At 72.2% G+C, this 230,686-nt stretch carries 173 protein-coding genes and 8 pseudogenes (1 of these 181 only partly in view); 85 read left to right on the top strand and 96 right to left on the bottom strand.

The features are described 5' to 3' along the window. The 3 genes from BS75_RS33080 to BS75_RS33090 form a co-directional block, all read right to left on the bottom strand. On the bottom strand, positions 1-326 hold the start of the coding sequence (locus BS75_RS33080) for an alpha/beta hydrolase (RefSeq protein ID WP_231608211.1). The gene continues 601 nt to the left of window position 1, outside the view; the window shows 326 of its 927 coding nt (coding positions 1-326); it begins with the start codon at positions 324-326; the stop codon falls past the left edge of the window. Positions 327-442: 116 nt separating this feature from the next. Beyond that, positions 443-1,456 carry a ketoacyl-ACP synthase III family protein gene (locus tag BS75_RS33085; RefSeq protein ID WP_052070001.1) on the bottom strand — a complete coding sequence of 338 codons (1,014 nt, stop codon included), beginning with the start codon at positions 1,454-1,456 and terminating at the stop codon, positions 443-445. 474 nt (positions 1,457-1,930) lie between these two features. Further along, entirely contained in the window at positions 1,931-2,668 is a 738-nt protein-coding gene (locus BS75_RS33090; RefSeq protein ID WP_052070003.1) for a TetR/AcrR family transcriptional regulator, read from the bottom strand. A 133-nt stretch (positions 2,669-2,801) separates the two neighbouring features. On the opposite strand from BS75_RS33090, the gene BS75_RS33095 reads away from it, so the two are divergent. Further along, the gene (locus tag BS75_RS33095) at positions 2,802-4,250 is read left to right on the top strand and encodes an MFS transporter (protein WP_052070005.1); all 1,449 of its coding nucleotides are present in this window, start codon (positions 2,802-2,804) and stop codon (positions 4,248-4,250) included. A 297-nt stretch (positions 4,251-4,547) separates the two neighbouring features. After that, entirely contained in the window at positions 4,548-4,808 is a 261-nt protein-coding gene (locus tag BS75_RS33100) for a hypothetical protein (protein ID WP_152646084.1), read from the top strand. 222 nt (positions 4,809-5,030) lie between these two features. On the opposite strand, the gene BS75_RS33105 is transcribed toward BS75_RS33100, so the two are convergent. After that, entirely contained in the window at positions 5,031-6,140 is a 1,110-nt protein-coding gene (locus BS75_RS33105; protein WP_034090859.1) for a pentapeptide repeat-containing protein, read from the bottom strand. A 235-nt stretch (positions 6,141-6,375) separates the two neighbouring features. Here BS75_RS33105 and BS75_RS49620 point away from each other — a divergent pair, with 235 nt between their 5' ends. The 3 genes from BS75_RS49620 (at position 6,376) to BS75_RS33120 (ending at position 9,854) form a co-directional block, all read left to right on the top strand. After that, positions 6,376-7,389, top strand: a complete 1,014-nt coding sequence (locus BS75_RS49620) for a hypothetical protein (RefSeq protein ID WP_063776580.1) — start codon at positions 6,376-6,378, stop codon at positions 7,387-7,389. 34 nt (positions 7,390-7,423) lie between these two features. Next, a complete protein-coding gene (locus BS75_RS33115) occupies positions 7,424-8,647 on the top strand; it encodes an IS701 family transposase (protein ID WP_081982015.1) in 1,224 nt (407 codons plus the stop codon). A gap of 424 nt (positions 8,648-9,071) precedes the next feature. Next, positions 9,072-9,854, top strand: a complete 783-nt coding sequence (locus tag BS75_RS33120) for a hypothetical protein (RefSeq protein WP_152645918.1) — start codon at positions 9,072-9,074, stop codon at positions 9,852-9,854. 165 nt (positions 9,855-10,019) lie between these two features. Here BS75_RS33120 and BS75_RS33125 read toward each other — a convergent pair. Continuing rightward, a pseudogene (locus BS75_RS33125) lies at positions 10,020-11,315 on the bottom strand (transposase); the annotation flags it as partial. A 52-nt stretch (positions 11,316-11,367) separates the two neighbouring features. On the opposite strand from BS75_RS33125, the gene BS75_RS50895 reads away from it, so the two are divergent. After that, positions 11,368-11,607, top strand: a complete 240-nt coding sequence (locus BS75_RS50895; protein WP_034090861.1) for a helix-turn-helix domain-containing protein — start codon at positions 11,368-11,370, stop codon at positions 11,605-11,607. A 304-nt stretch (positions 11,608-11,911) separates the two neighbouring features. Continuing rightward, positions 11,912-12,712 carry a hypothetical protein gene (locus BS75_RS33135; RefSeq protein WP_042438357.1) on the top strand — a complete coding sequence of 267 codons (801 nt, stop codon included), beginning with the start codon at positions 11,912-11,914 and terminating at the stop codon, positions 12,710-12,712. Between the two features lie 103 nt (positions 12,713-12,815). Here BS75_RS33135 and BS75_RS33140 read toward each other — a convergent pair whose 3' ends face one another. Both BS75_RS33140 and BS75_RS33145 read right to left on the bottom strand, forming a co-directional pair. Further along, positions 12,816-13,490, bottom strand: a complete 675-nt coding sequence (locus BS75_RS33140) for a nitroreductase family protein (RefSeq protein ID WP_034094269.1) — start codon at positions 13,488-13,490, stop codon at positions 12,816-12,818. Between the two features lie 86 nt (positions 13,491-13,576). Next, entirely contained in the window at positions 13,577-14,740 is a 1,164-nt protein-coding gene (locus BS75_RS33145; protein ID WP_052070007.1) for an MFS transporter, read from the bottom strand. Between the two features lie 808 nt (positions 14,741-15,548). Here BS75_RS33145 and BS75_RS33150 point away from each other — a divergent pair. Then, on the top strand, positions 15,549-16,631 hold the full coding sequence (locus BS75_RS33150) for an NlpC/P60 family protein (RefSeq protein WP_034090862.1): 1,083 nt from the start codon (positions 15,549-15,551) through the stop codon (positions 16,629-16,631). Between the two features lie 87 nt (positions 16,632-16,718). Beyond that, positions 16,719-17,378, top strand: a complete 660-nt coding sequence (locus BS75_RS33155) for a hypothetical protein (RefSeq protein WP_052070010.1) — start codon at positions 16,719-16,721, stop codon at positions 17,376-17,378. A gap of 21 nt (positions 17,379-17,399) precedes the next feature. On the opposite strand, the gene BS75_RS33160 is transcribed toward BS75_RS33155, so the two are convergent. The 14 genes from BS75_RS33160 to BS75_RS33225 form a co-directional block, all read right to left on the bottom strand. Then, on the bottom strand, positions 17,400-18,086 hold the full coding sequence (locus BS75_RS33160; RefSeq protein WP_034090863.1) for a hypothetical protein: 687 nt from the start codon (positions 18,084-18,086) through the stop codon (positions 17,400-17,402). A 195-nt stretch (positions 18,087-18,281) separates the two neighbouring features. Further along, positions 18,282-19,511: a cytochrome P450 gene (locus tag BS75_RS33165; protein WP_042438316.1), complete on the bottom strand. Its 1,230-nt coding sequence runs from the start codon at positions 19,509-19,511 to the stop codon at positions 18,282-18,284. Positions 19,512-19,572: 61 nt separating this feature from the next. Beyond that, positions 19,573-22,122 (bottom strand): amino acid adenylation domain-containing protein, encoded by a 2,550-nt coding sequence (locus BS75_RS33170; protein ID WP_052070012.1) that lies wholly within the window; start codon positions 22,120-22,122, stop codon positions 19,573-19,575. Next, the gene (locus tag BS75_RS33175) at positions 22,122-23,447 is read right to left on the bottom strand and encodes an aminotransferase-like domain-containing protein (protein WP_034090866.1); all 1,326 of its coding nucleotides are present in this window, start codon (positions 23,445-23,447) and stop codon (positions 22,122-22,124) included. The genes BS75_RS33170 and BS75_RS33175 overlap by 1 nt, the downstream gene beginning before the upstream one ends. Further along, a complete protein-coding gene (locus BS75_RS33180; protein WP_063771501.1) occupies positions 23,437-24,618 on the bottom strand; it encodes an alpha-hydroxy acid oxidase in 1,182 nt (393 codons plus the stop codon). Before BS75_RS33180 ends, BS75_RS33175 begins: the two co-directional genes overlap by 11 nt. Next, complete coding sequence (hppD, locus tag BS75_RS33185) at positions 24,615-25,670, bottom strand: 4-hydroxyphenylpyruvate dioxygenase (protein WP_231607962.1); 1,056 nt, start codon at positions 25,668-25,670, stop codon at positions 24,615-24,617. The genes BS75_RS33180 and hppD overlap by 4 nt, the downstream gene beginning before the upstream one ends. Positions 25,671-25,735: 65 nt before the next feature. Next, positions 25,736-25,951: an MbtH family protein gene (locus BS75_RS33190; protein WP_034090868.1), complete on the bottom strand. Its 216-nt coding sequence runs from the start codon at positions 25,949-25,951 to the stop codon at positions 25,736-25,738. 52 nt (positions 25,952-26,003) lie between these two features. Further along, positions 26,004-27,305: an MFS transporter gene (locus tag BS75_RS33195; protein ID WP_081982860.1), complete on the bottom strand. Its 1,302-nt coding sequence runs from the start codon at positions 27,303-27,305 to the stop codon at positions 26,004-26,006. Then, complete coding sequence (locus BS75_RS33200) at positions 27,302-36,238, bottom strand: non-ribosomal peptide synthetase (protein WP_052070014.1); 8,937 nt, start codon at positions 36,236-36,238, stop codon at positions 27,302-27,304. Before BS75_RS33200 ends, BS75_RS33195 begins: the two co-directional genes overlap by 4 nt. A gap of 92 nt (positions 36,239-36,330) precedes the next feature. After that, on the bottom strand, positions 36,331-37,692 hold the full coding sequence (locus tag BS75_RS33205) for a hypothetical protein (RefSeq protein ID WP_034090869.1): 1,362 nt from the start codon (positions 37,690-37,692) through the stop codon (positions 36,331-36,333). Then, a complete protein-coding gene (locus BS75_RS33210; RefSeq protein ID WP_231607963.1) occupies positions 37,689-38,690 on the bottom strand; it encodes an ATP-grasp domain-containing protein in 1,002 nt (333 codons plus the stop codon). The genes BS75_RS33205 and BS75_RS33210 overlap by 4 nt, the downstream gene beginning before the upstream one ends. Before the next feature lie 47 nt (positions 38,691-38,737). Continuing rightward, positions 38,738-39,958 (bottom strand): ATP-grasp domain-containing protein, encoded by a 1,221-nt coding sequence (locus tag BS75_RS33215; protein ID WP_081982863.1) that lies wholly within the window; start codon positions 39,956-39,958, stop codon positions 38,738-38,740. Between the two features lie 26 nt (positions 39,959-39,984). After that, positions 39,985-41,052 (bottom strand): PLP-dependent cysteine synthase family protein, encoded by a 1,068-nt coding sequence (locus BS75_RS33220; protein WP_081982865.1) that lies wholly within the window; start codon positions 41,050-41,052, stop codon positions 39,985-39,987. An 11-nt stretch (positions 41,053-41,063) separates the two neighbouring features. Then, positions 41,064-41,873 (bottom strand): phytanoyl-CoA dioxygenase family protein, encoded by an 810-nt coding sequence (locus BS75_RS33225; protein WP_034090872.1) that lies wholly within the window; start codon positions 41,871-41,873, stop codon positions 41,064-41,066. A 740-nt stretch (positions 41,874-42,613) separates the two neighbouring features. Here BS75_RS33225 and BS75_RS33230 point away from each other — a divergent pair. After that, positions 42,614-43,900 (top strand): MDR family MFS transporter, encoded by a 1,287-nt coding sequence (locus tag BS75_RS33230; RefSeq protein ID WP_034094276.1) that lies wholly within the window; start codon positions 42,614-42,616, stop codon positions 43,898-43,900. Between the two features lie 466 nt (positions 43,901-44,366). Then, entirely contained in the window at positions 44,367-46,409 is a 2,043-nt protein-coding gene (locus BS75_RS33235) for a S53 family peptidase (protein ID WP_042438324.1), read from the top strand. Positions 46,410-46,510: 101 nt separating this feature from the next. Here the strand turns inward: BS75_RS33235 and BS75_RS33240 are convergent, their stop codons facing one another. The 7 genes from BS75_RS33240 to BS75_RS33270 all read right to left on the bottom strand — a co-directional run bounded on the left by BS75_RS33240 (position 46,511) and on the right by BS75_RS33270 (position 52,487). Further along, a complete protein-coding gene (locus tag BS75_RS33240) occupies positions 46,511-47,056 on the bottom strand; it encodes a hypothetical protein (RefSeq protein WP_034090873.1) in 546 nt (181 codons plus the stop codon). Positions 47,057-47,110: 54 nt separating this feature from the next. Next, positions 47,111-47,938: a COG4705 family protein gene (locus tag BS75_RS33245; protein WP_042438326.1), complete on the bottom strand. Its 828-nt coding sequence runs from the start codon at positions 47,936-47,938 to the stop codon at positions 47,111-47,113. A gap of 55 nt (positions 47,939-47,993) precedes the next feature. Further along, positions 47,994-48,674 carry a response regulator gene (locus BS75_RS33250; RefSeq protein ID WP_034090874.1) on the bottom strand — a complete coding sequence of 227 codons (681 nt, stop codon included), beginning with the start codon at positions 48,672-48,674 and terminating at the stop codon, positions 47,994-47,996. After that, a complete protein-coding gene (locus BS75_RS33255) occupies positions 48,671-50,062 on the bottom strand; it encodes a sensor histidine kinase (RefSeq protein ID WP_034090875.1) in 1,392 nt (463 codons plus the stop codon). The genes BS75_RS33250 and BS75_RS33255 overlap by 4 nt, the downstream gene beginning before the upstream one ends. Positions 50,063-50,121: 59 nt before the next feature. Then, positions 50,122-50,958, bottom strand: coding sequence for an ABC transporter permease (locus BS75_RS33260; RefSeq protein ID WP_034090876.1), 837 nt, complete (start codon positions 50,956-50,958; stop codon positions 50,122-50,124). Next, positions 50,955-51,917: an ABC transporter ATP-binding protein gene (locus BS75_RS33265; RefSeq protein ID WP_034090877.1), complete on the bottom strand. Its 963-nt coding sequence runs from the start codon at positions 51,915-51,917 to the stop codon at positions 50,955-50,957. The genes BS75_RS33260 and BS75_RS33265 overlap by 4 nt, the downstream gene beginning before the upstream one ends. A gap of 174 nt (positions 51,918-52,091) precedes the next feature. Beyond that, the gene (locus BS75_RS33270; protein ID WP_152645920.1) at positions 52,092-52,487 is read right to left on the bottom strand and encodes a hypothetical protein; all 396 of its coding nucleotides are present in this window, start codon (positions 52,485-52,487) and stop codon (positions 52,092-52,094) included. A gap of 257 nt (positions 52,488-52,744) precedes the next feature. On the opposite strand from BS75_RS33270, the gene BS75_RS33275 reads away from it, so the two are divergent. The 5 genes from BS75_RS33275 (at position 52,745) to BS75_RS33295 (ending at position 58,628) form a co-directional block, all read left to right on the top strand. Further along, positions 52,745-53,653 carry a DUF4436 family protein gene (locus tag BS75_RS33275; protein WP_052070016.1) on the top strand — a complete coding sequence of 303 codons (909 nt, stop codon included), beginning with the start codon at positions 52,745-52,747 and terminating at the stop codon, positions 53,651-53,653. A 266-nt stretch (positions 53,654-53,919) separates the two neighbouring features. After that, entirely contained in the window at positions 53,920-54,732 is an 813-nt protein-coding gene (locus BS75_RS33280; RefSeq protein ID WP_034090879.1) for a G1 family glutamic endopeptidase, read from the top strand. 229 nt (positions 54,733-54,961) lie between these two features. Then, complete coding sequence (locus BS75_RS33285) at positions 54,962-55,369, top strand: hypothetical protein (protein WP_034090880.1); 408 nt, start codon at positions 54,962-54,964, stop codon at positions 55,367-55,369. 376 nt (positions 55,370-55,745) lie between these two features. Next, complete coding sequence (locus tag BS75_RS33290) at positions 55,746-57,911, top strand: phosphocholine-specific phospholipase C (RefSeq protein ID WP_081982869.1); 2,166 nt, start codon at positions 55,746-55,748, stop codon at positions 57,909-57,911. A 213-nt stretch (positions 57,912-58,124) separates the two neighbouring features. Further along, positions 58,125-58,628, top strand: a complete 504-nt coding sequence (locus BS75_RS33295; protein ID WP_034090881.1) for a mycothiol transferase — start codon at positions 58,125-58,127, stop codon at positions 58,626-58,628. Positions 58,629-58,674: 46 nt separating this feature from the next. Here BS75_RS33295 and BS75_RS33300 read toward each other — a convergent pair whose 3' ends face one another. After that, positions 58,675-59,448, bottom strand: a complete 774-nt coding sequence (locus tag BS75_RS33300) for a maleylpyruvate isomerase family mycothiol-dependent enzyme (protein WP_034090882.1) — start codon at positions 59,446-59,448, stop codon at positions 58,675-58,677. Between the two features lie 227 nt (positions 59,449-59,675). Next, on the bottom strand, positions 59,676-60,215 hold the full coding sequence (locus BS75_RS33305; RefSeq protein WP_034090883.1) for a gluconokinase: 540 nt from the start codon (positions 60,213-60,215) through the stop codon (positions 59,676-59,678). Positions 60,216-60,351: 136 nt separating this feature from the next. Between BS75_RS33305 and BS75_RS33310 the strand changes: the two genes are divergently transcribed. Next, positions 60,352-61,044, top strand: a complete 693-nt coding sequence (locus BS75_RS33310; protein ID WP_034090884.1) for a FadR/GntR family transcriptional regulator — start codon at positions 60,352-60,354, stop codon at positions 61,042-61,044. A gap of 82 nt (positions 61,045-61,126) precedes the next feature. Here the strand turns inward: BS75_RS33310 and BS75_RS33315 are convergent, their stop codons facing one another. From BS75_RS33315 to BS75_RS33325, 3 genes are all read right to left on the bottom strand, one after another. After that, a complete protein-coding gene (locus BS75_RS33315; RefSeq protein ID WP_042438329.1) occupies positions 61,127-62,611 on the bottom strand; it encodes a carboxylesterase/lipase family protein in 1,485 nt (494 codons plus the stop codon). Between the two features lie 121 nt (positions 62,612-62,732). Further along, complete coding sequence (locus tag BS75_RS33320; RefSeq protein WP_152645921.1) at positions 62,733-65,279, bottom strand: beta-glucosidase; 2,547 nt, start codon at positions 65,277-65,279, stop codon at positions 62,733-62,735. 66 nt (positions 65,280-65,345) lie between these two features. Then, positions 65,346-66,686 (bottom strand): MFS transporter, encoded by a 1,341-nt coding sequence (locus tag BS75_RS33325; protein WP_231607965.1) that lies wholly within the window; start codon positions 66,684-66,686, stop codon positions 65,346-65,348. Between the two features lie 226 nt (positions 66,687-66,912). On the opposite strand from BS75_RS33325, the gene BS75_RS33330 reads away from it, so the two are divergent. Beyond that, positions 66,913-67,941: a LacI family DNA-binding transcriptional regulator gene (locus tag BS75_RS33330; RefSeq protein ID WP_034090885.1), complete on the top strand. Its 1,029-nt coding sequence runs from the start codon at positions 66,913-66,915 to the stop codon at positions 67,939-67,941. 209 nt (positions 67,942-68,150) lie between these two features. Here BS75_RS33330 and BS75_RS33335 read toward each other — a convergent pair whose 3' ends face one another. The 6 genes from BS75_RS33335 to BS75_RS33365 all read right to left on the bottom strand — a co-directional run bounded on the left by BS75_RS33335 (position 68,151) and on the right by BS75_RS33365 (position 76,665). Further along, entirely contained in the window at positions 68,151-69,212 is a 1,062-nt protein-coding gene (locus tag BS75_RS33335; protein WP_081982875.1) for a thiopeptide-type bacteriocin biosynthesis protein, read from the bottom strand. Continuing rightward, positions 69,194-70,381 carry a lanthionine synthetase C family protein gene (locus BS75_RS33340; protein WP_042438332.1) on the bottom strand — a complete coding sequence of 396 codons (1,188 nt, stop codon included), beginning with the start codon at positions 70,379-70,381 and terminating at the stop codon, positions 69,194-69,196. The genes BS75_RS33335 and BS75_RS33340 overlap by 19 nt, the downstream gene beginning before the upstream one ends. Beyond that, on the bottom strand, positions 70,378-73,392 hold the full coding sequence (locus tag BS75_RS33345; protein WP_034090886.1) for a lantibiotic dehydratase: 3,015 nt from the start codon (positions 73,390-73,392) through the stop codon (positions 70,378-70,380). The genes BS75_RS33340 and BS75_RS33345 overlap by 4 nt, the downstream gene beginning before the upstream one ends. 93 nt (positions 73,393-73,485) lie before the next feature. Further along, positions 73,486-73,668 carry an FxLD family lanthipeptide gene (locus BS75_RS33350; RefSeq protein ID WP_042438365.1) on the bottom strand — a complete coding sequence of 61 codons (183 nt, stop codon included), beginning with the start codon at positions 73,666-73,668 and terminating at the stop codon, positions 73,486-73,488. 47 nt (positions 73,669-73,715) lie between these two features. Next, complete coding sequence (gene fxlM / locus BS75_RS33355; RefSeq protein ID WP_034090887.1) at positions 73,716-74,945, bottom strand: methyltransferase, FxLD system; 1,230 nt, start codon at positions 74,943-74,945, stop codon at positions 73,716-73,718. A gap of 550 nt (positions 74,946-75,495) precedes the next feature. Further along, positions 75,496-76,665 (bottom strand): helix-turn-helix domain-containing protein, encoded by a 1,170-nt coding sequence (locus tag BS75_RS33365; RefSeq protein WP_231607966.1) that lies wholly within the window; start codon positions 76,663-76,665, stop codon positions 75,496-75,498. Positions 76,666-77,411: 746 nt separating this feature from the next. Between BS75_RS33365 and BS75_RS33370 the strand changes: the two genes are divergently transcribed. Further along, a complete protein-coding gene (locus BS75_RS33370) occupies positions 77,412-78,335 on the top strand; it encodes an IS5 family transposase (protein ID WP_081982877.1) in 924 nt (307 codons plus the stop codon). Here the strand turns inward: BS75_RS33370 and BS75_RS33375 are convergent. The 4 genes from BS75_RS33375 to BS75_RS33390 form a co-directional block, all read right to left on the bottom strand. Further along, positions 78,316-78,828, bottom strand: coding sequence for a hypothetical protein (locus BS75_RS33375; RefSeq protein WP_034090891.1), 513 nt, complete (start codon positions 78,826-78,828; stop codon positions 78,316-78,318). The two genes, BS75_RS33370 and BS75_RS33375, sit on opposite strands and share 20 nt — an antisense overlap. Positions 78,829-79,379: 551 nt before the next feature. Then, positions 79,380-79,925 (bottom strand): DUF6879 family protein, encoded by a 546-nt coding sequence (locus BS75_RS33380; protein ID WP_331281455.1) that lies wholly within the window; start codon positions 79,923-79,925, stop codon positions 79,380-79,382. Between the two features lie 133 nt (positions 79,926-80,058). Then, the gene (locus tag BS75_RS33385) at positions 80,059-80,445 is read right to left on the bottom strand and encodes a nuclear transport factor 2 family protein (RefSeq protein ID WP_034090892.1); all 387 of its coding nucleotides are present in this window, start codon (positions 80,443-80,445) and stop codon (positions 80,059-80,061) included. A gap of 80 nt (positions 80,446-80,525) precedes the next feature. Next, complete coding sequence (locus BS75_RS33390) at positions 80,526-81,281, bottom strand: alpha/beta fold hydrolase (protein WP_034090893.1); 756 nt, start codon at positions 81,279-81,281, stop codon at positions 80,526-80,528. Between the two features lie 328 nt (positions 81,282-81,609). Here BS75_RS33390 and BS75_RS33395 point away from each other — a divergent pair, with 328 nt between their 5' ends. Continuing rightward, positions 81,610-84,072, top strand: coding sequence for a family 20 glycosylhydrolase (locus BS75_RS33395; protein WP_152645923.1), 2,463 nt, complete (start codon positions 81,610-81,612; stop codon positions 84,070-84,072). 186 nt (positions 84,073-84,258) lie between these two features. Here the strand turns inward: BS75_RS33395 and BS75_RS33400 are convergent, their stop codons facing one another. Continuing rightward, positions 84,259-84,870, bottom strand: a complete 612-nt coding sequence (locus BS75_RS33400) for a neprosin family prolyl endopeptidase (protein ID WP_052070021.1) — start codon at positions 84,868-84,870, stop codon at positions 84,259-84,261. A gap of 310 nt (positions 84,871-85,180) precedes the next feature. Continuing rightward, positions 85,181-85,921 carry a neprosin family prolyl endopeptidase gene (locus BS75_RS33405; protein ID WP_231607967.1) on the bottom strand — a complete coding sequence of 247 codons (741 nt, stop codon included), beginning with the start codon at positions 85,919-85,921 and terminating at the stop codon, positions 85,181-85,183. Positions 85,922-86,136: 215 nt separating this feature from the next. Between BS75_RS33405 and BS75_RS33410 the strand changes: the two genes are divergently transcribed. After that, the gene (locus tag BS75_RS33410) at positions 86,137-87,546 is read left to right on the top strand and encodes a helix-turn-helix domain-containing protein (RefSeq protein ID WP_063771503.1); all 1,410 of its coding nucleotides are present in this window, start codon (positions 86,137-86,139) and stop codon (positions 87,544-87,546) included. 449 nt (positions 87,547-87,995) lie between these two features. Then, a complete protein-coding gene (locus BS75_RS45125; RefSeq protein ID WP_081982878.1) occupies positions 87,996-92,033 on the top strand; it encodes a glycoside hydrolase family 3 C-terminal domain-containing protein in 4,038 nt (1,345 codons plus the stop codon). Positions 92,034-92,127: 94 nt separating this feature from the next. On the opposite strand, the gene BS75_RS33420 is transcribed toward BS75_RS45125, so the two are convergent. Then, positions 92,128-93,549, bottom strand: a complete 1,422-nt coding sequence (locus tag BS75_RS33420; protein WP_034094292.1) for an aminopeptidase P family protein — start codon at positions 93,547-93,549, stop codon at positions 92,128-92,130. A 179-nt stretch (positions 93,550-93,728) separates the two neighbouring features. Here BS75_RS33420 and BS75_RS33425 point away from each other — a divergent pair, with 179 nt between their 5' ends. From BS75_RS33425 to BS75_RS33450, 6 genes are all read left to right on the top strand, one after another. Next, positions 93,729-94,991: an NAD(P)/FAD-dependent oxidoreductase gene (locus tag BS75_RS33425; protein ID WP_081982879.1), complete on the top strand. Its 1,263-nt coding sequence runs from the start codon at positions 93,729-93,731 to the stop codon at positions 94,989-94,991. Continuing rightward, entirely contained in the window at positions 94,988-95,302 is a 315-nt protein-coding gene (locus BS75_RS33430) for a (2Fe-2S)-binding protein (protein WP_034090895.1), read from the top strand. Before BS75_RS33425 ends, BS75_RS33430 begins: the two co-directional genes overlap by 4 nt. Next, on the top strand, positions 95,283-96,824 hold the full coding sequence (locus BS75_RS33435) for an NAD(P)/FAD-dependent oxidoreductase (protein ID WP_081982881.1): 1,542 nt from the start codon (positions 95,283-95,285) through the stop codon (positions 96,822-96,824). The genes BS75_RS33430 and BS75_RS33435 overlap by 20 nt, the downstream gene beginning before the upstream one ends. Positions 96,825-96,934: 110 nt before the next feature. Then, a complete protein-coding gene (locus BS75_RS33440; RefSeq protein ID WP_034090896.1) occupies positions 96,935-97,846 on the top strand; it encodes a dihydrodipicolinate synthase family protein in 912 nt (303 codons plus the stop codon). A gap of 114 nt (positions 97,847-97,960) precedes the next feature. After that, a complete protein-coding gene (locus BS75_RS33445) occupies positions 97,961-98,962 on the top strand; it encodes a proline racemase family protein (protein ID WP_034090897.1) in 1,002 nt (333 codons plus the stop codon). A 61-nt stretch (positions 98,963-99,023) separates the two neighbouring features. Next, entirely contained in the window at positions 99,024-99,704 is a 681-nt protein-coding gene (locus tag BS75_RS33450) for a GntR family transcriptional regulator (protein ID WP_042438336.1), read from the top strand. Between the two features lie 292 nt (positions 99,705-99,996). Here the strand turns inward: BS75_RS33450 and BS75_RS33455 are convergent, their stop codons facing one another. Next, positions 99,997-102,507, bottom strand: a complete 2,511-nt coding sequence (locus tag BS75_RS33455) for a peptidoglycan recognition protein family protein (RefSeq protein ID WP_042438339.1) — start codon at positions 102,505-102,507, stop codon at positions 99,997-99,999. A gap of 205 nt (positions 102,508-102,712) precedes the next feature. On the opposite strand from BS75_RS33455, the gene BS75_RS33460 reads away from it, so the two are divergent. Then, positions 102,713-103,669 carry an NADP-dependent oxidoreductase gene (locus BS75_RS33460; protein ID WP_034090898.1) on the top strand — a complete coding sequence of 319 codons (957 nt, stop codon included), beginning with the start codon at positions 102,713-102,715 and terminating at the stop codon, positions 103,667-103,669. A 223-nt stretch (positions 103,670-103,892) separates the two neighbouring features. Beyond that, positions 103,893-104,306: an AbrB/MazE/SpoVT family DNA-binding domain-containing protein gene (locus tag BS75_RS33465; RefSeq protein ID WP_052070025.1), complete on the top strand. Its 414-nt coding sequence runs from the start codon at positions 103,893-103,895 to the stop codon at positions 104,304-104,306. Between the two features lie 126 nt (positions 104,307-104,432). Here BS75_RS33465 and BS75_RS33470 read toward each other — a convergent pair whose 3' ends face one another. The 4 genes and pseudogenes from BS75_RS33470 to BS75_RS33480 form a co-directional block, all read right to left on the bottom strand. Further along, positions 104,433-105,896: a glyceraldehyde-3-phosphate dehydrogenase gene (locus BS75_RS33470; RefSeq protein ID WP_034090899.1), complete on the bottom strand. Its 1,464-nt coding sequence runs from the start codon at positions 105,894-105,896 to the stop codon at positions 104,433-104,435. A gap of 173 nt (positions 105,897-106,069) precedes the next feature. Next, on the bottom strand, positions 106,070-106,903 hold the full coding sequence (locus BS75_RS33475; protein ID WP_034090900.1) for a fumarylacetoacetate hydrolase family protein: 834 nt from the start codon (positions 106,901-106,903) through the stop codon (positions 106,070-106,072). Then, a pseudogene (locus BS75_RS50915) lies at positions 106,900-107,034 on the bottom strand (cupin domain-containing protein); the annotation flags it as partial. The gene BS75_RS33475 and the pseudogene BS75_RS50915, both read right to left, overlap by 4 nt. A gap of 211 nt (positions 107,035-107,245) precedes the next feature. Beyond that, positions 107,246-107,608 (bottom strand): annotated as a pseudogene (locus BS75_RS33480) (DeoR family transcriptional regulator); the annotation flags it as partial. Between the two features lie 284 nt (positions 107,609-107,892). Here BS75_RS33480 and BS75_RS33485 point away from each other — a divergent pair. From BS75_RS33485 to BS75_RS33505, 5 genes are all read left to right on the top strand, one after another. Further along, positions 107,893-109,200 carry a helix-turn-helix domain-containing protein gene (locus BS75_RS33485; RefSeq protein ID WP_231607968.1) on the top strand — a complete coding sequence of 436 codons (1,308 nt, stop codon included), beginning with the start codon at positions 107,893-107,895 and terminating at the stop codon, positions 109,198-109,200. After that, positions 109,193-110,008, top strand: coding sequence for a toll/interleukin-1 receptor domain-containing protein (locus BS75_RS33490; RefSeq protein WP_034090903.1), 816 nt, complete (start codon positions 109,193-109,195; stop codon positions 110,006-110,008). Before BS75_RS33485 ends, BS75_RS33490 begins: the two co-directional genes overlap by 8 nt. Further along, complete coding sequence (locus BS75_RS33495; protein ID WP_034090904.1) at positions 110,005-111,984, top strand: nSTAND3 domain-containing NTPase; 1,980 nt, start codon at positions 110,005-110,007, stop codon at positions 111,982-111,984. Before BS75_RS33490 ends, BS75_RS33495 begins: the two co-directional genes overlap by 4 nt. A gap of 50 nt (positions 111,985-112,034) precedes the next feature. After that, positions 112,035-113,129, top strand: coding sequence for a hypothetical protein (locus BS75_RS33500; RefSeq protein WP_042438347.1), 1,095 nt, complete (start codon positions 112,035-112,037; stop codon positions 113,127-113,129). Between the two features lie 94 nt (positions 113,130-113,223). Then, positions 113,224-114,123, top strand: a complete 900-nt coding sequence (locus BS75_RS33505) for an aminoglycoside phosphotransferase family protein (protein ID WP_408022569.1) — start codon at positions 113,224-113,226, stop codon at positions 114,121-114,123. A 255-nt stretch (positions 114,124-114,378) separates the two neighbouring features. Here BS75_RS33505 and BS75_RS33510 read toward each other — a convergent pair whose 3' ends face one another. Continuing rightward, positions 114,379-114,798, bottom strand: a complete 420-nt coding sequence (locus BS75_RS33510) for a hypothetical protein (protein ID WP_034090906.1) — start codon at positions 114,796-114,798, stop codon at positions 114,379-114,381. Between the two features lie 479 nt (positions 114,799-115,277). Here BS75_RS33510 and BS75_RS50920 point away from each other — a divergent pair. Together BS75_RS50920 and BS75_RS50925 are read left to right on the top strand one after the other, a co-directional pair. Beyond that, a pseudogene (locus BS75_RS50920) lies at positions 115,278-115,922 on the top strand (AfsR/SARP family transcriptional regulator); the annotation flags it as partial. Positions 115,923-116,272: 350 nt separating this feature from the next. Continuing rightward, a complete protein-coding gene (locus BS75_RS50925) occupies positions 116,273-118,423 on the top strand; it encodes an ATP-binding protein (protein WP_269330726.1) in 2,151 nt (716 codons plus the stop codon). A 126-nt stretch (positions 118,424-118,549) separates the two neighbouring features. Here the strand turns inward: BS75_RS50925 and BS75_RS33525 are convergent, their stop codons facing one another. The 13 genes from BS75_RS33525 to BS75_RS33585 all read right to left on the bottom strand — a co-directional run bounded on the left by BS75_RS33525 (position 118,550) and on the right by BS75_RS33585 (position 141,279). Continuing rightward, positions 118,550-118,801: a hypothetical protein gene (locus BS75_RS33525; RefSeq protein WP_034090908.1), complete on the bottom strand. Its 252-nt coding sequence runs from the start codon at positions 118,799-118,801 to the stop codon at positions 118,550-118,552. A gap of 66 nt (positions 118,802-118,867) precedes the next feature. Further along, positions 118,868-120,346 (bottom strand): MFS transporter, encoded by a 1,479-nt coding sequence (locus tag BS75_RS33530; RefSeq protein WP_034090909.1) that lies wholly within the window; start codon positions 120,344-120,346, stop codon positions 118,868-118,870. A gap of 67 nt (positions 120,347-120,413) precedes the next feature. After that, entirely contained in the window at positions 120,414-121,229 is an 816-nt protein-coding gene (locus BS75_RS33535) for a leucyl/phenylalanyl-tRNA--protein transferase (protein WP_042438351.1), read from the bottom strand. Next, on the bottom strand, positions 121,219-124,644 hold the full coding sequence (locus BS75_RS33540; protein ID WP_052070030.1) for an amino acid adenylation domain-containing protein: 3,426 nt from the start codon (positions 124,642-124,644) through the stop codon (positions 121,219-121,221). Before BS75_RS33540 ends, BS75_RS33535 begins: the two co-directional genes overlap by 11 nt. Next, entirely contained in the window at positions 124,641-127,754 is a 3,114-nt protein-coding gene (locus tag BS75_RS33545; RefSeq protein ID WP_052070032.1) for an EAL domain-containing protein, read from the bottom strand. Before BS75_RS33545 ends, BS75_RS33540 begins: the two co-directional genes overlap by 4 nt. Positions 127,755-128,136: 382 nt before the next feature. After that, entirely contained in the window at positions 128,137-129,018 is an 882-nt protein-coding gene (locus BS75_RS33550) for a hypothetical protein (RefSeq protein ID WP_034090910.1), read from the bottom strand. Further along, on the bottom strand, positions 129,015-130,193 hold the full coding sequence (locus BS75_RS33555) for a ferritin-like domain-containing protein (RefSeq protein ID WP_042438353.1): 1,179 nt from the start codon (positions 130,191-130,193) through the stop codon (positions 129,015-129,017). Before BS75_RS33555 ends, BS75_RS33550 begins: the two co-directional genes overlap by 4 nt. Beyond that, positions 130,190-132,133 carry a GMC oxidoreductase gene (locus tag BS75_RS33560; RefSeq protein WP_034090911.1) on the bottom strand — a complete coding sequence of 648 codons (1,944 nt, stop codon included), beginning with the start codon at positions 132,131-132,133 and terminating at the stop codon, positions 130,190-130,192. The genes BS75_RS33555 and BS75_RS33560 overlap by 4 nt, the downstream gene beginning before the upstream one ends. Then, a complete protein-coding gene (locus BS75_RS33565) occupies positions 132,130-132,801 on the bottom strand; it encodes a hypothetical protein (RefSeq protein WP_034090912.1) in 672 nt (223 codons plus the stop codon). Before BS75_RS33565 ends, BS75_RS33560 begins: the two co-directional genes overlap by 4 nt. After that, positions 132,798-134,525: a GMC oxidoreductase gene (locus BS75_RS33570; RefSeq protein ID WP_197091984.1), complete on the bottom strand. Its 1,728-nt coding sequence runs from the start codon at positions 134,523-134,525 to the stop codon at positions 132,798-132,800. The genes BS75_RS33565 and BS75_RS33570 overlap by 4 nt, the downstream gene beginning before the upstream one ends. A gap of 233 nt (positions 134,526-134,758) precedes the next feature. Beyond that, complete coding sequence (locus BS75_RS33575) at positions 134,759-137,719, bottom strand: helix-turn-helix transcriptional regulator (protein ID WP_034090913.1); 2,961 nt, start codon at positions 137,717-137,719, stop codon at positions 134,759-134,761. 117 nt (positions 137,720-137,836) lie between these two features. Continuing rightward, on the bottom strand, positions 137,837-138,040 hold the full coding sequence (locus BS75_RS33580; protein ID WP_034090914.1) for a hypothetical protein: 204 nt from the start codon (positions 138,038-138,040) through the stop codon (positions 137,837-137,839). Between the two features lie 101 nt (positions 138,041-138,141). After that, positions 138,142-141,279, bottom strand: coding sequence for a type 2 lanthipeptide synthetase LanM family protein (locus BS75_RS33585; RefSeq protein WP_160312270.1), 3,138 nt, complete (start codon positions 141,277-141,279; stop codon positions 138,142-138,144). Between the two features lie 208 nt (positions 141,280-141,487). Here BS75_RS33585 and BS75_RS33590 point away from each other — a divergent pair, with 208 nt between their 5' ends. Further along, positions 141,488-143,329 (top strand): AfsR/SARP family transcriptional regulator, encoded by a 1,842-nt coding sequence (locus tag BS75_RS33590; protein ID WP_034090915.1) that lies wholly within the window; start codon positions 141,488-141,490, stop codon positions 143,327-143,329. Here the strand turns inward: BS75_RS33590 and BS75_RS33595 are convergent. The 7 genes from BS75_RS33595 to BS75_RS48730 form a co-directional block, all read right to left on the bottom strand. Beyond that, positions 143,307-144,392: an MsnO8 family LLM class oxidoreductase gene (locus tag BS75_RS33595; RefSeq protein WP_042438378.1), complete on the bottom strand. Its 1,086-nt coding sequence runs from the start codon at positions 144,390-144,392 to the stop codon at positions 143,307-143,309. The genes BS75_RS33590 and BS75_RS33595 overlap by 23 nt on opposite strands. A gap of 34 nt (positions 144,393-144,426) precedes the next feature. Next, a complete protein-coding gene (locus BS75_RS33600; RefSeq protein ID WP_042438355.1) occupies positions 144,427-144,975 on the bottom strand; it encodes a flavin reductase family protein in 549 nt (182 codons plus the stop codon). After that, a complete protein-coding gene (locus BS75_RS33605) occupies positions 144,972-145,202 on the bottom strand; it encodes a hypothetical protein (RefSeq protein ID WP_156164319.1) in 231 nt (76 codons plus the stop codon). Before BS75_RS33605 ends, BS75_RS33600 begins: the two co-directional genes overlap by 4 nt. Further along, positions 145,169-146,017 carry an MsnO8 family LLM class oxidoreductase gene (locus BS75_RS33610; protein WP_052070037.1) on the bottom strand — a complete coding sequence of 283 codons (849 nt, stop codon included), beginning with the start codon at positions 146,015-146,017 and terminating at the stop codon, positions 145,169-145,171. The genes BS75_RS33605 and BS75_RS33610 overlap by 34 nt, the downstream gene beginning before the upstream one ends. Before the next feature lie 22 nt (positions 146,018-146,039). Then, the gene (locus BS75_RS33615) at positions 146,040-147,323 is read right to left on the bottom strand and encodes an MFS transporter (protein ID WP_034090917.1); all 1,284 of its coding nucleotides are present in this window, start codon (positions 147,321-147,323) and stop codon (positions 146,040-146,042) included. Next, positions 147,320-150,079 (bottom strand): class III lanthionine synthetase LanKC, encoded by a 2,760-nt coding sequence (lanKC, locus tag BS75_RS33620; protein ID WP_034090918.1) that lies wholly within the window; start codon positions 150,077-150,079, stop codon positions 147,320-147,322. Before lanKC ends, BS75_RS33615 begins: the two co-directional genes overlap by 4 nt. A 163-nt stretch (positions 150,080-150,242) precedes the next feature. Next, positions 150,243-150,419 carry a hypothetical protein gene (locus BS75_RS48730; RefSeq protein ID WP_156164320.1) on the bottom strand — a complete coding sequence of 59 codons (177 nt, stop codon included), beginning with the start codon at positions 150,417-150,419 and terminating at the stop codon, positions 150,243-150,245. Positions 150,420-150,682: 263 nt separating this feature from the next. On the opposite strand from BS75_RS48730, the gene BS75_RS33625 reads away from it, so the two are divergent. The 10 genes and pseudogenes from BS75_RS33625 (at position 150,683) to BS75_RS33670 (ending at position 161,521) form a co-directional block, all read left to right on the top strand. Next, positions 150,683-151,834, top strand: a complete 1,152-nt coding sequence (locus BS75_RS33625; RefSeq protein WP_034090919.1) for a radical SAM protein — start codon at positions 150,683-150,685, stop codon at positions 151,832-151,834. Next, a pseudogene (locus tag BS75_RS43620) lies at positions 151,831-152,609 on the top strand (iron-containing redox enzyme family protein). The gene BS75_RS33625 and the pseudogene BS75_RS43620 overlap by 4 nt, the downstream one beginning before the upstream one ends. Next, positions 152,606-152,809 carry an aroma-sacti cluster domain-containing protein gene (locus tag BS75_RS33635; protein WP_034090920.1) on the top strand — a complete coding sequence of 68 codons (204 nt, stop codon included), beginning with the start codon at positions 152,606-152,608 and terminating at the stop codon, positions 152,807-152,809. Before BS75_RS43620 ends, BS75_RS33635 begins: the two are co-directional and overlap by 4 nt. Further along, positions 152,793-156,008 carry an adenylate/guanylate cyclase domain-containing protein gene (locus tag BS75_RS33640; protein WP_081982889.1) on the top strand — a complete coding sequence of 1,072 codons (3,216 nt, stop codon included), beginning with the start codon at positions 152,793-152,795 and terminating at the stop codon, positions 156,006-156,008. Before BS75_RS33635 ends, BS75_RS33640 begins: the two co-directional genes overlap by 17 nt. Further along, positions 156,005-156,892, top strand: coding sequence for a S8 family peptidase (locus BS75_RS33645; RefSeq protein WP_042440896.1), 888 nt, complete (start codon positions 156,005-156,007; stop codon positions 156,890-156,892). Before BS75_RS33640 ends, BS75_RS33645 begins: the two co-directional genes overlap by 4 nt. Beyond that, the gene (locus BS75_RS33650) at positions 156,889-157,494 is read left to right on the top strand and encodes a GAF domain-containing protein (RefSeq protein ID WP_034090921.1); all 606 of its coding nucleotides are present in this window, start codon (positions 156,889-156,891) and stop codon (positions 157,492-157,494) included. The genes BS75_RS33645 and BS75_RS33650 overlap by 4 nt, the downstream gene beginning before the upstream one ends. Before the next feature lie 128 nt (positions 157,495-157,622). Then, positions 157,623-158,117, top strand: coding sequence for a diadenosine tetraphosphate hydrolase (locus tag BS75_RS33655; RefSeq protein WP_042440898.1), 495 nt, complete (start codon positions 157,623-157,625; stop codon positions 158,115-158,117). Between the two features lie 221 nt (positions 158,118-158,338). Beyond that, positions 158,339-159,757 carry a potassium channel family protein gene (locus BS75_RS33660; RefSeq protein ID WP_231607969.1) on the top strand — a complete coding sequence of 473 codons (1,419 nt, stop codon included), beginning with the start codon at positions 158,339-158,341 and terminating at the stop codon, positions 159,755-159,757. A gap of 73 nt (positions 159,758-159,830) precedes the next feature. Further along, positions 159,831-161,270 carry a serine hydrolase domain-containing protein gene (locus BS75_RS33665; protein WP_034090923.1) on the top strand — a complete coding sequence of 480 codons (1,440 nt, stop codon included), beginning with the start codon at positions 159,831-159,833 and terminating at the stop codon, positions 161,268-161,270. 68 nt (positions 161,271-161,338) lie between these two features. After that, positions 161,339-161,521 (top strand): hypothetical protein, encoded by a 183-nt coding sequence (locus BS75_RS33670; protein WP_034090924.1) that lies wholly within the window; start codon positions 161,339-161,341, stop codon positions 161,519-161,521. Positions 161,522-161,818: 297 nt separating this feature from the next. Here the strand turns inward: BS75_RS33670 and BS75_RS33675 are convergent, their stop codons facing one another. After that, positions 161,819-162,808: a hydroxyacid dehydrogenase gene (locus tag BS75_RS33675; RefSeq protein WP_034094312.1), complete on the bottom strand. Its 990-nt coding sequence runs from the start codon at positions 162,806-162,808 to the stop codon at positions 161,819-161,821. Between the two features lie 276 nt (positions 162,809-163,084). Between BS75_RS33675 and BS75_RS50935 the strand changes: the two are divergent. From BS75_RS50935 to BS75_RS33695, 5 genes and pseudogenes are all read left to right on the top strand, one after another. Further along, positions 163,085-164,155 (top strand): annotated as a pseudogene (locus BS75_RS50935) (substrate-binding domain-containing protein); the annotation flags it as partial. A 178-nt stretch (positions 164,156-164,333) separates the two neighbouring features. Next, positions 164,334-164,621, top strand: a pseudogene (locus BS75_RS50940) (DUF2264 domain-containing protein); the annotation flags it as partial. A 400-nt stretch (positions 164,622-165,021) separates the two neighbouring features. Then, complete coding sequence (locus BS75_RS33685) at positions 165,022-168,525, top strand: S8 family serine peptidase (protein WP_034090925.1); 3,504 nt, start codon at positions 165,022-165,024, stop codon at positions 168,523-168,525. Positions 168,526-168,733: 208 nt separating this feature from the next. Further along, positions 168,734-169,987 carry a copper resistance D family protein gene (locus BS75_RS33690; RefSeq protein ID WP_197091985.1) on the top strand — a complete coding sequence of 418 codons (1,254 nt, stop codon included), beginning with the start codon at positions 168,734-168,736 and terminating at the stop codon, positions 169,985-169,987. Between the two features lie 151 nt (positions 169,988-170,138). Next, positions 170,139-171,347 (top strand): metallophosphoesterase, encoded by a 1,209-nt coding sequence (locus BS75_RS33695; RefSeq protein ID WP_042440904.1) that lies wholly within the window; start codon positions 170,139-170,141, stop codon positions 171,345-171,347. A 101-nt stretch (positions 171,348-171,448) separates the two neighbouring features. On the opposite strand, the gene BS75_RS45135 is transcribed toward BS75_RS33695, so the two are convergent. From BS75_RS45135 to BS75_RS33710, 3 genes are all read right to left on the bottom strand, one after another. Then, positions 171,449-172,759, bottom strand: a complete 1,311-nt coding sequence (locus tag BS75_RS45135) for an RICIN domain-containing protein (RefSeq protein ID WP_052070042.1) — start codon at positions 172,757-172,759, stop codon at positions 171,449-171,451. A 284-nt stretch (positions 172,760-173,043) separates the two neighbouring features. Next, the gene (locus BS75_RS33705; protein ID WP_034094317.1) at positions 173,044-173,727 is read right to left on the bottom strand and encodes a hypothetical protein; all 684 of its coding nucleotides are present in this window, start codon (positions 173,725-173,727) and stop codon (positions 173,044-173,046) included. A gap of 118 nt (positions 173,728-173,845) precedes the next feature. Continuing rightward, complete coding sequence (locus BS75_RS33710) at positions 173,846-175,492, bottom strand: purple acid phosphatase family protein (RefSeq protein ID WP_034090926.1); 1,647 nt, start codon at positions 175,490-175,492, stop codon at positions 173,846-173,848. Positions 175,493-175,566: 74 nt separating this feature from the next. Here BS75_RS33710 and BS75_RS33715 point away from each other — a divergent pair, with 74 nt between their 5' ends. Then, the gene (locus BS75_RS33715; protein ID WP_034090927.1) at positions 175,567-176,241 is read left to right on the top strand and encodes a PhzF family phenazine biosynthesis protein; all 675 of its coding nucleotides are present in this window, start codon (positions 175,567-175,569) and stop codon (positions 176,239-176,241) included. A gap of 729 nt (positions 176,242-176,970) precedes the next feature. Here BS75_RS33715 and BS75_RS33720 read toward each other — a convergent pair. The 4 genes from BS75_RS33720 to BS75_RS33740 form a co-directional block, all read right to left on the bottom strand. Then, positions 176,971-178,320 carry an IS701 family transposase gene (locus BS75_RS33720; protein WP_034086917.1) on the bottom strand — a complete coding sequence of 450 codons (1,350 nt, stop codon included), beginning with the start codon at positions 178,318-178,320 and terminating at the stop codon, positions 176,971-176,973. A gap of 357 nt (positions 178,321-178,677) precedes the next feature. Next, positions 178,678-180,558, bottom strand: a complete 1,881-nt coding sequence (locus BS75_RS33725) for a DUF4419 domain-containing protein (protein WP_231607972.1) — start codon at positions 180,556-180,558, stop codon at positions 178,678-178,680. A gap of 146 nt (positions 180,559-180,704) precedes the next feature. Further along, positions 180,705-181,589 carry a YwqG family protein gene (locus tag BS75_RS33735; protein WP_034090928.1) on the bottom strand — a complete coding sequence of 295 codons (885 nt, stop codon included), beginning with the start codon at positions 181,587-181,589 and terminating at the stop codon, positions 180,705-180,707. 265 nt (positions 181,590-181,854) lie between these two features. Further along, positions 181,855-182,145 carry a hypothetical protein gene (locus BS75_RS33740; protein ID WP_152646247.1) on the bottom strand — a complete coding sequence of 97 codons (291 nt, stop codon included), beginning with the start codon at positions 182,143-182,145 and terminating at the stop codon, positions 181,855-181,857. 156 nt (positions 182,146-182,301) lie between these two features. Between BS75_RS33740 and BS75_RS33745 the strand changes: the two genes are divergently transcribed. The 4 genes from BS75_RS33745 (at position 182,302) to BS75_RS45140 (ending at position 185,740) form a co-directional block, all read left to right on the top strand. Further along, positions 182,302-183,375 (top strand): Scr1 family TA system antitoxin-like transcriptional regulator, encoded by a 1,074-nt coding sequence (locus BS75_RS33745; protein WP_152646248.1) that lies wholly within the window; start codon positions 182,302-182,304, stop codon positions 183,373-183,375. A 17-nt stretch (positions 183,376-183,392) separates the two neighbouring features. Further along, positions 183,393-183,668, top strand: a complete 276-nt coding sequence (locus BS75_RS33750) for a DUF397 domain-containing protein (RefSeq protein WP_034090931.1) — start codon at positions 183,393-183,395, stop codon at positions 183,666-183,668. Between the two features lie 76 nt (positions 183,669-183,744). Then, the gene (locus tag BS75_RS33755; protein ID WP_034090932.1) at positions 183,745-184,485 is read left to right on the top strand and encodes a methyltransferase domain-containing protein; all 741 of its coding nucleotides are present in this window, start codon (positions 183,745-183,747) and stop codon (positions 184,483-184,485) included. 112 nt (positions 184,486-184,597) lie between these two features. After that, the gene (locus BS75_RS45140) at positions 184,598-185,740 is read left to right on the top strand and encodes a hypothetical protein (RefSeq protein WP_052070046.1); all 1,143 of its coding nucleotides are present in this window, start codon (positions 184,598-184,600) and stop codon (positions 185,738-185,740) included. Positions 185,741-185,915: 175 nt separating this feature from the next. On the opposite strand, the gene BS75_RS33765 is transcribed toward BS75_RS45140, so the two are convergent. From BS75_RS33765 to BS75_RS33780, 3 genes are all read right to left on the bottom strand, one after another. After that, a complete protein-coding gene (locus BS75_RS33765) occupies positions 185,916-186,251 on the bottom strand; it encodes a hypothetical protein (protein WP_034090933.1) in 336 nt (111 codons plus the stop codon). Between the two features lie 363 nt (positions 186,252-186,614). Then, entirely contained in the window at positions 186,615-187,208 is a 594-nt protein-coding gene (locus tag BS75_RS33775; protein ID WP_042440515.1) for an HD domain-containing protein, read from the bottom strand. Between the two features lie 135 nt (positions 187,209-187,343). Continuing rightward, positions 187,344-188,351, bottom strand: a complete 1,008-nt coding sequence (locus BS75_RS33780) for a LacI family DNA-binding transcriptional regulator (RefSeq protein ID WP_034090935.1) — start codon at positions 188,349-188,351, stop codon at positions 187,344-187,346. Between the two features lie 327 nt (positions 188,352-188,678). Between BS75_RS33780 and BS75_RS33785 the strand changes: the two genes are divergently transcribed. The 4 genes from BS75_RS33785 (at position 188,679) to galE (ending at position 196,860) form a co-directional block, all read left to right on the top strand. Further along, entirely contained in the window at positions 188,679-190,592 is a 1,914-nt protein-coding gene (locus tag BS75_RS33785) for a DUF5107 domain-containing protein (protein ID WP_034090936.1), read from the top strand. Positions 190,593-190,739: 147 nt separating this feature from the next. Beyond that, positions 190,740-193,331 (top strand): RICIN domain-containing protein, encoded by a 2,592-nt coding sequence (locus BS75_RS33790; RefSeq protein ID WP_034090937.1) that lies wholly within the window; start codon positions 190,740-190,742, stop codon positions 193,329-193,331. Between the two features lie 149 nt (positions 193,332-193,480). Further along, entirely contained in the window at positions 193,481-195,724 is a 2,244-nt protein-coding gene (locus tag BS75_RS33795; protein ID WP_042440520.1) for an RICIN domain-containing protein, read from the top strand. A 116-nt stretch (positions 195,725-195,840) separates the two neighbouring features. Further along, positions 195,841-196,860: a UDP-glucose 4-epimerase GalE gene (gene galE / locus BS75_RS33800; protein ID WP_034090938.1), complete on the top strand. Its 1,020-nt coding sequence runs from the start codon at positions 195,841-195,843 to the stop codon at positions 196,858-196,860. A gap of 5 nt (positions 196,861-196,865) precedes the next feature. Here galE and BS75_RS33805 read toward each other — a convergent pair whose 3' ends face one another. After that, a complete protein-coding gene (locus BS75_RS33805; RefSeq protein WP_231608215.1) occupies positions 196,866-198,626 on the bottom strand; it encodes an ABC transporter ATP-binding protein in 1,761 nt (586 codons plus the stop codon). Positions 198,627-199,037: 411 nt separating this feature from the next. Between BS75_RS33805 and BS75_RS33810 the strand changes: the two genes are divergently transcribed. Then, a complete protein-coding gene (locus BS75_RS33810; protein ID WP_034090940.1) occupies positions 199,038-199,733 on the top strand; it encodes a type 1 glutamine amidotransferase domain-containing protein in 696 nt (231 codons plus the stop codon). Between the two features lie 107 nt (positions 199,734-199,840). After that, positions 199,841-199,903: pseudogene (locus tag BS75_RS51995) on the top strand (hypothetical protein); the annotation flags it as partial. A gap of 113 nt (positions 199,904-200,016) precedes the next feature. On the opposite strand, the gene BS75_RS33815 reads toward BS75_RS51995, so the two are convergent. After that, a complete protein-coding gene (locus BS75_RS33815; RefSeq protein ID WP_034094323.1) occupies positions 200,017-200,538 on the bottom strand; it encodes a GNAT family N-acetyltransferase in 522 nt (173 codons plus the stop codon). Positions 200,539-200,934: 396 nt separating this feature from the next. Here BS75_RS33815 and BS75_RS33820 point away from each other — a divergent pair, with 396 nt between their 5' ends. The 5 genes from BS75_RS33820 (at position 200,935) to BS75_RS33840 (ending at position 204,882) form a co-directional block, all read left to right on the top strand. After that, complete coding sequence (locus tag BS75_RS33820; protein WP_034090941.1) at positions 200,935-202,668, top strand: sensor histidine kinase; 1,734 nt, start codon at positions 200,935-200,937, stop codon at positions 202,666-202,668. A gap of 35 nt (positions 202,669-202,703) precedes the next feature. Continuing rightward, positions 202,704-203,132, top strand: coding sequence for a roadblock/LC7 domain-containing protein (locus BS75_RS33825; RefSeq protein WP_034090942.1), 429 nt, complete (start codon positions 202,704-202,706; stop codon positions 203,130-203,132). Next, the gene (locus BS75_RS33830; RefSeq protein WP_042440524.1) at positions 203,129-203,551 is read left to right on the top strand and encodes a DUF742 domain-containing protein; all 423 of its coding nucleotides are present in this window, start codon (positions 203,129-203,131) and stop codon (positions 203,549-203,551) included. The genes BS75_RS33825 and BS75_RS33830 overlap by 4 nt, the downstream gene beginning before the upstream one ends. A 79-nt stretch (positions 203,552-203,630) precedes the next feature. Further along, entirely contained in the window at positions 203,631-204,239 is a 609-nt protein-coding gene (locus tag BS75_RS33835; protein ID WP_034090943.1) for a GTP-binding protein, read from the top strand. A 70-nt stretch (positions 204,240-204,309) separates the two neighbouring features. Beyond that, entirely contained in the window at positions 204,310-204,882 is a 573-nt protein-coding gene (locus BS75_RS33840) for a GAF domain-containing protein (RefSeq protein ID WP_034090944.1), read from the top strand. A 35-nt stretch (positions 204,883-204,917) separates the two neighbouring features. Here the strand turns inward: BS75_RS33840 and BS75_RS33845 are convergent, their stop codons facing one another. Together BS75_RS33845 and map are read right to left on the bottom strand one after the other, a co-directional pair. Then, the gene (locus tag BS75_RS33845; RefSeq protein ID WP_034090945.1) at positions 204,918-206,114 is read right to left on the bottom strand and encodes an acyl-CoA dehydrogenase family protein; all 1,197 of its coding nucleotides are present in this window, start codon (positions 206,112-206,114) and stop codon (positions 204,918-204,920) included. Positions 206,115-206,418: 304 nt separating this feature from the next. Then, a complete protein-coding gene (gene map / locus BS75_RS33850) occupies positions 206,419-207,186 on the bottom strand; it encodes a type I methionyl aminopeptidase (protein ID WP_034090946.1) in 768 nt (255 codons plus the stop codon). Positions 207,187-207,250: 64 nt separating this feature from the next. Here map and BS75_RS33855 point away from each other — a divergent pair, with 64 nt between their 5' ends. The 6 genes from BS75_RS33855 (at position 207,251) to BS75_RS50950 (ending at position 211,269) form a co-directional block, all read left to right on the top strand. Beyond that, positions 207,251-207,541, top strand: coding sequence for a helix-turn-helix domain-containing protein (locus BS75_RS33855; protein ID WP_034090947.1), 291 nt, complete (start codon positions 207,251-207,253; stop codon positions 207,539-207,541). Positions 207,542-207,605: 64 nt separating this feature from the next. Next, positions 207,606-208,019, top strand: a complete 414-nt coding sequence (locus BS75_RS33860; RefSeq protein WP_081982895.1) for a PadR family transcriptional regulator — start codon at positions 207,606-207,608, stop codon at positions 208,017-208,019. After that, positions 208,016-209,008, top strand: coding sequence for a hypothetical protein (locus BS75_RS33865; RefSeq protein ID WP_034090948.1), 993 nt, complete (start codon positions 208,016-208,018; stop codon positions 209,006-209,008). The genes BS75_RS33860 and BS75_RS33865 overlap by 4 nt, the downstream gene beginning before the upstream one ends. A 175-nt stretch (positions 209,009-209,183) precedes the next feature. Beyond that, a complete protein-coding gene (locus BS75_RS33870; protein WP_052070048.1) occupies positions 209,184-209,807 on the top strand; it encodes a rhomboid-like protein in 624 nt (207 codons plus the stop codon). Positions 209,808-209,887: 80 nt separating this feature from the next. Continuing rightward, positions 209,888-210,505 carry a hypothetical protein gene (locus BS75_RS50945; RefSeq protein WP_034090949.1) on the top strand — a complete coding sequence of 206 codons (618 nt, stop codon included), beginning with the start codon at positions 209,888-209,890 and terminating at the stop codon, positions 210,503-210,505. Next, positions 210,502-211,269, top strand: coding sequence for an isocitrate lyase/PEP mutase family protein (locus BS75_RS50950; protein ID WP_034090950.1), 768 nt, complete (start codon positions 210,502-210,504; stop codon positions 211,267-211,269). Before BS75_RS50945 ends, BS75_RS50950 begins: the two co-directional genes overlap by 4 nt. A gap of 64 nt (positions 211,270-211,333) precedes the next feature. On the opposite strand, the gene BS75_RS33885 is transcribed toward BS75_RS50950, so the two are convergent. From BS75_RS33885 to BS75_RS33895, 3 genes are all read right to left on the bottom strand, one after another. After that, entirely contained in the window at positions 211,334-212,692 is a 1,359-nt protein-coding gene (locus BS75_RS33885) for an ABC transporter substrate-binding protein (protein WP_034094327.1), read from the bottom strand. 172 nt (positions 212,693-212,864) lie between these two features. Next, complete coding sequence (locus BS75_RS33890) at positions 212,865-213,797, bottom strand: carbohydrate ABC transporter permease (protein ID WP_034090951.1); 933 nt, start codon at positions 213,795-213,797, stop codon at positions 212,865-212,867. 3 nt (positions 213,798-213,800) lie between these two features. Continuing rightward, entirely contained in the window at positions 213,801-214,727 is a 927-nt protein-coding gene (locus tag BS75_RS33895) for a carbohydrate ABC transporter permease (RefSeq protein ID WP_034090952.1), read from the bottom strand. Positions 214,728-215,039: 312 nt separating this feature from the next. On the opposite strand from BS75_RS33895, the gene BS75_RS33900 reads away from it, so the two are divergent. The 8 genes from BS75_RS33900 to BS75_RS33940 all read left to right on the top strand — a co-directional run bounded on the left by BS75_RS33900 (position 215,040) and on the right by BS75_RS33940 (position 224,376). Further along, positions 215,040-216,026 carry a LacI family DNA-binding transcriptional regulator gene (locus BS75_RS33900; protein ID WP_034090953.1) on the top strand — a complete coding sequence of 329 codons (987 nt, stop codon included), beginning with the start codon at positions 215,040-215,042 and terminating at the stop codon, positions 216,024-216,026. 524 nt (positions 216,027-216,550) lie between these two features. Continuing rightward, positions 216,551-219,982 (top strand): RICIN domain-containing protein, encoded by a 3,432-nt coding sequence (locus tag BS75_RS48750; RefSeq protein WP_152646251.1) that lies wholly within the window; start codon positions 216,551-216,553, stop codon positions 219,980-219,982. A 68-nt stretch (positions 219,983-220,050) separates the two neighbouring features. Beyond that, positions 220,051-220,557 (top strand): GbsR/MarR family transcriptional regulator, encoded by a 507-nt coding sequence (locus BS75_RS33915; RefSeq protein WP_197091986.1) that lies wholly within the window; start codon positions 220,051-220,053, stop codon positions 220,555-220,557. Positions 220,558-220,596: 39 nt separating this feature from the next. Further along, positions 220,597-221,517 carry an ABC transporter ATP-binding protein gene (locus BS75_RS33920; RefSeq protein WP_034090955.1) on the top strand — a complete coding sequence of 307 codons (921 nt, stop codon included), beginning with the start codon at positions 220,597-220,599 and terminating at the stop codon, positions 221,515-221,517. Next, positions 221,514-222,311 (top strand): ABC transporter permease subunit, encoded by a 798-nt coding sequence (locus BS75_RS33925; protein WP_034090956.1) that lies wholly within the window; start codon positions 221,514-221,516, stop codon positions 222,309-222,311. Before BS75_RS33920 ends, BS75_RS33925 begins: the two co-directional genes overlap by 4 nt. 66 nt (positions 222,312-222,377) lie before the next feature. Then, the gene (locus BS75_RS33930; RefSeq protein ID WP_034090957.1) at positions 222,378-223,007 is read left to right on the top strand and encodes an alpha-ketoglutarate-dependent dioxygenase AlkB; all 630 of its coding nucleotides are present in this window, start codon (positions 222,378-222,380) and stop codon (positions 223,005-223,007) included. Between the two features lie 164 nt (positions 223,008-223,171). Beyond that, on the top strand, positions 223,172-223,705 hold the full coding sequence (gene cpt / locus BS75_RS33935; RefSeq protein WP_081982897.1) for a chloramphenicol phosphotransferase CPT: 534 nt from the start codon (positions 223,172-223,174) through the stop codon (positions 223,703-223,705). Positions 223,706-223,797: 92 nt separating this feature from the next. Continuing rightward, entirely contained in the window at positions 223,798-224,376 is a 579-nt protein-coding gene (locus BS75_RS33940) for a TetR/AcrR family transcriptional regulator (RefSeq protein WP_231607973.1), read from the top strand. 5 nt (positions 224,377-224,381) lie between these two features. On the opposite strand, the gene BS75_RS33945 is transcribed toward BS75_RS33940, so the two are convergent. Further along, complete coding sequence (locus tag BS75_RS33945) at positions 224,382-224,564, bottom strand: hypothetical protein (RefSeq protein ID WP_152646252.1); 183 nt, start codon at positions 224,562-224,564, stop codon at positions 224,382-224,384. Positions 224,565-224,625: 61 nt separating this feature from the next. Between BS75_RS33945 and BS75_RS33950 the strand changes: the two genes are divergently transcribed. Beyond that, entirely contained in the window at positions 224,626-224,856 is a 231-nt protein-coding gene (locus BS75_RS33950; RefSeq protein WP_034090960.1) for a hypothetical protein, read from the top strand. Positions 224,857-225,013: 157 nt separating this feature from the next. Here BS75_RS33950 and BS75_RS33955 read toward each other — a convergent pair whose 3' ends face one another. From BS75_RS33955 to BS75_RS33975, 5 genes are all read right to left on the bottom strand, one after another. Further along, positions 225,014-225,400 (bottom strand): PIN domain-containing protein, encoded by a 387-nt coding sequence (locus BS75_RS33955; protein ID WP_034090961.1) that lies wholly within the window; start codon positions 225,398-225,400, stop codon positions 225,014-225,016. Further along, on the bottom strand, positions 225,397-225,651 hold the full coding sequence (locus tag BS75_RS33960) for an Arc family DNA-binding protein (RefSeq protein WP_034090962.1): 255 nt from the start codon (positions 225,649-225,651) through the stop codon (positions 225,397-225,399). Before BS75_RS33960 ends, BS75_RS33955 begins: the two co-directional genes overlap by 4 nt. A gap of 388 nt (positions 225,652-226,039) precedes the next feature. Beyond that, positions 226,040-227,713, bottom strand: a complete 1,674-nt coding sequence (locus tag BS75_RS33965; RefSeq protein ID WP_231608216.1) for an urease subunit alpha — start codon at positions 227,711-227,713, stop codon at positions 226,040-226,042. An 86-nt stretch (positions 227,714-227,799) separates the two neighbouring features. After that, positions 227,800-228,504: an urease subunit gamma gene (gene ureA / locus BS75_RS33970; protein WP_034090963.1), complete on the bottom strand. Its 705-nt coding sequence runs from the start codon at positions 228,502-228,504 to the stop codon at positions 227,800-227,802. Positions 228,505-228,722: 218 nt separating this feature from the next. Next, the gene (locus BS75_RS33975) at positions 228,723-229,295 is read right to left on the bottom strand and encodes a TetR/AcrR family transcriptional regulator (RefSeq protein WP_034090964.1); all 573 of its coding nucleotides are present in this window, start codon (positions 229,293-229,295) and stop codon (positions 228,723-228,725) included. Positions 229,296-229,659: 364 nt separating this feature from the next. Here BS75_RS33975 and BS75_RS33980 point away from each other — a divergent pair, with 364 nt between their 5' ends. Beyond that, a complete protein-coding gene (locus tag BS75_RS33980) occupies positions 229,660-230,670 on the top strand; it encodes an agmatine deiminase family protein (protein WP_034090965.1) in 1,011 nt (336 codons plus the stop codon). Positions 230,671-230,686 lie beyond the last annotated feature (16 nt).

Below are 230,686 nucleotides of genomic sequence, written 5' to 3' on the forward strand. Positions count from 1 at the left end.
ACGACGACCGCGCCCAGTCCGTCGGCGATGCGACGGCAGACCGGGTCGTGGGTGTCGACGTCACCGACCGTCCAGCCGCCCCCGTGCAGGTACGTCACCAGACGCCCCCGGTCGGTGGGCGGCAGGTAGGTCCGGACGCCGAACTCGCCGTCGCCGCCGTCGATCAGCTGGTCCTTGGTCTCGATGCCCGCGTCCCGGACGCCCGCACTGAGCTGGGTCGCCTGTGCGCTGTAGCGCTCGCGCAGCTGCGCGACGGGGAGGTTGCGCGCCGGTTCGGGTCGGCTGCCCGCCTGCCACTGGATCAGGGCGCGGACGAAACGGTCCATGGCCACGAGGGTTCTCCTTGAGTCGCACCGGCGGCGGATCCAACGGTGCGGATCCGCACAGCCGGCTGTACACGGGGTCGGCTTGAGCCGCTCCTCGTCGATGGGCGGCACCCTGGTCAGGCGCGAACCAGGTCCCTGACGTCGGCGGGCAGGTCGAAGTCGGTGGTGGTCTCGGGCCACTCCGGCACCGACTCGATCTCCAGCACCGCCACGGTCACCGAGTAGCCGCCGCCGGTACCGATCATGAGCACGAGGTCGCCCGGACCGACCTCCTTCTTCTCCACCAGGCGGGCCACCCCCGCGCTCAGGTCGCCCGCGCCCATGTGCCCGGCGTGGCGGCCCCAGTTCCACAGGGTGCGCTCGGCCGGGATGTTCAGCGGCTTGAAGAACTGGGCCTCCATCATCCCGTGGCCCATGTTGGGCACCAGGACCCGGGCGAAGTCGTCGACCCTGTGCCCGGTCCGGTCGAGCACCTTGGAGACGGCGCTCAGCAGCGTCTCCTCGGCGCGCTGCAGCACCGACTCCGACCCGACCTCCTCCAGGTACGACTTCTTGGGAGTGCGCAGGTTCTCGTTGGCGACCACCCCGTACGCGGTGGTGAACGGGGCAGTGCCCCGGTGCAGCGGCTCCAGGGAGGCATCGGTGGTCGACGCGACGGCGTGGATCCGGGCGAAACCGCCGGTCGTGGAGAGGACCAGCGCGGTGGCGCCGTCGCCGAAGGGGATGCCGTACGAACCTCGCCACCGGTCGAATCCGGGCGGGCAGAACCGGTCCGCGGTGGTGATCAGCGCGCTGGTGCCCCGGCCGGCTTCGAGCTGGGCCATCGCCAGATCGATCGCCGCCATGCCGCCGTTCGACATCCCCTCCAGGTTCAGCGCGAAGGCGTCGGTGATGCCAAGTTCGCGCTGGATGTAAGGAGCCGAATTCCAGTGGTGGTCGCGGCCCTGGTGGTATATCGATGCGTGCAGGATCAGATCGACCTGGTCTCCGACCACGGCCGCGGCCCGATCGAGGGCCTTTCGCCCCGCGATCACTCCCATGTCCGGAACCGGGACCTCGTCCGTGGCCACCGGCAGGCAGGGTATTTTATTGGTGTCGTTGTCGTTGGCGGGGTAGTTGCCGGCAGCCACTGCCGCCGCCGCCGATTCCGCCGGCGGAATCCAGGCTGCAGCGGACGCGATATAGACAGGAATATTCATCGTCCAATTCTTCTTCCGAGTGCGGTGAGCGCGATCATGCCGTGTGACCTGGGGCTCGGATCGCGGAGATTCATCGGGATGCGGCCATGCTACAATGCCGCCCCCGACCTCTCGTAGATGCATTTCTCATGACTTCAGGTGGCATCTGACTTCCGGTGGCACCGCCGACGCGGGGCACGGGTATCGGCGGGCGAATCGGATGCCGCGGCCGGAATTTTCGGGCCCGCCGCCACCGTCACCGAGGTTAGGGGCGGGCGCGCGAAAACGAAACACCCCGGCGGGCGCGTGAGAGATCCACGGAAAGCCGTGCGCGATGCACGTGGACGCGCCAGGGGCGTGTCTGAGAAACTGATCCGCGAAGGCCGGACTCGAATGTGCGACTGTCCACGGTGGGCAGTTGAACGGTCAGCCCGACCCCGTGCCCGGTGTCGTCGATTCCGTTTCCGGTGTTGTCGGCGCCTCCGCCAGGCACTGCGCGAGCAGGCCGTCGACGAAGGCGCGCAGCCCCTGCGCGAAGGTGTCCTGCCCGGCCAGTCCTGCCCACTGGTCGGCGATGGCGGCCAGGTGCGGGTGCCGGAGCGGGCCGTCGGCGTTGCCGAAGTAGGGGTTGAGGAAGGCGGGGTCCTGCTCGTCCATCCTGCGGTGGCGGGTGTGCGCGCGCACGAGGATCTCGCCGACCGTGTAGTACCAGATGCTGCGGAAGATCCGGACGGTCTGCTCCGGGCGGCACCCGGCGTCGACCACTCCGGCCAGGATCGTCTCGACCAGCCACAGGAACGAGTCGCCGAGCCGGGCGATGAACCCGTCGGTGGTGAGGATCTCCGCCGCCCAGGGCCATGCCGCCAGGCCGTCGTGGATCGCGACGGCGGCCGTGATGATCCGCTCCCGCGGCTCGCTCGGCAGTTCGGGGTGCGGGATCTGCTCCGCGTACTCGTAGATCAGCAGGAACAGCAGGTCCTCCTTGTCCCGCATGTGCGAGTACAGGGTCGTCGTCCCGACGCCGATCTCGGACGCGAGTCGGCGGACCGTGAGCTTCTCCCAGCCGCACTCGTCGATGAGGGTGCGGGCCGTGGCCAGGATCTGCTCGCGGGAGGTCAGCGGGGGACGGCCGACGGGCCGGCGCGGTGCGTTCGAACGGGGCATCGCCCCATCATGCCCCGCCGCGACACCCGATGTGCATGACCTGCGCGGTCGACATCCCTCCGCCCCCGCTGCTAATTTCGGAACACGGTCGGAAATTCACCGGCACGACCAGGACGCAGAGGGGCTGGGTGCTGTGGCAAGTACGCAAGTAGCGAGTGAGAAGGCAGGCGTCGCGCATGTCGCGCGGACTGGGACCACCCTCGCCGCGGTCTCCGTGGTGCAGTTCATGGTGTCGCTGGACCTGACGGTGGTGAACGTCGGACTTCCCCAGATCGGCAGCAGTCTCGGCTTCAGCGAGGTGGGCCTGACCTGGGTCATCCACGCGTACGCCCTCACCTTCGGCGGCCTGCTGCTGCTGGGCGGCAAGATCGCCGACCGGTACGGGTACAAGCGCGTGATGCTGTTCGGGCTCGTCCTGTTCGGCGTCTCCTCGCTCGTCGGCGGTCTGGCGCAGGTCCCCGGCCAGCTGGTGGCCGCGCGCGCGGTGCAGGGCATCGGGGCCGCCGCGGTCGCGCCGGCGGCGCTGGCGCTGCTCTCCTCGACCTTTCCCGGCGGCAAGGAGCGGGTGAAGGCCTTCGGCATCTGGAGCGCGGTGAACGCCTCCGGCGGCGCCGTCGGCGTCCTGGTCGGCGGACTGCTCACCCAGTACGCGGGCTGGCAGTGGGTGATGTTCATCAACCTGCCGATGGCCGCCCTCGCGCTGCTCCTGGCCTGGCGCGGCATCGCCCGGGACACCCCTTCCGCACGCCGCGGCCGCCCGGACGTGCTGGGCGCGGTGCTGGCCACGGCGGGTGCGGCCCTGCTCGTGTACGGCGTGGTCAGGACCGACGAGTACGCGTGGACCTCGCCGAACACCCTGATCACCCTTGCGGTCGCGGTCGTCCTGCTGGCCGCCTTCGTCCAGGTCGAGCGGACGACCAAGCGCGACCCGCTGATCCGCCTCGGTCTGTTCGCCAACCGCTCGGTCTCCGGCGCCAACATCTTCATGCTGCTGTTCGGCGGCGCCATGGCCTCGGCCCTGTACTTCGTCTCCCTCTACCTCCAGCGGGTGCTCGGCGGCAGCCCGGCCCGCGCCGGCACCGAGTTCCTGCCGTTCATGGTGGGCGTGGTCGTCGGCTCCACCCTCGCCGTCAAGTTCGGCTACAAGTTCGCCCCCCGGAACATGCTGATCGTCGGTGGCACCATGGCCGCGCTCGGCTACGCCTGGTTCAGCCTGATGCGCCCCGACGGCACCCTCCTGGTCGACGTCCTCGGCCCGTCCGTCCTCGCCAGCCTCGGCATCGGCCTGTGCCTCGCGCCGGCCGTCTCCATCGCCACCGGGGGCGTCCTGCCGCACGAGGCGGGCGCCGCCTCCGGCGTGCTCAACAGCACCCGCCAGATCGGCGCCTCGCTCGGCCTCGCCGCGCTCGGCACCGTCGCCGCCGACCGCACCGGCAAGGTGGTCACGGCCGGCAGCCTCAACGCCGGGTACGCGCTGGGCATGCTGGTCGGCGCCGGAATGCTCGCGGTCGCCGTCCTCGTCGCGGTCTTCGTCCTGCCCCGGCCCGCCCGCGCCACCGCCGACGGAGCCCAGCAGTCGTGACCTGACGGTCCGGGACCCGGCACCCGGTTCGAACCCCGTGGACACGGCCCCCGGCGATCGGGACTTCCCCACCCCGATCGCGAACGGGGGCCGTGTCCATGCGTCATCGCCCGGGGGCACGAACAGGCCCGCGTGTGTTCACGTGTCCGAACCAGCGGTTGAACACCCGAACACACCGTCAACTCCCGCCGGGCCGCGCCCCGCAGACTTGCGCAGCCGGATTGCGTAGTTCTACCGGTGCGATCGACTTCCGTGGCTGGGCAGAGTCAGCCCCGCAATAGGAGTAGATGCCGAGAGGTGGCTACACAGCCATGGCTACGCCGTATCGACGCGGTCTACAGCGTCGCCACCGCCGCGTCGGCGATGGCGGAGCTGCTCGGCGACCTGCTGCACGGCTTCGCGCCGCTCGCCGACTCCGGCGTGCACCTGATCGGCGACGGACAGGGGGTTGCGTTCGTGATGCAGAACCGGGGCTTCCCCTTCGTCGGGACCTCGCTCGGCCAGGCGGTGCTGATCCGGGACCAACTGACCGCCGTGGCCCGGCGCGTGGGCGGCTGACACCGACCCCGGGCAGTCCGGATCCACCGCGCGTCGGCCCGGCGGCAACCACCGCCGGGCCGACCCGGAACCACCTCGCGCCCTCGCTCAGCACCGGTTCAGCCGGCCGGCCGCCTCCACGGCCCAGTAGGTGAGCACGAGGTCGGCACCCAGCCGCCGGAGGGCAGGGGTTTGGACGTCCTTCCGGGCCGAATGCCCTGACCTCAGGGGCAGAGGCGGGGCTCAAGGGGTGGCAGTCGAACCAGCCGGAGGCGTGGCTGGAGGGCTGGGCATGGGCCTCGCAGTGGGAGCAGGCGGAGGGAGGGAGTCCCAGTTCCACGCCGTGGCCCAGGTGGCACAGTCGGCAAGCCGGGCGTGGACCCATGGATCGTCCCGAAGGGTCGGCGGCAGTTGCGTGCTCGCATCGATCCCAGTTTTCGAGAGCTGCTCGGCGGTCAGCTCCTTCGCCAGAGAAAGATCAACCGAGAGCAGATTCGCTCCAGTCAGGTCGGCTCGCAGGAATAGCGTCCCGGCGCAGGTGCTCCCATGGAGGAGGGCATTCGTCAGATCGGCTTCGACGAGTTGGGCATCAGAGAGATCAGACGCCAGGATGCCGATCCGACTGAGGTTCGCTCGGTAGAAGTTGACGCGGGCAAGGGAGACTCTCACCAAGTTGGCACGATGTAGATTCGAGTAGGCCATATTTGCGCCTTCCAGGCCACTCCCTTGAAGGATCTCGATCCTCGACAAATTCGTGTATCGCAGATCGACCCCGTAGTTCCGCTCGCCGACCTCGCTTCGAGCGAGGACGATCAATGCTGCTCCTAGATCCACGCCAAGATTCTCGTCCGATGGTGGCGTGGCTGGCGGCGTTGAGCCGGTCTGGCCTGTCGGTGAATGTTGGCGCAGGTAGGCGGCGAGCACCTCCGCGACCGTCCAGCGGTCCGCGTCGGAATCCTTCATTATCCTGCCGAGCGCATAGATGCCGCCCATGCGGACAGCGATGCCAGGAGAGCCGAGCTGCTCGACCGCTTTGATGTACCGGTCTGTTATCTGGCCTTGCTCCTCAAGCGCATGGGCTCTGCGGTCCAGGCTGTGCTTGCGTGCAGTGTAGATCAATGCAACAAGCGCTCCCAGCCCGGCAACAATCTTGAGGACTTGGGAGCGGTCCTCGTCGAGCGCGGAGTGCTGTGCGGCAATGCTCGTCCGGCCCAGTGTGTGAAGTCGCGCAGCATCCATCCACCATGGCGCCTCGGCGAAGAGGCCGATGAAGGAGGCGATCACCAGGGCGCTGACGGCGCAGGTCGACTGTATCGGGTGCTGCTTGGACCAGGTTCGCAGCCGTATCCACATGACCCTGAAATCTGGCACCGTACGAGCGGAGTTGGGAAGCCCTGCGCCGACCCCTCTGATCCTGGATCGGGGGCGGGATGTCGGCCGCAGGCAATGACGGTGGGCTGGGAGGCCGATTGGAGCGCCCGCCGGTAGGTGCTGAACCAGCGGCGGCACCGCAGGCATGGTCCGCCCGACCGTGCCCGAGCACTGGCGACTAGTGCTTGCCAACCGCGGTGCGAAAGACTGGTGACGAATGCCTCCCACAACCTCCCTCGCCTCCTCGGAGGAGATCCGCGCTCACCTCGTCGCCCAACTCAACAGTGCCCTCCGTCGGCCAGGGATGTGGGGCGAAGAGCTCAGCATCCGGCTGATCCTGGAACATCTTCTGTTTGTTGAACGTCGACAGGAGACATGGGATGACGAGCGCCGCGCGCTGGAGCAGCGCAAGGCGTGGACCGCGACAGGCGTGAAAGCGGCGTTCGAGAACTTCCTGCCTGCTGACCAAGGCTGCAGCATCGCCTCCGTCTACGCAGAATTCGCACACCGGCAGGGATGGCTCACCGCCGACAGGGTGCTGGTCCCCGCCGAGTACGCCTCGATGCACGAGACGATCAACTCATGGGCCGACCAAGGCCGGGTCTGGGCCGACGTGACCTCCGCCTTCGGCCCGCCGTCGGTACTGCTCGGTGGTTCCAATCCCTACTACGGGAAGACGCTCGGCTACCTCAGCGAGGACGTATCCGCCCCCATGGTGTTCTTCCACCTCCGGAACGGCACGGACCGGGATGCCGATCCGTCCTGGCCGCCGACCCGTGAGCAACCACTGCTACTGGCCATCCGCCGTGGCGACGTTCCGTTCCCCATCAGCTTCACGTTCACTCCGGAGGGGTATCGCCGTCGACCCGAACAAGAAGACTGTCTCGACAACAGTGGTGAAGGTAGATGCTGGTGCATTGCCATGGTCGGAGGCGAAGGCGATGATGGCCCCATGAGTAACAGGGGGTTACCCAGTTCCGCCACTGCCTGTCTGACGATCAGTGAGACGGTGCCAGAGTTCGGTCCAGCTATTGCTCAGCAGGCGCGTATCCATGCGAGAGCAGCTGGTGAGCTCTTGGAGCGCAGGCGGCTACGGACGTCATTGCCAGAGGCGAGGAACCTCATCAACGAGGTCATCGGCTCTGGTGGTAGCAACAGCTCGCACGTCAACACCTGGCTCGGAAGAATGACACACATACTAGTACTACAGCCGGTTGTTCACGTGACGTGATGGCGGCTGGCTCGTTACTCCATTCGTGGGAGTGATGCTGCCGCCAGGTGCGGTGCCGACGGGCGAGTTGAGCGAGGCTGATGTCCGTTCCATGGAGGGTGAGTTGGAGGCGCTGTGTGCCTCGGTGGACGATGTGTTCGCCCGCCCGGCCTCGCGGGAGAACCTGCGGGCGATGATGCGCGGGCTGCTGGCTGAGGTGCCGCGCAAGAACCTGTGGCAGCTGGCCGAGTTCGCCGGTCACCCCAACCCCGACCGGCTGCAGGGCTTCCTGGCCAAGGCGGCGTGGGACGCGGACGAACTGCGCGACCGGGTCCGGGACTATGCCGTCGCCGCCCTGACCGCCCCGGATGCGGTACTCATCGCGGACGAGACTGGTGACATCAAGAAGGGCACCAAGAGCGCCGGGGTGCAGCGGCAGTACACCGGAACCGCAGGCCGGATCGAGAACGCCCAGGTCAGCGTCCACCTGTCCTACGGATCCAGCCGGGGTCGGACACTGATCGACCGCGAGCTCTACCTCGGGAGGACATGGGCTGGAACCACCGCCGAACATGAACGGCGCAGTGCCGAGCAGGGCATCCCGCCCGAGCGCGCCACGCAAGTGGCCACCAAGCCGGAACTGGCCCGGCGGATGGTGGAACGCGCCGTGCGGGCAGGGGTCCCGTTCTCCTACTTCCTGGCCGACGAGGTCTACGGCCAGGCCCGCGCCCTGCGTGCCTGGCTGGAGGAACAGCGCATCCGCTACGTGCTGGCCATCCCCAAGGACGAGGCGCTGCCACTGCCCGACGGGCGCACCCGCCAGGCCCGCGAACTGTACGCGGCCGTGCCCGAGGACGTCTTCGAGCGCCGTTCGTGCGCCGACGGCGCCAAGGGCCCGCGCGACTACGACTGGGCCATCGTCCAACTCGCCCACACTGATCTGGAGTTGGAGCGCCACCTGTTGATCCGGCGTTCCACCGTTCCGAACAAGGTGAACAAGAAGACCGGCGAACTGGTCCGCGAGGTCGCCTACTTCCTGTGCCACGCCGACACCGGCACCACCCTGTCCGCACTGGTGACCGCCGCCGGGCAGCGCTGGATGGTCGAGGAGTCCTTCCAGGTGGCCAAGGGCCAGGTCGGACTCGATGAGCACGAGGTACGCAAATGGTGCTCGTGGTACCGGCACACCACCGTATGCATGCTCGCCATGGCCTTCCTGGCCGACGTCCGGAGCCGGCTAATACCGCACCGTCCACCGACAGTCGACCCCCGACCGTGAACGAGATCCGCCGCCTGTACGACCGCATCGTCCAGGCACCAGTGCGCACCGCCCGCACCTGGCTGACCATGCACTGGCACCGCTGGCGCACCCGCCACCAAACCCGCGCCCGCCACAGCCACTACCGCACCCGAACCGCCCGCGCTCACTCACCGTAAAACCACCGGCTGTAGTACTAGGGGGGTTCAACTGGGCCGCTGGCGATCCCCCCAACTGGGATCCGGGAGGTATCCGAGGCACCCTCTATCCCGCCCTGCAGGAGATGGACAGGGGGGATTCTTGGCTTCTGCGGGCCTCGGAAGGCGAGGTGCGCTTGGTGCTCAGCGAGCTTCATCGATGCCTCGTGGCATTGGCGGGCAGTCTTCCCAGTTCGGTCCCTCGCTCTCCCCTGCTTCCCGTACGGCGTCCGCCGAAGTTCGCCCGGTTGCACGAGAATACGGTCGCAGAGTCAGTGGCCGAAGAGCTAGCAACGCTCATCGATGAAGGCACCCGGCAGTACGAAGCAGCTCTGCGGGGAGGTTGGACCGGCTCCTCACGAAAGTCTGCGCTGAGCTGGCGCTTCGAGGATGTGCTGGCCGCGTTCCTCACCGATGAAGTCCGCCGGCGCTACCAAGAAGCGACCGACGGGTTTGAGCATGTGGAGGTGATGGCTGGCGGACGTCCGGCGAACCTGACCGACCACCTGACCTACGCGGCGTATAGAGAGACCGCGGCCGGGATCCATCCAAGAATCCACTCGTCGTATGTTGCCATCGCGACCAACTACCTCATGGAGGTGCTGGAACTCATGCCTGACTATGCAGAAGCCTCTGGACAGGGAAAGCGCCGTGATCCCGTCACCGTGTACGGCAATGTAGGTGCGATCAACAGTCAGGTGCATGGCAGCCACGTGTCAGTGGGCGATACGGTCGCCAGCATCGGCGCGACCATCAGCGCTGTGGCTGACCGCGGGGAGATAGACGTCGCAGCCGGTCTCCGCGCGCTGGCTGAGGCCATCCAACTCGCACCGGAACTCGCTGAGGAAGAGCGTGTCGAACTGCTCGACCATGTTGCCGATGTCGCTGATGCGGCAGCGGCGCCGGACGAGCCTCGCCGGGTCAACCGGGCCCGAGCTGCCATGGCCATGATCACTACTGCGGCTGGGGCCTCGGCTCAGATCGCGGAAGCTGTCGACTCTTGGCGCCACATCGGCGGCCAGCTCTTCTGAGTGGATCGGGGACGGGGCCGTTGATTCAGGGTCCCCTTACATCTCTGCTGCCTGGAGCATACGGCGGTGGTCCCGGACACTCTCCGGTCCGGGACCACACGGATTCTCGGCTGCGGTGGCATCACCAGCGTTTTGACACCAACTGCCGCCGCGTTCTCAACGGGGTCACTCGTCGTCCTCGTCGGTGTCCTGTGGCGCGGCGGGGTCGCGCAGGGGTCGAAGGCCCTGCTGGGGGGAGGTGGCCGCGAAGTTGAACTGGTAGCGGCCCATGAAGTTGATGTGCCGGTCCTTCAGCGGCGACAGCCGGGCCACGTCCTCGTCATTGACCTCGATCTGCCCGGCCTCGCGCAGCGCGGCCACCGCAGCGTCCAGGTAGCGGGTGTTCCACGGCACCACGGCGTTGAGCACCAGGCCGAGCGCCGCCAGCTGGTCCTCTTGGCCCTCGCGGTACGCCTGACGGATCTGCCCGCGCCCGCCGTGGCAGATCGCCCGTGCCAGGCGGTGCCGGGACTCCTGCACGGTCAGCTGGCGGGTCATCAGCCGCCGGTAGGTGTCGTCGACCGGGTCGACCAGGGCCAGCAGGTGCATGGTCTTGTCGATCCTGCCGTACTCGGCGAACGCGGCCCCCAACGGACTCGGGTGGCCCTCGCTGACGAACATCCGCAGCAGTTCGTAGGCCCGGACCTGGTTGGTGATCAGCGAGCCCGCCACTCGCAGCATGTCCGGCCAGTGATCCACAACCCGGGCCAGATTGACCTTGTTGACCGCGAGCTTCTCCAGCGGCCCGTAGTCCCCGGCGGGCTCCGCCCCCTCCGCCCCCGGCGGGGCGTCCGCGCGCCAGAACCGCTGGTCGGCCAGGTCCCGGAAGCGCGGAGCGAATCGGAAGCCCAGCATCTTGTACAGGCCGAACGCGATGTCGGAGTACGAGGCGTTGTCGGTGGCGATCATCTCCGGGCGGACCCCGCCGTCCAGGTTCAGCAGCGTGTCCAGGGTGAACAGGCTGTCGCGCGGAGTACCGCGCACGACCATTGCGCCGACCCCCGCAACTTGGTCGTTGACGGCGTTGAGCCAGGTCACGCCGCGCTTGTAGCCGTAGTACTTCGGTGAGGGACCGGTGTTGATGCTCTTGACCGGCACCACGAACCGCAGCCCGTCCACCGACGCCAGCAGACCCCCGCCCCACATCTGCGCCAGCTCGATCCGCCCCTGAGCCGTGATCAGCAGCCCGTTGGCCGCCGCCAGGGTGTCGGCACGCAGATAGTTCTGGTCCACGTGGGAGAGCCGCGAGCGGGTCAGCGCCTTCTCGTTCACGTCGATGACCGGGGTCAGCCCGATGTTGCAGCTCTCCGCCACCAGCAGCGCCACCAGGCTCTTGCCCAGGTCCTCCATCCGGGCCGAGCGGCCCGAGACGTGCCGGAAGGCGTCCAGGAACCCGGTCCAGCCGTGGACCTCGAACAGCAGCGCCGCCCCCGCTGCCCCCGCTGCCCCCGCCCCCGCTGCGCCCCCCGCTTCCGTGGCGCCCGACGCCCAGGGCGGTGCGGACCCGGCCGGGCCGGCCCTGCTCACCGGACGGGAGCGGGAGATCGCCCGCCTCGCCAGCACCGGCCTGACCATTGGCGAGATAGCCGGCACGCTGTTCCTCAGCGTGCGCACGGTCGACAGCCACCTCGGCCGGATCTACCGCAAGCTCGGCGTCTCCAATCGGGCGAGCCTCACCCGCGCCCTGCTGATCGAGGCCCCCGGCGCGGTGTGAGGGAACCCCCGTTCGGCGGCCCACCGTGCGGCTGCCGGCGGCCCCGCGATTCCCGGGGCACGCGCCGGTACACCCCGGGCCGTCACCGGATCCGTCGCTGAAGTTCAGTTCGGGGAAAGCCAACTGACGGCCCCCCGCCATGCCGGGGGCCTGGCGGATCAGGGCCGGTATTGCCAGACTTGTCCCGTCCGTGTCAAACATCGAGCCACTGGAGTCCCAAGTGACCCCGTCGTCCTGGATCCGGGCCGGTGCCCGCACCGCGACCCTGACCGCCTCCGCCGCCCTCCTCGTCACGACGGCGCTCATGGGCGAAGCCCATGCCGCCGCGCCCGTCTGGACCGAGACCGGGAGCAGCCTCCAGGGCACCCTCGGCGCGGGCGAGGGCGTCACCACCGTCCACGCGGCGGGCGGCGGCGACACCGTGCTCTACCGGGGCGCGGGCTCGATCCCGCTCTCCGTGCTGGTCCAGGGCTGGACCCACATCGGTGACCCGGACTCCGCCGACGGGTACGTCTTCGACGCCTACCAGAGCGGCGCGAGCAGCCCCACCAGCAAGATGTTCCGGGTGACCACCCCGTCGGGGGCGTCCTACGAGTACGTTCACACCCTGGTCGCCGGCGAGCTGTACAACAACTCCTTCGACGCGGTCTCGCCCGACAGCCAGTGGATGGTCTCCGGGGAGTGGGGCACCATGGACCACCTGCAGATCTACCCGACCCCGCTGCTCAACCCGGCGACCTCACCGACGGGCGGCAGCCTGGACCTGTCCGGGCTGATCCAGCTCGACCACCCCGTCAACGACATCCAGGGCTGCGACTTCACCAGCGCCACCCAGCTGATCTGTGCCTCGGACGACTCCTCCACCACGCTGTTCCCCGACGCCAAGCCGCTGCTGGAGATCGACCTGTCCGGCCCGCTCACGGGGGGCGACACGACCGGCCATGTCACCGACATCGGCGCGATCCCCCAGAGCAGCATCTGCTCGGGCACCTTCGAGGCCGAGGGGGTCGACTACGACACCACCACCGGGACGCTGCGCCTGGAGATGATCCAGCCGAGCATCTGCGGGGCCGTCACCACCGTCTACACCTACCGCCGCTCCTGACGGTCGAACGTCGCGCCGAGGTCGGCGGCGCGGGTCCGCCCCTGCAGGGGCGGACCCGGCGCGGGCGAGCGCATGAAGGCGTTCGTCCGGGCAGAACGCCCGCTCACAGCCGGACGAGGATCTCGTCCAGGTCCTTGCGGTGCAGGTCGGGTACCCGGGCGCCGTCAGCCGGGTAGCCGACCGGAATGACGTACGAGGCCCGCTCCTCGGCCGGGCGTTCGCACACCTCGTTGAGGAAGCGCATCGGGCTCGGCGTGTGGGTGAGGGTGGCCAGTCCCGCCTGGTGCAGGCTGGCCAGCAGCAGGCCGACGGCGATCCCCACCGACTCCTTGGTGTAGTAGGGGCGCGGTGACTGCGGGCCCTTGTGCACCTCGAAGACCACGATCACCGCCGGTGCGTCCTCCAGGAACGGCTTCTGCCAGTCGGTGCCGATCGGAGCCAGCGCCGCCAGCCACTCCTCGGAGGCGCGATGGGCGTAGAACTCGCGCTCCTCCGCCTCGGCGGCCTCGCGCAGCGCCCGCTTGCGCCCGGGGTCAGTGATCACCACGAAGCGCCACGGCTGGACGTGCGCCCCGCTCGGCGCGGTGGCGGCGGTGCGCACGGCCCAGTCGATCACCCCGTCCGGGATCGGGCGGGTCGAGTAGTCACGGACGGTCCGGCGCTGGGCCATGACCTGGTGGAAGAACCTGCTCCGGGCCTCGGCCTCGTGGGCGGGCACCGTCATCGGCCGGAACGGGACGGTCGGGTGGGCCGTCGCGGCAGCTGTGCTGTCAACCATGGTCGACAGCACAGCACACAGCCGCGCGGCAGGGAAGAGGGCGGTTCGGGGCAGCGGCGAGGACAGGGCGAACCGCGCCCGCCGGGTCAGCTCCGCTCGCGGCGCAGCGTGGCGGCGGCGATGGCCAGGCAGGCCAGACCCGCAGCGGCGGCGAAGCAGCTGACGGCCGGGAGGATGCCGTACTTCTGGGCCAGGATGCCGACGGAGATGGTCGGCACCGAGCTGCCCAGGTAGACCACCACCCACAGAGCGCTGAGCTGGCTGCCGCGCCGGTCCGGATCCATGGCGGCGGTGGCCTGGGTGAACAGGGCCCGGAAGGCCAGGCCCTGGGACACCCCGGCCAGGAGGCTGCCGGTGAAGAGCAGGGCGGGCTGGTGGGCGTAGCCGGCCAGCACCACCATGGCCAGCCCCAGGGCCAGCCCGGTCAGGCCCATGGCCGGGACGCTGCGGCGCCGGGTCGGCCGGGCCAGCAGCTGCGTGGTCGCGGACGAGCCGAGCAGCAGCGCGGCGACGGCCGCGCCCGCCAGCGGGTCGCGGGTGTGCAGCAGGGTGGCGGCGTAGCTGGGGGCCAGACTGAGGTAGACGCCGAAGACGGCGTAGCTGGTGAAGCCGGTGGCGGCGGTCAGCAGGAACGGTCGGCGGCCGCCCGTCGGCAGGCTGAAGGCGCGCGGGCGGAGCGGGAGCGGCGGTCGCGGGTGGACGGCGGGCTCCTGGCCCGGCGCGCGAGGGTGCAGGATCAGCAGCGGCACGCACAGCACCAGCAGGGCGATGGCGTGCGTGGTGAACGGGGTGACCAGCGGGTTCGACCCGACCGCCAGGGTCGCGCCGAGCAGCGGTCCGAGCGCCACGCCGCCCGCGGAGGCGGCGAGGGTGAGCTTGGCGGCGGCGGAGGGCCGGTCGGGCAGCAGGTCGGCGAGCGCGGCGCCGGCCGCGGCGGTGGTCAGGCCGACCGCGACCCCCTGGATCGCGCGGCCGACGGCCAGCTGGGCCAGGCTGTGCGCGGAGGCGAAGATCAGGTCTCCGCCGGCGGCGAGGACCACGGCGGGCAGCACCATGGCGCGGCGGCCGAGGTGGTCCGACCAGTGCCCGACGGCGAGGAGCACCGGGATCAGCGCGAAGACATAGACGGTGAACAGGACCGTGGTGTCCACGGCGGTCAGGTGCAGGCTGCGCTGGAGCGCCGGATAGAGCGGCGTGGCCAGATTGGCGCCGATCATGAGCAGTAGCAGCACGGACACGGTCAGGCCCACGCGGACACCGCGCAGGGCGTTCCATCGGCTCACGGCCGGGGCGCGCAGCAGCTCGCGAGGAGCGAGTTCGCGTGGAAGCAGGGCTTCGGAAAGTCTCGACCCGACAGGGGTGAGTTCCGCCATAGCAGGGATCTCCTGGCATACGGGCTCCGGATCGGCCCGACGGGGGTGTGTCGAGGCTGGCCCGGGTGGAGCGGGTGCGGATGTGCGGGAGGGAGCGCGATTGCGCCCGGGGCTTCGGCGGAGTGGTGTGCGCGTCGGCCCAGCGGAGGATACGGGGCGCCGGGCGCCATGGAAAAACGGCGGCGGGGGCCGGAGCCGACGGCCGGGCACCGGCAGGACCACCGGCTCCGGGGCGCTCGGTGTCCCGCTGTCCGCCGAACGGCGGTCGCGGCAAGGACAGTTCGGTGCTTCCGGGAGCCCGGTCCGGGCAGCCGGTCGGCGCGGACCGCCCGGCGACCGCAGGGCAGAGGCGGCAGCAGAAGTAACCGAAGTAACAGTGCGGGCGCCGATCGGGCAGCCGGGCGCCTGCCCCGGACCAGGTCACCCGCCACCCGATCGGGCGTTCGGCCGGGCGGGGGAGGAGAGGGGTCCGCTGCGGAGTCCCAGCATGGACATGTGACTCATAAGCAGACTAATTTCACTGTGGGGATGACAGATTGATAACGCCCTCACTAGTCTCAGCTCTCGAACCTCCGCCCTGACTGACGCTCGACCGGGCGAAGCGGGGGTTCCCGTCCTGGTTCCGGGCAACGCCTTCGGGCCGCGCCTCAAGGATCTCGGCGGTTGCAGGAAGGGAAACCCGCCCGTGGCCTCACATCGTCGTCCCAAGCCGGCCGGCCGTGCGCGTGCGTCGGTCTTCACCATGGCGGCGGTGGCGGTGGTCGCGGTGTCCGCGCAGAGCAGCGCCCAGGCCGCGCCCAAGCTGACCCTGAGCCAGGCCAAGGCCGAGCTGGCCGCGGACCGACAGGCCGCGGACGCGGCGGCCAACCAGTACGACACCGCCCAGGGCAGCGCCCAGGCGCTGCAGCAGAAGGTCAGCATCCTCCAGGACGAGGTGGCCGAGCAGCAGGCAGTGATCAACAAGGAGCTGGTTCAGCTCGGCGCGGTGGCGGCGGCGCAGTACCGGACCGGTTCGGTCGACCCGGCGGTCCAGCTGATGCTGTCCTCGGATCCCGCCAACTTCCTGGACGACGCCTCCGCGCAGGGCGAGGTGGACGCGACCCAGCAGGCGGAACTCGGCCAGTTCAAGGAGCAACAGGCCATCCTCGCCCGGGAGAAGGCCGAGGCCACGGCCGAACTGGCCCAGCAGCAGGCACTGCTGCAGACCATGCAGAATGCGAAGTCCGCCGGTCTGGCGAAGATCAAGGCGGCGCAGTCGCTGGTGCAGTCGCTGACCCCGGCCCAGCAGGAGCAGGTGAACGGCGGCGGCCTCGGGGGCCCCGGCCCCGGCACCACCGGCGGCTGCGGCAACGACTGCGGTGGGGACCTGGGCTACGACGGCTCGCTGAACAAGAGCCAGATCGACCTGAGCGGCATATCGTCGCAGGCCGCGACCGCCATGGAGGCGGCCATGGGCGTCATGGGCGACTTCTACCACTGGGCCTACGCCGGTCCGACCCAGTTCGACTGCTCGGGCCTGGTGATGTGGGCCTACGCCCACGCAGGGATCACCCTGCCGCACTCGGCGGCCGGGGACGCCTCCGAGGGCACCGCCGTCGACAGCCTCGCGGACGCCAAGGTCGGCGACATCATCGTGCTCGACGGCTACCAGCACGTCGGCCTCTACGCGGGCAACGGAATGCTGCTGAACGCGCCGACGACCGGCTGGGTGGTCGAACTCATGCCGCTCAGCGACTTCGGCCCCATCGACGCCATCCGCCGCATGTGACGGCCGTGTTCGGCCGAGGACGGGTGCCCTGGTAACGTCGCTCCCTTCGGCGGGCGCGGCTCGCCGGAGTAGACGTCGGGAGTCGTCGTGGCCACCTCGGATGCTCGTTCGCTGCAGCTCGCGCTCGCCCGTGTCGCGGAGGTCTTCGCCGGCATGACGGCCCATCCGGACGAGGTCGGCTGCGGTCGCTGCTACGGCGCGGACGAGGTCGCATTGCTGCGGACCGCGGATGCGGCTCTGTCGGCGGAGCTGGTCGACCTGGTCGCGGTCGAGGCTCCCGACCACTGGGACGACCAGCCCGCCGTGATCCGGCGGGTGCTGCCGCAGCTCGCCGTGCTGCTGGCGGAGGGCTCGACGTCGCCGGATCTGGCCGCCCGGGGTCTGGCGGCCGCCCGCTGGTCCCAGTGGCCCGAGCAGCAGGTCCAGGCCGTGCTCGGCTTCCTGGAGGCGTGGTGGCGCTGGACCCTGCGGCAGGACTCCCCGCCGACCCCGGCCCGGGAGGTCTTCGAGAGCTGTGCCACCGCGAGTTCGTCCGTGGGCCCCTGGCTGAGCCTGTGGGAGACCGAAGAGGCCCCGGCGGCCGACCGGCACCTGGCCGAGTGCGCCGAGGGGTGGTGGGACGACCTCCGGGTCGACGCCTCGCCCTTCGCCTGGTGGTGGGGCCCGGCGGAGGAGGAGCGGTCGGCCTGCCTGGAGCTGGGGGCCTGGCTGGCCGCGCGGGCTCCGGCCGACGACAGGGCGCGATGACGGGTTCGGCGTCCCCGATGGTCAGCGCGTTCTGCCGACCTTGCGTTCCAGTCGCAGCCAGAGCCGGAGCAGGAGGCCCGCGATCAGCAGGGTCACCACGTTGAGTACGAAGAGGCCCTGGAACTGCGTGCTGTTGCCGCCCAGGGAGCCGGGGTGCGCCGGGTCGACACGCAGGGTCTCGGTCGGGCCGTTTCCGAAGGCTCCGCTGTCGACGTACGCCCGTCCTCGCACGGTGTACCGGTAGTAGCAGAACCAGTCCGCTTCCTCATGCTCGTAGGCCGAGTCGTCATCCTGCTCCCACTGACAGTGCTCTGTCGTCGCCTGGACGCTCAGGGTGGCGCTGTGGTCGAGGTCCAGGCCGCGGAACCAGGCGCTGAGGCTGAGGGCGAAGCAGGCCAGCGCGACGCAGAGGAACAGCGCGGCAGTCCGCGACGCCTGGATGGCGCTGCCCCGCTCCAGGTCGCCGGCGCGGTGGACCGCCTTCACCTGCCGAACAGTCATCGCGCCCGCGACGACCAGGCCGGCGCCCGCGACCTGCCAGCCGGTCACCCACTGCTCGGAGAACCAGGTGGCCGACGCGGTGACCACCAGCCCTGCCAGGGTGACGAAGACCGCGGCGGTCACGACCCCTTGCCCGAGCCGCACCGGGTCGGTCTGCGGTGCGGGTGCGGGTGCGGGCTCGGTGGCGGACGGCCCGGCGCGCGGCATCAGCCGCCGCCGGGCGCGCTGTCGATGAGCACGACGGCACGGAGAACGCCGATCACGGGTTGGCCACCTCGGCTTGGACGGATACGTGCTGAGTGCCAGCCTTCCCCCAAGTCGCCGTGAGCGTCAATGTCCGGACGACAGTCCATGACGCCGCATCAAGATCCATAGCCCGCAACGGAGTCGAGCGGTCCGTGGCTACGCTCCGGCGCTCGGCCGGAGGCGTACCTTCAGGCTGCTGTAGCCGCGGAGGAAGGTCGAGTACACCGGCTCGGGTTCGCCCAGGGCCTCGATGGTGTCCACGCTACGCAGCAGGGCGTCGACCACGGCGGCGATCTCGGCCCGGCCCAGGTAGGCGCCGATGCAGAAGTGCGGGCCGTAACCGAACGTCAGATGCCTGTTCGGGGTGCGGGCCGGATCGAAGGAGTAGGGGTCGGTGAAGACCGCCTCGTCCCGGTTGGCGGACACGTTCCAGGCGGTGACGGTGTCCCCGGCGGCTATGGTGCGGCCCCCGATCTCGACCTCGGTGGCCGCGGTGCGGCCGAGGTGCATCGCCGGGGTCGTCCAGCGCAGGATCTCCTCCACGGCGACCGGGAGCGGCACCCGGCCGCTCCGCAGCGCCTCCCAGTCGTCCGGGTGCTGGCTGAAGTGCCAGACCGCGCCGGTCGCCGCCAGCCGGCTGGTCTCGTCCCCGGCCAGGATCAGCCCGTAGCAGTTGAGGACGAGCTCCTCCTCGGTCAGCGGGGCGCCGTCGACCTGGGCCGTGGCCAGCGTGCTGATCAGGTCGTCCTTCGGCACCGACCGGCGGAACTCGGCGAGTTCGGCGAAGTAGAGCAGGATCTCGCTGCGGGCCAGCCAGACGTCGTCCTCGGACTGGTCGGCGTCGTCGGAGCTCAGGGCCTGCTTGCTCAGCCGCAGCAGCTCGGCCCGGTCGGACGTCGGCACGCCCAGCAGGTCGCAGATGGTTCCCATCGGTACGTGCTCGGCGACCTCGGTCGCGAAGTCGCAGGTCCCGGCGGCGAGCGCGGCGGCGACGCGCTCGTCGGCCCGCGCCCGCACCTTGTCCGCGACGGGCTGGAGGGCGCGGGGGGAGAAGGACTTCAGCAGGGTGGTGCGCAGCGCGGTGTGGCGCGGCGCGTCCATCACGGCCAGCAGCTTCCCGCCCGCCGGGTCGCCGCCGCTCATCAGCGAGGTGAGCATGTTGCCGCGCTGCGAGACGAATCGCTCGGGGTCCTTGTAGACCGAGAGGACGTCCTCGTAGCGGGTCAGCACCCAGAACTCCGGCGTGGTCTCGGTCGCCGGGTGGAGGTGGACGGGATGCTCCTCGCGCAGGAGCCTCCAGACGTCCTCCATCGCGGGCTGGACGAAGGTGGCCGGATCGGTGAGGTTCACATGGCCGAGGTCCTCGGCGACCGTACGTGGCGACATGGTGACTGTTCTCTCAGGTGGCTTGGATCGAACGGCGGTTGGCCGGCATCGGAGGGTCGGGTCAGGCGGTCTGTTCGAGTCGGCGGGCGAGGATCGGACCGACGACGTCCAGCGCGGCGGGAGTCATCAGCCGAAGGTGCTCGACACCGACGACGTGGCGGTCGATGGACCCGCCGATGTGCGGCCGCCACACCTCGGCCAGTCCGCTCGGCTCCCCGTCCCGGCCGGTCGCCTCGAAGAAGAGCAGGTCCCCGTCGAAGTGGGCGGGGCGCGCCGCCTCGCTGACCCGGAGGTTGTTCGCGGTGACGGCGGTGATCGCCTCGATCACCCGGGGCCCCACGCCGGCCAGCGGGCTGCCCTGCTCCTGGAGGATCTCCTGGATCCGCGCCGCGCTCAGCGGTCCGTCGCCGGGCTCCGCGTGGAAGGCGTCGAGACCGTCGAAGGCCAGGTGCAGCACCTCGCGCGGGGACGGCGGCCGGGGAGCGGCCCCGACTCCGCCGTGGTGCGAGTCCAGGACGGCGAGCAGCGCGACCTCCTGGCCCTCCGCCCGCAGCCGGGCCGCGACGGACTGGGCCACGTTGCCCCCGAACGACCAGCCGACCAGCCGGTAGGGGCCGGTCGGCTGGAGCCGGCGGATCTGGTCCAGGTAGTCGCCGACCATCTCCTCCATGGTCTGCGCCACGGGCTCGGTGCCCGCCAGGCCACGTGCCTGGAGCCCGTAGACCGGGATGTCCCTGGGCAGGTGGCGCAGCAGCCCCGAGTAGCACCAGGCCATGCCGCCGCCGGGGTGGACGCAGAAGACGGGCGTCCGCGCGCCCGTCGCCCGGAGCGCGAGCACCGGGGTCAGGACGTCGTTTCCGCCGTCCGCGCCACCGGACCTGTGCACGGCGCCGGCCAGACCGGCCGGGGTGCGCAGCTTGAGCAGGTCGCGCATGGTGAGCCGGACGCCGAGCTCGGTCCTGATCCGGCCGACCAGCCTGGTCGCGCCCAGCGAGGTGCCGCCGGCCTCGAAGAAGTCGGTGTGGACGCCGACCGTCGGCACCGCGAGGGCCTGGGCGAACAGTCGGCAGAGGACCTCCTCGCGCGGATCGCGCGGTCCGGTGTCGGCGTCGGCGTCGGGCCGGTCCGGCTCCGGCTCCGGCAGCGCCCGGTAGTCGACCTTGCCGTTGGGCGTCAGTGGAAGGGCGGCCAGCACGACGAAGGCGGACGGCAGCATGTAGTCGGGCAGCAGTTCCGCGAGCCCGCGCCGGACCGCCTCCACCTCGGGCGGAGCGGCGCCCTCCTCCGGCACCAGGTAGGCGAGCAGGCGCTTGTCGTCGGCCTCGCCCCCGCGCGCCACGACCACCGCCTGAACCTCCGGCGCCACGACGGACAGGGCCGTCTCCACCTCGCCGAGCTCGACCCGGAAGCCCCGGATCTTCACCTGGTTCCCGACCCGGCCGAGGAACTCCAGCTCCCCCTGCTCGTTGTACCGGCCCAGATCGCCGGTGCGGTACATCCGGGTCCCGGGGTCGCCGAACGGGTCGGCGACGAAGTGCTCGGCGGTCAGCCGGGTGCGGCCGAGGTAGCCGCGGGCGACGCCGGTGCCCGAGATGTAGAGCTCCCCGGCCTCGCCCGTCGGGGCCGGCTGCAGCTTGTCGTCGAGGACGTACACCCGCATGCCGTCGAGCGCGCGGCCGAGCGGCACGTCACCGCCGGGCCGGCCGGTCATCGGGTGGTGGGTGGCGAACAGCGTCGTCTCGGTCGGCCCGTACATGGCCCGGACGACCGTGTCGGGGCAGGCGTCCAGGACCCGCCCCACCGCCGTCGGGGAGACCACGTCCCCGCCCGTCATCACCTCGCGGACGCCCGCGAAGATCTCCGGCGCCTCGTCCGCGACCACCCGGAACAGACCGGCGGTCAACTGGAGACCGGTGATGCCCTCCTGGCCGACGAGGGTCCGCAGGGTGTCGACGTCGATGTCGGGCGGGGCCATCACCAGCTGTCCGCCGCGCAGCAGCGGCACCCACAGCTCGTAGGTCGACACGTCGAAGGCGTACGGGGCCAGCATCAGCACCCGCTGGTGGGCGCCGCCGTCCCACAGGCCGTCGTCGACCAGGGCCAGCACGTCCCGGTGGGTCACCGCGACGCCCTTGGGGGTCCCGGTCGAGCCCGAGGTGTAGATCACGTAGGCCAGTTGGTCCGCCCGCGACTCCACGCCGGGGTCGGTGGCGTCGGGCCCCGCTGTGGCGGGGTCGAGCACCGTGAGACCGTCCGGCGACGGCAGCCCGCGCCCGCGCATGGCCTCGTCGGTCAGCAGGACCCGGACCCCGGCCTGACTCATCGTCAGCCGGAGTCGCTCGGACGGGTTCCCGCTGTGCAGCGGCAGGTAGGCGGCGCCTGCCTTGAGCACGCCCAGGACCGCCACCGCCAGGTCGACCGAGCGCTCCATCAGGACCGCCACCGGCTCCTCGGGGTGCACGCCCAGTTCCAGCAGCCGGTGCGCCAGTCCGTTCGCCCGTCGGTCCAGCTCCGCGAAGGTCAGCCGGTTCCGGCCGGCGGCGACCGCGACCGTGTCCGGCGCGAGCCTCGCCTGTGCGGCGAAGCGCCGCTGGATGGACTCCTGAGGCATCACTTGCTCCACTCCGTTATCAGGGCCGCGAGGCGGTCCAGCCCGAGGTCGATCTGTTCCGGCGTCACGGCACTGATGGAGAGCCGCAGTTGGTGCTCGCCGCCGGGCCCGTCGTAGAAGTGGCGCATCGGCGTCCACAGCACGCCGTACTCCCTGGCCGAGTGCTCCAGCAGCGCGTCGTCGACGGGGAACGGCAGGGTCAGCACGACGAAGAACCCGCCGGCCGGGGCGTTCCACTCCACCCGCTCCGAGGCGGGGGCGCCCGCGGGGAACCTGGCGGCCAGTCCGTCGAGGACCTGCCGGAGGTTGCGGGTGTACGCCTCGTGTTCGCGGACGTTGGCGGCGACCAGGCTGCACCCGTGGGCGACGAGCTTGCCGCCCACCACCGCCTGGGCGATGGGCGAGGTGTTCACCGTCAGCATGCTCTTGATCTTCGAGAGCTGGTCGGAGAGCAGGCCGATCCGGCCGGCGCCGTCGGCCACCCGCTGGTCGGCCACCACGTAGCCCACCCGGGCGCCGGGCAGCGCCGTCTTGGCGAACGAGCCCAGGTAGACCACGCTGCGGTGCTCGTCGAGCGCCTTGAGGCTCGGGGTCCGCTCCCCGCCGCCGTGGAACAGGCCGTACGGGTTGTCCTCCAGCAGCAGCACGCCCTCCGCCCGGGCGATGTCCAGCAGCCGTCGCCGCATGGCGTACGTCAGGCTGAGGCCGGAGGGGTTGGCGAAGTCGGGCATGACGTAGCAGGCCCTCGGCCGCAGCCCGTCGCGCCGGGCGCGACGGATCACCGCGACCAGGTCGTCCAGGTCCACGCCGTCGACCCCGCCCGAGACGGGCAGGACCGGCATGTCGACCAGCCGCGCCGCGCCGGTGAGGCCGACGTAGGTCGGCGCCACGGCGAGCAGCACGTCCTCGGGACCGGCCCGCAGCGCCCGCAGGACCAGGTACATGGCCTCCTGGCAGCCCACCGTGACCACGACCGCCTCGGGGTCGGTCTCGATCCCCTCGTCGACCGCCAGGTTCCGGGCCACCAGCTCGTGGACGACGCCCTTGGTCCGGCCGTACTGGTAGAGCGTGCGGGTGACCTCCGCGGGCGACATGCCGCGGTCGCGGGCGAGGTGGTCGGTGAAGGCCCGCAGGTAGGTGTGGACGTCCTCGACGTCGAAGAACTCCTCGCTGGGCCGGCCGGCCGCGAACTGGACGGCCAGGGGATAGTGGTTGGCTATCTCGTTCAGCAGGTTCATCGAGGACAGCGCGGGGTCCTCCAGCGCCCCGTGCAGGTCCGCGGTGCTGAGGTCGACCGTCAGCCGGTCGGAGATCTCAGTGGTCATGTGCGCCTTCTCCGCATCCACTCGGTCCTTGTCGCAGCACGGCCTTCGGGCCCAGCAGTGTGCGCAGTCCACCGGCCTCGCCGGGATCGGCGCAGCCGGCCAGGGTCAGGCAGTCGGCGAGCTCCGCCCGCAGCAGCGACAGGACCTGCCCGGCGCCCGCCGCACCGTCGAGCGCCAGGCCCCACAGCAGCGGCCGGCCCACCATGACGCCCGACGCTCCCAGGGCGAGCGCCCGCAGGATGTCGGTCCCGCTGCGCACCCCGCTGTCCAGCAGCACCTGGCAGCCGTCGCCCACGGCCGCGCGCACCTGGGGCAGCACCGTCACGCTGGCCGGTGTGCCGTCCAGCTGCCGGCCCCCGTGGTTGGAGACCACCACGGCGTCGGCGCCGCAGGCGACGGCCCGGGCGGCATCCGCACCGGAGAGGACCCCCTTGACGATCAGTGGGAGCGCGCTCTGCGCGCGCAGCCACTCCAGGTCCTGCCAGGTCACCGCGGGGTCGAACACGGTCCTGGTGTGCTCGGCGACCGCCGACCCGCCGGCGACCCGCCCGTGCGCCTCGGAGGGGCCGGCGTCCAGGTTGACGGCGCTCACCCAGGAGGGGAGCACGAACTCGTTGCGCAGGTCCCGCAGCCGCCGCCCCATGACGGGCACGTCGACGGTGATCACCAGGGCCTGGCAGCGGGCCCGCTCGGCGCGTCCGATCAGGTCGAGCATCCGTCCCCGGTCGCTCAGCCAGTACAGCTGGAACCAGAGCGGAGCCCCCACCTGCGCGATGCTCTCCAGCGAGCAGCTGCTGAGCAGGCCGACGGTGAACGGCACGTCCGCGGCCAGTGCCGCGGCGGCCATCGCCAACTCGCCCTCGGGGTGCAGCAGCCGGTGGTAGGCCATGGGCGCTATCGCCAGGGGCATCGCGCAGCCGGTGCCGACCAGTCGGGCCCGGGTGTCGCCGGCCCCCGCTCCGCGCAGCACCCGGGGCACCAGGGCCACGTCGTCCAGCGCGGCCCGGTTGGCCCCGAGGGTGTGCTCGCTGCCGCTGCCGCCCTGGACGAAGTCCCAGACGTCGGCCGGGACCCGGGAGGCGGCCAGCCGTTCCACGTCGTCCAGGCAGACCGGGAGCGGCTCCGCGAGCGCGGTCCCGGCCCCGGTCCGACCGGTGTCGGTGGGGCTCACCGGAACGCCCCGTCGTTGGCACGCTGCAACTCGACCGCCTCGTAGAGCGCCTTGATGTTCCCCGAGCCGAAGGTGCGGGCGCCGGCGCGCTCGATCACCTCCATGAAGAGGGTCCGATTCGGGTGGACCGACCTGGTGAAGATCTGGAACAGCTGCCCGTCATGGTCCTCGTCGATCAGGATGTTGTGGTTCCGCAGGTCGTCGACGGAGTGCCAACGCACCGTCAGCCGCTCCGAGAGCAGGGTGTAGTAGGTCCCGGGGGCGCTGAGGAAGTCGACTCCGCTCGACTTCATGCTCCGGACCGAGCGCACGATGTCGTCGGTGTTCCAGGCGATGTGCTGGACGCCGGGACCGTCGTGCCGCTTGAGGAACTCGTCGATCTGGCCGGGCTCGCGGGACAGGTCGGGCTCGATCAGGGTGAGCGTGACCGCGCCGGACCTGCTCTGCACCACCTTGGAGATCATCGCCTGGGAGCCGACGACGATGTCCTCGGCGAAGATCACGTCGAAGCCGAGGACCTGCCGGTAGTGGTCGACGGTCCCTTCGAGGGTGCCGGCCTCCAGGCAGACCGCGAAGTGGTCCACCTCGGTCAGCCCCATGTCCTTCGCCGGCTCGCGCCGGGGGACCGGACGCAGGCCGGGAAGCGTCCGGTCCGGAATGCCGGCCCGGCGCTCCACGAAGGTGTGCGCCACATCGCCGAACGCCGTGATCGACGCGGTCACCACGCCGTCGCGGGCCACGGGCCGCGCCAGCGGGCGCGCCCCGCGGCGGACGGCCTCGTCGAAGGCGGCGGTGGCGTCGGACACCCGCAGGGCGATGTTCCCCACGCCGTCGCCGTGCCGTGCCACGTACACGGCCGCCGGGTGATCCTCGTCCAGGGCCTCGGTGAGCAGCACGCTGATGCGGCTGCTGCCGAGGGCCACCGAGCGGGCGCCGGCCGGAACCGCCTCGTGCTCGTTGTCGGCCTCGACGGTGAGGCCGTACTGGTCGACCAGCCAGGCCGTCTTCGCCCGGATGTCGCTGACGTACAACTCGATGTGATCGACGGTCATGTCATCGAACGGAACTGCGGGCGCCGTGTTCATCCGGGCATTCCCCCCTAGCTCTTCAGCGGCCGTCAGGCGGTCGCGTCCAGTTGCGCCGCGAGGGTTCGCGGCCGCATGTCGGTCCAGTGCTCGTTCACGTGGTCGAGGCAGTCCGGCCGGGCGGCCGGGCCGTAGGCCGTGTTCCAGCCGTCGGGAACGGGGGCGAACACCGGCCACAGCGAGTGCTGGCCCTCGTCGTTGACCAGCACCAGGTACTGGGCGTCCGGGTCCTCGAAAGGGTTGCTCATGCTGACTCCTCGTGTTCACGGGTGGTTCGGTCGGGTGCGGAACGGCGGTGCATCAGGCTTCACCGAGAACGTGGTAGATCGGACGGGTCCGCTCGGCCCAGCGCACGACCAGGGGCATCGCCAGTCCGGCGAGGAGGAACACCGCCCCCATCACCAGCCAGCCGGGCGCACCCCAGGTGATGCAGAGCAGACCCAGGACGGACGGCGCGCCGGCGCTCGCGAACCCCGGGCCGAGCCCGAACAGCCCCGAGTACTGCCCCTGCGCATGGGCGGGCGCGAGCGAGAAGTTCAGCTCGAACGAGGCCGCGGAGACCCAGAGTTCGCCGAAGGTGTGCACCACCACCCCGGTCACGATCAGCACCGCGGCCAGCCAGCCGGGCATCCCCGCGGTCACGGCGATCAGGACCATGCCGACCAGGAACACCACCCCGGCGCGGCGCATCGCGCGTCCGGCGGCGGACGTGGTGTCGATCCCACGGCTCGCCCTGACCTGGAGCAGCACCACCAGGCCGGTGTTCAGCACGGCGCTCGCGCCGACCAGCCACCTGGGCGCGTGGCTGTGGTCGACGATCCACAACGGCAGGGCGAAGACCAGGACGTAGCCCTGGATCGACATGATGCCGTCGAGCACGGTCACCAGCACGAACGGGGCGTCCTTCAGTGCGATCCACCGGTCGCTGTCGGGCGGCGCCTGCACCGGCGGCAGGGTCGGCAGCCGGAGGACCACGGCCGCGCTCACCGCGAACGACAGGGCGTTGCCCAGCACCAGGGCCAGATAGGCGGCGCGGGTGTCCATCTGCACCGCGACTCCGGCCGCGATGGCGCTGGTGCCGCCGGCCAGGTTGCCGATCGCGCGCAGATAGGACCGGTACCGGACCGGGTCGGGACCGGCGAAGCCGCGGATCAGCGGCCCGCGGGCCGCCTCGCTGGACGAGGCGGCGACCTGGGTCAGCGCGATGACCAGCACGAAGATCCAGAAGGAGTGGACCAGCACCAGCGCCGCCATCGCCAGGGCCTCGACGGACAGGGTGACCAGGTAGGTCCGGCGCGGCCCGCGCCGGTCGGCGACATGCCCGATCGGGATCCCGGCCAGCAGCCCGGCCAGGGCGGCGACGCCCATCCCGACCCCGACCTGGGTCACCGAGAGGCCGACCGAGCGGGTGAAGAAGATCGCGGCGCTGATCATGAACAGACCGTTGCCGATCTGCCGGACGAAGCTCGCCAGCGCGAGGGTGCGCCGGGGGCCGCGCTCGGGGACCAGCCCGCGGGCGACCCAGAAGCTCTGCCGCGGCGGCTCGCCGCCGGTCCCGCCGTCGTCGGACCGCGTCCCGGCGTCCGTGAGGTGCGCTGTCATCGGTTTCCGGTTTCGTCGAGGAGCCGTTCGGTGAGCACGTGTCCGATCGCGGCCGCCGCCCGCGGGGTGGTCATCTCCACGTGCTCGCAGTCCAGGCGGTGGACCTCGACGGCGCCCGTCACCTGCCGCCGCCACTCGTCCGGCAGGGACTCCGAGGACGGGGTGCGCTCGGCGACGAACAGCAGCACGTCGCCGTCGAGGCCGGGCGCCCGGTACCGGGCGCCGAGCCGCTGGCTGTTGAGCAGGACGTCCACCAGGGCGTCGGAGGTCCCGGCGTCCATGTCGGACAGCTCGGGGTAGGTCTTGTGGAGGGTCTCCAGGAACTGCGCCCGGGACAGGCCCTGGTCCGGTTCACCGTCCGGCAGGATGCCGAGCCCTTCGAGCACCTCGGCCATCAACCCGCCCTCGTCCGCGCCGTCCTCGGTCGCGGGGACCGGAGCACCGGTCCAGTCGGGGTGGGCGTCCAGTACGGCGAGCAGTTCCACCCGCTCGCCCCGGGCCTGCAGGAGGGCGGTGATCGCCTGCGCGACCATGCCGCCGAACGACCAGCCGAGCAGCCGGTAGGGGCCGGTCGGCTGCACCGACCTGATCTGGTCGAGGTAGTCCGCGGCCATCTCCTCGACCCGGTCCGGCAGTCGGTCCGTGCCGTTCAGCCCACGGGCCTGCAGCCCGTACACCGGCACCTCCGCCGGGAGGTGCGGGAGCAGGTTGGCGTAGCCCCAACTCACCGCGAGGCCGGGGTGGATGCAGAACAGCGGCGGGCGTCCACCGGTCGGCCGCAGCGGCAGCAGCGGTCGCAGGCCGCCGGCGGCGGCCTCGCCGTCCGCGCCGGACAGCCGCTCGGCCAGTGCGGCGACGGTCGAGGCGTCGAACACGGCCCTGACCGGAAGGTCGCCCCCCAGCTCCGTGCGGATCCGGCTGACCAGCCGGGTCACCAGGAGCGAATGCCCGCCCAGGGCGAAGAAGTTGTCGTCGATGCTGACCCGGTCGAGTCCCAGCACCTCCGCGAACATCGCGCAGAGCTGTCGCTCCTGCTCGGTGCGCGGACCCCGGCCGGCCGACAGCGCGGCGAAGTCGGGGGCCGGCAGCGCCCGCCGGTCGAGCTTGCCGCTCGGGTTCAGCGGCAGCGCGTCCAGCAGGACGAACGCCGACGGGATCATGTACTCGGGCAGCTCGGCGGCGGCCAGCTCCCGCAGCTCGGAGGTCCGGAGTTCGGCGGTCCCGCTGGGCACCGCGTAGCCGACGATCCGCTGGTCGCCCGGCTGGTCCTCGCGGACGACGACGGCCACCTGGGCCAGCCCCTCGTGCCGGGCCAGCACCGCCTCGATCTCGCCCAGCTCGATCCGGAAGCCGCGGACCTTGACCTGGCTGTCGGTGCGCCCGAGGTAGTCGATCTCGCCCGCGGCCGTCCAGCGCACGACGTCGCCGGTCCGGTACATCCGGCTGCCGGCCGGACCGAAGGGATCCGCCGTGAAGCGCTCCGCGGTGAGACCGGGGCGGTTCAGGTACCCCCGCGCCAGGCCGGGTCCCGCGAGGTACAGCTCGCCGGCCACCCCGGGCGGCACCGGTTGCAGCGCCGCGTCCAGGACGTACGCCCGGGTGTTCCGGATCGGCCGGCCGATCGGCGGTGCGCCCTGGGCCTCCTCGTCCGTGTACCAGGCGGTCGCGTAGACGGTGACCTCGGTGGGTCCGTAGATGTTGGCGATCCGGCTGCCCGGCACCGCCGCCCGGATGGTGTTCAGCGCGTGCGCGGACAGGCCCTCGCCCGCCAGCACCACCATGTCCGCGGTGACGACGCCCCGGCCCTGGCCGATCATCTGGGACATCGCCGAGGGCACCGCGCTGACGAGGCTTCCGCTCCACCCGTCCGGGTTCTCCAGCAGCGCCAGCACATCGCGGACGACCTCGATGCAGCCACCGCTGAGCAGCGGGCCGAACATCTCGAAGACGGAGACGTCGAAGTTGAGCGAGGTGGCCGCCAGTACCTGCGAGAGCCGCTGCGGGCCGATGTCGCGGCCCGCCCAGGCGGCCAGGTCGGCGACGTTCCGATGCGGCACCACCACGCCCTTGGGGCGGCCGGTGGAGCCCGAGGTGTAGATCACGTACGCCGCGTTCGCCGGGAGCAGCGGGGCGAGCCGGTCCCGGTCCGTCGGCGCGGTGTCCGGCAGGCCGCGCAGCCGTTCCTGCACCTCGGGGGCGTCCAGCAGGATCCGGTTGCCCGGCGTCGCCCCGGCCGGAAGCACCGAGGCGACCACACTGCTCGTCAGGGTCAGCGCGGGCCTGGCGTCCTCCAGCATGAAGGCGATCCGGTCGGCCGGGTAGCCCGGGTCCACCGGCAGGTACGCGGCCCCCGACTTCAGCACGGCGAGCAGCGCGACCATCATCTCCGCCGAACGCGGCAGCGACAGGGCGACGAAGGACTCGGGCCCCGCGCCGCTGGCGATCAGCAGCCGGGCGAGCCGGTTGGCCCGCGCGTCCAGCTCCGCGTAGCTGAGGACGGTGCCCGCGAAGCGGACGGCCGGCGCCTGCGGTGTCCGCCGGACCTGCGCCTCGAACAGCTCCGGCAGGGTGGTCTCCCGCACCTCGGCGTCGGTCGCGTTCCACTCGACCAGCAGCCGCCGGCGCTCCTGGGCCGAGAGCACCTCCCAGCTGCCGACGGGGGCGTCCGGGTCGGCGGTCACGGCCGCCAGCAGCCGTTGCAACCGGGCCACCAGCACCTCGACCGAGTCGCGGTCGAACAGGTCCACCGCGAACTCCACGCTGCAGTCGAAGGCCTGACCGTGGTCGGTGAACGAGAAGGACAGGTCGAACTTCGCGGTGTCCGCGCCGCTCTCCAAGGGCACCACGGTCGCGCCCGGCAGCTCGACCTCGCCCGCCGCAGCCGCGTCGTCGACCGAGAGCATCACCTGGAAGAGCGGGTGCCTGGACATCGACCGCACCGGGTTGAGGACCTCCACCAGCCGCTCGAACGGCACGTCCTGGTGCGCGAACGCCGCCAGGTCCGTCTCGCGCACCCGGCCGATCAGCTCGCGGAACGAGGGGTCGCCGGAGACGTCGGTCCGGAGCACCAGGGTGTTCACGAAGAACCCGATGAGATCGTCCAGCCCCGCGTCCGGACGTCCGGCCACCGGTGTGCCCAGCACGATGTCGGTCCCGGCCCCCAGCCGGGACAGCAGCGCCACCAGCGCCGCCTGGACCACCATGAACACCGTCGCCCCCGACTCCCCGGCCAGGCCGACCAGGGCATCGCGCAGCTCCCGGCCGAGCTGGAACTCCAGCAGGTCGCCGCGGTTGCTCGCCTCGGCCGGACGGGGCCGGTCGGTCGGCAGCTCGATCAGTTCGGGCAGGTCGGCGAGGGCGGTCCGCCAGTGGTCCAGCTGCGCCGAGATCAGGCTGCCCCGGTCCTCCTCACTGCCCAGCAGCTCCCGCTGCCAGAGGGTGTAGTCCGCGTACTGCACCGGCAGCGGGGCCCACTCCGGCGCCCGGCCGTCCAGCCGGGCCCGGTAGGCGGTACTGAGGTCGGCGCCCAGCGGCCGCCTGGACACGCCGTCTCCGGCGATGTGGTGGAAGAGCACCAGCAGCACGTGCTCGTCCGCGCCCAGGGAGACCAGGGTGCCCCGGACCGGCAGCTCCGCCGAGAGGTCGAACGGGTGGCCGCCGAGGGCCTTCAGCACCTCGGGCAGCTGCTGCTCGGTGCAGTCGGCCCGGTGCAGGGCGACCGGAGCCGGCTCCAGGACGACCTGGACCACCCGGCCCCCGTGGTCACGGAAGACCGTGCGGAGGCTCTCGTGACGCTCGACCACATCGCCCAGCGCACGCTCCAGAGTGTCCGCGTCGATCCGGCCGGAGACGCGGTAGGCCACCGGCAGGTTGTAGGTGGCCCCGGGCCCCTCCAACTGGCCCAGGAACCACAGCCGCTGCTGGGCGTAGGACACCGGCACCTCGGCCGGGCGCTCCATCGCCGCCAGCGCCGGCCGTGCCGTGCCCGCGGCGTCCAGCCGCCGCGCCAGCTCGCCCGGGGTCGGCGCCTCGAACACGGCGCGCACCGGCAGTTCCAGGCCCAGGGTCGAGCGCACCCGGTTCACCAGCCGGGTGACCAGCAGCGAGTGACCGCCCAGGGCGAAGAAGCCGTCGTCGATGCCCACGGCCGCCGCGCCCAGGATCTCCGCGAACAGTCCGCACAGCACCTGCTCGGTGGGCGTGCGCGGCCCCCTGACCGACACTCCCGTGTAGCTGGGCGCGGGCAGCGCCCTCCGGTCGAGCTTGCCGTTGGGCGTCAGCGGGAAGGACGGCAGGGCGACGAACGCGGCCGGGACCAGGGCCTCGGGCACGGCGGCCGCGACATGGCGGCGCAGCTCGTCGGCGGGCGGGAGCTGCTCCCCGGCCTGGGCCACCACGTAGGCGACGAGGCGCTTGTCGCCCGGCCGGTCCTCGCGCAGCACCGTCGCCGCCCGGGCCACCCCGGGATGGCCCGCGATCACCGAGTTGAGCTCCCCGAGCTCGACCCGGATGCCCCGGATCTTCACCTGGTCGTCGGCGCGTCCGTGGAACTCCAGGGTTCCGTCGGACCGCCACCGGACCAGGTCGCCGCTGCGGTACATCCGGTCGCCGGGGGCGCCGAACGGGTCGGCGACGAACCGCTGCGCGGTCAACCCGGGCCGGTTGAGGTACCCGTGGCCCAGGCAGTCGCCGGCCAGGTACAGCTCGCCGACCACCCCGACCGGGACCGGGTGCATCCGGTCGTCCAGGACATAGGTCCTGGTGTTCCAGATCGGTGTGCCCAGCGGCGCGGTGACCGGCCACGCGTCCACCGCGGTCGGCAGCGTCGCGCCGGTGACCACATGGGTCTCGGAGGGGCCGTAGTGGTTGTGCAGCAGCAGCTCCGGCCGGGCCGAGTGGAAGTCGACCGCGGCGGGCGTCAGTTGGAGCGACTCGCCGGCCTGGAGCACGTTCCGCAGGGCGTCCAGCTTCAGCCCCTGCTCCAGGACGGCCTCGTAGACGGCCGCGATCACCAGGTCGGGGGCGTGGAACTCGGTGATCCGCTCGCGGTCCAGCCACTCGGCGAGCTTGGCCGGGTCGAGCCGGGTCTCCTCGTCGGGCACGCACAGGGTCCCGCCGGTCAGCAGCGCGGAGAGGATCTCGTGCTCGGACACGTCGAAGCTGACCGCGCTGAACTGGGACACCCGGGAGCCCGGCTGGACCGGGACCACGGAGGTGCTCCAGGCGAGCAGGTTGACCAGGACCCGCGCCGGGAGCACGACCCCCTTGGGGCGCCCGGTGGAGCCCGAGGTGTAGACGACGTAGCTCGGGGTCTCCCGGGTCAGCGGAGCCGGCCGGTCGGCGTCGCGCGGGTCGTGCTCCGGGGACGCCGCCAGCTCCGCGCCCACCGAGGGGGCGTCCAGCGCCAGGACCTCCCCGGTCAGGGCCCCGGCGGCGGCCTCGGTGGTCAGCACCAGCGCGGGCCGGGCGTCGTCCAGGATGAAGCGGACGCGGTCCTGCGGATATCCGGGGTCGATGGGCAGATAGGCGGCCCCCGCCTTGAGGACGGCGAGGAACGCCGTGATCAGACCGGTGCCGCGGGGCAGCACCACGCCGACGTGGTCGCCCGGTCCGACACCGCGGGACAGCAGCAGGTGCGCCAGCCGGTTCGCCCGCTCGTTCAGCTCCGCGTACGAGAGCTCGCCCTCCTGGGCCGAGACCGCCGTGGCGCCGGGGGTGCGGCCGACCTGCCGCTGGACCAGCTCCGGCAGCGAGGCGTCGGGGAGCTCCACCCGGGTGGCGTTCCAGCCGGTCAGCACCCGGCTCCGCTCGCCGTCGAGGAACAGCTCCACCTCGGACAGCCGCCGGTCGGGCTCGGCCACCGCATCGGCCAGCAGGATCCGGAGGCGCTGCGCCAGCAGCTCGGCGGTGGTCGCCAGGAAGAGGTCGGTGGTGAACTCCAGCCGGCCGGTGATCCCGGCCGCCGAGCCGTCCGGGCCGTACTGCTCGGTGAAGCTGAACAGCAGGTCGAACTTGGCGGTGTCGGTGCCCAGCTCCTCGGACTCGGCCTCCAGCCCCGGGAGCGAGAAGCGGTAGCCGCCGGGATTCTCCAGCACCAGCATGATCTGGAAGAGCGGGTGGAGCGCCGGCGAGCGGCTCGGGTTCACCGCCTCCACGACCTGCTCGAAGGGCACGTCCTGGTGCTCGTACGCGGCCAGGTCGGTCTGCCGGACCCGGCCCAGCAACTGGCGGAAGGTGGGGTCGCCCGAGGTGTCGGTGCGCAGCACCAGGGTGTTGACGAAGAAGCCGATCAGCTGCTCCAGGGCGGAGTCGTTGCGCCCGGCGATCGTGCTGCCGATCGGGATGTCCGTGCCGGCGCCCGTCCTGGTCAGCAGGGCGGCCACGGCGGCCTGCAGCACCATGAACACCGTCGTGCCCGTCGCCCGGCTGAGCCGGCCGATCAGGTCGTGCAGCTCGGGACCGATCACCAGCGGCACGGCGCCGCCCCGGTGGCTGGTCACCGGGGGGCGGGCGTGGTCGAAGGGGAGTTCCAGCTCCTCGGGGGAGCCGTCCAGGGCGGTCCGCCAGAAGTCCAACTGGCGCGAGGCCAGGCTCTCCCGGTCCTGCTCGGAGCCCAGCAGGGCGCGCTGCCACAGGGTGTAGTCCGCGTACTGGACCGGCAGCGGCGCCCGGTCCGGCGCCCGCCCGGCCAGGCGTGCCGCATAGGCCTCGTTCAGGTCGCGGGTCAGCGGCTCCATCGACCAGCCGTCGCTGCCGATGTGGTTCATCGTCAGCAGCAGCACGTGCTCGTCGGGCCCGGCCGCGAACAGCCTGGCCCGCACCGGCACGTCGGTGGTCGGGTCGAAGGGCGCCAGCGCGGCCGCCCGCAGCGCGGCGGGAAGGTCCTCGACCCGTTCCAGCGGCAGCGCCGGACGGACCTGCTCCACCGGCAGCACGAGCTGGTGGGGCGTGCCCTCGTACTCGGGGAAGACGGTGCGGAGGCTCTCGTGCCGGGCCAGGAGATCGCCCAGGGCGGCCTCCAGGGCGGTCCGGTCCAGCTCTCCCCGCAGCCTGACCGCGATCGGCAGGTTGTAGGCCGCGGAGCCGCCCTGCAGCCGGCTGAAGAACCAGAGGCGGTACTGGGCCGCCGACAGCGGGACCCGCCCGCCCCGGTCCGCCGGCCGCAGTGCCGGTCGCGCGGTCGGGGCGTCCTCCACCAGCTCGGCCAGCGCCGCCACCGTGGGGTTCCCGAAGACCGCCGCCACGCCCAGGTCGACGCCGAACGCCGAGCGGATCCGGCTGACCAGCCTGGTCGCGTGCAGCGAGTGGCCGCCGAGCTGGAAGAAGTCGTCGTCGATGCCGAGCCCGGCGACCCCGAGAACGTCACCGAGGAGGCTGCAGAGCTCCTCCTCGCGCCGGTTGCGCGGCGACCGGCCGCCGGCCGGGGCGGCCTCCTGGCGCGGGGCGGGCAGGGCACGGTAGTCGACCTTGTGGTTGGCGGTCAGCGGCAGCCGGTCGATGGCGACGATGGCGGAGGGGACCATGTAGGCGGGCAGCTGCTGCGCCAGGTGGTCGCGGACCGCATCGACGTCGGCGGGGGAGTCCTCCTGCGCGACGATGTACGCGACCAGCTGCTTGTCGCCCGGCCGGTCCTCGCGAACGGCCACCGCGACCTGACGGAGGCCGGGGAAGGCGGCGAGCGCGGACTCGACCTCGCCGGGCTCCACCCGGAAGCCGCGGATCTTGACCTGGTTGTCCACCCGGCCGACGAAGTCGATCAGCCCGTCGGCACTCCAGCGGGCCAGGTCCCCGGTGCGGTACATCCTGGTGCCGGCCGGACCGAAGGGGTCCGCGACGAAGCGCTCGGCCGAGAGCCCGGGACGGTTGAGGTAGCCACGGGCCAGTCCGGCTCCGGCCAGGTAGAGCTCACCCGTCACCCCGGTGCCGGCCGGGGTCAGGGCGTCGTCCAGGACGTATGCCCGCATCCCGTCCAGCGGACGGCCGATCGGCACCTGGTCGGGCACCGACGCGGCCACCGTCCACGGCGACTGCGAGGCGAAGAGGGTGGTCTCGGTGGGGCCGTAGGCGCCGCGGACGATGGTGTCCGGGCATGCTTCCAGCACCCGGCGCACGGCGGCGGCGGAGATGACGTCACCGCCGGTGATGACCTCGCGGACTCCGGCGAAGCACTCCGGGTGCTCCTCGGCGATCAACCGGAACAGTCCGGCCGTGATGTCCGCGCCGGTGATCCGCTCCTCGCCGAAGAGCCGGGCGAGGCGGTCCACCGTGAGTTCGGACTCCGCGGCGATCACCACCGTGCCGCCGTGCAGCAGCGGGTACCAGATCGCGTAGGTCGAGGGGTCGAAGGCGTAGGAGGCCAGGAGCAGCACCCGGTCGTGGGCGCCGGGAGCCGCGAACATGCCGTCGTCGACCAGGTCGACGACGTCCTGCTGGGTGATCGCCACGCCCTTGGGCGTGCCGGTGGAGCCCGAGGTGAACATCACGTAGGCGAGCTGGTCGGGGTGGGCGGGGAGGTCCGGGTCGGTGGCCGGGGCGTCCGCGACCGCCTCCGGATCGTCCACCAGGACGGTCACCGGGACCTCCGGCAGCCAGCGGTCCCGCATCGTGGTGTCGGCCAGCAGCACGGAGGCCCGGCACTCCTCGGCGATCCACTGCATCCGGTCCTGGGGGTAGGCGGTGTGCAGCGGCAGGTAGTACGAGCCCGACTTGAGGATGGCCAGCAGTCCGACGACCAGGTCGACCGAGCGGTCCGTCAGTACCAGCACCGGACGCTCGGGACCCGCCCCCTCGGCGATCAGCCGATGGGCCAGCCGATTCGCCCGGTCGTCCAGCTCCCGGTAGGTGAGGCTGCGGCCCGCGCACCGCACCGCCACGGCGTCGGGCGTGCGCTGTGCCTGCTCCCGGAAGGACCCCTGAACCGAACTCACGATCATCTTTCAGTCTCTCCAAGAGATTTGCTGGTGGTTCGACGTGCACCTGGTCCGGGCGTCCGCCCACGGACGCCCGGACGGGCTCAGGAGCTTCCTCAGACGGCTGCCGCGTGACCGGCCAGCAGTCCGCCGGCCTCCGCCCCCTGCTTGACGTTGATCACGAGGTTGCCGCTCGCCGTGTCGGCCTGGCGGACGAAGGTGCCGGCGTACTCGCCGCCGAACACCAGTGGGCCGAGACAGACGTAGTAGTCGCGGTACTCGGCGCCGTTGAAGGCCCGGCTGGTCCACAGCTGGTCCAGCCGCTGCTGGCAGATGAAGCCCGACTCGGCCGCCGCGGCGCCGATGGCCGCGGTCCACTCCTCGTCCGACACCTGGTCCCCGAAGACGATGCCCCGGCCGCCGTAGTCGGAGCCCGGCTTGAGCACCATCCGGCTCCGGTGGGCGATGGCCTCGGCAGCCGTGGCCTCGGTCACCCGGAACGTCCTGGGGATGTACCGCCGGACGAACTCCCGCTCGGCCTCGGTGAAGCTCTCCGCGAAGGAGTCCGAGGTCAGCAGCTCCAGATTGGCCTTGTTGTCGAACAGCGCGCTGGTCGGCGGTGCGATGAAGTCCACCAGCCCCGCTGCGTCCGCCTCCATCAGTCCGACGGTGACCTCGGCGGGGACGAACTTCCGGGTCTCCAGCCAGGTGTACATGGTGAACACGACGTCGACGCGCCGGCCCTCGTAGTACACGCCGTCGGCCCGGACGTCGAGATCCTGCACCAGGCCGTTGGCGTAGCCGAACCCGAAGGAGCCGACCAGCCGTTCGAAGGCCTGGCGGCCCGAGTTGATGTCGGCGCTGTCCGCGATGGCCTCGAACACCACGGGCCGGCCGGCGGACTCCCGCGGCCGCACCAGGGACTGGAAGGCCTGGCCCCAGATGCTCCGCATCTCGGGGGCCGAGACGTCGTAGCCCGCCTCCTGGAGGTACTGGAAGTAGCCGGAGCCACGGAACTGCTGCACATACGGGTCGACGGTGTTCATCCCGCCCAGCGGCGCCGAGACATTGACCTCGACCACCTTGGGACCGCTGGTGGTGAGCACGAAGTCGGGGCGGGCGAACTGGCTGGCCATGTGGAGGTTGCGCTTGTTCAGCGACCGGGTCAGCAGGTCCGACTCCTCGCGGGCGAGCCCCTGGAACTCCATCCAGGCCGCGATGTCGCCGCCGAACACCCGCTCCGGGATGGCCTGCAGCAGGCCGACCACGGTCCGGGCGGCGTAGGAGAGCTCGTCGACGAACCCGGTGGAGAAGAGCGGCGGCGGGAAGATGTGCGGCCAGCCCTTGCGGTAGATGCCCGCCGCGAAGGCGTCCGCGTCCTTCCGCGCCGTCTCTAGGCCCACCGTCTCCTGGTACTTGCCCCAGCTGTCCGTCAGTTCGGGGGCGAGCAGGGTGGCCTGCTCCTCGGCGCGCGTCATGCCGACAGCGCCTTCAGGCGGCCGTCGCGCACCAGGGCTGCCAGCAGGTGGTCCAGGACCTCCGGGGTCTTGTCGACCCCGGTCGCCAGCATCGTCCACTTGGTCGCACCCGGGTTCTCCAGGTTCAGCTCGAGGACGTAGGGGAAGGCCAGGTCGATGCCGGCGAAGTAGATGCCCTGGCGCATCAGGGACTCGCCGAGCTCGCGGCAGAACGCGTCCTCCTCCGGCGTGAGCTCCATGTCGGCGAAGCCGTTGCCCAGGGTGGCGTTGGCCCGGTGGTCGTCGCCGTTGTGGAACCGGCGGAAGCCGCAGACCGGCACGCCACCGGCGATCAGGACGCGCTGCTCGTTCTCCACGACGTTGGGGACGTACTCCTGCATCGTGATGTAGTTGCGGGACAGGCCGATGTTCTGCCGGCCGTAGTTCTCGTACCGCGACACCTCGTTGCCGGTGGCCGACTGCAGCAGGGCGCGGAAGTTCTTCTCCCGGGCGTTGACGTAGTAGATGTCGGCGCCGCAGCCCTCGTTGCCCGGCTTGATGATCCACGCGGTCTCGGGATCGTCGGTCACCACCTTGTTCAGCTCCTTGAAGCTGTTCGAGACGTAGGTGGTGGGCAGGTGGTCGCGCGGCACGCCGCCGGGCAGGCAGGTCTTGCTGTTCAGGAACAGCACCCCGGCCGCGTCGTTGACGAAGGTGACCCGCTGGTTGAGCACCCAGAGCAGCTGGTAGGTCTCCAGGAAGAGGTTCGGGTGCGGGCTGGTGAGCAGCCAGACCAGATCGAAGTCCTCGCAGCTGGCCTGTTCCAGCCGCTCCTCCGGGAACGGCATGCCGTCGAAGTACTCCCGGTCGGCCTGGAACATGTCGCACACCACGGTGCCCTCTTTGATGCCCAGCGTCTCGATGTCGGCCAGGTGCACCTCGTGACCGGCCCGGAACAGCCCGTTCGGCATGATGGACTGGTTGTCGAGACGCCACTGCTGCATGTGCGATATCAGCACGAGAACTTTGTAGCCCACGGTTCAACTCCCCTTCGAGTCGTACGGGTTCAGCTGCGCAGGTCTTGCGCTAGCACATCGAGGTCGGTGCTGATCGCGGCCGGGTCGGGCCCCGCCAGCAGCACGTATCCGATTCGGTCGTAGTTGGTCTGCGCCGTGCGGTCGGACGACAGCGCGCCGGGCTGCACCCGGCCGCGCCGGAAGGTGGGCAGCCGGGTGAAGGACTCGTGGACGTCCTCGTGCGTCTTGCCGTCCGCGACCTCGTCCGGCAGGACGAACCTGCTGGAGGCCGCGGCGAACTCCGGCGCCGAGCGCTGCTGCGGCTCCGTCTTGTGCAGGTGGAAGTCGAGGTAGTGCGCGACCAGGTCGATCCCCGTGCACCAGGCGACCAGCTGGGTGATGTGACCGCCGGGCAGCCGGGGATTGATCTCGATCAGGTGCGGGCCGCTGTCGTTGATCCGCAGCTCCACATGGGCCGCTCCGCAGCGCAGCCCGGTGGCCTCGACCCAGCCGACCACCTGCTCGCCGACCTCCTTCGCCTGCTGCTCGGGGAGCGGCGCGGGAAAGATGTGGCCGCGCTCGACGAAGTTCGGCGGGTCTCCCAGGAACTTCCTGGTGAGGCCGGCCACGCGCCACCCGTGCCCGGCCTGCCAGTACAGCTCGCAGCTGTACTCGTCGCCGTCGATGAACTCCTCGAACAGCACGGCCCGGACCGGCTTGTACTCCCGGACGTTCACCACATGGCTGCGGTAGCGCTCGGTGCACGAGACGACGTCGGCGGGCGTCCGGCACAGCTGCACCGAGACGCTGCCGCTCTCGTCCACGGGCTTGACGATGACCGGGTAGGGGAGTGAGTCGAGGTCGACCTCGTCGAGCTCCTCCTCGGGGACCGTCAGGGTCCAGATCCCGCCGGGCAGGTCCCTGGTCAACTCCCGGGCGACGTCCTTGTACCGGGCAGCTACCAGCCCGGACACATCGGCGTGCGGCAGGCCGAGTGCCATGGCACAGAGCGCGGCCGTCACCAGGTGGTAGTCGTCGAAGGAGATGACCGCTTCCACGTCCTCGTTGCGGAGGGCGCGCAGGATCTCGGCCACGTTGTAGGTGTCACAGGTGACCACCGTGTCGCAGAGGTCCAGCGGGTTGTCCGGGAGCGTCTCGTAGAACCCGCGCTGCATGGTGACGAAGACGGTGCGGTAGCCGCGCCGGGTCGCCAGCCTGATCGCGTCGGACGTGGTCCCTGTTGAGTTTGCCTCAAGAAAAACGATTGCCATGTGCTGTCCGAAAACCCTTTGATCGTTCAGTCGTTGGCGAGCGTGGCGGTCCGGAGCCCGTACTCGGTGGGCACCTGCTCGTTGGTCGGGCGGGAGGCGGCGGCGACGAGCCCCTCCGGGGTGGTGATCCCGGCGGCCTCGATCTTGTCGGCGAGACCGTCGGCCCGCAGCCAGTCGGGATGGAAGGACTCGCCGAGGTAGTTGACGCCGCCGTCGGCCGCCATGACGACGATCCGGCTGCCGGGGTACCGGTAGGCGTGGTGCACGGCGGCGAACACCGCGGCGCCGGCGGACTCGCCGACCAGCAGGCCCTCGTTCCTGGCCAGGACGCGCATGGTGGCGATGCCCTCGTAGTCCGCGACCAGGTGGACCCGGTCCACCACGGAGTGGTCGAGGTTGCCGGGCTTCCAGGCCAGACCGAGACCGCGCATCGAGTACTTGGCGAACGGGTACCCGAACGCGGCCGACCCTGCGGCGTCCACACCGACGGTGATCGCGTCGGGCAGCGCCTGCTTCACGGCCGCCGACAGTCCGCTGATGTGGCCACCGGTGCTGACCGCGGTCACCAAAGCGTCGAACTCCGGTACGTCGTTCAGGAGTTCGCGACTGGTGAGCTCGAAGTGGGCCCTGACGTTGTCCGGGTTGTTGTACTGATCCGGCCAGAACGCGTCGGGAGTCACCGACAGCAACTGCTGGACCCGCTCGATGCGCGGCCGCTGGTAGCCACCCGACTCGTCGGGCGTGTCCACCATCTCGATCTCGGCACCGAGCGCGGTGGCGAAGTCGACCATGCTTCTGGGCGCCTTGGGATCGATGACCAGGATGACCCGGTAGCCGCGCGTCGCGCCGATCAGCGCCAGCGACTTGCCCAGGTTTCCGGACGTCGACTCGATGATCGTGCCGTGCGGCTTCAGCCGCCCGTCACGCTCCGCTCCGGTGACCATCGAGACCGCCGCGCGGTCCTTGATGCTTCCCCCGGGATTGAAGGATTCGAGCTTTATAAGAATTTCGGAGGCGAATGCGCTAAGGGTGCGCAGCCTGACCACGGGGGTGTGGCCCGTGGTCTCCAGAATCGAGTTGTAAATCACTGTCATCCCCCGATGACTTAGAGAACGTCGTTCTCGACCGGAACGACCGGGGTGGTGTCCCGACTGACCAGGAACTCCGGCCGCCGAGAAATATCGGGTGCATTGCTGACCGCGTTGTAGGTGATGAGCAGAAGCGCACGACGATCGGGTGACAGATTGTCGGACGAGGAGTGAACGATGCTTGGATGGAAAGCGAAGACGGACCCGGCCGGGCCCACCCCGAGTTCCCTCCCGTACTTCTCCGCCAGCTCTTCGGCCTTTTCCGTCGGCACGGTGTGCTCAAGGGTCGCGGACACGTGCCGGCGCCAGTCCCCGCTCGGCTCGGCAGCCGTGGCGCCGTCGGCTTCGACGAGCCCCAGAACGTGTGTACCCGGGAGTAGTTGGAGCGGGCCGTTGGCCTCGTGCGTGTCGTCGAGCAGGACGGCAACGGTCACGGCATGGGGTTTCTCCATGCCGTCCTCCTTCGCCCAGAAGGCGAAGTCCTGGTGCCACGGCCACGCCGCACCGTCGTGCGGCTGCTTGAGGTTGACCTTGAACTGGTAGACGTACACCGGCTCCTCAAGGAGCTCCTCCGCCAGTCCGGCCAGGAGCGGGAGCGCGACCAGTCGGGCACATACCTGATCAAAGAGGTGACACCCGTGAATTGCGCGGACCGTTTTTCCGTCGGCTTCGAGGACGACCTCCGGGCGAATTTCCCGGCTCATTCGGTCGATGCTTTCCCGGAGCTTTTCGAGACTGGGTCCGCCGAGTGAAGTGGGCGACCTGTGCCAGCCATTCTCGGAATAGTCGAGACTAGCGGTTTGAAGTAATTCGTTCGGTGCAGTCATATCGCAAAACCCCCGAATGACGGACGTTTACCAGGACATTTACTGGCCGCTCGCCGAGACGCTATCACCCGGGTCGGTTCTATGGCCAGCATCAATGGCGGCGACGAAGGCTTGAATGGCTTGATCTGGACATGACCAAAAGCGACCAAATGGACAATCCGCTCAATTTTCCGGTTTGTTGGCGGATTTGTGTCCACCCGGTGTGCGAACCGTGAGGCCGGGCGCCGGTGAAAAAAGACTTCCGTTCATGGCAGGGGTGTTGCAGCGCCTCCGAGTGTTCCGGGAATGTCCGGTTTGATCACCGGCTGCCGGGCCGGACGGGCCCGACGGCGGGGCCGGCGGCCCGGTGCGGAGCGGGTACGACCTTGCGCGGCGGGGTGAGCGGCCGGACGGCGCGGGTTGGCTGATTGTTTGTCATGAGGAGTGCTCGGTACCGCTTTGCTCCTCCGCCGGTGGCCAACCCGTCGGCGCGGGCGTCATGGTGGGGCCTCATGGTGCGGGCGTCATGGTGCGGGACCGGTTCACCGCAGCCTGATGGGCCCTCATCAGCCTTCGGCCTCAAGGTGGCTGTCCCGGTCCTGGCCCCGACTCCGCCCCGTCTGACGGTCCGTCTGCCATGGTCGCTGCCTCATCGAACGCGAAGAGTAATATACAACGGCCTTGTTCACTGCTTACACTTCTCGGCGACCGTGCAGTACTACTGAGGGGGTCCTGTGTTCGCCCTGCCCAGCCCGACATCCGTGTCGCGAGCCGTGAAGGGTGCGATGTCCGGCCTGCCGAGCGAGTTCTGGTGGCTGTGGACGAGCACACTGATCAACCGACTCGGTGGATTCGTCACCACTTTCATGGCGCTCTACCTGACGGCGGACCGCGGTCTCTCCGCGGCCTTCGCGGGCCTGGTCGCCGCCCTGTACGGGGCCGGTGGGGCGGTCGCCTCGGTGCTGGCCGGCGTGCTGGCGGACCGGGTCGGCCGCCGCCCCACCCTGCTGATCTCCCAACTCGCAACCGCGGCGGCGATGGCGGTGCTCGGCTTCGTGCGGGAGCCCGCCCTCATCGCGGTGCTGGTCTGCGTGCTCGGGGTCGCCGCCAACGCGGCGAGGCCCTGCATCCAGGCCATCATCGCTGACCTGGTGCCGCAGGAGGACCGGGTCCGCGCGTTCTCCCTCAACTACTGGGCCGTCAACATCGGCTTCGGCGTGGCGTCGGCCGCCGCCGGGCTGATCGCCGAGCACGGCTATCTGCTGCTGTTCCTCGGCAACGCGGTGTCCGTACTGGTGTGCGCAGTTGTGATCTTCTTCAAGGTCCCCGAGACCCGGCCGGAGCGCGTGCCCGCCGCGGCCGGCGACCCGGCCGACGCCGCGAAGGCCGACTCGGCCGGCGCTCCCTCCGTCGGACTCGGCACCGTGCTCCGCGACACCAAGTTCATGGCGGTCGTGGGCCTGGCCTTCCTGGTCGCCATGGTCCTCATGCAGTACACCACCTCCCTGCCCGTCACCATGGGAAAGGAGGGCTTCTCCAGTGCCGACTACGGCGTGGTCATCAGCATGAACGGACTGGTGGTCGTCCTCGCCCAGATCCCGGTGAACAGGGGGCTGCGGAAGGCCAAGCCCATCACCATCCTGGTCGTGGCCTCCCTGCTCACCGGCTTCGGCTTCGGACTCACCGCCCTCGCCCACTCGGTCCCGGTCTACATCCTGACCGTGTGCGTCTGGACCCTCGGCGAGATCATGCACAATCCCACCAGCATGGCGCTCGCCGCCGCACTCTCCCCGATCCACGCCCGCGGGCGCTACCAGGGCGTCTACTCCCTGGCGTGGGCCGGTGCGACCTTCGCGGGACCGCTGCTCGGCGGCATCCTGATCGACAGCTTCGGCGCCGACACCCTCTGGGCCGGGTGCGCGGTGGCCGGTACGGCAGCCGCTGCCGGCTACTGGCTGCTGCGGAACCAACTGGGCGACGTGATCCCGACGGACGCCCCGGCCGAGGCCGAGCCGGAACTGGAGCAGGAGGTCGGCCTGGAGGCGTAGCCCCCGGCTCTTCCGCCCCGGCCCCCTCCCGCCCGGCCCCCTCCCGCCCCGCTGCGGGAGGGGGCCGCACACTGTCAGGGTGCTGAGCGCGGGCGGCGCCGCGGCGGTGGTCCCCGCGTCCTGAGCGCTTTCGGGCCAACAGAAGTGACGGTTCCTCAGGGGACGGCCCGGCACTGCGGGGTACTGGACGGCATTGTGAATAGTGAAATATTATATGTGACATGTGCGATGGCTGATGCGCCGGGGGCTCGGGCAGCGGCGCAGGTCATCGCAGATCAGGACGCCCCGGAGACCGTGGCGTTGCCTACTCGGGTTCAGCGCGGCACCGCAACGCAGCACCTCGACGCAGGTCCCGCGCGTCCACCACGCGCGGACGGTCGGGGCTGCGGCCATCCGCCGCGACTCCACAGCGGCACGACGACAATGCCCTGCGGAAGACCCGGGCCCGCGGGAGACATGGAGAACCATGCCTGCAAGAAGCCGACCACGAGCGCTGAGCACCTGGACGGCGGCGACGGCCACGCTGGCTGCGGCGGTCTCGCTGAGCCTCATCGGCGTCGCCCCGGCGACTGCCACCGCGGCGGGCGCCGCGCCCGCGGGCAGCAGCCCGCTCGGCGGATCCGTGCCGAACTGGGCGACCCCGCAAGCGGTTCGCGGCGCCACCCCGGCCGGAACCGGGGTGTCGGTCGAGGTCTATCTGACCTCGCGGGACCCGGGCGGCCTGGCCGCCTACGCGAGCGAGGTCTCCGACCCGACCAGTTCCCTGTACCGCCACTACCTCACCCCCGCCGCGCAGGACGCGCGCTTCGGCCCCACCGCCGGCCAGCAGTCGGCCGTCAAGGCCTGGTTGGCCGGTGCGGGGATGCGGGTCACCGCCGACACCGAGCAGTACATCTCCGCCACCGGCAGTCCCGCGACGGTGCGGGCGGCCTTCGGAACCCCGCTCGACGACTACGCGGTGTCGGGGCACACCTACTACGCGCCCCAGCACTCGGCCGTGGTGCCGAACGCGGTCGCCCCGGACGTGCTCGGCGTGGCCGGCCTCGACGACGCGCCGCGGGTGGAGAGCTCCACGGCCGTACCGGTGGTCGCCCCGGGCACCGGCAAGCTGACCACCGGGCCCAACGGGGTTCCGTACATCGGCGTCGAGCCGTGCACCACCTACTACGACCAGAGCGCCCCGACCGACCTGCCGTCGGCCTACGGCCACCAGGCGCCGAGCCCCATGTGCGGCTACCTGCCGAAGCAGCTCCAGGACGCCTACCGGACCGGCGCCAGCGGGCTGACCGGCAAGGGCGTGACGGTCGCGGTCGTCGACGCGTACGGTTCGCCCACCATCGCCTCGGACGTGGTGGAGTTCGACGCCGCCAATCACTTCCCGACCTTCAAGCCGGGCCAGTTCAGCCAGGTGGTCACCCCGTCCGCCTGGCAGAACCAGTCCGCCTGCGGCGACTGGACGCCGGAGGAGTCGCTCGACGTGGAGGAGGTGCACACCATGGCCCCCGGGGCCAAGGTCGTCTACGTCGGCGCGAACTCGTGCTTCGACAGCGACCTGATCGCCGCCGAGGCCGACATCGTCGACAACCACCTGGCCGACGTGGTCTCCGACTCCTTCGCCGAGGACATCTACGACACCAACGGCAACACCCCGGCCTCGACCGAGCAGGAGTACACCCAGGAGTTCGAGCAGGGCGCGACCGAGGGCATCGGCTTCAACTTCTCCTCGGGCGACTGCAGCACCCAGGCGCCGGCGATCGTGGCCGGCGGCGTCAACTGCGACGCGTACTCCTCCGAGCCGCAGACCATGTTCCCGGCCGAGGACCCGTGGGTGACCGCGGTCGGCGCCAGCGCCATCGGCATCGGCAAGCACGGCAACTACGAGTTCGAGACCGGCATGGGCGACTCGCAGGCCGACCTGCTGAACGGCACCACCTGGTCCGGCCTGCCGGGCACGTTCACCTTCGGCAGCGGCGGCGGCACCAGCCCCGACTTCGCCCAGCCCTACTACCAGAAGGGCGTGGTACCCCCGGCGCTGGCCGACACCCTGCTGAACGGTGAGCCGGCGGCGGCGCCGATGCGCGAGGTGCCGGACGTGGGCATGGAGGGCGACCTGCTGCTGACCACCATGGTCGGCTTCACCCAGAAGCTCCCCGACGGCACCACCGGCTTCGCCGAGCAGGGCTACGGCGGCACCAGCGTCGCCTGTCCGCTGTTCTCCGGCGTCCAGGCCGACGCACAGCAGGCCGCGGGCCGGCCGCTGGGCTTCGCCAACCCGGAGATCTACGCACGCTACCGTGCGCTCGGCACCCGGGGCTTCCACACCGTCACCGACGACCCCGGGGGCCGGACCAGGGCCGTCGCCTACGACAACGGCCTCACCAACGGCGTCCAGCAGGGGTGGCTGTTCACCCTGGGCACCGACTACACGCTGAAGGCGACGCCCGGCTACAACGACGTGACCGGTCTCGGCTCGCCCGAGCTCGGCTACCTGCTGTCCTTCCGTCACTGAACCAGGCCCGGCGTCACCCGGGGCCGGACCGCGCCGACAGCCGCGGTCCGGCCCACCGGGCTGGGTGCTCAGGCCCGGGCCCGGGAGCGCCGCAGCCGGGCTCAGCCCGTCCGGGCGGTGCCGGCGACGGCCTGGAGGCCCGCCGAGGCGCGCTCCACGAAGCGGATCTGACGCCGGGCCAGCCACAGCGGGACCGCGCCGAGGACGCCGAAGGACATGTCGACGGGCAGCCACCAGAGCGGCAGCCCCCGCAGCGGCCCGCAGACCAGCGCGAGCGGGATGACGCCGGCGCAGGCGATCAGCCCGAAGTCCAGCACCCAGAGGTTGCGGACCGGATCGCGCAGCGGCCCGACGAACGCGACGGCGATGGTCAGATGCGCGAAGGCGAGCCAGTCGGTCCCGTAGGCCAGGAAGGGGTAGTCGGCCGAGGTGACCTGGAGGCCCTGGTGGACCCGGCGTATCCAGGCGACCGCCGACGGCAGGTGACCGGCCAGGCCGGAGAGCGGTGACCGGTGGTCGGTCGCCCACCACACCAGCCAGCCCGACTCGGTCACCAGCGGAAAGGCCGTGATGCCGGCGAGCACCAGGCCGATCATGAACAGCACGATCCAGATTCTCGCGCGGCGGAGCCGCTCCCCATCGGTCATGGGGACATCATGGACCCACTTTTGAACATGTTCAACTTTGTGTCGGCCGGGCCGCTACCGGCGGGCCGCTGCCGGATCGTGCTCCATGACCGGCGCCGGGGCGGCGGCGAGCGGGCGCTGGACGTCGTTGCGGGTGACGACCGCGTATCCGACCAGGGCGACGATGGCCACGGAGGCGACCGCGGCCACGGTGCCGTCACCGAAGCCGAGGCCGCCGATGGACCCGGGCTTGCCCAGGTAGTCGGCGAAGGAGGCGCCGAGCGGGCGGGTGACCACATAGGCGAACCAGAACGCCGGGATCGCGTTCAGCCGGAACTTCCACCAGGCGACCAGCGGCACCGCGATCAGCACGGTGAAGGCGATGGCCGAGTCCAGGAAGCCCAGGTCCACGGTGGAGGCGGTGAAGTCGCCCAGCGCGGTGCCGAGCGCGAAGGTCGCCAGGACCGTGCACCAGTAGAAGACCTCCCGGCGGCGGGTGGTGATGCTGTGGATCGACAGCGTCCCCTCGCTGCGGTACCAGGCGAGGAGCACCGCCGCGAGCGCCACGGCGTAGAGGGTCACCGTGCCGGTGTAGGGGACGCCGAGGGCCACGTGGACGCCGTCGGCGACCATGGTCCCGAAGACCGCGACCGACACCGCGGCGAGCCAGTACACCGCCGCGTAGTAGCGGCGGACCCGGAACTGGAGCCACAGCGCGAAGCAGAAGCCGCCGAAGCCCACGATCCCGGCCACGGCGGGATTGCCGTTCGCCAGGAAGTCCGACGTCGCCTCGCCCATGCCGGTGGTCAGGATCTTCACGACCCAGAACAGCACGGTGATCTCCGGAACCTTGGCGGCCAGCGGCTCCCGTCCGGGAGCCGACGCCTTGGCCGAACCTCGCATGAACTTTCCTCTCGTGGTCAGTGGTGCACGGTCTGTGGTGACGTGCGGTGAACGATCAGCCGTCGGTGGCCGGGTGCGGGCGGACCAGCCCCAGGTCGTAGGCGAGGATCACGGCCTGGATCCGGTCGCGGGCCCCGATCTTGGCCAGCACCCGGCCCACATGGGTCTTGACGGTGCTCTCCGAGAGCACCAGCCGGGCCGCGATCTCGCCGTTGCTCCAGCCCTGGCCGATGGCGACCAGGATCTGGTACTCCCGCTCCGTCAGCGTCCGCAGCCGGGGGTGGTCCTGGGCGGACTCCGGCGCCGCGCCGGGGAGGCGGTGCGCGTAGGCGTCCAGGAGCCTGCGGGTCAGGCCGGGGGCGATCACGGCGTCGCCGCCGGCCACCGCCCGGATCCCGGCCAGCAGCTCCTCGGGCAGGGCGTCCTTGAGCAGGAATCCGCTGGCCCCGGCCCGCAGCGCAGCGTGGGCGTAGTCGTCCAGGTCGAAGGTGGTCAGCACCAGGACGCGGGAGCGGCCGCCGGAGGCGACGATCCGGCGGGTGGCCTCGATGCCGTCCATGCCGGGCATCCGCACGTCCATCAGCACCACGTCGGGGCGCAGCGCGGCGGCCTGGCGGACCGCCTCGGCGCCGTTCGCGGCCTCGCCCACCACCTGCGTGCCCGGGGCGCTCTCCAGCAGCATCCGGAAGCCGAACCGCTGCAACGGCTGGTCGTCGACGATGAGGACGGTGGTCACGAGGCCGCTCCCGACGGCGCCGCCGAGGCGGTGCGGGCCGGGTTGAGCACGGCCTCGACCGTCCAGCCGCCGCCCGGACGCCGGGCGGCGGTGACCCAGCCGCCGTAGAGGGCCGTCCGTTCGCGCATCCCGGCCAGGCCCTGCCCGGCGCCGTCCCCGTCGCCGCTCCCGTGCCCGTGCCCGTGCCCGCTCCGGGACAGGTCCGGCGACTCCTCCGGCCGGCCCTGCGGACGGCCGCTGTCCTCGACCCGGACCCGGACCTGCGGGGCCTCGCCGCCGCCCTCGACGGCCACGGTCAGCTGCGCCCTGGTGGCGGTTCCCGCGTGCTTGAGGGTGTTGGTGAGCGCCTCCTGGGCGATCCGGTACACCACCAGCTGCCGCCCCCGGTCGAGCGAGTCGAGGTCGCCGGCGCTGCGGTAGGTGACCTCGGGGCCGGCCGCGCGGACCCGGGCGCAGAGGGCGTCCAGGTCGGCGATCCCCGGCTGCGGGCTGAGCTCCGGACCCCCGTGCTGCCCCGGGGCGCCGCCGCTCCCGGGCGGCGCGCCGGCGGAGGGCTCCTCGCGCAGGACGCCGAGCATCCGGCGCAGCTCGTCGAGGGCCTGGCGGCCGGTTCCGGCGATCAGCCGCAGCGCCTCCTGGCTGCGCTGCGGCGAGGTGACGGCGGCGTAGCTGCCGCCGTCGGCGAGGCCGATGATGACGGCCAGATTGTGGCCGATGATGTCGTGCATCTCGCGGGCGACCCGGGTGCGCTCGGCGGCGGCGGCCAGTCGGCTGCGCTGGTCGCGCTCCACCTCCAGGCGGGCGGCGCGCTCCCGCAGCGCCTCCAGGTAGGCCGTGCCGATCCGGAACGCCAGTCCCAGGGCGGCGCCGGCGGTGGCCGCGCTGCACAGGAAGAACAGCGCGACCAGCGGCGAGACCACCACCGACACCCGGGCGACCACCAGCAGCAGGGCCGCCGCCGTCGCCACGCCGACCCACGGCAGCCGCCGCAGCGAGCCGTGCCGCACCACGCTGTACAGCGCCACGAACAGCGTGACGTCGGTGTGCAGCCAGACATTGCCGAGCCACTGGGCGGTGAAGACCAGGGCCACGACGGCGAAGACGGGCACCGGGTACCGCCGCCGCCAGAGCAGCGGCAGCGCCAGACCCAGCTGCAGCGCCACGGCCGGGCCGAGCGGCAGGCCGTCGACGTGGTCGCTGCTGGGCTGCCGGGCGCCGTGCTGGAGCAGGTCCGGCAGCCCGAACAGCAGCAGCACGGCCAGCACCAGCAGCGCGTCCGCAGGCCAGGGGCGCCGCTGGTCCCCCCGACGGAGGCGGCGGCACAGTCGCAGCAGGCGGGAGACCAGCGGGTGGCCCCAGATCGCCTCGTCGGCGGTCACGCCGGTCATCACAGTCACCCGCCCATCGTCGCAGCCGTCATTCCGGTCGGACGCCCCGTGTCCGGCCGCTACGCGTCGCTGCGCTTCAGCCGGTAGGCGGCGCCGGCCAGGGCCAGGGCGGCCCAGCCCATGAGCACCAGCAGCCCGTTGGTGGCGGAGAGCGTGTGCAGGTCCTGGTGCAGCGCGTACATGGAGTCGCCCGCGTGGTCGGGCAGGAACTGGCTGACGTTGTTCTGCCAGCTGGTGGGCAGCAGTTCCATCAGCCCGGGGACCAGCAGCAGCGTGCCCAGCAGCACCGCGATGCCGCCGGCCACCGAGCGCAGCAGCGAGCCGAGGGCGACGCCGCAGATCCCGATCAGCGCCAGGTAGGCGCCGGCCATGATCAGCGAACGGATCACCCCGGCGTCGCCGAAGCCCAGCGCGGCCTTGGAACCGGAGAGGATGCCGGAGCCGATGCCGAAGGCGGCGAACGCGGCCACGACGCCGAGCAGCAGCGCGACCGCGCCGAAGATCAGCGCCTTGGCCCAGAGCACCGGCAGCCGGCGCGGCACGGCGGCCAGCGTCGAGCGGATCATCCCGGTCGAGTACTCGCCGGCGGTGACCAGCACGCCGAGGACGCCCACGGCCAGCTGGCCGAAGTTCAGCCCGAACAGCGACAGGCCGACCCCGTTGGCGTCCAGCACCTCCGGATCGTGCACATGGCCGGCGTTCATCATCACCGTGTAACGCCAGTCCCGGATCAGGCCGAAGGCCAGCACGAACACCAGGGCCACCGCCAGCGTGATCCAACTGGAGCGCAGCGACCAGAACTTGGCCCACTCCGCCTGCACCGTGCGGCCCATGGTGACCTTGTACACCGGGCGTTCGGCACGGGCCGGCCCGGCCACGGTCGTGGTGGTGCTCATGCTGCGCTCCCTACGGGCTCGGCGGCCTCGGCGTGGTGGACGGACGGGACGGTGGTGCTGCCGTGGTACTCCACGTCGTCGCGGGTCAGCTCCATGAACGCCTCCTCCAGCGAGACGCCCTTGGTGCTCAGCTCGAACAGGGCGATGCCGTGCTCCGCCGCCTTCAGCCCGATCGCCCGCGCGGCCAGCCCGGTCACCTCCAGCTCCTCCGAGCCCGAACGGCCGGTGATCTCCACGCCGGGTCCGGCCAGCACCTCGCGCAGCCGCGCCGGGTCGGAGCTGGCGACCTTCACCGTGTCGCCGCCCGACTGCCGGATCAGGTCCTTGACGGTGGTGTCGGCGAGCAGCCGGCCACGGCCGACGACGATCAGGTGGTCGGCGGTCAGCGCCATCTCACTCATCAGGTGCGAGGAGACGAAGACCGTCCGGCCCTCGGCCGCCAGCCCGGTGAGCAGGTTGCGGATCCACAGCACGCCCTCCGGGTCGAGCCCGTTGACCGGCTCGTCCAGCATGATCGTCGCCGGGTCGCCGAGCAGTGCCGCGGCGATGCCCAGCCGCTGGCCCATGCCCAGCGAGAACGCCCCGGCCCGGCGGCGCGCCACCGACTGGAGGCCGGTCAGCTCGATGACCTCCTCCACCCGCCGGCGCGGGATGCCGTGGGTCAGCGCCAGCGAGTTGAGGTGGTTGAAGGCCGAGCGGCCCGGGTGGATCGACTTCGCCTCCAGCAGCGCGCCGACCTCCTGCAGCGGGGCGGTGTGCTCGGCGTAGCGGCGGCCGTTGACCGTGACCGAACCGCTGCTGGGCGCGTCCAGGCCGACGATCATGCGCATCGTGGTGGACTTGCCGGCGCCGTTGGGACCGAGGAAGCCGGTCACCGTGCCCGGCCTGACGGTGAAGTCCAGCCGGTCCACCGCCGTCTTCTCCCCGTACCGCTTGGTCAGCTGCTGCGCCTCGATCATCGGGTGCTTCCCCTCGGTCCTGGCCGCCGGAGCGTTCCGGCGGCCCTGCCCGCAAGGCTAGGAGCCGATGATCGGGAGGCCCGTAGTACTCGGGTTCCATCCTGGGGAGGGCGGTGGTACCGCGGTACTACGCGGATGCGCGGGGGAGCCCCCGGCCTCCGGTGCCACGACAGGTCAGCGCGCCCCGGCCGGGCCGACCCTGACGGACCCGAGGCTGGAGACGCCGGGCCAGCCCTGGTACGCGGGGACCACGAAGTCGAACTGGTAGCTGCCGGCCGCGGCCTTCGCGATGGTGTAGGCGAAGTCGTCCCGGCTGTCGGTCCGACCCCGGTACAGCACGCGCCAACCGGCGCCGACGCGCTGCTCGACCAGGATCGGGCGGTGCGCGGGCCCGGTGGCCCCACCGGTGAACGCCATCGGCCGGCCGCCCGCGAGGGAGTAGCTGACCGCCCAGTGCAGCCGGGTGAGGTGGCCGGTGGCGGCCTGCGCCGGGGTCGCCGCCAGGGTGGCGGGCGCCAACGCGGCGGCCAGGGACAACAGCCCTGCCGCGATCCGGTGGTTTCGTCGCACGAGTGGCCTTTCAGTGGAGGGATGTTCCAAATGACAGGCTTCCTATCGGATCTCCCCACCATCCGCAAACCCCCTGCCGACCCGCGCCCCGGCCGGGCATACCCGGTTGATCCGGGTGAAACTGACATAATTTCCTGGAATTGGCCAAGACCTGCCGCCACTGATCGGGACACCATGCACCAGTCCGGCCCGAGCCGACGCAGCCCGCTCCGCAGTGGAGCGGGCACCGCCTCCGTCCCGACCGGGGCGTTCACCGGATGAGGCCGCGACTCGGCAGTGCCCGGCTGCGGCGCCTGCGCCGTCCGCTGTCGCTGCTGCTCGTCGTCGCGGTGCTGTGCGGCGCCGGGGTCGGGCTCTACCTCAACGAGCGCAGCAGTCGGCAGCAGATCACCGTCGTCGGCAGCCCCGCCACCGCCGACTGGATCGAACTCGACGTCACCGCCCAGGGCGTGGACACCTCCGCGCTCGAACTCGCGCTGTCGGTCACGGCGATCCCGCACGGCAGGTTCTCCGAGGACCCGGACTCGCCGGACTCGCCGGGCTCGTTGGTCTTCGCCAAGAACGTCGAGATCACCACGGTCTCGCTGAACACCACCACCTTCCACACCACGCCCGGCGCACCCGCCCCGCTGCAGGTGGTCAGCGCCGGGCTGTACGACGGCACCCCGACCGACTACCCGTTCGACCGCTACGACATCTCGGTCGGCTGGATCGCCACCCTGGACGGTCATGAGGTGCCGCTGGCCGTCACCTTCAGCGACTCCGACCCCTTCTTCGTGGTCCGCCCCGGCCGGACTGCGACGGCCGGTCAGTTCGCCAGGCTGGACGCCCGTGCCAGCCGCTCGCGCGGCACGTTCATCCTCGCCTGGTTCATGATGATCGCGATGTGGGCGCTGGCGCTGGCGGTGCTCGGGGGAGCCGAGGTCCTGGCCCGGCGCCGGCAGGGGATGGTGTGGCCGGCCCTGGGCTGGATGGCGGCCACCCTCTTCGCCCTCGTCGGCCTGCGCAACGCCGCGCCCGGCGGGCCGCCGATCGGCTCGCTCATGGACTACGTCGCCTTCTTCTGGGCCGAGGGGATCATCGCCGCCGGCCTTGCCTGCACCGCCGCCCTGGGCGTCCGCAACGAGCGCCGGTCCATCGCCGCGGACAAGCCCGCGCCGAGCTGAGCGCCCGCCCGCCCGGCGGGGGCGGTGAGCGGGGCGGGGAGCGGTGCGGGGATCGGTGAGTGGGCGTCATATGCCCGAAATCGGTCCTGTCAGCTGGTTCAGTGAACTCCCAGGAATCTCCCCGGAATGCACACTTCCGAACTCTTGTCATGCCCACTGCGACTCATGCAGGCTGTGTGCGCCACCCGGGATCACGGGCCGCTTCGGACGGCCCCCCATCCCCGGTCCGACCGGCGCCGATCGGTGCCCGCCACAGGGAGACCCCCATGTCCCAGAGAACCGCTGCCCGCCTCCTCGCCATATCCGCCGGCCTCGCCACCGTAGCCGCGCTCGCGACCCCCACCGCGTTCGCCGCCGCCCCCGCCGCGCACCACAGGCACGCCGCGCAGGTCAGCGCCTCGCTGGCGCGCCAGGAGAGTCACAACCTGCGCCTCGGCCACCGGTCGAGGCGGAACGACACGGTCACCTCCGGCAACTGGTCCGGCTACGCGGCCACCGGAGCCTCCGGCAGCTACACCTCGGTCACCTCCTCCTGGGTCCAGCCCTCGGTGAGCTGCGGCTCGCAGGACACCTACTCCTCGTTCTGGGTCGGGCTCGACGGGTACGACAACTCCGCCCTGGAGCAGACCGGGACCGAGGCCGACTGCATCGACGGCCAGGCCGAGTACGGCGCCTGGTGGGAGGTGCTGCCCGCCTCCGAGAGCCCGTGGTCGGTCACCGTCGAACCCGGCGACCAGCTGACCGCGACCGTCACCGACAACGGCGACGGCACCTTCACCATGACCCTGGCCGACAGCACCCAGGGCTGGAACCAGACGACCACCCAGCAGGGCTCCTCGGGCTACCAGGACAGCTCCGCCGAGGTCATCGCCGAGGCCACCGACGTCGACGGCCAGATCGCCGACCTCTCCGACTTCGGCAGCGTGGACTTCACCGGCTCGGACGCCAACGGCAACGCGCTCGACAGCTACTCGCCGACCGGCATCGTCATGCAGAACCAGAGCAGCGGCGACACCACGGCCCAGCCCGGTGCGATCTCCGACGGCGCCTTCACCGACACCTGGGAGAGCTCCAACTGACCTGACCCCGGTCGGAGGACCGCCCCGGTCGCGCCGGATCCGGACGGCGCGACCGGGGTCCGATCAGGCGCTGACCAGGGCGGATGTCCATCGGTGCACAGCTGGCTGGGAGTTTGCTGAAAGAAGTCGGGGAATATCGGCCCCGCGACGCAACCCGCGCGGTTCGGCCGACGTCCCTAACAGCGAACACATGCTCGGCAGCATGTCGTACCGATAGCAGGAGGAAGCAATGAACACCCTCAAGACGCTCGTCAGCCGCAGGGCCGGGGCAGCGGCGGCCGTCGCCGCCATCGCCGTCGGTGGCCTCGCGGTCGGCGCGGGGACCGCCTCGGCCAAGTCGGTCCTCGACATCGGCGTGAGCAGCCACAATGTCGCGCTCGGCCACTACGTCCACGTCAGCGCCTCGGGCAGCACCGACGCCTTCGGCCCGACGCCGATACAGCTGTGCATCGACGAGCGGGTCGGCGCGGGCGCCTGGAAGCAGATCGCCTGCAGCTCCAAGGACGGCCTGGGGCTGAACGTCCGGGCGCAGCACCGGGGCGAGATCCAGTTCCGCTCGCAGCTCGTCGGCGTCTTCAGCGCCCACCACCGCGTGGTGGACCGCACCTCCGCCACGGACGCGGTGCGGGTGCGCTGACCGACGGAGGTGCGGCTTTCCGTGGCGGCCGGTGCCTTCCGGGCCTGCCGCGGAGAGTCGGCCCGGCCCGGCGTCAGCAGACGTCCGGGCCATCGACCTCCCCCATCGGCTGTGCACAGGACCGGCCCGCCAGGGGTGCGGAATCCGGCGCTCGCCGAGTCCATCCGGTCGACCTGCTCTGCGTCTCTCCGGGGCCGGCGGGCTCAAATCCGGGAATTCACACCTGGCCAGGCCGGTATTCGGCGGCGCAGCGCGACCGCCGCCAGCTGTTCACCTGCATAATGCATCCAGTCAATCTTCGCCAGGCTTGTCTGGACAAGAGTGCGGCGTGCCGTCCCCCGCGGCACACCAGTCACTCCCCCCAGGAGCAGTCCCCATGGCCTCGACCCCGCAGCCGCCCGCCGGGCAGCCCTCCGACGCAGCGTCAGACCCCGCGTCCGCGAGTGCCCTCGGCCGCCGCCGGTTCCTGTCCTTCGCCGCCGGTGCGGCCGCCGTGGGCGCCGGCGCGGCCGCCGTGTCCGTCGCCGCGGCCCCCCGCGCGGACGCGGCGACGACCGCCGGGCAGTCGGCCGCGAAGAAGCCGTCCACCGGCGTGCCGCCGCAGCGCTCGCTGACGCACACCATCAAGGACGCGAAGCACATCGTGATCCTGATGCAGGAGAACCGCAGCTTCGACCACTACTACGGCACGCTCAAGGGCGTCCGCGGCTTCGGCGACCAGGCGACGATCCTGCTGTCCGGCGGCAACAGCGTCTTCAACCAGCCCAACGGGGGCACCCGGCAGTACCCGTGGGCGTTCGACGCGACCAAGCCCGCCTCCGGCGCCACCGCCGAGGAGCTGTCGCAGTGCAACGGCGACCTCTCGCACTCCTGGTCCGACCAGCACGCCGCGTGGAACAACGGCAGGATGGACTCCTGGGTGGCGGCCAAGGGCAGCTCGCGGGCCCTGGGCTACCTGCAGCGCACCGACATCCCGTTCCACTTCGCCCTGGCCGACAACTGGACCATCTGCGACGCGTACCACTGCTCGATCCTGAGCGCCACCGGCCCGAACCGCACCTACCTGTGGAGCGGGATGATCGACCCGGCGGGCACCGCCGGCGGTCCCGCCTACAACGGCGGCGACGAGAGCGGCCTGAAGTGGGAGACCTACGCCGAGGCCCTCCAGGCCGCCGGGGTCTCCTGGAAGGTCTACCAGAAGGCCGACGACAACTTCGGCGACAACGGACTGGCCTACTTCTCCCAGTTCGCCTCGGCGCCGGCCGGCAGCCCGCTGGCGACCCGGGGCATGGGCAGCGTCCCGACCGCGGACGGCGTCACGCCGGACGACATCGCCGCCGCGATCCGGGCCGACGTGGTCGCGGGGACGCTGCCCCAGGTCTCCTGGGTCGTCGCCAACCAGGGCAACTCGGAGCACCCCTACGCCACCCCCGGCGCGGGCGCGTACTTCATCGACGAGGTCATCCAGGCGCTCAACGCCGACCCCGAGGTCTTCAACCAGACCGTCCTGTTCCTCAACTACGACGAGAACGACGGCTTCTTCGACCACGTGCCGCCGCCGGTCGCCCCGGCCGGCACCGCCGGGGAGTTCTACGACGGCACCAACATCGGCCTGGGCTTCCGGGTGCCGATGACCGTGATCTCGCCCTGGAGCCGCGGCGGCTGGGTCAACTCCGAGGTCTTCGACCACACCTCCGTGCTGCAGTTCCTGGAGGTCTGGACCGAGGCCATCGGCAAGCCCGCCGTCTGCGACAACATCACCGCCTGGCGCCGCCAGGTCTGCGGCGACCTCACCAGCACCTTCGACTTCACCAAGCCGGTCTGGGGCCTGCCGGCCCTCCCCGCCACCACCAACGGCCCGACGCTGGCCGAGTGCGGCCCGCTGTCCAACCCGGCGCCGGTCAGCAACGCGATGCCGGCCCAGGAGCCCGGCGCGCGTCCGGCCCGCGCGCTGCCCTACCAGCCCGCCGCCAACCTGACCCACTTCACCGGCGGCGCCGGCGGCAGCGAGCAGGTGTGGATCGAGATGCTCAACCAGGGCGCGGAGGCGACCAAGGCCGCCCACTTCGCGATCTACGCCAACGAGTACCGCACCGGCGGACCGTGGCAGTACACGGTCGGCGCGGGCGGCACCGACAGCGACTTCTTCAACTGCGGCACCGGCTACGGCAACGGCCTGTACGACCTGACCGTCACCGGCCCGAACCGCTTCCTGCGCCGCTTCCAGGGCAACGCCGGCACGGCCGGCGCCGCCCTGGGCGTGACCGTGACCTACGCCACCACCGGCGCGCCCCGGCTGAACGTCCAGCTCGCCAACGGCGGCGCCGAGGCCGCGGCCTTCACCGTCACGCACAACCGCTACAAGTTCGAGAAGCCGCAGACCGTCACCGTCGCGCCCGGGAAGTCGCACAGCGCGCACATCGAGGTCTCCGGCGACAACCACGGCTGGTACGACTTCACCGTCACCAGCTCGCTGGACGCGGCCTGGTCGCAGCGCTTCACCGGCCACGTCGAGAACGGCCGGGACAGCATCAGCGGCTGAGCCGGGCCCGCCCCACCACCCGTCGGCGCCGGCAGCGGCGCGGGAGCTGTCCGCTCCCCAGCCGCTGCCGGCGCCGCTGCCGTCCCCGACGGGTTTCGGCGGACCGGGCAGCAGGCGGTCGATACTCGGTGCGGGCGATAGGCGGGTGTGCGAACGTGGATGCCTGGGGCGGGCCCCGGCAAGGGGTCGGCCGTATTCCGTAGGAGGACGACCGTGACGAGTACGGACCTACTGGTGGACGCCTTCGGCCGGATCGACGAGCTGGTGGCCGAGGTGCTCGACGGCATCGGCCCGGAACTTCTGCAGCGCCCGGCCGAGGACGCCAACCCGATCGGCTGGCTGGTGTGGCACCTCACCCGGATCCAGGACGACCATGTCGCCGGGGTCGCGGACCGGCCCCAGGTATGGCTCAAGGACGGCTGGTACGAGCGCTTCGGCCTGCCCTACCCGCCGGAGGCCCACGGCTTCGGCCAGACCACCGCCGAGGTCGGGCAGTTCCAGGACGTGACCGCCGAGCAACTGCTGGGCTACCACCGGGCGGTGTACGCGCAGACGCTCGACTTCCTGGAGGGCCTGAAGGAGGAGGACCTGGGCCGGGTCGTCGACCGTTCCTACCGGCCCCCGGTGACCGTGGCCGTCCGGCTGGTCAGCGTCGTCGCGGACGACCTCCAGCACCTCGGCCAGGCCGCTTACGTGCGCGGGCTGCTGCGCGGCTGACCCGGGACCGGGCCGGCCGACACCGGCCCGGTCGCCACGCAGCCGCTTAGAAGGCCGAGTTCGCGAACCACCGGGCCGTCAGCTCGGCGTCGCCGAAGGCCTCGACGCCCTCCGCCGCGAGGTCCAGCCGCCCGTAGAGGAGCAGCAGCAGGTCCGCGGCGCTGCCCCGGACGGTCGCGTCGGCGGTCGCCGTCGCGTCCGGGTCGAGGCCGAAGCCGTCGGGGCGCAGGCGGACCAGCCAGTCCCGGTCCGCGTCGGTGCAGCCGAAGCGGATGGTCTGCTCGCCGCCCGAGCTGCGCAGTCGCGCGGTGCCCGGGGCGAAGAAGGCGGCGAAGGGCAGGTTGACCAGGAACTCGTCCACGCCGTCCGCCGCGAGGTCGCGGTCGACGACCGGCCGCAGGCCCAGCGCCAGCTCCGCGTCGACGCGGTGCAGCAACGTCTCGAAGAGCATCCGGCGCACCCAGAACCTGGTGTGCTGGTCCGCGCCCCAGGCCCACATCGGGTCGTCCAGGTCGGGGGCCGCCGCGAACGCCTCCTCGGCCACGGCCGCGCTCGCGCTCAGCCACTGCGGGTAGTCGGCCTCCCGCTCCGGCAGCTGCAGGTCGACGTCGCGGCCGGCCGGCGGCGCCTGGACCCGCTGACGCAGCAGGACGGCGAACCAGCGCTGGACGCTGCCCGCGTGCCTGGCCAGGTCGGCGAGCGTCCAGCCGGGGCAGGACGGCACCGGGAGGGCCAGGTCGGCGCCGGTGAGGACGCCGACGAAGCGGGCGGTCTGGGCCGCGACGGCCGCGCGGTGGCCGACCTGGGCCGATGAGTTCATGGGGTGGAGCCTTCCTGGGCATGCTGCCGCCGTCGAGTGAGCGGCGGACACACAGGGGAGCCTATTCCAGCGCCGTCCCGTCCACGGGGCCGCCGACCGGGTGATCTCCCGGAGGATCAGCCCCAGGGGCAGGACCACCGCGATCCCGGTGACCGAGCACCGCCCCGAGCCCGATCAGCAGCCCGGCGAACGGCAGCCGGCGTCCGCGAGCAGGAGGGCGGGGAGGCTCACGCGAGTTCCCCGTTCTCGGCCCGGAGCAGTGCCGCGGCCTGCTCGACGAGGGTCTCCGGGGCGGCCCCGACATCCAGGACGACACCGTTCTCGTCGGCGCCGAGTGGTTCGAGGATCGCGAGCTGCGAGCGGAGCATCCCGGCCTTCATGAAGTGCCCGGTGCGCTGCGCGAGCCGCTCCTCGACCAGCGTGTCGCTGCCGGTCAGGTGCACGAAGACCACGTCCGGGCAGTCGGCGCGGAGCAGGTCGCGATAGCTGCGCTTGAGCGCGGAGCAGGTGACGACGCCGCCGGCGCCCTCGGCGCGCCTGGCTCCGAGCCAGCCGCCGAGGGCGCGCAGCCAGGGCTCGCGGTCGGCGTCGTCCAGGGGGATCCCGGCCGCCATCTTGTCGACATTGCCCTGCGGGTGGAAGTCGTCCGCCTCCGCGTAGGGCAGGCCCAGCCGTTCCGCCAGGGCCGCGGCGACGGTGGTCTTGCCGACTCCGGCGACGCCCATCACCACGATCGACGGCCGCTGGTTCTCGACGTTGAGGGCCATGGGTGCTGCTCCGTTCTGCTGTCCGGTCGTCGACAACTATCGGTCAAAGGTATGACCTATTCAAGGCAAGTAGGCTCAATCATCATATGTATCGGGAGTGTGGCTGCTCACAGCGACGGCCCCTAACCTGGACCCCATGGAATTCCAGGGCCTGTCCGGCCGCCTCCTCGACGATCTGGGACCCGCCATCGCCGCCGGGGAACTGCCGGAGGGGACGGTCGTGCGGATCGAGGAGCTGGAGGTCCGCTACCGGGTCTCACGCACCGTGGTCCGCGACGCGGTCCGGGTCCTGGAGTCGATGCGGATGGTCGCCTCGCGCCGCCGCGTCGGCGTCACCGTGCGCGCCAAGTCCGAGTGGGACGTGTTCAACCCCGCGGTGATCGCCTGGCGGCTGGCCGGCGCGGACCGGGCGGCCCAGCTGCGCTCGCTCGGCTCCCTGCGCGCGGCCGTCGAGCCCGCCGCCGCCGCGCTGGCCGCCACCCACGCCAGCCCCGAGCAGTGCCGGGCGCTGGTGGTCCTGGCCACCGACATGACCATGGCCGGCCGGGACGGTGACCTGGAGGCGTTCCTGCGCCACGACGCGCACTTCCACGCCACCGTCCTGCAGGCCTCGGCCAACGAGATGTTCGCCCACCTGAGCGCCACGGTGGAGGCGGTGCTGCGGGGCCGCACCGAGCACCGGCTGATGCCGCACCGCCCCCGCGAGTACGCGGTGCAGCTCCACCGGGAGGTGGCCGAGGCGGTCTGCGCCCACGACGGCGAGCGGGCCGAACGGGCGATGCGGGCCGTCGTCACCGGCGCGCAGCAGGAGTTGGAGGACGTCCTCTAGCACTCGCGCAGCGGGCGGCGGCCCGACGGGCCGCGGGCATCGGTCGGACCGGGGCCGCCGCCCCGGCGGCCCCGGCGGTCGGTCAGTGCTCGCGCAGCCAGACGGCGCGGACCGGGGCCAGGTGGTCCGGGTCGGTGCGGGGCGGGGTGTCCCAGACCCGGGTGGCGCGGTCGGCGGCGGTGTAGCGGGGCCAGTCGGCGCCGGGGTCGAGCGAGTGGATGAAGCGGACCCAGGCGGAGTGGACGGCGTCGGCCAGCGCCTGGGGCGGGTTGGCGCCGGTCGCGTCGGTGGCGCCCTCGGCGGAGAGGAGGTCGAAGGCGAAGGGGAGGTCGAGGCAGTGGAAGGCGGCTCCGGCGAAGGCCGGGGCCTGCGAGGTCCAGGTGAACTCGTAGAGCCAGGTGGGTCGCAGGCGCGCGGCCCGGCTCTCGGCGATGGCCAGGGCCGGGGCGCGGAAGGTGGCGTCGGTGATCGCCTGGCCCATCCGCTGCGGCGTGGTCAGCGACGGGTGGGCGGCGAGGAAGCCGGCCGACGCGGACGGGTCCAGGCCGAGGCTCGCGAGCAGGCCCAGGAGGGCCTCCTCGGGCGCGTCGGGGAAGGGCAGGGCGTTGAACTCGTGCTCGGTGAAGCCGAGCATCAGCGGGATCTCGCCACCGGCGTCGCCGCTGGTGAGGGCGTCCATGACCGGTTCGGGGACCAGCTCGCCGTCGGCGAAGGGCGCCAGCATCAGCATCGGCGCCGGGCCGTCCGGGCCGGGGGCGCTCAGCGCGCCCTGGAAGTCGAGCAGTTCCTCGTCGCTGCGGTCCCGCAGCGCCTGCGCGGTGGCGGGCAGGCCGGTGCGGGCGGTGAAGCGCTCGGCCACGGCGCGTCCCGCGGCCGCGTCCTGAGGCTGCATCACCGCGCCGGAGACCGAGATCGCCGCCCGGAACAGGCCCTTCGCGGCCGGCGTGGCCAGCAGCGTCTGGACCGCGCCGCCGCCGGCCGACTGCCCGGCGACGGTCACCTTGGCCGGGTCGCCGCCGAAGGCCGCGATGTTGTCGCGCACCCAGCCGAGCGCCGCGATCCAGTCGAGCACACCGCGGTTGTCGGGGGCGTCCTCCAGGTGGAGGAAGCCCTCGATGCCGAGGCGGTAGCCGATCGAGACGAGGACCACGCCGTCCCGGTTGAAGGCCGCGCCGTCGTACCAGGGGCTGGCGGAGCTGCCCGCGACGTAGCCGCCGCCGTGGATCCAGACCAGCACCGGCAGCCCCGCCGAGGGGTCGGCGGCGGGGGTGAAGACGTTGAGGTTGAGGATGCCCGCGCCGGGGACGGTCGGCTCGGGGATGATGGTGACCTCGGCGAAGGCGCGGCGCTGCGCGGTGGGCCCGTAGGCGGTGGCGTCCAGCGGCTCGGTCCAGGGCTCGGCCGGCTCGGGCGCGGCGAAGCGCAGCGCGCCGACGGGCGCCTTGGCGTAGGGGATGCCGAGGAAGCGCAGGCCGGCGTCGGAGCCGGTGCCGCGGACGGGGCCGCGGTCGGTCTGGACGACGGGGTGGTCGACGGGCTGGTCAACGGGGCGGTGCGGGGTGCTCATGGGTGGTGACTCCTGAGGTGAGCGGTGTCGGTGGACGGTTGCGGCGGCGTCCGCCGCAACTCGCGGACCGGCCCCGCGCCCTGGCCAGGCACGGCCGGGACGCGGGGCCGGTCGGATTGCGTCAGCCCTGGAGAGGCACCTCCAGGACGACGCCGATCGGCAGGTCGGCGACGCTGCGCCCGGCCCGGACCCGGTAGTTGCCCGGTCGGTCGGTCCAGCCGTCGGCGCCCCAGGTCTGGAAGGCGCGCAGCGGGAGCTGGATCCTGGCCTCCGCCCGCTCGCCGGGGGCAGCGGTCACGGTCGCGAAGCCGGCCAGCGCGGTCCCCGGGCGCGTGGTGTCGGAGCCGTCCGGGGACAGGTACAGCTGGACGACCTCGCGCCCGGCCCTTGCGCCGGTGTTGCGGATCCGGACGAGCGCCTCCACGACCGGCGCCCAGGGGTCGTCGCCCGCGACCGGCGCGAGCAGCCGCAGCTCCAGCCCCTCGTAGGCCCAGTCCGTGTAGCCGAGGCCGTGGCCGAACCAGTACGCGGGGGCGACGCCGTCCCGGCGCTGCCAGGCGCGGTACCCGATGAACAGCCCCTCCTCGTAGGTCAGTCGGCCGTCCACCGGCTCCACGCCCCAGACCGGTGCGTCCACCTCGGCGACCGGCCAGGTGGTGGGCAGCCGGCCGCCCGGCTCGCGGGCGCCGGTGAGCACGTCGGCCAGCGCCGAGCCCGCCTCCTGGCCCGGGAACCAGCCGAGCAGCACCGCCGCGACCTGCTCGCGCCACGGCATCAGCACCGGCGCACCGGCGTTGACCACGACCACGGTGCGCGGGTTGACCGCCGCGACCCGGGCGACCAGCTCGTCCTGGCGGCCGGGCAGGGCCAGCGAGGCCCGGTCGACGCCCTCGCTCTCGACCTCCTCGGTGGTCGCGACGACCACCACCGCCACGTCCGCGGCGGCCGCGACGGCGACGGCCTCGTCCAGCAGTTCGTCGGCGGTGCCGACCGGCTCGCCGTGGCCGAGGGTGAACGAGACCAGGCCGAAGCCGGCGAAACCGCTGCCCTCCGGCAGCACGTGCCGCAGGGTCAGCGTGACCGGTGCGGTGCCGGCCAGCTCCAGTTCGAAGACGCGCTCCGGCGGGTTGAGGAACGCCGCCGCCGGGTCCTCGCCCTCCACCGGCACGATGTCGTCGAAGAGCACCGCGCCGTCCGCCTCCAGCACGAACCGGCCCACGCCCCGGATGCCCACCCGGTGGGTGCCCGTGCGCCCCGGCTGCAGGGAGCCGGAGACCTCGACGGCGGCCAGGTCGGCGAAGGAGAGGCGGTCCGGGAGCTGCCCGATCCAGCGGGCGGCGCCGTCCGGCAGCGTGGTGGTGCCGAGCTCGGCGCCGTCCCGGCCGAGGAAGCGGGCCTCGACCCGGGCGGCCAGCGGTCGCAGGTGGACGTTGGGGTCCGCGCCGACCGCGTGGGCGAGGGCGGTGGTCGGCGGGAGCGCGGCCCGCAGCCCCGCCAACGGGCTGACCACGTGGGTCGGGAAGACCTGCGCCGACCCGCCGCCTCCGATCCGGGCCTCCTGCGCGGCCGCGCCGATCAGCGCGACCGACCCGAGGCCGGCCGGGAGCGGCAGCACGCCGTCGTTGGCCAGCAGCACCATGCCGGCTGCCGCGACCTCGCGGGCCAGCGCCTCGCCGTCGATCGGCGCGGGCAGCGCCTCGGCCGGGACGGCGGCCGGCGCGTCGGCCAGCAGCCCGACCCGGGCCGCGAGCCGCAGCACCCGGCGGGCCAGCTCGTCCACGGTCTCCTCGGGCACCCGGCCGTCGCGGACCGCGCGGACCAGGTGCTCGCCGTAGACGGTGGCCGGTCCCGGCATGGCCACGTCCATCCCGGCCAGCGCGTCCCTGACGGTGTCGCGGGCGCCGGTCCAGTCCGAGACCAGGACCCCGTCGAAGCCCCACTCGCCGCGCAGGACGCCGTTGTTGAGCTCCTGGTGCTCGGTCATGAACTCGCCGTTGACCTTGTTGTAGGCGGCCATCAGGCCCCACGGCGAGGCCTTGCGGACGATCGCCTCGAACGGCGCCAGGTAGAGCTCGCGCAGCGTGCGCTCGTCGGCGCGGACGTCGACGGTGAAGCGGTCGGTCTCCGAGTCGTTGGCGACGAAGTGCTTGGGGGTGGTCCCCACCCCGCCGGACTGGACCCCGCTCACGAAGGCCGCGCCGATCTCGCCGGTGAGCAGCGGGTCCTCCGAGTAGGCCTCGAAGTGGCGGCCGCCGCGCGGGCTGCGGTGCAGGTTGACGGTCGGCGCCAGGACCACGTGCGCGCCCTTGCGGCGCGCCTCCTGGGCCAGCAGCTGGCCGGTGCGGTGGGCGAGCTCCGGGTTCCAGGAGGCGGCCAGCGCGGTGGGCGAGGGCACCGAGACGGAGGGGTCGTCCGGCGTCCAGTTCTCGCCGCGGACGCCGGCCGGGCCGTCGGACATGACCAGCCGGCCCAGGCCGATGGACTCGTCGGCCGGCAGCGACCACATGTCGGCGCCTGCCAGCAGCGCGACCTTGGCGGTCAGGTCCAGCTTGCCGAGCGCCGCCTCGACGGCCGCCTCGCGCACCTGCTCGTCGCCGTGCGCGTCGCCGTGCATCTCGCGGTGCCTGTCGCTCTGCTCCGGGCGACCGTTCTGCTGATTGGTAGTCATATCTCCCACACTGCGACTTTCGGGCTTCATCTGGAACAGCTTCCTTTCAGGTTTGCGGCGGGCGGGTCAGCGGACGGAGCGGATCGGCCGGATGGCCAGCGCACCGAGCACGGCGAAGGCGCCGCCCGCAGCGAAGAGCAGGTTGTAGCCGCCTACCCCGACCAGCACCGAAGCGACGAACGGCGCGACGATCTGCGGGCCGGCGTTGGCCACGTTCAGCACGCCCAGGTCCCGGGCGGCGTCCTCGGCCTTCGGCAGGACCAGGGTGACCAGCGCGTTGTCGACGGCGAAGAAGCAGCCGAAGGCCAGGCCGTTGACGACGGAGAAGACGACCATCCCGACGAAGGTCGGGCTGATGATCGGGATCAGCACGGCCAGGCCGGTGGTGGCGGCCGAGATGCCGACGAAGACCTTGCGGGCGTCCATCCGGTCCGAGAGCGGCCCGCAGATCGCGATCGAGACGACCATGGCGACGCTGCTGACCGGCGTCAGCACGGCCGCTGCGGCGGTCGCGCTCATCCCGTGCGGCAGGCTGATGTGGTCCTGCAGGATGTACAGCTGGTAGCCGCTGACGCCGAAGTACCCGAGGACCAGCAGCGCGCGGCCGATGAACGCCCAGCGGAAGTCGTGGGCACGCAGGCTGTCGGCGAAGGCGTGGACCTGTTCGCCGAGCGTGGCCGGAGCCTTGGGCGGGCGGCGCTGCTCCTTGCCGAGCACGGTGAACAGCACCGCTGCCGCCGCGACGACCAGGCCGAGCACCAGGTAGCCGGTGGCGAAGCTGCCGGAGAACGCGTTGGCGATGAGCACGCCGACGATGGATCCGATCGGCACGCCCAGTCCGACCGCCGCCGAGGCGATCCCGCGCCGGGCGACCGGCACCCGGTCCGGGATCACCGAGGTGATCGCGGCCTGGAAGACGTTCATCACGGCCTGGCCGAGGCACCAGGCGATGGCGACCAGCAGGATCGAGTTGACCGCGCCGAGCAGCAGCATCGCCGGGACCGCGAGCAGGCCGCCGCCGAGGATCCACGGGTTGCGGCGGCCGGACCGGTCCGAGAGCGCGCCCGCGACCGGGTTGAAGACGGTGGCGAAGACCGCGCTGACCCCGCCGATCAGGCCGAGCATGGCGACCTTGTGGTGCGGGGAGATCTGTTCGACCTGCAGCGGCAGCAGGATGCCGCCGACGCCGATGTAGAGCGCGTACATCGCCGAGTTGCCGGTGAAGAGCAGCGGCAGCAGCCCACGGGTGGGCGTCGGCTCGGCGCCGGCGGCGCCGGTGCCACCTGCGCCACCGGCGGCGGCAGCGGACTGCTCGGCCGGGGCCGGGTTCGGGGCCGGGTTCGGGGCGGGAGACAGGGTCGGGGTCGGGGTCGGTCTGGGGGTGGGGATCGGCTCGGAAAGGGCCACGTCGCCCTCCAATTCCTGAAGGTGGAGCTCGGTCGGGGGGCACCGCGGCGGCTGAGGGAGGCCGCCGCGGCAGGGGTCTCGCAACCCCGCGCCGCTCCTGCGTCCCGCTGGTTGCACCACACTGGTCACTTGCTGGTTACACGTGTCACCTGACACGTGTAACCACATGTTTAGCATTGGTTTCGGCCATTCACCAGCCCCCGCTCGTGGAAAGATGTGGAGCGCCATGAGCGAAACGTCATCTCCCGCGCCGACCAGCGCGGACATCGCCCGGCTCGCGGGGGTCTCCCGGGCCACCGTCTCCTACGTGCTGAACGACACGGCCGGGGTCCGGGTCAGCGAGCAGACCCGGCAGCGCGTCCGCGCCGCCGCGGACCAGCTGGGCTACGTCCCGCACGCCGCCGCGCGATCCCTGCGCGCGGGCCACTCCGGGCTGGTGCTGCTGGCCACGCCGGAGGTCACCTTCGGCCCGCTCTTCACCGAGTTCTTCACCGAACTGCGCGCGGGGCTGCGGAGCCACGGCTACACGGCCGTCCTCTACGGCAACCGCGCCGACCTCTCCGGCCGGGAGGCCGCCCGCGCCTGGGCCGAGCTGCGCCCGACGGCGGTGGTCAGCGGCCTCGCCGACGACCTGACGCCGGAGGGCCTGGAGATCCTCCGGCGCTCGGGCACCCGGGCCGTGCTGACCCTCGGCCCGCAGCAGGTCCCCGGCGTCCACGCGCTGGTCCTGGACCAGCGCGAGATGGGGGTGACCGCCGGCGCCCACCTGCTGGCGCGGGGCCACCGGGCTATCGGCGTGATCATGCCGACCGACGAGACCCTGCGCCTCTTCAGCGAGCCCCGCCTGGCGGGCGTCCGCGCGGCGGTGGGGGCGGAGGCCGGGGGAGCGGCGGACGGGGTCCGGGTGGAACCGCTGGACCTCGACTACACCGAGGAGTCGGCCGCGGCCCTCGCCGCGCGCTGGCGCTCACTCGGGCTGACGGCCCTGTTCTGCTACAACGACGAGTACGCGGCGCTGGTCCTGGCCGCGTTCCAGGACGCCGGCATCGCCGTCCCGGGGGAGGCCGCGCTGGTCGGTTCGGACGACCTGATGCTCGCCCGGGTGCTGCGCCCGCGGCTGACCTCCGTCCATGTCGCGCTGCCGCAGGGGCTGGTGCTGGCGGACCTGATCGACCGGCTGATCCGCGAGCCGGAGACCCCGGCGGAGACGCACCGGGTCGGCAGCGCCCGGATCAGCGTCCGCGACAGCGGCTGACGGCCCGGCCGGGTCCGGCCTGGGGCGGCCGGGCCGGGCGGCTACGGGACGATCTGCACGTCGTACCGGTCGCCGTCGAGGATCCGGTCGAAGGAGTACCAGTTGCCGAGCTTCGTGCCCGCGCTGGAACTGAAATCACCAGTCATCCCCGTAGGGCTGCGCCGGAGCGAGGGCCCGCGCCATCGTCGGGGAGCAGAGCGAGCGGCAGATCATGACCACGGTGATCCGGGCCTTCGGTTCAGTGACGATCCGATGGCCGCCCTGCCGTCGGGGTCCGTCGGTTCCTCTTCCAAGATCGCTCTGCTTGCCGCGGCGGCCAGGAGCGCTTGGGCGTGGGTGGGCAGCCCGAGCCGGTTCCAGTGAAAGATGACGTGGTAGCTGAGTACCTGGCGGAGCCCGCGTTCGAGAGCTCCGGTGCGGTTCGCTTCGCCGAGCTCTCGCCCGGCCCGGCGGAAGTCCTCAGCCCATCGCGCTGCCGGCATCAGAGGGCCTGTGATGCCGAACAGGGGACCGTCGGCTGAGGTGTCGGCGTGCAGAAGGTTGTGAACATCGCCGATCAGAGTGTCGAGTCGGCTGGTATCGGTTTCGCTGGGAAATGGACGTTCGAGGCTGACGCGGTGCCATACATCGCCTTGCTCATACCACTCGGCGCCTGCGGCGCGGAACATGGCGGTGCACAGGAGGACGGACAATTCGCGTTGTCCCAGGGGCACGGTCGGGGGGTTGAGGATCTGTGTGCTGTCCGCGTGGAAGAGAGTGTGCGCGACTGTCATGGCGAGGGGCCCGCCGAACGCGGGCTCTTCCGGCTCGTACACACTTTGCCACCAGCGTCGGACGGCACCGCCTTTGACAAGGTCGTCCAGGGCGATGGCGATGGTCGCGGCGGCGTTCCCCGCACTTGGGTTGTGGAGCCGCAGCCGCCAGCAGGGGTACTTGCGGATGAACCACCATGTGGCTCCGACGGCGGTCGCGCTGTGCAGGGCGGGTGCGAGCTTCGTGACGGCTGTGCTGCGGCTCGTGTCCCAGTCTTCGAACTCGATGTATGCCTGCCAGCAGTTCGCGGCGGCCTGTCGCTGGAGGGCGTCTCGGCCGGCCCGGTGGAAGGCGGCGACGGCTTCGGTCAGGTCTGCGGTCGGCAGGCCAGCGACTGAGGCGGACGCGGTGACCGAGATGCCGGCTAGGACGCGCAGGACTGCTGCCTCCACACGGGGAAGCTCGGGCAAGGGCTGACGCGGGTTCAGGTCCTGGGTGGTCAGTCGATCAGCAGGCATGCGTCCCATCCGGTGGTCGGGGGCTCGGCGGTGGTCGCGACGGCCAGGGCGAGGGTCGTTCCGGCGTGGCCGTTGAGGAACCCGATGGACAACGGCTCGGATCGCGCGTGGAGGGCGAAGGTCTTGGCCAGGGTGGGGAGGCGGGCGGTCAGGGCTGGGCTGATTGCGTCCCGGGCGGCCCGCCAGGCGCACTGGTAGAGGCCGGCCCAGCCGTGGCACAGGCCAGGGTCGGTGACCTGGGCCAGCTGAACCGGGTCGGCGAGGCAGTCGGCCAGGGCCTGCTCGAATCCGCGTTGCTTCTCAGGGTCGCCCAGCACGATCGCGGACAGCTGTCCGGCGCGGGCGATCGAGGGGGTGCCATAGCACCAGCTCGGTCGCCCGGCGCAGTGCTGTCGCGGCCGGCCCGTCGTGATCTCGGACAGTGTGATCGTCTCCGGCCACCACACCCCCTGGGGGCTGCCCTGCCTCCACCGCGACAGCCAGGCGTCCACCGTTCGGATCGCCTCCGTCTGCCCGGGGACGGTGAGTCCTTGCCGGGCTGCCTGGGCCAGCAGCAGGAGTGGGCCGGTGATTCCGTGTGCGGCACCGAAGTTCGCGTGCGGCTCGCCATGGAATGCTCCGCCTGCCCAGTGCGGGCCGTGGCCGACCCACCATCCAGGAAGCCGGCGGCGGTGGAGCTTGATGGGCCGAGTGAGGGCGACGAGGTAGGTCAGGACGTGTTCGAGGGCGTCGCTGCCGGGCTGGGTGCGGAGTAGCAGTGCTCCGATGCCGGTGAGGCCGTAGAGCAGGTCGTACTCGTGGAATGGCGCGGCGTCGGCGCGGCCGATGCGAGCCAGTCCGGCGGCCGCCCGCTGGTGTGCGATGTCGCGGACGTACCGGTCGAGGATTCGGCGAGGGGCCTGGTAGCGCTCGGCGGGGGCGGCGGCGGTGTGCAGGACGAACGCGAGGGCGGGTGCGCCGAGGAACAGTCCGGCGTCCGTGCTGCCGAGTACTTCGCCGCTGGTCGCTTCCTTGACCCAGGTGTGGGCTTCTTGCCAAGTACCCTTTCCGGTGCGGGCGCGCTCGATGTGGAGAAGAGCGGCTCCGGCTGCGCCGTCGGCAAGGGACTGCGCTGCCCAGAACGTCCCGTTGGTGCCCGGTGCGGTGCTGGATACGGTGTCGGTCTTCACTGGACCCACTTGGTCAGCAGTAGCGCGCAGGTTCGGGTGAGGTGCTCAGTGGTGCGCTGCATGGACCGGTCTGCCGCGACGGCGCGTAGGTGGTGGGCGTGCAGGAGGGACCGTAGGACGGTGGCGGGGTCGCGCTGGTGGGCGAGGACGTCGCGGTAGGTGCCGAGTGCTGTGGCTCGCTGAACCCATGCCTCGGCGATGGCGGTGCCCTCGGGGAGGAGAGCCAGAAGAGCGGAGGGGCCGTGGGCACTGGCGACGAAGGCGACCTCCTCGCGCAACTCCGGTTCGAGGGGGCCGCGGTGACGGGGCAGTATGTCCACGAGCAGCTGCATGGCGTTCTCCGGGGAACCGGTGAATCCGGAGGCGAGGTCGACCATACTGGCTGCCGCGAGGGCCTGCGGTTTGGTGCCGGCGCGGGCGGACCGGATCTGGGCGAGGGCCGCGATGGAGTCTGCGGTGAAGACCGCGTGTGCTGCCACGAGGGCCTGGCCGTAGCCGTACCGGCCGGTCTGCGGCTGGTAGTCGGTCAGGCTGAGTTGGGAGAGCAGGTGTTCGTCGCGAAGCCGGGCGGCCCAAGCCCCGATCCGCTGGACCACCTGACCTTGCTGTTCAGCGGACAGATGGAGGAACAGGTCGAGGTGCTGTTCGGAGTCGGGGCGGGCGGAGTCACGCCGACGCAGGAACCACCAGGCCGGCTCGTCGAGGGCGCGCAGGAGCAGTGGGAGATCCTGGGTGAGGATGTCGTCCCAGCGCTTCGGGTGGCCTGCCAGCTGGACGTGCAGGACGTCACCGGCCCCGGGGAGGTGCGCCTGCTCCGGCAGGGCGGTGTGACGCTGGGCGGTGCGGTGGGGCGGCTGCCGCAGGGCGAGGAGGAGCTCGTGGGGCTGGCCGAGCCAGCCGGAGGACTTCGGATCGGGTGCGCGGCGCAGCTCGACCCTGGCCGAAGCGGCGAGGCGGGCACGGAGCAAGTGGCGGTCCATCGGGCGGCCGAGGTCCAGGGGAAGGCGCTGCTCGCCGTCGACGAGGGCGACCTGCTCGGGCATCCGCCAGCAGGTGCGCCACCGGGCGAAGGCTGCCTCCCATGCGCGGAGTGGTGCTGTGCGTGGCGGTAGGGCGCTGGCGGGCAGCAGCCAGCGGGGCTGGGCGAGGATCGTGCGCCGGTAGCGCACGCCGGGCAGGTAGGGCATGGCGGTGGCTACCCCGAAGTCGAAGCCTGTGTAGACCGCACAGCGGGCCGTGGCCAGTTCGGCGAGGAACCGGGCAAGGGGCGGGGTGTGGCGGCCTGCTTCCAGAGCGTGCAGGACGTGTGGTTTCAGGTGTCGGCCGGTGGACAGTTGGACGAGGTGGAACTGCTGGATGTCTATGGTGACCGCCACGTCCGCGAGGTCGATCACTGCGCCCTCGGTGGGCTGGTGCTCGCCCAGGGCGAGGACGTGTGGGAGCAACTGGGCGCAGCGCACGAGCATGTCGTCGCGGCGGCGGCGCGGCGCGAACGACAGCTGTACCGGTGTGCTGCCGGGGCCGGTGAAGCTGCTCGCCCACTGGGCGCGCTCGGTGTCGTTCAGGAGGTGGGTGAAGCGTCCGGCCATGCTGCTGGCCGGGCGCGGGGCACCCGTGACGGCGAGGTGGAACCGGCCCCGGTCCAGGTCGTTGAGGGTCGCGGCATGGATCTCCACGCACACCTCAACCCGTGCGGGTGGCACGATGTCGTCCTGGCCGTCTCCGAGGTCGGCGATGAGCGTGTCGGTCAGCTCGATCTCTTCACGGTGCTCCATCACGGCTTGCTGGAGCAGGTTCAGTAGCCGTCCGTCGCGGTCGGTCGCTGGACGGACGGGGCTGGTCCGGGCGGAGCCCAGGTAGTCCGCCGGCATCCCGAGGCCGTTGTCGGCTACGAGGTCGAGGGCGGGGACGAGCGCGCCGACGCCGTAGCGGGAGCGGAAGCGGAAGAAGTAGTCGCGCCACCGCGCGGACCCGTACGGCCGGGCGGACAGGAGCACCAGTGCTGTGGCAGCCGCCTCGGCCTCGCGCACCACCGCGTCTGGTATCCGGACCTGGGCGCCGAGTCGGGTGTCGACCATCAGTGGCGCGGTCTCGCCGTCCTGCACCGCGCGCATCCGCTCTGTCAGCTCGGGGACGTGTACACCGGGGGTGGTCAGGGCGTAGCTGATGGCGGTCAGCTCGGCGGCCCGGTGGGCGACGGAGGGAAGCTCGTGGGCTCGCACGTCGGCCAGAACGCGGCAAAGGTGGGTCAAGGCGTCGGGCTCGGTCATCGGAGGCCACAGCGCGGTGACGAGGATCTGCAGTTCGACCAGCCCGGACAGCAGACTGTCAATCTTCTCGTCGGTCGCCGTCGGGAACCGGTTGGTGAGCGCCACCCGTAACTCCCGGTAGAGGATGGGCCGAGCCGCTTGCTCCAGGGCGAACACGACCGGTGCCGTGGCGCGGACCGACACCTCTTCCGGAGGCATCAGCAACTGCTCACCGCCTGCCGGTACGCCCGTCACCACGACGCGGTCCCCGCGTGTGGTGACGGTGTTGTTCGAGAGCAGTGGCAGGCGCTCCAGTAGCTCGGGGACCCGCTCCAGCCGCGCTATGACGTCCGCCAGCCAGGCTCCGTCCGGGCGCAGCACCCTGTCGTGCTGCTGCGACCACAACACCCGAGCGCTGCGGCCGGCCGTCACGCCGGTGATGCCGGCGAAGGCCCCGAAGGGGGTCGGCCGGCGCTGCCAGCGTGCCAGGTAGGAAGCGAGGGACAGTGCGAGGCGGCGGATCTGCCGGGGGCTGCTGCCCGGTCCAGCGCGGCCGATCTCCCGCCCGAGGACGGGGCTGGCCAGGGTCACGGCCTCGCGGACCTCCGGGTGCCCCCACACCTGGGTGAGCCACCGGCGGGCCTGGTCCGTGGCGTCTTCGGCGGCCAGGTCGATTCCGGCCGTGAGGTGGAGCCCTGCGGGGTAGGTGCTGGCGCGCAACATCGCAGCCCCGGCCCAGCGGTACTTCGGTATCGCGGTCACGGCTGAATCTCCCGTATCTCCGTTGGTGCTTCTCCAGGTGGTGCGGGTGGACCGGACAGTCGCCGGTCCACCCGCGAACCCGTCAGGCCCTGGTCAGGAGGGTTCCTCGGTTGACGAGTTACAGGCGCTGGCGCCGGTCGCGCAGGTCGTTCCACAGCCGTCACCGGTGGAGCACATCAGCTTGCCGCCGGGGTGTGCGGCGACCACCACCCGCACGTCCAGGGCGAACGGGTCCTCGGTCTCGGTCGGGGGGTGCTCGGTCAACATGGCTGTCATGGCGATCACACTCACTTCCTGTTGGCTGACTGGGTGTTGCGGGATGCCTAGCCCTGGGGCTTCGCCTCGGGCCAGGAGATCGTGATCCGGCTGTGCCGCTTGTCGAACACCCAGTCGCCGCTCAGGTCCTCGTCGGGGGTGCCGGCCGGGAAGACAGCGAAGGTGGGGCCGGGTCCGCGGCGCTGCTCGCGGTCCCACGTCCGGATCTGCTGGGTGATGTCGCAGGCGAGTTCGTGGGCCTGCGGACCCAGGGCGTGGACGCCGAATTCGAAGTTGCCCTTGTCGGTACGCCGCGAGGTGATGTAGCCGAACGAGTTGGCCTTCACGGCGGCCATCGAGAAGTGCTTGTTGGCCGGGGCGACGATGCCGGTGTCCAGGTCCGGGTCGACGGCCATGGTGCAGTAGCCGGACAGGTGCGATGCGAGCCAGAGCTGGAGTGTGTTGAACGGCTCCTGCGGGGCCATCTCCACCCCGGTCCACTCCTCGAACCGTTCCGTGCGCACGGCGTTGTCGAGGTCGCCGGGGTTGCCCGTTACCTCGTCGTCGAATTTCAGACCGATCTCGTCGGTCCCGGCCACGAGCAGTACCTGCGTGGGGTGCTCGTCCTCACCCTGCATCGGCACGAACCCGCACACCCGCACCGACCTGCTCTCCAGCCGCTCGCTGTGGCGGGCGAATGCGATCGAGCGGGTCAGCCCTCGGACTCTCAGCGGCAGGACCAGGACTCCGTCGCCGGTCAGCTGGTCGAGCCAGGCGGGTGCGATGTCCCAGGCACCGGCGGTCACCAGGATCGCATCGAACGGCGCCCGGTCCGGAACGCCTGCGGCGGCGTCCCCGGTCACGACTCGGACGCTGTCGTAGCCATGCTCCTTCAGCAGGCGGGTCGCGCGCTCGGTCACCTCCGGGTCGATGTCGATCGTCGTCACCTGGCCAGTGGGACCGACCAGTTCGGCGATCAGCGCGGCGTTGTAGCCACCGGAGCCGATCTCCAGCACGTTCATGCCCGTCGTGACGCCGGCCTGTTCCAACATGAACGCCTGGATCTGCGGCGCGGACACCGAGCTCGTCGTCACCCCGTACTCGTCGGTCCGGGTGGGCACCGCCTCGAACCAGCTGTACGCCTTCTCCAAGGTCGCCTCGGGGGCGAACTCGTGACGCGGGATCTTCCTCAGCGCCGCCTCCAGGACGGGGGAGGTCAGATCGCCGGACTCCTTCAGATTCCTGATCATCTCCTCCCGCAGGCGGGCGGCATCGTCTTCGAGGGTGGACGGGCTCATGCTGGTGCCTCTCATGTGGAGCGAAGTGCTGGTAGGCGGTCGGTGGTCAGGTGTCCGACGTCAGGATGTCGGGTCCGGACGACGCGAAGGGGGACTTGGCGGCCGTGGCGCACGGACGCGGTGCCTGGGCTACGGCGGGAATGGTGTCGCTTTCGGAGGGAACCTTGGTGTCGGCCGTGCCTGCGCGGCTCAGGCGATGCGAAGGCACAGCTGGGGCTCAGGTGACTGCTGACGGCAGGCCAGGGCGGAGCCCGGAGCCGGGTCGGTCGGGTCGGCGGTCGACGAGCACGTGCAGGGCTCTTGGGTCGCGGCGCTCGTGTAGCAGCCGCAGTCCTCGGTGCTCTGCGCCACGGTCGAACCGTCCTCGGAGGGCGTGAGCATCGAGGGGGACAAGGACACAGCCGGTGGAAGTTCTGCGGCGGTGCGACTGGATGATCGGCATGTCCATAACTGTGACCGCGTGACCGCAGATCGTGAACGCCCGAGGTGTAGCACTTCACGAAGTCGCATCCACCGGACTGCTACGGCTCGTAGAGGTTCTGATGAAACATCAGCGAACAATGACGGAGGTCCCCAGGATCGCGGCCAGTTTGCGCACCCTGGAGGTGGTTGCATGCCCGGCATGGGCCCGCTGCATGATCACACCGGGAAGGGCCTGGTGACGGGCCCAGTCGGGGTGCGCTGAACACACCTCAAGCAGGGTGTCCAGGGATGCGTCCCACTGGCGGGTGTCGACCTGTGCGAGCGCGACGTCCAGCTTGAAGCGGTTGCGTGCGGCCTGGGTGAGCGAAGACAGGCCGGTCATCGACGTGGCCAGTTCCAGGGCCTTGCCCGGCTGGCCGGTCGACACACTGATCCCCACAGCTTGTGCGGTGACAGCGGCAGGGCCGAACGCGGTCCCGTTGACCATCACGTCGCGGCCCATCCGCGCGGCCACCGCTTGCCCCTGCGACAGCAGGTCAGCCGCCGCACTGGTGTCCGTCATCCGGGCGGCGACCACGGCCGCGAACACCACATGCCATCCGTACGCCGCCAGCAGGGCCGGATCTCGGTCGGCGTACCGGGGCTCGATCAACAGGTACGAGGCTTCGGCCGTCTCCTGAGCCTGGACGAGTCGCGAATCGCGCAGGTAGATCCAGGACCGGCCGGAGGCGACCATTGCAACCCGCACGGGGTCCTGTGCCTGCTCTGCCTGCATCTGGGCGTGCCCGATGGCGGCGTAAGCCAGGTCCCTGGCACCGAACTGGTTTGCGACGTAGGAAGCCAGGCGGTAGGCGTCGGCCATGATCCCGCGCGCAGTGCACACCTCGTCGCTGGAGGCAGCATGCAGTGCCGCAGCGGTTTGCAGAATGGCCGGGGCGGCAAGTTGGCCGGCACGGACAAACTGCCCGTCGCGGTAGGTGTCCCATGCGGTCGTCAGGTTCCGTGCGAGGACGGTAGGTTCCGGTGGCTCAAGGTCGGCATGAATCCTGGCGGCTGTGTCGTGTACCGCACGGGACAGCTCCCGCAGCATCGCCCGGTCGCTCCCGCTCATCGACTGCCGCGGCGCCTGCTGGCCCAGGATTACCGCCACGTCGGTGTGAAGGGCGGCCGAGATCAGCAACAGCGATGGCAGGCCGACGCTCCCGCCACCTTCCAGCTTGCGGATCGTTGCCACCGACAACCCAGCAGCGTCTGCGAGTCGCTCCTGGGTCAGCTCGGTTCCCCGCAGCAACTTCACCCGCTGCCCTGTCGTGTAATCACCCCACTGAGCCACGTTCCCGCCGTCCCTCCGCGCGCATGCCCGTACTTGGAAGGTACCCGCACGGCACCGCTCCTGACCCACGAACGGCGCCGGCGTCAGACAATCGTGGCGCGGCGATGGCGGTAGCCTCGGGAGGAGCGCCAGGAGGCGGGGCCGGGAGCACCGTCGACGTCGTGTACTGCTGAAGAGGCAGTGTTCCGGCCATGCGCTATTCCTCGGGCGGACATCGCGTAGGTTGCTGAGACAGGCGATTCCGTAGGTTCGAGGTGCAACGCAACGGAAGCGGCCCCCGACCTGGCGAGCGGTCGAGGGCCGGCGCGGCCGGAGGCTGCGGTTAAGACGTCTAAGTTCGTGGCGGTGATGTTCTGCGCAGGCACCAGGACCTGGTCGTTGTAGTAGTTCATCGTCAGGTGGAGGGTCGTCGTCCCAGTTTTGCTGGGAGTGACCATGATCCTTACGGAGGCAGCCTGCCCGGGCTGAAGGTACTCGTTGGTCGCGTGGTCGTCGAAGGTGAAGTCGGAGTCAGCCTCCTTCGTGATCGTCAACGGGGACGTTAGAAGCGATTCCCAAACCGATGGTCGCGGCTGCCGCTCGAACTTCCTTGCGTATCAGCCCCGTTCGGGTGATCGCTCCGCGGCCGGCGCATAGGAGAAGGGCCTCCTGCACAGTTCGGTGGTGTCGAGTCAACGAACAATCAGGAGGCCCTAGTGTCCCACTGTGGCGTGCGCACCCCGTCCGCGTCCAGCTCCGGCGTTTCGTGCGATTGCCTCGCACACCGGCTCGGGAATGCCGTCGACCAGCCGGAACGGACCCGCCGCTACGGCTCGGACCTGACCGACGCGGAGTGGGTGGTCGTGCGGCCGCTGCTGCCGGTCCCGGCCTGGCTGAACGGGCAGGGAGGACGGCCGGAGGGCTTCTGCCACCGTCAGATGTTGGACGCGGTGCGGTACCTGGTCACCGAAGGCGTGCGCTGGGCCAGCCTGCCCGCCGACTTCCCCCACTGGCGGGCCGTCTACCGGTTCTTCCGCCGCTGGCGCGACAACGACTTCATCAAGGAGCTCTACGCCCGGCTGCGCAAGATGCTGCGCGAGCTGGCCGGGAAGAAGGAGGAGCCCACCGCGGCGATCATCGACTCGCAGTCGGTGAAAGCCGACGCCACCGTCGGCGCCGCCACCCGGGGCTACGACGCGGGCAAGAAAATCAACGGCCGCAAGCGGCACATCGCCGTGGACACCCTGGGCCTGCTGCTGGTCGTGATGGTCACCGCCGCCTCGGTCAAGGACAACGACGCCGGCCGCGACCTCCTGGAACGCCTGCGCGCGCGCCACCGCCACATCGCTCTGGTCTGGGCCGACGGCGGCTACACCGGCTGGCTGGTCTCCTTCGCCCACGCCGTCCTGGCCATCGCGCTGACGGTCATCAAGCGCAGCGACGACGCCAAGGGGTTCGTGGTGCTACCCCGGCGCTGGGTCGTGGAGCGCAGTTTTTCCTGGCTGATCCGGGCCCGCCGACTGGCCAGGGACTACGAGACCCGTATCGACAGCGCCGAGGCGATGGCCTGGTGGGCCGCGTCGATCCCGGCCACCCGCCGCTTGGCGCGCTCCGGCCAGCCGGCACCGCGCCGCGTCAAGCGACCCGCGGCCTGAACAGCCCCGGCCGCTCCTCCCTCAGCCAGCCGCACCCGACCAACCGCTTCGCCCGAAACCGCGCCGCCTGCTCCTTCGCGTCGGAGGACGGCCAGCCAAGATGATCGCGCATGGCCCGCGCCCGCACCCCCTCCCCGCCACCAGCGGCATCCTCCTGGACCAGAGCCACGATCCGCGCGCAGTCCGACGGCAACACCTCGACCCCCAACCCCTCGCGCCACAACGGGACCTCCACCCGCGGCCCGACAACTCCCACGGCCGGCACCGGCACCGTCACCGTCACCGGCGCACCGACCGCACCGACCGCACCGACCTCCTCGGCCGCCTCGGCCAGGGCCTCGACAGTCTCCTCGCGGGCGATGACCGCGCGCCGCGCGGCCTCATCCGCCTCGACCAGCGCGGCCTGAAGCCGCTCCAACTCGCCATGCAGTTCCTCCGCCCGAGCCAACGCCACCCGCTCGCGCCGCTCCAGCACACCAAGCACTGACGGCATCCGCCACCTCCCCGTACACCCCGCACCGACACAACGGTCCGAGCATGCCTACCGGGCGACGGCCACACACCTCACCTGGGAAAACGTGACCCTACCTTCGGTTTGGAAATCGCTTCTTATGACCGTCTCCATGTTGTTGACGAAGTGGTAGGCGCACGAGTACGTCTTTCCGATGGTCACCGTGTCGGGCAGGGCAGGCAGGGCTGAGGGCCCAGCCGATCGGGTCTTCCATCGTGGCTCCTTCATCGTCATCACTAGGCTGCTCGGGCCCGGTGTGGCCAGGCCGGGTCGGATGGCCACGAAGATCGAGCCTACTGATCTTGAGCACCGGGTTTAGCGGATCCGACCCATTGACGCAACATCAGTTCGACTTGCGGGGGCGAGGTACTCCGCCCGTTGCCTGTCATGGGTCCGGAAGAGGCGCTGTTCAGCCTGCGCTAGTCGGACGTCTGGACGGCGTCGCGTTCGGCGTCCAGGCGCAGATCCCGCAGACGGGCGGCGAGGCGCTCACGAGCAGCTTGGGCGGAGGAGGATGGGATGGGCACGGTGCGTCAGTGGGGCCGGTAGTCCGAATGCGGCACCGCGCGCTCCCACGCCGACGCGAAGGCGTCGGCGCACAGTTTCAGGGTTGCCGGCGCCTCGCACAGCTCGTTGCCGACGGCCTGCCCGCTGCCGGTGAAGTGGTTGAAAACCGCGAGCCGTTGATCGAACAACCAGTAGTCGTTGCCCGGCAGCGCGAGGTCCGAGGCAAGCCGCCGGGGCAGCCAGCGGACCTCCTCGCCCGCCGCGACATTGGTGTACGTCACGTCGTACTCGAAGCGGATGTACTCCGTGACCGGCTCGGAGACGATGCGGGCCCGTCGGACCCGGACGCCCCTTGCGACGGCGGCCTCGATGGATCCGTGCCACCAGGGCGCCCACCATGCCTCTCGGTCGGCCGGATCGACGGCGCGGCCGGCCTTCCAGTCGGCGAACTCGGGGTCGTCCACGGCGTAGGAGTCTCGCATCTCCAGGTGCAGGACCGACTGCTCGGCCGAGCTGAACAGTTGCGTCCAGTGCTCCTGAGCCAGCGGCTCAAGCGACGGGTCCGCTGCCACTGTTGACCTCCGGGAAGACCTGCGTCATGCGCCGGGGAACTCGATCACGGTTCCGTGCGCGGGGATGTCCATGTGGGAGGAGTGCTCGGAATCGCCGCCCCCCGGGGGGCGGCGCGTGCCCGTCCGGGGCTGGTCAGTTCTCCAGGGCGCGGGCCATCGGCAGGGTGTCCGAGGTCTGCTGGAGTCGGGCGATCTTCCCGTCGCGCAGGGTGAAGAAGTGGGCGAACCTGGACGTCGTCGCGTTGCCGCTGCGGGTGGTCCCGAGGTAGCGGCCGAGGGTGATGACGTGGTCCCCGTCCTCGAAGAACTCGTCGGCCACGGCGCGGAACTCGCTGAATTCGCCGAAGAAGGGGAAGAAGTCGTCGATGATGCTGTCCAGGCCGTCGTAGACGCCCCCGCGAGGGAAGCTTTCGACCACGTCCCACTGCGCATCGGCGGCCACCACCGACCTGATGACCTCCAGGTCCCCCTTGGCGTCGTAGAACCGGCGCACGATTGCGACTTGGGGTGAGTCGGACATTCGGATTCCTCCGTCACGGATGGGTGATCACGGCCGCAAGCACGATATTCCAGGTGCCGGCGGGCCGGTGTCCGAAACGCTCAATCGCGCAGGAAGGATTCCAGCGCGGTGGCGAACGCGACCGGGATCTCGTACATGGGGTAGTGGCCGGAGTTGGACAGGACCTCCAACTCCGCGTCGGGGTAGTGCGTCAGCCAGGTGGCCCGCATCACCGGGGCGGAGAGGGAGGGGTCGTGCTCGCCGACGAAGACCTTCACCGGCAGTCGGCTGCCGGCCACCTTGGCGGCGAAGTCCGACGTGCTCCAGTCGGTCAGGTAGGAGGCGAAGGCCTCCTTCCGGGAGCCGGTCACGGACCGCTCGGTCATCTGGTCGAGCCAGACCGCGTTGGCCCGGTTGCCGGTCACCAGGTCGAGAATCGCCCGCCGGTTGGCCGGGCGCTCGGCGGCGCCGTGAAACAGGTCGTGGGCGTCGCCGTCCAGCGGGAACGCCGAGGCGGGAACCGGTGCGACGCCGACCAGTCGGCGCACCCGCCCCGGCGCCTCGGCCAGCACCAGCTGCGCCGCCTTGCCGCCCATCGAGTGCCCGACCAAGGAGAACTCCTCCCAGCCGAGTTGGTCGGCCAGCGCCAGTACGTCCCGGGCGATCTCCGCCAGCGTGTACTCGCCGGCGACCTCCCTCCGCAGGCCGTACCCCCGGTAGTCGAGGAAGGCGTAGGAGAACGTGTCGGTGTCCAGGTAGTCCAGGAAGGAGCCCCAGTCCGCGCTGGTGCCGAACCAGTCGTGGAGCATGATGACCCGCTGGGAACCGGTCCCGATGGTGCGGTGATCGACCGTCATGGTGGCTTTCCTCCAAGGGTGGTGGAGATGGTGCGACTGCAGACGTTCCCGCGCCGGGCCGGAGGCAAACGAGCCCGCCCGGGACGAGGTGCGTCGGGGCCGGTCGACGGATCTAGGCGGCGGGCCCGGGTGATGTTGATATGTACATTACTGCCGCATCCTATGGACCCTTCATGCCCCCATCCGTATGATCCTGCTCGAAGTCGATGAAAAACATCAAAAATGAGCAGAGCCCTGCTCGCCGACTGCACCGTGCGCCTTCGCCGCTCTCAGCCGCCGCCGAAATCTCGGCCTTCGCGGTCCACGCGATTGTGATGACGGAGGATCCATGTACGTTCCCCATCCGCCCGGCGCCTCAGGACCCGCCCGCCGCCGCCTCGCGACCATGCTCGCCGTGGCGCTGGCGATGCTCGGACTTGCCGTGCTGACCAGTGGTCAGAGTGCGCACGCCGCCGCCGCGCAGGCGACACCGTCGGGCTCGATGAGCGACATCGTCCCGCTTCCCGCGGTGCTCCAGCCGAACACTGCGGCCTCGTACCAGATCACGTCCGCCACGGTGATCTACACGGACGCCGGTTCATCGGCCGCGAACCAGGTCGGCCAGTACCTCGCCGGAATCCTGGACCCCTCGACGGGCTACGCCCTGCCGGTGACGCCGACCAGCGCCGCGCCGACCGGCGGGATCGCGCTGCTGCTCTCCGGGGCGCCCGGCTCCGTCGGGGCACAGGGGTACGAGCTGGACGTGACCGACACTGGCGTGGTCATCCGCGCCGAGCAGCCGGCGGGCCTGTTCGCCGGGGTCGAGACGCTGCGTCAGATCCTGCCCGCGCAGGTCGAAGCGTCGACCGTGCAGCCGGGGCCGTGGACGGTTCCCGGGGGCCACGTCCTCGACTATCCGCGACTGGCCTACCGCGGCGCGATGCTCGATGTGTCCCGGCACTTCTTCACCGTCGCCCAGGTCGAGCAGTACATCGACCAGCTCGCCCTCTACAAGATCAACTATCTGCACCTGCATCTGAGCGACGACCAGGGCTGGCGAATAGCGATCAACGGCTGGCCGAACCTGACCACCACCGGCGCGTCCACCGAGGCCGGCGGCGGTCCTGGCGGCTACTACACCCAGGCGCAGTACCAGCAGATCGTCGCCTACGCGCAGTCGCGGTACATCACGATCGTGCCCGAGATCGACATGCCGGGGCACTTCACCGCCGCCCTGGCCTCGTACGGCGAGCTCAACTGCAGCGGCGTGGTGCCCGCGGTGGACACCAGCACCGGCACCATCGGCAACTCCCTGTGCACCACCGCGCCGGTCGCCAGGACCTTCATCGACGACGTGGTCGGCCAGCTCGCCGCGATCACCCCCGGGCCCTACATCGACCTCGGCGGCGACGAGTCCGTCGGGGTCAGCGCCGCGAACTACGCGACCTTCATGACCTGGGCCCAGCAGGACGTGGTCAAGTACGGCAAGATCCCGTTCGGTTGGGACGCGATCACCGGGTCGACGCTGGAGCCCTCCACCGTCGCCGAGTACTGGGGGGCGACCGGCGCCGCGCAGATGGCGACCGCCGCCGCGAACGGCACCCGAATCATCATGGCTCCCGCGTCGAGCGCCTACATCGACCAGAAGTACACGAACAGCAGCATCATCGGCCTCAGTTGGGCCGGCAACATCGACATGGAGACCGCCTACGGCTGGGACCCGGCGACCTACCTGGCCGGCGTTCCCGCCTCCGCGATCTACGGCATCGAAGCCCCGCTGTGGGCCGAGACGGTCGACACCCTGCAGGACATCGACTACCAGGCCTTCCCCCGGATCACCGCCTACGCCGAACTCGGCTGGTCGCCGGAGGCCGTGACCGGCGCGAGCGGCGCGTATGCGAACTTCGCCGACCGCGTGGCCGCGCAGGGCCCTCGCTGGGACGTCATGGGCATCACCTACGAGCACTCCACCGAGATCCCCTGGCAGGACGGGCCCACGGGACCGTCCGGACCCGTCGTCTCCCAGGAGAACGACACCTGCCTCGACACCGGCACCGCGACCAACCCCGACGGCGACGGCGCGCTGCTCGCCCAGATCGACAGCTGCTCCCCGGGCGCGGCCGGGCAGCGGTGGACCGCGGCCACCAACGGCACGCTGACCCTGGGCGGCCAGTGCCTGGACGTCACCGGAGGCTCGACGGCCGCAGGCACCCCGGTCGAGCTGTGGGCCTGCGACGGCGGGGCGAGCCAGCAGTGGCAGACCGACGGCGGCCAACTGCTCAACCCGCAGTCCGGCCTCTGCCTGACGGTGTCGACCGGCACGGACGCGCCGGGAAGCACACTGTCCGTCAACACCTGCGCCAACTCCAGGGCGCAGTGGTTCACCCTTCCCGCCGGAGCCGGCGGCGCCGGGCCGACCGGGCCGGTCGGCTCCGGTATCACCGGCATGTGCCTCGACGCCTCGGGCGGGAACTCGGTCAACCTGACCCCCGCCGACCTCTACGCCTGCAACGGCTCGACCGCGCAGCAGTGGTCGCTGGAGTCGGACGGCACCATCCGCACGCTCGGCATGTGCCTCGACGTCTACGGCGGCGGCCGTACCAGCGGCACCAAGGTCGAGCTCTACAGCTGTGAGAGCGGTGACGGCTCCCAGCAGTGGCGGTGGTCGAGCAACGGAACCTATGGCGAGTCGCTCACCAATCCGCAGTCGGGACTCTGCCTCGACGATCCCGGAGCCACCACGACCCAGGGCACCCAGTTGCAGATCTACTCCTGCAACGGAACCCTCGCCCAGGTCTGGCGACTGCCCTGACCTCCGTCGACCGACGACCCCTGGAGCACTGGGGTGACGAACCGGCGTGCGACGGGTCGCTCGTTCGGAGGGCGGAACCCCCGGGGTGACCGGGCGTGGTGCTGGATGGGCGGAAGCATCGGCGGTGGTCTCCCACCCTGTTGGGGGTGGTCCGCCGATGCCTCCGGGGAGGGGCCCGGGGTCAGCTCAGTGGCACGAGCCCTTCCCCGGGCCGCCGAGCTGGAAGGAGGTCGGGGTGACCCTGCCGAAGTTGTAGTGGTCGGGGCTGGTCGCCTTCACGGTGAGGTCCGGGGCGTCGGTGCTCCCGTACAGGTGGAAGCCGGCGATCCAGGACGACCCGCGGCTGCTGCCGAAGCGGCCGTCGCCCATCTGCGTGCAGGACGGCACGTCCGTGGCGTTCTCGGCGACCTCGCCGAAGGCGGTGACCATCTGGGCGCTGGTGTAGCTGCCGTTCCACAGCGACCCGGGGAAGTAGCCCACCTTGGCGTCGTTGTAGTAGATCCACCAGTCCCCGTGCACCAGCCGGATGGAGAACTCGGCCGAGCGCCCGGTGGGCAGCCGCATGCCGGGCACGATCCGCTTCGACACCTGGACGAAGCCGCAGCCGTTGTAGCAGGACTCCTGGCCGTTCACCCAGTGGTAGACGAACAGGTGCGGCTTGTAGTCGCCGTTGGTCTCCGGGTCCACCGTCCAGCCGACCTCCACGGTCGAGGTCTGGTCCGCGTTCTGCAGCGCCAGTTCCTGGAGCGAGTGCTCGTCGGCCTGCGTGTGGTCGACCACCGGGTCCGCGATCTCCATGCGGATGCTCGCGCCGGTCGCGGTGGTGGTCTGGCGTCCGTAGACGTAGTCGAAGCAGGACCCGTACCAGCAGGTCGGGTTGTCCGTCCCGGTGGCCGCCGCGACCGACGGGGGAGCGCTGGGGCGACCGGGCCGGCGGCCTGGGCGGGCTGCCCGGACAGCAGCGCCAGCATGGTGGTGGCGGCCAGCAGGCCGCCCGCGAGTGACGTACGTATGTGCATGGGTGCTCCTTGCTCAGGGGGTGGATCGGAGGGTGGGTCAGGGGGTGGGTCAGGGGGTGGAAAGGGCGCGTCCGTGGAGGGACGGCGGGTCAGCAGGCCCCGCCGGGGCCGCCGAGTTGGAAGGAGGTCGCGGTCGCGCTGCCGGCGTCGTACTCCCCGGGGTCGGTGGCGGAGACCGAGAGTGAGGGAGCGTCGGCGGACCCGAACAGCTGGAAGTCGGCGATCCAGGAGGAGCCGGAGCCGCTGCCGAAGCGGCCGTCGCCCATCTGCGTGCAGCTGGTCGGGTCGGTGGCGGCGACTTCGCCGAAGGCGGTGACCAGCTGCGCGCTGGTGTAGGAGCCGCCCCACAGCGAGCCGGGAAAGTAGCCCACGGCTTGGCTGTTGTAGTAGATCCACCAGTTGCCGCCGGAGTACAGGACGGCGTACTCGGCCGCGACGCCGGAGGTGACCGCCATCCCGGGCCGCACCGAGGTGGACACCTGGACGAAGCCGCAGCCGTTGTAGCAGGACTCCTGGCCGTCCACCCAGTGGTAGACGAACAGGTGCGGCTTCGAGTCGCCGTTCGTCCCTGGATCGACCGTCCAGCCGACCTCCACGGTTGAGGTCTGGTCCGCGTTCTGCAGCGCCAGTTCCTGGAGCGAGTGGCCTCCGGGCTGGGCGCCGTCCAGCGTGGGGGTGGCTTGGAGCATCGTGACCGAGGCACCGGTCGCGGTGGTCGTCTGGCTGCCGGCGACATAGCTGAAGCAGGAGCCGTACCAGCAGGTCGCCGCCTGCGCGGCAGGTGCCGGCAGGGCAGTCGCCGATATGACGCCCGCGGCGACTGCCGCCACGGTCACGAGTCTTCGCAAGAACACGGTTGACCCCCTTCTCGTTCATCCGTCGACGAGCAGCGCCGCGGATGTAAGTGAGCAAGTAAGTTCACTTATGCGAGTGCTTAAGTTAGGGCCCCCGGCGGCCTGCGGCAAGGCTTTCTGAAGGATCGTCTGTGATAGGACTGGGAGCTCCGCGTCGGTCGGTCGGCGCCAGACGCAGGAGGTGGGCACCAATGCCGGCGGGAAGCGAGGGTGCGGTGCAGCGCGGGAACGCGGACGGCGCGGCGCAGCGCGGGGATGCCAAGGAGGTCGGTTCCCGCATCCAACGGCTGCGGACAGAACGTGGACTGACTCAGCGTCAGCTCGCTGAGCCGGAGTACACCGCCGCGTACGTCTCCACCGTCGAGGCGGGCAAGGTCCGCGCCTCCGACACGGCCCTGCGCTATCTCGCGGGCAGGTTGGGCACCAGCTACGAGCAGTTGGCCCTGGGCCTGCCGGCCGGCCTGCGCACCGAGCTCCGCCAAGGGCTCGCCGAGGCGATCGGGTTGCTGGACGGTGGATCCAACGGGCAGGCCGAACCTCTGCTCGGCGACCTGCTCCAGCAGGCCGAGCGGTACGGGCTGGCCGACCTGGAGTCCGAGCTGCGGGTGGCGCTCGGCACCAGTCTGCTGCGCCGGGGGGACCTGGCGCAGGGCCGGGCGCAGTTCGAGCAGGCCCAGGCACTGCTCGCGGACGAGCCATTGCCCCGACGGGTGAGTGCGATCCGGGGGCAGGCCATCGCCCACCATCTGGAAGGCGACGTGCGTTACGCCTGCTACCTGCTGGAAAAGACGATCAACGAGCTCAACGGCGGCGGCCTGCCCGACCCGGCGGCGCTGCTGCTGCTCTACACCTCGATCATCACCCCGTACATGGACATGGGCGCGTACGAGCGGGCGGCCAAGGCCGCCGAACTCGCGCTGGACCTGGCGCCCCAGGTGCCCGACCCGGTGGCGGTGGCCGGACTGCACCGCTCGGTGGCCCGCACCCTGGCCGCGCGCGGCCAGTTCGATCAGGCCGAGGAGTACCTGATCAAGGCTCAGGGCGTCTACCAGCAGTGGGAGATCCGCGCCGAGCTGGCGCAGTGCCACTGGATGCGCGGCTACCTGCACACCCAGCACGGACGGCTGGCGGAGGCCGAGGACGAGCTGCGGACCGCGCTGGACATGCTGCGCGCCACCGGGGCCGTGTTCCATGCGGTGCAGGTCGAGGTCGAGTTGGCCGACGTCCGCTGGCGGCGCGGCCACGGCGCGGACGCCGAGCAGCTGCTCACCACGCTGCTGGCAAGCCTGGGCCCGGGCCACGGCACGGTGCACGCTGCCGCTGCGCACCGGCTGCTGGGTCTGATCCACGAGCAGCGCGGGGACGTCGCGGAGGCCGAGGACCACTACCGGGCCGCCATCCCGCTCCAGGAGGGGGCCGACGCGGCCGGCGACCTGGCCGACACCTCACGCCTGCTCGGCGACCTGCTGAACCTCCAGGGGCGCACCCAGGAGGCCATCGAGGCCTACCGTCGAGGCCTGGTCCGGCTCGCACGCCCCGGCACCACGACCCTCGGCCCGGCCATCACTCCGCCGCCCGTCAGCACCCGCCGCAAGGACTGAGCCGGTCCACGCGGCTTCGGCCCGGGTGAATCCCGTCGGCCGTCGGCCGACGGCCGTCGCGTGCGGGCCGTCGGGTGCGGACCGGCTCCGGTCGATCGGGACCGCGTGCCATGACGCCCGCCGGGGTCCCGGCGCCCGCGAAGCACGCATCCGTTTCAGATGCTTGACATGTTCGGGGCCTTGCCCCCAACCTCTCTCTAGAGAGCGCTCTCCCAGACTGACGAGGCGTCATTCGGCATGCTGAAATGCCGTTCTGCGGCATTTCTGCTCCGCCCTGCCCCGCCGCCCCCCGCACCACCGACAAGCCGTTGCGGACCTCTGTGGCTCCGGTCCGCGTCCAGCCGCCCCCGGTCGAGCCGGGCGCGCGGGCGCGAGCGGGGCGCGGACGTTCGCCGTCGGATTCCGGCCTCGGCCGCTTCGGTCCACCCACCGAACTGAAGGGAACGTCCATGCCTCTCCCGCCCCCGCTGCTGCCAAGGCCTGCACGCCGCAGACCGGGCCTGCCGCACCGCAGGCCGGTGTTCCGCGCGCTGCTCGCGGTCGCGTCACTGCTGTGCGCCCTGTCCCTGGCGACCGCGCACAGCTCGGCCTACGCCGCCGGCAGCGCCGCCTTCGGCGGCACTCCGGCCGCCGTCCCCGGTCCGGTCCAGGCCGCGAACTACGACACCGGCGGCCAGGGCGTGGCGTACAGCGTCACCTCCGCCAACGGCACTGCCAACAGCTACCGCGCCGACGGCGTCGACCTGGAGACCACCGCGGACACGCAGGGCACCGGCCCGGCCGGCGGTGGCTACGACCTGGGCTGGACCACGCCGGGGCAGTGGTTCGACTACACGGTGAACGTGGCGACCGCCGGGATCTACACGGTGAGTCTGCGGGTGTCCTCGCCGTACGGGATCACCGACGCGCTGCACCTGGCGAACTCCTCGGGCACCAACCTCAGCGGCTCGGTGGCGGTGCCGAACACCGGCGGCTACGAGACCTGGACCACCGTCGCCGCCAGCGTCACCCTGCCCGCCGGGGTGCAGACGCTGACGGTCGATCAGGACTCCAACGGCTGGAACTTCCACAACATGGTCTTCGCGCTCAGCTCGGCCGGCGGCTCCGGCGGGTCGAGCGGTGACCGGCCCTTCGGCGGTACCCCGGCCGCCGTGCCGGGCACGCTCCAGGTCGCCAACTACGACACCGGCGGCCAGGGCGTGGCCTACAGCGTCAGCTCCAGCAACGGCACCGCCAACAGCTATCGCTCGGACGGCGTCGACCTGGAGTCCACCGCGGACACACTGGACACCACGGCCGCGGGCGGCGGCTACGACCTGGGGTGGACCACACCCGGGCAGTGGTTCGACTACACCGTGAACGTGGCGACCGCCGGGATCTACACGGTGAGTCTGCGGGTGGCCTCCCCGTACGGGATCAGCGACGCGCTGCACATAGCCAATGCCTCGGGCGCCAACCTCAGCGGCTCGGTCTCCGTTCCCAACACCGGCGGCTACGAGACCTGGAGCACCGTCACCGCCAGTGTCGCCCTGCCCGCCGGGGTACAGACGCTGACGGTCGACCAGGACTCCAACGGCTGGAACTTCCACTACCTCGCCTTCACCCAGGGCTCGGGCGGCGGCGGCACCGGGGGCGGCGGTACCGGCGGCGGTACCGGTCCGACCGAGTACTGCGGCACCCAGGACCTGGCGTTGGACCAGCCGACCACGGCCTCCTCCACCCAGGACGCCACCGACTACCCGGCGGCCGACGCCACCGACGGCGACCCCGGCACCCGCTGGTCGAGCGCGTCCAGCGACCCGCAGTGGCTGGAGGTCGACCTCGGCTCCCAGCAGCAGATCTGCAATGTGGGCATCCTCTGGGAGGACGCGTACGCCACGGCCTTCCAGGTGCAGGTGTCCAACGACAACTCCACCTGGACCACGGTCTACTCCACCACGACCGGCACCGGCGGCAACCAGTCCTTCCCGGTCTCGGTGACCGCCCGCTACGTCCGGATGTACGGCACCGCGCGGGGCACCCAGTTCGGCTACTCGATCTTCGAGTTCGACGTCTACGGCCTCACCACCGTGGCCCCGGTCACCGGCGGCAACGGCAACGGCGGCAACGGGGTCTGTCCCTGGGTGGGCTCCACCGCGCCGGTCGCCCAGCGGGTCCAGCAGGTGCTGAACACCATGGACCAGTCGGAGGAGCTCAGCCTGGTCGCCGGTGACGGCGGCTCGTCCTACATCGGCCAGATCCCCGGGGTCCCCGACCTGTGCATCCCGCCGACCAACATGGAGGACGGCCCGAACGGCGTCGGTGACGGCGCCGGCGGCGTGACCGCCTTCCCGGACGGCGAGAACGCCGCCGCGACCTGGGACCCGACGCTGATCCAGCAGGAGGGTTCGGCGATCGGGAACGAGTTCGCCGGCAAGGGCGTGAACGTCTCGCTCGGGCCGACGACCAACCTGGTGCGCGACCCGCGCTGGGGCCGGACTTACGAGACCTACGGCGAGGACCCGTACCTGGCCGGACAGATCACCTCGGCCGAGGTCGACGGTCTGCAGAGCCAGGGCGTGATGGCCATGGTCAAGCACACCGCGGCCTACGACCAGGAGCAGTACCCCAACGGCGACAGCAACGAGACGGTCAGCCAGCAGGCCCTGGAGGAGCTCTACCTGGCGCCCTTCCAGGCTTCCATCGAGAAGTCCGCACCGGCTGCGATGATGTGCTCCTACGCCGTGGTCAACGGTGACGCCTCCTGCCAGAACGCCGACATCCAGCAGGAGGGACTCGACGGGCAGGCGAACTACGGCGGCTTCATCACCTCGGACTGGGGCGCTGACTACTCCAGCGTCCCGTCGACCGAGGCGGGGATGGACGTGGCGATGCCCTTCTCCGACGCGAGCGCCCTGTCCGCCGCCCTCACGGCCGGCACGCTGAGCCAGGCGACGCTCAACGCCAACGTCGCCCGGGTGCTGACCCAGATGTTCGCCTTCGGGATGTTCGACAACGCCCAGACCGGCTCCCTCACCACCAGTGTCACCTCGGCGGCGCACCAGGAGACCGCGCTGCAGCTCGGCGAGGAGGGCTCGGTCCTGCTCAAGAACAACGGCGTGCTGCCGCTCAACCCGAACGGCAACGAGTCGATCGCGGTGATCGGCACCGACGGCGGCGCCGGAGTGGAGCTGGCCGGCGGCGGCAGCGGCACGGTCACCAGCTCCAACACGATCTGGCCGATCACCGGCATTCAGAACGCGGCCGGCCCGAACGTCAAGGTCACCTACACCCAGGGCGACGACAACGGCACCACCGACATCCCGCAGGCCGTCGCGGCGGCCCAGGCCGCCACCGACGCGATCATCTACGTCAGCGCACCGGAGGGCGAGGAGACCGACCTGACCACGCTCGACCTGTCCAGCACCGACGAGACGATGATCGCGGACGTGGCCGCGGCGAACCCGAACACCGTCGTGGTGCTCAACAGCGGTTCACCGGTGGTCATGCCGTGGCTCAACTCGGTCGCGGGCGTGTTCGAGAACTGGTACGGCGGACAGGAGACCGGCGCCGCGATGGCCGCGCTGATCTTCGGCACCGCCGACCCGTCCGGCAAGCTGCCGGTGACCTTCCCGAGCAGCCTGAGCCAGGTCCCGGCGCAGAGCACCGCGCAGTGGCCGGGCACCTCGACCGGGGTGGACTTCAGCGAGGGGGTGGACATCGGCTACCGCTGGTACCAGTCCCAGAACATCACCCCCGCCTTCCCGTTCGGCTTCGGGCTGTCCTACACCAGGTTCTCCTTCTCCAACCTCGCCGTCGGCGCCTTCGACGCCGACGGCAACGCCACCGCGACCGCGACCGTCACCAACACCGGCTCGGTGGCCGGTGCGGACGTGGCGCAGCTGTACGTCGGGGACCCGGCCGCCAGCCAGGACCCGCCGCAGCAGCTGAGGGGGTTCCAGCGGGTGACGCTGAGTCCCGGGCAGAGTGCGACGGTGACCTTCCCGCTCACCGTGCACGACCTGGCCTCGTGGTCGCCGACGGCCAACCAGTGGGAGGCGCAGGCGGGCACCTACTCGATCAGGGTCGGGGACGCGTCCAGCAGCCTGCCGCTGACCGGTTCGACCAGCCTGGCCCAGACCCTCACCGGGCAGGTCGCGGCGGGTGCCTCGGGTGCGGGGGTGTCCCTGGCCAACACGGCGGTCAGTGCCGGCGTCACCGCGAACTCCGGGGCGCCGGGCGCGGAGACGGTCGGGGTGGTCAACCCCTTCGGCTACAGCAGCCCGAAGGGCGCGGCGGTCTCCTTCCCCGTACAGGCCACCGACTCCGACAGCTCGCAGAGCCTCGCCTTCACCGCGACCGGGCTGCCGCCGGGCATCACCATCGCCTCCAACGGCACCGTCTCCGGCTCCGGCAGCACGCTCGGGACCTACACCGTGACCGTCACCGCGACCGACCCGAGGGGAGTCTCCGGCACGGCCACCTTCGTCTGGTCCGTCGTGCAGTAGTCCCTACTCCCCACCGGACGGTGCCGGTCCTGCCTCGCGGCAGGACCGGCACCGTCCGTCCCGCTTCCCTGCGATCCGAATCGGCCTCGACCGGTCAGCCCCGGACCCGGGCCATCCAGGCCTCCACCTCGTCCGCCGTCCTCGGCAGTGCGGCCGAGAGGTTCTCGCTGCCGTCCTCGGTCACCAGGATGTCGTCCTCGATCCGGACGCCGATGCCGCGGTACTCCTCGGGCACGGTCAGGTCGTCGGCCTGGAAGTAGATGCCCGGTTCGACGGTGAGCACCATCCCGGCCTCCAGCGTGCCGTCGACGTACAGCGCGGTGCGGGCCACGGCGCAGTCGTGGACGTCCAGGCCGAGCATGTGGCCGGTGCCGGCCAGGGTCCAGCGGCGGTGCAGGCCGAGGTCGTAGACCTCGTCCACCGTACGGTCGCCGAGCAGGCCCCAGGAGACCAGGTGCTCGGCCAGGGTCCGCTGGGCGGCGTGGTGGAAGTCCCGGTAGGCCGCGCCGGGCTTGACCGCGGCGATCCCGGCCTCCTGGGCCGCGAACACCGCCTGGTAGACCTTGCGCTGGAGCGGCGTGAACCGGCCGTCGACGGGCATGGTGCGGGTGACGTCGGCGGTGTAGAGGTTGTTGGTCTCCACGCCCGCGTCGAGCAGCAGCAGCTCGCCGGGGCGGGTCTGGCCGGTGTTGCGGACCCAGTGCATGGTCGTGGCGTGCGGCCCCGCCGCGCAGATCGAGGCGTAGCCGACGTCGTTGCCCTCGACCCGTGCCCGGAGGAAGAACGTGCCCTCGATGGAGCGCTCGGAGGTCGGCCGGTCGCTGCCGAGGACGCGGACCACGTCCTCGAAGCCCCGGGCGGTCGCCTCGCAGGCGAAGCGCAGCTCGCCGATCTCGAACTCGTCCTTGACCAGCCGCAGCTCCGAGAGGAGGACCCGGAGCTCCTCGTCGCGGACGGCGTCCGCCGTGCCGTCCAGGGCAGCCTCCAGCGCCGCGTCGTGCCCGCGCAGTATCCGGACCGGGCCGGCGGCCGCGCGCAGCTGTTCGACCAGGGTGCGGACATCGCGGCAGGGCAGCCCGAGCACCTGCTCGTTCTCGGTCAGGCTGTTGCGCCGACCGTCCCAGAGCTCGCCGTGGTAGTCGGTCCAGAACTCGCCGTTCTCGCGGTCGGACCGGGGCCGCAGGAAGGCGAGGGCCCGGTGCCCGCCCTCCGCCACGGGTTCCAGCACGAGCGCGGCGTCCTGGGACTGGTCGCCCGTCAGGTAGGCGTAGTCGGAGGAGGGGCGGAAGGGGTAGTCCGCGTCGTTGGAGCGGACCTTGGGGTTGCCGGAGGGGATCACCAGCAGCTCGCCGGGGAAGCGGGCGGAGAGCGCGGCCCGGCGGCGCGCGGTGTGCGCGGCCTGCGGGAGCGGCTGCAGGTCGTGGCGCTCGGTGTCGGCCCAGCCCTGCCTCATGCTGGCGGCGAGCTCGTCGCTCACTCCCTGGACCAGGCCGTTCTTGCGCGCCGTGCGCTCCAGCGCCGGAGTCCCGGACGCGGGGGCCTCGGCCGCCGGGGCTTCGAACTCGTGGCCCTCGGAGGTGGGTTCGGTCACTGTCTGCTCCTGGATCGATTCGGTCCCGGCTGCCGCCGGGCGTGCTCGCGGCGAGCCCGAGGTGAGCCCTGGTCAAGCTCAATGCTGTGTGACATAGTACAGCTGTGACCGGGAAACGAACATGGGATGTGCTGATTGTCGGTGCGGGAGCGGTGGGTGCTGCGTGCGCCTACTACGCCACCGCCGCCGGGCTCACCGTCGCCGTGGTCGAGCGGGGCCATGTGGCCGGCGGGACCACCGGTGCGGGCGAGGGCAATCTGCTGGTCTCGGACAAACGGCCGGGCCCCGAACTCGACCTCGCGCTGCTCTCCCTGCGGCTCTGGCAGGACCTCGCGGCGGAGCTGCCGGACGTCCTGGAGTACGAGCCCAAGGGCGGACTGGTCGTCGCCCCCACCCCGGACGGCCTGCGCGACCTGCACCGGTTCGCGGAAGGTCAGCAGGCCTGCGGCGTGCAGTGGGAGCCGGTGCCGCCGGAGCGCCTCCGGGAGGCCGAGCCGCACCTCGCCGAGGGGCTCGCGGGCGGGGTGCTCTACCCCCAGGACGCCCAGGTCCAACCAGCCCTCGCCGCCGCCTGGCTGCTCCGCTGCGCCCGCCGCTCCGGCGCCGACCTGTTCCTGGGCACGGAGGTGACCGGCATGCTGCGCGGTCCGGACGGCTCGGTGCGGGGGGTGCGCACCGACCGCGAGGGCGACCTCGCGGCCGGAGCGGTGGTCAATGCCGCCGGGACCTGGGGCGGCCGGATCGCCGAACTCGCCGGGGTGGCCCTGCCGGTACTGCCGAGACGCGGCTTCGTCCTGGTCACCGAGCCGCTGCCGCCGCTGGTCCGGCACAAGGTGTACGCCGCCGACTATGTCGCCGACGTCTCCAGCGGGGCCGCCGACCTCCAGAGCTCGGCCGTGGTCGAGAGCACCGCCGCCGGTCCGGTGCTGGTCGGGGCCAGCCGGGAGCGGGTCGGCTTCGACCGCTCCCCGGCGCCGGCGGTGCTGCGCCGGCTGGCGGCCCAGGCGATTGCGTTGTTCCCGATGCTCGCCGGGGTGCAGGTGATCCGCTCCTACCGGGGCTTCCGTCCCTATCTGCCCGACCACCTGCCGGCGATCGGCCCCGACCCCCGGGCGCCCGGGCTCTACCACGCCTGCGGGCACGAAGGGGCGGGGATCGGCCTGGCCCCCGCGACCGGCCTGACCCTGGCCCGACTGCTGACCGGGCGGCCGACGGAGGTCGACGCCTCGGCCTTCCGCCCGGAGCGCTTCCCCGCCGACGGCCTTCCCGCCGACGGCCTTCCCATCGACGGCGCGCCCGCCGACGGCCTTCCCGCCGACGGCTCCACGCCCGACCGCCCCACGTCTCTCGCCCCGGAGGTCCGGTGACCCGCGATCCGATCCGACTGGTTCGGGCCCTTCCCGAACCCGCCTTCGAGTTCACCTTCGACGGTGCGCCGGTCCCGGCGCTGCCGGGCCAGAGCATCGCAGCCGCGCTGTGGGCCTCCGGACGCCTGAGCTGGCGCCGCACCCGGCAGCAGGGCGCCCCGCGCGGTGCCTTCTGCGGCATGGGCGTGTGCTTCGACTGCCTGGTCGTCGCGGACGGCCGTCCCAATGTCAGGGCCTGTCTCGCCCCGGCCCGCCCCGGCGGCGAGGTCGCCACCCAGGAGGGAGTCGGCCATGCCGAGCAGGCCCACTGAGCAGCCGGCCGCGACAGATCCGGCCACTGTCGACCCGGCCACTGCTGACCCGGCCACGGTCGACCCGGCCACGGTCGACCCGGCCACGGTCGACCCGGCCACGGTCGATCCGGCCACGGTCGACCTGGCCGTGGTCGGGGCCGGCCCGGCCGGGCTGGCCGCCGTGAACGCCGCCGCCGACCTGGGCCTGAGCTGCGTCCTGCTGGACGCCGCGGCGCTGCCCGGCGGCCAGTTCTACCGGCAGCCGGCGCCCGGCCTGCGGGCCGCCCGGCCGCAGGCGCTGCACCACCGCTGGCGGGTCTTCGCGAACCTCCTCGACCGGCTGGCGGCCCACACCGCCTCCGGGGCCGTCGTCCAGCTGGCCGGGCATCACGTCTGGTCGGTGTCCGGTGCGGCCGGGGACTGGCGGTTGGCCGCCGTCGCCGGAGCCGATGCAGCCTCCGGTCGTACCGTCCGGGCCCGCGCGGTGCTCTGCGCGACCGGGTCGCACGAGCGCCAACTCCCCTTCCCCGGCTGGACGCTGCCCGGGGTGGTCGGGGCGGGCGGGGCCCAGGCCATGCTCAAGTCCGGGCTGGTGCTGCCGGGGCGGCGGGTGGTGGTGGCCGGCAGCGGTCCGCTGCTGCTGGCGGTGGCCGCGTCGCTGGCCGAGGCCGGAGCCCGGGTCCCGCTGGTGGTCGAGGCGGCCGGCTACGCGGGCTACGCCCGGCGGCCGGGCGTGCTCGCGGCCAACCCCGGCAAGCTGGCCGAGGGTGCCGCGCACGCCGTCCGGCTGCTGCGGCACGGCGTGGCGGTGCGGACCCGCAGCGCGGTGGTGGCGGTGCACGGAACGGAGCGGGTCGAGGCGGTGACCGTGGCTAGGATCGACCGCGACTGGCGGCCGGTACCCGGCTCCGGACGGCGGATCGCCTGCGATGCGCTGGCGGTCGGTCACGGCCTGCTGCCGCAGCTGGAACTGGCGCTGGAGCTGGGCGCCGCCGTGCGCCCGCTGCCGGACGGCAGCCCGGCGCTGGTGGTGGACGCCGCCCAGCGCACCTCCGTCGCCGGGCTCTGGGCGGCGGGTGAGAGCACCGGCGTCGGGGGAGCGGAACTCGCGCTGATCGAGGGCGAGTTGGCGGCCCGCTCGATCGCCGTGGCGCTGGCCGGAGCGGACCCGGACGAGGGTCCCTCCCGTGGCCGGAGCCTGCTCCGCCGCCGCCGTCGGCTGCGGCAGTTCGCCGAGCTGATGGCCGGGTGCCACCGGCCGGGGGCGGGCTGGTCGGACTGGCTCCCGGACCGGACCGAGGTCTGCCGCTGCGAGGAGGTCACCGCCGGCACCGTCCGGGCGGCGGTCCAGGAGCTGGGGGCGGGGGACGCACGCACCGTCAAACTGCTGACCAGGGCCGGGATGGGCTGGTGCCAGGGGCGGATGTGCGGATCCGCGGTCGCCCGGCTGGCGGGGGCCGCCGAGGACCCGACCGGCCTCCGCCCCCTCTCCTGTCCGCTGCCCATGGGCGTGCTCGCGGCCGACGACGCCGTCCCCTAGCCGTGCGCGCGTCCGCGCGGCCGCACATCGGTCCGTGCCTCCGTGGGCGGACCGGCCCGCGGACCGTTCTCCACCATTGAAATGTCACATACTGCAAGGGAGTTCCCGACATGGTTTCCACCTCCGCCGACAGCCGTACCCGTCCCTGGCGCGGCGTCATGGTCGCCACCGCGCTGCCCTTCCGCGAGGACCGCTCGGTCGATCACGGGGCCTATGCCGCCCACGTCGCCCGGCTGGTCGCCGACGGGTGCGACGGGGTCGTGCCCAACGGCTCGCTGGGCGAGTACCAGACCCTCACCGACCAGGAGCGCGCCCAGGTACTGGAGACCGCGGTCGAGGCGGCCGGAGCCGGGTCGCGGGTGATGGCCGGAGTCGCCGCGTACGGCAGCGCCGAGTCCCGGCGCTGGGCCGAGCAGGCGGCCGGAGCGGGCGCCGGATCGGTGCTGCTGCTGCCGCCCAACGCCTACCGGGCCGACGCCGACGCCGTCCGCGCCCACTACGCGGAGGTCGCCGAGGTCGGCCTCCCCGTCGTCGCCTACAACAACCCGCACGACACCCGGACCGACCTCACCCCCGACCTGCTGTCCCGGCTCTACGCCGACGGCAGCATCGTCGCGGTCAAGGAGTTCAGCGGCGACGTCCGCCGCGCCTACGAGATCGCCGAACTCGCCCCCGGGCTCGACCTGCTGATCGGCGCCGACGACGTGCTGCTGGAGCTGGCCGTGGCCGGCGCGGTCGGCTGGATCGCCGGCTACCCCAACGCCCTGCCCGAGTCCTGCGTCGCGCTCTACCGGGCCGCCGTCGCCCGGGACCTGGACGTCGCCCTCCCGCTCTACCGGGCCCTCCACCCGTTGCTGCGCTGGGACTCCAAGACCGAGTTCGTCCAGGCCATCAAGCTGTCGATGGACCTGGCCGGCAGCCACGGGGGCGGCTGCCGTCCGCCGCGCTCCGCGCTCACCCCGGAGCAGCACGCCGCCGTCACCCGGGCGACCGAGCAGGCCCTGGCCGCGGGCCTGCGCTGACGACGCAGCCCTCCGTCCTCCGAAGCCCGCAGCCCGCAGCCCGCAGCCCGCAGACAGACCGCAGCCCGCAGACACCGACATCTCCGATCCGAAACCAGAAGGGGGCGCAGCCCCTTGCGCAGCAGACTCGTCTACCACGCCGTCGACTCCCACACGGAGGGCATGCCGACCCGGGTGGTCACCGGTGGGATCGGGGTCATCCCCGGTCGGACCATGGCCGACCGCCGGATCTACTTCATGGAGCACCTGGACCGGATCCGCACCCTGCTGATGTACGAGCCGCGCGGGCACAGCGCGATGAGCGGGGCGATCCTGCAGCCGCCGACCCGTCCCGACGCGGACTGGGGAGTGCTGTTCATCGAGGTCTCCGGCTGCCTGCCGATGTGCGGACACGGCACCATCGGTGTGGCCACCGTGCTGGTGGAGACCGGGATGGTGGAGGTGGTGGAGCCGGTCACCACGGTCCGGCTGGACACCCCGGCCGGGCTGGTGACGGTCGACGTCGCGGTCCAGGACGGCGCCGCCCGCTCGGTGACCATGCACAACGTCCCGGCGTTCTGTGAGCGGCTGGACGCGGCGGTCGAGGTCCCCGGTCTGGGCCGGGTCCGCTACGACCTCTCCTACGGCGGCAACTTCTACGCCGTGGTCAGGCTGGAGGAGTTGGGACTGCCGTTCGAGCAGGAGGCCGGGCGCCGGATCCTCGACGCCGGGCTCGCCGTGATGGCGGCGATCAACGACGCCGACGAACCGGTCCACCCGGAGGACGACCGGATCCACGGGGTCCACCACGTCTACCTCGCCGCGCCGGGCTCGGACGCCCGGCACTCGCGGCACGCGATGGCGATCCACCCCGGCTACTTCGACCGCTCGCCCTGCGGTACCGGCACCTCCGCGCGGATGGCCCAGCTCCACGCCCGCGGCGAACTGCCGCTGCACCAGGACTTCCGCAACGACTCCTTCATCGGCTCCACCTTCACCGGGCGGCTGACCGGGACCGCCACGGTCGCCGACCGCCCGGCGGTGCTGCCCACCGTCACCGGCCGGGCCTGGATCACCGGCACCGCCCAGTACCTGCTCGACCCCACCGACCCGTTCCCCGAAGGCTTCCTCCTCTGAGCACCGGTCACCCGGCCCTCGCGCAATGGTGCAGGATGATGTGGCGCAACGAGGAGGAGCCATGAGTATCGAGCCCCCGAGCGGTCTCAACCTGCCGTCCATGAACGAGCGGCGCAGCCTGCGGGAGCTGATCACGCATGAGCTGCGCGCCGCCCTGGTGGCGGGCAGACTGCGGCCCGGGATCGTCTACTCCGCGCCGACGTTGGCGTCCGAGTTCGGTGTCTCGGCCACGCCGGTCCGCGAGGCGATGCTCGACCTGACCAAGGAGGGCCTGGTCGAGGTGGTGCGCAACAAGGGCTTCCGGATCGTCGGCCTCACCGACCAGGACCTGGACGACTTCACCGAGATCCGCGGGCTGATCGAGATCCCGGCGACCGTGCGGGTGGCCGCCGAGGCCACCGCCGAGCAGTTGGAGCCGCTGCGGCCGGTGGCCGCCGAGATCGTCGCGGCGGCCCGGTCCGGCGACCTGATCGCCTACGTCGAGGCGGACCGCCGGTTCCACCTCGGACTGCTGGCCTTCACCGGCAACCGGCACCTGGTCGAGACCGTCGGTGACCTGCGCAAGCGCTCCCGCCTCTACGGCCTCAACCAGTTGGCCGAGGCCGGCCGACTGGTCGCCTCGGCCGAGGAGCACGAGCAGCTGCTGGACCTGATGATCGCCAGGGACCTGCCCGGAGTGGAACAGGCGATCACCCGGCACCTCGGTCACGTGCGCTCGCTCTGGGCGAAGCCGCAGGACTGACCGTCCGACCTGGCCGGGCACGGCTGGGACGCCGAGGGCTGCACCCTGCGCGAGCGCGGCGCCGCCTACGGCCGCTCGATCAGTACCCCGCCCCAGACGGAGGAACGCTCCGGCAGCCTGATCTCGGCCGTACGCCGACCGCACGGCCAGCACGTTGACCGGGCGACGTCGAGAGCACCCGGCCGCTGAGCACTCGCGCGGGGGCACGCCGTGAGCCGGCAGCCCCCGGCGTGGGAACGCCGGTGGGGAGCGCCCTGGTGCGGCGCTCCCCACCGGCGGTGGTGACTCGGGGTCAGTTCAGGGTGGCGATGGCGTCGGCCGTGACCGTGGGGCGGCCGGGGGTGCCGACGACCACGATGGTGATGGTGTGCCTCCCGGAGGCCGCCCAGGACTTGGTCCAGATCGCCTGCCGGTACAGCGTCGTGGCCGACTTCAGGTCGACCAGGGCGACCCGGGCGCCGTCGACGTAGATGTACGCCTGGCCCGACTTGGGAGTGCGGGCGGCGATCCAGGCCACCGACCTTCCGGTGAAGGTCCAGCTGACGGAGGCGCCCTTGGCGCTCGAACTGTACGCGTAGCCGCCCAGGTTGTTGCCGTTGTAGCCCCTTGACCAGCTGCCCTTGCGGGTGGTCGAGGTCTCCTGGACCAGGTTGACGGCGCGGCCCACCCAGGCGGTGGCGGTGTTGCCGGCCGCGTCGGAGGCGCGCAGCCCGAACCAGTCGGTGCGGCCGGGGGTGGTGGCCGTCGCCCAGCTGGTGGTCGTCGGGCCGAAGAGCGTGCCGGCCGGGTCGATGGAGAGCACCGAGGCCAGCGCGTTGTTGTCGGCGGCCCTCCAGCCCAGGACGACCGGCACGGCCGAGTTGCTGACGGTGCCGGTGCGCAGCGCCAGCGCCGGTGCGGTGGTGAAGACCGGCGGGGTGGTGTCACCGACCAGGGCGATCGGCGCGGACGTGGTCCGGGCGCCGGTGAGGTGGGTGGCGACGACGGTGACGATGTGCCGACCCGCACCGACGGTGATGGCGGCGGAGGTCGCCAGGCCGCCGGTGTGCGCGACCGCCTTGCCGTCGACCAGGACGTCGAAGCCGGCGATCACCTGGCCGGGGGTGGCCGTGGTCCAACTGACCGTGGCCGGGCCCCTGGTGTAGAACGCGCTGGCGGACCTGCCCGCGCCGCCGGTGATGTTGGTGATGGCCAGGCCGGTCACCGGCCCTGCGGCGTAGGAGCGGATCGCGGGCAGGTCGTCGTAGAGCTGGTTGCCGGGGCAGTCGGTGGCGAAGCCGTCGCGGTGGCCGGAGACGGCGTGCAGGGTGACCTGCTGGCCGGCCTGGAACTTGTTGCCGCTGCCGGCGTAGGTGCCGCCCTCGGTGAGCACGCCGGTGCCGGTCACCGGGTTGGTCCCGCTCATGCCCAGCTTCCAGGCGGCCAGGTCGGCGATCGCGCCGAGCATCGCCTTGCTCGGCGTCGCGCCCGGGACGCTGCCGTCCTTGGAGTCGCCACCGCTCAGGTCGGTGTAGGTGCCCATGGCGGCGATGCCCATGCTGTTGGTGTTCATGCCGTAGGTCTGCGCACCGACCACCGGCAGGGCCGCACCGCCGAAGCGGCCCTCGAAGATGTCGCCGCACTTGTCGACGAGGAAGTTGTAGCCGATGTCCCGCCAGCCCTCGACCTGGACGTGGTACGCGTAGATGCTGCGCACGATGGCGGGTGACTGCGCGCAGGTGTAGCTGTTGGTGTCGTCCGTGTGGTGGACGAAGACGACCTTGACCGCCGTTCCGTAGTCGGGGTAGCCCGACTCACGGGTGCACTCGTTGGCGCCCCACTGCGCGCGGGTGATGATCGGGGGCGTCGCGATGCTCGACACCGTCTGGACGGGCATCGGGCTGGGGGCGGTCTGCGTCGATGCGGGCGCGGTCGAGGCCGAGCCGCAGGAGGGGTACGCCTGGGCCAGGGTCGGCAGCTGCGTCGGCCAGGGGGCCGCGCTGGTCGACGGCGAGGCCGAGGCGCCGGTCGAGCCGGTGGCGGTCGGGGCGTCCGTCGCGCTGCCGGAGCCGGACGGCGAGGCCGAGGCGGAGGCAGTGGGGGAGTCGGTGGCGCCGTCGCTCGGCGAGTCCGAGGCGGAGGCGCCGGCGCCGTCGCTCGGCGAGACCGCCGGGTCCGCCGAGCCGGAGGCGGACGGGGCCGCCGCCGCGCTGCTGCTCGCCGAGGCGCCGCTGGAGGGGGTGTCGTCCATCGCGTAGCCCACCGGGGCCGTGACGTCGGTGGTGCTCGCGCTGCCCGGGTCCACGAGATCGACCGCGAGCCCGGCGGGGACGGCGGGTATGCCCTTGGTGGACACCACCCGCACCTGGACGCCGTTGGAGGGGCCGACCCAGCGCGGGTCGGTGCCGCCGCGCACGCCCGGGCGCAGGTCGGCGGCGTCCGGGGTGTCGTCGTCCGTGCCGAGGGCCTGCCAGTCGGTCCACTGGCCGCTCTGGGACGACCGGGTGCGGACCTCGACCGTGCCGCCCAGCGTGGCGCTGACGCTGTTCCAGGTGACGCCGAGCGAGCTGAAGGACTTGGTGGAGCGGGCCGGGAGCTCCACGGTGCCGTCGGCGGACCGGCTCAGCGCCAGTGCCTGCACCGAGGTCTTGATCGGACCGGCCGCCTCGGCCCCGGCGGAACCGGATCCCGCGTGCACCAGTACGGCGACGCCCGCCCCGGCGACCAGCACCGCACCGGCCGTCGTCAACGCCCGTGCCTTCAGGCCGCGAGCCTTCGCGGCTCTGTGCCGGCTCCCGCGTCTGTCCTGCTGTTCCTCGTTCATGCCCCTCCTCGGCAGGATGAAAAAACGTTTCACCGGTTCCGTGCCGACTGTGGGGCATGGGTGAGAACCTGGCGTGAAACAGGGGAAGGCTATCCCACCTGCGAAGTCGTCCTTCGGTCGCGTCCCCGCAGAGCGCGTTCTTACCTTTGCAGGGCCACCGCGCCGTGCCGGAATAGCCTTCCGCCGCACGGCGTTTGACCACCTCATGACGGAATACACGGCATACGGCTTCACCACCTACGGCGGACCCGAGCAGCAGGAGTACCTGAGCCTCCCGCTGCCGGCGGCGGGCCCGGGGCAGCTGCTGGTCGAGGTGCGGGCGGCCGGGGTGAACCCGGGGGACTGGAAGGTGCGCTCCGGGCTCACCGCGAAGCCCTCGGCGCCCGCCGCGCCCACCGCCGGCGCGCCCGCCGCCGACCTGCCCGGCGTCCTCGGCCGGGAGGCCGCCGGCGTCGTCCGGGCGGTCGGACCCGGGGTGACCGGATTCGCGGTCGGGGACGAGGTGTTCGGGACCACCGACCCGGCCTTCGGCGGATACGCCGAGTACACCGTGCTGGCCGCGGCGCAGGCGGCGCACAAGCCGCCACAGGTCGGGTTCGAGCAGGCGTCCGTGCTCACGGTGGCGGCCGGCACCGCCTATGACGCGCTGCACGCGCTGGACCTGGAGCAGGGCCGGACGCTGCTCGTCAACGGTGTCGGCGGAGGCGTCGGCGTGGCGGTGGCGCAGCTCGCCCGGGCCCGGGGCATCACCGTGGTCGGCACCGCCAGTGAGAGCAAGCGCCCGCTGGTCGAGTCGCTCGGGGTGACGCTGGTGCCCCGTGGTGAGGGAGTGCTGGAGCGGCTGCGCCGACAACTGCCGCAGGGAACCGCCGACGCGCTGCTCGACCTGGTCGGCGGGGACTCGCTGCGCGAACTGGCCACTCTGGTCACCGACCGTGCCAGGTTGCTCAGTTGCGCCGACAAGCCGTTGGCCGCCGAGCTGGGCGGCGGGGAGGTGCCGCGTCGCCGGACGACCGCGGTCTACACCGAGGTGGCCCGACTGGTCGCCGACGGCGAGCTCGATCCCCAGGTCGCGGTACGGCCGTTCGCGGAGGCGGGCGCCGCGCTGGCCGAGGTGGAGGCAGGACACGCCCAGGGGAAGGTCGCACTGCGGATCCCCTGAGCGGTCGACGCTGCGGAACGTCGGTCCGCTCGGCGGTGGCGGTTGCGGTTGCGGTAGGGGACGGCGCGGAGGGACGGCGCGGAGCCTGGTCCGGAGCAGGGGCGTCCGTATCCTGATGCCGACGCCCGGACCAGTGACCACCGAGGCGATCTGCGTTCCGGGTGCGGCGCGGTGCGGCGCGCCGCGAGGTGACGTGATGTGGATCGTCCGGGAAGGAGAGCACGTGCCCAAGACGACGGCTGAGAAGCTCGGGATCAAGCCCGGATCGACGCTGAGGCTGATCAACGCACCGGACGACGACGGGGTGGTGCTGCTCGGGGGGCTGCCGGACGGCGTGACCCTGGAGCCGGACGACGGCGGTGCGGTCGAGGTGGTGGTGCTGTTCGCGCACGACACCGGGGAACTGCACCGGTTCGCGCCCTCGGCGCTGGCGGCGGCGGGGGAGCAGGGCAAGGTCTGGATCGCCTACCGCAAGGGCAATGTGTCCGACCTGGCCCGCGACACGCTGATGCCGGCCCTGGTCGACCTGGGCTGGCACGGGGTCTCACTCGTCTCGGTCGACGCGACCTGGTCGGCGGCCCGCTTCCGCCCGCTCGACCGGATCCGCCGGTCGGCCCGCCCTTCGGGCGCGGCCTGAAGCGCGGAGCGGCCCGGTAGGTGCCGGTGACCCCCCGCAGACGCCGGTGGCCCCGCAGCGTAGCGGTCGGCGCCAAGGGCGCCGACCCGGCTGCGGGGCCACCGGGAATGCTGGAAAAGCAGCAGGTCAGGCCGGGGTCGAGGACTTCTGGACCCGGTTCGGGTAGGTCGGGTACTCCACCCCGGAGACGTGCTGGACGACCCGGATCACCTGGCAGGAGTAGCCGAACTCGTTGTCGTACCAGAGGTAGAGGATGGCGTTGTCGCCCTCGACCTTGGTGGCTCCGGCATCGACGATCGAGGCGTGGCGCGAGCCGATGAAGTCGCTCGACACCGCGTCGGGAGCGGTGATGAAGTCGATCTGCCGCTTGAGCGGCGAGGTCAGCGACACGTCGCGGAGGTAGTCGAGCACCTCCTCGCGGGTCGTCTCCCGGGCGAGCTGCAGGTTGAGGATCGCGATCGAGACGTCCGGCACCGGGACCCGGATCGAGCTGCCGGTGATCTTCGCCTTGAGGTCGGGCAGCGCCTTGGAGACGGCCGAGGCGGCGCCGGTCTCGGTGATGACCATGTTGAGCGGGGCGGAACGGCCACGGCGGTCGGCGCTGTGGTAGTTGTCCAGCAGGTTCTGGTCATTGGTGAACGAGTGGACGGTCTCCACGTGGCCGCGCAGAACGCCGTACTCGTCCGCCATCGCCTTCAGCGGCGGGACGATCGCGTTGGTGGTGCAGGACGCGCAGGACAGGATCTGCTCGTCCGGCTTGATCGTGTCGTGGTTGACGCCGTGCACGATGTTGGGCACGTCGCCCTTGCCGGGCGCGGTCAGGACCACCTTGGCGATGCCGGGGCGGAGGTGCTTCGACAGGCCCTCGCGGTCGCGCCACCGGCCGGTGTTGTCGATGAGGATGGCCTCGTTGATGCCGTACGCCGTGTAGTCGACCGTCGTCGGGTCGTCGGAGTAGATCACGGTGATCTCGTGGCCATTGGCGATGATCTTGTTGTTCGCCTCGTCGACCGTGATCGTGCCGTGGAACTGGCCGTGGATGGAGTCGCGGCGCAGCAGCGAGGCGCGCTTCACGATGTCCTCGGCGCCGCCGTTGCGCACGACGATGGCACGCAGCCGCAGGCCGTTGCCGGAGCCGGCCTTCTCGATCAGCAGTCGGGCCAGCAGCCGGCCGATGCGACCGAAGCCGTAGAGCACGACATCCCGCGACTCGCGGCGCTCCACCTTGTTGGCCCCGGTGGCGCCGACGACGGCCTCGGCGGTGAAGTCCGCCACCGAGAGCCCACGGTCGTCGGTCTTGTACAGCGCGGCGAGCATGCCGATGTCGATCTGGGAAGGGCCGAGGTCGATCGCGGTGAGCGCCTGCAGGAACGGCAGGGTCTCGGTGACCGAGAGCTCCTCGCCGGCGATCTGGCGGGCGAACCGGTGCGTCTTGAGGATGCTGACCACCGACTTGTTCACCAGGGAGCGGCTGTGCAGAAGGACGGTGACGTCCCTCTCACGTTGCAGTCTCCCGATGATCGGGATCATCGACTCCGCGATCTCTTCGCGCTTCATCCAGTTCGTGAACACGTCGTCATTGACAGTCACAAGTCCATCTTTCAAGCTAGGTGTTCCTCACATAATAGCTTTCGCGCGCCTTGATCCATCCGGCGGCCCTGCCCGGAGCGCGCTCGCCCGCCGCGCGGACGCCCTGCTCACGCGGGTACCGGACGTCGATGGACCCCTCGGCCGAAGCACGCGGCCGGTCGTCGCGGCCGCCGTCAGGACTCTTTGACGATCTTGTTGGTGCAGGCGCCGATCCCGGCGACCTCGGTGACCACGGTCTGTCCGGCGACCAGGTACTCCTTCGGGTCACGGGCGTGGCCGACCCCGGCCGGCGTGCCGGTGGCGATCAGGTCGCCGGGGCGCAGCGTGATGACGGTGGAGATGTAGCGAACCAGCGCGACCGGGTCGAACAGCAGCGTGCCGGTGTCGTCCTGCTGCTTCACCTGCCCGTCGACCAGGGTCCGGATCGCGAGCGCGGGACGGACGCCGCCGACCTCGTCGGGGGTGACCACGTAGGGGCCGACCGGGGTGGAGGAGTCCCAGATCTTGCCCTGGGTCCACTCGACGGTGCGGAACTGCCAGTCGCGCACCGAGACGTCGTTCATGACGGTGAAGCCGGCGATCGCCTCGGCGGCCTGCTCCGCCGTGGCGCGGCGCACCTCCCGGCCGACCACCACGACCAGCTCGGCCTCCCAGTCCAGCGCGTCGGTCTCGGCCGGCTCGACGATGTCGTCGTTGGCCCCGGTCAGGGTGTCGGCGAACTTCGGAAAGAGCGTCGGGTGGGCCGGCAGCTCGCGGCCCATCTCCTCGATGTGGTTCCGGTAGTTGTGGCCGACGCAGACCACCTTCGAGGGGTTGGGCACGACCGGCGCGAAGTCGGCGCCCGCCACGGGGTAGGTGGTCTCCCCCCGGACGGCGGCGGCCTTGGCCTGCCAGTCGGGGTCGGCGAAGAGCCCGCCCAGGTCGGCGTGGCCGAGGTCGACGAGGGTGTCGCCGTCGAGGCGCACCGCGCGGGTGCCGTCGGCGGTACGGATGGTGGCGAGCTTCATCGGGTGTCCTTCTGGGTTCGGTGGAGCCGCAGCGCCCCGAAGACCGGGGCGTCGGAGGAACGGAGGCGGTCGAGGGCGCCCGAGTCGGAGTCGCTCGTCCCCGCCTCGGACCTGGCGGAGAAATGCTCCCAGAGCCGGCCCGGATCCGCAGGCGGCGCTGCGCGCTGAACCGGGGGCCGCGCACGCCGTCATGGCCCACTGCTGCCGGGCACTCGCCATGGGTCACGGCGAAGCGCCTTCCTTCCCCGAACGCTTGTCAGCTGCGGCTTCTGGGCGCGTCATGTCGCGCTGGGCGCGCCGAACACCCGCCGACCCGGGCGGCGGGTGTTCGGCGCGGCGCCGTCAGCCGGCCGACAGGATCTCCACGCCGCGTGCCGTGAGCTGGGTGAGGACCGGGTCGCGCGGGTCGGCGTCGGTGATCAGTCCGCTGATGTCCTCCCAGGGCAGGACCCGGAACCGCGAGGCGGTGCCGATCTTCTCGGAGGAGGCGAGGACGTAGGTGTCGGCCGCGCGTGCGGCCAGGGCGCGCTTCATCGCCGCCTCCTCGGCGTCTGCGGTGGTCAGCCCCGCTTCGGGGTGCACGCCGGTGACGCCGAGCAGGCAGAGGTCGGCGGAGATGTTCTGCGCCGCCTCGACCGCGGCGGCGCCGCAGGCGACCGCCGAGTGCTTGAAGATCCGGCCCCCGAGCAGGAAGAGCTCCGCCTGCGCCCGGCATCGGCCGCACGCAGCTCCATCAGCCTGCCGCCGATCCCCGCCATGTCGCCCATGGCCCGAATCCTATGAGCTCCCTCGGGACCGCTGCCGGCCTGAGCTTGGCACCGCCGACCCCGCAGGGCCGGACGCCCCCTCGACAGCCCCGGGTGATTCCAGTTGCCTGGCGAAGAGGAAACGGGAAACACCGGGATTCAGCTTGTCCGCTCAGCACGGGCCGTCGCACTCTGGTCTGCGGCGGGGCCGGGCTGCTCGGCGCAACGGAGATGGAGACTCAAGTGCAGCAGCAGCCGCATGAGTTGGGACGTGAGCTGCGGAGGCTGCGACTTGCCGCCGGCCTCACGCTGGAGCAGCTCGCTGCCGTCGTCCACTACAGCAAGGGCCAGCTGAGCAAGGTCGAGCGAGGCATCAAGACCCCCAGCCGTGAGCTGGGCCGTCTCTGCGACGCCGCTCTCGGCACCAACGGGGAGCTGTCCGCCCTGCTGCCCAAGCAGCCACCGGTGAAGTCCGAGGTGGCGGCGAGTCCCGAGGAGGAGGTGTGGTCGATGCAGTTGTCGCCGGAAGGATCGAGCTGGTTCCGCCCGGTCGGCCGGAGGGAGGTGGTGGCAGCCGGGGTCGGTTCGGCCCTGGGGCTGAGCCTCGGCATGTCACGCTCGCCCACCAGCGGCGAGGCGGCAGCCGTGCTGGAGGCGTCGGCGGCGATGTTCGCCCACTACCGCAGTCTCGGTCAGTCGGTCGGTCCCGCCCTACTGCTGCCGACGCTCATCGCGCAGACCCACACCCTGCGCGAGCTGGCCGCCTCTGCGGAGCCCCGGACCCGTCAGGGGCTGTTGCGTCTCGGCTCCCGCTATGCGGAGTACATCGGCTGGCTGGTGCAGGAGACGGGCAACGAGGAGGCTGCGCTCTGGTGGACCCAACGGGCCGTCAGCATGGCCGAGGGCGGGGGAGACCACGATCTGGCGGCCTACGCACTGGTGCGTCGTGCGCTGGTGACGCTCTACCGCGAGGACGCCGAGCAGACCGTCGCCCTCGCCCAGCAGGCACAGAGCAGCGGACTGCCCCCGCGCATCCGTGGCCTGGCCGCCCAGCGCGAGGCCCAGGGGCATGCCATCGCCGGCGACTACGACGCCAGCATGCGCTGCCTGGACCGGGCCGGATCGCTCCTCGCTCGCGAGACGCCTGCGGAGAGCGGGCCTCTGCTGGGAACGACCCACCTGCCCGACCCGGTGGCGATGATCCGGGGTTGGTGCCTGCACGATCTCGGGCGGTCGGGCGCGGCCGCCCGGACCATGGACGAGCAACTCGACCAGGTGTCGCCGCTCGCGCTGCGCACCCAGGCCCGCTACGGCGTGCGCCGAGCCCTCGCCCATGCGACAGCCGGCGAGATCGACCACGCCTGCGCACTGACCCGTGCCCTCCTCGCCGCGCTGACCACGGTCGACTCCGCGACCATCACCGCAGACCTCCACAAGCTGGCACGCGTGCTCACCCGGCATTCCCGGAACGCCTCGGTGCGGGAGCTGATGCCCGACCTGGGCATGTCCCTGCACCTCGGCACACCATCGAGAGGACCCTCCCATGACTGATGTCTTCATCAACTACCGCACCGGCGACGGGGACAAGACCGCGGCGCTGATCGAGCAGGCGTTGTCCCAGCGCTTCGGCAGTGAAAGGATCTTCCGTGCCTCCAAGTCCATCCCGCCCGGTGCCGCCTTCCCGCAGGAGCTGATCGGAAATCTGCGGCGCAGCGCCGTCCTGCTGGCCGTGATCGGAGAGCGCTGGGCCGAGTCCGCCAAGCTGAAGGAAGAGGACGACTGGGTCCGTCGCGAGATCGTGCAGGCCCTCGACTGGGGAATCACCGTGTTGCCGGTCCTTGAGGGACGAAGGACGGACCGTCTGCGCGCCGCCGATCTGCCCGCGCAGCTGACCCCGCTCGTCGAGGTGCAGTCCCTGCGGCTGGATCTGCACAACGCGGACGCCGACCTGCAGCGCATCGGCGACGCGATCGCCGACCTGGTGCCCGCGCTCAAGAGCGCCGACCGGGCCGCTCCCCGACCTGACGAGCCCGGCAGCACCCACAACACCGCGCGCGAGGTCCACGGAACCATCGCCCAGACCCGGGACCTCACCGGTGATGTGGGAACCGTCATCAAGGACATCCAGGGGCCGGTCCACGCCGGTTCGGGAGACATCAACCAGACGCACTTCGGCGGCGACCAGAACAATGTCGCCGGGGACCAGAACCGCTTCGCCGGCGACCAGAACCGGATTTCCGGCGACCAGAACCGGTTCTCCGGGGACGGCACCACGTATGTCGCCGGTGACAACCGCGGTGGGGTCAGGAACCGGAACCGCTCCGGAGGTTCGCGCCGTCGCGAGGACGAGGACCGGTGAGCGAGTCCTACATCTCGGACGTCTCCGGTACCCGCGGCAGTGTGCACGCGGGAAGCGGCGATCAGACCAACAACATCAACAACAACTACTACTACCCCGCGGACCTGGTGAACGACGCGCGCGGATGGAGCCCACGCCGGGTCGCGGAGGAGGACCTGGACTGGCTGTACCAGCGCTTCGTCCATCCCACCGGATTCGCCCAGGCCCGTGACGAGTTGGACCGCGAGGGCACGGTCCTGCTGGACGGACCGCCGGGCAGCGGGAGGACCTCCGCGGCGCGGATGCTGCTCCACGAACTGCGTGATGGGGCCGGAGCCTTCCACGACGTGGCGCCGGAGGACGAGGAGCGGAAGCGGGCCCGCAGCCTCAACTCGACAGATGTCGGCGACCGGGACCGCCTACTGCTCGACTTCTCCAACAGCGGCGAGCAGTTCTGGGCCGACATCCAGCGGGAACTGCCGGAGTTCCGGGCGACCGTACGGGAGCGCGGGGCCCATCTGGTAGTGGTGCTGCCGACCAGCACCCTGGTGCCCACCGCGCAGGAGCTGGCCCGGCACCGGGTGATGATCGCGCCCCCGCAGCAGTCGCGAGTACTGCGGACGTACCTGCGAAACGCCGGCCTCTCTCCGGAGACGACCGGTGAGACGCCCGCCGTGCTCGCCGACTTCCTGGGCCGGAAACGCCCGATCCGGGAACTCGCCCTGCTTGCCGATCTCATCTTCCGCGCCAGTACCGCCCACAACGGGGCGGACGACTTCGCCCGTTGGTGCGAGCTCGCCTGCGGAGCGGTGGAGGACCGGGCACAAGAGGTCGCCCGGCTGGTGACCAGGCTGCGCAAGGGGCCGCCGCGGGCGCTGCTGCTCGTCACCGCGATGCTGCACGAGGCCCACGCCGACGCCGTCCATCGCGGGACCGACGCGCTGCTGAGGGCGGTCGGTGGTCCGCCGGACGAGCGACCGCTGCTGGAGCGGGCCGATCTCGCGCAGCGCCTGGCGCGGATCGGGGCGGCACCGGGCCCGGACAGTCGGGTCTGCTTCACCGAACTCGGCTACGACTCCGCGATCCGCAGCCATTTCTGGAGGTACTTGCCCGAAGTGCGAAGGCCGTTGGGGGCTTGGGTCGCCGACGCGATCGGCATGCCCGAACTGGGCGCGAAGGACCGTGATGCGCTCGTCCAGCGCTTCTCCGACCAATGCCTGAGCACCTCTGGCCAGGGCCAGCTGGCGGAGGTGGTGCGACGATGGGCGGCGGCTGCCGGGCGGGAGCAGCTCCGGGCCGCTACGAAAGCGCTGGAGTGCGGCCTTCAGCACGAGGAGCAGGGCGGATCCTTCCGTCAGCTCATCTACGACTGGTCGCGCGAGAGCCTGACCCCCGGGTTGACCAGCGTCCTGGTCGGCGTGTGCGCCGAAGTGATGGCGGTGCGATACCCGGGTCAGGCACTGGTCCGCCTGCACCATCTGGCGCGGCGCCAGCGCGACGGCACGAGCGCACGCGAGGCGCTGCTCGAACTCGCGGCCCCGGACCAACGTTTGCGCCGACTGATGCTGGCCCGGCTCGTGCCGACCTCCGCCTGGGCGGAACGCTACTGGAGGACGGACACGGACCTGTTCCTCGCGCTGGCCGATCCGGACCCGCTGACCACACCCGGTCTCGTCGCAAGGGCGTTGATTGCCGAGGCGACGGTACGCGGAGACCTGGTCCGCTGCTGGAGCGCCGTCTTCGAAACCCGGGCGCACCAGGACTGGACCCCGCAGGTCCGCCGCTGGCTCGGGGCCGCGGTCGAGGACGAGCGGTACGGCGATCTGCTGCTGAGCACGCTGGTCGAGGGCTGCGGAGTCCACGGCCGGCACCTGGCCCGCCTGTACGTGGTCACCCGCGACTGGGTCCGTGGCCCGGAGAACGACCCGAGGCGCGGCGTCGTGGCCGAGCGCCTCCGGCGGAAGATCGATGCCGCCCAGGGCTACCGCGTTGCCTGACACCCGGATTCGCATCCACCCCGGAATTCCCCTGTGGAGGAGCCACCGCCATGACCTCCGGCCATAAGACCGTGACCGTCTTCCTCACCATCATCTGCGGACTGCTGCTCGCCGTCGTCGATCTGATCGCCCACTGGCCGAGCTGGACCTGGGCCGCCGTCGCCGTCCTCGTCGTTGGCGCCCCGCCGCTGGTGGCCAGGGTCGCCACCGGCCGCCGTGCCAATCCGGTCCCGCTCGACCTGCTGCCGCACCTGCCGGTGGCGCCGGTGGAACGGCGGGACCAGCGGGTCAGTCAGGTGGTACTGCCGAGCTGCTGGGAGGACTACGACTTCCGCTTCAGCGCCACCGTGCGGTGGTGTCCCAGCGGCAAATCGGTCGATAGACCGATCCTCAACCCGGCCGGGCTCGCCGTCGAGGCGATCATGGCCCGGGCCTGCGCCATCACCGGCAAGCGGGAGCCCACCAGATCCTCGCTGGTCCAGCACGAGCTGAACGGCCTGCTGGGCCGGATGGAGCGGGACGAGACCGGCTTCCTCCACGTCATGGCCGAAGGGGTGACCCTGACCCTGGCGGAGCACGACCAGGAGCGGTTGGACAAGCTCTCCGCCGTCCGCAAGGACAAGGCGGTGTGGGAGCACGAGAGGAAGTACGAACAGAGTCGGCGCGAGTACCTGGGCGAGGACGTCCTCAAGGACACCGGGAGCGCCGTGGTCTGGTGGTTGGCCAAGAACGACGACCACATCGAGAAGACGGTGGGCGATCTCGGTCTGCTCGCCCAGCTCTCCTCGGCGGCTCAGAACGAGCAGGTGCCGGAGCGCTTCCACCACCTCGTGCCGATGCCGCCGCCGGCCCACCCGGCGCCGGAGCAGCCGGAGTTCCCGGAGGTGCACGAGACCGCACCCGCGCCGCCGCCTCCGACCGGTGCCGATCTGATCGCGGCCTTCCTGGCGACGGAGGGCATCGCCGACGACGACCCGGAACGTGCCCTGCTCGTCGGACGCATGGCCGATGCCGTCGCCGCCTGCGGCAGGCTGGAGACAGCGGATGAGCTCCGACGCCGCTTCGACGCCCCGGACACCCCGGACACCCCGCTCGACGGGGACGTCGGTCCGGACCAGGACCCGCCGGAGTGGGAGGACGGCTGACCTCCCCGCGCCGGGTGCAGCCACGCTCGCTCGAAGGCAACCGCACCCGGAAACCGGTTTGACGCCGTTGGCGGTCGATGGTCGCATGATGCGCATGAGCGCAGTTCAGATGCATGCCGGTATGCACCCGATCGACGACGGCCTGGTGCGACGGTTGATCGCCGACCAGTTCCCCCGGTGGGCGGGGCTGGCGGTGGAGCGGTGGCCCTCGGGGGGCACGGTCAATGCCATGTACCGACTGGGCGACGACCTGGTGGTCCGGTTGCCGCTGGTGCGGGGCGGCGGCGAGGACGTGTCGAGGGAGCGGGAGTGGCTTCCCCGTCTCGCCCCCCTCCTGCCGACGCGCATCCCCGAGGTGCTCGGTGCGGGGCAGCCGGGCCGGGGGTATCCGTGGCCCTGGTCGGTGTACCGGTGGCTGCCGGGCGGGCATCCAGCCGAGGGGGCTCCGGGCACGTCCGTGCCGCTGGCCGAGGACCTGGCTGCGTTCGTGGCGGCGATGCGCGGGATCGCCTTGCCGGCCGGGCCGGTGGCGCACCGGGGCGGGCCGGTGGCGTCGCTCGACGCGGAGACCCGGGCGGCGATCGAGGAGTTGCGCGGGATTCCCGAGGAAGCCGTCGACTGCGCCGCCGCGACCGCTGTGTGGGAGGAGACGCTGCGGGCCCCGGGCTGGGACGGGCAGCCGGTGTGGCTGCATGCCGATCTGATGCCGGGCAACCTGCTGGTCGACGGCGGGAGGCTGGTGTCGGTGATCGACTTCGGGTGCGCCGGTACCGGGGATCCCGCCTGTGACCTGTTCCCGGCCTGGAACTTGTTGTCGACCGAGGGCCGGGACGTCTTCCGTGCGGCGCTGGAGGTGGACGATGCCACCTGGATCCGGGGTCGCGGCCGGACCCTCTCGCAGGCGCTGATCGCGCTGCCGTACTACCGCAGGACGAACCCGGCGATGGCGCACAACGCCCGCCACGTGATCCGGACGGTGCTCGGCGGGAACTGAGGCCTGGTCGGATGCCGGGAGCGGGTGTCCCGTGACGGCGTCACGGGCCGACGGCGCCTCCGGTCCGACCCGCCGCCGCCGGCGGCGGACCGCTGGCGCGCCGGGCCCGCCCGGCGTGGCCGGGCGGGCCAAGGCCTAGGCCAGGTACAGGGACAGGTACGAGACGACCAGCGAGGCGGTCACCGATCCCACGATCGCGCCGTCGACGAGCAGCGAACCAGCCGACATGCGCACCCTCCGGAATCGACCCGCAGCCTACAGCTCGGCGGCGGCCGCATGCCGTCCGTGCCACCAGGCCGAGGAGGTCGGCCTGGGCGCGGCACCGGAGTTGGGGACGGGGACGGACCTGAGCAGTTCCCCCGCGCGGCCGCGGATGTCGATGCGGATCGGCAGCGAGCGGCCCCGCACGCTGGTCCCGCTGGTCCCGACCGGGTGCACCTGCCCGAGTACCCCGCTCACGGCGGTGACCAGCGCGGCGGCCAGCGCGTCCTCGGTGATCTGCCTGGTGTCGTCCCTGAGCCAGTGCAGGACGAGCACCCACTCGCCGTTCCGGGTGCCGGTGCGCGGCTGGGTCGGCTCCGCGCTGAGCCCGAGCTCGGCGAGGGCCTCGATCAGCGACTCCACGTCCTGGCCGTCGAGGTGCTGGAAGTTCTCTTCGATGAGCAGCGCTGTCATGGTTCCTACCCCCGTGTGCTAGTGGGACGGTCCGCAGGTGGCACCTGGCCACCAGGCTTCCCCGGTGACCAATCTGCGGCCCTGATGACCTTGACGATCATTCAACACGCTTGGGTTCCGGGGCTCGCCGCCTTGACGCACTCTGTACGCGCGCGGCGCGTGAACCGGCTGTCGACGCAGCTCGCACAGCCGCCTCTGAGCAGGCTCACAGCTGGGTATATGTCGTTCTGTGACTGATCATCTCCACCGCCGGGGTCCGGTACCATGCGTCCCTCCGAGGGCTCCTTCGCCCTGGAGCCAAGTGTCCTTGATTTCAAGTCAGGAGAAGACGGACCACCGCAGCCGGCGGCGCCGTCCACGACCGGTCCGCCACAGGATCGCCGGAGAGTGCGGGACCAGGACATCGGTTGGGCCTGCAAGCCGACTGGTTGACGGGGGTATGGAGAGTGGGTGAGCCGCGGTTCTGGCTGCTGGGGCGGATGCGCGGGGAACTCGGCGGAGCGCCGCTCCGGTTGGGGAGTCCGCAGCAGCAGGCGGTGCTCGCAGCGCTCCTGTTGAAGCCGGGGCACCGGGTCAGCACCGAGGGCCTGGTCGACGTGCTCTGGTCGGAGGACCCCCCGCCCCAGGCAAGGGCCACGGTGCGGACGTATGTGTGGCGGCTGCGTCGGGAGTTGGAGACCCGGGTGCAGGCGCCGGAGGTGCTGGTCTCGCACCAGGGCGGCTACCGGCTGGTCCTGCCCGGCGGGGCCGTCGACGTGCTGGAGGCGGAGGAGTTGGCGGTGCTGGCCGACCGCGCCAAGTCCGAGGGGCGGCGGGAGGAGGCGCGCGACCTGCTCTGTCGGGCCGACGACCTGTGGCAGGGGGAGCCGCTGGCCGGTGTTCCGGGTACGTTCGCCGAGTTGCAGCGGCATCGGCTCGCGGAGTTCCGACTGACCCTGCTGGAGGAGCGGATCGGACTGGACGTGGTGCTCGGCCGCGGTGCGCGCAGCGTGGCCGAACTGTCCGCGCTGACGGCCGAGTACCCCTTGCGTGAGCGCTTCTACGGGCTGCTGATGCAGGCGCTGGCCCAGGCCGGACGGCAGGCGGAGGCGCTGGAGGTGTTCCGCAGGGCCCGGCAGGTACTGATCGACGAGCTCGGCCTGGAGCCCGACCGCGACCTGCTGGCGCTGCACCGCCGGATCCTCGACCGCGACCCCGGGCTGACCGGGGCGGTGGCCCCGTCGGTCGGGACCGGCGTGGTGCTGCCGACCGTCCCCGGGGCCCGGCAACGGCCGACCGCCGAGGCCGCCGAGGCCGGGCCGGAACCCGCGACCCCCGCCCGGCCGAGCCCGACCGGGTCGGCAACCGGCCGGGCGACGGGGGAGCGGTCGACGGGGGACCGGGCGACGGGGGACCGGGCGACGGAGGGCGGGCGACGGAGGGGCGGCCGACAGAGGGGCGGCCGACGGTCGCTCGGCCGGTACCCGCCCAGTCGGTGTCTGCTCAGCCGGTACCCGCCCAGCCGGTACCCGCCCAGCTCCCGCCCAACGAGGCGGACTTCACCGGTCGGCGGGTGCAGCTCGCGGAACTGCTCGACGCCCTCTCCGGGGCCGGGGCCTCCCGGAGGGGCCCGGCGGTCGCGGTCGTGGCCGGGATGGGCGGCGTGGGCAAGACCACGCTGGCGCTCTACGCCGCCCACCAGCTCAAGCACGTCTACCCGGACGGCCAGCTCTACGCGGATCTGTACGGCGGCGGCGCGGTGGTGTCGACCCCCGAGTCGGTGGTCACCGGCTTCCTGCACGCCCTCGGGGCCGGCCCGGACAGCCTGCCGGAGGGCCTGGCGGCCCGCTCCGCGCTCTTCCGCTCCATGGTGGAGGGACGCAGGCTGCTGGTGGTGCTGGACAACGTCCGGGACACCGCCCAGGTCCGCTTCCTGCTGCCGGGGAGCGCCTCCTGCGCGGTGCTGGCCACCAGCAGGACCAGGCTGGCCGGGCTGCCGGCGGCCCGTCAGGTCGATCTGAGCGTCTTCGAACCCACCGAGGCGCTGTCCCTGTTGGAGCAGGTCATCGGTGCGGAGCCGCTGGCGGCCGAGCGGGACGCGGCGCTCGAACTGGTGGGAGCCTGCGGCTTCCTGCCGCTCGCGGTGCGCATCGTCGCCGCCCGCCTCGCGGCACGGCCGACCTGGACCATCGGCACCATGCTCGACCGGCTCGCGGACGAGGGGCACCGGATCGACGAACTGCGGGTCGGCGACCTGGCGGTGGGCGCGTCCTTCGAGATGGGCTACCGGCAGCTGGACCCGCACCAGGCCGAGGCCTTCCGGCTGGCCGCTGCCGTCCAGGTGGTCGACCTCAGCCTCTCCTCGGTGGCGGCGCTGCTCGGCGTGGACGAACGCCGGGCCGACGACCTGCTGGAATCCCTGATCGATGTCGCGATGCTGGAGTCACGCGGGCCCGGCCGCTATCGGCACCACGACCTGCTGCGGGCCTTCGCGCTGCAGGAGTCGGAGCTGATGCACCCGGGTGAGGGCGAGGCGGCGCGCGCCCGGCTGCTCGCCCATCTGCTGGCGACCGCCCGCACCGCGTTCGCGCTCGCAGTTCCCGGCGATCCGGTGCGCGACGCCCTGGCCCCGGCCGCGTCGGCCGGCCTGCCGCTGTCCGACCTGGATGCGGCTCGGGCCTGGGCGGCGGCCGAGACCGACTGCGCGCTGGCGCTGACCACCCATGTCGCCCGGTCCCTCGCCGTACCCTCCGCGCTGCTGCAGATGGCGACCGACCTGCTCATCGGCCTGAGCCCGTTCGCGCTCGGGGAGGAGCGGCACGAGTGGGCGGCGGCCGCCCGAGCCCTGATCAATGCCGCGGTGCGCACCGGGAGCCGACTGATCGAGGGCCGGGCCCGCTTCCTGCTGGGCAATGTCGCGACCGCGGCCACCTGGCTGGACGACGCGGAGCAGGAGTCCCGGCGGGCGGTCGAGCTCTCCCGGGAGGCGGACGACCTGCTGATCCTGCGTCAGGCCCTGAACGATCTGGGACTGCTGGCCCAGTTCCGGGGCAGGTTCGACGAGGCGGTGGGCCACTACGAGGAGGCCATCGACCTCGCCCGGAGGCTGGGCCACTGGTCCGGCGAGTCGGTGACCGTCCTCAACTCCGCCGTTGCCAGGGTGCGGGCCGGACGCGCGGACGAGGCGGCGGTCATCTGCGAGCGGGTCCTGGCGGACCAGCGGGAGCGCGGTGACCGGGCCGGACAGGCGAAGGCGCTGCATGTGCTGGGACTCGCCCTCGACGCGCTGGAACGCCATCGGGACGCGGCCGACTGCTTCGTCGAGGCGCTGCGGCTGTGGACCGCGGTGGGCGCGCCGTGGCGCGGAGCCCCGGCGCGCTACCGGCTGGCCGGGGCGATGCTGGCCCTGGGCGAGGCGGAGGCGGCGCTGCCGCAGGTCCTGGAGGCTCTGCAGGTCTGCCGGGCCTCGGGCCAGGAACGGGACCAGGGGCATGCGCTGATGGTGCTCGCCCGGGTGCTGCACGCGCTGGGGCGCGGGGACGAGGCGCGGCACTGGGCCGAGGAGGCCCGGCAGCTCTACGCCCGGCTGGGACTGCCCGAGGCGGCGGACGCCGCCGCCCTGTCCCGGAGCTGGGCCCGCGCCTGACCGGGCCCGCGCCTGCCCGGGACCCGGCGGCCGGGGCGCCCCGGCCGGGTGCGGGGCCCGGCCGCGCCACGTGCGCGGCCGCGCCACCTGCCCGGCCGCGAACGGCCGCTGCGCGCGCCCGCGCGGTCAGTGGTGGCCGAACATCCCGGGTATCAGGACGTATCCGCTGCTGCTGTTGTTCCACTCGCCCGGCTGGTCCGCCTGCGGCGAGAGCAGGTCGCCCGGAACGCTGTCGCCGCTGCTGAGGTGGGAACTCGCGGCAGTGGGGGCTGCCTCGGCCGACCCGGCTCCGATCGAGACATCCAGTGCGACGACCGCCGTCAGGGCGATGACTGCCAGTCGGCCTGACCGCGAGACGGTTCGGTTCCACCGTGCCATGGAGAGTTCCCTTCGGCTCCGTGCTGCCCTTCCGGCGGATCATCGCAGCCGCCTGTAAACGTGGTGTCAACGCCGTCCGGTGGGAACGGCGGCATGGGCGCTCGGCAGGGCGCGGTGCCGGAGCAGCGCGGCGGCGGCCACGGCCAGCAGGCCGGTGCCGGCGGCGGCGAGGAGGGCCAGGGTGTAGCCGTGGTCGGTGTAGACGATCGCGTCGGCCGGCTGCTTCGCGGCGAGGTTGGCGTTGAGGACGGCGGTGAGGACGGCCAGGGCGACGGCGGTGCCGAGGTCGCGGGCGATGCCGTTGATGCCCTCGCTGACGGCGGTGCGGTCGGCCGGAACGGCCTCGGCCACCTGGCTCATCGTCGCCAGCGGGTAGAGCGCGAAGGCGATGCCGTAGACGGCGGTCCAGCCGAGGATCTCCCAGGTGCGGCCGTGGGCCAGGCCGAGCAGCAGCAGCGAGACGGTGAGCGGGACGGTCGCGGCGACCAGGGTGGCGCGCGAGCCGAGGCGCCGGACCAGGGCGCCGCCGAGCAGTCCGGCCAGGATGGCGGTGATGCCGTAGGGGAGCATGTACCGGGCGGCGCCCAGGGCGTCGAGGCCGAAGCCGTAGCGGATGCCGAGCGAGCGCGGGGTCTCCAGCATCTGCGGGAGCAGGAAGGCGAAGCCGCAGACGGAGAAGGCGCAGAGCAGGGTCGCCAGCACCGGCAGCCGCATCTGCGGACCGGCGACCACCCGCACGTCGACCAGCGGATGGTCGCTGCGCAGCGCGTGCGGGACGAACAGGGTGACCGCCGCCGCGCCGCCGACCAGGCAGGCGAGGGTCGAGCCGGCGGTCCAGCCCCAGCCCTGGCCCTCGGTGATGCCGAGCAGGACCAGCCCGGTGCCGCCGCCGAGCAGCGCGCAGCCCAGCAGGTCCAGCCGCTGCGGCAGCCGCACCGGGGACTCCGGGACGAGGAGGGCGAAGGCCGCGGCGAGCACGGTGACCGCGATGAAGCTGAACCAGAAGACGCTGCGGAAGCCGTAGGCGTCGATCAGCGCACCGCCGACGAAGGGGCCGATGATCGCGGAGACGCCCAGGCCGACGGAGATCAGTCCGAAGCCGAAGGGCACCAGTGGCGCCGGCAGGATGTCGCGCAGCAGCCCGTACATCACCGCGACCATGGCCAGTGAGATGCCCTGCAGCACCCGGCCGGCCAGCAGCAGCGGAAAGCTGGTGGCCAGGGCGCAGAGCAGCGAGCCGAGCGCGAACAGCGCGCTGACGACCAGCACGGTCCGCTTCTTGCCGTGCAGGTCGGCGAGCTTGCCGACGGGGGACTCGCAGACGACCCCGGTGAGGCTGACGATGGTGAGCACCCAGCTGAGGCTGGAGGTGTGGAAGACCGGGACCATGTAGCGGACGGCCGGGTAGACCAGGGTCAGCTCCAGCGGGATGACCAGGGAGAGCAGCAGGACCGCCGTCAGGATCACGACCAGGCGCGGGGACCAGCCGGAGGATCCGGAGGATATGGGGTCGGTGGGTCTGGTGGGTCCGCTGGTTTCCGTCATCGCTGCCTCCCGGGCGTGCCTCGGACTCGGCGTTCACCAGGCAGGCTAGGAATGATCTGACGGTGCGTCAATAAATCTTGCAGGGTTGGCCGTCCGCTGCTTCGGCCGCCCCTGCGGCCAGGCGTCGGGCCGGGCGGGGGTCGGCCGGCAGCGGGGCCGGGGCCGGCCGCTGTTCGGCCAGGAGCCCCAGGTACCGCTCCCGGGGGAGCGGCGTGGAGCCCAGGCTGCGGACATGAGGGCTGTCCCACTGGGCGTCCAGGACGGTTCCACCGGCCTCGGCGAAGCGGTCGGCGAGGTCGGCCACGGCCGTCGCTCCGGCTCCGGAGCGCAGCCGGAACATGGAGTCCATGCTGAGGACGCTGTCGATCCGCACCCCGAACACGCCGCCGACCAGCGTGCTCTCCTGCCACACCTCGACACTGTGCGCCCAGCCCGCCTCGTGCAGCAGGAGCAGCGAGCGGACCAGCTCGTCGGTCAGCCACTGCGGGTCGCGTCCTTCCCGGCAGCCGTGCACCACCTGCTCGAAGTCGCGGTCCAGGGAGGTGGACCAGGTGTCCCGGCGCAGTCGTCCGGCCAGTCGGCGACTGAGGTGCACCGCGCGCACGGGGATCACCGGGCGCGGGTCCGGGGACCACCAGGACACGCGGTACGGGTCACCGGTGTCCGCGCCGATCAGCCAGATCCGGCCCGCCGCGACCGCCTCCTCGTGGGTGACCTCGTTGATGGTGCGGGCGAAGTCGTTGGGCGCCGGCAGCGGGTAGGCGCCGGCCCGGTAGGCGGCCAGCAGCGCGTCGGGCCCGGTGTCGGCGGAGAACGCCACCGGACCGTCGCCCGCCGTGTGCGACAGGTCGACCCCGTTCCAGGACGCGCGGCTACGGACCATCGGCGGGACTCTCCACGGGCTCCAGGAAGCCGATCGACTGGAGGTGGGTCAGGTAGCCGTCCAGCAACGGCGCGTCCACGGGCGGCAGGACGATCCCGGACCCCAGCAGGGCGAGTTCGGCGTTGTCCCGGCGGAACTGCGGGAACACGTCCTGGAAGTACATCTCGCTGACCGACATGTCGGCGTGCCGGCAGCGGTCCACGAAGAGCGGGACGAAGGGGGTGATCGGGTGGGCGGGGTGCCCGGCGGCGAAGCCGATCAGCGCCGAGACCCAGTCGGCGTACGGGATCTCGGTCACCGGGAAGCCGTGCCGGCGCAGGCTGTCCGCCAGGCTGCCGAGGACGGCGGGGTGCGGGTTGGTCAGGTGGTAGACGGTGCCGCGTGCGGGGTGGTTGGCCGTGATGTGGCCCACGGCCCGGGCGAAGACGTCGGCGGGCAGGAAGTCCAGCGGGAGCTCGACCTCGGGGCATAGGCCGGACTCCGCGATGAACTTCATCAGCGCGCAGATCTCGGTGGCGGTGTTGAGCACACCGGCCGGGCCGGTGCCGGTGATGTCCTGCAGCCGGTAGACGGTGACCGGCAGTCCGGCCAGGGACGCCTGCCGCAGCAGTGCCTCGGAGACCCACTTGGTCTCGACGTAGCCCACCGACAGGTAGTCCGCGAAGTCGAGCGGGGTGGACTCGGTGACGCTGCGCACCCCGGCCGCCCCGAAGCCGGCGAGCACCGCCATGGTGGACGCGAAGTGCAGCGGAACCGAGCGCGGCGCCGCCAGCCGGATCAGCTCCCGGGTGGCCCCGACGTTCACCGCGCGCAGCTTGTCGTAGGGGTAGATGAAATTGACCTGCGCGCCGAAGTGGTAGATGACGTCGACCACGGAGCCCAGGTGCTCGAAGTCGTGGTCGGTAAGCCCGAACCCGGGCTTGCCGAGGTCGCCGACGATCGGCCGCACCCGCTCCTCGGACAGGTCGTGGAGCAGGTAGCGCCGGGCGGACGCCCTGATCCGCTCCCAGGCCTCCGCGGCGTCGGCCGCCCGGACCAGGCAGTGGATCCGGGCCGAGGTGTGCTCCAGCAGGTCGTCGAGCAGGTGGATGCCGCAGTACCCGGTCGCACCGGTGAGCAGGACGTCCTGCGGCGGCTCGGACGCCGCCGGCTCGGTCGCCGCCGGCCGGGCCTTCACCGGCCGGGCCTTCGACAGCGCCGACAGTTCGGCCGGCGACAGCTCGGACTCGGCGGCGAAGTCCACGGCGCCGCCGTCGGCGCTGGCCAGGGTGCCGACGCGGGCGCGGTGCGCGCTCCGCGCGAAGCCCGCCAGCGTCGAGTCCTGCAGCAGCGAGCGGGTCAGCGCGCGGACCTGGCCGATCCCGATGCCGAACATCACCCGGGCCCTGGCCAGCATCTCCATGGCGAGCAGCGAGTTCCCGCCGAGTTCGAAGAAGTCGTCGTCGGCGGCGATCCGGTCGACGCCCAGGATCAGGCTCCACAGCTGCGCCATGCCCGAGGTGAGCGGCGGCTGCGGCCGCGTCTCGCCGGGTCCGGGGCCGGGGCCGGAGCCGTCGGCGGAGCCCGCGCCCGTGTCGGCGCCCGCGTCGGCGGGGCGCACGAGGGCGGAGCGTCCGGGCAGGGCCGCCCGGTCGATCTTGCCGCTGGGCGCCAGCGGCAGCTGACCGATCGGGGTGTACTCCACCGGAACCATGTGCGCCGGCAGCACCGCGGCCAGGGCGGAGCGCAGCTCGGCACTCCGTCCGGGGCCGTCGGTCGGCGATCCGTCCGCCGTCGGCCCGCCCTCCGTGTCGGCGTGGGTGTAGAAAGCGACCAGGACCTGCTCCTGCTCCCCGCTGCCGCGGGTGCGCGCCACCACGGCGGCCTGGCCCACCCCCCGCTGGGAGTTGAGGACCGCCTCGACCTCGGCCGGGTCGATCCGGAAGCCGTGGATCTTCAGCTGGTCGTCGATCCGGCCGAGGATCTCCAGGCTGCCGTCGCAGCGCCGCCGCCCGAGGTCGCCGGTGCGGTACATCCGGCTTCCCGGGGCGTCGGCGTGCGGATCGGGAAGGAACTGCCGGGCCGTCAGGCCCGGCTGCTTCCAGACGGCTTCGGCCAGTCGGCCGCCGCCGATGTAGACCTCGCCGCGCTCGCCGGGCGGCACCGGCCGCAGTTCCGCGTCCAGCACGTGGACCAGGGCCCCGGCCAGCGGGCGGCCCACGGGCGCCGGGGCGCCGTCGGTCCCGGGGAGGAGGTCCTGGGTGAGTTCGCACGCCGTCGAGGTGATCGTGGTCTCGGTCAGCCCGTACGCGTTGACCAGGGCGGTCCCGGGGAACCTGCGCAGCCACAGCCGGCAGTGGTCGGCGTGGACGACCTCGCCGCCGACGATGACCAGCCGCAGCGGGGCCAGCGTGTCCAGGCCCGCACCGGCGACGCTGAGCAGCCTGCGCCAGTAGGCGGGGGTCAGGTCGACCACGGTGATCCGGTCGCGGGCGATCCGGTAGAGCAGGTCGGTCGGCGCCCAGGCGTGCCTGCCGGTCAGCACCACCGTGGCCCCGGAGACCAGCGGAGCGAGGATCTGCTCCAGTGAGGTGTCGAAGGCCAGCGCCGCGAGATGCGCCACCCGGTCGCCGGGGCCCAGCCGGTAGAACTCCGCGGCGGCGCGCAGGGCCACCGACAGCGCGTGGTGGCTGGTGACCACGCCCTTGGGCGGTCCGGTCGACCCGGAGGTGTAGATCAGGTAGGCGGGGTCCTGCGGCCGGGGCGTCCAGCCGGCCGGCTCCGGCCCCAGGCCGTCGCCGGCGTCCGCCTCCGCCGCCTCCACCGTCAGTACGTCGACGGCGGCGCCTTCCCCGGTCGCCCCGGCGAACAGCGCCCGGTGCGAGCGGTTCGTCAGGACCGTCCGGGCATCGGCGTCGCGGACCAGCCGGACCAGTCGCGGGGCCGGGGTGGCCGGGTCGAGCGGCAGCACCGCCGCCCCGGCCCGCAGCACCGCCAGCAGGCCGACCGCCAGCTCGGCGGTGCGGTCCAGGCAGACGGCCACCACGGACCGCTCGACGCCGCCGTGGAGCCGCAGCCGCCGGGCGAGCCGCTCGGTCCGCCGGTCCAGCTCCGCGTAGTCGATCCGTTCGTCGTCGCACAGCACCGCCCAGGCGTGCGGTGTCCGCTCGGCCTGCTCCCGGACCAGCCGGGTGACGGTCGGCGCCCAGGGGCCGTCCGGGCCGAGCGGGTGGTCAGGACGGCTGTAGGCCGACCAGCTGTCCGGCGGCGCGGCGTCGAGCGCGGCGGCACAGTCGGCGGCGCTCGCCCAGGGCTCCCCGTTCCGGGCCCAGCCGGGGGGCACCGGGAGCCGCGCGGGCCAGATGGCGTGCTGCCCGAGGTCGTTGGACAGCAGCAGCTGCTGTCCGTCGGAGAAGCCGAGGCCGTTCGTACTCATCGGATCCGCTCCGTCGGTTCGTCGGCGGCCTGCTTCAGCAGCATCGCCTGCGCCTCCTCCGCGGCCACCGGCTTGGCGAAGAGGTATCCCTGGCCGAGCGGGCAGCCCATCGACACCAGCAGCTCCCGTTGCTGCTCGTGCTCCACGCCTTCGGCGATCACGGTCAGGCCCAGGGTGTCCGCGAGGTGCGTGATCCCGTCGACCAGCGCGTACTGCTGGCTGGAGTGTCCGAGTTCGTCGATGAAGGACTTGTCGATCTTGAGGATCGAGATCGGGAACTCGCGCAGGTAGCTCAATGAGGAGTAGCCGGTCCCGAAGTCGTCGATGGCGATCCGCACGCCCAGCTCGGTGAGGGACTGCATCTCCGCCAGCACCCGGTCGTCGTGGCGCAGCAGCAGACTCTCCGTCAGTTCCAGGACGAGCGAGGAGGGATCGATCCCGGTCCGGTCGATGACGTGCTGGACCACGTCCAGGAAGCCGTGGTCGCGGAACTGCCGCGGCGAGACGTTGACGCTCACATAGGGAGGCCGCGGTCCGGCGGCGGACCCGTTGCGGAGCCCGTCCGTCACGCCGCGCCAGCCGACCGCCTCGGTGGCTGCCCGGCCCAGCACCCAGGCGCCGAGCGGGACGATCTGGCCGCTCTCCTCGGCCAGCGTGATGAACTGCTCCGGGAGCACCGTGCCGCGCGTCGAGTGCGGCCAGCGCACCAGCGCCTCGAAGCCGACGATCGATGCGTCGGCGAGTTTCACGATCGGCTGGTAGAGCACCACGAACGACTCCACCAGCGACCGGTCCAGGCTCTCCTGCAGCTCGTGCCGCTCCACCATGCCGCTCTGCATCGCCGGGCGGTAGCGCCGCCACCGCCGCTTTCCCGCCGTCTTCGCCTCGTACAGCGCCAGGTCGGCGTGGCTGAGCAGCTCCACCGAGTCGAAGCTGTCCTCGGTGGTGGCGATGCCGATGCTGGCGTTGACGCTCACCGGGCCGACGCTCAGCCGGAACGGTTCGGCGAAGACGCCCAGCAGGTGGTCGGCGAAGGTCTCCAGGTCCTGGGGCGTCATCGGGTCCTCGACCAGGAGCGCGAACTCGTCGCCGCCGAGGCGGGCCGCGGTGTCGGACACGCGGACCGCCGTGGACAGCCGCAGCGAGAGGGCGACCAGCAGCTCGTCGCCGACCGGGTGGCCCTGGGTGTCGTTGACCACCTTGAAGTCGTCCACGTCGACCAGGAGCACGCCGACCACGGTTCCCTCGCGCTGGCTCTGGGTGAGGGCGTGGGTGACCCGCTCGTGGAACAGCACCCGGTTCGCCAGCCCGGTCAGCGAGTCGTGGAAGGCGCGGTGGGTGAGCTCGCGTTCGAGCTTGCGCTGCTCGGTCACGTCGCGCAGGGTCAGCACCAGCCCGGCGACGGTCGCCTCCCGGCGCAGGTCGCTGCACCGGACCTCGACCTCGATGGTGGCCTGGTCGGTGCGCAGCATCTGCCAGTGCTCGCGCCGGTCCGGTTCATCGCGGGCCCGCATCTGGCTCAGCGCCCGGGTGACGGTGCCGCTCTCCTGTGCGGGCACGAGATCGGCGAGCCGGGACCCGGCCAGGGTCGCGGATCCCAGCACCTGGCGGGCCGACGGGCTGGCGTACCGGATCCGGTCCCCCTCGTCGAGGATCAGGATGACGTCGGAGGCGTTCTGCACCAGGGTCCTGAAGTACGCCTCGCTGTTGCGCTTGCTCACCTCCTGGCTCAGGGCGATCCGTTCGACGGCCAGCGTGCCCTGGGCGGCGAGGGTGGCCAGGCTGTCCCGCAGCACCAGCAGGTCCCGCTCGTCGCCGGCCACGATGAGGGCGCCGATCAGCGGATCCGGCGCCGACTTCTCCCGCAGCGCCAGCGGGCACAGCAGGGTGCTGCGCAGCGGATGGAAGCGCGCGGTCAGCTCCTCGCCCAGGGCGTCCACGCCGAGCAGCCTGGTCCCGCCGTGCCCGGCCTGCGCCTGGACCAGGGAGCGGGTCCGCTCGGTCATCCCGATCTGCTCGCCGTCGGCGGCGCGGGTCAGCCAGAGCCGGTCGTCCTTGCGGATGGCCAGCAGGGCATCGTGCTGCGGGCTGTCCGCCAGCAGCGAGGTCACCGCCCGCTGGACCGCCGTGGCGACCTGCGGCACGTCCGCCGCCAGGCTCAGCGAGGCCACCGCGCCCCGCAGCGTCCGTTCGCGGGTCACCGCCCGCCGGTGCGTCTCCGCCACCTCGGCCAGCCGGTAGAGCACCAGGAAGAAGAGGATCGCGGAGAACGCCCCGATCACGCCCACATTGCTGGTGTCACCGCGGATCGAGGCCAGCACCAGCATCGCCGGGGCGATCAGCGATGCCAGGGTGAGCAGGCCCACCCGGACCCGGGCGTTGTCCGGGTGCCATTCCGTGGGTTCGGTGAGCGTCACCATGGACGGGTGCAGCGCGGCCGATCCCCAGGCGCCGTAGAAGACCGCCCAGCCCAGGTCCACCGGGGTGCCGGTGCGCCAGGTCCCGTGGAGCTGGATCAGCGCGTAGGCGATGTCGGCGGCGAGCAGCCCGAAGGTGCCCGCGGTCAGCAGCACCACGGACACGCTCTTCCCGCCGCGCGGTGCCAGCAGTCGCGCCAGCATCGCCAGCACCAGGATGTCGCCCAGCGGATAGGCGATGGAGATGGCCTTCTGGATCCAGCTCAGCCCCGGGGTGTGCGCGTACGGGACGATGACGTAGATCCAGAGGAGCAGCGCGATCCCGACGGTCAGGGTCAGCGCGTCGATCAGGCTAGCCCGGTCGCGCCGGGCGGTGCGCCAGCGGACGAAGCCGAGCAGCCCGGCGGCGTAGAGGCCGTAGGTGGCCAGGTAGAAGGCGTCGGCGACCGAGGGGAACAGGCTTTCGTGCAGGTACTGGATGATGATGATCTGCGCCAGCTCACCCGCGGTGAAACTGAGGTTGGCCGCGGCCAGCAGGTACCAGGGAAGGCTGTGCGCGGGGCGGTGGTAGGCGATTCCGATGAGGATGCCGACGACGCCGCTCAGCCCGACCCCCACGAAGATCAGCCGCTGGTCGGAGAACGCGTAGTAGACGGACGTGAGTGCGACCATCCAGACGCCGAAGCACGTCATCAGGAAAGGCCATCGCTGCCGGGTTTCCAACGCTGCCTCCTCCTGCCTGCCCTGCCGAGGAGCATCCCGGTACCGCCGCTGCTGGAGGGGCAGCCGGGACTCCGGAGAGGGGGCGCGAGCGGCACGGACGGTTCCGCATTCGGAGCACCGCTCCGGTCGCCTGCCGCGTGCCTCCTTGGGCGAGCGTGCCTCCTTGGGGGGAGAGAAGAACGTCACAGCCTCAATCAACGCTATACCTGGCCCAGCCCCTCCGCATGTACACCTCGGGTCGGCCCGCCCGACCTCCCTGCGTCCGACCGGGCGCCTCGGCCTGGCGGCCCTCGGCCCGGGGTGACGGGCGGCGACCGGTCGTCACCGGGGCCGCCCGTCCACCGCGGGAGGGTCAGCCGGTGGCGACCCAGTAGGGGCGGTTCTGGGCGGCGACCGGGGGCGACTGGTAGACCCAGGCGCCGGCCGGCTGCCTGTCCTTGAGCAGGTCGACGAACTTCTTGCTCAGCCCCTGCGGGGCGGCGCCGCCGAGGGCCAGCTTCACCCTTCCGGTGCTGCGGGCCAGGTCGTACCAGACGTACGGCGAGAAGACGTTGAGCGGGGCGGCCAGCGGCCGGAAGGAGCCGTCGGGCTGCTTGCGGCTGCCGTACTCGGTGAACGGCGCGGCGCTGACCGGCTGCGGGCCGAGGCCGTGGAGGTCGGCCTCGAAGGAGAAGTAGGTGTTGGCGGGGGTGAAGGCGCCGTTGGCGTCGGCGCTGCCGAAGACGCCGCAGACGGCCTTCCACCGGTCCACCGCGTTCGCATCGGCGGTGGTGTCGTTGGGGACCGGGAGGGTGGGGTCGAAGCCGGCCTTGAACTTGGGCTCGTTGAAGAGCTTCTGCCCGGCGTCGATGGCGATCTGGCTGTCGCAGGCGACGTGCATCCGGCAGAAGCCGAGGCCGCGGGTCTGGTCGGAGCCGTAGGCGTACTGCTGGTAGGTCAGCTTCGGGACCCGGTTCGCGTCGGCGGCGGGGAAGGCGACGATGTTGAGCTCCACCTCCTGGGTGATGCTCGCCCCCTTGGCGAACTGGCCGCAGTAGAGCTGGTAGTTGAAGGAGAGGCAGACCTGGTCGTCGAAGACGGCCGGGGACAGGTGGGCGCCGCTCGGGGACTCCTTCAGCAGCTCGGTGACGGCCGCCCGGTCGGTCAGCAGGTAGTCGAAGCCGATGTTGCTGAAGGTGCCGTAGAAGAACGGCAGGCTGAAGCCCGGGGGGAGGTCGGGCAGGGTGTTGCTCACGGGTGCTGCTCCTCGGGGGTGGGGGAGGCGGCGGCCTTCGCCGCCGCGTCGGCACGGGCCTGGACGAAGTGCTGCTCGGTCAGCTCGAAGGTCGGACTGGCGTGGATGCCCTGCGCCGCCCTGGCCCGGTCCGGATGCGGGTTGCGGTAGAGCCGCTGGCTCAGGTCGCGCAGCTCCAGCATCACCGGCACGGCCTGGCGCATGACCCACGGATCGCCGGTGAAGGCCAGCTGCAGCAGGGCCAGCAGGTGTGCGTACGTCCGGTTGAAGAACTCGGCCTGGGCGCGGACCTGCGAGCCCTCGGGGTAGTGCGCCACCTTCGCCCGGGGGTCGATCCGGTACGCCTCGTCCCAGACGACGTCGAGCAGCGGGCCGCTCGGTCCCGTGCGCGGCAGGTCGTGCGCGCCGTACCTGCGGCCCACCCGGATCTCCTTGAACCGGAAGTAGTGCGCGACCTGGCGCTGCTCGCCGAAGAAGATGTCGTCGCTGTCCCAGATGGTGTCGGCCACGCCCTCGCCCTGGTCGCTGATCACCTCCACGGCCAGCAGGGCGCTCTTCAGATCGGTGACCGGGAAGGCCTCGCCGCCGGAGTTGTAGAAGTCGGTCGGGCCGACCTGGCGGCGCGGGTCGCCGGTGAAGAGGGTGGCCGGGGCGGCCGGGTCCCTGCGGTGCTGCTCGCGCTGCTCCCGCTCCAGGGCGATCAGGCCCTTCCGGATCGCGTCGTAGAACTGGCCGATGGAGGTCCAGCCCTCGTCGTCCTCGGCTTCGCCCCCGGCGGGCGGGACCAGCGCGCGCGGGCGCTCGATCAGCAGGAAGGTGTCCAGCGCCGCCGGGGAGAAGTTCTGGAGCGGGATCTCCGGCAGGCTCCGGCTGCTGAACGGCAGCCTGGCCGGGTACCCGGCGACGAAGCCGGGACGGGCCACATCGGGGGTGCCGCCGACGGCGTTGAGCAGGTTCGCGGCCAGCGTCAGGTGCAGCATCTCCTCCATCAGCACGCTGCGGATGGTGTCGTAGGAGAAGCGGTTGGCGCCCGGCCGGATCGAGTACATCCCGCTCATGTAGACCGGGACGGTGAAGTGCTCGACCTCCAGCGCGGCCTGGAGGAAGTCCCTCAGCTCCTTGAGGCCGGCCGGCGGCCGGTACTTGCCCTGGCTGAGCGCGGTGGCGGTGATCACTGGGCGGCCTCCAGCACGGGCTGCCGGGCCGCGGTCACCGGGTGGTGCAGCGAGGTGAGTTCGCGGTGGATCTCCTCGGCGCTGCGCAGGGCGAGGGCGGCCATGGTGAGGGTGGGGTTGCTGGTGCCGATGGAGGGCATGCTGCCGCAGCCCACGGCGAAGAGGTTGGGATGGTCGTGGGTGCGCTGGTAGGAGTCGACCACCGAGGTCGCCCGCTGGGCGCCCATGATGTGGGTGCCCGCGCCGTGTCCCGCGCCGTGGAAGCCGAGATCGAGCTCCTCGGTCTGCCCCTCCGGCCGGTGCCGGAAGTGGCCGAGCGGCGGGATGTCGCCGCGGACCCGGTAGTCGGTGAAGTCCTCCGCACCGAGCGCCCGGAAGATCTCCGCCGCGACCCGGCGCGCGGCGTAGACGCCGTCCCTGACCCGGGTGTCGAGGTCGTAGTGGAGGATCGGCTTGGGGTTGCCCAGGCCGTCCCGGTAGCGCTGCGGGTCGATGGTGACCCGGTTGGCCGGGTCGGCGGGCTGCTCCACCGCGATCTGCAGCTGCACCTGCCGGTTGAGCTCGTCGCCCAGCCGTCGGCGCAGCCCGGGGCCGAAGAGCCCGTCGGCCTTGACCTCGCCCTCGGCGTCGCCGCCGAGGCCGACCATGGAGCCGACGCTGCTGAACGGCGCGCCGGTGGCCCAGCCCCAGCCCCAGTTGCCGATCTCGATCCGGAACGGTGCGCGCCGCTTGCGGCCGCTGCCGAAGCGGAAGCATTCGAGTCCGGAGGTGTGCCCCGGGCCGCGGAACGCCCCGATGGGCTCCGCCTGCGGCATCCGGGACCAGGCCAGGAAGGTCGGATGGTCCATCAGGTGGCGGCCGACGTAGCCGCTGCTGTTGGCCAGCTCGGAGGAGAGCAGGATGACGGCGTTCTCGATGGCGTGGGCGGCCAGCACGACGATGTCCGCCTCGGCCGTGTACGGGGTGCCCACCGGCGCGGCCGGGTCGCTGTACTCGCGGAACTCCACGCCGCGCACGGAGCTGCCGCGCCCCGGCAGCACCCGGCTGACCACGCAGCGGGTGGCGACGTGCACCGAGTCGGTGAAGTCCTGCTGCAGCCGCAGCGGCGAGGACTTGGCCTGGACCGGGCAGATCGGGGTGCAGCTGGCGTTGCCCACGCAGCGCTCGCCGAAGTTCGGCAGCCCGACGGCGCCGACCGGACGGTAGCCCCGGCCGTCGTCGAAGAGCGGGTTGGGCGTGCTGTTGCGTCCCTGCGGCAGGGTGTAGACCTTCGGCGTGTAGGGCAGCTGGGCCACCGGGTCGGTGATCTCCTTGCCGGTGAGCTTCCGGTGGAACACCCCGTCCTGGTAGCTGGCCGGGATCTCCTCCATCGGGTACTGGTAGTCGCGCTCCGGCACGACGCCGAGCTCGTGCTGCTCGGCCCCGTTGCCGGCCGTGCCGATCAGCCGCTCGGCCTGCTGCAGGTACGGCTCCAGCTGCTCGGCCGTCAGCGGCCAGTCCCGCCCGTAGCGGTAGAGGGACCTGGTCGCGTAGTCCTCCGGAAGCATCCTGGGCACGGCGCCCAGCCAGTGCATGGCCGCGCCGCCCAGCGCCCGGATGTAGTCGGTGCCGTACGGCAGCGGTCCGGTCTGGACGAAGTGGCCGGTGGAGGTGTAGCCGCCCGGGACCGCGTGGAGGTCCAGGACGTCGGGGAAGGGCGCGGCCCGGTTGGGGCGGTAGCCGGCGTTCGGCACCTTGATCGGGGCGACGTTGAAGGTGTCCAGCGAGTCCTGGTAGCCCGGCCAGGTCTCGGTGCCGGGGTTCCCGGCCTCCAGGACCAGCACCCGCCAGCCCTGCCTGCCCAGTTGCCGGCCCAGCAGGCTGCCGGCCCAGCCGCTGCCGACGATGATCACGTCGTAGCGGCGGCCGTTGACCTGGGCGCCGGTGGTGGTCACGGTCATCGCTCGCTCACCTGCTTCTGCTCCGGCGCCGCCGCCGCGGGTGCCACCGCGGCGGAGGGGACGGCGGACGGGGGGATGGAACGGGAGACCCGCAGGCCCGGCAGCAGGTGGGCGGGTACGCCCGCGGACGGCAGGTCGGCCCCGTAGCCGACGGCGTCGTAGACGGCGGCGGGGGTGACCGGGGGGTCCTCGTTGGCGGCCTCCAGCTCCTCGCGGAGCTGCTGCTCGGACGGCAGCTCGGGCGGCACGGCCGACCAGGTGCCGAAGCCCGGCGGCTTCGCGCCCGCCGGGTGGCCCTGGAAGCTGCGCCAGACCAGGCCCTCGGCGTAGCTGCTGGTCGAGGCGACGAACTCGGCGTTGGGCCCGGGGCGGCGCAGCGCGCTGTGGGCGGCCGGGGCCAGCTGCGGCCAGGAGCCCGTGTACCAGAGGTAGACCAGCGCCCGGGCGACCTCCCGGTAGGTCGGCGTCAGCCGCTCCGGTCCGCCCCGGTCCGCCAGCACCTGCTTCCAGGCGGCGAGGAACCCGGTGAGGTTGTCGGCGCCCAACTGCTCGCGGGCGGTGTCGAGGTAGAGCTTCGCCATGCCGGTGCCGTAGAGGTCGTAGGTGGCGAACCCGGTGAGCGGCATGGACAGGTGCACGAATTCGGTCAGCTCCTGCTCCTGGGTCACCGCGGCCCCCCGTTCCGGCCCGAGCGGAGCAGGTGGTCGGCCAGGCGCTGGCCCAGCGCGACCGCGGTCAGCGTCGGGTTCCAGGAGCCGGAGGTGGGGAAGGTGGCCGCACCGCCGACGTAGAGGTTGGACACCTGGTGCAGGCGGCAGTTGACGTCGGTGACGGAGTCCTCCGGGGTGTCGCCCATCCAGAGCGTGCCGGACTCGTGGACCAGGGCGTCCTTCATCCGGTCGGCCGGGATGGTCGACTGCCAGCTGCCGGGGGTCCCGTTCCGGCCCGGGTGCCAGTACTGGATCGCGTCCGGGGCCACGCCCTCGGCGAGGATCTCCTTCACCATGCGCTGGGCCGACTCGTCCATGATCCGCCGCAGGTCGGTGTCCGCCTCGCTGGGCTCGATCTTCAGCACGGCTTCGCCGCGGTCGACGGTCACCGTGCTGCCCCGGGCGTCCTTCGGCCGGCTGCGCCACTCGCCGAGGCAGTGGACCAGGAAGCCGATGTGGTCGGCGTCGGTGAGCTGCTGCAGGAACTCCTGGTCGAAGGAGTCGGGGATCAGCCGGTAGAGGTCGGGGACGGCGGTCGCCGGCTCCGGGTTGGAGGCGCCCATCAGGTGGATGTGGAAGTCCCGGGGCTCGGGCAGCTCGGGCTGCTGCACCCGGCCCCGCAGATAGAGGCAGCCGACCTGGAGCCCCTTGCCCTCCAGCCCCTTCCAGGCCGCGCGCGGCACCCTGACCGAGAACCAGGAGGCGACATGGCCGCCGAAGTTGGTCCCGGTGAAGTCCGGCAGGGCGTCGCCGAAGGAGTTCAGCAGCAGCCCGGTGGGCTCGACGATGCCGTTGGCCAGCACCAGCTCGGTCCGCGCGCCGAGCTTCAGCAGGCCCTGGGCGGTCGAGAGCTCGGTGGCCCGGCGGCGGCCGTCGGAGCCGTCGGCGGTGTGCCGGATCTCGTGCACCTCGCACCCGGTGACGATGTCCACCGACCCCGGGTAGGCGGTGGCCAGCCCGATCAGCAGCGGCACCGGGCTGAACTTCCGGTAGTGCAGGCTGGAGGTGGTGTCCCGGGAGGCGAGCTCCACCTGGAGTTCCGGGGCCTGGATTTCCTTCGGGAAGTGGCTGATCCCGAAGAGGTGCTCCTTGAGCCGCTCGATCAGCCGGGGCTGGAATTCGGAGAACTGCGTCCCCATGTCGCTCGGCAGGACGGCGCCCAGGAACTCCTTGGCGGAACTCCAGTAGTCGTTCAGTTCCTCGGTCACCGGGGCCGGCCACCCGGGCATCTGGGCCGCCGTCGGCTGCGGGATCCAGGTGCTCCAGAACTGCGCCCGGCCGCCCAGGTAGGGGATCTGCGGAGCGAGGTCGTAGGTGGTGTCCGGCGCGCGCCGCCAGGGGCGGGCCACGGCGTCCATCATCAGCCGCTGGTAGCGGGGGTCGAGGTTCTGCACGTGCTCGGGCAGGAGGAAGCTGCCCTTCTCCAGCAGCAGCACCTTGGGGTGCCAGGGGCCCGCCTGGCGCATCAGCCGGTGCAGGACGGCGGAGCCGACCGCGCCGCCGCCGACGATCACGATGTCGTACTCCGTCGCGCGGACCTGTTCGAGGGTCTTGCAGTAGTACGTCGCCACCGGGTCGCGGTCGGCCGGCACCGGCGGGACGGGCCTGCGCGGCGCGTCCCGCACATCGAGCAGCGTCGTGCCCATGGCGAGCGAGTGGGGTGGTTCGGGCAGTTCTGGCACAGGGTGCCTCCTCCCTGTGACCGACCGGGTGCCGATCACACGGGGGAAGCGTGCACCCTGTACGAACTTATCGCCAGCAGCGAATTGTCCGGGCAGATTTGATAAACACCGGTGCGGAAGTTGTCAGTACAGGGAGAAAACGATTCGTCGTGAGATTCGGAGGTCACGGCGCGAGGGGCATTTTCATTGGAACGGGTGAGTCGTCGAACGCCAGTCCGGAACTGCCGGTCGGCTCAGCCGAGGTGCGTGCCGAGTTCGGCGGCGTAGTCGCACAGGGCCGCGCGGTGCGGCCGCCCGGTCTTGGCGAGCAGGCTGGCCACGTGCTTCTCCACCGTCCGGGCGGAGATGTACAGCTTCTCGGCGATCTCCTGGTTGCCCAGCCGCGACACCAGCAGTAGGAAGACCTCGTACTCCCGCGCGGTCAGCCCCTGCTGGCGGAGGAGCGCCGGGACGTTCGCGGTTCCGCTGCGGCGCTGCGGGACGGTCGCGCCCGCCTGCCGCAGCAGGTCGCGGCAGGCGCTGGCCACGGCCGGGACGGCGGCGTCGTGGAAGTACCCCTCGGCGCTGCGCAGCCAGCCGACCGGCTCGCCCCAGCCGTCGGCCAGCGCCGCCTCGGCCACCAGCCGCTGGCCGAGCCGGCGGGCCATCGGGAACGGCCGGCTCGCCTCGTGGGCCTGCGCGACCGCCGCCTCCGCCCGGGCCGGACGCCCGGCCCGCCCCTCGTGCACCGCGAGCGCCAGGCGTTCGAACTGCCGGTTCCACGGCAGGGCCGCCGGGCTGTCGGCCTCCGGCTCGGACGCCGGGTGGCCGGCCAGCGCGCGCAGCAGCGGGCGCAGCCCGTGCAGGCCGTTGAGGTAGAAGACCGACGGGTGCTGCTCCTCCCAGGCGAGCGCCTGGTCGAGCTCGTGGAGCGCCTGCTCGCGGTTCTCGTGCAGCAGGGCGCAGACCGCGCGGCTGCCGAAGACCAGCGGCACCTGCAGCGACTGGTCGCCGTCCCACTGGCGGAACTCCTTGAGCGCCTGCTCCAGCTCCCGCGAGCGGCCCTGGTGGGCGGCCAGCATGGCCTGGGTGAGCAGCACGAACTGGTGGGTGTCGGCGTTGCCCAGCCTGGCGGTGGCGGGGGCGCAGCGGTCGGTCAGCTCGCGGGCGGTGGCGTACTCGCCGAGCATCACGCTCTGCATCGCCAGGCCGGCCGCCGAGTTGTGCATCAGCACCAGGGCGCCGTGGTCGACGGCCGCACGATGGGCGCGCTCCATCAGGACGGAGGAGCCGCTGTGCATGAAGTCGTTGGTGCCGAGCCGCAGCAGCAGGCTGATCTGCCAGGTGGGCAGCCGGTGCTCGGTGGCCAGCGCCAGCCCGCGCTCCAGACAGGCGTCGGCCCGGTCGAAGCCGTAGCGGCGCTCCAGCAGCGCGAGCAACTGCCAGGCCTGGCAGGCGATCTCGGGCAGGCCGACCGCCTCGGCGCCCTCCGCCGCGAGCCGGGCCAGCCGCTCGGCCTCGGCCACCCGGTCGGCGCCGGCGGTGGTGTCGGCGAGCACCAGATGGGCCTCGACCACATGCAGCGCCGGGGTGAGCGCGGTGCTGTCGAAGCGGCCGAGCAGCCGGCGGACGCGGTGCATCCGGGCGGTGGCGTCCTGGTACCGGGCGGCGGTGACGGCCGCCCAGGCCAGCCGGGAGTGCAGCGCGGCACTGTCGGGCGCGGCCAGGGCGCCGGGACCGGTCTCGGGCAGGGTGTCGGCCAGGGCGAGGGCGCGGTCGAGCCGGCCGGTCTCCACCAGGGTGTAGACCAGCTGTTCCACCACCGGGGCCCGGTCGGCGGCGCGGGCGGGGTCGGCCAGCAGGTCCTGGGCCCGTTCGAGCAGCGAGACGGCGGAGTCCATGGCGCCGTCGCCGCGGGCCGCCTGACCGGCCTCGGCGTAGCGCAGGGCGGCGGCCCTGGTGTCCCCGGCGGTCAGCCGCAGCGCGGCCACCCGGTGGCACCACTGGTCGGGCAGGCCCGGGTAGGCGTCCTCGATCGCGTCGGCGGCCCGGCCGGCGATCGCGGCGCGCTCGGTCGGGAGCAGCTCGGTCAGCAGGGCCTCGGCGGTCAGCGCGTGCCGGAACTCGTACCGGTCGGCCACCGGGCCGCTGGGGGAGATGAGTTGGGCGTCGATGCCGGCGCGCAGGTGGATCAGCAGGTCGCGGTCGTTCAGCCCGGTGACGAGCTTCAGGACCGGGAGCGAGAACCTCCGGCCGAGGACGGCGGCGGTGTTGAGCAGGGTGCGGCCGGAGGGGCTGAGCCGGGCCACCCGCTGGGCGACGCTGCGCACCACGGTCCTGGGCACGTCGATGGCCGGGTCGCCGCGGACCTGCCAGCCGCCGGCCGGTCCGCGGTGCAGCACCTCGGCGGTGATCATGCCGCTCAGCAGTTCCTCGACCACGAAGGGGTTGCCCTCGGCGTCCTGGGCCAGCCGGTCGGCGACCTGCTGGGGCAGCAGGTCGGCGCCGCCGGCGGGCAGTGCGGTCAGGGCCGCCAGTGCGGCCTCGGCCATGGTCCTGACCTCGTCGGTGGTGAGCGGTCGCAGGGTGCTCAGCACCGCCGCGCGGCGGCGGCCCAGCTCCTGGGCCAGCTCGCCGGCGGGCCCGGCCTCCGGCCGGAGCGTGGCCAGCAGCAGGACCGGCAGGCCGCCGATGTTGTCGCAGAGGTACTCGACGACCGCGAGGGTCTCCGCGTCGGCGTCGTGCAGGTCCTCCAGCACCAGCAGGCAGCCCGGATGCTGATGGGTGGCCAGATCGCCGCCGACCGAGGCCAGCAGCCGCAGCACCGCCTCGGCCGTCTCGATCAGCGCGGCGGGTGCGGCCTGCCGGTCGCCGCCGCGCCACTCGGGCAGCATCCCGGCGAGCGCGGAGCGGTACGGCGCCAGCTCGGGGTCCTGCGGCGGCCCGCTGACCCGGAAGAGGGAGAGCAGGGCCTCCGCGATCGGCCGGAACGGCATGGCGTCGCCGCCGACGGCGCCGGAGCGGCCCCGGAGCACCGCCATGCCCCCGGTGAACGCCCGGTAGGCGCACTCCCCGGCCAGTCGGGACTTGCCGATCCCGGCCTCGCCCAGCAGGAACACCGCCCGGCCCCCGCCCTGCCGGACGGAGGCCAGTGCCCGGTCCAGCGCGGCGAGTTGATCCTCACGCCCAACCACCACCGGAGACGTAATGAGCATGGCCGGAGGCTATCGCCGGGCGTGCCGATGCACCAGAGCACCTCTGTGCACCGAGGGATCGGCCGCCGGCCGGGCCCGGCCGAAGCCCGGCCGGGCCCGGCGCGGGGAGAGCCGGGGTCAGCCCCAGCTCATGCTGATGGTGGTGATGGTGACGGTGTTCACGTCGTTACAGGAAAGGCTGGCGAGGCCGGCCAGCAGCCGGGCCCGGCGGCCCGCCGCGGACTCCTGGGGAAGCCGGATGTCCCCGGCCGGGTGTCCGGGCCCGGGCTGCTCACGGGCGGCGGGGTTCTTCCAGCCGGTGACGAGTGCTTCGTTGCTCATCGCGTGTCTCCTTCGCGTGGGGAATCGTGAGGGCAGGAAATGGTGAGGGCAGGAAGTCGTGGGGGCAGGGAGTCGGGGCCGGGGGCCGGGGGCCGGGACGGTCACGCGGTCGGCGACCCCAGCAGCAGTACGGAGGGGATGCGGGCCGCGAAGCCGAGCCTGAGCAGCCCGTAGCCGATGCCGGCCAGGCCGGTCAGCAGCCCCGGGCTGCTGACGGCGTCGGGCGTGCCGCAGCGCGGGCCGAACCGGTCGAGCGCCGCCAGCAGCGCACCAGCCCTGAGGTGCAGGGCACCGGGATCGGCCCGGCCCGAGGCGGCGGCGGTGAGCAGCAGGTCGAGCGCGCCGACCTCGCCGTGGCACAGGCTGTGGTCGCCCGCCCCGGGGACGGCCGCCGCCGCTACGGCCCGCTCCAGCAGCGCGGCCGCATCGTCGGCGGCGCACGCGGCACCGCTGTCGGCCAGTGCCAGCGCGGTGCCTGAGGCGCCGTCGCACCAGCCGCCGTCGAGCCTGACCGTCCGCTGCCGGGCGCTCGCCGTCTGCAGCGCCCACAGGCCGGCCGCCGTGTGGCGTCGGCCGCCGCCGTCCCCGGCGAACCGCAGCAGCGCCCAGCCGACCCCGGCCGCGCCGGTGTCGAAGCCACCGGCCGGCAGCTGCTCGGGCGCCCGGGCGGCGAGCCGGTCGGCGCAGGCCAGCGCGGTGGCCGCGGCCAGGGGCGAGCCGTTGGCCCGGTGCACGGCGAGCATGGCGGCCAGGCAGCCCGCGTCGCCCTCCAGCACCCCGGGCTCGCCGCCCGGCTGTGCGGCGGCGGTAGCGGTCAGCTCGACCGCGGCACCCGTCCAGCCGGCGATCTCGCCGTCGTCGAGCAGGGTGCCGAGACGGCTGAGCGCGTAGGTGATCCCGCCGAGGCCGGCGAAGCCGGTGCCGATGTCCGCGAGGTCGGCCGGGCGCGCGGCCAGCGCGGCCAGCAGCGCGGGGACGGAGGTCAGCGCCCGCCGGGCCACGGCGGTGTAGCGCTCGATGCCGGTGAGGTCGCCGAGCTGGGCCAGGAAGAGCGCGGTCCCGCAGTAGCCGTGGGGCAGCCCGGCGCCCTGCGGGAGCACCGCCCAGATCCGGTCGTCCAGCGGTTCCAGACCGAGCCAGTTGACCCGTCGGCCGTTGTCCTGCGCGGCGGTCACGATCTGGTCGGCGATGCCGCAGGCGGCGGCCAGCAGCCGTTCCGGGTCGGGCACGATCGTGGCCACCGGTCCGGGCGCGGACGCGGGGGAGGGCGCCGGGCCGGGCGGCGGGACGGCGGCGGGGTGGCCGGAGCCAGGGCGGCCGGCCGCGGCACGGCGGGTGGCGAGCGAGGCGCGGATCACCCACTCCTGGTCCAGCCGGTCGGCCCGGCCCATCGCACGGAGCCGCTGCTCGGCCTGGGCCAGGCCGGAATCGGCGACCAGCCCGTGGACCGTCAGCCGGCCCACGGTCAGGTCGGTGGAGTCCGGTCCGCAGCCGACCAGCGGGACGTCGCCCGCCCACAGGTCGGCCAGCTCCGCCCCGACCAGCGGGCGCCGCAGCGGATCCGCGGCCGACTCGCGCCACAGCGCGTCGAACAGCCGGTCGCGGTCGAGCGCGTCGCGCAGCACGTCCGGGTGGGTGGACTCGTCCAGCAGGGTCGTGTACCAGCGGGTGTCGCGCAGCAGGACCCGGGTGCCGGCGTCGGTGAACCTGGCCAGCAGACCGGCGGCGCCGGTGAGTTCGGCGCGGTGGGCGGTGATCGCGTCGTAGCCCGCCCGGAAGCCGGAGAGCAGCGTCTCGGTGTGCGCCCCTGGGTCGGCGTCGGTGCCGCCGAACCGCGGCCGGTTGCTCGCGCCCGGGAACAGGCCGGAGGTGCGGATCAGCCGCATCTCGTCGGTCGCGGGCGCGGCCCAGCCGGTGACCTCGCCCGGCAGCGTGGTGTCCCGGTCCCCGCCGAGGGCGGAGAGGTCCAACGCGCCCTCGGCGCCGACCAGCAGCGACGGCAGCAGCGCGGTCCGCCGCACCGAGTCGTCCAGGGCCGCCAGCGCCGGGTCGTCGACGGCGGACCGGGCCAGGCGGGGGTGGAACAGCGTCTCCAGGTCCACCGGCACCGGCTGGTCCGCGCAGGCGATCAGGTTGTCGACGTGGACGTCGGTGCCGCCCAGGGTGTGGACCACGGCCAGCAGCGCGCCGAGGCGCCAGTAGAACCGGCCGACCTGGGCCGGGTCGGTGCAGGGCGCCGCCTCGGCGTACTCGACCCAGCCGTAGCCGGGTCGGTCCAGCACCCGCAGGATCCGCAGACCCAGCTGCGGCAGCCGGGAGTTGAACCAGTCGAGCACCTCGTTGAAGTGCCCGTGGACGGCGGTGGGGCGGGGCTTGGAGACGACCCGGGCGCCGTTGGCGAAGCGCAGCACCGCGACCGAGCGCCCCCGCTGGTGGCGGTCCCCGGCGCCGTGGGCCACCCCGGTCAGCAGACCCGGCTCGGCGCCGCCGAGGATCACCGCGACCAGGTCCGGCCGGTCGGCGGTCAGCCTGGCCAGCAGCTCGGACCAGGCCGCGATGCTCTGCTCGCAGCTCTGCGCCAGCAGCCGGGCCAGCACCGGGTACTCCTCGCACAGGGCGCGCAGCCCGGAGCGGGCCGAGGCCAGCCGGACGAAGTCGGCGAACCGCTGCTCGGGGGTGTCGCCGCGGAGCCGGCCGGTGGCCCGTCCGACGTTGAGTTCGAGCACCAGCGTCCGCCGGGCGAGGGCCACCAGCCGGGCGCCCACCTGTCCGGTGAAGTCGCGCCGCACCGCGTCCAGGTCGGCCACGGTGTCGGCGCCGACCCGGCGGGCCCGGCGCAGCAGCTCGTCCGCGCAGCTCTCCGCGAACGGGGCCAGGACCAGGGCGAAGCCCGCCTCCCAGGAGGTGCCGGGCGGGGGAGCGGCGGGCTCGGCCGGGGCCGCGGCCAGGGCCCGTTCGGCGGTCCCGACCCAGGACGGACGGGGCAGCCGGTCGGCCAGCGCCCCGCTCGGCTCGGCGAGCAGGGCGCGCAGCCCGTCCAGGTCCAGGCCGAGATCGGTGAGCCGGGCGCGGAACAGCTCGGCCGAGGGGTAGTCGGACTGCCAGGCGTCCGTCGGGTCGCCGGCCGTCCCCGCCCCGGCCGTTCCCGCCCCGATCGGCCCGGTGGCGGTCCGGTCGGCGGACATCCGCTCGACCAGTGACACGCCCCGCACCCACCATGCCGCCGCCGCTGCCGTCATGGGCGACAGGATGTCAGCGGTGCGGCGCCCGGGACCATGGGTACTCGCCCCCATATTCCTCCGCCCTCCGGTGCGCGGCGGAGCCCCCGGCCCGGAATCCGGGGGTCCGCTCCCATGGGCCGCCGGTCCGGCGCGGTTCAGGGTGGGTGGTGCGACCTCGGACGCTGCGGCGACCCCGCGGCGGTTCCGGTCAGACAGGGGTGAGGCGATGACAGTCGAACGGCCCGGACACGCATCGGCGGCGGAACAGGGCGGGATCCGCTTCGCCATTCTCGGCCCGCTCGCGGTCGAGTCGGCGGGACACCCCCTGCCACTGGGCCCGTTGAAGCAGCGGCTGGTCCTGGCGCTGCTGCTCTGCCAGGCCGGTTCGCCGGTCTCGGTCGACCTGCTGACCGAGGCGGTGTGGCAGGACGAGCCGCCGCGGACCGCGCGGAAGAACCTCCAGGTGTACATGTCGGCGCTGCGCAAGCTGCTGGGCGGCGCCGGCCAGGCGCAGCTGGTCTGCCACTCGGCCGGCTACCTGCTGCGGGTCGGCGCCGGCGAACTCGACGCCCTCCGCTTCCGCTCGCTGGCACGGGACGGCCGGACCGCCGCCGCCCGGGGCGAGCCGGCGCTCGCCGCGCGGCTGCTCCGGCAGGCACTGGACCTGTGGCGCGGAGTCCCACTGGCCGAACTCCGGCGCTCCGGCCCGCTGCTGGCTGCGGCCCGCCGACTGGACGCCGACCGGGTCGGCGTCTACGAGGACTGGGCCGAGGCGGAACTGCGGCTGGGCAACGCGCGGGTGGTGGCCGAGTCGATCGGGGGAGTGGTGGACCGCGAGCCGCTGCGCGAGCGGCTCCAGGCCGCCCGGATGAGCGCGCTGCACCAGTCCGGACGGCGCGCCGAGGCGCTGGCGGCCTACGAGGAACTGCGGCAGCACCTGGCCCGCGAACTGGGCCTGGCACCGAGCCCGCAGCTGGCGGCGCTGTACCGGTCGATCCTGGCCGACGGACCGTCGGCGCCGGCTCCGCCCCGGAACCCGGCGACCGCCGGCGCGCTGCTGCCCCCCGACCTGGTGGACTTCACCGGCCGCGCGGACCAGCTGGGCCAGCTGAGCGACGTGCTCCGGCGGGACCGGGGACGCGGGGTGGTGCTGGTCGGACCCAGCGGCGCGGGCAAGACCGCGCTCGCCGTCCACACCGCCCACCGGCTGGGCGAGGCCTTCCCGGACGGCCGGCTGCTGGTCGGCCTCCGCACCGAGGAGGGACGTCCCCGCTCCCCGGAGTCCGTGCTCGGCGAGATCGTCCGGACGGCCGGCCTCGCCGCCCGGGTGCCCGCCGACCCGGCGCAGGCCGCCGCGCTGTGCCGGGCCTGGCTGGGCGAGCAGCGGGTGCTGCTGGTCCTGGACGACGCCCCGGACGAGTCCACCGTGCGGATGCTGCTCCCCGGCGGCGGTCCGGGCCGGGTGCTGGTGACCTCCAGGGCCCAACTGGCCGGGCTGGCCGCGGTGCACCGGCTGGAACTGCCGCCGTACTCCGCGTCGGAGGCGCTGGAGCTGCTCGCCCGGATCATCGGCGACACCCGCCTCGCCCGGGACCCGGCGGCCGCCCGGCGGATCGTCGCGGCCGGTGGGATGCAGCCGCTCGCGGTCCGCGTCGGCAGCATGCGGCTGGCGGTCCTGCGGCACCTGCCGCTGGCCGAGTACGCGGAGCGGCTGGCCGAGCCCAGCGCGACCCTGGACGAACTCGCCGCCGGGGACGTCGCGGTGCGGCCCCGGCTGGCGGCGAGCTGGCAGGACCTGTCCGCCCCGGACCGGACCGCGCTGCTCCGTCTCTCCGGGCTGGCCCTGGGAGCCCCGTTCACCGTGGGGCAGGTGGCCTCGGCGCTGGGCTGCGGCACGGGCGGGGCGCGGCGGACGCTGGAGCGGCTGATCGAGGCCGGAGCCGTCGGCTCGCCGACGGAGGAGGCTCCGGCGGACTCCGCCCGGTACACCCTGCCGTACCTGCTCCACCTCTACGCCCGCGAGCGGGCCGGGAGCGCGGCCGGGCTCAGCCCGGCCGCGCCGCGGTGAGCACCCGCCGGTCCGCCTCCGGCTCCGGCTGCCCGGCCCCGGCGGCCAGCCGCAGGGTGCGGCAGCGGGCGGCCCCGGTGAGCTCGTAGGGCACCAGCATCACCTCGTCCGCGCCCAGTTCGTCCGCGACGGCCCGCAGCCCGGCGGCCACCCTGGCCGGCGCGCCGTGGACCACCTGAAGCTCCGTCAGCGCCTTCCGGGCCAGGTACTCCGCGCGGGCCGGGGAGAGCTGGGCCGGCGGCGCGCTGTCATCGGGGTAGCCGATCCGGTAGGCGGCGGTCTGCAGGGCCAGCGACTCGGCCTCGGCGTCGGTCTTGGCGCAGACCACGTTCACGGAGACGGTGACGTGGGGCCGGGCGCCGTCGGGCCCCGGTTCGAAGCCGGAGCGGTAGCGGGCCACGGCCTCCGGGCGGCACTTGGCCCGGCCGAGGTGGTACCCGTGGGCGAAGGGCAGGCCGCGTTCGGCGGCGATCCGGGCGCTGCCCTCGCTCGCGCCGAGCAGGTGGACCTGCGGCGGGGTGGCGGTGTCCGGTGCCAGCCGCAGGGCGTGGAAGCGGTGCCGCTCCGGTCCCCGGTGGTGCAGGAAGCCCAGCAACTCGTCGACCTGGGAGGGGAACTCGCTGATGGCGCGGGGGTCGCGGCGCAGCGCGGCCGCCAGCAGCCGTTGGGTCTCGACCGTGGTCCCGCCGGTGGAGCGGCCGAGGCCGAGGTCGATGCGTCCGGGGTGGAGGGCCTGGAGGGTGGCGAACTGCTCGGCCACGGTGAGCGGGGGGTGGTTGGGCAGCATCACGCCGCCCGAGCCGACCCGGATCCGCGCGGTCCGGGTGGCCAGATGGGCGATCAGCACGGCAGGGAAGCTGCTCGCGGTCTTGGCCGAGGCATGGTGCTCGGCCACCCAGAAGCGGTGGTAGCCGCAGGCGTCGGCGGTCGTGGCCGCGTCCACCATGTCCAGGACGGCCCGCTCGCCGGTGGTGTCGTGGAGTCGGCCGCCGAGATCGAGGACCGAGATCGGGAAGGGGAGCGCGGACGGGCGGGCGCCGTCCGCCGCGGTCTGCCGGGCCATGGTCATGGTTCCTCCGGGTTGGGTAGGGAGCGGCTCAGGGGCGGAGCGCGCTGCGGAAGTAGAGCAGCGGCTCGCCCGGAGCCCCGCTGGCGTGGCCGAGCACCGAGCCGAGGAGGATGGAGTGGTCGCCGCCGTCGTACACGGCGGCCAGCGAGCACTCCAGCCAGGCCAGCGCCCCGGTCAGCAGCGGGGCGCCGGTGCACCGGCCGCGGAGGCTGTCGACGCCGTCGAACTCCCGCTGCCCGCGCGGCCGGTGATGGTCGGCGAAGTGCCGGGCCAGCCGGGCCTGGCCGGCCGACAGCACCGAGAGCGCGAATCCGCCCTCGGCCAGCACGGTCCCGTGCACGGCGGCGGTCCGCGCCACGCAGACCAGCACCAGCGGCGGGTCCAGCGAGACCGAGGTGAAGGCGTTCGCGGTCATCCCCCGGGGAGCCTCCCGGCCGGCGGTGAGCACGGTCACCCCGGTCGCGAACCGGCCGAGCGCCGCCCGGACGCCCTCGCGGTCGACGGCCGGTGCGGGTGCCGGTGCGGGTGCCGGTGCGGGTGCCGGTGCCGGTGCGCCGGCGGGCAGTCCGGCGGTCATGAGCGGGACGCCGTTCCCAGCAGCCGGGCCCGCGGCCGCCGGACGCCGGCGGCCAGCCGCAGGGTGCGGCAGCGGGCCGGGCCGGTGAGCTCGTAGGGCGCCAGCATGATCTCGTCCGCGCCGAGCTCGGCCGCCAGCGCGTCGAGTCGGGCGGCCACCACGGCCGGTGACCCGTGCACCACCTGGTACTCCGTCAGTTCCCGGCGGGCCAGGTAATCCGCGCGCACCGGGGACAGCGGCGCCGGGGGTTGCCACCCCCGGCGGCGGCGCGGTCGGCGGCGGTCCGCAGGGCCAGCGACTCGGCCTCCTCGTCGGTCTCGGCGCAGACCACGTTGACGGCGACGATCAGGTGGGGGCGGGCGTCCTCGGGGCCCGGCACGAAGGCGGAGCGGTAGCGGACCGCGGCCTCCGGGCGGGCGACCGAACGGCTGAGGTGGTGGCCGTAGGCGAAGGGCAGGCCGCGTTCGGCGGCGATCCGGGCGCTGCCCCCGCTCGCGCCGAGCAGGTGGACCTGCGGCGGGGTGGCGGTGTCCGGTGCCAGCCGCAGGGCGTGGAAGCGGTGCCGCTCCGGTCCCCGGTGGTGCAGGAAGCCCAGCAACTCGTCGACCTGGGAGGGGAACTCGCTGATGGCGCGGGGGTCGCGCCGCAGGGCGGCCGCCAGCAGCCGGTGCTCGGCGGTGACCGCGCCCGGGGGGCGGCCGAGGCCGAGGTCGATGCGTCCGGGGTGGAGCGCCTGGAGGGTGGCGAACTGCTCGGCCACGGTGAGCGGGGCGTGGTTGGGGAGCATCACGCCGCCCGCCCCGATCCGCAGCCGCTCGGTCCGGGCGGCCAGGTGCGCGATCAGGACCGGCGGGCAGCTGCTCGCGGTACCGGCCGAGGCATGGTGCTCGGCCACCCAGAAGCGGTGGTAGCCGCAGGCCTCGGCGGTCCTGGCCGCGTCCACCAGGTCCAGCACGGCCCGCTCGCCGCTGGTCCCCGGGGCGTGGCCGCCGCGGTCGAGCACGGAGAGCGGGACGGTCGGCCCGGGGGACCGACGGTGCACCGGGCGGGCTGTGCGGTCGTGGTCATGGCTGGCTCCAGGCCGGTTCCGGACGGGGCGGTACGGGAGTGGGCGTCGGCAGGGTCACCGCCAGCAGCGCCAGCACCCCCAGGCCGACCGCCAGCACCACGGCGGCCGTCGGCAGTGAGCGGCTGACCAGCAGCCCGGCCGCCAGCGGCCCGAAGGGCTGCAGCAACTGCACGCTGAAGTCGTTGGCGGTGGCGACCCGGCCGTAGATCTCCTCCGGGACGGAGGTCGCCATGACCGTGCTCACGGTGGCGTTGATCACCGGGACCAGCAGGCACATCGCCGAGAACCCGGCCACGAAGGCCAGATTGCTGCCGGTGAGCCAGGCCGTCAGCAGCAGCAGGGTCGCCGCCGCCGGACCGAGGGAGACCAGGACCCGGGTCGGCAGCCGGCGCTGGAGCGCGGGCGCGGCCAGCGAGCCCAGCAGCCCGGCCAGAGCCGCCGTACTGACTGCCCAGCCGACCATCTGCGCCCCGCCGCGCTCCCGCCCCACCCCGAGCACCAGGGCCGAGCCGAACGCGGTGAACACCAGGGTCAGACCGCAGAAGTAGAGCGTGGAGCGGCGCAGGAACGGGTCGGCCGCCAGGTGGCGCCAGCCCACGGTGAACCGGTGCCAGAACCCGGGCTCCGGGCCCGTCCGCGCGGCGGGCGCGGCCTCGCGGGCGGCGGGTCCGGTCCGCCGCGCCGGCACGGCCGCCGCGATGCAGACCGCGGACACCAGGAAGGTGAGCGCGTCCAGCGCGAAGGGCAGCGCCGGGCGCAGCCCGAGCAGCAGCCCCGCCGCGGCGGGCCCGGCGATCTCGGCCCCGTAGGTCCGGGCCTGGTTCAGCGACACCGCCGAGGCGATCTGCTCGGGGCTGACCACCCGTCGGATCAGCCGGTACTGCGAGGGCTTGAACACCTCCACCGCACCCGCCGACACCACCACCGCGCCCATGGCCGGCCAGAGCGGCAGCGGCCCGAAGGCGGACCACACGGCCACCATGCCGATGGCCGCCAGGCGCACCAGGTCGCAGCCGATCAGCAGCCTGCGCTCGTCGAACCGGTCGCTGACGAAGCCGGCCGGGATCCGGGCCGCCAGCCCGGCCGCCGCCACCACCGTGCCGACCGCGGCCACCGCAGTGACCGGGTGGCCCGAGGCCAGCAGCACCAGCGGAAGCGCCACCCCGGACATCGAGGAGCCGAAGGAGGAGAGCGTCTGGCCCATCCACAGCAGGCGGAACTCCCGGTTGTGCCGCAGCATCGCCGCCCGGGGCTCGGCGGTCCGGGTCGCGGTGCTCACGAGCGGCCGCCCGCAGCAGCCGGCGCGGCACCGGTCAGCAGGTCGTCCAGCAGGAAGTTCCGGTTGGTGCGCAGCCCCGGGGCGGCGTGCCGGACCCGGTCCAGGAAGAGCACGATCCCGGCCGAGCCGGACGCCAGGTCGCAGCTCTCGCGCAGGGTCTGCTCGCCGGGGAAGACGATGCCCTCGGGCCGGCGCACCGCGCTGCACAGCACCGCCTCCGCCGCCCGCTCCGCGTCGCCGAGCAGCTCCGGGTCGCCCAGGAACTCGTAGGCGTCCAGCACGGCGTTGCCGAGGCCGCTGATCCCGTGGAAGAGCTGGGGGAAAGCGGTGTACTTGCGGCGGACGTCGGGGAGCAGGCGGTCCACCTCCTTGCGCAGCCGTTCCTCGCCGGTGACGTCCCAGTAGCGCAGCAGGGTGGTCAGCACCCCGGCCGTCCCCTCGTCCCAGTAGTGGCGCCGGACCAGGGGGGCGTCGCCCTCGATGAACGAGGGGAAGGACAGTACCCCGCTGGCCGAGTGCAGGCCGCAGGAGAGGTCGAAGTCCAGCGCGGCCGTGCCGAGGGCGAGCGGCTGCTCGTCACCGGTGGCCCGGTGCAGGGCGAGCAGGAACATGGCGACGCCGGCGGCGCCGTAGCCGTAGCCGACCGGGACCCTGCCGGTCGAGTCCTGCCAGTGCGCCCCGTCCTCGTCCCACTCGGCGCTCCCGGCCAGCCGGAGGCCGATGGCGCGGGCGTGGTCCAGGAACTCCGGCAGCCCGGTGTCCCGCCACAGCCGCAGGCAGGCCATGCCGTGTCCGGCCGCGCCGGTGAGCACCCCGGGCTCGGTGTGCAGCAGCGGATGGTCGGCGGCCTCGCGCAGCACCTGCGCCGCCAGGTCCCGCCGGCCCAGGTCGGACAGCGCCCAGGCGGCCCCCGCCGAGCCGTAGTAGAGACCGGGGGGCATCGCCTGGTGCGAGGTGGAGTGGCGCAGCGCCCAGGAGAGGTAGGAGTCGGGAACCTCCCGCCCGAGGCCCTGCAGGGCGTACAGGCAGCCGTAGGCGCCGTGGGCCAGCGAGAGCGGGTTGGTCTCGAAGACCAGGACGTCGGCCGGGAAGAGGCGGTCCTCGCGGTCGAGGTCCGCGGTCCCGTGCAGGTAGTCGACCACGCCGTCCAGCACCTCGCCGATCCGGCCGTGCAGTTCGCCGCTGCGGCCGGGCTCGGCGGAGGTCCGGTGGGCCAGCGGCGGCGGCTGGCGCCAGGCGGTGGCGAAGGGCAGCTCGGCGATCCGCCGGCGCAGGGCCGCCGGTTCGGGCAGCGGGGCGTCCTCGTCGTAGAGGTCGGTGATCAGCGAGACCAGTTCGGCCGGCAGGGCCAGGTCCTCGGCCACCGCGGCCAGCAGCCGGAGCGGCACCGCGTGGTCGACCATGTCGTTCTGCTGGCAGCCCGCGACGGTGGCCAGCATCAGGCCGCCCAGCGCGTAGTAGTCGGTCCGGCGGTCGCCGCACTTGGCGGCCATCGCGCGGCGGGTGACCATGCCCGGGGTGCTGAGCCCGGCGCCCTGGTCGACGCCCTCGTGGAAGGCCGACTCCAGGTCGATGACGCACACCCGCTCGTCCGGGGTCACCATGACATTGGTGGCGGACAGGTCGCCGAGGACGATGCCGCGTTCGTGGCAGAGCGCGATGGCGTCCGCGATCTGCAGCCACAGCCGCTGCAGCAGCCGGTAGTAGTCCTCCAGCCGCTCCGGCGTCAGATCCAGCTCGTAGAGCGGATTCTGAGTGGTGGTCACCATGCCGATGTGGATGCCCTCCACCAGCTCCTCGACCAGGTAGGAGTGCTCCCACTCCTGGAAGAGGGCGAGCGGCCGGACGAAGAGCCCGCTGTCGGCCAGCTCCGCCAGCAGGTCGTGCTCGTGGCGCAGCAGGGTGACCGCGTCGATGCCGAGCGGTCCGACCTCGACCCCGGGGCGGGCCTCGCGCAGCACCACATCGGCGCCGGTGACGGTGTCGATGGCCCGGTAGATCCCGCCGCGGTTGCTGAACAGCAGTGCGCTGTCCACCTCGTACCGTCCGGCCAGCAGCGGCTTCGGCGGCTCCGCCGCCGGTGCTGCGGCGGCAACCGGCTCCGGGGTGCCGGCCCTGCGGGTCACCGGATCCACGGCCCAGGCCGGCACGGTCCACTGCGGAGTGCGGTCGTCGGGCACCGGCGTGCCGTCCGGGGAGGTGATCAGCAGCTCGGTCAGCCCGAGCGGATGCAGCCGGGGCTGCCGGGTGAAGCCGCCGTAGCGGTAGGAGACGACCCGGGAGCCGGGGTAGCGGCGGTCGGTGAGGACGTACGGTCCGTCGAACCCCTGGAGCGCCTCGGCCAGCGCCTCGGCGACGGCGAGGAACGACTGCTCGTCGGGCGGGTAGACGGTGACGAACTTCCCGCTCGCCGAGCGGGAGAAGGACTTGCTGTTCAGCTCCCGCATCATGGGCGGGTCGATCAGGAACTTGAACCGCACACCCGCGTCCCGCAGCACCGGCAGGCACCGGCGCAGGGTCTCGGCGCTGGTCCGGGAGGTGGCCGAGACGTGCAGCTTCCAGCCCTGGCCGGGCTCCGGGGCGCCGGGCGGGTCCGCGACGAACCAGTAGCCGTACCGCCGCAGGCGCCAACTGCCCGGCATGGTCGCGCGGTACTCGACCAGATGGGCGCTGTCCGGCCGGCGACGACTGACGTCCTCGAACCACCGTGGGTGGTAGGGCAGATAACGCAGCATGGTCTCCCACGGCAACTGCATTCCGACGTTCCTCTCTCGTTCGCATCCGGTGACAGCGGCCCTGCGGTTCGACTGCCCTGCGGTTCAACCGCTCTGCGGTTCAACCGCTCTGCGGTTCAGTGACCCTGCGGCCGATCGGGCCGGTGGCGAACCACCGGCCCGATCGACAGCTCACGGCTGCAGGTCAGTTGCAGAGGGAGCCGGCACAGGAGCTGCAGCTTCCCGGGGCGACCATCAGACCCTCCTGGGTCTCCTTGTCGATGCTGATGCCCTGCAGACCCAGCACCTGCTCCGCGTGCGCCTCGACCTCCGGCGCGTCGTCCTCGGGCGTCTCGACGGTGGGTTCGATGTTCTCGGCCACGATGAGCCTCCTGTCCGTTTCCTGCGCTACGGGCGGCGGTTGCCGACCGCTGGAACCAGACGCTAGGGCGGCTCGATTCGGGATCGGTCAACCGCTGGTATGGCAGCGGTATGGCTGCTGCTCCGAGGCCCTCGACGCCGCCCCCGCTCTCCTCGGCACCGTACTGACCTGCGGATTTACCGTTTCCCAGGCGCTTCCGAAGCGCCCCCGAACCGGTCTCGCCGAGGCTGGGGAACCGACCGTGGGGCGAGAGGGGGGAAGCGATGCACCTGTCCGAACTCGTGGGGCTGCGGCCGGTTCCGTGCGCCGGACTGCTGCTGACCCTCACCCGGCGCTGCCCGTTGAGCTGCGCGCACTGCTCCACCTCCTCCACCAGGGAGGGCGAGGAGCCCGGCGCGGCCCGACTGCGGCGCTTCGTCGGCTCGTTCACCGCCGAAGACCGACCCGAGCTGGTCATGCTCACCGGCGGCGAACCCCTGCTGCTGCCCGAGCTGGCCGCCGAACTCGCTGCCACGGCCCGCACCGTGGGCACCCGCAGCGCACTGCTCAGCGGCATGTTCTTCGCCCGGGACGGTCGCATCCCGGACCGGATCATGCGGGCGATCACCGCCGTCGACCACTTCTCGGCGAGCCTGGACGTCCACCACGAGCGCGAGGTGCCGCGGGCCGGGGTCTTCCGGGCGATGCACCGGGTGCTGGACGCCGGGATCCCGGTCAGCTTCCACCTCACCGGGACCGGGGAGGACGACCCGTACCTCGCCGGGCTGACCGCCGAGATCCGCCGGGAGTTCGCCGACCGGGCACCGATGCTGGTCAACCGGGTCCGCCCGCTCGGCCGGGCCGCCTCCTGGGCCGCCGCCTCGGCGGTCGTGTCCGCCGCCCGGCCGGGTGCCGGGCCGGACCCCGGGCGGGCGCTGCCCTGCGCGATGGCCGCGTGGCCGGTGGTGGCCTTCGACGGGACGGTCCTCGCCTGCTGCAACCAGCAGGCGGTGGACGGCCGGCCGGTCCCCGAGCACCTGCGGCTGGGCCACCTCGCCGAGGACGACTGGGCCGCCGTGCGCCGCCGTTCGCTGGCGTCCCCGGTGCTGCGGATGATCCGCACGGTCGGGCCGTCCCACCTGTACGCGCGGTACGCGGCGGGCGGCTGCGCCGACCCCGGCAGTGCGGCACCCGGCAGCGCGGCCCCCGGCTACTGCAGCGGCTGCCGCAGGCTCTCGGACCACCCCGAGGTGGTCGCCGGCGCCACCCGGGACGCCTCCGGAGCGCTCGGCGAGCTCCTCGACCAGCTCTCCGCCGCCCGGCAGACGGCCGCCGGCCCGGTGGAGCTGGTGCGCAGGCACGGCGGCGGCCGCCACGCCGCGTTGGTGGCCCTGTCCGGACCGCCCCCGAGCCCCGGTTCCGGGAGCGGGCCATGACCGACCCGCGCATCTCGGCCGACCCGCGCATCTCCGCCGACCCGCGCATCTCCGCCGACCCGCGTTTCTCCGCCGAACTGCGGGCGACGCTGGCCCTGGCCGCGCCCGCCGTCCGCGCCGCCTCCGCCGCCCTCTGGCGTCCGGCCGGCCTGCGGGCCCGCTACCTCGGCTACCTGGGCGCGATGCACGCCCTGCTCCGGGCCTCGGTGCCGCTGCTGGAGCTGGCCGCCGCCCGCTGCGCCGAACTGGCCCCGGGCGACCCGGCGGCCGGGCCGCTCGGCCGGTACCTGCTCCGGCACGCCGAGGAGGAACGCGGCCACGACGACTGGCTGCTGGCCGACCTGGCCGTGGCCGGCGGCGACCCCGCCGCCGCCCTCGCCGCCGTCCCCCGGCCGCCGTCGCGGCCATGGCCGGGGCCCAGTACTACTGGATCGAGCACCACCACCCGGTCGCCCTGCTCGGCTACCTGGCCGTCCTGGAGGGCAATGCCCCGGCTCCCGGGCTGGCGCAGCGGCTGGCGGCCGGGACCGCGCTGCCTGCCGCCGCCTTCCGTACCGTCCGTGACCACGCTCTCCTCGACACCGGCCATCTGGCGGAACTGGACGGCCTGTTGGACCGGCTGCCGCTGGGGCCGGACCGCCGGACGGCGGTGCGGGTGAGCGCGCTGCACACGGCCCGCGAACTGGCCCGGCTGTTCCACGAACTCGCCGCGGACCATCGACCCGTCTTCCCGCTCGCCCCTGTCCCCGCACCAGTACCGGGAGGTCCGCCATGACCGACGACCGCACTGCCAGGATCGGCCGCCTCTACGAAGCCGGCTTCGTCGTCGACGCCTTCAGCGAGGAACAGGTGGAGGTGCTGCTCGGGCTCGGCCCGGACGAGCTCAACATCCTGCTGGACATCAAGAGCCGCCTCGACGAGGCGGCGCCCGAGGTGGAGGCACACAGTGAGATCGCCGGTGGCGCGCTCTTCTGAACCGCCCAGTTCCGAACCGTCCTGCTCCGGCTGCCGGAGGACGCTTCCGGTCGACGCCCGGTTCTGTCCCTCCTGCGGTGCGCCCTGCGCCCCGGCGTCCCCGGTCGGGTCGGTGGAGGCCCGCAAGGTGGTCACCGTCCTCTTCTGCGACCTGGTCGGCTCCACCGCCCTGTCCGGCGTCCTCGACCCGGAGACCCTCCGGGTGGTCACGCTCCGGTACTTCGAGGTGATGAAGGCTCAGATCGAGGCGCACGGCGGCACCGTGGAGAAGTTCATCGGCGACGCGGTGATGGCCGTGTTCGGAGTGCCCACCGTCCGCGAGGACGACGCCCGCCGCGCCCTGGCCGCCGCCCTCGGCATGCTCGACGCCCTCGGCCGGCTCAACACCGAGCTGGACGCCGGTCCGGGCGTCCGCCTGGGCGTGCGGATCGGCGTCAACACCGGCCAGGTGGTCACCGGTTCCGACGCCTCCGCGCGGCAGGCCCTGGTCTCCGGCGAGACGGTCAACATCGCCGCGCGGCTGGAGCAGAACGCCGGCGCCGACCAGATCCTGCTGGGACCGGACACCCTGCTCGCGGCCGGCACCACGGTCTCGGTCGAGGAGGTCGGCCCGCTCCGGCTCAAGGGCAAGACCGAGGAGGTCACCGCCTACCGGCTGCTCGGGCTCGGCGGCGACGAACCCGAGCAACTGCGGCGCTTCGACGTCCCGTTCGTCGGCCGGGAGCGGGAGCTGGCCGCCCTGGACGCGGCCCTGGAGCGGGCCGTGGCCGGGTGCGGCGCGCAGTCGCTGCTGGTCCACGGGGAGGCCGGGCAGGGCAAGACCCGACTGGTCCGGGAGTGGCTCCGCCTCTGGACCGGCACCGGGTACGAGGCCGGAACCGGGCCGCGGCCCGGCGCCGGCCCGGCCCACGGCGCCGGGCGCTGCCGCCAGTACGGCGAGCAGGGCTCGCTGAGCCCGCTCGCCGAGGCGGTCGGCGGCCTGCTCGGCCGGGCCCGGCCCGGTGCGGACGCCGAGGACGCCCTGGCACTGCTGGCCGAGGGCCTGCTCGCCGACGGCACCCCCAGCCCCACCCTGGACGACACCTGCGCCGCCCTGCTCCAGGTGCTGGCCTCGGTCGCGGCCCGGCGGCCGGTGGTGCTGGTGCTGGACGACTGCCACTGGGCCGGACCGCTGCTGCTCGACGTCGTGGACCGGCTGGTCCGGGACCTCGGCGGGGCCGCCGTCCTGGTGCTCCGGCTGGCCCGGCCGGAACTGCTGGAGCTCCGGCCGGAGGGCCCGGGTCCGGTGCTCCCGCTGCCCGGCCTGTCCGGGGCGGAGGCCGAGCTGCTCGCGGCCGGACTGACGGAGGTGGGGGCGCACCGGGACGGTGCGGCGACCGGCCTGCTGGAGCGGGCCGGGGGAAACCCGCTGCACCTGGAGCAGTTGCTGGCAGCGCTGAACGAGGGCGGTGCGGGGGACGAGGGCGGCGAGGCCGCGCCGCTGCCCGCCACGGTGCAGGCCCTGCTGGGCGCCAGGATCGACGCGCTGGCGCCGGCCGAACGGCTCACCCTCGATCTCGCCGCAGTGGTCGGCCGCGAGTTCGACGCCGCCGAGCTGGCCGAGCTCGCCCGGAGCGGCGAGCCGTCCGTGGTCGCCTCGATGCTCGGGCTCAGCCGTCGCCGTCTGGTCGAACCGGCCCCGTCGGCGGGCGGCGGCCGGGCCGTCTACCACTTCACCAGCGGGCTGGTGCAGGAGGTCGCCTACCAGTGCATGTCCAAGCGGGCGCGGGTCGAACGGCACGAAGGGGCAGCCGAGTTGGCCTCGGTCCGGGCCGCCGGGGAGGCGGCCGTCGGCGGCCACCTGGAGCGCGCCTGCCGCTACCGGGGCGAACTCGGCCTGCCCGGCGCGGACACCGACCGGGTCCGGCTCCGGGCGGCGGCCGCCCTCGGCCGGGCCGGCGCCCAGGCCCTGGCCCGGTCCGACCTCGCCTGGGCCGACGACCTGCTCGCCCGGGCGGTGGCGCTGTACCGCGAGGACGAGCCGGACGCCGGACCCACCGTCCGGCGGCTCGGCGAGGTCCGGCTGGCGCTGGGACGGGCCGTCGAGGGCCGGGAACTCCTCGGCCGGGTGGCTGCGGCGTCCACCGACCCGGTCGAGGCGGCCCACGCCCGGCTCGGCCTGGCCGTCGCCGATCCGCTGGCCGACGGCGGGTCCGTGGCCGCCACGGCCCGCGCGGCGCTGCCGGTCTTCGAGGCGGCCGGCGACCGACTCGGCCAGGCCCGGGCCTGCCTGAGGCTGGGTCAGCAACTCCAGTTGGAGGGCCGCCACCGAGCGGCCGACCGGCTGCTCACCCGGGCCCTGGGCCACGCGGTCGGCATCGACGCCGAACCGGAGCGCGCCGCCGCCCTGGGCGCGATCGGCGTCTCGCTGTGGCGCGGCCCCGACCCGCTGCCGGTCGCCACGGAACGCTGCCGGGCGCTGCTCGCCGAGCACGGGGTCCGTCGGCGCACCGTCCGGGTCACCCTCAACTGTCCGCTGGCGGTGATGCTCGCGCTGCGGTCCCGCTGGGACGAGTCGCGGGCCTGCCTGGCCGAGGCCGAGCGGCTGGCCGGGCAGCTGGGCTTCGCCGAGGCCCGGGTCTTCCTCCCGCTGTTCGGCGCCACGGTCGACGCCCTGGCCGGTCGGTGGCGCCAGGCCCTGCGCTCGCTGGACGCGGCCGGGGAGGCGGCCCGCTCGCTCGGTGCGGGCGCGCTGCTGGACACCATCGCCCTGGAGTCGGCGCGGATCCTGGCGGACACCGGGCAGTGGGCCGCCGCCGGAACGGCGCTGGCGGCCCCGGCCGCGCGCACCGGCCGGCCGCCGGCCGAGGCCGCGGACCTGGACGGGCTCCGCGGTCGGATCGCGGCCGCCGACGGCCGGACCGAGGACGCCCTGCGGCTGGCCGGGCGCGCGGTCGGGGCGGCCGCCGCGACCGACTCGCTGCTGGTCCAGGCCCAGGCCTCGTTGGACCGGGCCCACGTCCTGCTGCTGCTCGGGCGCACCGAGCAGGCTGCCGCCGCCGCCCGTGCGGCGGGCGCGAGCTTCGCCGCCAAGGGCCATCTGGCGGGCGTCGGCTGGGCCCGCGCGATCGTGCCCGGCGCGGCGGCTTGGCCGGCGGGCGGCGCAGCGCCCGGCGGAGAGCGCGGCGGCGAGCCCGATGGAGAGGAATCCCCGGCATGACATCCCCAGCGACATCCACCACCACCGCCCCCGCGCCGGTCCCGGCGACCGCCCGCAGGGCCGGGCTCACCTGGAGCCTGCGCGGCCGGGGCCCCGACGACATCCCGGTGGCGACCGACACGGGACTCGCCCCGCGCGGGACGGCGGGTGCGGGCACCGGGCGCGGGGTGCGGGTCTGCGTGGTGGACTCGGGGGTGGAACGCGACCACCCCCTGGTCGGCCCGCTCTCCGGCTCCTGGGTGGTGGTCAAGGACGAGGGCGGCGCCATCGAGGTCCGGGAGACCGACACCGGCGACACCTGCGGCCACGGCACCGCCTGCGCCGGGATCATCCGGCGGACCGCCCCCGAGTGCGAGCTGTACAGCGTCCGGGTCCTCGGCGAGCGCTTCTCCGGTACCGGGGACGTGCTGCTCGCAGGGCTGCGGTGGGCCGTCGAGCAGCGGTTCGACGTGATCAACCTCAGCCTGTCGACCACCCGGGTGCGCTTCGCCGAGGAGCTGCACGCGCTGGCCGACCACGCGTACTTCAACCGCTCGGTCATCGTCGCCTCGGCGCACAACACCCCGGTCGAGAGCTACCCCTGGCGGTTCGCCTCGGTCATCTCGGTCGGCAGCCACCAGGAGGACGACCTCGACCTCCACCTCTACAACCCCGATCCTCCGGTCGAGTTCTTCGCACCGGGCCAGAACGTGGAGGTGGCCTGGCTCGGCGGCGGCGCCATCCGCACCACCGGCAACAGCTTCGCGACACCGTACGTCGCGGGCCTGTGCGCCCGGCTGCTCTCCACCCATCCGCGGATGACGAGCTTCCAGCTGAAGAGCGCGCTCTACCTCTCCGCGGCCAATGTCCAGATCCGTCCCACCGGCAGCGAAGGTGCCCGATGACCGAGCGAACCGAACACGCCGCAGTCGCGGCACCCGATCCGGTCGGCGACGACGCCGCCCGGGAACTCCTCCAGTCGATCGTCGACGTGGCCCGCGCGATCTTCGGCGCCCAGGCCGGCTCGGTGTTCCTGCTCGACGAGGAGCGGGACGAACTCGTCTTCCAGGCGGTCTCCGGCCGGGGCGAGACCTTCCTGGTCGGCCGACGCTTTCCGGCGGACCGGGGCATCGCGGGCTGGGTGGCCACCTCCGGCGAGTCCATGGTGGTGGACGACCTGCGCCGGAACGCCACCTTCGACCGGAGCCTGGCCGAGTCCACCGAGTACGTCCCGGACGCGCTGATGGCCGTGCCGCTCATCCACGGCGACCGGGTCCTCGGCGTCCTGGAGGTGCTCGACCCGGCTCCGCAGTGCCGTTCCAGCCTCAGCGAGCTGGACCTGCTCGCCCTCTTCGCCCGCCAGGCCGCGGCGGCCCTGCGGATCGCCATCGACCGCCGCACGGACCGGCTCGCGGCCGAGCCCTCGCCCGCCGACACCCGCCGGGCCGAGGCGGTCCGCCTGGTCACCGAACTGGAGCACCTGCTCCGCGAGACCCCCGACCGCTGAGCCCGCGGTCCGCTGCGGCACCGGCCCTCCCCGGGTGCCCACGAGCGGTCCCCGAGGCCGGCGGTCGGGCCGGCGGCGAACCACCGGCCCGCGCTGCTCCGATCTGCTGCGGTGTAGGGTCCTCGGCCATGGATCATGATTGGCGCACGGACAGGATCGGCAGTGCTCTGGCGGGGGAGAACCCCTCGGTGCTGCGGCGGCTCGACGCCGGCTTCGCGGTGATCGGCGACACCCAGTTCCTGCCGGGGTACTCGGTGCTGCTGGCGGACGATCCCGGCGTGGGTCGGCTGTCGGAGCTGCCGCGGGACAGGCGCAGGGCGTTCCTGGCGGACATGGACCGGCTGGGCGAGGCCGTCGAGTTGGCCTGCCGGCGGTCGGATCCGGCCTTCCGGCGGGTGAACCTGGAGATCCTGGGCAACACCGACGGCTTCCTGCACGCCCACGTGTGGCCGCGCTACGAGTGGGAGCCCGCCGAACTGGTCGGCCTCCCGGTGTGGCTGTACTCGCGGGAGCACTGGAGCGACCCCCGGCACGCCCTCGGGCCGGCCCACGACGGCCTGCGCGCGGCGATCGGCGAGGAGTTGGACGCGCTGGCCCGGCGCGACGCGCCGGCCGCGAGCTGACGCGAGTGGGCCCGCCGTTCCGGACGGCGGCCTGCCGACGCCGCACCGGGCTCCCTTATGATCGGCCCTGTCGCTATCGCGACCGAACACTCCGCACTCCTGGCCGTGGCCGCAGGTGCACGGCAGCCACCCCCCGCCGGCCGGCCCGTTCCTTCGGGTCGACGCACGCGTGCCCGGCGCAGTGAGCTCCGCCGCCCCCTCACGGCAGGATGTCCGCCATCGTGACCACCACCACTCCGTCGATCCCGCATGCCCGCAACTTCGTCGTCATCGGCGACACCCACCTCGCCCGCAGCGTCTGCGCCTCCCTGGGCGCCGAAGGCCACGCGGTCGGCCACCTCTTCCAACCGCGTGACGAGGAGCTCCGCGCCGCCGTCGCCCGGCAGCCGAACGGCCTCGCGGTCCTCCTCCACGACGACGTCGCCTCCCTGCGCTACGCGCTGGCCGTCGCCCACCTGTCGCCCACCGTCCCGCTGGTGGTCACCATCTTCGACCGCACCGTGGCCGACGAGCTCCGGCGGCTGCTGCCGCAGTGCGACGTGACCTCGCCGGCCGACCTGGTCGCACCGGTCCTCGCCGGACCGTGCCTGGATCCCTCGCTGCTCTCGCTCCGGCAGCAGGGCCGGGGCGCCCTGGCGGTGCGCCGGCAGCACGGCCGGCTGCTGCTCCGGCCCTGGACGTCGGTCCGGCCGAGCGGATGGGCCGCGCGGGCCGCCCGGTTCTCCAGCCAGCTGCGCCCGCACGACGACGGCACCCGCCTGCTGGTCTTCGGGATGCTCGCCATGGCCGCGGTCCTGCTCGGCGACTGGAGCTGGATGGTCGCTCACGGGCGTCCGCCGACCCTGGCGCTGTTCGAGGCCGCCCGGGTGCTGGCCGGCGTCGGCCCGGCCACCGCCGCGCCGGGGGAGCGCGGGTACCAGGTGGCGGCTGCCGTCGCCATGCTCTGCACGATCGCGTTCAGCGCCCTGTTCACCGCCGGCGTGGTCGAGCGGATGCTGAGTCCGAGGCTGATCGGGCTGGTCGGACGGCGCACCCTGCCGAGGTCCGGACACGTCATCGTGGTCGGCATGGGGCAGGTCGGCATCCGGCTGTGCCTGGAGCTGCGCCGCCTCGGCATACCCGTGGTCGGCGTGGAGCGCGACCCGAACACGGCGACCGCCCGCCTGGCGCGCTCCCTGGGGATACCGGTGATGGTCGGCCACGGCGGGGACCGCTCGGTCCTGGAACGGCTGCGGCTGGGCCGGGCCCGGGCCCTGGCCGCGGTGGGCTCGGACGACCTGGACAACATCGCCGTGGCCATCGCCGCGCACGGCGTCGCACCTGGCACCCGGGTCGTGATCCGGGCGGGGGAGCACGAGGCCATCGCCGAGACCCGCTCGCTGCTCCCGATGGGCGCGATCCGCGACGTCACCCAGTTGGCCGGGGTCTACGTCCTGGCCCGGCTGCGCGGCCAGGACGTGGCCGCTGTCGCCGCCGACGACCACGAGCTCTACGTCCAGAGCTCGGCCGGGGACTTCGGCGCCGCGACGATCACCGACCGCGAGCAGTGCCGCCACCTGCCCGCGCCCGCCTCCGCGCCGGTTCCCGCGCAGTGCGGCTGCGCCTGCGCGGCCGTGGCAGCGGAAGGCAGCGCCGCCTGATGCGCGGGCGGCGCGACCGCCCGGCCAAGGTCGTCAGGGCACTGGCCGGGTCGTATCCAGGGGGGTTTGAGCTGTGACGAAACTCGCGGATCTCGTAGCGGATCTCAAGGAAATACTTGAGCGGTACCGTCGTGAGGACCATGTCCCCGGTGTGTCGCTGGCGGTGCGAGTCGGGGACGAAGTGGTCGAGTGCACGTCCGGGGTGCTCAACCTCGACACCGGGGTCGAGGCCACCGCGGACTCGCTGTTCCAGATCGGATCCGTCACCAAGACATTCACGGCGACGCTGGTGATGCAGCTCGTCGACGAGGGCTTGGTCGACCTGGACCAGCCGGTACGCACCTACGTGCCGGAATTCTCCGTCGCCGACCACGAGGCCGCCGAGGCCGTCACGGTGCGGCAGTTGCTCTGCCACACCGGCGGCTTCGACGGGGACGTGTTCGACGACTTCGGGCGCGGCGATGACGCGGTGGCCCGGTACGTCGAGGCGCTCAAGGACCGCGACCAGGTCTTCCCGCCCGGGCGGATGTTCTCCTACTGCAACTCCGGGTACTCCGTCCTCGGCCGGCTCGTCGAGCGGGTCAGGGAGTTGCCGTCCTGGGACGCCGCGTTGCGCAAGCACCTGATCGAGCCACTCGGTCTCGCGCACACGGTGACGCTGGCCGAAGAGGCGATCATGTTCCGCGCCGCCGTCGGACACGTCGACGGCGAGGGCGAGAACACGGCCGAGCAGCGCGTCGCCCCGTGGTGGCAGTTCCCGCGCGCCGGTGCACCGGCCGGTGCGACCCAGTGCGCCAGCGCCCGCGACCTGGTGGAGTGGGCCGGGTTCCATCTCGGCGGCGGCCTGGCTCCGGACGGCACCCGGGTGCTGAGCGCCGAGTCGGTGGCCGCGATGCTCGCGCCACAGACGGTGCTGCCGGCCTTCGACGAGGACGGCGCGTCCACCTGCTCCTGGGGCCTGGGCTGGGAACTGTACGAGCTGAAGGGCGGCCGGGTGTTCGGGCACAGCGGCGGAACGCTCGGTCAGGCGTCGCTGCTGGAGGTCGCCCCGGACAGCGGGGTCGCGTTCGCCGTGCTGACCAACGGAGGCGCGCCGGCGCGCCTGATCCACGCGGTCCGCAGTCGGGTGCTCGGCGGGCTGGCCGGGATCGAGGTCCCGCCGCTGCCCGAGCCGCCGAGCCCGGCGATCGAGGTCGACCCGCGCCGCTTCGTCGGCCGTTACCGGACCGTCGGCGCGTACTACGACATCAAGCAGGACGCCGAGGGCGGACTCGTCGTCGAGATCGGCTCGCGCGGTGCCCTACCGGGGATGGGGAAGCAGGAGCCGAAGACGCGGCGGCTGATCGGCCTCAGCCCGACGGTCCTGATCGGGCGTCATCCGGGGCAGCGGGTGTTCTGGAGGATGGCGTTCCCGGAGGTCGGCGCGGACGGCCGCGCGCCCTACCTGTACCTGGGCGTTCGGGCCGCGATACGCGTGGACGACCCGCAGGGTGAGCAGAACACCGAGGCCTGAGCCTCCCGTCTCGGACGGAGGGGTGTGCGACGGGTGCGGCCACGCTCCACGGTGGCGGTGCGTCGGCGATGGTGACGGGGGCCGAGGCCGTCCCGCTGCCCTGGGGCGACAGCGTGCCGGTGCAGGTCGTCCCGGAGCCGAAGGCGAGCGTCTGGCCGGCGGTGAAGACGGTGGCGTTGACGTCGCTCAGCGAGTTGTACGGCGACGACCGGGTCCCGTTGCCGTCGCTCGGCTGCGAGCAGTCGACATAGACGGTCGCGGCCTGGGTGGCCGTCCGGGCGCGGTGCGCGTGCGCGCGGTGCGCCTGCGCGGTGGCTGCCTGGGCGGAGGCCGGCTGGGCGGGGGCCGCCGCAGCGAGCCCGGCCGAGCCGAGGACGGCGGCCAGGGCGAGGCCCAGCACTCTGCTGCGGCGGGAGCGTCCTTGGCCGCACCCCCGGCGTCCGCCGTGGATGTCCGGACGGCGTTTCTGCGGATGGAGGGCGCTCTCCTTCACGGGTGGAGCACGAGGGGTGGGGGAGGTGAGATGGGGGTTGCGGTCTGCGGCGCGGTCAGGCCGAGCTGGCCAGGTGTTCCGGATGGACCAGCCCGACCAGCGGGCGGCCGGCGGCGTAGCGTTCGAGCTCGGCCACCGCGAAGGCGCCCATCCGGTGCAGCTCGCCCCCGAGCGAGCCGGCCACATGCGGGGTGAGGGTGACATTGGGCAGGTCGAACAGCGGGGAGTCGGCGGGCAGCGGATCCGGCTCGGTGACGTCGAGCACCGCGTCGATGCGGCCGGTGCGCAGTTCGGCGACCAGCGCCTCGGTGTCGACCAGCGACCCGCGGGCGGTGTTGATCAGGGTGGCCCCGTCGCGCAGCAGGGCCAGCCGCCGACGGTCCATCAGGTGCCGGGTCTCCTCGGTGGCCGGGGCGTGCAGGCTCACCACGTCGCTGGCCGCGACCAGTTCGTCCAGACCGGTCGGGATCGCGCCGAGGGCCCGGAGCTCGGAGTCGGGCAGGTAGGGGTCGTGGACCAGGACCGTCACGTCGAGCTCGCGCAGCAGCCCGATCACCCGGCGCCCGACCCGGGAGCAGCCGACCACGCCGACGGTGCGCCGGTACAGCCCGAGGTCGGGGAAGGACTCGGTCCAGTGCTGCCAGTCCCGGCCGTCACGGTCCCGCCGGAAGGCGCGTTCCAGGGCGGGCAGCCGCTTCCCGGACATGATGACCATGGCCAGGGTGTACTCGGCGACCGGGACCGCGTTCTCGGCGACGGCCGAGGAGACCAGCAGACCACGGTTCCAACAGGCCTGGGTGACATGGTGTTTGACGCTGCCGGCGGCGTGGATCACGGCGCGCAGCCGGGGCGCCCGGCGGAGCACGTCCGCGTCGAGGACCGGGCAGTCCCAGCCGGTGACCAGTACCTCGGCCGCCGCGAGGCGGTCGGCCGACGCGGGGGAGGACAGGTCGTCGACGGCCGGGCCGGGCTCGGCTGCCGCGGCACGCGCGAGCCGGAGCTCGGTGTCGGCGTCGAACAGGAGCGGCCGCAGGGCGGGACGCATCGCGAGCAGGACGGCAGGACGGTGTGACACAGCGGCCTTCCTCGGAACAAGAGGCTGGGAGGCGAAGGGGATTGGCAGTCACCGGCGTGGACACCCGGTCTGCGGACAGAGCTTCGATCGAATCTGATCGACTGTCAAGAGATGCGATGGAGAAAGACAGAATCCAAAGAGAAGCAAAGAGAAACGTAAGTCCCGAGCTGCCGTTGCCCGGTGCGCGGCTGCTAGATTCCAACCGCGCGGACCACCGGGGCCGACGCGAAGCTCTCAGGGGGGCCGGTGCTCGCAGCACAGCGTCAAGCGGAAATCCTCGCCGCCGTCCGACGCGACGGTGTCGCCAAGGTGGCCGACCTGTCCTCGGCCCTCGGCGCGTCCGAGGTCACCATTCGCCGGGACATCGAGACCCTGGCCGCCGACGGCCGGGTGCGCCGGGTCCACGGCGGCGCCGTGCTCCCGGAGGCCGAGGACCGGGAGCTGTCGGAGATCCCGGGCGAGCCCACCGCCGAGCCGGTGCGCCAGGAGGGCGCTCCGCCGGTGGTCGGGATGCTGGTGCCCAAGTCCGCCTACTACTTCAAGGACATCGTCGAGGGCGTCCGCGCCGAACTCGCCGCCGTGGGCGGACGGTTGCTGCTGGCCGTGTCCGAGTACGACGCCGAGCGGGAGGCCGACCTGGTGCGCGGCCTGCTCGCGGCCGGGGCCGACGGCCTGCTGCTGGCTCCCGCCTCCGCCGACCTCGACGGCGGCATCGTGGCCGACTGGGCCACCGGTCTGCAGGTACCCACCGTGCTGGTCGAACGCCGCGCCGGCGGCGCCGAGGCGGCCTCGATCTCCTGGGTCCGCTCGGCCCACGAGGACGGCGCGGCGGCTGCGGTCCGGCACCTGCACGGACTGGGGCACCAGCGCATCGGGCTGTTCGTGCGCGGCGACACACCGACCTCCTTCGCCGTCCGCCGGGGGTGGCTGCAGGCCGCGGCGGCGCTGGAGCTGCCCGCCGCGATGCCGGTGCTCACCGGCGCCGAGGTCGCCGGGTGGCCGCAGTGGGGCGCCGACGGCATCCGACAGCTCGCCGCACTGCTCTCCGAGCACCGGATCAGCGCCCTGCTCTGCCACTCCGACGAGGATGCCCTGGCGCTCCTGCAGAACGGCCTGACCGCGGAGTTCGCCGTGCCCGCGGACCTCTCCCTGGTCGCCTACGACGACGAGTTCTCCGAGTTCACCCAGCCGCCGCTGACCGCCGTCTCGCCGGCCAAGCGGCGGGTCGGCCAACTGGCGGTCCGGACGCTGCTGGAGACCCTCGGCGACCCGTCGACGCCGGTCGCCCACATCGAGGTGCAGCCGCGCCTGGTCCGCCGGGACTCCTGCGCGCCCGTACCCCCGCACGCCGCCACCCCCGCCGCCCCGCCGCCTCCGCGGCCCCGCGACCCTCGTGGGCTCCGCCGTGGGCTCCGCGACCCCCTCGACCCAGGCAGGCGGTTCCTCGTCACCGTGCCCCGGTGCCTGACCGGCCCCGCGCCCGCCCTCGACCTCCCCCCCGGAGGACCGCGTCCGCTCGCCCCGCGCCGGCTGGGACCGCCGGCACTGGGAGGCGCAGGCGGACCGACTGCTCGACGGCCTGCTGCCCTTCGCCTCGCCCTCCTTCGCCTCGCCCTCCTTCGCCGGCTACGCCCTGCCCGGCCGGGCCTCCTGGTCGGGACCGGCCTCGGACGCGCTGGAGGGCTTCGCCCGGAGCTTCCTCCTGGCCGGCTTCCGCATCGCCGGCGCGGGCGGCGCGGGCGAGCCTGCGGCCCGGCTGCTGGAGCGCTACGCGGCCGCCCTTCACCGTCCGCGCCGACGCCGCCGGCGGCCTGCTGGTGCACAGCGGCACGGCGGGCTGGACGCTGCGGCTGGAGCCGGCGGCGGCCCGGGAGGCCGCGCCCCCGCGGATCAGAGGAGTGCCACCCCTGCTCATGGTTACAGTTTCTGATGAATCGTCAGAATAAACAGCGGCAATTGGTTCCGCCCCGTGCCACTGAGCTGCGGTCGGGCGGATACCGGAGCCGGCGCCTCCGCGAGGGCCGCAGGTCCGGGCCTTCCGCCCCCTTGTCAGGGGTGCTTCGCGTGCTGTGGAATGCCTGAGCTTGTCGGGAAGGGTGTTCCGGGGGAAGACGCATGTCTCGCAAGTGCCGGAAGCCGCTCGGTCCGCTCCTCCCGACGTCACTCCGGACGAAGGGATATCGATGCTCGGCTGGCGCAAGGCGCAGTTCGCAGCCGTCACCATAACCGCCGCTTCCGTGGTCCTCGCCATGGGGACCAGCGCGAGCGGCGTACCGGCAACCTCTGCCTCGGGCACGACCGCGATCGCGAAGGGCGGCACCCCGGTGCCGGTGATCGTGGTCCTGAAGGACCAATTGGCGGCCGCCCCGGCCGACGCCGGCCACCTCGGCGCGCGCAAGCAGCAGGCCGCCGCCTCCCAGGCGCCGCTGATCGCCCTGGCGAAGTCCGCCGGGGCCACCCACATCAGCAGCTTCGTGCTCGGCAACGCCTTCGCCGCCACGGTGAGCCCCGCGCTGGAGGCGGCGCTCGCCGCCAACCCGGCGGTGGCGTCGGTGGTGCCCGACCAGACCGTCCCGGTGGCCCCGGCCGGCAGCGTGAGCCCGACGGCTCCGGCCGGCGGGGTCGGGAAGCAGTCCGCCAGCAGCAAGGCCGCCAGCAGCAAGGCGGCCAGCAGCAAGGCGGCGTCGGCGCAGGCCGCAGCCTCCGCCTCGGCGAACGCGATCTGCCCGTCGAACCCGTCCAAGCCGCTGCTGGAGCCCGAGGCGCTCTACTCCATGCACGTGGCCGGCTCCGCCGGCTCGCCCGGGGCCTCCTCGCTGGTGAACGGCTCCGGAGTCTCGGTCGGGCTGATAGCCGACGGCCTCGACCCGAACGACCCCGACTTCATCCGCAGCAACGGCCAGCACGTCGTCACCGACTACGAGGACTTCTCCGGCGTCGGCACCACTGCCCCGACCGGCGGCGGCGAGGCGTTCGGTGACGCCTCGTCGATCGCGGCCCAGGGACGGGTGTCCTACGACCTCTCGCAGTTCGTGAACCCGGCCTACGCGCTGCCGGCCGGCTGCAACATCCGGATCCAGGGCGTGGCCCCCGGCGCCTCGCTGGTGGTGCTGAAGGCCGACGGCAACCTGTTCACCACCTCGGCCATCCTCCAGGCCATCAACTACGCGGTCACCGTGGCCCATGTGAACGTGCTGAACGAGTCGTTCATCCAGAACGAGACTCCGGACAGCGGGCTCGGCGACACCCTCCAGCTCTTCAACTCCGAGGCGGTGGACGCGGGTGTCACCGTCGTCGCGTCCTCCGGCGACGCGGGCCTGACCGGGACGATCGGCAACCCGGCCTCGGACCCCAACGTCATCTCGGTCGGCGCGTCGACCGACTCCCAGCTCTACGAGCAGACCGGCTACGCGCTGGCGAAGGACTCCAACGGCACCTGGGCCAACGACCAGATCTCGGCGCTGTCCTCGGGCGGCTACACCCAGACCGGCGGCACCGTCGACCTGGTGGCCCCGGGCGAGGCCAACTGGGCGCTGTGCTCGACCGATGTCGCCATCTACTCGGAGTGCACCAACTACGACGGCCAGCCCAGCGCGATCGAGGCGTTCGGCGGGACCAGTGAGGCCGCACCGCTGACCGCGGGCGCCGCGGCGCTGGTCATCGAGGCCTACCGGAACACCCACAACGGCGCCTCGCCCTCCCCGGCGCTGGTCAAGCAGTTCCTGGAGGGCACCGCCCAGGACCTCGGCCTGCCCTCCGCGGAGCAGGGCGCGGGCCTGGTCAACGCCCGGGCGGCGGTCGTGGCCGCCGAGGGCTACCACGCCCCGTCCGCCGCGAAGGCCGACACCAGCGCACTGGTGACGACGGGTCAGATCGATGTCACCGGCCACCCGGGCTCGCAGCACGGCGAGAACGTCACCGTGGTCAACACCGGCAGCCGGACGGCCACGTTCAGCGCGGCCACCCGCAACTTCGCCGCGCAGGGCGTCACCCAGCAGACGGTGCAGCTCAACTCCAGCACCGACCAGTCGTTCGTCTACCCGACCAACGGTGCGCCCTGGGTGGAGCACAAGACCACCTTCGCGGTGCCCACCGGAGCGGACCGGCTCTCGGCGACGATCACCTGGCAGGGCGCGGCCCAGCAGTCGGGCGGCGCGTCGGTCACCCCGGTGGTCCGGCTGACCCTGCTCGACCCCTCCGGCCGCTTCGAGACCAACACCAGGCCGCAGGGCGGGGCGGTGTCCGCGAACACCGGCACCGTCGACGTGGCGCACCCGGTGTCGGGCAACTGGACGGCCATCCTCTACACCAACGCCGGAACGGCCGGCTTCACCGGTCCGGTCCTGCTGGACACCGCGACCCAGCGGGCGGTCACCGACGGCAGCGTCGGCCCGCGGTCGTTGACGCTGGCCCCCGGGCACAGCGGCACCTTCCAGGTCCGGCTGACCACCCCGGCCGCCGGCGGCGACAGCTCCGAGTCGGTGGACGTCTACGGTCCGCACGGTGAGCTGACGAGCGTCCCGGTCACCCTGCGCACCCTGGTCGACACCTCCGGCGGCTCCGGCACCTTCACCGGGACCATCGTCGGCGGCAACGCCCGGCAGGCGGCCCAGGCGCAGACCGACACCTACGCCTTCGACGTCCCCAAGGGCAAGAAGGACATCCAGGTCGGACTGAGTGTCAGCCAGGATCCGAACGTGGCCATCCAGGGCGTGCTGATCAGCCCGGACAACACCCCGATCGACTCGGAGAGCAACTACACGCTGAACGCCCAGGGCGTGCCGACCAGCACCGGGCCGACCCTGTCGACCACCGCCATCAACCCGGTGGCCGGTCAGTGGCGCTTCGTGGTCGAGGTGATGAACCCGGTGAGCGGCGCCGAGGCGTCGCAGCAGTACACCGGCACCATCGCCTTCGACCGGGACCACGCCACGGCCAAGGGCCTGCCGACCGGGACCGGGACCCACCTGGCCGCCGGCAAGGCGACCACGGTCGAGGTGACCTACCGGAACACCACCGGCGCGCCGCAGTGGGTGGGCGTCGACGGCCGGCTCGACTCGCTGGCCACCCTGGCGCTGGCGCCGACCAGTCCGGCGACCGTCCCGCTGCCGGTCAACACGGCGTTCCCGCCGAGCTTCGTGGTGCCGCCGGGGACGGCGTCCGTCGAGTCGACGGCCGTGTCCACCACTCCGGCCCAGATCGAGCTGGAGAACAACACCGGCCTGCCGGACGTCTTCGGCAGCCTGACGTCCGCCCAGGGCGGCTCGACGGTGTCGGTCGCGACCTCGACCGCCGCGTCCGGGCAGCCGGTCGCGCCCGGGATCTGGGCCGCGTTCGTCCAGCAGATCGGCCCGTTCCCGGTCACCGGGGCCCCGGCCGGCAGCACCACCGTCACCGCGTCGGCGCTCACCCAGGGCTTCGACCCGGCCGTCTCCTCCAGCACCGGTGACCCGTTCGCCTCCTCGGTGAACGCGTCGGCGGCCCCGGCCACCCCGGTGCTGGTCCAGCCGGGCGCCCAGGTCACCGTCCCGGTGACGATCACGCCGAACGGCGCGAAGGGCAGCACCGTGCACGGTGTGCTCTACCTGGTCTCCGGAGCGAACGGCTACTCCGAGTCGAACCAGTACTTCCTGGCCGTCTCCGGCGACGTGCTGGCGGCCCTGCCGTACAGCTACACCATCGGCTGACGATCAGTCAGCAGTAGTCGGTGACAACTGAATCCGGACCGGTTCCGCAGACGCCCAGCTGCTCCACGGGCGACTGCGGGACCGGTCCCTCGCGTTGGTGCGGGCCTCGGGGAGGCGTCGGTCGGGCCGGGCGGGCTGGCCATAGCTACTTAGGTATGGCTAACCTAAGTTCTCGTTGCCTGTCGATACGTCAGCGAGGATCCCCGCCATGCCCCTGTCCATAGCCATGCCCACGTCCCTGCCGTTCTCGGCGGCGGCCGCCCCCTCGACCCCCCTGGGGCCCTTCGCCGACAGCGCGGTCGCCTGGAGCACCTGGGTCACCCTGATGGGCTTCGTCGGACTCGCCGCGCTCGCTCTGCTGATCGCCGTCCCCGCGGCCGCGCGGGCGGCGCCCGGCGCCACCGCGGCCGTCACCACCCGGCTGGCCCGGGCCGCGGTGCTCCTGGGCGTCCTCGCCGTCCCGGCCGTGCTCACCGACCTGGCGCACGACGCCTCGGCGAGCGACGGCTACGACTACTCGGCGGCCTGGAACTCCCTCTACGACGGCAGCAACGCCGGCCGCCTCTCCGGGCTGGAGGTCACCCTCATCGTGGTCGGCGTCGCCCTGCTGGCGCCGCTGACGGCCCGTTCGCTCACGGCGGGACGGGCGACGGGGTGGCTGCTCGGCGGGGGGCTGGCCGCCGCCGCAGTCGCCCTCGGCACCACCAGGTTCCCCGACCAGGTTCCCGCCGACTGGGGCCGCAGCATCTTCCAGACCCTGATGTGGATGCTGCACCTGCTCGGCGGCGCGGTCTGGCTCGGCGGCCTGGTCGGCCTGGCGCTGCTCGCCCTGCCCGGCGCACTGCCCGCGACCGCCGAGCGCGGCGCCTTCTGGTCGCTGGCGCTCCGCCGGTTCTCGGCCTGGGCGATGGGCTGCGTCGCCGCCATCGCGCTGTCCGGCCTGTTCCTCTACTGGCAGCACGTGGACGGCCCCTCGCAACTGCTCTCCACCATGTACGGGCGGGTGCTCGGCGTGAAGATCATCATCTTCGGCGCGCTGCTGCTGCTCGGGATGTACAACCAGTTCTGGCTGCACCCCCGGATCGACGCCCTGCGCGCGGCCGGCGAGGAGCGCCCGCTGGCCACCGTGCTGCTCCGGCGGTTCCCGCTGGTGGTCGCCACCGAGGTGCTGCTGGGGCTCGCGCTGCTGTTCGTCGCCCCGTTCCTGCACGGCTCCGCCCGCAACCAGGCGTACCAGGCGAACCTGGCCGAGCACTCGGTCACCGCCGTCGACGCGAAGACGCTGCCCAAGCTCCCGCCCAAGACGGCGACGGCGTCCACCTGGGTGTGGGGCAGCGCGGAGACGGTCGCCGTGGTCGCGGTGATGGTCGGCGGCTACCGGGTCTCCGGCCGCCTGGCCCGCCGCCGCCGGACGGCGGCCGCGTCGACCGGGGCGGCCCCGGTGCTCCCGGCGACCTCCTGAGCGCTCGACCGGGGGCCGGCGCAGTACAGTTCCTCGTCCGGAGACCGTTCCCGCAAGCCGGACGACGGTATCGGGCCGGACAGTGGACATGAGGGGCAGCACCGTGACAGACAACGAATCCCACGGGTCGGAGACCGACGTGCTCGGACCCGTGGGCGCGACCCCGCCCGGGGCGGCCGACGGTTCCGGGCCGGAAAACCCCGAGGCCGCCGACGGCAGGAAGCGGAAGCTGCGCCGTCCGCTCGCCGCCCTGGTCACCGTGCTGCTCCTGCTGTTCGTCCTGCCGTGGTGGACGCTGTTCGCCTCCGGCGCCGACTGGCCGTTCCCGGTGGTCCTGGTCGGCACGGTCGTCTTCGCCGTCACCCTGCTCGTCTTCCCGCTGCTGGCGGTCCGGGGCCACGGGCGCAGGCGGGACGACCGGGCGTCGCGCATCGCCGACACCACCCTCGGCGTGGTCTGGGTGCTCTTCGTCTGGTCGGTCCTGGGCAACCTGGTGCGGCTGGTGCTGCTCGCGGCCGGCGTCGCCGACCCGGACCGGTCCAGGATCGTGGTCGCCGCCATCGTGGTGATCTCGGCCGTACTGCTGGCCTGGGGACACTTCGAGGCCATGCGGACACCCCGGGTGGCCCGGCTGGACGTCACCGTCCCGCGCCTCGGCCGTGGCCTGGACGGGACCAGGGTCGTGCTGCTGGCCGACACCCACTACGGCCCGATCGACCGGGCCGACTGGTCGGCCCGGGTCGCCGAGGCGGTCAACGGGCTCGACGCCGACGTCCTCTGCCACGCCGGCGACATCGCCGACGGCACCCCGGACATGCGCCGCGAGCAGGCCGCGCCGCTCGGGACCATGCGCTCCCGGCTGGCGAAGATCTATGTCACCGGGAACCACGAGTACTTCGGCGAGGCCCAGGGCTGGCTCGACCTGATGGGCGAGCTGGGCTGGGAGCCGCTGCACAACCGCCACGTCGTGGTGGAGCGCGGCGGGGACCGACTGGTGCTCGCCGGGGTGGACGACGTCACCGCCGCCTCGTCCGGCCTGGCCGGACACCGGACCGACCTGGACGGCGCGTTGGCCGGGGCCGACCCGGAGCTGCCGGTGCTGCTCATGGCCCACCAGCCCAAGTACGTCGACCGGGCCGCCGACGCCGGGATCGACCTGATGCTCTCCGGACACACCCACGGCGGGCAGATGTGGCCCTTCAACTTCCTGGTCCGGCTCGACCAGCCGGTGGTGCACGGCCTGAGCCGGCACGGAGCGCGGACCCAGCTCTACACCAGCCGGGGCACCGGCTTCTGGGGCCCGCCCTTCCGGATCTTCGCCCCGAGCGAGATCACCCTGATCACCCTGCGCTCGGCCTAGCCGGCGCGGCGGCTGCGCCGTCCGGAGCCGCCGAACGAGGCCGCCCGGAGCCCGCAGAGCGGGTCCGGGCGGTACTCGGTGCCGGGTACTCGGTGCGCCGATCAGCTCACGGCGGGGTGGAAGTAGAAGGACTCGTTGTTCGCCGGGTAGGGGAGCTGTCCGTACTGCTGGGTGTACTGGATGACCGGCGTGCCGTCGGCGTTGCTGTTCTCGCTGACGTTCAGGTACAGCCCGGTCTGGGTGTTCTCGACGGTGGTCAGGTTCGGGAAGAGCGGCACCGGGTGCTCCAGGGCGAATTCCTGGGTGTCGTTGGCGGTGCTGCTGTTGTGGCAGTCCCAGATGTTCATCTGGGAGCCGATGGTGCTCGCCGTTCCGTTGTCCACGTCCATGCACTTGCTGCTCGCGGCGCTGACGAGACGGTCGAACTGCCCGTAGAGACCGGCGGTCCGCAGCGTCCACAGCTGGTTGCTGCCGCCGTCGGGGTGGTACAGGATGACGTGGGTGCCGTTCGCCTTCTGCGCGGCGTACACGTCCAGCAGGCTGGAGTTGCCGTGGTCGCTGACGGTGAACCGGGTCGGGTTGGCCCCCGCGTGCAGGGAGCTGAAGGTGACCGGCCAGTGGTCGCTGCCGCGGGCGACGCCACGGCTCGCCTGCCAGTTCTGGGTCAGCACGTTGGAGACCATGTAGTCCAGCTCGCCGCCGCTCTGCTGGGTCGCCATGCCGGTGTTGTAGATGTGCGAGCCGTTGGGCAGGCCGAGCGCGGGCAGCGTCGTCGGGTCGCGGTTGAAGTCGCCCAACACCACCCAGTCCTGGAGGCCCAGGGTGCCCGCCGCAGCGGCCACCCGCCGGACCAGGGAGCCGGAGTCGGTGCCGCCGGTGGCGCTGGCGTGGATGGAGGCGAACATCGTGTCGTCGGTGGTGTTGACGACCGCGAGCGCGTCCCGGTAGACGCCGTCGATGTTGAGCACGTGGTCGGGGAGCCAGGAGGTGATGATGGCCGGATTGACCCCGAGGGCGGGGTTGTTGCCCTGGCTGAGGATGAACAGGTAGCGCTGGCCCCGGCTGCGGTTGCCGGGGATGACGTAGCCGGTGATGCCGGCCCCGTAGTTCCCGTGCAGCTGATGAGCCGCGTTGGGGGGCGTGACCGGGGCCTCCTGGAGCGCGACCACGTCGGAGCGGGTGGACAGCTCAAGTGCGTACTGCCAGCGAGTGGTCGAGCGCTGCATGTTCCAGGTGGACAGGCGATGGGTGTCGGCGTTCGCCGCCGTGGCGGTTCCACCGGAGACGGTCAGGAAGGCCGCGCACAGCAGTGCGCAGGTCAGCAGCGTCAGCAGTCCGCGCCGACCACCGGCCTTCCGGGCAGATTCGGCCCTTTTCGTGAACAGGTCCAGTCTCGTGCGTAGGGTTCGCATACGGCCACTATCCACGCATTGAACCGAAACGGTGAATTTTTGCCTGGAAATGGCCAGGATTCTCCGGGGCGTCACATTTGCAGGTATAGCCGCTTATATGCCTGAATCGGCTGCCATGCGTTCCCCGCCGGTCGGTCGATCTCTTCGTCCGGATCCAACAGCCAGTGACTGCAAGCCACCTGAGTGACCTTCGGTGACCGGGCCGGTCCGGTGGAGTCCGTGGACGGGACCCCGTGCCTCCGGCAGATCGTGTTCGTACTGCCGGGCCGTGCGGGCCGTCGCACTTACACGAATCCCTGGTCCAGCAAATCGGCGCCGGCGCCGGTGACGCGGTGGCGCTGGCCCGATCCGCCGATGACCCGGGACCAGCTCTCGACGCTGAGCTCGGCCTCGGCCCGGACCCGGGGGTCGGCAGGGAGCAGTTCGATGCTGAAGCCGCCGTAGAAACCGGGAACGGGGAACCACATCGTGCCCTCACGGACCTCGGTCAGCGGGCCGAGCTCGGGGAGCCGCACCCGGTGTTCGGCGAGCATGTCGTGCACGCGTCCGTGGATGACCTGGTGCAGGTGCCAGTTGAGCGCCGCGAGCTGGGCCGGCGGCACCGGCCGGACCGGGACGGGCGCGAGCAGCTCGGTCAACTGGGGGTGGCCGCGCCGGGCGGCGATGGCGGAGGCCGTCTCGCCGGCCCAGTCGCCGCCGGTGCACTGCACGGTGCGCCAGGCGCCTGCGGCGAGGAGCCGGCCGACCACGGAGGCCGGTGCGCCGTGCCAGCCGGCCTGGTGCAGCGCGGTGTAGCCGGAGGACCCGCCGACGCGGGAGGCATTGACCAGTTCCCGGTCGGCCTCGATCATGTCCAGGACGACGCCCCAGTTGCCGTCGCGGGCGGCGTCGGCGAGCTGGTCGCGCTTCAGCACATGGCCGGCATGCAGGGAGTCGCGGCGCTGAACGCCGTTCCAGGTGATCGACATGGTGCCCACCGTATCCAGGGCGGCGGACGGAGCGAAGCCGGTACCTGCGGGGCGTACCGGCCCGCCCGCCGCCCGGATCTGCCGACGGCGTGTCAGAGAACCTGCCCAGGACGGCTGTTCACCCGCGCTGCACGGTGAAGTCGTCCACCGCCGTGCCGTCCTCGATCAGCGAGCGGACCGAGAGCCGCGCCGGACGGCCGTGCGCGGCCGGGGTGACGTCGATCGCCAGCAGGCAGTAGCCGGTGTAACGGACGCGGGACCAGCCGACCTTGACGGTCTCGTTGTCGCCGTTGGGCTCGCAGATCACCATCGGCACCGGGGTGTCGTTCGGCGTCTCGTGGCCGAGGTAGCTGTCCGACGCGGGGAACGAGTAGACGCCGCCCCCGCCGCCGCCCGCCACCACGTAGGTGGTGCCGTCGCGCACGGGGTCCACGGTGCCGCCGCTCGGGACCTTGCGGGTGGGCTTCCCGGCGCGGATCGGGTCGGTCCGCTCGTAGATGTGGTTGTGCCCGCTGAGTACCAGGTCGACCTGGTACCGGTCGAACAGTGGAGCCCACTGCTGCTGGGCGCCCAGCTCGGCGCCGTTGTCGGCGCAGGTGGAGTAGGTGCACTGGTGGAGGTAGACCACGACGAAGTCGATGGTCGGGTCCGCGCGGAAGGCGGCGAGCTTGCGCTCCAGCCAGACCCGCTGCCGGCCCTTGGTGTAGTCGAGGTTGGCCGGGGTGTTGTAACAGACGTCGTTGCCGTCGAGGCTGATCAGGCCGACGTTCTGGTAGCGCCAGGCGTAGATCCCGGTGGAGCCGGTCCACGCGTTGTCGGGCATGGTGAAACGGGCCCGGACGCCGCCGTAGCCGTCCTCCCCGTACCAGGCCTCCATCTCGTGGTTGCCGATCGCCATCATCCACGGGATCTGCGAGGCGATCGGCTCGTTCTGGACGAAGAAGGCGTCCCAGATGCGGGCGTCGTAGGAGTCGGTGGTGTCGCCGCCGCCGTCGCTGTTGGCGTACGACAGGTCGCCCATGTGGACGTGGAAGGCCGGGTTGAGGCCGGCGATGAGGTTGCCGGTGGCGACCGCGTTGTAGCCGACGCCCTGGTCGCCGAAGGCGGTGAAGCTGAAGCCCGCGCCGCGTCGCACGTCCGGCGCGGTGCGGAAGGAGGCGATCTCGCCGAGCCGCAGTCCGCGCGCCGCCGGGTCGTAGCCCTGGTGGCCGACGACGTAGTAGTAGGTGGTGTCCGGCAGCAGCCGGTCCAGCTCGGCGTGCAGGTAGTACTGGGTGACGGTCTTGGGCTTGATCAGCGGCTCGTCCTCGACCGGCTGCTGCCAAGCCAGTTGGCTGACCAGCGGGCGCACCTCGGCCGCGATCCGGGAGCCGAGCTCGCCCGGGTGGTTGCCGATGCGGACGAACGGGCCGGCCACCTTCCCCGGCACCTGCCAGGAGACGGTCACCTGCCGGGAGGGGTCCGCGCCGAAGCTGAGGTGCCGTCCGAAGGGACGCAGCGGCGAGGCGGTCGCCGGGTTCGACCGGGCGTCGGTCGAACCCGCTGTCGCGGGCTGGGCGGCGGCGGGCGCGCCGAGCAGCTCGGCGGCCTGGGCGCTGCCGGTGGCCAGCGCGCCGACGGTGGCGAGGGCGATGCCGCCGACGGCCCCGACGCGCAGGACCTCGCGCCGCGAACTGCCGTCGTGGGAGCGGGCCTGGTGTGAGCGGGCCTGGTGGGGGAGGAGTGAACTGCCGGGATGGGGGTCGTGCCGGGGGGTCTCGGGCATAGGCGTAGTTAATTAGCTTTACCAGGATTGGGTCAAGGGTTCTGCCGAGACCTGCGAGGTGTTTGAATCTACGCATGACGGATCTTCATGTCCTCCGGGTCTTCTGCGGCCCGGACGGAGGCGCGGGCAACCTCCTCGGTGTCGTGCGGGACGGTGCTGCGGTAGCGGCCGCTCAGGACCGACAGGCCGTTGCGGCCGCCCTCGGCTTCAGCGAGACGGTGTTCGTCGACGACGCGGCGGAGGGCAGGGTCGACATCTACACCCCGAGCATCCGACTGCTCTTCGCCGGGCACCCCCTGGTCGGCACGGGCTGGCTGCTGCGACAGGAGGGCCTCGCGGTGGAGACCCTCCGCCCGGCGGCCGGGGAGGTGCCCTTCCGGCAGGACGAGGAGTTCAGCTGGATCCGCGCCCGCGCGGAGTGGGCTGCGGGCCGGCGCACCCACCGCTACGGCTCGGCGGCCGAGGTCGACGCGCTGCCCGCCCCGCCGGAGGGCACCGGCTGGCTGTACGCCTGGGCCTGGGCGGACGAGGCCGAAGCCCGGGTCAGGGCACGCGCGTTCCCCCGCCGTGGCGACGGCATCGTGGAGGACGAGGCAACGGGCGCGGCAGCACTGGTCCTCACGCAGGAACTCGCCCGAGGGCTGGACATCCGCCAGGGCGTCGGCTCGCAACTCGTGACCCGGCCGCAGTCGGACGGCACGATCGAGGTCGGCGGCCGCGTCGCCCTGGACAGCGTCCGACCGCTGTAGTGGAGCTCCGGACGGACGAGGGTGGGGTGGGCCTGTCCGTGCGACAGCCCCACCGGCCGGTGGTGCCCTGGTCACAGCGTCACAGCAGTTGATCTCGTTCGGCTTGACCGGCGCAATCGCGGCCCTGTCCCTCGCCACACCGGCCGCTGCTCAAGCTGCCCCGACGGAGAGTTGGACAACCTCAAAGCATGCTCAAAGTGCCTCGACTCATGAGGAAACGAAACCCGAGATTCCGACGTGTGACAGATCTGTCGGATCCGTGTTTCGGCGTCACCCGCTACCTCTGTGAGCTGTGTGTTCGTCCGAATCCGCGTTCCGTCTGATCGTGGTCATCCCGTGTTCTCTGCTATTTCTCTGCAGGGGTTCAGCTTGAGTCTTCAGGTTTCGGGCGTTATGCGGTGAAGGGTGGGTACTGCCCTCCCCGAGGGGGTAGTTGGGGGCGAGAGGGTAGTTCTTCACTCTGGACGAAGCGCGACACGCGCAGTAGAGTCCACCTTTATGGGAACCGGAGAATTCGCGCCAGGACTCAGTGCCTCGGCGCTTGCACGGGCTCTTCAGGGTAGTCATCAGCCAGGGGCAAATGATGATCCATACATTTCGGGTGACTATAGAGAACTGAACCAGATCCACGGCAAGAATGTTTGTAGACAGGCTGCGGAGATACTGCAGAAGCCGCGAGCCCATGGCGTGGCCTTCTGTCACGGCAGCTGTAGATCGTGATCTTTGGGTTCATGGGGTGCTGTCGGCGTAGGCGTGCCAGCGTTGGTGGCAGGCGCGGGCGCGGTGTTGGTGGCGGCGTCGCCAGGCGGACCAGCGCAGGACGTGGCCGGCGTCCCGGCGGGGCGTGGGGAGGATCAGTAGCCGGAGCAGGCGCAGGAGTTCGAAGCTGCTGAGTGGGACCAGCTCGAGCCCGGCGGGTGTGGGTTCGCCTGCTTCGAGGGCGGTGGCGACGGCGAGGAATGCGTAGGCGACCAGGGCGGCGGTGGACCAGCGGTGCCAGCTGGTCCAGGTGGTGACCTGGCCTTTGTCCAGGCCGACGGTGTTCTTCGCGGCTTGGAAGTCTTCCTCGATCTTCCAGCGCAGGCACACGATGCCCACCAGCCGCGCCAGGCTCGCCGGTATCGGGCTCCAGCAACGGTAGTAGGAGACGGTTCCGGTGTAGCGGTGGCGGCGGGCCAGCAGCACCGAGACCCCGCCTTCCGCGTGGTCGGCGGGGGTGTCGTCGGGGTGGACGTCGAGCATGGCCCAGTCGTAGTCGCGTGCGCCCTTGCTGCCGGTTCCGGTGCGCATCCGCTGCCAGGCCCCCTTGGGGACCAGGGCTTTCGCCTTGGCGGCGGACAGCCTGGCGCCCGAGGGCAGGGTGAGGTGGTGGCTGCTGCGGACCGCGACTGCGTAGCCGAGGCCGAGCCGGCGGCAGGTGGTCCGCAGGGCCTTGGCGCCGTAGACCTCGTCCCCGGCGAAGAAGCTCGCGCGGACCCCGGCGGCGTGCGCCTTCTCCAGCATGGCCTGGGCCTGGGCGGTCTTGGTTGCGAACATCAACTCCTCTGGCACGCCCGTGTGTTCGCGACGCTCCTCGTCGGCGGCCCACTGACGGCCGAGGTAGTGGACGCGGTCGACGATGGTGTGGCCGCGGCTGGTGGCGTAGGTGAGGTGGACGGCGACCTGGCACAGGCCGATCCCGCCGAGCGAGCCGGAGTACTGGTGGGCGGCGCCGACCGCGTCGGTGGAGGACTTCGCGTCGCCGGTCTCGTCCGCGATCAGCACCGCGTCGCCGTCGTCCAGCGCGGCGACGGCCCAGGCGGCGGCCGCGTCCAGCACCGCTTCGTCGTCCCAGCTCGCGCGGGAGAGCAGGTGCTGCAGGCGGTGTGGGCCGCTGTGGCCGATCGCCTCGGCCAGGGTCCAGCAGTTGACGTTCTCCAGTTCCATCAGCAGCCCCTCGGCGAGCTGGCGGAACGTCGAACGCGTCTCCCGGCGGGGAAAACCGCTGGCCACAGCGCCCATGAGGTCCTCGAAGAGCTCACGGTGCCGGTCATGCGCTATCGTCGGCGCGGCAGCCGCCGCGTACTGATGTTGAGTCACATCTCGTCATGATCGCGGCGGCTGTCCTCATGCCCGCAGACGGCCCCGGCCTCGCTGACCAGGAGCAACACCACCGAGATCACGATCTACAGCTGCCGTGTCTGTGCTGCGTGCCTCACGATTGGGACGCTTCTCTACGGTCCTTGACCGCAGCTGGTTCACGTGGCAAGGCCGATGCTCGGACAGTGAGCCGCAGAATCCTTGCGGCGTCGTGCCCTTCCTGGGCATCCGGCGGTTCGCACGCCCCTGAGCTTCACTCCGTGCTTCACTCCGTCGGGGATCCTCCGGAGGGGCGAGGGCGGACGGCGGCGGCAAGGGCCGCCTGGTCGGTAGGGCGCAGCGAAATCGACGCTCGGGTCAGAAGTCCTCGATGGCTTGGGCGAGATCGGGGCCGTGCGAGGTCGTGCAGTGGATTTCGCCGGTGTCAGGGTGCAGCGATCCGGCGTACCAGAGGCCGCTGTCAGCGGCGCGGACCAGGCAGCAGAGGGCGAGCTGAACGACGTGGGTTGGCCGGAACCGCTGGCTTGGTCCGTCGTCGGGGGCCGGCCGCCAGACCGCGCGGTCGGCCGACAACGCCTGCGCGGCGGAGAAGCCGGCCACTCGGCGCAGCCGGGTGTGGGTCCAGCCGTCCGGCAGCAGGTGGTCCTCGGGGTGGGGTGCCGCAGCCCGCCGCTCGGCGACGGCATGGCCGAGGAGGGGGCGGACGTACTCGCCGTCGAGTTCGATGCCGAGCACGCCGGCGAGGAACCGCATCTCGCGGGCACCGTCTGGACAGTGCCACTCGAAGGGCACCAGGGAGATGTGGGAGGGGAAGGCATTCTCCCGGAAGCGTTCGCCCCTGCTCCAGCCGAAGGACTGCTTGGGCTGTGGTCCGGAGGGAGTCTGCGTGTGGGCGAAGAAGACGGTGATCCAGCCGGAGACGAACTCACCGCCGGACATGGACTGCCACTTGTAGAGGGAACGCCAGAACTCGGTGTCGACGGTGCCGCCGGCGGCCGTGGCAGCGATCTCGTCGAGGACCGGGCCCAGGGCCTGGAACCATGACTCAAGCCCGTCGAACCACTCTCCGAGCGCGCGGACACGGGTGGCCAGCAGTCGCCAGTCCGACGCCTGGCCCTCCAGCCGGATACGCGGGATCCCGCAGAGACTCTCCCACTCGAAGCGGTAGTAGGGGCTGACCACGGACATCAGGGCGACCAGCGCCGAGGAGACGTCCTCGGGTGTGGTGGTGCTGAACTGCGGCAGGAGCAGGTCGGCGAGGTCGCTGCCGAGCTTGGCCCGCAGGGGCTCCTGGACCAGGCGGATGGATCGGCTCCAGTCCGGTTCCGAGTCGAGCAGGCTGTCGTCGCGGACCGTGATGGTCTGCCGGTGAGCCGGGGTGTCGGTGAAGATCCCGGCGTACTGCTCGCTGTTCAACTGGACGTGGACGGCGACCTCGTGCACCACCGCGTACCAGAGGAGGTCCGGCGAGAGGCTGAGCGGCAGGTGCGCGGCGAAGCTCTGGTGGACGGCGCGCAGCAGCAGGCTCCACGTCGGTTCGAGCACCGGGACCGCGTCGAAGCCCTCCTCCGGCCCGGCGGCCAGCAGGGTGCGGGTACTGCGGTGATGGAAAGTCAGAGTGCTGTCGGTGACCGCGTCGAGGAAGGCCGAGTTGTCGGCGGGCCGGATGGAGGCCGCCAGTTGCCCGGCCCGGGTGTCTGGTGGGACCGGCAGGTCGATCACCGCTGCCGAACTCCGCCGCGCGAGGTCCGAGCCGCACAGAGCACAGGTGTAGTCGTCGTCCTTGACGATGGTGAGCTGTCGGCAGGGCTCGCAGCGGCGGAAGACGAAGGCGTGGGTGAAGCCGTCTGGGTGGGCGATCCCGGCGGCGTCGAGCGCCGCCGCGACTGCCGGCCAGCAGCCGGGGGAGGGGCAGTAGCCGGTGGACTGGTTGCTGACCTCGCCGACGCTCCAGCCGGTGCCGGTGTCGTCCTGGACGAACCCGATCTCACCAGCTACCAGCACGTCCGCGCCACCGGCGCAGTCGACGTGTTCACTGCGGCGTGGGGCGAGGAGCAGTGCGCCTTGCTCGTCCACCACGTAGGTGACCGGCTCCTGCCGCTCGGCCGGGTCGAGGGCGGCCATCCAGCGTCCCAGGTCGCCCGAACTGCGGACGAGTTGCCCGGCGGGGCCTCGGGACGCGGCAGGCAGCAGCTCTGGAGGCCCGACATACCGGAAGGGACGCGTTGTCTCGGTCACGGCGCCCACGGTAGTGGGCGGCGGACGGCCGATCATCCGAATATGGCGACGCGGGGACAGTCGCATCGACTGTCAGCCGGGGATGACCAGGTGCCCGAACAGGCCTGCGCCCGCTTCCACGGCGGTCTCTCTCGTCTGCGAGGCGGTCAGCAGCACTGCCAGGTGAACATGGCCGCCTCGAAACGGCGCGCGGCCAGGTCCTCCGGACGGATCAGCCAGTACAACGCCCCGCAGTCGCCCCACATCATGTCCGCGTCGCCGTCGGTGTCGAACTGGGCCAGTAGCACCCAGCGCTGCGCCTCGGCTTTCATACGGTCGTCGCCCATGCCGGTACGCCTGCTGCCGATGACGGCTCGTGCGACCTCGTACTCGACCGGGCCCTGGACCGGATCGGCATGGCCCCCGATCTGGTGCCCGATCTGACTGCCCCCCTTGTAAAGGGCATTGATGAACGCCTTTACCGGCGCGGGCTGGAGGTGGGGCAGTTCGGGCCGTATGCCCTCGGTGGCCAGGGCCTGTTCGCTCTGCGGGTGCCAGGGATCCGGGGCGCTCGACCGAACGCTCGCGGTCAACTCCACGCGCTTGTAGGGCTCCAGCTCGCTGGGCACGAGTACTGGGGATACGGGGGTGTCGGCGGGGATGTAGAGGACTCGGGCACCGGCCCAGGTCTCCGGGTCGTCGACGAACACGAACGCCTCGGTGTCGTCGACCCGGCCGTCGAAGTAGAAGAACAGCAGCGTCCCGCTGTCCGGGAAGGATGCGGTGACGCCGGCCCGGGGCAGCGCGCCGCAGTCCACCGAGGCGATGAACGACAGCGGCCCGTAGCCGGGCCACTCGGGCCACTCCATCTCGGCAGGCAGCAGCGGGGACCCACCGAGTGTTGCCACCACGGGCGCGGCCGCGCGGTCCTTGGCCGCTGCGGTCAGACGCACGCACGGGCGCAGCAGTGATGTCCAGCGGGCAGCGGCATCAGGTGGCAGGTGTTGGGCGGCGAGCGCCGCGAACGGCTTGGCGGAGGCGGAAGTGGTCATAGGCCAGATCATGGTGGGCGCCACTGACAATCCAGGGCGCCGCCCGCACCGTGCCGGTCAGCGGTGCTCGGCCTTCAGATGCCTTCGTAGGTAGATCCGTTGGTCGGCCGCCGCGCTCCGGTCCCGTCCCGCCGCCTGCTCGGCGGCGGCGAGTCGGGCGCACTCCGCGCATCCAGGCACCGGCACGGGGCGAGGCAGCGGGCTGGTCAGCGACTCCAACGGGGTGACCCTCGCCGTCCGATCGACCGGCATCGGCGGGGCGGCATCAGCGGCCGTCCTGGTCGCCGCCGCGCCGGGCCTCGGCCGCCTGCACGGCGATGTCCCGCTCCTCGGGGGTCGCCTCACGAAGGGACGTCGGAAGCGTGTCGTGCTCCAACCCACCCCCGTAGGGCCGGATGTAGGCACGGTCGGCGGTGACGGCCTGGAACCGTCCGACGAACCCGGTCTCGGTGTCCACGACCCAGTCGTCCCGCTGCGGGCGGTAGAGGACGGGTGCGGGTGCGGGGTCCGCACCCGGTCGGCGAGGCGGTGCGGTGCGTGGCTGTGTGCTCGTCATGTGCTGATCTCCTTGGGGTCCTTACATTCGTTTTGCGCCAGCCGTCGGAGGGGCATGTCCTAATGTGACGCTCACTCAGTGTCGATGTGTGGTAGCTCGTAGACCAAGGTCCGGCCGATGAGCGATTGAAGAGTCATATCCAACCTGGGGGTGCACATGGCGCGGCCGAAGGTTCAGCAGACAACCAATGGCGCCGCCGAGTTGTGGGGTGCCGAACTACTGTTCTGGCGGGGGCGCCAGGGCATGACGCAAGGCGCACTGGCGGTGCTCGTTCACTGCGACCAGTCATGGATCAGTTCCCTGGAGAACGGGAGGGGCATTGCCACACCCGAGCTGGCCAGGGCGTTTGATGACGTGCTCGAAACTGGTGGCGTACTCCTACGGAGTCTCAAGTACGTCGACCGGGAGGCCACGGCGGCGTACCACCCGGACTTCTTTCGCAAGTACGTGGAGCTGGAAGCCAAGGCCCTGACGCTCAGGGAGTGGTACCCGTACGGCTTCCCGGGACTTCTCCAGGTCGAGCCGTACATGCGGGCGCAGCTTGCCGAGTGGCACAGTCCAACTCGCATCGCCGAGCTGACGGCCGCCCGACTGTCCCGGGTGGGAAGGCTGTTCGGGGAGTTTCCGCTTCGCGTCCTGGTGGTCATTGACGAGTCAGTCCTGCACAGAATTATCGGCAGTCGCCAGGTGATGGCCAATCAACTCAGGCATCTGATCGACATGATGGACATGACCAATGTGGTTGTCCAGATCCTTCCGAATGATCGACCGCCGTTGGCCTTCGTCGACAGTCCGATGGCCTTTCTGGATATGCCGAGCGGGCAATCGTGGTTCTATACGGAGGGGTTGGACCACGGGCGCATCTCGGATGACCCGTCCGTCGTGTCCGGTCATCGGGCACGTTACGATCTGCTGAGGGCATCGGCGCTACCGGTTCCGGAGTCCCAACAGATGATCTATCGCTCATTGGGAGAGTTGATCAACGTGACCCCCTCATACGACGCTGGCGACCTCGGTATCTTCAAGTCCAGCTACTCAGGGGGTGGCAACAGTTGCGTTGGTTCGTCCCGTGACCTCCTGGCCGTCGGGATCGCCCCCGTCGTGGACACTGCGCTCGGCGCTGCTTCGCCCGTCCTCCCGTTCACCACGGCTGCGTTCGCGTCCTTCGTGGACGCCGTCAAGCGGCGTGATCCGGCGTTCGCCTTTGGCGAGCGGTACGTTACGCCGTAGGGGAGTCCCGCAACCTGATGCGCAGCAAGATCGGAGAGGTGGTCACCATGACTTCCGCCATCAACCCGTCCAATCTCGCTACCTTCAAGTCCTCCTACTCCGGCGGACAGAGCGGCTGCGTGGGGACCTCCCGTGACCTCCTGGCTGTCGGGATTGCCCCTGTCGTGGACACCGCGCTCGGTGCTGCCTCGCCTGTTCTGCCGTTCACCACGGCCGCGTTCGCGTCTTTCGTGGACGCCGTCAAGCGGCGTGATCCGGCGTTCGCCTATGGCGAGCGGTACGTTACGCCGTAGCGCGTACGGCCCCCTGTGGCGCAGCACCAGCCGCAGGGGGCCGATTGCTGTCGACGACAGGAGCAGGGGAGAGACCATGGCTGGAGCCGTCTACGATCGCCAGGCCGCCGAGGACTACCGGGCGTCTCGGGAGATTCCCCGGGACGCGCTCGACGCGTGGCGTGACGCCATCGCCGAGACGGTTCGGCTCGGGTCGGGGACGACGGTGCTGGACGTCGGCGCCGGGACCGGCGGCTTCGCCGGCGCGTTCCACGCCTGGTTCGGGGCAACCGTCCTGGCGGTGGAACCGGCCCAAGCGATGCGGGAGTTGATCCCGGTCTCGGAGGGGATTCGCGCCCTGGACGGCCGCGCGGAGGCCCTGCCCGTGCCGGACGGTTGCGCGGACGCGGCGTGGCTCGGTTCGGTGATCCACTACCTGAGCGACCTGGAGACAGCCGCCCGCGAGCTGCGCCGGGCGCTGAAGCTGGGCGCGCCGGTGCTGATCCGCAACGCCTTCCCCGGGCGCTGCGGGCGGGACCTGCGGGTGCGGTTCTTCCCCGAGACCGAGCGGCTGGTGGACGGCTACCCCAGCGTCGAGCGGGTCTGCGCGGCATTCGCGACGGCCGGTTTCGCCCGGGTCTCGCTCCGCTCGCTGCCGCAGCAGAGCGCGCCCACCCTCACCGCCTTCGCCGACGGCCTCCGCCGCGAGGCGGACTCCAAGCTCCGCGCCCTCACCGACGAGGCCTACGAGCGCGGCCTCGCCCGCCTCCGCGCCGCCGCCACCGCAGCCCCGGACGAGCCGGCCGTCAGCTGGATGGACCTGCTGGTCCTCTCCTGACGGACGTCCATTTCCGGCCCCGGCCAGCGGTCATCGTCCCCAGTGCCGGGAGGGCTGCCCGGGTGGCGGCCGACATGGTGCTGCGCCGCGTGTCCGGCATAGGCTGTGGCCGATGACTGAATCAGCGTTTGCCACGCAGCACAGTGCCTGGGCCAGGTTGATTCCGGCCACCGAAGTCGACCGTCGAATCGGCCTCTCGTGGCTCGAGGGGTTGGGCTTCAACCGGGCAGCTCCCGAAGAACTGCTCATCAAGCTTCTGGATATCGGCGCCACCGGCTTTCTCTGGCGCAAAGACCTGCCGGAAAGCGTCGCCGAGGCCGCGCTTGTCCATCCGAGCAGGAGCGTCCGGGGCCGTGTCGCCGAATGCTTCAACCTCTCCGCGGCCCAGTGGGAACGACTCATCGCCGCCACGCCCGAACCTGACCTGCGTGAGCAGTTGACGGAGCGGGCGAACGAAGTCCTGACGATTCGGCAGACGGCGCGTGGCGGTCGAGGTGTCGGTCACGCGCCGTACCCCGAGGCTCTGCCGCCGACATCGCCGGACGAGATTGCCGTCATGGCCGCCGAGGTCCCGGACATCGATCCGCAAGGCTATACGACAGCACTGTGGTGGATCGGCGCGCTGCACGCGAACGCCGATGCCATGCGTCAACTCGCGGTCTCACCCAAGCTGTTGGTCCGCCGCAGCGTCGCGCGGGCACCGCGACTTCCTGCGGACGTGGTGGCTGTCCTGGCCCGCGACGAGGACTCGGTCGTGCGACTCTTCCTGGCCGAGTCCTGCGACGACGCCCCGCCCGAGATGCTCGTTGAGGTAGCAGGCTGGTGGGACGAGAGCTTCTCGTTCCCCGGTCGGCCGCGCAACCATCCCAACTTCCCGCGCGAGGGGCTGCTGCGCTTCGCGGAGGACCCGAACCCGCGCCTGCGGGCGCTCGCGCTGGACGACCCGGCCTCCACCGCTGCACTCGTCGAGCAGTTCAGCTGTGATCCTGACGTAATCGTGCGCAGGGCGGCTGCAGCGGACCGTCGGCTCACGCCGGAGGCTGCGGTCAGGCTGGCTGCCGAGTCCGACCGGGGTGTGCAGTGGCGTGTCTGTTCCAACCCGGTCATGCCGCCGGACGAGTTGGTGTCCCTCCTGCTTCGCCTGCGCAGTGTTGAGGACGCGACTCGCAATCCTGCCATCCCTGTTCCCGTGATGCACCGGATGGTCGCGGATGCCGCCCCGCTCGCCGTTGGGCCGCGTTGGCGGCGGGGATGACGAGGTAGAGCTCGGTGCGTCATCCAGGCCTCCTCCTGCCGAAGGTTGGCGGCGGCTGCCGTCGCGACCTGCTGCAGGACGGCGGAGGAGTCGGCAGCGTAGTAGACCCGGACGCTGAGCACGACGGTGCCGACCCGGATCGTGTCGACGACCAGGGGCATGGGCGAGCCGTTGCTCAGGTTGTAGGTCGCCCGGTGGCTGTGGCGTCATCACCCACCGTCGGGAGTGAGAAGGGGGGCACGTCCTGGTAGGCCTCCCGGACGGGGCTGTCGAGGGTGAACCTGATGTTCGGACAGTTCTTCCCGCTGCTACGGGTGTCGGTGACGACCCGCTGGGCGTCGGCAGCCGAGGCGAAGCCGGTCATCATGGTCTCCAACTCGAAGGGCAGCTTGTCCGGGCAGCCGAGCATGGTGTAGCCACGGTCGACCTCGTCCAGCGCACGGTAGTGGGTTCCGGATACGTTGACGGCATTGAGGAAGAGGGTGCACTCAGGGCCTCCGGTGTCCGCCACTTATGTCCGGCGGTCCACAGCCGTGTTGTCGCTGTACGGGGACAGCTGGAGCGTCGGAACGTCCGATGCGGACAGAGTGACCGCCTTGAGCGCGCTCTGGCTCATGGGTGTCGCCTTCCCGATGCTTTTGCCTGTGGCGGAGGTACTTGGCGTCGTCGGGGCGGACGGCGTGCCCGACGAGGGCGAGGAAGCCGGCGACGGCGTGGAGTGGCACCCGGCTGTCGAGCCGATCAGCAGGCAGAGCACTGCGGGGTGGGTCGTGCGTCGGATCGCGTGCGTCTGTCCTCCTTGGAGTGCCGATCGAGTGAACAGCGGAATGTAGCAGCTTCGCTCGGTTGCGCCCGGTCTGCGGTTGTCGGAGGTTCAGCCGTGGACCGGGTAGGCGGACTGGAAGGCCAGGCGGTGGGTGGCACCGTCGCCGATGCGCTCCAGGGCTTCGTCGAGAGCCAGGAATACCTCCCAGGCGGGTTGGCCGGATGCGGCTGACAGGCGGGCCACGAGCAGGTTCTCCAACTCCGGCACGCGCTTGTTCTTCCAGACCTTGTCGGCGGTGCTGACCAGCAGGTCCTCGACTTGGATGCCGGGATCTGTCCACGCGGCGTGGGTTCCCGCGAAGCGGGCCAGCTCGGGGCGGACTCCATGGGCCAACAGGAGTTCCCGCCCGGCCTCCTCGTGGGCCGAGCCGGGGCCGGACAGCTCGGCGGCGTGCACCACCTTGCCGATGTCGTGGGTTGCAGCGCCGAAGAGCACCGCCTCGCGGTCGAAGGGCAGCTCGGGGTGGTGCTGCTCGGTCCACATGACCAGTTGGTGCGCCACGTCGTGGACGACGCGCAGGTGGGCAGCCAGTCGGGGTGGCGCTGCCAGGGCCAGCAGGAGGTCATCCACCGGCGTCGGGAGCGGGCGGCAGGGGGGATCGCCCGGATCGTGAAGGGCCCGCAGCAGCGTCGTGTTGGTCACCCCGACACGGTAGTCAGCGGCGCGGTGATCGTAAACTCGGCGCTCAGACGCGGGGTCGGGATTGCTGAGGGGCTCCGCTGCGGTCACAGGCCTGTCCAGGCGGCGGTGCCCGGACAACGCTCCGACCAGCGGCGCTCAGCCGCCGCCGACCGGGCCGGTGCTCTCGCGGACGATCAGTCTGGGGCGCAGCAGTTGCAGCGAGTTGGCGGGGGCCGCCCGGTCGGTGAGGGAGCGGAGCAACAGCTCGGTCGCCTGGCGCGCCATCTCCTGCTTGGGGAAGACGACCGTGGTCAGCGCCGGGTGCGCGCGCCAGCCCTCCTGGATGTCGTCGTGCCCGACCACCGACAGGTCGCCCGGGACCGAGAGGCCGGCCTCCGTCGCCGCCTCCAGCGCGCCGTAGCTGAGGACGTCGTGGGTGGCGAAGATCGCGGTCAGGCCGGGGTCGGCGGCCAGCGCGGCGCGGGCGGCGACGGCGCCGCCGGCCGGCGTCGGCTCGGGCGGGACGAACACCGAGGCGTCCGGGACGGTCAGCCCGTCGCGGGCGAAGGCGCGGCGGAAGCCCTCCAGCCGGGGCGCGTGCGCGGGCAGGCTGGCCAGCACGGCCACCCGTTCGTGCCCGAGCTCGCGCAGATGGCGTCCGGCCAGGTAGCCGGCCTGCTCGTAGTCGATGGTGACCACCGGGAAATCGCCCGGCGCCTCGCTCTCCCAGGCGCACAGCACCACCGGGAAGCGGGCGTCCGCGAGCAGCGGCAGATGGTCGATCAGGTCGCGGTCGCCGGCGATCAGCAGCGCGTCGACGGAGCGGCTGGACAGTCCGGCCAGATGCCGGCGGGCGCGCTCGCCGTCGAGTCGCGTGGTGCAGAGCAGCAGGTGGTAGCCGTGCCGCTCCAGGACGTTCTCGACCTCCTCGATGACCTCCGAGTAGAACGGGCTGGCCACCGTCGGCACGAACAGGCCGACCGTCATGGTGGTGCCGGTCGCCAGTGAACGGGCCACCAGGTTCGGGGTGTACCCGAGCTCCTCGATCGCCGAGCGCACCCGCGCCGCCGTCTCCGGCCGTACCGGCACCCGACCGGTGACGACGTTCGAGACGGTCTGCTTGGTGACCCCGGCGCGCTCGGCCACTTCCCGCATCGTCGCCATCGAACCCTCGCCTTTTACCGATCAAATAGATTGCAGCTGAAACCTAGCTCCGCGCCCGGAGAGCGTCAAGCAGCCCGAACCGGTCAGGGTACCGCCGTATCGGCCATTCTCTCCCATCGCGACGGGGTCGGCTAGGGGGTTGGTCGTCGGTCGACAGGTGGCCGCGTTCGAAACCCGGTGCCCGACATCTTGTTTTAGCGGTCAAATGCGTCGTACTGTTCCGACCCAACGAGCGACAGCGGGCCTGCGATCCGCTGTCGCATGCGGTGCACTGCTGCCCCTTTGGAAGGACATACCCATGCGTACCAGGACGAACCGAGCCGGGGCATGACCGTGGGGGAGAGGCGGACGACCTCGACGCTGCGCCAGGAGCTCCTGCGGATCGAGGGCACCCCCGACCCGGTCGGCGGCGACCTGCCGATCCTGCACGGGCTGCCCGCGCGGACCGCCGAGGGCGCCGGCTTCGACGAGGAGATGCGGCGCAACCTGGCCTATGGCGCCCCGCACTCGCTGCTCCCCTACACCCGGCAGGGCGACTACGACCGGGTGCGCGCCGAGCGCGAACTGCCCGCCGTCGTGCTGGAGAACGAGACGCTGACCGCGACCTTCCTGCCCTCGCTCGGCGGACGGCTGTGGTCGCTGGTCCACCGGCCCGACGGACGCGAACTGCTGCACCGCAACCCGCTCTTCCAGCCGGCCAACCTCGCCCTGCGCGACGCCTGGCTGGCCGGCGGGGTGGAGTGGAACCTGGGCGCCACCGGGCACTGGCCGCTGACCTGCGAACCGCTGCACGCGGCGCGGCTGACCGCAGCCGACGGCACGCCGGTGCTGCGGATGTACGCCTTCGAGCGGCTGCGCCGGCTCACCCTCCGGCTCGACGCCTGGCTGCCGCCCGGCTCCCCGATGCTGTTCGTCAACATCACCCTGGAGAACCCGGCCGAGCAGGAGACCCCGGTCTACTGGTGGTCCAACATCGCCGTGCCGCAGCAGCCGGACACCCGGGTCCTCGCGCCGGCGGACCACGCCTTCCACTTCGACTACGTCAGCGACCTCGCCCGCGTCGGCTTCCCGCAGCTGGACGGCACGGACCGGAGCTACCCGGCCCGGGTCGCGCACGCGGCGGACTACTTCCTGGACCTGCCGGAGGGCGAACGCCGCTGGATCGCCGCCCTGGACGGGAGCGGCGCCGGTCTCGTCCAGACCTCCACCGACCGGCTGCGCGGCCGGAAGCTCTTCTGCTGGGGCACCACCACCGGCGGCCGGCACTGGCAGGAGTGGCTGTCCGGCCCCGACCACGCCTACCTGGAGATCCAGGCCGGGCTGGCCAGGACCCAGCTCGAACACCTGCCGATGCCCGGACAGAGCAGCTGGACCTGGACCGAGGGCTACGGTCTGCTGACCGTCGATCCGCAGATCGCGCACGGCAGTTGGGAGAAGGCCAGGATCGGTGCGGCCGAGGCGCTGGACCGGCTGCTGCCGGCCTCGGCGCTCGAACGGGCCGAGCGGGCGGCGGAGGGCTTCGGCGCGCCCGAGGAGGTCCTGGCCACCGGCTCCGGCTGGGCCGCGCTGGAGATCGAGGCCGGGGCGCTGCCCGCCTCGCCGCTGCTGCCCTTCGGCAGCCCCGCCGCCGAGCAGCAGCCCTGGCGCGAACTGCTCGCCACCGGCGTCCTGCCGGCCACCGAACCCCCGGCCGCCCCGGTCACCGGCCGGCGCTGGCGCGCACTGCTGGAGCGCGGCGCCCGGGACTGGCACGCGCTCTACCAGCTCGGCCTGCTCCGGCTGGCCGACGGGGAGACGGAGGCCGCCCGCGAGGCGTGGACGCGCTCGCTCGAACAGCGGGCCACGCCCTGGGCGCTGCGGGCCCTGGCCTTCCTCGCCGGGGCCGAGGCGCCGGGCGACGCCGCCGAGCTGCTGGTCCGGGCGCACGTGCTCCGCCCCGAGCTGCGGGAGCTGACCATCGAGGCGCTGGACGCGCTGCTGCGTGCCGGCCGGCCCGCCGAGGCCCTGCGGATCATCGAGGCGCTGCCCAGGACCGACCGCGCCCACGGCCGGATCCGGTTGGCCGAGGCGGCGGCGGCGCACGCGACCGGCGCCGACGACCGGGTCAGGGAGCTGCTGGCGGAGGGGATCCGGGTGGACAACATGCGCGAGGGCGAGCTCTCGCTCGACGCCCTGTGGCTCGCCGTCCACCCCGGGCAACCGGTCCCGCCGGCGTACGACTTCCGGATGTCGGAGGGCTGAAGCCGCGCGCACGGGGGCGCGCACGGGGGACACGCAGGCACGGGGGGACACACCGCACCACGCGCACACGGCGCACCGCACCACGCGCACGCAGCGCACCGCACCACGCACCACGGGAAAACCATCACCACGGCAAAAGGAGTCACGGTGTCAACACCCTCCATCCGACGAAGGTTCGCCGGAGGCGTAGCCGCGCTGGCGCTCGCCACCGCCGGCCTCAGCGCGATGACGACCTCCACGGCCTCGGCGTCCGCACCGAGCCCGTCGAAGCCGTCGAAGCCGGCGAACCCGTTGACCGCCACGTTCAACGTCAACATCGGTTCGATCGGGTCCTTCGACAACGCCGACGACACCCCGGCCAGCCCGTTCACCGACAAGGACGGCGCCTTCTACTACCAGTCCTCGCACTCGCTCTACGGTGCGACCGACCCCCGGGCCTGGGACTTCTTCACCGGCACGGACTTCGACACCGCGACCGCCGACAGCACCCTCGACAACGCGGTCAACCCGGCGAACCCCAAGGACGCCAACAACGACACCACCGTCCGCTGCAACACCAGCCCGACCGGGGTCACCGCGACCGCCGCCGCCGGCTCCGGCTACTCCCAGCCGAACTACTGCGACCTGGTGGGCGTGTGGGTCGACCCGGACACCGGCAACTGGTACGGCCTGGTCCACAACGAGTTCACCCCGCAGCCCTTCGGCGACGGGCTGCACTACGACTCGATCGACTACGCGGTCTCCACCGACCAGGGGAAGACCTGGACCATCGAGGGCCACGCCATCACCTCGCCCTACAGCACCACCCGGGGCGACACCGCGGCCTTCCCCAACCAGACCTACGACTACGGTGACGGCGACCCCCGGCTGTTCGTCGACACCGCGTCGGGCTACTTCTACGTCTACTACGGCTCCCGGATCGTGCCCAAGGCCGGAGCCGGCGGCAGCACCGGCGGGCTGGCGCACGTCGCCCGCGCGCCGATCTCCGGCAAGATGGCGACCGGCAGCTGGGAGAAGTTCTACGACGGCCACTGGTCCCAGCCGGGCGTCGGCGGCAAGGAGAGCAACCTGGAGCCGGCCACCGCGACCGCTCCGAGCGGCTACACCCCGCCCGCCCAGGACTACAACCCGGCCAACACCGGCAATGTGGACGCCCAGGTGGCGGCCGGGAAGCTGCCGGCCAAGTCCCCGCTGTTCATCATGAACATCGCCTACGACGCCTACCTCGGCCTCTACATCGGCGAGCCCGAGGTGGTGAACACCAGCACGCCGCAGACCCAGCAGTTCTACGCCACCAGCAACCTGGCCACCCAGCAGTGGCACCTGATCGGCACCAGCGGCAGCTACACCTCGGACTCCTGGTACCGCTGGTTCCTGGACAACCAGAACGTGACCAGCTCGACCATCGTCGGCCAGACCTTCCGCTCCTACTGTGCGATCGCCTGCGCCAGCTCGGACGGCGAGTACGCCGACATCACCATCGGCTCCAGCGCTCCGGCCGCCGCACCGTTCAACCCGGCCGACACCTACCGGATCGCGGCCGGCAACGGCCGGGTGCTGAGCCAGGTCGCCGGGAGCCCGGCGACCGCCTCGCTGTCCGCCACCGACGCCGGCGTCCGGAGCAGCGGACGGCACGCGCACCCCGCCTCGCCGCTCCAGGCCTGGTCCTTCGTCGCCAACGGCGACGGCTCCTACCAGATCGTCAACTCCGATACCGGGAAGCTGCTCGGCGTCGGCACCGGCAGCACCGCCACCCGCGCCTGGGGCACCGTGCCCACCGTCACCGCGCCCGGCGCCAACGGCCCGACCGTCGGCCAGCAGTGGTGGATCATCCGGGACACCGACCACAGCACCGGTGCGGCCACCGGCAGCTACCGGCTGGTCAACCGCTACAGCGGCCTGGTGCTCGGGCTGGACCCGGGCACCGGCGCGCACGCCGCCAACGGTGCGGTCGCCGAGACCACCCCGGCCCGCTACTGGACCAACACCACCGGCAACGCCGTGGGCGGTTCGCGCACCAGCCGTGAGCAGACACTGGGCATCACCGCCGTCGGCAAGGTCGCGGGCACCGTGACCGTGAGCGGGATCGGTGCCCAGAGCTGGACCGACGGTGCGCAGGTCAGCCTGCAGGCCTCGGCCATCTCCTCGGCCCACGCCACCCGGTACTACTCGGCCACCGGCCTGCCCGCCGGGGTGACCATCAACTCCACCACCGGAGCGGTCAGCGGCGCCCCGACCAACATCGCCACCGGAACGGCGACGGTCACGGTGACGGCGGGCGCGGCCTCGGCCGCGACCACCTTCGGCTGGAAGGTCGGGCCCGGCCCGATCAAGTCCGGCAGCTACACGGTCTCGCTCCAGGGCCAGGGGCTGGAGGACCCGAACGCCTCCAGCACCGACGGGATCCAGCTCGACACCTCCGCGCTGACCGGCGCGGCCGACCAGAACTGGACCTTCACCCAGCAGCCCGACGGCTCGTACCAGGTGGTCAACGGCGGCTCGGGCGACTGCATGGACGACAACGGCGGCTTCACCGCCGTCGGCACGGCGGCGATCCAGTGGCCCTGCACCGGCGGCGTCAACCAGCACTGGACGCTGGCGCAGCTGCCCAACGGGGCCTACACGATCACCAACGCCCACACCGGCCTGCTGCTGACCACGGCCTCCACCGGCAACGGCGCGCTGGTCACCCAGCAGGCCGACACCGGCTCGCCGCTCCAGCAGTGGACGATCAAGTAGTCCGACCGACTCCGGGGCGCGCAGGCGGTGTCGGACCGAACCCGGCACCGCCTGCGCCTCCGGCGCACCACGCACCACGCATTCGCACTGCGCAGTTCGACCGAGGCGGTCGCCACGAGGGCGGGCCGCACCAAGACCAAGGAGCCACGGTGTCAACAACCCCCGTCCGAAGAAGGCTCGTCGGCGGCCTGGCCGCCTTCGCGCTCGCCACCGTCGGCGTCAGCGCGCTGACGGCCGCCCCGGCCTCGGCGACTGCGTCGAGCCCCAGCTACAGCATCAGCGTCGGTTCGACCGGGTCCTTCGGCAACCCGGACGACACCCCGGCCGGCCCGTTCATCGACAAGGACGGCACCTTCTACTACCAGTCCTCGCACTCGCTCTACGGTGCGACCGACTCCCGCTCCTGGAACTTCTACACCGGGACGAACTTCGACACCGCGACCGCCGACAGCACCCTCGACAACGCGGTCAACCCGGCGAACTCCCAGGACTCCAACAGCAACACCACCTACCGCTGCAACAACAGCCCGACCGGCCTCACCGCCACCTACGCGCCCTCCAGCACCAGCTATGCCGAGGCCAACTACTGCGACCTGGCCGGCGTGTGGGTGGACCCGGACACCGGCTACTGGTACGGCATGGTGCACAACGAGTTCACCCCGCAGCCCTTCGGCGACGGTCTGCACTTCGACGCCATCGACTACGCGGTGTCGACGGACCAGGGGCGGTTGTGGACCATCGAGAACCACGCCATCACCAGCCCGTACAGCACGACGCGCGGCAACACCACCGCGTTCCCGAACGAGACGTACGACTACGGCGACGGCGACCCGCGGCTGTACACGGACACCGCCTCGGGCTACTTCTACCTCTACTACGGCTCGCGGATCGTCGACAAGACCGGCAGTTGGGCGGCCTTCTACGAGCACGTGGCTCGCGCCCCGATCTCCGGCAAGATGGCGCCCGGCACGTGGGAGAAGTGGTACGACGGATCGTGGAGCCAGCCCGGCCAGGGCGGCCTGGAGAGCAACCTGGTGCCGGTCAGCTCCAGCAACAGCACCGGATACACCCCCGCATCCAGCGAGTACAACCCGGACACCACCGGTACCGCGAGCCAGCAGATAGCGGCCGGGGAGATGCCCGCGACGTCGCCGCTGTTCGTCATGGACATCACCTACGACGCCTACCTGGGTCTGTACATCGGCGAGCCGCAGAACCCCGACCAGAGCGGCTCGGCACCGCAGCAGTACTACGCGACCAGCAACCTCGCCACGCAGCAGTGGTCCCTGATCGGTGACACGGGCAGCAGCTTCGAAACCGCGTCGTGGTACCGCTGGTTCCTCGACAGCACGAACCTGACGAGCTCCGCCATCGTCGGGAAGTCCTTCCGCTCGTACTGCGCGTACGGGTGTCCAGGAGGGTCCTCCGGTGACTACGCCAACGTCACCGTCGGCTCCAGCGCCCCGGCCGCCGCGCCGTTCAACCCGGCCGACACCTACCGGATCGCCAGCGCCGACGGCCAGGTCCTGGGCCAGGTCTCCGGCAGCTCGGCGACCGCGTCGCAGTCCGCGTCCAGCGGCTCGACGCTGCAGGCCTGGTCCTTCGTCGCCGACGGCGACGGCTCCTACCGGGTCGTCAACGCCTCGTCCGGGCAGCTGCTCGGCGTCGGCAGCAGCAGCACCGCGACCCGCGCCTGGGGCACCGCGCCCACGGTCACCGCGTCCGGCACCGGCGGCCCGACCGTCGGCCAGCAGTGGTGGATCATCTCGGACACCGACCCCGGCACCGGCGCGGCCACCGGCAGCTACCGGCTGGTCAACCGCTACAGCGGCCTGGTGATCGGGCTGACCACCGGTTCCGGCGCGGTCGCCGAGACCACCCCGGCCCGCTACTGGACCAACACCACCGGCAACTCCGTCGGCGGATCGCGCACCGGCAACGAGCAGACGCTGACCATGACCGCCGTCGGCACCACCACGGCCAACCTCAACGGCACCCACACCGTCTCCCTGTCGGGCCAGGCCCTGGACGACCCGAACTGGTCGACCAGCACCGGTGTGCAGCTCGACACCTGGGGCCGCAACGCCGGGGCCAACCAGAACTGGGTCTTCACCCAGCAGAGCGACGGGTCCTACCAGATCGAGAACGCCTACTCGGACCTGTGCCTGGACGACGACGGCGGCTTCACCACGGCCGGCACCGAGGCGATCCAGTGGACCTGCACCGGCGGCAGCAACCAGCACTGGACGCTCGCGCAACTGCCGGGCGGCGCCTACACGATCACCAATGTCCACTCCGGCCTGCTGCTGACCACGGCCTCGACCGCGAACGGCGCGCTGGTGACCCAGCAGGCCAACACCGGCTCGGCGCTCCAGCAGTGGACCGTTCAGTAACCGGCGGCTCCTGACAGCGAACGCCGGGGCCCGCCGACCTCCCGGTCGGCGGGCCCTTTTCCGGGCCGGTCGGGCCCGCAGCCCGGCTCGCGGAAGCGGGCCGGTAGGGTACCGGCATGCGCATCCTGGTCACCGGCGGCAGCGGGTACATCGGCTCCCACACCACTCTCCAGCTCATCGCGGCCGGCCACGAGGTGGTGATCGCCGACAACTTCAGCCGGAGCAAGCCCTCCGTCCTGGGGCGGCTGGAGGCACTGGCCGGAACGGCGATCAAGTACCACGTGGTCGACCTCACCGACCGGGCCGCGACCGACCGGCTGTTCGCCCAGGGCGCGTTCGACGCGGTCGTGCACTTCGCCGGGCTGAAGGCGGTCGGGGAGTCCGTGGCGCAGCCGCTGGAGTACTACTCCAACAACCTCGGTTCGACGCTCTCGCTGCTGGCCGCGATGCGCGCGCACGGGGTCGCGAAGCTGGTGTTCTCCTCCTCCGCCACCGTCTACGGCGAGGACGCGCCGGTGCCGATGCAGGAGTCCTTCCCGACCTCGGCGACCAACCCCTACGGCTGGACCAAGGTGATGCAGGAGCAGATCCTGCGCGACGTCGCCGCCGCCGACCCGAACATCCGGATCGCACTGCTGCGCTACTTCAACCCGGTCGGCTCCCACGCGTCGGGGACGATCGGTGAGGACCCGCACGGGGTGCCCAACAACCTGATGCCGCTGCTCGCCCAGATCGCCGTCGGGCGGCGGGACGCGCTCCAGCTCTACGGCCAGGACTACCCCACCCCCGACGGCACCGCGCGCCGCGACTACCTGCACGTCGAGGACCTGGCCGCCGGTCATGTCGCCGCGCTGGACCGGCTGGGCGAGACCGCGGAGCCGGTCTCGACCTGGAACCTGGGCACCGGGACGCCCACCTCGGTCCTGGAGATGGTGTCGGCGTTCGCCGAGGCCAGCGGTCGGGAGATCCCGACCGTGGACGCGCCCCGGCGCCCCGGCGACATCGCCGACTCCTACGCGGACCCGGCCAAGGCCCGCACCGAGCTGGGCTGGGTGGCTGCCCGCAGCATCCACGACATGTGCGCGGACACCTGGCGCTGGCAGTCGCAGAACCCGGACGGCTTCCCGGACGAGTAGCGGCGTCACCCCGACGGCAGGTCGACCCGGACGGAGTCGGCGCTGTCGGCGGTGTCGGAGCCGTCGGGGCCGTCGGCCGCCGGGATGTCCTCGCTGAGGAAGCCGCCGGACTGGTGCTGCCAGAGCTTGGCGTAGGCGCCCTCGGAGGCGAGCAGTTCGTGGTGCCCGCCCTGCTCGATGATCCGGCCCCGGTCCAGCACCACGAGCCGGTCCATGCCGGCCACGGTGCTGAGCCGGTGCGCGACGACCAGCGCGGTCCGACCGTTCATCAGCCGCCACAGCGCCTCCTGCACCAGGATCTCGCTCTCCGAGTCCAGGGCGCTGGTGGCCTCGTCGAGCAGCAGGATCGGGGCGTCCCGCAGGATCGCCCTGGCCAGGGCGACCCGCTGGCGCTGGCCGCCGGAGAGCTTGACGCCGCGTTCGCCCACCATGGTGTCGAAGCCCTCCGGCAGCGCGTCGGCGAACTCGGTGACGTGCGCCGCCTCGGCTGCCCGGCGGATCTCGGCCTCGGTCGCGTCCGGTCGGGCGAACGCGATGTTCTCCCGCAGCGTCCGGTGGAACATGGCCGGGTCCTGCGGCACGTAGGCGATCTGACTGCGCAGGTCGGCCTGGCGCAGCCGGCTGATGTCCTGGCCCCCGATCAGGATCCGCCCGGCGTCGACGTCGGTCATCCGCAGCAGCAGCCGGGTGAGCGTGGTCTTGCCGCCGCCGGAGCGGCCGACCAGTCCGATCCTGGACCCGCTCGGCACGTGCAGGTCGAGCCCCCGGAAGAGCGGCGCCGCGCCCTCGTGGGCGAAGGTCACCCGCTCGAAGCGGACATCGGCGGACCTGGGGCGCAGCGGCTCCGGCGAGGCCGGGTCGAGCACGTTCGGCGGCGTCAGCAGCAGTTCGGCGAACTGCGCGGCCTCCGTCATCGAGCTCTCCAACCGCCGGTAGATCTGGTTGAACTCGAACATGATCCTGGTCGCGTTGGAGTAGTAGGTGAAGGCGACCACGACCGTCTCCACGCTGTGCCTGCTGCCGCCGAGCGCCACCGCGAGCAGCAGGCCCAGCGCGTTGGTCAGCACCGACATCGGCGCGACCAGGGTGTCGATCCGCAGATTGCTGTAGTCCCAGGAGCGCAGCGAGAGCCGGCGCGACTCCGCCACCCGGGAGCGGTGCTCGGCCGCCTCGCGCCCCTCGGCGGCGAAGGCCCGGACCGTGTCCATGTTCATCAGACTGTCGGCGACATGGCCCGAGACCCGGGCGATCGCCGCCTCGCGCTGGTCGACCAGGGCCTGGCGGCGGCGGATGAGCGGCAGCACGAGGACCGCCGCCAGCGCGATCAGCGTCAGCAGGACGACGACCAGCAGCGGTTCGTACTGCCACAGCACCACCGAGCCGAACAGCAGCGGCACCAGGCTGCCGACGACCGAGAAGGTCATCGTGTCGACGAAGTCCTCGAAGCGGGAGGCGAAGCTCAGCACCCGTTTGGTCAGCGAGCCGGCGAAGTTGCTGTGGAAGAACGCGGAGTCCTTGGCGAAGAGCTCGTCCATGCCGCTGATGTACAGCTGCTCGATGCCCCGGGCCTCAAGCCGGTTGAGGCAGTGGCCGCCGATCCGCCACAGCAGCTCCGAGAAGAGCAGCACCCCGCCGAAGCCGAGGACGTAGGGCAGGGTCGCGCCGACGCTGATGCCGCTGTCGTCGGCGATCCGGCCGACGAGCATGGCGACGATCAGCGGTGCGATGTAGCCGATGCCGATGTTGCCCATGGCCGGCAGCAGCATCGCGGGCGCGGTCAGCCACCGCAGCCGGGTCAACTCCTGTCTGTAGAAGCGCAGGGCGAGCAGGACCGCGCCCCGGCGCGGCGACCCCTCCGGGGTCTCGGGTGATGCGGGCGATCGCACACCACACCTCCGTTCTTCGCAGGTGGGCCCCCCTTGCCGCCGCTGGTGACGGAGCGTGCCCGTTCGGGCACGGAGGGAGCCGGGATCCGAAGTCTCCCGCGAGGGCGTCCGTGCCGTCCAAGCGTTTTTCGCGAGGGCCGGCGCAGGCAGCCATTCGTGTGGCGGTGCCCGGTGTCGGCGTTTGCGGCGGGGGCCGATGGTTGAACCGGTCTACCTTCGAGTCCATGGTGCGTCGGCGTTCCGGGTCGGGACGGTCGGCGCGTGGACCACCACCCTCGGAGTGAACCCGTCATGGCAAAGATCCTGTTCGTGATGACCGGCGTCGACTACTGGACGCTGGCCGACGGCACCAGGCACCCCACCGGCTTCTGGGCCGAGGAGGCCGTCGCACCGTACGAGGCGTTCGAGGCCGCGGGGTACGAGGTCGTCGTCGCCACCCCCGGCGGGGTGATCCCGACCGTGGACCGGGGCAGCCTGGCCCCGCAGGTCAACGGCGGCGAGGAGGGCGCGCAGCGGGTCGCGCTCGCGCTCGCCTCGATGGCCGAACTGCGGAAGCCGGTCAAGCTGGAGGACGTGCGGCTGGACGACTACGACGCCGTCTTCTATCCCGGCGGCCACGGCCCGATGGAGGATCTGGCGGTCGACGCCGACTCCGGCCGGCTGCTCACCCTGGCGCTGAGGTCCGGCAAGCCGCTCGGCGTGGTCTGCCACGCCCCGGCCGCGCTGCTGGCGGCCAGGGACGAGGACGGCGGCTCACCGTTCTCCGGCTACCGGCTGACCGGCTTCACCAATGCCGAGGAGACCCAGGCCGGGCTCGCGGACAAGGCGAAGTGGCTGCTCCAGGACCGCCTGGTGGAGCTGGGCGCCGACTTCCAGGAGGGCGAGCCGTGGGTCCCGAAGGTGGTCGTCGACCGCAACCTGGTCACCGGTCAGAACCCGGCCTCCTCCGCGCCGCTCGCGGCCGAGATGCTGCGGATGCTGGGCTGACGGCCCCGCTCGGCCGCGCCGGGGTTCCCAGCGGAAGCGGCGGCGGGTGACGGCGACGGCGACCCGGGCGGCGACCAGCAGCAGGCACGGGGCGGCAGCTGCTCCGGCTGCTCGCCGGCGGCCTCACCGACGAGCGCGCCGCGCAGCGCCTCGGCGTCTCGCTGCGGACCATCCGGCGGATGATGGCCGACCTGATGACCCGGACCGACTCCCGCAGTCGGTTCCAGGCGGGCATCAAGGTCGCCTCCCTGGGCTGGCTGGAGTCCTCGGTGGAGGCGCTGCCCTAGGCTCCGGGGCCGGTCAGGTCGAGGCGCCAGTCGTTGCTGCGCATCAGGGTGCCGCTGCCCGCGGGGTACTCGAAGTCGCAAGGTCCCAGCAGGGTGAAGCCCAGCCGCCCGCAGAGGGCGTTGGAGGGGGCGTTGTCGACCGAGGGGAAGGCGTGCAGGGCGGTGGGGGCGCCGGGCCGTCGGGCGGCCTCGCGGACGACGGCGACCAGCGCGGCCCCCGCGGCGGCGGCGATGCCCCGGCCCTGATGGGCGGGGAGGACGTTCCAGCCGGTCTCGTAGACCGCCCGGCCCTGCCACTCGCGCCGGTGGTAGGCGATGCTGCCGACCGCCTCGCCGTCGACCAGGACCGCGAACATCCGGCCGCGACCGGTCTCCGGCATGGCGAGGTAGCGGCGGTGCCGGGCCAGGAGCTCCTTCTCCGTTTCGGGGCCGCCGACATGACGGCGCATCTGCGGGGTGTTGATCTGCCGCAGCAGGGCGAGTGCCGACTCCGACCAGGGTTCGAGCTGAAGATCCATGCGGGCCAGCCTGGCACGGCCGGCGGGGGTCCGCATCGCAATTGCGCCGCAGGTCACGGCTGGTGTGGCGGGTCCGGGGCCGGAACGGCGGCCATTTCCGAAATTGGTCTAGACCGTCAACCGGAGCGGGGCAATATCAACCGCCTGTGAACATAGGGTAGTTTGAACGCCAGCAGCCGAATGCGCAGTAATCCTCGGCATGTGCGGGTCATACGTGCAGCGCAAGCCGTGTCCCGCGCACAGCACAGCCATCCCCGTTCGACTGCTGTACCGACCGGTCGCTACGTCCCGAGGACGCCGATGCCTGATCAACTCCTGCCTGCCGGACACGCCGCGCCCAGAAGCGGCCGCCGGCGCGGCACGTCCGCCGCGTCCACCACCTCGGCCGGGGGAGGCATGCGACCCCGCCTCCTGCGGGTGGCCACTCTCCCCGCAGTCGTCACCACGCTGCTCGGGGCCGGCGCAGTGGCCTTCCTGGTGCTCGACAAGCCCGCAGATCCCGTGTCCGGCGGGCCACTTGCGGTACTGGCCGCCGCAGCGGCCGGCTGCGTGGCGGTGCTGCTGGTGGCGGCGGGCCGGGCCCGCGCCGCGGACCGCTGGATGCAGCGCCGGGTCGAGGCGCTGCGCTCCGCCAGCCTGCGCGGTGAGCAGGAGCTGTGGCAGATCGTCGAGCAACTGCCGCAGGAGCGGCGGCCGGTGGCCTTCGGCCGGGAGTCCGCCGCGGAGACCGGCGACGTCTTCGAGGTGCTCGGCCGCGATCTGGAGCGCTACCGGCTCGGGGCCGCGGCCGCCCTCCAGGCCTCCGCCTCGGCGCCGGTCGAGGCGCCCGACCAGCGGGTCAGCGTCTTCGTCAACCTCGCCCGCCGGCTCCAGTCCCTGGTCCACCGGGAGATCCAGCTGCTGGACGAGCTGGAGGCCCAGGTCGAGGACCCCGACCTGCTCAAGGGGCTCTTCTCGGTCGACCACCTGGCCACCCGCATCCGCCGCCACGCGGAGAACCTCGCCGTCCTCGGCGGCGCGGTCCCGCGCCGCCAGTGGACCCGGCCGGTCACCATGTACGAGATCCTCCGCTCGGCCGTCGCCGAGGTGGAGCAGTACTCGCGGGTCAAGCTGGTCCAGCCGACCGAGGGCAACCTGCGCGGTCACTCCATCGCCGACATCGTGCACCTCATCGCCGAGTTGGTCGAGAACGCCACCATGTTCTCCGCCCCCACCACCCAGGTGCTGCTGCGGGCCCAGCGGGTCACGGCCGGCCTGGCCATCGAGGTCGAGGACCGCGGTCTGGGCATGACCCCCGAGGAGCGGGCGCAGATGAACCTGCTGCTCGCCGACCCGGGTCAGATCGACATCGGCGACCTGCTGGACGACGGCCGGATCGGCCTCTTCGTGGTCTCCTCGCTCGCCCGCCGGCACGGCATCGCGGTCCAGCTGCAGTCCAACATCTACGGCGGCACCCAGGCCGTGATCGTGCTGCCGCACGCCCTGCTCGGCGGCGCGGAGCAGGAGGAGGACGAGCCGTCCGCCGCGATCGGCGCACAGCGGCAGCCGCAGCAGCGGCCGCAGGTGCAGCAACAGCCGCAGCCCGCGCCCGTCGCACCCGCGCCCGCCGCCCGGCCCGTCGCCACCCAGCCCGGTTACCTGGCGGCCCGGGCCGGCCACGAGCCGCGCTACGCGGTCGAGCACGCCGGCGCCGAGGCCGACCACCGCCAGGTCGCCGACCACCGGCAGCCGCCGGGCGTCCGTCCGGCCCCGGCCCAGGGAGCCGGCGGCGGGAGGCCGCTGCCGCAGCGGGAGCCGGGGGCGCTGCGCTCGCCGGAGAAGGGGACCATGCCCGTGCACCACCGACCCACCCCGCCGGAACCGGTCCGCCAGGCCGAGCCGGGACACCCGGGCGGAGCCCGCACCGGGGACGCCCGTCCCGCGCTGCCCCGGCGGAACCAGCAGACCCACCTGGCCCCCCAGTTGCGCGACACCCCGGGCGGCCGGTACGGAGCCCCGGCCGACCCGTACGCCGAGGACGCCGACTACAACCCCGGTCTCATGGCCGCCTTCCAGCAGGGCGTCAGCCGCTCCGACGCCGCCGGCCGTCCGGAGGACGGTGACCCGGACGTCAGCAGCAGTGCCAGTTGACCCGACGCCAACACCCGCAAGGAGATTCCTCCATCATGGTGAGCCCCACGGCCCAATCCACTGATGTCACCTGGCTGCTGACCAGCTTGGTCCAGCGTGTCCCGCACACCCGGAGCGCGCTGCTGCTCTCGTCCGACGGCCTGGTGAAGGCCTTCCACGGGCTGGACACCGACGGCGCGGACCATCTGGCCGCCGTCGCGTCCGCGCTGTTCTCGCTCGGGCGCAGCGTGGGCACCCGGTTCGGCAGCGGGGAGCAGGTCCGGCAGGTCGTGGTGGAGCTCGACAGCAGCCTGCTCTTCGTCTCCACCGCCGGCTCCGGCGCCTGCCTCGCCGTGCTCGCCGCGGCCGAGGCCGACCCGGGCGTCATCGGCTACGAGATGGCGCAACTGGTCAAGAGCGTGCGCCCGTTCCTGGTCACCCCGGCCAGGAACGCGGCCACCGAGGTGGGTAGCCCGGCTCGATGAACACAGCCACCCACTTCTCCTCCGACTCCGGTTCCGGCTCCGAGGAGACCTGGCTCGACGAGGACGCCGGCCGGCTGGTACGCCCCTACACGGTGAGCAACGGGCGCACCCGGCCGACCGCCGCGCTGGAGCTGCTGTCGATGATCCTCACCACCGGCAAGGTGCCCGCCGCCCACCTCGACCCGGACCACGCCCAGGCGCTCGGGCTGTGCGGGGTGCCGACCTCGGTCGCCGAGGTCTCGGCCCATCTCCGGTTGCCGGTGGTGGTGACCAAGGTGCTGTTATCCGACCTGGTCGACTGCGGAGCGGTGACCACCCGGCCCCCGGGCCCGGCCGCCGACCCCGGCGACCGGTCCGTGCTGGAGGCCCTGCTGCTCGGCCTGCGCCGACTCCAGTCGACCGCGGATCCGGAGCGGTGACCGGATGTCCCACGCCACAACCTTCTCAGCGTCCGAATTCCCAGGGTCCGACGAACGACCCCACCTGGAGGCACTGCCGATGGCCCACGACAACGGTGCGGCGCCCCTGCCCGATGCCCTGAAGCTCCTGGTCTCGGGCGGGTTCGGCGTCGGCAAGACCACCTTCGTGGGCGCGGTGAGCGAGATCGAGCCGCTGCGCACGGAGGAGCTGCTCACCAGCGTCGGCGCCGACACGGACAGCCTGGTCGGCATCCAGTCCAAGTCGACCACCACCGTGGCCCTGGACTTCGGCCGGATCACCCTGAACCCGGGGCACGTCCTCTACCTGTTCGGCACCCCCGGGCAGGAGCGCTACTGGTTCATGTGGGACGAGCTGTCCAGCGGCGCGCTGGGCGCCGTCGTCCTGGCCGACACCCGGCGGCTGGGGGACTGCTTCGCCGCGATCGACTTCTTCGAACGGCGGGGCATCGGCTTCCTGGTGGCGGTCAACGAGTTCGACGGGGCCTTCCGCTACGACCCGGAGGAGGTCCGCGCCGCCCTCGACCTCAAGCCCCATGTGCCGGTGGTGCTCTGCGACGCCCGGCACACCGCGTCGGCCGTCTCGGTGCTGGTCGACCTGGTCCAGCACCTGCTCGCGCTCGCCGCGTCGCCCGGCCCGGGCGCGCGCCGGGACGACCTGGTCCGCTGACCGGTCCGCACCGCCCCGCCTCCGCCACCTTTGCCAAGAGCCAGATACGAGCCAGATACGGAGCACTGCCATGACCTACGACCCCGTCGGCCGGATGATGATGACCCCCGTGGACAACGAGGCGCCCCAGCGGGTGTCGCGGTTGCGCAGCCTCGGACTGGGGGAGCAGCCCGACCCGGAGTTCGACCACTTCGCCGACGAGCTGGCCCGGATCACCGGTGCGCCCTACGCGATGGTGAACTTCATCGACGAGAACCGTCAGTTCTTCGCCGGCCTGCACACCCCCGGCGGCACGCTGACCGGCTCCGAGGCGGCCGCCGCCGTCGCCGCCACCGCGGAGCCGGGCCGGGAGATGGCCCGGGACCACGGCTACTGCCCGCACGTCGTCGTGCGGCGCAAGGCACTGGTGCTGGAGGACGTCTGCGACTACCCCCGGTTCGCGGGCAACCCGGTGGTGGACGAGATCGGCATCCGCTCCTACCTCGGCGCCCCGCTGATCGACCGGACCGGCACGGCGCTGGGCACGATCTGCGTGGTCGACGTCGAGCCGCGCCCGTGGGGACGGCCGGGGCTGGAGACCATCAAGTCCATGGCCGCCGAGCTGATCGACCTCATCCACCGCCGCGAGGACGGGCTGGTCTAGCGGTCGGTGTCAGCGGTCGGCGCGGGTGGCTGCGGTCAGGAGGCGACCGGGGTCCGCACCACGTCGGCCAGCCGCTCCGACCACTGTCCCTTGGCCCGGCCCAGTGCCACCTCGCCCAGGCGCAGCAGTTGGACGTCGGAGGTGCCCGCCGGGGCGAAGATGTGGTGCGCGTCGCGCAGGTAGCGCTCCACCGGTCGGTCGGTGAAGAGCCCGGCGGCGGCGTGCACCTCCATCGCGTTGCGCGCCGAGTCCAGCGCGTACTCGACGTTGATCAGCTTGGCGTTCATCAGCTCCGCGTCGCAGGGCAGCCCGCAGTCCAGCAGGTGCACCGCGTGGTAGGCGGCGAGCCGCGCGGTCATCAGCCGCGACTGCATCTGTCCCAGCTTCAGCGTGATGTTGGGCAGGGCGTGCAGGGACTTGCCGTAGCGCCGGCGCTCGGTGGAGAACTCCGCGGTCTCCTCGACCAGGGCGCGGTGGATCCCCAGCGAGACGGCGGTCAGGTTGGCCCGGCCGTAGAGCACGCTGGAGGAGTAGGCGACCGGGAGTCCGTCGCCCTCCGCGCCGAGCAGGTTGGCGGCGGGGACCCGGCAGTCCTGGAAGATCAACTCGCCGAAGCTGAAGCCGTGCAGGCCCATGGCCGGAACCTGCTCCCCGAGTGAGAAGCCGGGGCGGTCGGACTCCACCAGGAAGGCCGACAGGCCGGTGGAGCCGGGACCGGTCCTGGCCACCACGCCGTGCAGGTCGCCGACATGGCTGTTGCCGACATAGACCTTGCTGCCGTTCAGGATGTAGTCGTCCCCGTCGCGCACCGCCGTCATCTCCATGCCGAGGACGTGGCCGCCCGCCCCCGGCTCGGTGACGGCGATGGTGGGCAGGCACTCGCCGGAGGAGACCATCGGCAGCCAGGTCTTCTTCTGCACCTCGTTGCCGAAGTGCACGATCTTCGCCACCCCGAGCTGGGAGGCCTGCACCATGGCGCCCATCGCCCCGCTGACCCGCGACAGCTCCTCGATGATGATCGTCTTCGCCAGGTGCCCGAGCCCCATCCCGCCGTACTCCGGGCCGATGGTGACCCCGATCCAGCCCTGTTCGGCGATCAGTCGGGAGAGCCCGTGCTGGACGGTCCTGGACGCCTCCATCTCCGCTATGCGGGGCCGTACTTCGGACTCCGCGAAGTCACGGACCTCGGCTCGCAGACGATCGAGTCGCTCAGTGGTGAAGTAGCCGTCCATCGTGACCCTCCCTCGGGTTGCGCGTGGAGATCAGGCGTCGGAGTGCTTCTGCATCCGCGCCACCCCCCGTACCCGGCCGGGCCGGCCCCATCATCGTGATGAGTGGGCGCATCCAGGTTCAAGATCAACGACTATGAATGACCGGAACTCGCCCCGTTGCCCCAACTTCGAAAGTGTGTACTCATACGCCCCTTCCGACACGGGCTCCTTACCGGTGCACGGCCGTTGCGCCGGGCGGGTGCGGCGGGTGCGGCGGGTGCGGCGGGTGCGGCGGGTGCGGCGGGTGCGGCGGGTGCGGCGGGGATCAGGGCAGGGTGAGGATCCTGGGTCCCTCCTCGGTGACGGCGATGGTGTGCTCGATGTGGGCGGCGCGACTGCCGTCGGTCGTCCGCAGGGTCCAGCCGTCGGGGTCGGCGCGGTAGCTGTTCTCCCCGCCGGCCATCAGCATGGGTTCGATGGCCAGGGTGAGGCCGTGCCGCAGCGCGAAGCCGCGTCCGGGCCGTCCGTGGTTGGGGACGTGCGGGTCCTCGTGCATCCGGCGGCCGATGCCGTGGCCGCCGAAGTCGGTCGGCATGCCGCAGCCGTGGGTGCGGGCGACGCTGCTGATGGCATGGGAGATGTCGCCGATGCGGTGGCCGACGGTGGCGGCGGCGATGCCCGCGTCCAGGGCCTGCTGGGTGGCGGCGATCAGCGCCAGGTCCGCCGGGCGGCCGGTGCCGACGGTGAAGCTGATCGCGGCGTCGCCGGTCCAGCCGTCGAGCTCGGCCCCGCAGTCGACGCTGAGCAGGTCGCCGTCGCGCAGCCGGTAGTCGTCGGGGATCCCGTGCACCACCGCGTCGTTGACGGAGGCGCAGATCACCGCGGGAAAGGGGGTGGGGGCGAAGGAGGGCCGGTAGCCGAGGAACGGTGAGCCGGCCCCCGCCTCGGCCAGGACGGTGCGGGCGGCCTCGTCCAGCTCGCGCAGCCGGACGCCCACGGCCGCCGCCCCGCGGGCGGCGGCGAGTGCCTGCGCCACCACCCGTCCGGCCTCGCGCATCGCCCCCAGTGCGACGTCGGTCTTGATCTCCACCATGTTCTGTGCCACTCCCTGCGAGCCGGTGCTACCCAATACTTATACCGGTATTAGTATCACGGTCATGGTGAGAACTCCTTTGAGCCCGCAGGAACGCGAGCGCGGTGAGCGTTTCGGCGCCCTGCTGCGCCAGGCCCGGGGCGAGCGCAGCATGGTGGACGTGGCGGCGGCGGCCGGGGTGTCCGCCGAGACCCTGCGCAAGATCGAGACCGGCCGCGCCCCGACCCCCGCCTTCTTCACCGTCGCGGCCCTGGCCTGGGCCCTGGGGCTGTCCCTGGACACCCTGGTCGCCGCCTGTGCCGAGGGCCCCGAGGGGGAGGGTGCGGAGCTGGACGGTGCGGCCCGGTCGGCCTGAACGGCGCGGCGGCCACTGCTCCGCGACTCTTCCCATACTTCGACTGCCGATATATGGTCGGGGTGTGAGCAGACGACGGAGCGTGATGAGCGAGGCCACGTACTTCATCCTCGCCGCCCTGCTGGATGGGCCGTTGCACGGCTATGCGGTCATCAAGCGGGCGCAGGAGCAGTCCGGGGGCCGGGTCAACCTCGCGGTCGGCACCCTCTACGGGGCGCTGGAGCGAATGACGGACGAGGGGCTGATCGAGGTGGACCACGAGGAGGTCGTCTCGGGGCGGCCCCGGCGCTACTTCCGGGTCACGGACGCCGGACAGGGGGCCGTGCAGGAGGAGGCCGGACGGCTGGCCGCCGCGGCGGCCGTGGTGACGGAGCGCTCGGGCGCGCAGCGGGCCGGGACACAGCGGGCAGGGATGCCGAAGCGTACGACGCGCGGCACGAGGCCGGCCGGGTCCGGCGGGGGAGTGGTGATCGCATGACGACCGGTGACCTGTCCGAGCGGAGGAGCTGGGCGGAGCGCTGCTACCGGGTGATGCTGCTCGGCTACCCCCGGGACTACCGGCGGCGCCACGGCGGCGAGCTGCTGGGCACCCTGCTGGAGGCCCACCCCTCCCGACGGCTGCCCTCGGTGCGCGAGTCGGTCCACCTGCTGGACGCCGGGCTGCTGACCCGGCTGCGCAGCAGGCCGGCCGGGGTCCCGGCCTGGGCGAGCGGACTGCAGCTCGGCCTGCTCCTGCTGGTACTGGTGCGCGCCGGGACGATGCTGGGCCATGTCACGACCGTCCAGCAGCCGGAAGCGGTGATCCTGCTGCCCTCGCTGCTGGTCGTGGTCGCGCTGCTGCTCGGCCGGATGGGCAGCGCGGCCGTGCTGGCGGCGATCGCGGCGGTGGCGGGGACCTACCAGGCTCTGGCGTCCTCCGGGGGCCACGGCACGGACGTCCTCGGCGGGCTCTTCGCCAGCAGGACCTTCGAGGCCTCGTGGGCCCTCAACTTCTGGCTGAGCCCGGGCCTGACGCAGTACTGGGTGGTGGCGGCGGGCTCGGCGGTCATCGCGCTGAACCGGCGCACCCGGGGACCGCTGCCCAGGCGGTCGTGGTACTGGCTGACGGTACTGCTCGCCCAGGTCGCCCTCACCGTCGGCAACAACCTCCTGCTGCCGGCCGGCGTTCCGGCGAACCACCGGCCCCCGTCCCTGCCGGGTGCGGCCGTCGGCCTGCCGGTGCTGCCGCTGATCGTGACCGTCGGCTTCCTGCTGCTCGCGCTGCGGGCGACGGTGGTGATCGGCGACCCGCGCTGGGCCGTCGCGGCCGGCGTCTACCTGATCCCGGTCGCCGTCTCCGCCGCCGTGCTGGCGGTCGGCATGCCGAGCGCCGTGGCGACGCTCGGCGACCAGCTGCCGGCCGTCCTGCTGGCAGCCGGCTGCGCCGTGGCGCTGCGCCGCAGGGCCCCACGGCGGACGGAGAGCTGAGCACGTCGCAAGGCTGTACGTAAGTGCTCGACCGGCCCGCCGACCCGACCGTCGGCGGGCCCGCGCGCTGCCGAGTTCGCCGCCGCGCAGAACCTGCGGCAGTGCGCTGCGCGTCCTCCACGCCGGGGCCGTCGGCGACGCGCCCCGGAGCAGGACAGGAACAGTAGGAGAACCGATGCGTCACCTCGTGCGGAACCCGGCCTTCTGGTACGTGGGCGCACTGGCCTTCATGTGGCCGGTCCAGGAGCTGTTGGCGCCCGGTCCGCTCGACCAGCTCCGGGAATGGGCGTCGACCAACCTGGCGAACCTGCGGCTCCCGCCGGCCGGCCACCCGGTCGCGGCGCTGGTGGTCTCCGCCTTCGTCACCCAGGCGTCCCCGTGGGTGTGGCCGCCGCTCGCCCTGTCGACCTTCGCGGCGGTGTCGGCGCTGGGCGCCCGGCGCGCCGTGGCCCTGCTGGCAACGGTGCACATGGGCGTGTCCCTGGTGACGGAGGGGATGGTGTGGTGGAGGATCCGCCACGGTTCGCTGCCGGGCTCGGAGGCGCACACCCTGGACACCGGGCCGTCCTACCTGGTGGTCGCGGCGATGACGGTGGCGGTCCTGTGCGCCCGGCCGCTGTGGCTGCGCGGGGTGTGGCTGGTCCTGCTGGCCCTGGTCGCCCCCCGGCTGCTGGACGGCCTCGGTGAGGGCTCGTTCAGCGCCATCGGTCATCTGACGGCCTTCACGGTCGCCCTCGCGGCCGTCTGCGCCCACGGCTACCGGCGACGCCGGCCGTCCCCGGCCCCCGCGACGGCCTGATCCGGCGAGCCTCCCACCGGGCGTCGGGCCGATGACCGGAGCGTCGGGCCGATGTCGGAGGCGTTGGCTAGCCTGGCGCCATGCCTCTGCTGAGCCACACCGTGCTGACCGACCCGGAGTTCCTCGTCCCCTCGGTGCCCGACGCCCCGCCGGGCGGCGTCGCCTGGCTGAGGTCGTCCGTCGCCCGCTTCAGCAGCGGCGCGGCCCACCGGCGCCGGCGCGCGCTGGCGGTGGCCGAGCTGGCCTCCGTCGACCCGGACCGCCTCCGGCTGCGGGCGGCCGAGCGCGGGGACGGACCGGTCGAGGTGCTGGCCGAGGCGCTGGGCCTGCCCGCCGACGTCGCCGCCGACGTCGCCCTGGTGGCGAAGGCCTACCAGCCGCACACCGCCGTCACCGAGGAGGCCGATCGGGCGGTCGCCCGGCTGGTCGAGGCCTGCGGCGGGGTCGCCGACGAGGCCACGGCCAACCGGATCGGGCTGCTCGTCCAGGCGTGCGACGCGACCAGGGCCCTGGTGGCGAACAGCGTGGCCGGTCGGACCGACCCACCGGTGCCCCTGACCCGCCGGGTGGCGCCGGACGGCACCCTCGTGGAGGTCAGCCTGGCCGAGGCGCCGTTCGGGAGCGGTCCCCACGCCTGCCCCGGCCGGGAACACGCGCTGGCCCTGGCGGCCGGCCTGGTGGAGGCGGGGACCCGGTGAACACTTCCTTCCACGCCCTGCACCACGGCGACCTGCCTCTCCTGCTGCCCAACGCCTGGGACTTCGCGTCCGGCGCCGCGCTGGCCGCCGCCGGGTTCGCCGCCATCGGCACGACCAGCCTGGGCGTGGCTGCGGCCAACGGGCTGCCCGACGCTGCGGGGCTGGCCCGGGACGAGACCGTCGCGCTGGCGCGCAGGCTGGTCCGGCTGCCGTGTCCGGTGACGGTCGACATCGAGGCGGGCTTCAGCGCGGACCCGGAGGAAGTGGGCGACCTGGTAGCGGAGTTGGCCGAAGTCGGGATCGCCGGGGTCAATCTGGAGGACGGGCGCGGCGACCACCTCGCCGACCCCGGGGCCCAGGCGGCGCTGGTCCGGGCGGTGAAGCGCCGTGCACCCGAGGTCTTCCTCAACGCCCGTACCGACACCTACTGGCTGGACGTCGACGCCTCGGTCCCGGCGACCCTGGAGCGGCTGCGGCGGTATGTGGACGCGGGCGCCGACGGGGTCTTCGTGCCGGGCCTCGCCGGGGAGCAGGACATCCGCGCGGTGACCGCCGCGGTGCCGGTGCCGGTCAACCTGCTGCACCGGCCCGGGCTCGGGCTCGACCGGCTGGCCGAGCTGGGCGTGCGGCGGGTCAGCACCGGCTCCCTGCTCTTCCGGGCTGCCCTCCAGGCCACGGTCACCACCGCGGTCGCGGTCCGGGAGGGCGGGCCGCTGCCCGCCGGCATCCCTGGCTATGCCGAGGTCGACGCGCTCAGCCGGTAGGTCGCGTCCGGCGGCGGTGCGGCGTCCTCCGCCGCGCCGCCGCCGGACGCCCCCCCGGCCCCGGCTACTGCCCGGTGGTGAAGCCCTGCTGGCCGGCGTACTTCAGCGACGCGGTCTGCCAGGCCTGCAGCCCGCTGCTGAGCGTGGTCGAGGAGACGTACGCCTTGCCGACGGTGTCGTTGAAGATCGAGTTGGCGTAGGCCTGGAAGGGCAGGTACTGCCAGCCGGGGAGGACGTCCTGGGCGGACTGGGCGAAGATCTTGTTCGCCTGCTGGCCGCCGAAGTACGGGAACGCGGTGTCGAGGAAGGCGGGCGAGTTCAGGTCGGCGCTGGTGGCCGGGAAGGCGCCGCCCTTGATCCGGTCCTGGACACCGGGACCGGCGTTCGCGAACTGGATGAAGGCGTAGGCCAGGTCCTGGTCGTGGCTCGACTTCATCATCGCCAGCGAGCTGCCGCCGTTCTCGGCGCCGGCCGTCCCGCCCTGCTGCCACTGCGGCAGCGGCGCGACCCGCCAGTCACCGGACGCGGCCGGCGCTCCGGTGACGAAGTTGGCGGGCATCCAGGCGCCGGTCGCCAGGGTGGCGATGCTGCCGTCGGCCAGGCCCTTGTACCACTGGTCGCTCCAGGAGGTGATCGGCGCGACCAGGTGGCCGGAGATCAACTGCTGCCAGGTGCTCGCGAATTCGGTGCTGCCGGCGTCGCCGAAGTTGACCGAGACCTTGGTGCCGTTCACCGTGTACGGGTGCCCGCCGGCCTGCCAGATCATGCTGGTGGTGAAGCCGGCGTCGCCGGTGTCGTTGGTGATGTAGTCCGCAGGGTTCGCCCGGTGGAGCTTCTGGGCGTCCGCGACGTACTGCTGCCAGGTGGTGGGCACGGTCAGGCCGTACTCGTCGAAGACCTTCTTGTTGTAGAACAGCGCCATCGGCCCGGAGTCCATCGGCAGCGCGAAGACGCCGCCGTTGATGTCGACCGAGCTCCAGGGACCGGGGGTGAAGGTCTTCGAGAGGTCCTTGGCGCCGAAGCCGGACAGGTCCTGGAGCGACTTGCCGAGCGCGAACTGCCCGAGGGCGTAGTACTCGATCTGGGCGACGTCCGGGGCGCCCGAGCCGGCCTCGACCGCGTTCTGCAGCGCGGTGTACTGGTCGTTCCCGGTGCCCGCGTTCACCAGCTTGACGGTGACCTTGGGGTACTTGGCCTCGAAGTCGGCCACGACCTGCTTGAGGGTGGGCTCCCAGGCCCAGACGGTGATGGTGCCGCCCTTCTGCAGCGCGGCCTGCACGGCGGCGGCGGACGTGCCGGACCCGCCCGAGCCCGATCCGCCGGAGCCGGAGCCGGAGGAGGAGGAACTACAGGCCGTCAGGCTCAGTGCCGCTGCGCACAGCAGCCCGATGCCTCTGACGGCGTGGCGCGTGGTGCTTCTCATCGTGATCACTCCGAGGTCGGTCGAGGGAGGTGGAGGGAGGTGGCGGGAAGGGTGAAGGACGGTGAAGGTGCCGGGGGCGAGCAGGGGGGAGCTGCCCTGCGGCGGCGTGCACTGCCGCAGGGAGGTGCTGGGGAAGCGGTCGGCCGGGGTGCCGACGGTCACTCCTCGGGGGTCACTCCTTGACGCTGCCTGCCGACAGCCCCGACTGCCAGAAGCGCTGGAGCAGCAGGAAGGCGGCGACCAGCGGGACGATGGTCAGCAGGGAGCCGGTGATCACCAGGTTGAAGACGGGCTGTCCGCCCGCGGTCGACGCCTGGGCGTTCCAGGCGTTGAGGCCCAGGGTGAGCGGGTACCAGTCCGGGTCCTTGATCATGATCAGTGGCAGGAAGTAGTTGTTCCAGGTCGCGACCACGGTGAACAGCAGCACCGTGACGATGCCGGGCGCCAGCAGCGGCAGCGCGATCCGGAAGAAGGTGCGCAGCTCGCCCGATCCGTCCACCCGGGCCGCCTCCAGCAGCTCCTTCGGGACCGCCTCGGAGGCGAAGACCCACATCAGGTAGAGGCCGAAGGGCGAGACCAGCGAGGGGATGATCACTGCCCAGGGGGTGTTGGTGAGCCCCATCTGACTGAACATCAGGAAGGTCGGGACCGCCAGCGCGGTGCCCGGCACGGCCACGGCTCCGATCACGACGGCGAAGACGGACCGCTTGCCGCGGAAGTCGAACTTCGCCAGCCCGTAGCCGGCCAGCACCGCCAGCAGGGTCGCGCCGCCCGCGCCGAGGACCACGTACAGCAGGGTGTTGAGCAGCCACCGCAGGAAGATGTGGTGGTCGTAGCTCAGGGTCTGGCCGATGTTGTCCCACAGTGCGAACCGGCCGCTGAACCACAGGCCGGGCGAGCCGAGCAGATCGGCCTGGGTCTTGGTGGCGCTGATGACCAGCCAGGCCAGCGGCACCAGGGTGTAGAGGACGACCAGGCAGGAGAGCACGGTCAGGGCGGGGCTCCGGCGGGGCCGGTCCGCGGAGTGGCCGCGCCGTGGGGTGCGGAGGGCGGCCGGGCGGGGCCGGACCGGCCGGGGAGCGGCGGGGGCGGGTGCAGTGGACATCGCTCACGCCTCCTTTCGCATGCCGCGCAGCTGGAAGACGTAGGCGATGACCATGGTCAGCAGCCCGGTGATGATCGCGACCGTGGCGGCGTAGTTGTGCTGCTGGCCGGAGAAGGACAGCGAGTAGGTGTACAGGTTCGGGGTGAAGTAGGTGCTGATGGCGTTGGGGGCCAGGCTCTTGAGGATGCTCGGCTCGTTGAACAGCTGGAAGCTGCCGATGATCGAGAAGATGGTGGCGATGACCAGGGCGCCGCGGATGGCGGGCAGCTTGATCGCGGTGACGATGCGCCACTGCCCGGCGCCGTCGATCGACGCCGCCTCGTACAGCGCGTGCGGGACGACGCGCAGCGCCGCGTAGAAGATGAGCATGTTGTAGCCCATGAACTCCCAGGTCACGATGTTGCCGATGCTGGCGAGGACCAGGTGCGGGGAGAGCGGGTCCGGCAGGGTGACGCCGAAGGCGTGGTTCAGGTCGGCGACCAGCCCGAACTGCGAGCCGTACATGAAGCCCCACATCAGGGAGGCGACCACGGCCGGCACGGCGTAGGGCAGGAAGACGGTGATCCGGAAGAAGTTCATCCCGTAGAGCCGGCCGCTGTCCAGGGCGAGCGCCACCAGCAGTGCGATGCCCAGCATGATCGGCACCTGGACCGCCAGGAACAGCGTGACCCGGCCCAGCGCCGCCCAGAACTGCGGGTCGTCCATGGCCTGTTGGTAGTTGGCGAGGCCGACGAAGCTGTCGCCGCCGATCAGGCGGTCCTGGAACAGGCTGAGGTAGACCGAGTAGCCGATCGGGGCGAGGAAGACCAGGGCGAAGACCGCCAGGAACGGTCCGGTGAACCCCCAGCCGATCCAGCCGCGCGCCCAGCCCCGGCGCCGGCTGGGCCGGGCGGCACGACCTGGGGGTGCGGGTGTTGCGGAGACCGTCATAGCCTTCCTTCATCTTCGGACGTCCGACGAGATGGCAGTGCTCGAAGCCGCGAGGTGGTGCGGATGGTTGCGCGAAACTGCCCGGGTCGGTGATCGGGGAGCATGGATGTTTACGTAAACATCGCGTAACCTGATGCTTACATCGACCCCTGAGGGGCGTCAAGGGCCTCGTCTGCATCAAACTGCTTTCGTGACCCGGGTGAACCGGCCGAACAAGAGAGGGACAGCGTGAAGGAAGCAGCCTCAGAGGGGTCCGACTCCGCGAGTTCCGGCGCTCCGGTCCGGTCCCCGCGTCGGCGGCCGGGGGCCTCGATGGCGGATGTGGCGCGCCGCGCGGGCGTCTCGTCCCAGACCGTCTCCCGGGTCTCGAACGGACACACCGGGGTGGTCGAGGAGACCAGGCAACGGGTGCTGACGGCGATGCAGGAACTGGGCTACCGGCCCAACAGCGCCGCCCGCGCCCTCAAGCACGGCGAGTTCCGCACCCTCGGCGTCATCCTGTTCACCCTGTCTACCACCGGCAACGTCCGCACCCTGGAGGCCATCGCCGACTCCGCCGCCAGGGAGGGCTACGCGATCACCCTGCTGCCGGTGGCCATGCCGACCCGGGACGGTGTGCACGGCGCCTTCACCCGGCTCGGCGAGCTGGCGGTGGACGGCATCATCGTCATCATGGAGGTCCACCTCCTCGACTCGTCCACCATCTCGCTGCCGCCGCACGTCCAGGTCGTGGTCGTCGACTCCGACGCCGGCGCCCGCTACAGCGTCGTCGACGCCGACCAGCGGGGCGGCGCACAGGCGGCGGTGCGGCACCTGCTCGACCTCGGCCACCGCACCGTCTGGCACCTCGCCGGACCGGCGGACTCGTTCGCGGCGCAGCGCCGGACCGACGCCTGGCGGGACGTGCTGGAGCAGGCCGACCGCTCCGTCCCCGAGCTGCTGCACGGCGACTGGTCCGCCGAATCCGGCTACCGGGCCGGACAGTCGCTGCCGGAGGAGTGCACCGCGATCTTCGCCGCCAACGACCAGATGGCACTGGGCCTGCTCCGCGCGCTGAACGAGCGCGGCCGACGGGTCCCCGAGGACGTCAGTGTCGTGGGCTTCGACGACATAGCGGAGGCCGCCTCCTTCATCCCGCCGCTGACCACGGTGCACCAGGACTTCGCCGAGGTCGGCCGACGGTGCGTCGACGGGGTGCTGCGCCAGATCCGCAACAACGCCACCGAGTACGGCGTCACGCTGGTGCCGACCCGGCTCGTCGTCCGGGACAGCACGGCGCCGCCGCCCGTCGGCCGTTGACCGCCGCTCGCTGACCGCCGGCCGCCGCTCGCTGACCGCCACCGGACCCGCAGCCCGCAGGCTGCGGGTCCGCCGCGTCCGCCGCTCGCGCCGGCCGGTCGCGCCTGCCGGTCGCGCCTGCCGGTCCCGGGCCTGACGCGACATCAGTGGATGACGGTGCATCAAGCAGTGGTGTGCGGACCCGCCGGGCCGGTGCACGGCCCCGCGACGGATCCTGTTCCGACCCTTGACACCCTCGCGTCACCGAGGCAACACTCTCCATCGACAGCGATGGTTACGTAAACATAGGCGCCCGTCGGCGAACGCGTCCCAGAGCCGACTGGTTTCGCCGACCGTCGCTGCCGCTCCCCGCTCCCCGCTCCGCCCCGACCGACGCCGCAGACCCGGACCGTCCGCGCCGTCGGCACGCCGCCACCGCAGGCCGCTGCCCCGGCTGCTCCGCGCCGGATCCCAGCGGGCTGCCCCGGCGCCACGGCAACCGCCTCGACTTTCGGCGCCCACCCGACGCCAGGAAGAGATGACGCATGCAAAGAAACTCCCTCCCGAGCCGCCGCCGGCGAAGGCCGATGGTGCCCCTGCTGCTGTCCACCGTGCTCTGCCTGGGCGTGCCGGTGATCGCAGCCGCCTCGCCGGCGGCGGCCAACGCACCGGCGACCGCCACGCCGGGGACGCACGCGCCGGCGTCGACCACGGAGGTGACGGACACGCCGGGGAGGACCACGCCGAAGACCACCGCAGGGCGGACCACCGCACCGGCCACCACGGCCGCTGCGACGGCCCCCGTCGTCGAGATCTCCCCGGCCGCAGCGCAGACCATCTCCAACATCGGTGCCTCCGGGGCCTGGTGGGTCAACGACCTGGACTCCTTCGCCCCGGCGGTCCAGGCGCAGGCCGCCCGACTCCTGTTCTCCCGCTCCGGACTGCAGCTCAGCTCCTACCGCTACAACATCGGCGGCGGCGGAACCGGCGTGACCGTCCCCGACCGGGCGCCGCAGAGCTTCCTCCGGCCCGACGGGAGCTACGACTGGAGCCAGGACCCGGGCGGCCAGTACTTCCTCAAGGCCGCTGCCAAGGACGGTGTCCCGAGCCTGATCGGCTTCGTCAACAGTGCGCCCGCGTCGATGACCACCAACGGCCAGAGCTGCTCGGGCTACCTGGACGCGGCCGACGAGGCCGCCTACGGCAGCTACCTGGCCACGGTCGTCAAGCACTTCGACGGCCAGGGCGTGCACCTCGGCTATGTCAGCCCGATGAACGAGCCGGACGCGACCACGGGATGCGGCCAGGAGACCATGCTGGTCCCGGTCGGCCAGCGCGGCGCCGTCGTCCGCGCGGTCGGTTCCGCACTGGTCGCGCAGCACACCGGCGCGCAGGTGATCGCGGACGAGTCCAGCCTGCTCTCGGAGTTCGACAGCAACACCCAGACCTGGTTCTACGAGCCCGGCACCGCACAGTACGTCGCCGCGCTCGCCCACCACACCTACGACGACCCCGGCGACGGCACCATGGAGCAGGCCGCCGCGGTCGGCCGGCAGACCGGCGAGCCGACCTGGGCGACGGAGATCTGCTGCTTCGACTCCGGGGGCGGCTGGTCCGGGGGCTACGACCCGGGCATCGACAGCGCCCTGGCGATGTCCCAGATCATCTACAACGACTTCACCGTGACCCATGACTCGGCCTTCCAGTGGTGGGAGGCGCTGTCCAACGCCATCGGCTGCGACCCGAAGGCGGACCCGTCCTGCGCCGGCACGTCCAACTCGGCGGGCTGGAACGACGGACTGATCTACTACGACCCGAACTTCGCCGCCGACGGCAACCAGCAGCTGTACCTGACCAAGCGCTACTACGCGCTCGCCCAGTACAGCAAGTACGTCCGGCCGGGAGCCGTGCTGCACAACGCCCTCGGCGCGCCGGGCGGGGTCCAGGTGTCCGCCTACCAGTCGGGCCGGAACTGGACCGTGGTGGTCAACAACCAGAACACCACCGCCTCCTCCGTCTCCCTGCACATCGGGACCGGCCAGGGGCTCTCGGCCACCGGCTCCTACCGCACCAGCGCCACCGAGAACCTGGCGGCGGTGTCGAACCCGACGGTGAGCGGAGCCACGGCCACGGCTCAGCTCCCCGCGCAGTCGATCACCACCTACACCTTCCGGCAGACCGGCACCGTCCGGCACGCCGCGATCACCGGCTCCTGGCAGGGCGTCCAGTCCGGCAAGTGCCTGGACCTGACCGGCGGCGTCGAGTCGGCCGGCTCCCAGGCGGTCATCTCCACCTGCTCCGCGAGCGGCAGTCAGAGCTGGACCGCGACCGCGACCGGCACCCTCCAGCTCGGCACCGGCACCGGCGCCTGCCTGGCCCCGTACGCCGGCGGCACCGCCGACGGCACCGACGCGGCGGTCTACCCCTGCAACGGCTCCGCCGCCCAGCAGTGGAGCACCAACGCCGACGGGTCGATCACCAACGCGCTCACCGGCCAGTGCCTGGAGGTCTACAGCCAGGGGCGCGGCGACGGCAGCGCGGTCGACCTCTACACCTGCAACGGCGGCCCCAACCAGCAGTGGACCCACGTGCCGCCGCCGGTGGTGCCCGCCGGAGCGCTCGCGCCGGGGCTGACCGCGACCGACACCAGCGGCAACGCGCTGCAACTGCACGGCCTGGGCATCATCGAGTCCGGCTCGACCTGGTACGGCTTCGGCGAGGACAAGTCCGGGGAGAACTCCGGCGATGCCGCCTTCCAGGACATCCCCTGCTACAGCAGCACCGACCTGACCCACTGGACGCTGCGGGGCCGCGCACTGACCCAGCAGCCCAGCGGCGACCTCGGCCCGAACCGGGTGGTCGAACGCCCCAAGGTCATCTACAACCCCTCGACGCACACCTATGTGATGTACATGCACATCGACAACAGCTCCTACTCGGAGGCCAAGGTCGGCGTCGCGACCAGTGCCACCCCCTGCGGCCCCTACGCCTACCGGGGCAGCTTCCAGCCGCTCGGATTCCAGAGCCGTGACCTGGGCCTGTTCCAGGACACCGACGGGACCGCGTACCTGCTCAGTGAGGACCGCGCCAACGGCCTGCGCATCGACCGGCTCTCCGCCGACTACCTCTCGGTCGCCTCGGCCGTCGCGGTGCTGCCCGACTACGAGGCCCCGGCGATGGTCAAGGTCAACGGCACCTACTTCCTGCTCGGCTCGCACCTCAGCGGCTGGAGCACCAACGACAACGACTACGCCACCGCCACCAGCCCGGCCGGTCCCTGGTCGGGCTTCCGGACCTTCGCCCCGGCCGGGACCGACACCTACAACAGCCAGACCGCCAACATCATCACCGTCCAGGGCACTTCGGGAACCTCCTACATCTACGCCGGCGACCGCTGGAACACCTCCGCCTTGGGCAACTCGGCGCTGGTGTGGCTGCCGATGACCATCAGCGGCACCACCCTGACGGTCGGCTGGCAGAACACCTGGAGCGTGGACGCCGCCGCAGGCACCTGGTCCGCCGGGGCCGCCAACCCGCCCGACTCCGGCTACACCATCACCAACGCCAACAGTTCGCTGGTGATGGACGCCGACGGCACCGCCGCCGGCAGCCCGGTCGTCCAGTCCGCGCCGCAGAGCCAGGACCCGGACCAGCGCTGGAAGCTGACCAGGCTCAGCGGCAACGTCTACACCGTCACCGACAGCGGCAGCGGCGACTGCCTGGAGGTGCCCGGCAGTTCCACCGTCCAGGGCGCCCAGCTCGACCAGGCGGCCTGCACCGGCGGCAGCAACCAGCAGTGGGCCCTCGACGCGTCCGGGAACTACGGCTCCCCGACGAACGCGGGCTTCACCCTGGTGAACCTCGCCAGCGGCTGGGTCGCCGACGTCTCCGGCCAGTCCACCTCCGCCGGAGCAGCCGTCATCCAGTGGGCCGACAACGGCGGCAACAACCAGATCTGGAACCTGGCCGCCGCCTGACCGCCTGACCGCCTGAACCCTTGCCAACCGGGCCCGGCGGGTATTCAATGTTCGGAAAGTACTGAACATTGAATACCCGACCGGGCGGCGGCACGACCATGGACAGCGCGACGACGGAGCAGCAGAGCCGACGGCAGTACGCCGAGGAGTTCGGGCTGCTCTACTCGAACATGGGCATGCCGCCGGCCTACGGCAAACTCCTCGGCTGGCTGCTGGTCTGCGATCCACCGGTGCAGAGCAGCACCGAACTGGCGGAGGCGCTCCAGCTGTCCAAGGGCTCGGTCTCGACCGGCATGCGGATGCTGGAGGGCTCCAAGCTGGCGCGGCGCGTGGTGCGCCCCGGCAGGCGCGGCCACGCCTACGAGCTGCTGCCCGATGCGCTGATCACGGCCACCTCCGACGCGGGGGCGCTGTGGTCGACCATGAGCGCGCTGATGCAGCGCGGCGTCGAGCTCAGCGGCGGCGAGGACGCGCCGGAGGCGCAGCGGACCCGGATCGCCCGGGACTACTTCGCCTTCATCGCCCGGCGCGTCCCGGAGCTGATCGAGGAATTCAAACGCGACAACGGGCTGTGACCACCCACCCGTCCGCCACAGGTGACAACAGGAGTCCCGATGGTCGAACCCGCCGTCGAAGCCGCCGGGCTGGTCAAGCGGTACGGGAACGCCCGCACCGGCAGGACCGCCCTGTCCGGCCTCGACCTCACCGTGGACCGGGGCGAGGTGTTCGGATTCCTGGGCCCCAACGGCGCGGGCAAGACCACCACGATCCGGCTGCTGCTCGACCTGATCCGCCCGACCTCCGGCACCCTGCGCGTGCTGGGCGCCGATCCGCGTGACGCCGTCGCCACCCGGGGACGCATCGGCTACCTGGCCGGCGACTTCCGGATCGACGGCCGCCAGACCGGACGCGAGGCGCTGACCTACCTCGGCGATCTGCGCGGCGGCGTCCCGGCGGCCCGGATCGGCGAACTCGCCGAGCGGCTCGACCTCGACCTCGGCCGGAGGATCAGCACCCTCTCCAAGGGCAACCGGCAGAAGGTCGGTGTGGTCCAGGCCTTCATGCACCGCCCCGAACTGCTCGTCCTCGACGAGCCGACCAGCGGCCTGGACCCCTTCCTCCAGCAGCGGTTCGTCGAGCTGGTGCGGGAGGCCGGGGCCGACGGCCAGACCGTCTTCATGTCCTCGCACGTGATGAGCGAGGTGCAGCAGACCTGTCACCGGGTCGGGATCATCCGCGAGGGCCGGCTGGTCACCGTCGCCGACGTCGACGCGCTGCGCAGCCAGGCCCGGCGCAAGGTCGAGATCGTCTTCGCCGGGAGCGTCGACCCTGCCGCGTTCGAGGCCCTGCCGCAGCTCCAGAACGTCACCGTAGAGCAGACGGCCGGCGGCAGTGTGCTCCACACGCTGCTCGCCGGCAGCCCGGACGGGCTGGTGAAGGCGGCGGCCCGGTACCAGGTCACCAGCCTGCTGGCCGAGGAGCCGGAGCTGGAAGAGATCTTCTTCACCTTCTACGAGCGCGGGGACCAGAAATGACCGTGTTCCGCAAGCATCTGACGGACAATCGGCGCGGCTTCCTGGGCTGGGCGCTGGCGATCACCGCCGTCGCCGTCATGTACTCCTCGCTGTGGCCGGTGCTCGGCGACAACGCCGGCCTGACCAACGCGATCAACGGCTTCCCGGCGGCCATGCGCGACGCCTTCCACCTGGACGACTACGGGACCGCGCCGGGCTACTTCGGCTCCTCGGTCTTCGGGCTGGTCGTCCCGGTGCTGGTCGCGGTCTTCGCCATCGCCGCCGGGACCAGGGCGGTGGCCGGCGACGAGGAGGCCGGGACGCTGGACCTGGTGATGGCCCACCCGGTGGGCCGGGTGCGGCTGGCCGTCTCCCGGCTGCTGGCGGTGGTGGCCGCCGTCGCCGGGACCGGGCTGGTGCTGCTGCTGGCCGAGCTGGCCATCCGGGTCCCGGCGCGGTTCAGCAGCATCAGCGTGCTGAACCTGACCGCGATCTGCGTCCAGCTGGTGCTGTTCGGCGTCTGCTTCGCCGCCATGGCCTTCGGCATCGGGGCCGGCACCGGACGCCGGCTCCACGCGATCGTCGGCGGCGCCTACCTGGCGCTGGCGTCCTACCTCTGCGACTCGTTCCTGCCGCAGATCAAGGGGCTGGGCTGGCTGCAGAGCCTCTCGCCGTTCGACTGGTACCTCGGCGGCGAGCCGCTGCGGCACGGCTTCCAGTGGTTCCACTGCGCACTGCTGGTCGGCACCGCCCTCTGCTTCGCCGGGGCCGGGATCTGGGGCTTCAGCCGCCGCGACCTCGGCCAGGGCGGCTGAGGCCGACCGCACCGGGCCGCCGACTGAACTCGAACGAATATTCGAACGGCGCGTACCCTGGATGGCATGACGGTAGCTCTCCAGGGATCCCTGTTCTCGGCGGCGGACACGGTCGGCCCCGGCAGCCTCGCCGGGCTGCGCCGCACCGTGCTCGGGCACGGGGCGTGGATCGACGTGCTGCCGGGCTGGCTGTCCGGGGCCGACGCGCTGTTCCAGTCCCTCGCCGCGTCCGTCCCCTGGCAGGCCGAGCGCCGGGAGATGTACGAGCAGGTGGTCAGCGTCCCCCGGCTGCTGGCCCGCTACGGCGAACGCGACCCGCTGCCGCACCCGGCCCTGGCCGAGGCCCGCGCCGCACTGAACGCGCGGTACGCCGCCGAGCTCGGCGAGCCCTTCCGCACGGCCGGCCTCTGCTACTACCGCGACGGCCGGGACAGCGTCGCCTGGCACGGCGACCGGATCGGCCGGGGCAGCCGGCAGGACACCATGATCGCCATCCTCTCCGTCGGCGAGCCCCGCGCCCTGCTGCTCCGGCCGCGCGGCGGCGGCGCGCCCTCGCTGCGCCGGGCCCTGGGCCACGGCGACCTGCTGGTGATGGGCGGCTCCTGCCAGCGCACCTGGGACCACGCGGTCCCGAAGGCATCCAGACCGGTCGGCCCCCGGATCAGCATCCAGTTCCGCCCGAGGGGCGTCTCCTGACCATCCTCGACCGAGCGCCCCCTGCCGGCGGGACCCTGTAGCGGACCGGGGGTCGACCGGGACTCGGCCACCCGCATCGGTTCGCCGGGGGTGAACGGCTCATCGCCTGACCGGCGTTCGGATATTCGTTTTGTGCAGCGCCGAGTGGGCTCTACTGTGGCGCGGTGACAACTCAGGTGATCATTCTCAACGGTGGCTCCAGCTCGGGGAAGTCCGGGATCGTCCGGTGCCTGCAGTCGGTCCTGCCGGACCCGTGGCTGGCCTTCGGCTGCGACTCGTTCGTCGAGGCCCTGCCCGCCCGGATGCGGGCGTCGGACAGCGGCATCGTGTTCGCGGCGGACGGCGGGGTGAGCATCGGGGCGGAGTTCCGGGCACTGGAGCTGGCCTGGACGGAGGGCGTCGCGGCGACGGTCAGGGCCGGTGCCAAGGTCATCGTCGACGAGGTCTTCCTGGGCGGCGCGGCGTCCCAGCAGCGGTGGCAGCGGGCGCTGGGCGGACTGGACGTCCTGTGGGTCGGGGTCAGGTGCGAGAGCGGGGTCGCCGCAGGCCGTGAGGTCGCACGCGGAGACCGCGCCCTGGGGATGGCCGCTTCGCAGGCGGAGCTGGTGCACACGGGGGTGGTCTACGACCTGGAGGTCGACACGACCCGCACCGAGTCGCTCGCCTGCGCACGGGCCATCGCCGCCCACATCGGCTGATCGCCGGATCGGCTCCCGGGCCCCAGGTCGGCAAACTATAATTTCAGTCAGAGTTTCAGAGTGGAGATCCGGCACCGAAGAGGAACGAGCCTGTGGCCGACCGCAGAACACAGATCATGCAGGCCGCCGCACGGCTCATCGCCCGGCGTGGGGTCCGTGGCCTCCGGGTCGAGGAACTCGCCGCCGAGGCCGGTGTCTCCACGGCCCTCATCTACTACCACTTCAAGCACCGCCTGGGCATCCTCCGGGCGACCCTGGAGTTCATCAACGACCGCGCCGACAGCTACACCGCCGAGCGCGATCCGGACGCCGCGCCGCTGGATGCCCGGGGCGAGCTCGAACAGACACTGCTGCTCGAACTGCAGGACATCCCCGAGGTGCGCGAGAACAGCACCGCCTGGGGTGAGCTGCGGGCCAGCGCGGTCTTCGACCTCGAACTGCGCGAGGACGTGGCCAGGTCCACGCTGGTCTGGATCCAGGACATCGCCGAACTGCTCGGCCACGCCCGCCCGATGGCCGGCGCAGCCGCCCTGGCGATGTCCGCCGAGCGGCTGACCGCGCTGCTGGAGGGCCTGAGCGGCCGCTGGCTCAGCGGCAGCCTCCCGCTGGCCCACGCGCGCGAACTGGTCAGCGGCGCGGTCGACGCCGAACTGGCCCACCTGGCCGGCTGAGCTCCCTACCTCGGGGCGCTGAACCAGCGCCAGTCCTCGCCCAACCGGGGGTGGCCCGGAAGCGCGGCACGACCGGTGGCCCACAGCAGCGTCCGCCAGCGCGGGGTGTCCTCCGGCGCGTGCGGGAACAGCCGCACCAGCGTCAAGGTGTCGAGTGCGGTCGCTGCGGTGCTCGCGGGCTCGCTCATCGGCTTCTGGTCCACGCCAAGCCCGGGTGCGCCCCGCGTCCACCGGGGAGACTCTGGAACCATGAGCACTCAGCCCGAATCGACCGAACGCCCGCTTCCGGGTCCGACCGTCGCCCACCTCTCGCCGACGCGGCTCGGAGCTCTTGCCGCACTGGCGTTCTCCCGCGCCGGCCAGGCTCAGCAGGAACTGCTGACCGCAGCCGACGAGAAGGGTGGGGACCGCGCCGTGGTGGAGACGGCGCTGATGACGAGGCCGCCGATCCTGCACGCGGCAGACCTGGCACGCGGCTGACGGGGGGAGCACTCCGAGGCGATCGCTGGGGCACCGCCGAAGCACCGACCGCTGCGGTCCGTCGTGGGCCGGCCAGGTGGGCCGCCACCGATCTGACTGCCCCGGCGGAGGGCAGCAGACTGGGCGACAATGTCGGTACCGCCGTCAGGGTCCCGCCTCAGCCGGTTGGTGGCGTGAGGTCCAGGACGCGGGCCTGTCCGCTCCAGCGGTCGGGGTCGGTGGTGGCGACGAAGGCGCCATCGGGGCGCTCGGGGTTCGGCTGGGCGGTGTGGCGGCAGTGGGCCAGGGACCAGGTGGTGTCCCGGGCCAGTGCCAGGACGGCGGGCAGGTCGAGGTCGACGACGGTGATGCCTGGCAGCGCGGCCAGGTGGTCGGCGGTGCCAGGCCGGGCCCGGTCGGCCTCCACCAGAGCACAGGCCGGTGCGTAGAGATACCACCCGGGTTCGGCGTGGGCGCGGTGGATCAGCCGGGAGGCCAGAACGTTGCCACGGCCGGCGGCGACCATCGCGGTCTCATCCAGCACCACGTGGACGCCGTCGCTCATGCGGTGGATCGACCCATGCGGCGATCGAGCTCAGCGTCCAGGGCGCGCTGCTGGTCGCTGTCGGGGGCGTAGCCGTTCCACTCGTGGAGGGCAGCGCGCGCCGCCTCGGCGCGCTGGGCGCGCTCAGCCGGGGTCAGTACGTTGTCGGCCAGGCGGGCGAGGTAGGCGCGCAGGGACAGGCCCTCGCTCTCGGCGACCTCGGCCAGGCGGTCGCGTGCCTCGGCGGGGATGCGGATGTTGGCGTCAGTCACAGCAGGCTCCTTCCGAAGCGTCCATCATACGGGTACGGGTACGTACCCGTATGCCACATCCACACACTCCCAACGCCTGCGTCCAGGCGTCTCCGGTGCCACTGCCCGGGTCCGGGTTCCGTCGAGATCGAGCTGGTGCGAAGGCCCCGCCGGGCTACGAACCCGCAGAGGACGAACAGCCGGTCGGCCACTGAGCCTCTCAGCCCTGCCCCATGTCCGTTGTTGAGGGTCTCCGTGCTCATGGCCGAAATCCATCGGACTGTCGTCCGCCCGGTCGCAGCTCCGGCGCAGGGGAGCGAACGGAACCGCAGAGGCTTGATCCTCGAACGGGCCAGGTCGTCCGCCGGCTGTGTCCCGGCATTCCTGCCAGGACACAGCGGAAGGGGACTCAGAGGAAGTAGAGGCGGTTGAGGGTGACGGTGTCGGCGGCGTGGGATTGGAGGGGTTCGCCGTCGAGGGTGACGAGTCCGGTGGTGGGGTGGACGTCGATGGTGCCGAGGCGGTGGTTGCGGTGCATGTTGCGGGGGCCGATGTCGCGGGTGTGTTTGACGGGGACGCGGCGGCGGCGGGTGGGGAGGTGGTCGCCGTTGTCGATGGCGGCTTGGGCGACGAAGGCGACGGAGATGTCGGCGGGGGTGGAGCCGTGGGCGCCGAAGAGGGGTCCGAGGACGAGGGGTTCGCAGCGGTCGGTGGAGGCGTTGGGGTCGCCGGTGACGCCGAAGGCGGGGAAGCCGGCTTTGAGGACCATTTGGGGTTTGGCGCCGAAGTGGTCGGTGCGCCACAGGACGATGTCGGCGAGTTTGCCGGGTTCGATGGAGCCGATTTCGTGGGCGAGGCCGTGGGCGATGGCGGGGTTGATGGTGAGTTTGGCGATGTAGCGCAGGACGCGTTCGTTGTCGTCGCCGCTGTTGGTGTCGCCGTAGGAGTCGGTGCCGTCGAGGGGGCCGAGTTCGTGTTTCATTTTGCCGGCCATGGCGAGGGTGCGGCGGACGGTTTCTCCGGCGCGGCCCATGCCTTGGGCGTCGCTGCTGGTGATGCCGATGATGCCGAGGTCGTGGAGGATGTCTTCGGCGCCCATGGTGCCGGCGCGGATGCGGTCGTGGGCCATGGCGGCGTCGCCGGGGAGGTCGGTTTTGAGGTCGTGGGCGGAGACGATCATGCCGAAGCCTTCGCCGAGGGCGTCGCGGCCGTAGGGGAGGGTGGGGTTGGTGCTGGAGGCGATGATGTTGGGGACGCCGGCCATTTTGAGGACGTTGGGGACGTGTCCGCCGCCGCAGCCTTCGATGTGGTAGGCGTGGATGGTGCGTCCGGCCAGGACGGCGAGGGTGTCTTCGACGGAGAGGCATTCGTTGAGGCCGTCGGTGTGGAGGGCGACTTGGACGTCGTGGTCGTCGGCGACGCGGAGGGCGGTGTCGAGGGCGCGGGTGTGGGCGCCCATGTCTTCGTGGACTTTGAAGCCGCAGGCGCCGCCTTCGGTGAGGGCTTCGGTGAGGGGTGCGGGGTTGCTGGAGGAGCCGCGGGCGAGGAAGCCGATGTTGACGGGCCAGGCGTCGAAGGCGTTGAAGGCGTGGCGCAGGGCCCAGGGGGAGTTGACGCCGACGCCCCAGACGGGTCCGAATTCCTGGCCGATGATGGTGGTGGTGCCGGAGGCGAGGGAGGCTTCCATGATGCGGGGGGAGAGGAGGTGGACGTGGGTGTCGATGGCGCCGGCGGTGGCGATGAGTCCTTCGCCGGAGACGATGGTGGTGCCGGTGCCGACGGTGATGTCGATGTTGTCGAGGGTGTCGGGGTTGCCGGCGCGGCCGATGGCGGTGATGCGGCCTTCGCGGATGCCGATGCTGGTTTTGCGGATGCCTTGGACGGCGTCGATGAGTAGGACGTTGGAGATGACGAGGTCGCAGGTGTCGCGGACGGCGGCGGCTTTGAGGTGGAGTCCGTCGCGGGCGGTCTTGCCGAATCCGGCGAGGAACTCGTCGCCGGGGTGTTGGGAGTCGGACTCGACGCGGACGATCAGTCCGGAGTCCCCGAGCCTGACCCGGTCCCCCGCCCGCGGACCGTGCACCGCGATGTAGTCGAGCGGGTCGGTCGACTCAGCGGCGACAGCGCCGGCCCGGCCGTGGCAGCCTGCGGTGTCGGTATGACGTCCAGTCACGATCCGGCCTCCGTGTACTCGGTGAGGTAGCCCGTGGCGCGGGCCTTGGTGAGGGCGGCCTCGCGGGCGCCGGGGGCGTCCAGCGGGCCGTCGACCAGTCCGGCGAAGCCGATGGCGATCCGCGCGCCGCCGATCGGCAGCAGTCCGACCTCGACCGTCGTACCGACGTCGAAGCGGACGGTGGAGCCGGCCGGGACGGCCAGTCGCATCCCGTACGCGGCGGAGCGGTCGAAGGCCAGCCGTGGGTTGGCCTCGAAGAAGTGGAAGTGCGAGGAGACGCTGATCGGCACCGCCGCCCGGTTGCGCACCGGCAGCCGCACCACCGGCGCGGCGGGCTCGTAGCCCGCGCCGTCGCCGGGGATGGCCGCGCCGGGGGCGTCCGGGCCGAGCGGGACCGCGCCGTGGAACGGGCTGTCGATGACGCAGAGCCGGGTGCCGTCGTCGAACACCGCCTCCACCTGGAGCTGGGTCAGCACGTCCGGGACGCCGGGCAGGACGTCGTCCGCGCCGAGCACGGCCCGCCCGGCGGCGATGGCCTCGGCCAGCCGGCGGCCGTCACGGGCCGCCTCGCAGACGGTGTCCGCTATCAGCGCGCTCGCCTCCGGGACGTTGAGGCGCAGCCCGCGCGCGCGGCGGGTGCGGGCCAGTTCGGCCGCTGTGAAGATCAGCAGCCGGTCCCGCTCGGTCGGTATCAGTCGCATGGTGCCTCGTCTGGGAGGGAGTTGAGAGGTGGGATGGAGAGGGACCGTCAGGCGGCGGGGGTGCCGGGCTGGTCGTGGGTGGAGCAGTGGTGACGTCGCGCAGCAGTCGGGCATCGCCCTGTGCCTGCACTGTGCCACTGACTGAAAAGTCAGTCAAGAATGACGACGCGCACCACCGGCCGGGTGAGCCAGGGTGAGCCAGGGCGTGCCCGGGGGCGCTACGGGCGGCTCAGCTCCAGGTCGATGGCCTCGCGGAGCAGTCGCCGGGCGTGGTCGAGCGGGATCGAGCCGCTGTGCCAGCGCACGCTCAGCCCCTCCAGCAGGCAGGTCAGCCGCTCGGCGGCGGCCGCGTGCGCCGGGGCGGTGCCGGCCGGGCGGGCCTGGCCGAGCAGCTCGGCGATCTCGTGCACCCAGCTGAGCGTGGCCTTGGCCAGGTCCTCGCGGAGCTCGGGCTCGAAGGCCGCGCTGGCCCGGAGCTCCCCCCAGGCGATGCTGTTCTCGCGGACCTCCGGGACGTCCTGGAGCTCCAGCAGCAGGGCCTGCTCCAGGTCGGTCCGCGGGTCGGGCTCGCCGGTGCCGGCGTCCCGCTCGGCGGTGTAGCGGTCCGCGCGGTCGTTGATGAACTCCAGCGTCCGGTGCAGCAGGCCGGCCCGGTCGGTGAAGTGGTAGTAGATCAGCGCGACGGACACCTCCGCCTCTGCCGCGAGTTCGGCCACGCGCAGGCCGCGCACGCCCCGGCGGGCGATGACGCGGGTGGCGGCCCTGAGGATCTCGGTTCGACGGTCTGGCACGGGCCTACTCTAGTCGGACGAGCGCACAACCTGATTGTTCTTTCAGAATCCGGGCCGGATCCGGGATTCCGCCGGGTGGAACGCGGCGGCGGCAGGGGAGTCCGACGGTGCCCATGTCCGGATTCACCGGCTATGACGGCAATAGAATGGACAAGGAATCCCGCCCTCCATGTATTGACTGAAGTTTCAGTTCGGTGCAGGATTCGGGGCACCACCGCTCCTGTCCCACTGCCGGTGAGGGTTTTCGGGCCGGCGGGCCCGAGCCCGGCCCACCGCCGACAGGACTGCAACAGGGCCGGAAGCGGCCGGAACACCTGAACCGAACCGACAGTGCGCAGCAACCGCGCACAAGGGGAGAACCACCATGACTCTGCGTATGCCCGCCGAGTGGACCGAGCACGAGCGCTGCCTGATGGCCTGGCCGACCCGGGCCGAGCTGTGGGGCGACGCCCTGGAGGAGGCCCGGAGCGAGTACGCCCAGGTGGCTCGCGCCATCGCCGGGTTCGAACCGGTCACCATGGTCGCCTGCCCGGGGCAGGGCGCGGACGCCGCCGCCCGCTGCGGGGAGGGCGTCGAGGTGCTGGAGCTGCCGATCGACGACTCCTGGTTCCGCGACTCCGGACCGATCTTCGTGACCGGTCCGGACGGCGAGCGCGCCGGGGTGGACTTCCGCTTCAACTCCTGGGGCGAGAAGCACTTCCCCTGGGACACCGACGACCGGATCAGCGCCGCGCTGCTGGAGCACTTCGGCGTCACCCGCCACGAGTCCTCGATGATCCTGGAGGGCGGGGCGATCACCGTGGACGGGGAGGGCACGCTGATCACCACCGAGCAGTGCCTGCTCAACCCCAACCGCAACCCGGGGCTGAGCCGGGAGCAGATCGAGGCCGAGCTGATCGCGCGGCTCGGCGTCACCAAGGTGATCTGGCTGCCCTACGGCGGCCTGGACGACTACGAGACCGACGGGCACGTCGACGGCGTCTGCGCCTTCGTCGCCCCCGGCAGGGTCGTGGTGCAGCTGCCGAGCGACCCGGCCCACCCCGACTTCGAGCGGATGCGGGCCAACCGCGCCGTGCTGGAGACGGCGACCGACGCCCGAGGGGAGCGGCTGGAGATCGTCGACCTGCCGCAGAGCGCGTTCGTCGACGTCGAGGGCAAGCGCACGGAGGTCGGCTACCTCAACTTCTACATCGCCAACGGCGGGGTCGTCGTCCCGGTCGCCGGGGTGCCCGAGGACGAGGCGGCGCTGGCCGTCATCGCCGCCGCGCTGCCGGGACGCAAGGTCGTCGGCGTCCGCTCCCGGGTGATCGCCTTCGGCGGCGGCGGCGTCCACTGCATCACCCAGCAGGTGCCGGTGGGCGGGTCCGCCGGCTGAGCCGTCCCGCCCCGCC

It is taken from the genome of Streptacidiphilus albus JL83, from assembly GCF_000744705.1.
Taxonomy (GTDB): Bacteria; Actinomycetota; Actinomycetes; order Streptomycetales; family Streptomycetaceae; genus Streptacidiphilus; species Streptacidiphilus albus.

What these genes read in the sequence shown, in the direction of transcription:
- BS75_RS33090 (WP_052070003.1), bottom strand. Translation starts at nt 2,668, where the DNA reads ATGCCCCGTTCGAACGCACCGCGCCGGCCCGTCGGCCGTCCCCCGCTG.
- BS75_RS33105 (WP_034090859.1), bottom strand. Translation starts at nt 6,140, where the DNA reads ATGTGGATACGGCTGCGAACCTGGTCCAAGCAGCACCCGATACAGTCG.
- BS75_RS49620 (WP_063776580.1), top strand. Translation starts at nt 6,376, where the DNA reads ATGCCTCCCACAACCTCCCTCGCCTCCTCGGAGGAGATCCGCGCTCAC.
- BS75_RS33115 (WP_081982015.1), top strand. Translation starts at nt 7,424, where the DNA reads ATGCTGCCGCCAGGTGCGGTGCCGACGGGCGAGTTGAGCGAGGCTGAT.
- BS75_RS33135 (WP_042438357.1), top strand. Translation starts at nt 11,912, where the DNA reads ATGGGCGAAGCCCATGCCGCCGCGCCCGTCTGGACCGAGACCGGGAGC.
- BS75_RS33140 (WP_034094269.1), bottom strand. Translation starts at nt 13,490, where the DNA reads ATGGTTGACAGCACAGCTGCCGCGACGGCCCACCCGACCGTCCCGTTC.
- BS75_RS33160 (WP_034090863.1), bottom strand. Translation starts at nt 18,086, where the DNA reads ATGCCGCGCGCCGGGCCGTCCGCCACCGAGCCCGCACCCGCACCCGCA.
- BS75_RS33165 (WP_042438316.1), bottom strand. Translation starts at nt 19,511, where the DNA reads ATGTCGCCACGTACGGTCGCCGAGGACCTCGGCCATGTGAACCTCACC.
- BS75_RS33170 (WP_052070012.1), bottom strand. Translation starts at nt 22,122, where the DNA reads ATGCCTCAGGAGTCCATCCAGCGGCGCTTCGCCGCACAGGCGAGGCTC.
- BS75_RS33175 (WP_034090866.1), bottom strand. Translation starts at nt 23,447, where the DNA reads ATGACCACTGAGATCTCCGACCGGCTGACGGTCGACCTCAGCACCGCG.
- hppD (WP_231607962.1), bottom strand. Translation starts at nt 25,670, where the DNA reads ATGACCGTCGATCACATCGAGTTGTACGTCAGCGACATCCGGGCGAAG.
- BS75_RS33190 (WP_034090868.1), bottom strand. Translation starts at nt 25,951, where the DNA reads ATGAGCAACCCTTTCGAGGACCCGGACGCCCAGTACCTGGTGCTGGTC.
- BS75_RS33195 (WP_081982860.1), bottom strand. Translation starts at nt 27,305, where the DNA reads ATGACAGCGCACCTCACGGACGCCGGGACGCGGTCCGACGACGGCGGG.
- BS75_RS33200 (WP_052070014.1), bottom strand. Translation starts at nt 36,238, where the DNA reads ATGATCGTGAGTTCGGTTCAGGGGTCCTTCCGGGAGCAGGCACAGCGC.
- BS75_RS33205 (WP_034090869.1), bottom strand. Translation starts at nt 37,692, where the DNA reads ATGACGCGCGCCGAGGAGCAGGCCACCCTGCTCGCCCCCGAACTGACG.
- BS75_RS33215 (WP_081982863.1), bottom strand. Translation starts at nt 39,958, where the DNA reads ATGGCAATCGTTTTTCTTGAGGCAAACTCAACAGGGACCACGTCCGAC.
- BS75_RS33220 (WP_081982865.1), bottom strand. Translation starts at nt 41,052, where the DNA reads ATGACAGTGATTTACAACTCGATTCTGGAGACCACGGGCCACACCCCC.
- BS75_RS33225 (WP_034090872.1), bottom strand. Translation starts at nt 41,873, where the DNA reads ATGACTGCACCGAACGAATTACTTCAAACCGCTAGTCTCGACTATTCC.
- BS75_RS33235 (WP_042438324.1), top strand. Translation starts at nt 44,367, where the DNA reads ATGCCTGCAAGAAGCCGACCACGAGCGCTGAGCACCTGGACGGCGGCG.
- BS75_RS33240 (WP_034090873.1), bottom strand. Translation starts at nt 47,056, where the DNA reads ATGACCGATGGGGAGCGGCTCCGCCGCGCGAGAATCTGGATCGTGCTG.
- BS75_RS33245 (WP_042438326.1), bottom strand. Translation starts at nt 47,938, where the DNA reads ATGCGAGGTTCGGCCAAGGCGTCGGCTCCCGGACGGGAGCCGCTGGCC.
- BS75_RS33255 (WP_034090875.1), bottom strand. Translation starts at nt 50,062, where the DNA reads ATGACCGGCGTGACCGCCGACGAGGCGATCTGGGGCCACCCGCTGGTC.
- BS75_RS33260 (WP_034090876.1), bottom strand. Translation starts at nt 50,958, where the DNA reads ATGAGCACCACCACGACCGTGGCCGGGCCGGCCCGTGCCGAACGCCCG.
- BS75_RS33265 (WP_034090877.1), bottom strand. Translation starts at nt 51,917, where the DNA reads ATGATCGAGGCGCAGCAGCTGACCAAGCGGTACGGGGAGAAGACGGCG.
- BS75_RS33275 (WP_052070016.1), top strand. Translation starts at nt 52,745, where the DNA reads ATGAGGCCGCGACTCGGCAGTGCCCGGCTGCGGCGCCTGCGCCGTCCG.
- BS75_RS33280 (WP_034090879.1), top strand. Translation starts at nt 53,920, where the DNA reads ATGTCCCAGAGAACCGCTGCCCGCCTCCTCGCCATATCCGCCGGCCTC.
- BS75_RS33285 (WP_034090880.1), top strand. Translation starts at nt 54,962, where the DNA reads ATGAACACCCTCAAGACGCTCGTCAGCCGCAGGGCCGGGGCAGCGGCG.
- BS75_RS33290 (WP_081982869.1), top strand. Translation starts at nt 55,746, where the DNA reads ATGGCCTCGACCCCGCAGCCGCCCGCCGGGCAGCCCTCCGACGCAGCG.
- BS75_RS33300 (WP_034090882.1), bottom strand. Translation starts at nt 59,448, where the DNA reads ATGAACTCATCGGCCCAGGTCGGCCACCGCGCGGCCGTCGCGGCCCAG.
- BS75_RS33305 (WP_034090883.1), bottom strand. Translation starts at nt 60,215, where the DNA reads ATGGCCCTCAACGTCGAGAACCAGCGGCCGTCGATCGTGGTGATGGGC.
- BS75_RS33310 (WP_034090884.1), top strand. Translation starts at nt 60,352, where the DNA reads ATGGAATTCCAGGGCCTGTCCGGCCGCCTCCTCGACGATCTGGGACCC.
- BS75_RS33315 (WP_042438329.1), bottom strand. Translation starts at nt 62,611, where the DNA reads ATGAGCACCCCGCACCGCCCCGTTGACCAGCCCGTCGACCACCCCGTC.
- BS75_RS33320 (WP_152645921.1), bottom strand. Translation starts at nt 65,279, where the DNA reads ATGACTACCAATCAGCAGAACGGTCGCCCGGAGCAGAGCGACAGGCAC.
- BS75_RS33330 (WP_034090885.1), top strand. Translation starts at nt 66,913, where the DNA reads ATGAGCGAAACGTCATCTCCCGCGCCGACCAGCGCGGACATCGCCCGG.
- BS75_RS33335 (WP_081982875.1), bottom strand. Translation starts at nt 69,212, where the DNA reads ATGCCTGCTGATCGACTGACCACCCAGGACCTGAACCCGCGTCAGCCC.
- BS75_RS33350 (WP_042438365.1), bottom strand. Translation starts at nt 73,668, where the DNA reads ATGACAGCCATGTTGACCGAGCACCCCCCGACCGAGACCGAGGACCCG.
- fxlM (WP_034090887.1), bottom strand. Translation starts at nt 74,945, where the DNA reads ATGAGCCCGTCCACCCTCGAAGACGATGCCGCCCGCCTGCGGGAGGAG.
- BS75_RS33375 (WP_034090891.1), bottom strand. Translation starts at nt 78,828, where the DNA reads ATGCCGTCAGTGCTTGGTGTGCTGGAGCGGCGCGAGCGGGTGGCGTTG.
- BS75_RS33385 (WP_034090892.1), bottom strand. Translation starts at nt 80,445, where the DNA reads ATGTCCGACTCACCCCAAGTCGCAATCGTGCGCCGGTTCTACGACGCC.
- BS75_RS33390 (WP_034090893.1), bottom strand. Translation starts at nt 81,281, where the DNA reads ATGACGGTCGATCACCGCACCATCGGGACCGGTTCCCAGCGGGTCATC.
- BS75_RS33395 (WP_152645923.1), top strand. Translation starts at nt 81,610, where the DNA reads ATGTACGTTCCCCATCCGCCCGGCGCCTCAGGACCCGCCCGCCGCCGC.
- BS75_RS33400 (WP_052070021.1), bottom strand. Translation starts at nt 84,870, where the DNA reads ATGGAGATCGCGGACCCGGTGGTCGACCACACGCAGGCCGACGAGCAC.
- BS75_RS33410 (WP_063771503.1), top strand. Translation starts at nt 86,137, where the DNA reads ATGCCGGCGGGAAGCGAGGGTGCGGTGCAGCGCGGGAACGCGGACGGC.
- BS75_RS45125 (WP_081982878.1), top strand. Translation starts at nt 87,996, where the DNA reads ATGCCTCTCCCGCCCCCGCTGCTGCCAAGGCCTGCACGCCGCAGACCG.
- BS75_RS33435 (WP_081982881.1), top strand. Translation starts at nt 95,283, where the DNA reads ATGCCGAGCAGGCCCACTGAGCAGCCGGCCGCGACAGATCCGGCCACT.
- BS75_RS33440 (WP_034090896.1), top strand. Translation starts at nt 96,935, where the DNA reads ATGGTTTCCACCTCCGCCGACAGCCGTACCCGTCCCTGGCGCGGCGTC.
- BS75_RS33450 (WP_042438336.1), top strand. Translation starts at nt 99,024, where the DNA reads ATGAGTATCGAGCCCCCGAGCGGTCTCAACCTGCCGTCCATGAACGAG.
- BS75_RS33455 (WP_042438339.1), bottom strand. Translation starts at nt 102,507, where the DNA reads ATGAACGAGGAACAGCAGGACAGACGCGGGAGCCGGCACAGAGCCGCG.
- BS75_RS33460 (WP_034090898.1), top strand. Translation starts at nt 102,713, where the DNA reads ATGACGGAATACACGGCATACGGCTTCACCACCTACGGCGGACCCGAG.
- BS75_RS33475 (WP_034090900.1), bottom strand. Translation starts at nt 106,903, where the DNA reads ATGAAGCTCGCCACCATCCGTACCGCCGACGGCACCCGCGCGGTGCGC.
- BS75_RS33490 (WP_034090903.1), top strand. Translation starts at nt 109,193, where the DNA reads ATGACTGATGTCTTCATCAACTACCGCACCGGCGACGGGGACAAGACC.
- BS75_RS33500 (WP_042438347.1), top strand. Translation starts at nt 112,035, where the DNA reads ATGACCTCCGGCCATAAGACCGTGACCGTCTTCCTCACCATCATCTGC.
- BS75_RS33505 (WP_408022569.1), top strand. Translation starts at nt 113,224, where the DNA reads ATGAGCGCAGTTCAGATGCATGCCGGTATGCACCCGATCGACGACGGC.
- BS75_RS33510 (WP_034090906.1), bottom strand. Translation starts at nt 114,798, where the DNA reads ATGACAGCGCTGCTCATCGAAGAGAACTTCCAGCACCTCGACGGCCAG.
- BS75_RS33525 (WP_034090908.1), bottom strand. Translation starts at nt 118,801, where the DNA reads ATGGCACGGTGGAACCGAACCGTCTCGCGGTCAGGCCGACTGGCAGTC.
- BS75_RS33530 (WP_034090909.1), bottom strand. Translation starts at nt 120,346, where the DNA reads ATGACGGAAACCAGCGGACCCACCAGACCCACCGACCCCATATCCTCC.
- BS75_RS33535 (WP_042438351.1), bottom strand. Translation starts at nt 121,229, where the DNA reads ATGGTCCGTAGCCGCGCGTCCTGGAACGGGGTCGACCTGTCGCACACG.
- BS75_RS33540 (WP_052070030.1), bottom strand. Translation starts at nt 124,644, where the DNA reads ATGAGTACGAACGGCCTCGGCTTCTCCGACGGACAGCAGCTGCTGCTG.
- BS75_RS33545 (WP_052070032.1), bottom strand. Translation starts at nt 127,754, where the DNA reads ATGACGTGCTTCGGCGTCTGGATGGTCGCACTCACGTCCGTCTACTAC.
- BS75_RS33560 (WP_034090911.1), bottom strand. Translation starts at nt 132,133, where the DNA reads ATGACCGTGACCACCACCGGCGCCCAGGTCAACGGCCGCCGCTACGAC.
- BS75_RS33575 (WP_034090913.1), bottom strand. Translation starts at nt 137,719, where the DNA reads ATGCTCATTACGTCTCCGGTGGTGGTTGGGCGTGAGGATCAACTCGCC.
- BS75_RS33580 (WP_034090914.1), bottom strand. Translation starts at nt 138,040, where the DNA reads ATGAGCAACGAAGCACTCGTCACCGGCTGGAAGAACCCCGCCGCCCGT.
- BS75_RS33585 (WP_160312270.1), bottom strand. Translation starts at nt 141,279, where the DNA reads ATGACGGCAGCGGCGGCGGCATGGTGGGTGCGGGGCGTGTCACTGGTC.
- BS75_RS33590 (WP_034090915.1), top strand. Translation starts at nt 141,488, where the DNA reads ATGACAGTCGAACGGCCCGGACACGCATCGGCGGCGGAACAGGGCGGG.
- BS75_RS33595 (WP_042438378.1), bottom strand. Translation starts at nt 144,392, where the DNA reads ATGGCCCGGCAGACCGCGGCGGACGGCGCCCGCCCGTCCGCGCTCCCC.
- BS75_RS33600 (WP_042438355.1), bottom strand. Translation starts at nt 144,975, where the DNA reads ATGACCGCCGGACTGCCCGCCGGCGCACCGGCACCGGCACCCGCACCG.
- lanKC (WP_034090918.1), bottom strand. Translation starts at nt 150,079, where the DNA reads ATGCAGTTGCCGTGGGAGACCATGCTGCGTTATCTGCCCTACCACCCA.
- BS75_RS33625 (WP_034090919.1), top strand. Translation starts at nt 150,683, where the DNA reads ATGCACCTGTCCGAACTCGTGGGGCTGCGGCCGGTTCCGTGCGCCGGA.
- BS75_RS33635 (WP_034090920.1), top strand. Translation starts at nt 152,606, where the DNA reads ATGACCGACGACCGCACTGCCAGGATCGGCCGCCTCTACGAAGCCGGC.
- BS75_RS33645 (WP_042440896.1), top strand. Translation starts at nt 156,005, where the DNA reads ATGACATCCCCAGCGACATCCACCACCACCGCCCCCGCGCCGGTCCCG.
- BS75_RS33650 (WP_034090921.1), top strand. Translation starts at nt 156,889, where the DNA reads ATGACCGAGCGAACCGAACACGCCGCAGTCGCGGCACCCGATCCGGTC.
- BS75_RS33655 (WP_042440898.1), top strand. Translation starts at nt 157,623, where the DNA reads ATGGATCATGATTGGCGCACGGACAGGATCGGCAGTGCTCTGGCGGGG.
- BS75_RS33670 (WP_034090924.1), top strand. Translation starts at nt 161,339, where the DNA reads ATGGTGACGGGGGCCGAGGCCGTCCCGCTGCCCTGGGGCGACAGCGTG.
- BS75_RS33675 (WP_034094312.1), bottom strand. Translation starts at nt 162,808, where the DNA reads ATGCGTCCCGCCCTGCGGCCGCTCCTGTTCGACGCCGACACCGAGCTC.
- BS75_RS33685 (WP_034090925.1), top strand. Translation starts at nt 165,022, where the DNA reads ATGCTCGGCTGGCGCAAGGCGCAGTTCGCAGCCGTCACCATAACCGCC.
- BS75_RS33690 (WP_197091985.1), top strand. Translation starts at nt 168,734, where the DNA reads ATGCCCCTGTCCATAGCCATGCCCACGTCCCTGCCGTTCTCGGCGGCG.
- BS75_RS45135 (WP_052070042.1), bottom strand. Translation starts at nt 172,759, where the DNA reads ATGCGAACCCTACGCACGAGACTGGACCTGTTCACGAAAAGGGCCGAA.
- BS75_RS33705 (WP_034094317.1), bottom strand. Translation starts at nt 173,727, where the DNA reads ATGTCGATCACCTGGAACGGCGTTCAGCGCCGCGACTCCCTGCATGCC.
- BS75_RS33710 (WP_034090926.1), bottom strand. Translation starts at nt 175,492, where the DNA reads ATGCCCGAGACCCCCCGGCACGACCCCCATCCCGGCAGTTCACTCCTC.
- BS75_RS33715 (WP_034090927.1), top strand. Translation starts at nt 175,567, where the DNA reads ATGACGGATCTTCATGTCCTCCGGGTCTTCTGCGGCCCGGACGGAGGC.
- BS75_RS33735 (WP_034090928.1), bottom strand. Translation starts at nt 181,589, where the DNA reads ATGACCACTTCCGCCTCCGCCAAGCCGTTCGCGGCGCTCGCCGCCCAA.
- BS75_RS33740 (WP_152646247.1), bottom strand. Translation starts at nt 182,145, where the DNA reads ATGACGAGCACACAGCCACGCACCGCACCGCCTCGCCGACCGGGTGCG.
- BS75_RS33745 (WP_152646248.1), top strand. Translation starts at nt 182,302, where the DNA reads ATGGCGCGGCCGAAGGTTCAGCAGACAACCAATGGCGCCGCCGAGTTG.
- BS75_RS33750 (WP_034090931.1), top strand. Translation starts at nt 183,393, where the DNA reads ATGCGCAGCAAGATCGGAGAGGTGGTCACCATGACTTCCGCCATCAAC.
- BS75_RS33755 (WP_034090932.1), top strand. Translation starts at nt 183,745, where the DNA reads ATGGCTGGAGCCGTCTACGATCGCCAGGCCGCCGAGGACTACCGGGCG.
- BS75_RS45140 (WP_052070046.1), top strand. Translation starts at nt 184,598, where the DNA reads ATGACTGAATCAGCGTTTGCCACGCAGCACAGTGCCTGGGCCAGGTTG.
- BS75_RS33780 (WP_034090935.1), bottom strand. Translation starts at nt 188,351, where the DNA reads ATGGCGACGATGCGGGAAGTGGCCGAGCGCGCCGGGGTCACCAAGCAG.
- BS75_RS33785 (WP_034090936.1), top strand. Translation starts at nt 188,679, where the DNA reads ATGACCGTGGGGGAGAGGCGGACGACCTCGACGCTGCGCCAGGAGCTC.
- galE (WP_034090938.1), top strand. Translation starts at nt 195,841, where the DNA reads ATGCGCATCCTGGTCACCGGCGGCAGCGGGTACATCGGCTCCCACACC.
- BS75_RS33805 (WP_231608215.1), bottom strand. Translation starts at nt 198,626, where the DNA reads ATGCTGCTGCCGGCCATGGGCAACATCGGCATCGGCTACATCGCACCG.
- BS75_RS33810 (WP_034090940.1), top strand. Translation starts at nt 199,038, where the DNA reads ATGGCAAAGATCCTGTTCGTGATGACCGGCGTCGACTACTGGACGCTG.
- BS75_RS33815 (WP_034094323.1), bottom strand. Translation starts at nt 200,538, where the DNA reads ATGGATCTTCAGCTCGAACCCTGGTCGGAGTCGGCACTCGCCCTGCTG.
- BS75_RS33820 (WP_034090941.1), top strand. Translation starts at nt 200,935, where the DNA reads ATGCGACCCCGCCTCCTGCGGGTGGCCACTCTCCCCGCAGTCGTCACC.
- BS75_RS33825 (WP_034090942.1), top strand. Translation starts at nt 202,704, where the DNA reads ATGGTGAGCCCCACGGCCCAATCCACTGATGTCACCTGGCTGCTGACC.
- BS75_RS33830 (WP_042440524.1), top strand. Translation starts at nt 203,129, where the DNA reads ATGAACACAGCCACCCACTTCTCCTCCGACTCCGGTTCCGGCTCCGAG.
- BS75_RS33835 (WP_034090943.1), top strand. Translation starts at nt 203,631, where the DNA reads ATGGCCCACGACAACGGTGCGGCGCCCCTGCCCGATGCCCTGAAGCTC.
- BS75_RS33840 (WP_034090944.1), top strand. Translation starts at nt 204,310, where the DNA reads ATGACCTACGACCCCGTCGGCCGGATGATGATGACCCCCGTGGACAAC.
- BS75_RS33845 (WP_034090945.1), bottom strand. Translation starts at nt 206,114, where the DNA reads ATGGACGGCTACTTCACCACTGAGCGACTCGATCGTCTGCGAGCCGAG.
- map (WP_034090946.1), bottom strand. Translation starts at nt 207,186, where the DNA reads ATGGTGGAGATCAAGACCGACGTCGCACTGGGGGCGATGCGCGAGGCC.
- BS75_RS33855 (WP_034090947.1), top strand. Translation starts at nt 207,251, where the DNA reads ATGGTGAGAACTCCTTTGAGCCCGCAGGAACGCGAGCGCGGTGAGCGT.
- BS75_RS33865 (WP_034090948.1), top strand. Translation starts at nt 208,016, where the DNA reads ATGACGACCGGTGACCTGTCCGAGCGGAGGAGCTGGGCGGAGCGCTGC.
- BS75_RS33870 (WP_052070048.1), top strand. Translation starts at nt 209,184, where the DNA reads ATGCGTCACCTCGTGCGGAACCCGGCCTTCTGGTACGTGGGCGCACTG.
- BS75_RS50945 (WP_034090949.1), top strand. Translation starts at nt 209,888, where the DNA reads ATGCCTCTGCTGAGCCACACCGTGCTGACCGACCCGGAGTTCCTCGTC.
- BS75_RS33885 (WP_034094327.1), bottom strand. Translation starts at nt 212,692, where the DNA reads ATGAGAAGCACCACGCGCCACGCCGTCAGAGGCATCGGGCTGCTGTGC.
- BS75_RS33890 (WP_034090951.1), bottom strand. Translation starts at nt 213,797, where the DNA reads ATGTCCACTGCACCCGCCCCCGCCGCTCCCCGGCCGGTCCGGCCCCGC.
- BS75_RS33895 (WP_034090952.1), bottom strand. Translation starts at nt 214,727, where the DNA reads ATGACGGTCTCCGCAACACCCGCACCCCCAGGTCGTGCCGCCCGGCCC.
- BS75_RS33900 (WP_034090953.1), top strand. Translation starts at nt 215,040, where the DNA reads ATGGCGGATGTGGCGCGCCGCGCGGGCGTCTCGTCCCAGACCGTCTCC.
- BS75_RS48750 (WP_152646251.1), top strand. Translation starts at nt 216,551, where the DNA reads ATGCAAAGAAACTCCCTCCCGAGCCGCCGCCGGCGAAGGCCGATGGTG.
- BS75_RS33920 (WP_034090955.1), top strand. Translation starts at nt 220,597, where the DNA reads ATGGTCGAACCCGCCGTCGAAGCCGCCGGGCTGGTCAAGCGGTACGGG.
- BS75_RS33925 (WP_034090956.1), top strand. Translation starts at nt 221,514, where the DNA reads ATGACCGTGTTCCGCAAGCATCTGACGGACAATCGGCGCGGCTTCCTG.
- BS75_RS33930 (WP_034090957.1), top strand. Translation starts at nt 222,378, where the DNA reads ATGACGGTAGCTCTCCAGGGATCCCTGTTCTCGGCGGCGGACACGGTC.
- BS75_RS33945 (WP_152646252.1), bottom strand. Translation starts at nt 224,564, where the DNA reads ATGAGCGAGCCCGCGAGCACCGCAGCGACCGCACTCGACACCTTGACG.
- BS75_RS33950 (WP_034090960.1), top strand. Translation starts at nt 224,626, where the DNA reads ATGAGCACTCAGCCCGAATCGACCGAACGCCCGCTTCCGGGTCCGACC.
- BS75_RS33955 (WP_034090961.1), bottom strand. Translation starts at nt 225,400, where the DNA reads ATGAGCGACGGCGTCCACGTGGTGCTGGATGAGACCGCGATGGTCGCC.
- ureA (WP_034090963.1), bottom strand. Translation starts at nt 228,504, where the DNA reads ATGCGACTGATACCGACCGAGCGGGACCGGCTGCTGATCTTCACAGCG.
- BS75_RS33980 (WP_034090965.1), top strand. Translation starts at nt 229,660, where the DNA reads ATGACTCTGCGTATGCCCGCCGAGTGGACCGAGCACGAGCGCTGCCTG.